This window comes from Streptomyces nigra (assembly GCF_003074055.1).
Classification (GTDB): domain Bacteria; phylum Actinomycetota; class Actinomycetes; order Streptomycetales; family Streptomycetaceae; genus Streptomyces; species Streptomyces nigra.
Genome location: NZ_CP029043.1, coordinates 55,697 through 286,382, shown reverse-complemented (window position 1 = coordinate 286,382; position 230,686 = coordinate 55,697). Strand labels below are relative to the sequence as shown.

Here is a 230,686-nt window from a genome sequence, read left to right as displayed (position 1 = left end):
AACCCCGACTACCGCAGCGCCTCGTTGGGTTACGTCCTCGGCGATGCGATGTGGGGACACGGCTACGCCACGGAGGCCGCACACGCTCTGCTGCGCTGGGCGTTCGAGACGCTGGACCTCAACCGCGTCCAGGCCGAGGCCGACACACGCAACGCGGCATCGGCCCGGGTCCTCGAGAAGGTGGGATTCGTGCGCGAAGGGACGCTGAGGGAGGACTGCGTCGTGAACGGCGAGGTCTCCGACTCCTGGGTGTACGGCCTGCTCAGAAGGGAGTGGCGGCCGTCAGCCCCCCATCCTGTGGGCAGGGCCGTCCCGCACACCTGACCTACAACTCGGCCACGAGCAGCCGGTAACCGACATCGAGTGACTCCCGGTCGAGCAGGTCGGCGTGACGCCGGTGCCACCGGCCCGACGGCAGATCGTCGGCCAGCCGGCTCAGCCCGGACCGGACGGCGTCCTCACCGACCTGGGCGAACATCGAGATACCCGCCCGGATCCGCGGATCGAGGTAGGCCTCAGGTCGGCGCCAGAAGGCGGCGAGAAAGCCGTCGGTGCAGTCGTGCGGCACGGGGACCGTCTCGACACGGGCGCCTCCCATGAGCGCCGCCAGGCGGTCGATCGGAACAGCGCGCGTGCTGTCGAACGCGGCTGCCTCCGGCAGGTATTCGTCCAGTAGCCAGAACCTGTGGTTGACGTCCGGGTCGAAGGTGAAGACGACGACCCGTCGCCGCGCGACCCGGCGGAGTTCGCCGATGCCCGCTTCCAGGTCGCTCCAGTGATGCACCGTCAGCGATGCCATCGCCGCATCGGCCGAGCCGTCGGCGAGGGGGATCGCCTCCGCGATCGCCTCCACGGCCCGCGCGGCGTTGGTCGGCCGTTGGGCGATCATCACCGCGCTGGGCTCCACGGCCACGACGGTCTCGGGTGGTTCGTAGGAGCCGGTTCCGGCGCCCACGTTGATGACGGTGGCGGCACCACCGAGGGCCCGACGGATGGTGGCCGCGATGCGGGGGTCGGGTCGCCGGGTCTGCGCGTAGGTCGCACCGATGCTGTTGTAGGTCGCCACGCCCGCAGTATGCCCACCCGCCGCCCCCGGGAAAGGGCTCACCGACGCAATGGCGCGTATCACCGCCCCGGTACGCCAAGTGACCTATTGAGGAGGCCACTTCAGCAGGCAGAACGCAACTTCGACAACACCTCCGGATGCGGCTACCTTCCACGGGTCCTCGACCTCGTACGACCCCCCTTGCGTCCCTCGGAGAGAGCCCGCATGCGCCGTCTCGCCCTGTACACCTTCGGAATCCTGAAGACCCCTCTGTCCGACTCCACGCCTGCCACACGCGAGTTCTACGAGACGGGTGAGGCCGTCTACCGGAAGATCGGTGAGCACCCCGGGTACCTGGGGCATGCCATCACGAACGGCGGTGACCGAGGTCTGCTTTTCGGCGCGGACTGGGGTGCCTGGGGCGAGTTCACCGTGCCCAGCTGGTACGACAAGGGCCGCACGGTGGAGACCACCGCCCTCGCCGCGACGCTTTCGCTCTGGACCGGCCTGCGCCCCGCGTTCGACGCCATCTACACCGGTCTGCACCGCGCGGCACTCAACAGGCGCTACGACTGGTTCGAGCGGACGGGGCGCCCGAGTCACGTCATCTGGTGGGTCCCCGACGACGCGACCCCCACCTGGCAGGACGGCGTCTCCAAGCTGGAACACCTCCACGACCACGGCCCGGCACCGCACGCCTTCACCTTTCACCGCGCGTTCACGGAGTCCGGCGCGTCCGTCACCGGAGTCGCAGAACGCCAGGAGCGCGATCGTTGAAGATCTCGGTCAGCCAATCGAAGACAGTGGGCCGGCGCTGACCGAAGTAGCGCCCCGGGCCGTTGATCGCTTCGCCGATGACTCGCCAGAAGTCCTCCAGCGTTCTGATCTGTCTGCCGTCCAGCACGTATGTCGGTGTCACGGCTCGGAGGACACGTCCAGTTCTGCGGCAGCGTCCCCGAGATTCCCGCCGCCTCCGCCAGGAGCGGTGATTCAGGACGACGCCCTGACGACGTCGCAGATCGCGTCGACGACCATGCGCGGCTGGTAAAGGTAGATGTCGTGGCCGCTGTCGGTGTTCGTGATGTACTCCCGGGCGCCGAGGGTCTCGCTGAGCCGCTGCTGGGACTCCAGCCAGTCGTCGAAGGTGACCTGTTCGCCCTTCTTGGCCTCGGGAGGCAGGAGGTCGACACGCCAGGGCTTGTCCGCGGACAGGACGACGGCCGGAACGGCCCGCGGCGGAGCGGCGGCCTCGATCTTCTCGAAGGCGTCGAGGAGACGCACCCCCTCCCTCGACTCCGGTGACGTCTGCGCGTTGGACGCGTCCCAGTTCTTCACGGCGCCGGGGCTCGCCACGTCCGTCATGTGTTCCGTGACGGCGTCCACCATCACCAGACCGGCGACGTCCTGCGGATGGGTGCGTGCGTACAGCGTGGCGATCAGACCGCCGTACGAGTGCGCCACGATCACGTACGGCTTCTGCTCGCCGAGGGAGGTGAGCATCGCGTCGAGGTCGTTCACGTCGAGGTCGACCGTGTGGGGCTGTGGCCGAGGGGTGGAGACGTCGGCGCCGGTGACGCGGACGTCGGGGCGGTCGTAGGTGCAGACCCGGGTGAAGCGGGAGACCTGCGAGAACACGGAGTCGTCGCTGTGGTGGATGCCTTCCTGGTGGAAGGGCAGATCATCGCCGGGTGCGTCGTGTACGGGGTCGTCCGGGTCCAGGATCGACTTCCAGTCGTCGGCGCCGTTTCCCTTGCCGGCGACGAGGACGACCGTCCGCGAACCGTCGTGGTTGGTGCCTTTACAGGTCGCGTAGATCTTGCGTCCGTCACCGATGTCGACCAGTCCGCTGAAGTCGTTCTCAGTGGAGTCGGCGCTCGTGGCCGTCGCTTGCGTCGGCGGGTCAGGGCTGGTGTCCCCCACCGCGACAGCGCCCGAGCCGACCGTGACCAGGGCCATCGCGCACGGGAGCAGGAGCCCTGCGAGTGCGGCGCGCGCACGGCGGGCGGGGGAGGGACACCCTGACATTCGCTCTCCCGGAGCCGAAAGGACCAAGGGCCTGGTCGGCAGGATTCCGCTTCCATGCTCCCACCGGCCCGCGCCGGTCGCACTCCATGTCCCGGCCCGCCGCGGAGGGAAAAGCCCCTTCGCGGTACGGCGCGGGGAAGCAGAATGAGCGGCATGACCCTGGTCGGAGACATCGACGCGCGCGGCATGCAGCACTGCGAGACGACGACGCTGGGTGTGCTCCTGCGACACGAAGGGATCGACCTGTCCGAGCCCATGCTTTTCGGGCTGGGCTCCGGGCTCTCCTTCATCTACTGGGACAGCAAGAACATGGGCTTCCCCTTCCTCGGTGGCCGGGTCAAGCCGTTCGAGCTCACCAGACATCTGACCGCAGCGCTCGGTCTCGACCTCCGGGTCGAGGAGACCACCTCGCCGCGCAGGGCGTGGCAGCACGTGACGACCGCCGTCGACGAGGGACGGCCGCTCGGCCTGCAGCTCGACAGCTACCACCTGGACTACTTCACGACCAAGGTGCACTTCGGTGGCCACGTCGTCGCCCTGTACGGCTACGACGACGCGAGCGCCTACCTCGTGGACACCGCCCCGCAAGGCGGAGCCGTCACCACCGGCCTCGACAGCCTCGCCAGAGCGCGGGCCGAGCGTGGCCCGATGACCGCCCGGCACCGCTCGTTCACGATCCGTGCGCCCCGCAATCACCGGCTGCCCGACGAGAGCGCGCGTCCCGCGATCAGAGCGTGCGCCGACGCCTTCCTCGATCCACCCATCGCCAACCTGGGCCACCGCGGCATCGAGAAGGCCTCGCGGCTGGTGCGGTCGTGGCTCCAGCGCAGCGACCGCCCCGGCGAGGACCTGCCCCGGGTCGCGCTCCTCATGGAGAAGGCCGGGACCGGGGGAGCGCTGTTCCGCAATCTGTACCGGGATTTCCTGGCGGAGTGCGCCCAGTGGATCGACAGCGACCATCTGCGCACCGGACACAGGCTGTATGGCGAGGCGGCCACACTCTGGACCCAGGCCGCCGGTCTCATCGCGGCAGCGGGAGAGTCCGGCGACCCGGACCACCTCACCCGGGCCGGCGACCTGCTCCATCAACTCGCCCGCATCGAGCGCGAGGCCATGCAGTCCCTCAGCCGGGTCTAGGGGGTGTCCGACAGACACCCCCCAGCGGTCCCAAGCCACGCTGGGCCGCATACCCCGCGGCAACCAACCGCCGCACCGGTACGCCCGACGCCCCCGGCGACTGGCACTACGTCGTGGGCATACGGAACAGGGCAACTTCCCGCTGCCCGCTTTGAGTTATCGCGGGCGTGCCCGGAGCTGACCCCTCGCCGGGCACCTCCGCCCACGCCCCCTCATCCCCGAACACACCTGAAGCTGGCCGCGTCATCAGGATCCCCGGCCCGGTACCTCGGCCAACTTGGGTACTCGCACAGGGGCCGTGCCCTGCCGTCGCCCGCGTCCACGACGACCGGCGCGACCGGCTCGACGCCCCGCTCGGACCACCGCTCGATCGCCGTGAGGGAGTCCCAGGAGGCGGCGAAGGCAGGGCTGCCGAAGTTCGCGTGATTGGCGCCCGGCACCAGGTAGTACCGCATGAACTCCCGTGTCCCGCGCGGCCCCACCACGTCCGACACCCGCTCGTAGTAGTCGTTCGTCGCCCGGTGCGAGACCAGTTCGTCCGCTGCCCCGTGCAGGAGCAGCAGCTTGCCGCCCGCCCGGGCGAAGGGGGAGAGGTCCGCGTCGTTCATGTCCTGGAGCTTCGACAGCTCGCTGATGCGCTTGAGCCAGGTGCCGGGCCGCGCCGGGTCGACGCTCAGGGAGTCGCGGTCGGCGTCCCGCGTGAGGAAGTACCGCACCCACTGGTCCCAGTACTGCATGCCGTACCCGCTCGTGAGCGGCATCGGAGTGGACGGCGCGGTCGTGCCGAAGCCCAGGACCGGGGTGCGCAGATCGGCTCCGGAGAGGAACGGGAAGCCGGGGTATCCGCGTTCACCACTGGCGACGCGGTACGGCCACTTCCAGGGGGACGAGATGACCCTGATCGCGGTGATCTGGGCGTCCGAGAGGCAGGAGGAACCGGTGTCGGCGCCGTCCGGGCAGCGCAGGGTGCCGGGATCGAACCGGCAGGCGTCCGGGTTGGAGACGACTCGGTCGGTCAGTCCGTCCAGTCCGTCGCACGCGCGCATGACACTCTCGTAGAGCAGCGTCTGCTTCTCTGGTCCGGGGAAGGCCCCGGGGCGCGCCAGTTCGTGCGTCGCGCGTCCCAGGTAGAGCGCTTCGGCGAGGTTGTTCCAGGCCGGGTAGGCGGAGATCACGCCGTCCATGGCGGTGGGCCACCGCTGGATCATCGCCAGCGCCTCCCGGCCCCCGGTGGAGCCGCCGGCGAAGTAGGTGTGCCGGGGCTTCGCCCGGTAGAACGTACGGATCAGGAACTGGGCCGCGTCGTGCGTCTTCTTGAGCGCGTCCCCGGCGGCGAAGTTCCGCAGCGCCTCGTCGTCGACGGCGAACGAGCCGTCCAGGGAGAGGATGGGGTGCTTGGCGGGGTCCGCCTGGTGCCCGGAGTCGCCGGCGTACGTCGCAAAGCCGCGCGCCAGCGGTGGGGCGCCGTCCGTCGGCGCGAAGGGGACGTCGCCCCGGACGTCGGGAACGGTGCCGTTGTAGCCGCCGCCCCCGAACATCATGGATCTACGGTTCCAGTCGAGGGGAAGGGCGACGCGGAGCCGGATCTCGGGCGCGGCGCGGTCGACGGGGGAGAGGGCGGCGTCGGCCCGGCAGTAGGTGAGGCTCACCCCGCCGACGGTCTCCGCCACCGGGGACGCGGCGTCGACACGGCCGCCCCGCGTGCGTAAGGAGATGACGCTCGCCGGGATGGCCGTCCCGGCCAGCGCCGCGCACCGTGCGGCGGCACCCGGGGTCGCGGCCTGGGACGGACGCGTCTGGGCGGGGACGGCCAGGAGCACTCCGACCGTGGCGAGGGCGATTCCCGTCAGCGTTCGCGGGTTCATACGGTTTCCTCCAGCTCGGTCCGGTGGCGGCGATGGCGGTGAGGGGCGAGGCGTCATCGGCTTGGCTCCGGCATGCGCTGGGCGCGCAGCTCCGAGCGCCTCACCTTGCCCGCCGCGTCACGCAGAGAGTCGTGGACGAGCTCGATCGACCTGGGCAGCTTGTGCCGCGACAATCGGCCGTCGAGGAAGGCGTGGATGTCGTCGGGGGTGACGTCGGCCTGCCGGGGCGTGTGGACGATCGCGTGCAGCCGGTTCCCGGTGTCGGTGTCGGGCAGCCCGATGACGACCGCGGTCAGCACCTGCTCGTGCTCGACCAGGGCGGCCTCGATCTCCGCCGGATACACGTTGACGCCCCCGACCGTGATCATGTCCGATCGGCGGTCGAGCAGATACAGATAGCCGTCCGCGTCGAACCGTCCCATGTCCCCCAGCGAGGACCAGCCGTCGAGCGTGGTGGCCTCGGATCCGATGTAGCGGTAGGTGGCAGGGGTCCCCGGAGTGACCCGCATGTAGATCTCCCCGGAGACACCGGGCTCGGTGATCTCCGTACCCTCGGGGTCGAGGAGTTTCATCTGACCCCATGTCACCTTGCCCACCGAGCCGACGTGTTGCGTCCACTCGTCGCCGCGAAGGGTGCAGCCGGCTTCCGCCTCCGTACCGCCGTACAGTTCCCAGACCCGTTCGGCGCCCAGCCAGTCGATCCACTTCCTCTTCAGCCAGACGGGGCAGGGCTCCGCGCAGTGCCACACGGCGCGCAGGGAGGCGAGCGAGTACCGGTCGCGGACCTCGTCGGGGAGCGCCGTGATCCTGCGCATCATCGTGGGCACCAGATACACCCACGTCACCTCGTACTCGTCGATCGCGGAGAGGGTCCGCTCGGCGTCGAACCTGGTCAGCAGGGTCACCGAGCCGCCGAGGAAGATCGTCGTGAGGGCGGTGACGAACGGGGCGTTGTGGTGCAGCGGAGCCGTGATCAGCGCCTCCTCACCGGCGCCGATCCGCCACATGTCCGAGTCGAACGAGGAGGTCACGGCCGGCCTGCCGGACAGGATGATCTTGGGGCGGCCGGTGGAGCCGCCGGAGGTCGGGGCCTTCCAGGACGTCGCGATCGCCGGTTCCAGGTCGTCGTCGCTCTGCCCGGCGCCCAGTTCCTCGACCGACACCGCCCTCGTGCGGTCGACGAGCGAACTGTCCGCTTCGGTGACCACTACGGCCGGGTCGCCCAGTTCGAGGACGGCGTCGAGCTCAGCCGGCCTCATGCGAGGCGACAGGACCTGAGGGGTGGCGCCCGCCTTGTAGCAGGCGAAGACGGCCAGGACGAGATCGGTCGAGTTGGGCAGCAGCAGGGTCACGATCCGGCCGGTGGCCGCTCCGGCGGCCAGCAGGCCCCGCGCGACCCGGTTGCTCCCCCGATGCAGCTCCGTCCACGTCAGGGTGTCCGCGCCTGCGCGCACCACCACGGTGTCGCCGATCTCGGCGGCGTACGCGCCGGGGATCCCGGACAGGGGGAATCCCTCTACGGGCAGGAACGTCACGCCAGTACCTCCGGGTCGCGCTCGACGGTGGACGGTGCCGCGGCCCCTGCGGTCGCGCTGTCCTCCCGGCGCAGCGCCCAGCGCAGGGCGACGGCGAGTCCGCCCGCCACCAGGGAGGCGACGATGACGATGGGGAAGCCGGAGGTCGGGTCCCCGGAGTCGGACTCGGCCAGACCGAACAGATACGGCCCGACGAACCCGCCGCAGAGGCCGACCGTGTTGATGAAGGCGAGCCCGGCGGCCGCCACGATCCCCGACATCCGGGCCATGGCGACCGACCAGAAGACGGGCAGGGTGCCGAAGAGCAGCATCGACATGACACCGATCAGGACGATCCGCACGGTGGGGGAGGAGACCGCGAGGAACACCGCCGCGGTCAGGGCGGGGGCCACCGCGAGGACGCCGATGGTCAGCGACTCGCGCGGGAGGCGGCGGAAGAGCGCCGGAATCACCAGCACGCCGATCGTGCCGCCGATGCCGGTCACTCCGCTGAGCAGGCCGATCAGGAAGGAGCCGTTCACGTCCAGCGACTCGATGATCGAGGGCACGTTGAACGTGACTCCGTTCATCGTCAGCTGGTTCAGGAAGTAGATGACGCCGATGAGCAGGATGAACGGCCGCCCGAACGCCTGACCGACGTTTCCCTTCAGGCTGTGCCCGCCGGCGCCCTGGCCGCCGTTTTCGGCCCGCTCGCTGAGCACGGCGGCCTCATCCTCGGCCAGCCACTTCGCGTCGGCCGGGACCTCGGGCAGGAAGGCCAGGACGACCAGCCCGATGACCATGGTGATCAGGCCCTCGATGAGGAACATCCACTGCCAGCCGTGGAATCCGGCGACGTCGTCGAGCTCCATCAGGGCACCGCCGAGCGGCCCGCCCAGGAGCAGACCGAGTGTGGGCGCCAGGTAGATGAACCCGATCGCGGTGGCGCGGTCCTTCTGCGCGAACCACCGCGTCATCATGAACATCATCGCCGGGTACAGACCGGCCTCGGCGGCGCCGAGGGCGATCCGCCCGATGTAGAAGGTGACGTCGTCGGCGATGAACATCATGAGGGACGTCACCGCGCCCCAGGTCAGAGCGATCCGGGCGATCCAGCGTCGCGGGCCCACGCGGTACATGACGAGGTTGCTGGGCACCTCGAACAGCGCGTACGTCAGGAAGAAGAGCCCGGCGCCCAGGCCGAACGCCGCCGCGCTGATGCCCACGTCCGCCTGCAGATGGGTCTTGGCCAGGGCGATGTTGGTCCGGTCGACGTAGGACATGAAGTAGGTGAGGCAGAGGAGAGGCAGCAGCCGGAGCATCGCCTTGCGGGTCGCGACGGTGTGCAGACCGCCGACAGCAGGAATCGACATGCTTGTCACTCCAAGGGAAGCCGGGCCCCGACGGGGTTACGTGTGCGGTGACAGGTGACAGTAGGGGGCCGCGGGCCTGAGCGGAGATGGAACGTACCTACACCACTGGTGTCACGATGGTGTATGAATTCACCACCTGAGGCAGAGGCGGTGGCGACGATGGCGCAGAACGACTCCGGCACGGCCGGCTCCAGCGGCGACGGCGAGCTGACGTCCTACCGGCTCCGCCGCGAGCGGGAGTTGAGCAGCCTCTACCAGACGGCCCGCTCGCTCACCGCCTTGCGCGAGGTCGACGAGGTGCTGCGGTCCATCGTCCGGCACGCCCACGAACTGATCGGCAGCGACTTCGTCTACCTGTCCCTGCTGGACGCCGAGGGCTACCTCACGCTCAAGGCGTCCGCCGGCACGATCTCGTCGGAGTTCTCGTCCGCGCGCGTACCGCCGGGCCGGGGCCTCGGCGGGCGCGTACTCGAGGACAAGGCGCCGTTCTGGGTGAGCAACTACCGCCAGGCGCAGGCTCTGCCGCACGACCCCACCTTCGACCTGCTCGTGCCCCGCGAGGGGCTCACGGCCCTCCTGGGCGTACCGCTCCTCGTGGGGGAGGAGGCGATCGGCGCGCTCTTCGCCGCCGACCGCACCGAGCGGCCCTTCGAGAAGGACGAGGTGGCGCTCTTCAGCGCCTTCGCGAGCCATGCCGCGGTCGCCCTCAACAATGCCCGCCTCTACGAGCAGACCCGGGTGTCGCTCCGGCGGCTCGAGGACGCCTACCGCACGATCGAGGAGCAGGTCTCCACGCTGGAGCGGGCCGCAGCCGTGCACGAGGCGCTGACCCATGTGGTGCTGACCGGCGGCGGGCCCGGCGACATCGCCCACCTGCTGGTCGAGCAGCTCCAGGGCACGGTCACCATCCAGGACCGCGACGACAGGGTCCTGGCGGTCCGGCCGCACGGCGAGGCGGGCGAGGACGGAGAGGAGGACCTGGGACGCCGTCTGCGCGACGAGGCCCGCGGCACCGGGCGGTGCGTCTCGGCGAAGGGCCAGGACGGCGCGTACCGCAGCGTCATCGCCGCCCGGGCCGGTGGCAGCCACTTCGGCTTCCTGTGCCTGACCCGCAGGGCCGCCCCGCAACCGGCGGACGTACGCATGCTCGAACGCTCCGCCCAGATCATGGGGTTGCTGATCCTCATGCGGGACGCGCGCGTCGAGGCCGAGGAACGGGTGCGGGGCGAACTGCTCATGGAGCTGATGTCACCGTCGCCCCTGCATCCCGCCCAGCGCGACCGGGCGCTGTCCCGCGGGGTCGACGTCGACCACCTCGACACCCTCGTGGTGGTCGAATGCCCCGAACGATCCGCCGCCGACATCGTCCGGCAGCTCAAGCCCATCTCCTCCGCCTGGTCGGGGCTGGCCGGCGAGTACCTCGGCCGCGCCACGATGCTCCTGCGCGCCGGAGGCGAGAGCGACCTGCCCCGCACCCTGCACGACTCGCTGCGCCGGGCGCTCGGCGCCCCCGCCCTCGTGGTGTGCGACCGGATCACCGGCCAGGAGCGATCTCGCTCCCACGCCCTCGCCCTGCGCTGCCTGAAGGTGCTGCGCGCTCTGGGCGAGACCGACCGCGGCGCCGGCACGCAGCAGTACGAGATGTACGCCCTCGTCTTCGACCCCGATCGGGCCGACGACCTCGACCGGTTCCTCACCGACAGCCTGGGGCCGCTCCTCGAGTACGACCGCCGCCGCTCCACGCGCCTGGTGGCCACGGCGGCCGCCTACTTCGCCCACTCGGGGAGCCTGAGCCAGACGGCACGCGCCCTGCACGTCCACCTCAACACCCTGCTCAAGCGGCTGGACAGGATCGGCGTCCTGCTCGGCGAGGACTGGCGCTCGGCGGACTCGGCGTTGCGCCTCCATCTGGCGCTACGGCTGCACGAGCTGCGGGCCGCCGTCGACGGACCGGCGCCGGGCTGAACCACCCGCCGTACGCGGTCAGTTGTCGTTCACATCGCGTTCGAAGTCCTGGGCGCACTGGTCGCGCTCCGCCTGGCTGTCGGCGTGCTGGACGCAGTCGTTGTAGTCCTTGAACGAGTCGGAGGTGAGGAAGGAGACCCCGACCGCGACGATCACCGACGACGCGATGAGTCCCAGCGCGCCGAGGATCGCTCCGGCGACGGCCATCCCACGGTGCCGCGCACGTCCGCCGCGGGCGCGCCGGGCGGCGACGATCCCGAGGACGAGGCCGAGCAGGCCCAGGATGATGCCGCCGAAGACGGTCCAGAAGAACACGCACGCCGTGATGCCGAGCACCAGGGCCGCGATCGCCATGCCGTTGCTCCGGGGAGCCTCGGGCTCGTGGTACCCGTCGGAGGAGTAGGGGTGAGGGGCCTGGTGTGTCATTCGATTCCTCGCTGCTCGCGGTCCGCTGTGACCTCGCTGTGGTGCCTCGCTGCCCGTGTGCCCCGGGAATCGCGGGGCATACGCCGCGTCAGGTGGCGCCTGCCAAAGGGGCGTTGACGCTGAGGCCGGCGCCCCAAGCCGACCGCACCCCGCACATGAAGCCGGGCCGCACCACGTACCCCGAGCCGGGCCGCACCACGTACCCGACGCCCCCTCACCCGCACCGGCTGCCGCTCGCCGCCCCCGCACCCCGGACACAGCAGGGGCGCCTCCCGGGGGCGCGAAAGACAGTCCTCAATCCCCTTTCCAGCTTCAATGCGCCTCCCTCGCCGATGAACGGGATGAATATTCCAGCGGTGGGGGACCGGTCGCTCTCATAGCGTGTCTCCGTTCCCGCGCACATCAAGGCAATCGGTAGATATATGCGCGGGGGCCTGTACCGCAAAAGGGGGGAACATGAGTAACCCGCAGCGCGCCAAGAAGTGGCGCAGGATTGTCGTCGTCTGCGCGACGATCTTCTTCCCGGGGATTACTTTCATCGTCGGTTCGGTCGCAAGTCAGGTCAATGGGACCGCCCGGCTGATCTACATTTCCATCGGCGCCAGCACGGCCACGCTGGCCGCCTACTTCGCCCTGCGTATCAAGCGCAAGTCGAACAGCGCCCAGCTCGTCGAATTCGGGGAGAGCCTGTGCGCCATAATGGAACACCTGGCCTGGCTGGCCGAGAACCCGGACGACGCCGCCGAGCGCAGGGCGCGCATCCGTGACAAGGCCGTCACCCTGCTGGCCACGCACGTCAGCCCCACGGCCCGCTGCGCCTTCTACGCGCTGGAGAGCCAGAGCCAGGGGACCTGCTTTCACCGCAGAGGCAGCTCCGGCAATATGAAGGCCCTGGAAACCTATCCCGTCGCCGACGGCTCGGGCAGCGACCTGCTGTACATCATGAACCGCAAGAATGTCATCAGCATTCCGGATACGAGAAAGACGAATGGAAACCCGAGCTTCAATCTCGGCGACGACTACCGCACGGCGATCGTCGCCCCCGTGTACGCGGGCGAAGAGGCGAAAGGCGTCCTCATTCTGGACGCACCGAAAGTGGACGATCTCGCGGAAGTGCACGAAAGCCTGGTCCGCATGTTCGCCAACATTCTCGCCGTCACCCAGGCCGCCACTCCCGCCTGACCGCCTGCGAGCAACACCGAACAGAAAGCGACTCGCTCGACAACTTCATCACAGTCTGGTGAATCGTCGTCCGAGAGCGGGTAAAACGGTCGTGGAGCGGAACACGGTGCGCGCCGGTAGCGCACTCCTGAGCCCCGGGGGGAAGTAATGATCAAGAGTGAGCAGGCGGTAGTCGAGTCCGGTCGACGCTGGGTGGCCGGTGCGATAACCGACGACGAGTACTTCCGAAAAGTGAACCAGACCGTCGCGCGGTCCTTCGCCGGACGGACGGCTCAGCGTGTGGCGACAGCGCTCATCCGCTTCCTGAGCAGGGCTTGAGCCGGACACCGTCGTTTGAGCCGGACACCGTCATCTGAGGTGCACTTGGGGGGCCAGGCATCTCAACCCTGCCCATCACCGCGAAGGGGTCGCGGTGATGGGCGCTCGTGTGCCCGGCTCAGCGGACGGGCCGTAGCCCGTCCACCAGGAGGTCCAGCAGGCGGGCGGCCCTGGCGTGCTGTCCGGACGGCGGCGCCACAGTGAAAATGCCGATGAGTGAGGCGGCGATGTCCTCGGCGGTGACGTCCGAGCGGAAGTCGCCCGCCGCGCGGCCGGCGTCGAGGATGGCGGTGATGGCCGTCAGCAGCTCGGTGCGGGTCCGGGCGTGGGCGATCTCCCCGGCTTCGATCATGGCGAGCAGGGTGTCGAGCATGCCGTTCTTGGTGGCGATCCACTCCCCGAACAGATCCATCCAGCGCCGCATCGCCGCAGTCGGGGGAAGCTCGCCGAGCAGGTCGCGGGCGCCGCTGGTCAGCCGTATGACCTGGTCCTGGTAGACCGCGTCGACCAGTCACTCGCGGGTCGGGAAGTGCCGGTAGAGCGTGGCGATGCCGACCCCGGCCTCGGCGGCGATCGCGCGCATCGACGGCTCGGTGTCAGCCGCCATGAAGACGCGGGTCGCCACGGCGAGCAACTGCTCGCCGTGGCGGGCGGCGTCCGCTCGCGGTGTGCGGGCGCCCGCACGACCAGGTCGGTGACGGGCTCACGGAATTCGCGCCCGGAGACCGGGTGTTCGGTGGAGCCCTGTTGCGCGCGGTCGCCGGCTTTGTGTGGTCGACTCGACGGGGAAGACCGCGGCGGACGAGGTCCACCGCACACCTGACGGCGTCGACGACCGCACCGCCGCCACCCTCACGATCGCAGGCCGCATGGCGTCGGCCGCCCTCGCCGCGATCGACCCCGGCCCGGACGACACCGTGCTGATCGGCGGTGCCGCGGGAGGAGTCGGGGTGTTCGCCGTCCAGTTGGCCCGGATCGCAGGCGCGCGCGTGATCGGCACGGGATCGGCCACGTCGGCCGACTGTCTCCGCGTGCTCGGAGCCGAGCCGGTCGTCCACGGCGAGGGCCTGGCCGACCGGGTCCGGGCGCTCGCTCCCGGCGGCGCCACCGCCGTGCTCGATCTGCACGGTGTGGAGACGGTGCGGGTCGCCAGGGAAATCGGCGTCCCCGACAGCCGTATCTGCACCATCGCCGCGCAGGTCGACGGTGTGACGGCGGCCAACGGTGCGAACGCCGCGCCCGGTGCCCTGGAGGAGATCGCCGGTCTGGTCGCCGCGGGCCGACTGCGGGTGCCGATCGCGGCGACCTTCCCGATCGATGAGATCCGCCGCGCGGCCGAACTCCAGGCCGGCCGGCATGTGCAGGGCAAGATCGTCATCGATCTCTGACCTACGAGTCGGCCCCCCACAGCTCGGTGCTCTGCGCCCCGACGAGAGCGCCGATCCGCCCGATCACGTCATCGACCGGTAGTGGGTCGAGCCGGCGCCCGTCGCGCAGCCGCAGCGCCACGCGGTCGTCGGCGGCCTCCCTGGCACCGATGACAGCCTGGTACGGAACCAGGCGCGCCGCGCGAATGCGGGCGCCGAGGCTGCCCCGGTCCGGGCCCTCGATCCGGGCCCGCAGCCCCAGATCGCCGCAACGCCGGGCGAGGGACGCGGCGTTCGGGACTTCGGCGTCGGAGATCGGCAGGATCACCAGTTGGGTGGGGGCGAGCCAGGCGGGGAAGGCGCCTTGGTGCTGTTCGATGAGATGGGCGACGGCACGCTCCACACTGCCGATGATGCTGCGGTGGACCATGACCGGACGGTGCTTGGCGCCGTCCGCCCCGATGTAGTGCAGATCGAACTGTTCGGGCTGGTGGAAGTCGACCTGGACGGTGGACAGGGTGGATTCACGGCCGACTCCGTCGGTGACCTGGACGTCGATCTTCGGGCCGTAGAACGCGGCCTCTCCCTCGGCCGCTTCACAGGGCAGGCCGCTGCTCTCCAGGACGTGGATCAGCAGGGCGATGGAGCGCTGCCACTTCTCCGGCGCGGCGACGTACTTGCCGCCCGGGCCCGGGAGGGACAGCCGGTAGCGGGTCGGGGTGATGCCGAGCGCCTCGTAGGCGCGGCGGATCACCTCCAGCGCGGCCTGCGCCTCCTCGGCGACCCGGTCCAGGGTGCAGAAGATGTGCGCGTCGTTGAGCTGGATGGACCGTACCCGGGTCAGCCCGCCCAGCACACCGGAGAGTTCGGAGCGGTACATACCGCCCAACTCGGCGATCCGCAGCGGTAGTTCACGGTAGCTGTGGGAGCGGGAGCGGTAGATCACCGCGTGATGAGGGCACAGACTCGGCCGCAGGACGACCTGCTCACCGCCGAGGTCCATCGGCGGGAACATGTCGTCGCTGTAGTGGGCCCAGTGCCCCGAGATCTCGTACAACTCCCGTTTGCCGAGCACGGGCGAGTACACGTGCTGATAGCCGGCCTGCCGCTCGGCGGTACGGATGTACTCCTCCAGGGTGTGCCGCACGGCCGCCCCGTCGGGGAGCCAGTACGGCAGACCGGCCCCGATCAGCGGATCGGTGTCGAACAGTCCGAGTTCACGGCCGAGTCTGCGGTGGTCCTGCACGGTGGTCATCACGGTCTCCCTGCTGGTGGCGGGGCAAGTGGACCGGGCCACGACGCAGCCCCGGGGCACTTGCCCCGGGGCTGCGGATCAGGTCGTCTGTCAGCGCGCCGGGACACTCTCCGGCGTCGTCGTCATGGCAGCGCGCTTCATGCCGCAGACGGTAGCACCGCGCCGTGATGTCCACCCGCCCATTTTTGGCGGACTGTCGGCTCAGCTCCCCGCCACGCGGATGATCGTCTTGCCGTGCACGCGCTTGCCGGGCGCGAACGCGGCGGCCGCTTCCGCGAGCGGGCGGACGGCGCCGACGATCGGCTTGAGCCGGCCGTCCCGGACCCGCTGCGCGAGGTCGGCCAGACGGGCCCGGTCGGGCTCGACGACGAAGAAGACGCCGCGTCCGCCACGGGGGTGGACGGTGACCGGTTCGGCGATGGTGACCAGGGTGCCACCCGGACGGACGACGGCGGCGGAGCGTTCGAGGATCTCGCCGCCGATGACATCGAGGACGACGTCGACCTGGCCGACCTCCTCCAGCTTCTCGGCTCCGAGGTCCACGAACTCCTCCGCGCCCAGGTCATGGGCGGTCTGACGGTCGGCCGCGCGGCCCGTGCCGATCACCCGCGCGCCGGCCTCGCGCGCCAGCTGGACGGCGAGGGAGCCGACGCCGCCCGCCGCGCCGTGGATGAGCACCGTCTGCCCGACGGTCAGGTGCGCATGGTCGAACAGGGCCTGGTAGGCGGTGAGCCCGGAAATCGGCAGCGCGGCGGCCGTGACGTGGTCGACGTCGGCGGGAAGCGGGGCGAGATTGCGCGCCTCGACAGCCGTGTACTGGGCCAGCGTCCCGTTGCGGGCCCAGTCGGTCAGACCGAAGACACGCTGGCCGACGGTCAGTCCGGTGGTGCCGCAGCCGAGCTCGGTGACCACCCCGGACAACTCGTGCCCGGGCACGCTCGGGGCGCGGTCACGACCGGCCCGGTCCGTCCAGGTGCTGGGCCAGTCCAGCTCACCCGGGGTGAACCCGGCGGCGTGCACCTCGACGATCACGTCGTTCTCAGCGGCGTGCGGACGGGCCACCTCGGAGAGGGCGAGGCCACCGACACCGGCGTCACGGTCTTGGACGGTGATGGCTTGCATGAGGGGTCCTCGAAGTCGGGAGGGAGGCAGGGGAGCGGACGTCGCACCTGATGACGCGGGCGATCCCGTGGGAAGCCGGTTCGCCCGCCGCGACCGCTCCCGGCACCCGCCCACCCCGTTATCGCATACGGCGGCGTATACGGCACGACAGGCAGATGCCCGGGGCGATCACGTCTCCGACCCTACGACCGGGGCGGCCCAGAGATCTGGGCCATTTCGGGACCCTCCCATTGGTCCATTCGCAGGTCGTCCCGGTGATGATCGTCGCGCGATCGGGCGGCTTGCCGGGGTCGACGGCGTCCATCACGCTGACTCTCGGGAACGGGCATCAGAACCGGGACGACCGCGCGTACGGATCGCGCTCGCGCACCGATGAGTTTCCCGCGCCGCGCGGGTCTCACTGTCGGACACCCACGGAGGGAAGGCTGCGCCATGCGGAAGCTCATCTACGGCATGAACCAGTCCCTGGACGGCTACATCGCCGCGGCCGGCGACGACATCGGCTGGAGCGGTCCGCCGAGCGAGGAGCTGTTCCAGTGGTGGCTCGACCTCGAGCAGACGTGTGAGCTGGCGCTGTACGGGCGCAAGCTGTGGGAGACGATGAGCTCCTACTGGCCGACCGGCGACCAGCGACCCGACGCCACCCCGGCGGAGCAGGAGTTCGCACGGACCTGGCGGGACACGCCGAAGGTGGTGTTCTCCTCGACGATCGACAAGGTCGACTGGAACGCCCGCCTGGTCAACGGCGACGCCGTCGCCGAGATCACCCGGCTCAAGGCCGAGGACGGCGGCCCCATGCACATCGGCGGCGCCACGCTCGCCGCGGCGGCCATGCGCGCCGGCCTCATCGACGAGTACGTGGTCGCGACCCACCCGGTCCTGGTGGGCGGCGGCACACCGTTCTTCACCGCACTGGACGGCTGGGTGAACCTGGACATGCTGGACACGCGGACGTTCCCCGGGGGCGTGGTCATGACGCGATACCAGACGAGGCGCTGAGCAGGTGCCCTGAACTCGCGGCTCCACATGCCCAGTTGCTGAGACAGGGGTACCTGGTCGCACGGATCCCGGCCTAACGTCCGATCCATGACCGACACCGCGCACGAACTCGCCCAGGTGAACATAGCCCGACTCAAAGCGCCTCTGGACACCCCCCTGCTGAAGGACTTCGTCGACAACCTCGACCCGGTCAACGCCGACGCCGACGACGCCGACGGGTTCGTGTGGCGGCTGCAGGACGAGGAGGGCGACGCGACGGCCATCCCTGTCTTCGGCGACCCGTGGCTCATCATCAACATGTCGGTGTGGCGGGACACGGACGCGCTGACCGCCTTCATGTACCAGGGCCGCCACCGGGAGATGCTCAGCCGTCGGCGCGAGTGGTTCGAGCGCGTCGAGGAGGCCATGACCACGCTGTGGTGGGTGCCGGAGGGACACCGCCCGACCGTCGCCGAAGCCGAGACCCGGCTGCTGCACCTGCGCACCCACGGCCCGACGCCGTACGCCTTCACCTTGCGCACGTCGTTCCCACCCGGCGGCGCCGAGCCCTTGCTCGGCGAGGTACCGGAGGGACTCGGCTGCTCGGCGCTCTGAGACGGTCCGCGACTCCCGTCCGCGAAATGCCCGCGCCATCACGGACGTTGACCACGTCTTGACGCAACGACCAGCACCCCGAGCCCTGTCCGACGAAGCCCTCTGCGAAACCTGTTCGGCAAGAGCGATTCGGCGCTCTCGCCACCGTCAAGCGCAGCGGCCACCCGCACCTGACCACCATGGTCTACAGCTGGGACGCCGAAGCCCGGACGCTACGGTTCTCGACCACGGCCGACCGGGTCGGCTCAAGCCGCCTGCGCCCGGTGGGACGATCTGCCCGCGCTTCCGCGGGAGCGGCTGCTGGTCGACGCCGACGACACGGTGCGCGCCGCCCGCGCTGCTCGCCCATCACATCGCCGTCCCGATCCCGCGCGAAGTCCTCACCCTCCTCCCCGCACCCCGGCGCGCGCTCGAACAGTGCAGCCTGGCGCCCGAGCTGGAGGCGGAGCTGGTCCGGGACGCGGACCCGGCGGTGCGCCGGGCACTGGCCGCCAACCCCACGCTCGGCGCGCAGAACGTCGCCGTTCTGGCGCAGGACCCCTGCGACGACATCCGCGCGGTGGTCGTGCTGCGCCCCGACCTCACCGAAGAGCAGCGGGCCGCCGTTCTCCACGACTCCGACCCGGGATCGAGGTCGTACCCCCTGCCCTGGGTGGAGCGCCTGCACGGTGACGCCGAGGCTATGCGCCGCCTTGCCGCCTCGTCCCATCCCCTCATCCGCCGCAGCGTGGCCCGGGCCCGGCACCTCCCACCGGACGTCGTGGAGCGGCTGGCCGGGGACGAGGACCGTGTGGTCCAGTTGTTCCTCGCCGAATCCTGCGACGACGCACCGGCCGCGATGCTGCTGGAGGTGTGGCGCTGGTGGGAGGCAGCTTCAGCCATCCCGGCCGCCCCCGCAACCACCCCAACTTCCCGCGCTCCGGCCTGCTGCGCCACGCCGAGGCCCCGGACGGGCGGATGCGGCGGCTGGCGCTGGACGATCCGCAGTCCACGCCCGCCGACGTCGCACGCCTCGCCCGCGATCCGGAAGCCGAGGTGCGGCACCGGGCCGGCGAGGACCCCAGGTTGGCTCCGGCCGACGCGGTGCGGCTGCTGAACGACCCGGCTCATCACGTCCGCGCGGCCGCCGTGCGCAGTCCGCGGCTCCCGGCCCGGGTCCTGTCCGCGCTCCTGCACGACCGTGACACGGCCCACGAGGCGATCACCAACCCGTCCATCCCGGTCCCCGTCCTGCACCGCCTACTGGCCGCGTCGGCGGCAGCGCTCCACGGCCGGACCTCCCGTCCGGCCGTCGGCCGGTAGTCACGACACCATCGGCGGGACCTCCCATCCCGCCGTCGGCCGGTAGTCACGACACCATCGGCCGGACCTCCCGTCCGGCCGTCGGCCACGACACCGCGCCGCCGATCAAGTCGGTGGCGTCCGGCGCCCACATCCGGAAGGCTCGCGCACATGGCCTCGATATTGCAGAACGTGGCGATCGACTGTGCGGACGCCTATGAACTGGCGACCTTCTGGAGCCGGGTGACGTGCCGTCCGCTGCATCCGGAGACCGCACCGGGCGACCCGGAGACCCAGGTGGTGCTGGCGGAAGGCCCCGCGCTCTACTTCAACCAGGTCCCCGAGCCCAAGACGGTCAAGAACCGCATCCACCTGTGTCTGCGCCCCGACACCTCGCGCGAGGAGGAGGTGGAACGGCTCCTGGGCCTCGGTGCCACGCTGGTCGCCGACCTCCGGAACCCCGACGGTTCCGGCTGGGCCGTCCTCGCCGACCCGGAAGGCAACGAGTTCTGCGTTCTGCGCAGCGAGGCCGAACGAGCCGCGACAACCCCCTGACGCTCTCATCCCATATCCGAAATATCGGACCACTACGATGAAGATCCCGATGATGGTGATCAGTCTTCGACAGGGGTTCGTATGCACGGCACGCGCACGTCGGCCCGGGACCGGAACCGGTGGTGAGGCGACCGGGCCGACATAACGGCGTCGGCGTCAACGGTCGCCGTGGACCACAGCCGGACGGCGGTACCCCGCGCCTCCCCACGCCGTCGGCGTGGATGCGCTGGCTCCCGGCCTTCTACGTGGCCGGTGTCCTGGCCCTCGAGCCCATCACACCGGTGCAGTGGCCGGTGAGCTTCCTGCTCATCGCCCTGCCCGTGGTCGCCGCCTACGCGCACGGCCCTGCCATGGTCCTGGCCGTCACCGTGTTCGCCGTCGTACTGGAAGGCGTGCTGGCCGGCACCCCCTGCTGCGCCGGGCGCATGGTGGGCCAGCTGTGGGACCGCAACTACGTCGGCGCCTACGTCTGTACCGCCCTCCTCGGCGTGCTCGGCGCGATCCTGGCCGCGCACCGGATCCACCGCGAACGCACACTCGCCACGCTGCGCTCGGTGGCCGAGACGGCACAGCGTGTCCTGCTGCGCCCCGTGCCTCGCCGACTGGGCCGGGTCTCGATGGAGGCCCTCTACCTCTCCGCCGCCGCGGAGGCACGCATCGGCGGTGACCTGTACGAGGCGGTCGCCACCACCCACGGGGTCCGCCTGCTCATCGGCGACGTACGAGGCAAGGGGCTGCGCGCCGTGGAGACGGCCGCGACGATGCTCGGCGCCTTCCGCGAGGCCGCCTATGAAGAACCCGACCTGGCCGCCGTCGCCCACCGCGTCGAGCGCAGCATGAGCCGCCGGGCCGCGCAGTTGCCGGGCAGCGACATGGCGGAGCGCTTCGTCACGGCGGTCTTCGCGGAGGTGCCCGACCAGGCCTCGGTGGTCCGCCTCGTCAACTGTGGCCACCCGCCCCCTTTACGGCTGAGCCCTGACGGCGTCACCGAACTGCATCCGTCCGACCCGGGCCTGCCCCTCAACCTCGGTGTCCTGCTGGGCATCGAGTACTGCGTGGACGTGGTGCCCTTCCGTCCCGGTGACCTGCTCCTCCTCTACACCGACGGTGTGACCGAGACCCGCGATGCGGACGGCGACTTCTATCCGCTGCACGAGCGCATCCGGTCGTGGACGTCGCTCCCTCCCTCCGACCTCCTGGACCGTCTCCACCAGGACCTGGTCAGCTACTCCGACGGGCACCTCGACGACGACATCGCCGCACTCGCCGCCTACCACCTTCCGGAAGGCCCCATCGGCGGGTCATCACTGGCGCAGCGGTGAACGAGCCGGCAACGGCGTAGATCAGCGGTGCCCGGCACACGATCACCACCCGCCCGGCAGGGAGCCGATGGCAGGATCGGACCATGCGCAGTCGACACTCCACAGCACAGCCCTCATCCATACCGACCGAACTCGCAACCACACAGCCCGCGTTCGGCCATGGGTGGTGGTGACGGCATGGAGACGGTCGCCGGAGCGGTGTGCACGCTGTTGGGTGTGGCCGTCGGCGCTCTGGGCGCACCGGCGGTGCCCGGATCCAACTGCGCGGAGCCATCGCCCAGGCGGACGCCGTCCTGGCACAGGCGGACACCACGTACCGGGCGGCACTCGACCAGGCGTACGCGGCACAGCGCGCCGCCCACGAACAGTGGCGCCGCGAGATCAGACGGGACGCCTACGCCGCCTTCGTCACGGCGCTCGACGAGGTGAGGGAGCCGGCGGCACGGCCGGAACTCCTCGACGCCCATGAGGAGGCGTCCGGCGCCCTGCCCGCGGCCTCGCGCGCGGTGACCGCGGCTTTCACGGTGGTCGAACTGGAGGGCCCGACCTCGCTCACACTCCGCGCGCGGACGGCGCATCAACCGGGCCTCACAGCCGCCGAACACGCTCTGCGCCTGGCCCCGCGCGCCACCGCCATGCGGCTGCTGAACAGCGCGACCGGCGCCGCGACGGCGGACACATCCGACGGCGGATCGTCGTCCGCGCCGGCCCGCGCGGCCCATCAGGCGCTCACCCAACTGCGCGAGGCCGTGTACCGGATGGAGAGGGGGGAGATCGGCAGGGACGCCTACGACGCCGTGCGGCAGCGCGCGACGGAGGCCGTGGACGCGTGCGGCCTGTTCACGCCCGACCAGACCCGCGCCCCGCTCAGCGACCCGTCCTGGGAGGTGGCCCTGCGAATGGGCAGCGAACACGCCGACGCCCTGGCGCGATGCGAGGCGGCGCGCGGCGACTTCGTGACGGCGGCCCGTGCGCTGCTCGCCCCCCGACGGCGACAACGACGCCGATCCCGGCAACGACACCGACACGGAACGGCGCGAAGTGCGCGGCAGGAGGCCCGAGCGGCGGCTGATCCCCGAGCCCGGCGACTGACCGCGAACGGAAAACCGTTGGCGCCCCAGCCAGAGGCGCTGCTAGCTTCACGGAGGCCGTGCGAGAGAACGAGGAGGTGGTACCCGTGAACGTATCGACGTGGGTGCTCTCCTCCGGGGTCACGGTCGGGCGATAGGTCGTCCGGGAGCGCCGTCCAGCGCACTCCCCAAAGGAACGATCATGTCCCTTCACTTCACGTCCGAACGGCCCGCCGGCCAACAGCGTGCCGACGACCAGCCTGCCGACGAAGGCGTCCTCGAACGCGGATTCACCCTCGGCGAGATCCCCGGCATCCTCTGGACGCCCGCCTCCGCCTCCGCCACCGAACCGGCTCCGCTGATCCTCCTCGGCCACCCCCCGCTCGGTCTGGACAAGATGTACCCCCGGCTGGCGGCGCGAGCCCGCGCCGCCGCATCCGACGGCTTCGCCTCCGCCACCATCGAGCTTCCGGGCAGTGGCGACCGGCCCCGTTGGCCCGCCCTCGAGGAGGCCCGGGCCGCATTCCGCCGGGTCATGCAAGCCGGCGAACCCGTCGGCGACGAGATCGTCGACGCCCTCGTCCTCCCGCTCGTCGACCGGGCGGTCCCGGAATGGCAGGCCGCCCTGGACGCCCTCCTCGCGTTGCCGGAGATCGGCGGCCCGGTCGGGTACTCGGGAGGAGTGATCTCCATCGGCGTCCGCCTCGCGGCGGTCGACCCGCGCATCACGGCAGCCGTGCTCTTCGCCGGAAGCTTCGTGCCGCGCTCCGTCGTCGAAGAGGCTCGGCAGGTCACCATTCCCCTGCACGTCCTCCTGCAGTGGGACGACGAGGGCAACGACCGGCAGGCGGCCCTGGACCTCTTCGACGCCTTCGGCTCCAAGGAGAAGTCCCTCAACGCCAACATGGGCGGCCACACCGGCGTGCCGGAGTTCGCGGGGGAGGGCGCGGCCGGGTTCCTGGCCCGACATCTGAAGTGAGTCCGACGGTCGCCCGGGCTGCCTGGGTGCGTCACACCCAGGCAGCCCGGGCGGCCCCTGCCTAAGGGCTGTCCCGTCATTCCCGGTGGATCAGCGCGCGGCGTCAGATGCGGTGCATCGCAAGGCGGAGGGCCGTCCGCATACTGGATGTATGCGGACGACCCGACAACGCGGCGAGGTGCCGTAGCTGACGTCGCGCGCCCGCCGGGAATGACGGGACGGCCCTTAGCCTTGAGGCATGAACGACAACCACCTCGGGGAATTCCTCCGCGCACGCCGGGCCGGCCTGCGGCCGGAGGACGTCGACATGGCGAGTCACGGCGTACGCAGGGTCGCCGGACTCCGCCGCGAGGAGGTCGCCGTCCTGGCCGGCGTCAACGCCGACTACTACACCCGGCTGGAACAGGGCCGCGAGCGCCACCCCTCGACACAGGTACTGGACGCGCTGAGCCGTGCCCTCCTGCTCGACACGGACGCCCGCGACCACATTCACCGCCTGGCCGGAGTCGCCCCTGACAGCGGCGGCTCCCTCCACACCGCCGAGCACGTCAGCCCGGCGCTGCGGCAGCTGATGGACGGCTACCCGCACACGCCGGCGTTCGTGATGAACCGCACCCTCGACCTCCTGGCCGCGAACGCCCTGGCCGAGGCGCTGTACGTCCCCTTCGACCCCGCGGACAACCTGGCCCGCATGACCTTCCTCGACCCGGCCGGACGGCAGTTCTACCGGGACTGGGACCGGGCCGCGCAGGCCGTCGTCGCCAACCTGCGCCAGGCGAGCGGCTTCGACCCCGGGCATCCGCGTCTACGCCACCTCGTGGACACACTGAGCGAACAGAGCCCTGAGTTCCGGCGGTTGTGGGCGCGACACAGTGTGCGCGGCAAGACGCAGGACGCCAAGCGACTCCTCCACCCCGACGTCGGCCCTCTCTCCCTGACCTACCAGTCCTTCGACGTCCGCGACGCACCGGGCCAGCAACTCGTCATCTACCACGCCGAACCGGGCAGCCCCTCGACCGAGGCCCTGGTCCTCCTGGGCTCCCTGCGCGCCGACGATGCGGTCGTTCGAAAGTTTCGATGATAACTCTCGAGATTGCGGTCAGAGTGCTCTCGAACTACATACAGATTCGCTGAAGGTGTCTAGTGCACCCCGCATGAACTGCGAATAAACACCCCAGCAGGCATGGCACGTTACGGCCTTGTTTCCGAAAGAATGCCGAAACTATTGACAGGGTCATGCCGCCGTACGAACACTGTGGGCCACCGAACGACAGAAGTGACGGTCGGTCGTCACGTCCCCCGGGGCCCACGACCCGCCACGTTTCTCTGCAAGGCCGCGGGCGGCACAAGCCGCCCAACCCCCACCGACCTTCATCGGGAGGCCACATGCACCAGAACGGTTCGCAGCAGGACAGGATCGAGAACCCCGCCCCCTTCGGCGGCCTGAGCCGGCGAGGCTTCCTCGTCGGGACCGGCGCGGGCGCCGCCGCGCTCGCCGCCGGGTCCGGGCTGCTGCTGCCCGGCACCGCACACGCCGCCACCACCATCACCACCAACCAGACCGGCTACGACGGCATGTACTACTCCTTCTGGACCGACGGCGGCGGCTCCGTGTCCATGACGCTCAACGGGGGCGGCAGCTACAGCACCCGGTGGACCAACTGCGGCAACTTCGTCGCGGGCAAGGGCTGGAACAACGGTGGACGCAGGACGGTCCGCTACACCGGCTACTTCAACCCGTCGGGCAACGGATACGGCTGCCTCTACGGCTGGACCTCGAACCCGCTCGTCGAGTACTACATCGTCGACAACTGGGGCAGCTACCGCCCCACCGGCGAGTACCGGGGCACCGTCTACAGTGACGGCGGCACGTACGACATCTACAAGACGACCCGGTACAACGCCCCCTCCGTCGAGGGCACCCGCACCTTCGACCAGTACTGGAGCGTCCGGCAGTCCAAGGTGACCAGCGGCTCCGGCACCATCACCACGGGGAACCACTTCGACGCGTGGGCGCGTGCCGGTATGAACCTCGGCCAGTTCAGGTACTACATGATCATGGCCACCGAGGGCTACCAGAGCAGCGGCAGCTCCACGATCACGGTCAGCGGCTGACCCCGACCCGACGAACAGGAAACGGCTGCGGTACCGCCCGCCGACGGTCCCGCAGCCGTGATCGTGGGCCGACCAGAGCCCGGCCCTACACCTCAGCGTCCACCTGACGAGCCGTCGCCCACCACTCCTCGAACTCGCTCCGGCTGATCTCCTGACCGACCAGCACCGGATCGAAGAGATCCACGACGGGCGGGTTGAACGGCCAGTCGTCAGGGCCACTGCGCACGGCGGTCCCGTCCTCGGCCACCTCCACCTGCCGCATGCGACGTCCGTCGGACCCCACTTCCATCAGGTACACGGCTGGATCCTCGCCCTCCTCGTCGAAGGGCTGCCGCAGGAAGACGACCTCTCTCCCGGCGAGCGCACCGAAGCCCTCACGCCCACGCTGGGCGTCACGCTCGGCGCGCATACCGTCCAGTCCAGGAGGCATGTGAGGAGCGTCGATGTCGACCTCCTCCACGTCCCCGTCCTGACGGCGGGACGCCACCGCCTCCGGGTCGCCGACCACCTCGACCCACGCGAACGTCTCGAGGATCTCCCGCTCGGAACGCGCGCGGACCCACCACCAGCAACCGCCCATCCCGTAGTCGTGCAGAACCAGGAAGCGGCGCTTTCCCGTGTCCGTGTCGTCGCCCATGAAGGCGGAGCATAACCAGCCCCGGCCCGCTGTCACGACCCGGCAGCGAGGTCCGCTCGAACGCTGCCGCAGTGACCCCCTGCCCGCCCCACCCGGATCGCGGAACACTGACGGTCTGTCACGGGGAGGCGGCGAGATGAGGCATGTTCCCTTCTTCCGATGGGTGCTGACGGCCGGGGTCCTGCTCTTCGCCTGCGCGGTGGGCCTGTACGCCACCGGGTCGGGCGCGGAGGACGTCCGGCAGATCGACCTGACGGTGCTCGACGAGAAACCCGACGGATCCTGCACGGTCCAGTGGAACGACCCCTATCACCACCGCACGAGGCAAGCCCCCTACCGCTGCGATCCAGCCCGTCCCGACCTCCTCAAAGCGCCGAGGTACGACGGCAGCAGCCACGGCTGGGACACCGGCTACATGGTCACCGAAGGACCGCGGCGGGGAGACCTGTGGAACCTCTCCACCGACGAGGCGTCCTCCCCGCCGGAGGTCCTTCTGATGCTCGGCACGCCGTTGATCGCTGTCGGCCTGGTCGGCGGCAATCTGCGGGCCCTGCCCCGGGTTCTCGGAGTGCAGACCCGGCTCATCCGGCGCGCCACGAACCTGTCCGAGGCAGCGGGCCGGGTGGCCGAGGAGTACGAACGAGCCGTCGCGGTGGTGAGGGAGGCCGGCCGCCTCGAGACTCTGCCTCCGGACGCCGGCAACGGTCTCGGTTCCCCGCTGGTGACCGCTCTCTGGGTGCTGCGCGAGGCGGGCCCGGAGACGGGGGAGACGGCGGCCGCCGCACGAGCACTCGCCGACCGGCTGCACGGGCCGCTCCAGGCGGCCGCCCCGGCCGCCCGACTGGGGACCATGCTGCAGATCGGCCCGGCCGCCCGGTCGAGGGCCACGGAAGCGGTCGTCGAGCTGCGCCCGCTGCTGGCCGAGGCGGAGCGGGACAACCTGGCGGAGCGATTCGCCCAGACCACGGTCGACCTGCTCCGCGGGCAGGACACCACCGACTTCATCGCCCTTGCGGCAGGCGCGGACTTCGCCAGGCACCCGTCCGCCTACCGGCGCCTGCTCACCGAGTTGACCGCTCCCGCCGTCCTGCCGGGCCCGGCGAAGGCACCGCGCCGGGGCCGCTGGTGGCGTCGGCGCGGATGACGTCCCACCGCCACGGTTCATGCCGCCACCGGCCGGCCCACTCTCACCCGCGCGGCGCCGCCGTGGACGCCCGCACGACCAACTCCGTGGCGAGCTCGATGTGATGGGACTCGACTTTCTCCCCGTTGGCCAGCCTCAGCGCCGTCCGCAGCGCCGCGGCGCCCATCTCCCGGAGCGGCTGGCGCACGGTGGTCAGCGGCGGTGACGCCATCTCGGCGAGGCTCGTGTCGTCGAAGCCGACCACGCTCAGATCCTCCGGTACGCGCAGACCTCGGGCGCGAGCCGTCTCGACGACACCGAGCGCGATCTCGTCGTTGCCCGCGAAGACCGCCGTAGGAGGCTCGTCCAGGTCCAGCAGCGCGGCCGCGCCGAGCAGCCCGGTCTCGTACGTGAACTCGCCCGGCCGGACGTAGGCATCCGGCACGCACGCCCCCTCGGCCTCCATCGCGGCCCGATAGCCGTGCATACGTGCCTGGTTGCAGACCGCCATGGCGGGTCCGCCGAGATAGGCGATGCGCCGGTGTCCCAGGGCGAGAAGGTGCCGTGTCGCCGCCAGGCCGCCGGCGAAGTTCGTCGCCCCGACGCTGGTGACCCGGCTGTCCGGCAGGTGCAGGGGGTCCAGAACGACCAACGGAAGTCCGGAACGCGCCAGTTCGTCCATGTGGGCCGTGGTGTACACGCTGGTGACCGCGATGACGGCGCGGCGCCCGGCCGAGACCAGGTTCCGGGCCCAGTGCGGCGCGCTGGACGCCTTGCTGACCACCACCGACGCTCCCGACGCGGCGGCCGCGTCGATGATGCCCTCCAGGGCCTCCGCCACATACGACTTGAGGCCGCCCTGGAACTGCACCTCGATGGTGGGGCTCTCCACGGCCTCGGTGTGGCGGAACACCGGTGCCAGATAGTCGTGTTGGAGCAGCAGTTCCTGCACCCGGACGCGGGTGTGCGCCGCCACGTCACCGCGTCCGTTGACCACCTTGGACACGGTCGCCACGGAGACCCCGGCTGCCTGGGCGATGTCCGCCAACGTGGTGCGCCTGGCGTTCGGTCGCATCGGTTCCTCTCAGCTCCAGGTCCACCGGTGTGGCTACCCGCCGGCCGGGCGGGTCACGCGGGCGAATCCCCTCAACCGTACCGGAGCCGACCTCGCGCCACCCTCCACCTGCCAGCCTGTTTCGAAAGACTTTCGGAATCCGCGTCGGTGCCCTCGGAACCCGCTCAAGCCCTGTAACTGCAAGGACTCTGCCCACGAAACGACGTCGCTGCACACGTATTGACACGGCATCAGCCCGAAACCTAGCTTGCTCGGACAGAGCACGAAGAGCGAACTTTCGAAAACCTTTCACCATGACTCACGGGACGCCGACGGCTCCCGAGTGCGGAGAAAAATCATGGCGCTCTCTCGACGTACCCTCCTCGGCCTGGCCGCCGCCGTGCCGGCCTCCGCGGCCCTGGCGGCCTGCGGCGGCTCCTCGGGGCCCGGCAAGAGCAGCGGTGCCACCTACTGGTACCTGAACGGACAGCCGCAGGAAGGCGTCAGGTCCGGCGCCGTGAAGGCCTTCAACAAGGCCAACCCCGACACCCAGATCGAGGACACGACCTACCAGAACGACGCGTACAAGACGAAGATCAAGACCGCCATCGGTGCCGGTCAGGCGCCCACCATCATCTGGGGCTGGGGCGGCGGAACGCTGCGGGCCTACGCCGAGGCGGGCCAGGTCGAGGACCTCACCTCCTGGTTCGGCGAGCACGCCGACCTCAAGAAGAGCCTCTTCCCGTCCTCGTTCGGCGCGGCCACCGTCGACGGCAAGATCTACGCGATGCCGTGCGAGACGGTCCAGCCGATCATCCTCTACTACAACCGCAAGGTCTTCGACAAGGTCGGTGTGAAGCCGCCGGAGTCCTGGGACGACATCATGGCGCTGGTACCCAAGTTCAAGGCCAAGGGCATCGCGCCGTTCGCCCTCGGCGGCCAGTCCCGGTGGACGAACATGATGTGGCTGGAGTTCCTGTTCGACCGCATCGGCGGCTCGGAGGTCTTCCAGGCCGCCATCGAGGGTGAGAAGAACGCCTGGTCCCACCCGGACGCCATCAAGGCGCTGACCAAGCTGCAGGACCTCGTCGAGGCCGGCGGCTTCGTCAAGGGCTTCTCCTCGATCACCGCCGACTCCAACGCCGACCAGGCGCTGCTCTACACGGGCAGGGCCGCGATGATGCTGCACGGCGCGTGGTCGTACGGCATCCAGCAGGCCGACGGCGGGGACTTCGTCTCCAGCGGTTCGCTCGGCTACATGACCTTCCCGCCTGTCGAAGGCGGCAAGGGCGACCTCAGCGACACCGTCGGCAACCCCGCCCAGTACCTCTCCATCTCCTCGAAGGCCGGCGCCGAGGAGAAGAAGGTGGCGAAGGAGTACTTCGCCAAGGGCGTCCTCCAGGAAGAGGAGGTGAAGCAGTGGATCGGCAACGGGTCCGTGCCGATCAAGCTGGGCACGGAGAAGCTGCTCGCCGCCTCCGACAACGCCGACTTCCTGCAGTTCACGTACGACATCGCCAGCAAGGCCAAGGTGTTCGTCCAGTCCTGGGACCAGGCGCTCAGTCCGACGGCCGCCGAGACCCTGCTGGACAACATCGTCAAGCTGTTCCAGCTGTCCATCTCACCGAAGCAGTTCGCCGGCAACCTCAACGCGGTCACCAACGCATGAGTGCGGTCACCGGCCATCCGTCGCGCCGCCGGTCACGGAGCATCCTGCCGTGGCTGGCGACGCCGGCGCTGCTGGTCTTCGTCGGCTTCGCCGTGGTCCCGCTCGTCGGCGTCTTCCTGCTGAGCTTCACCACCTGGGACGGCATCGGCACCATCCGCGCCACGGGACTGACCAGTTGGCGCGCGGTGCTCTCCGACCCCGGCCTGCCGCACGCGCTGTGGGTGACGTTCCTGGTGATGGCCGTGTCCTGGGCCGTACAGACACCGATCAGCATCCTGCTCGGCACGTTCCTGGCGGGCCGCCAGCGCTACCGTGCCGTGCTGGGCGTCGTGTACTTCGTCCCGCTGATGCTCAGCTCCGCCGCCATCGCGATCGCCTACGAAGCCCTGCTCGACCCCAACTTCGGGCTGGGCGCGGGCCTCGACATCCAGGAACTGAGCCGCGACTGGCTGGGCCGGCCGGGACTGGCGTTCGGAGTCGTGATCTTCGTCGTCTCCTGGCAGTTCGTCCCGTTCCACTCCCTGATCTACCAGGGCGGCGTCCAGCAGATCCCCAAGTCCCTCTACGAAGCGGCCCAGTTGGACGGCGCCGGGCGGGTCCGGCAGTTCTTCAGCATCACGCTGCCGCAGCTGAAGTACACCATCATCACCTCGTCCACGCTGATGGTCGTCGGATCGCTGACCTTCTTCGACCTCATCTTCGTCCTGACCGAGGGCGGTCCGGGCGACGCCACCCGCGTCCTCGCCCTCGACATGTACAAGCGGGGCTTCCAGGCCAGCCTGATGGGACCGGCCAGCGTCATCGCGGTCATCCTCGTCCTCGTCGGTCTCGCCCTCGCCCTGTTGCTACGCCGCCTCGGCGGCCGGGACGCCGGCGCGAGCCAGCTCGAGGGGGCCTGACGTGACCACCACCCTGACGAAGACGCCACGACCCCGGAAGACCACCCACATCGAGGGGCCACGCCGCACCCGCTCGGCGACCGGCCGGCGCAACTGGCTCGGCGGCCTGGCCGGATGGCTGTGGCTCGCCGTCGTGGCCGTACCCCTCTACTGGACCCTCATCACCAGCTTCAAGGCCCGCACCCGCTACTACGCGAGCAACCCGCTCGTGCCGTCGAGCGACCCGACCCTGGAGAACTACCGGCTGGTCATCGAGTCCGACTTCCTGCAGTACTTCCTCAACAGCGTCGTGGTGACCGTCGGCGCCGTCGTACCCGCGGTCGTCGTCTCCTTCATGGCGGCGTACGCGATCGTCCGCGGCTGGCGCATGCGCGTCCTGCGGGCCATGAACGGGCTGTTCCTGATGGGCCTGGCCATCCCGCTGCAGGCGACGATCATCCCGGTCTACCTGATCATCATCAAACTCCAGCTCTACGACAGCCTGCTGGCGCTGATCCTCCCCGCGATCGCCTTCGCCATCCCGCTGTCGGTGCTGGTGCTCGCCAACTTCATCCGGGACGTGCCCAAGGAACTGTTCGACTCGATGCGGGGCGACGGCGCCACCGAGTGGACGACGCTGTGGCGGCTGGCGGCACCACTGACCCGGCCGGCCATCCTCACCGTGTCCATCTTCAACGCCCTCACCATCTGGAACGGCTTCCTGCTGCCGCTGGTCCTCACCCAGAGCCCAGACCGACGCACCCTGCCGCTCGCGCTGTGGACCTTCCAGGGCCAGTACGGCGTCAACGTCCCCGCCGTACTCGCCGCCGTCGTCCTGACCACCCTGCCTGTCCTGGTGCTGTACGCCTTCGGCCGCCGTCAGCTGCTCAGCGGCCTGACCGCGGGCTTCAGCCGCTGACCGGCGCGGACACCGACCCACTCGTCCAACGGTTCGCCCGTCGCTCCCCGCTCGGGGGCCCGACGGGCGTGGGAGGAAAGTGAACGCCGACGTGGCCGTAGAGAACACCTCCGCCATCGCCCTCTGGAACGACCCCACCGCCCCCGTCTCCGCACGAGTCGACGCCCTCATCGACGCGATGACCCTCGAAGAGAAGACCGCCCAGCTGTACGGAGTCTGGGTGGGAGCCTCCGACGAGGGCGGCGAAGTCGCCCCCCATCAGCACGAGATGGAGGAGCCCGTCGACCTCGACGCCCTCCTGCCCACCGGCCTGGGCCAACTGACCCGCCCCTTCGGCACGGTCCCCGTCGACCCCGCACTCGGAGCCCTCTCCCTGGCCCGTACCCAGGCCCGGATCGCCGCGACGAACCGGTTCGGCATCCCCGCCCTCGCCCACGACGAGTGCCTGGCCGGCTTCGCCGCCTGGGGCGCCACCGCCTACCCCGTCCCGCTGTCCTGGGGCGCCGCCTTCGACCCCGCCCTGGTCCGCGCGATGGCCGAGGCGATCGGCCGCGACATGCGCTCGGTCGGCGTGCACCAGGGCCTCGCCCCCGTCCTGGACGTCGTTCGGGACGCCCGCTGGGGCCGCGTCGAGGAGACCATCGGCGAGGACCCCTACCTCGTCGGCACCCTCGGCACCGCCTACGTCCAGGGCCTGGAGTCCGCCGGAATCGTCGCGACCCTCAAACACTTCGCGGGTTACTCGGCCTCCCGCGCCGGACGCAACCTCGCCCCCACCTCCATGGGACCGCGCGAACGCGCCGACGTCCTCCTGCCCCCCTTCGAGATGGCGATCCGCGAGGGCGGCGCCCGCTCCGTCATGAACGCCTACACCGACACCGACGGCATCCCCTCCGCCGCCGACGAGGCCCTGCTCACCGGACTGCTCCGCGACACCTGGGGCTTCGACGGCACCGTCGTCGCCGACTACTTCGCCATCGCCTTCCTGAAGACCCTGCACGGCGTCGCGGCCGACTGGGCGGACGCCGCCGGCACGGCCCTGCGCGCCGGCATCGACGTCGAACTGCCCAACGTCAAGACGTACGGCGCACCCCTGACCGAGGCCGTCGCCGACGGCCGCGTACCCGAGGCCCTGGTCGACCGCGCCGTACGTCGGATCCTCACCCAGAAGGTGGCCCTGGGCTTGCTCGACCCCGACTGGAACCCCCTGCCGGCAGCGCTCGACGCGACGGACGAGGACGACCCGTCCGCCCTGCGCGGCCGCATCGACCTGGACGGCCCGGCAAACCGCGCCCTGGCCCGCACGCTCGCCGAGCAGGCGATCGTGCTGCTGAGCAACGACGGCACCCTGCCGCTGGACCGGCCGCGGCGCATTGCCCTGATCGGCCCCAACGCCGACGAACCCGCCGCCGTACTCGGCTGCTACTCCTTCCCGCAGCACATCGGCGTCCGCCACCCCGACACCCCGCTCGGCATCGAGCTGCCGACCCTGCGCGAGACGCTCGCCGCGGAGTTCCCCGACGCCGAGATCACGTACGCCCGGGGCACCGGCGTCGACGACGGAGACCTCTCCGGCCTCGCCGAGGCGACACGGCTGGCCCGCGAGGCCGACGTCGCCCTGGTGGTGCTCGGCGACCGCGCCGGGCTCTTCGGCCGGGGCACCAGCGGCGAGGGCTGCGACGTCGCGACACTCGCCCTGCCCGGCGCGCAGCAACAACTCCTCGACGCGCTGCTGGACGTGGATACGCCGGTGGTGACCGTGCTGCTGGCCGGCCGCCCGTACGCCCTCGGCCGCGCGGTGGGGAAGTCGACGGCGATCGTGCAGTCCTTCTTCCCGGGGGAGGAGGGAACGCGGGCGATCGGCGGAGTGCTGGCCGGCCGGGTCAATCCCTCCGGACGTCTGCCGGTCAGCGTGCCGCGCGGGCCGGGCGCCCAGCCGGGCACCTACCTCGGGGCGCCCCTCTCGCACGCCAGCCAGGTGTCCACCATCGACCCGACCCCCGCGTTCGCCTTCGGCCACGGCCTGTCCTACACGCGCTTCGAGTGGACGGACCTGGCTGTGGAGGCCCAAGAGGCGCCGACGGACGGCGAGTTCGCGCTTTCTCTCACGGTCCGCAACACGGGGGAGCGGTCCGGCACCGAGGTGGTCCAGCTCTATCTGCACGACCCGGTGGCCTCCGTCGTACAGCCGATGCAACGCCTCATCGGCTACACCCGGGTCGCACTGGAGCCGGGGGAGGCCCGGCGCCTGCGCATCGCCGTCCCTGCCGACCTGGCCTCCTTCACCGGACGCGACGGCCGACGCATCGTCGAACCGGGCGATCTGGAACTCCGGTTGTCGGCCTCCAGCGCGGACCGGCGTCTGACGGCCCGGGTGACGCTGACCGGAGCCGAGCGCCACGTGGACCACACACGGCGGCTGCACGCCACGATCCTGCAGGAACCGACCACCTGAACAGGCGGGTGCGCGGCGCTGGTCAGGAGCGCCCGCACCCGCCTCTCAGGGGTGACGGACGCCGGTCAGGTCCTCCGCGGCCGCCCACAGACGACGGGCGACGGCCGGGTCGGCGGCCTCCCTGCCGAGGCGGGCCTCGGTCACCGGCCCACGGGTCTCCCACAGCCGCCCGGGCCCGAAGAACTGCCCGCCCCGCACGCCCGGGTCAGCCGCCGCGCGCAACTGCGGCAGCGCCCCCTGCTCCACGGACTGGGCGGCGAGCACACCCCCCGCCGCGATCACCCGCCCGAGCCGGCCACGGTGCTCCCAGGCCCGCGGGGTGAGATTGGTGCGGGTCAGTCCCGGATGGGCCAGCGCGCTGACCACGGGCAGTCCGGCGCGCCGCAGCCGCCGGTCCAGTTCGACACCGAAGAGGGTGGTGGCGAGCTTGGAGCGCCCGTAGGCGGGGGCCGCCCGATAGCCGCGCTCGGACATCAGGTCGTCGAAGTCGATGTGTGCGTTCTTGTGGGTGATCGAGCTGAGGGACACCACCCGGCCGCCGGACCCCGCGGCCAGCGCGTCGAGCAGCAGACCGGTCAGGGCGTAGGGCCCCAGCATGTTCGTGCCGAGGTGCAGTTCGAACCCGTCGGCGGTGGTCCGGCGGGGTCCGAGATGCACCAGGCCGGCGTTGTTGACCAGCACGTCGACCGAGGGGTGGTCGGCGGTGAGTCTCGCGGCGAACGCCCGCACCGACGCCAGCGACGCCAGGTCGAGCTCACGGACCTCGGTGGTGCCCCGGATGCGGCGGGCGGCCTCCTCACCCGCGGCAAGATTGCGCACGGCGAGCACGACATGCGCCCCGCGCCGGGCCAGCTCGGTTGCCGTGACCAGGCCGAGCCCGGAGTTCGCGCCGGTGACGACGACGATTTTGCCGTGCTGATCGGGGATGTGGTCGACGGTCCATCCGCTCATCTGCTGCTCCTGGGGGTGTGACGATGCCGGGGGACCACGACGGTAGGAGGGGTCCGGCCGAACTCCGTCGTCCCCGTTTCCCTAGGTCCACGAGACCTACCCTGGGCGGCCGGCGCCGGGGGACACTGGCGGCATGCCCCATCCGTACGCCCGTGAACTGGGCGACTTCCTGCGTGCCCGGCGCAACAGGCTGCACCCGGCCGACGTCGGCCTGGAGCCCGGAGGCCGCCGCAAGGTCACCGGGCTGCGTCGCGAGGAACTCGCCCTGCTGGCCGGTCTGAGCACCGACTACTACCAGCGGATGGAACAGGGCAGGGACGTACGGCCCTCCGACGGCGTCCTGGACGCCCTGGCGACCGCGCTCGCCCTCGACGACGAGGAGCGCCGGCATCTGTTCACGCTGGCGCACGCAGCGCGCCGCCCCAAGCGCACCCAGGTGGACCGCGCGCCCGAGGTCGTCCCGGACAGCACCCACCGGCTCCTACGGGTCCTGCACACCCCGGCGGTCGTACTGGGCAGACACCTCGACCTTCTCGCCTGGAACCAGCATGCCGAGGCACTGCTCGGCGCCCCGGACGACCTCCCGCCCGACCGCCTGAACATGCTCCTGCTGCTCTTCGACGACGAGCTGACCGCCGGTCGTACCTGCGCCGACTGGGAACGGCAGGCGCTGGACTACATCGGGATGATGCGCGCGGCCGTCGCGGCCGACCCGACGCATCCGAGAGCCACGGCGATCGTGGGCGAACTGAGCATCCGCAGCGCCGAGTTCCGCCGCCTGTGGGCCCGCCACGACGTCCGCGCCTCGGTGAGCGGCACCAAGACCTTCAGCAACCCCGCCGTCGGCGAACTCACCCTGGAGTGGAGCACCTACCCGCTCCCCGGCCGCCCCGGCCCCTTCCTCCTGGTCTTCACGCCGGAACCAGACTCACCCGACGAGGACCGCCTACGCCTCCTGGCCTCCTTGCACGCCACGCGCATGGCCCGGCCCTGAGGGGCTCACAACAGCCCCCGCCGCGCGAGGCTCCGCATCAGCGCCCCCACCCCGAACGTCCACGGCGCCGCCTCCTCGCTGGGCACGACCGTGTTGACCAGGGCGCCCAGTCGTGGGCTGGAGATCGTGACGATGTCGCCGTACTCGTGTGTGAAGCCGGCGCCGGGTGCCTGTCGGTCCTCCGTCGGGGCGAAGAGCGTGCCGGTGAACAGGACGAAGCCGTCGGGGTATTGGTGGTGTGCTCCGTGCGTCGCGGCCACCAGGTCCAGTACGTCGCGGCTGATCTCGCGCAGTGAGCTGCTGCCTCGCAGGATGTAGCCGTCGGGGCCCTCGACCCGCAGGTCGATGTCCAGCGCGCGTACGGCGTCGAGGTCGAAGTCGTCGTCGAGCAGGCGCACGAACGGGCCGATCGCGCAGGACGCGTTGTTGTCCTTCGCGCGGGACAGCAGCAGGGCGCTGCGTCCCTCGATGTCGCGGAGGTTGACGTCGTTCCCGAGCGTCGCGCCGCGCACCCGGCCGCGCGAGTCCACGACCAGGACGGCCTCCGGCTCCGGGTTGTTCCACACGGAGGAGCCGAGGACGCCGATCTCGGCGCCGGTGCCGACCGCGGACAGGACGGGGGCCTTGGTGAAGACCTCCGGGTCCGGTCCGATGCCGACCTCCAGGTACTGCGACCACAGCCCTTCGGTGAGCAGGAGTTCCTTGGCCTTGGCCGCCTCCGGTGACCCGGGGCGAATGCCGTCGAGTCTGCCGCCCACCACCTCCACCACACGGGCCCGCACCCTCGCGGCCTGGGCTGGGTCGCCGCCGGTGCGTTCCTCGATGACCCGTTCCAGCAGGCTCCGGGCGAAGGTGACGCCCGCCGCCTTGATGACTTGGAGGTCGATGGGCGCGAGGAGATGCGGTATGTCCAGGCGGCCTGGCGGTGCCTGCAGCAGGTCGCGCAGGGGCCAGGCACGTCCGCCGTCGGCCTCGCGGACGAGGGTCGCCGCGTCGTCGCGCTCCATGAGGTCGGAGACGGTGGGGGAGTGAGCCGTCAGGTCGACGACCTGCTCGCCGCGCACCGCCGCCACGCACGGCCCGTCCGCCTCCGGGTCGTGGACGCGTGCGACCAGGACGGCCCCGTCGGCGTCGTCCGGCAGTACGGCGTCGGGGTCGAGGACCGGACGGGGGCGAGCTGTTGCCGATTCCACGCTGCTGCTCTCCTGACTGCGGACGTGACGGGGCTCAGTGGGAGTCGCGGGGGACCGCGTGTCCGCGACTGCCGCGCAGGAAGGTGAAGTCGGCGCCGCGGTCCGCCTGTTCGACGTGCTGGGTGTAGAGCCAGGTGTAGCCGCCGGCGTACTGCTCGACGGGCGGTGTCCATTCCTGACGGCGGCGCGCGAGCTCGGCGTCGTCGACGTCCAGGTGCAGCGTGCGGTTCGGGACGTCGAGGACGACGGGATCGCCGTCGCGGACCAGGGCGAGCGGTCCGCCCACGGCGGCCTCCGGCGCCACGTGCAGGACGACCGTGCCGTAGCCGGTGCCGCTCATCCGCCCGTCGCAGATCCGCACCATGTCCGTGACCCCGGCCTTCAACAGCTTGGCGGGCAACGGCACGTTGGAGACCTCGGGCATGCCGGGATACCCCTTCGGACCGGCGTTGCGGATGACGATGACGGTGTTCTCGTCGACGTCGAGATCCGGGTCGTCGGCGACCTCGTGATACGCCTCGGGGGAGTCGAAGACCCGGGCGGGCCCGCGATGGGTGAGCAGATGCGGTGAGGCCGCGGACTGCTTGATCACGGCGCCGTCCGGGCACAGGTTGCCCCGCAGGACGGCGATACCGGTCCCGGCCGGTTGGAACGGGGCGTCGAGAGGCGTGATGACCTCGGAGCCGAACCGCTCGGCCGGCTCGGTGTTCTCGGAGACCGTACGACCGGTCACCGTCACCGCACTCCCGTGCAGCAGCTTCCCCGCGAGCAGTTCGGCCATGACGGCGGGCAGCCCGCCCGCGTAACAGAAGTCCTCCATGAGGTACTTGCCGCTCGGCATCAGATTGACCAGCGTCGGCACCGCGCGCACCAGCGCGTCGAAGTCCCCCAGGTCCAGCTCGACGCCCACGCGTCCGGCGAGGGCGGTGAGGTGGATGACGGCGTTCGTGGAACCGCCGATGGCCGCGTTGACCCGGATGGCGTTCTCGAACGCCTCCCGCGTCAGGATGTCGGAGGGCCGCAGTCCCTCCTCCACCATGGCCACGATCCGCTGCCCCGCCGCCTGCGCTGTCTCCATCCGCCGGGAGTCGACCGCCGGCCAGGCCGCCGAGCCCGGCAACTGCATCCCGAGCGCCTCGGCCACACAGGCCATCGTCGAGGCGGTGCCCATCGTCATGCAGTGACCGTTGGAGCGGGCCATGCAGCCCTCTGCGAAGAAGCACTCCTCCTCGGTCATCCGCCCGGTCTTCAGGTCCTCCTCGAACTTCCACACATGGGTGCCCGAACCCACGTCCTCGCCGCGGTACTTGCCGTTGAGCATCGGCCCGCCGGTCACCATCACCGCGGGCAGATCCACGCTGGCCGCGCCCATCAGCATCGCCGGGGTCGTCTTGTCGCAGCCGGACAGCAGGACCACACCGTCGAGCGGGTTGGCCCGGATCAGCTCCTCGACCTCCATGGCCATGAGGTTGCGGTACAGCATGGCGGTCGGGCGCATCAGCGTCTCGCCGGTGGCCATCGTGGGGAACGCGAGCGGCAGCCCGCCCGCCTGCCACACACCACGCTTGACGGCCTCGGCGACCCGGGTCAAGTGGGCGTTGCACGGCGCGAGTTCGGACGCGCTGGTCGCGATGCCGATCACCGGCCGCCCGTCGAACACCTCCGCCCCGAGACCCTGGTTGCGCATCCAGGAGCGGTACACCATCCCGCCGCGCCCCTGTGCGCCGAACCATGCCTGGCTGCGGCGATCCGTCGTGCGTCGGTCGGTCATGTGCACACTCCCGTGGCTCAGACGTCGTCCCACTCGGCGATGCGGCACTGGCGGGCGTGCACCCGCAGCCCGTACCCTGTGCCCCAATCATTAAATGATTCGATGAATGCCGTCCAGGGGGTGAACGAAGACCGTGGCGCACTTCCCGACCATGCACCAGCGCGTGGTCGACGAACTCGGTCAGCGCATCGTCGACGGCGCCTGGGAGACCGGCGACCCGCTGCCCGTCGAGGACACCCTCGCCGCCGAGATCGGCGTCAGTCGCGGAGTCCTGCGCGAAGCGGTCAAATCCCTTGTCGCCAAGGGAATGCTGCGCGTACGGCCACGCACCGGCACACGCGTCCTGCCCCCCGAACAGTGGAACCACCTGGACCCCGACGTACTGCGCTGGAAACAGGCCGGGGACGCCGCGGCCCTGCTGCGCGACACGAGCGAACTGCGGCGCATCGTCGAGCCCGCCGCGGCCCGCCTCGCCGCCGAACGGGCCGACCCCGGCCACGTACGCGCCCTGTACGACGCCCTGACCACCATGGAGACCGCGGCGGCGTCCCCCGGCCGCGCCGCATACGTGGAGGCCGACATCGCCTTCCACCGCGCCCTCCTCGACGCCGGCGGCAACCGCCTCCTCGGCTCACTGGGCCGCGCCGTCGAGATCGCCCTCGAGCACAGCTTCGTGATCAGCACCCAGACCCCGGGCGCGGTGGAGCACTCGCTGCCGGGCCACCGGGCCATCGTGAAGGCCGTCGAGGCGCACGACCCGAGGGCCGCGGCGACCGCCGTACTGGCCCTGATCGAAGCCGCGGAAGAGGAGATCGCCCGCTCACCGGGCCTGCCGGACGACCCGGCTTGAGCCCGCTCGTTTGCCATTCCCGCTGTCTTGGTCGCGCACAGGCGGAGTTCGCTCCTGCCACCTGATTCTCTAGCGTGGGCCCGGATCGCGTCACGGCCGGCGGTACCGGCCCCGGGGGAAACGGAGTGCAAAGACTTGAGCAGGCGCATTGGGTCCGCGACCGCTGTCATGGCACTGGCAGGCGGTGTGCTCCTCGCCTCGGCTCCGACTGCCTCGGCCGACTATGTGAGGGACCAGCAGTGGGCGTTGAAGGCCTACGCGGCGGAGGACGTGTGGGCCGTATCCCAGGGTGAGGGCGTCACCGTCGCGGTGATCGACTCGGGGGTCGACACCACACACCCCGACCTCCGCAGAGCGGCATGCCCCCGCACATGACGGGCGGCCCCTACCCGCCCCAGCAGCCTCCGGTGGGCTACCACCCCTACCCCGACGGAGCCCCCCAGCACGGCTACGCACCGCCGCAGGCACCACCGCAGCCCAACCCTTACGCGCAACAGCCCCCATATCAGGGTCAGTAGCCGTCCTGCCGCTGAACGCGCGTGGCGGCCCGCCACCGGATCTCGGGCCGCCACTCATGTCTCCTGTGCCCCCTACGTCGTGAGGCGTGCGTCGGCCCAGTCGGCGTGGTCGTAGTCGACCCCGTCGCCGCCGTCCCTGACACGCAGGGCGAGCTTCTGGACGCCGCTGACGTCCACGTCCAGAGTCTGGGCCGCGTCGGTGCCGGTGAGGACCTTCGTGGTGGCAACCACGACGCCGTCCGCGAGGACCTCGAAGGTCACGCTTCCCCGGTCGCCGACCTCGTCGTCCACGCCCACGGACGCGGTGAACTCACGGTAGGCGCCCTGCAGTTCGACCACGACCTCGGCGTCGGCGTGCATCCCGAGACCCTTGTCGTACGTGGTGTCGTGGATGGTCAACGGGGCCCCGTCAGAAGCTTCCCGTTCGCCGTTCGCCTGGTCACGTTCGACCGGGCCCCAGCCGTTGCGTTCGGACGCGAACGGAAGGTTGCTGACGTAGTCGACGCCGGGCGGCGAGACGAACACCCGCACCGTACGGTCGACGTGGAGCACCCGTCCGCCCGGGGCGCGGTACTCGGCGGAGACCACGACGTCATGGCCGCCTTCCCGTGCGTCCTGCGGCACGCTGACGGTCCACGTGCCCGACAGGTCCTTCCCGGTGGGCAGTTGGTCCGCCTGAGGGGCGTCGCCCTTGACCTTCCAGCCCTCGGGAGTGCGCAGGGACAGCGTCACGTCCGATGCCGGTCCGGACTGTTCGACCGCGAACCGGCCGGCGATGTCGACGGACGCGCCCGAGTCCACCTCGGCCTTGGACGGGTCCACCGTCAGGGAGGTCAGAGGGAGGCGCGTCACCGGCCGGTCGCACGTCTCACGTCCCGCGGCGGCCTTGCAGACGACCCCGGCGAAACCGCCGTGTTCAGCGGTGGGCACGTGCAGGGTGTCGCGGCGCGTGACCGTACGGGTCTCGCGGACCAGGCCGTCGTCGCCGTCCCGGATCACCTCCGCGAGCCAGCGCCCGCCACCGAGGAAGTCCAGGGAGACGTCCTGCGTGCCGCTCGATCCAGCGCTGACGCTGCCCAGGAACCAACGGCCGTCCTGGCGACGGGCGAAGGTGGCGTTCTCCCCGGGCCGGCCGGACAGCAGCCGCGACTCGTCCCACACGGCGGGGACCTGCTCCAGGAACCGCTCCAGTTCCGGACGGTCCTGGTAGGCGCGTATCGACCCCGCGAAGTGCTGCAGCCCGGACTCGAAGACGACGGACAACCCGAGTTCGGCGGCGTCGGAGACGGTGCGCGTGCCGAACTGGAAAGCCATCGGCGTGTAGTCCGTGGAACTGACCGCGCTGCGCGTGAAGGGCAGAGCGGTCACGTGGGACGCGGGGACGTTGCCGTACTCGGCGCCGCGCACCGCCTCCACCGTCAGCACATGCGGCCAGGTGCGCTGGATGCCCTTGGGCACCGACGCTCCGTGGAAGTTGACGAGCAGCTTCTCACGGGCGGTGTCCCGCAGGATCTCGTCGTACCAGCGGAAGCGGTCCTGCGAGTCCGAGTCCATGAAGTCGATCTTCAGCCCGGCCACGCCCCACTTCTTCATGCGGGGCAGGAACTCGGCCCGTTCGGCCGCCGTGTCCAGATCGGTCCAGTGCACCCACACCAGGACGCCCACGCCCCGCCGGTGTGCGTACTCGGTCAACTCGGGCATCCACTTCGTCGTCTTCCAGCCGTCGTCGACGAGGGTGTACTGCCAGCCGTGCGCGGCGCTGTAGTCCACGAAGCGCTGCTGGGTGGAGAGGCTGCGCTGGGCGGCGGCGAAGCCGTCCAGCCAGGACCACGCCACCTTGCCGGGGCGGATCCAGGAGGTGTCCTCGATACGGGAGGGCGCCGCGAGATCGTCGACCAGCGTGGACTCGGTGACGGTGGCGAGGTCGCCCAGGACGACCGTCCGCCACGGCGTGGTGAGCGGCCCAGCGGAGGTGACGGCGGCACCCTCGGCCAGCTCGACGCCGTAGCGTCCGCTGCCCTTCTCGTGGGCCAGGTGGCTACCGGAGTAGCGCCCGTCGATGTCGGACTCGGTGATCAGGGCGTACGTGTCACCGACCTGGAAGAGCGACGGGTAGGCGTACGAGCCGTCACCGGCGTCGGCAGCGGTGGCCGGCTTGTACTCGCCCTCGTAGTACGGGGTGTACGGGGCCAGCCACGCCTGTGCGGTGCCGGGGAGCTGGAAGGCGGACGCCTCGCGCACCACGGTGATGTCGCCCTTGCCCGGCAGCACGTACCGGTAGGCGATACCGTCGTCCGCCACCCGGACGAGCAGGTCGAGTCGGGCTCCACCGGCACCCGTGAACGAGAAACGGGACTCGGTCATCCGCGCCGTGCGGCGCAGTTGCTTGCCGGTGGTCATGGTGTAGTGCTCGGTGACCTGGCGTGTGGTGGTGGAGGTGAAGCGCAGCCCCTCGGTGAGATCGGCGTCCTTGGTGGCGATGCCGAGCGGGGCCGGTTCGAGCACGGTCGTGGCGCCCCGGCGGGCGGTCAGGGTGAGCGTCCCGTCGGCCGCGTCCAGGTCGACGACCGCGCTGATTCCGGCCGGTTGACGGCCGGGTTCGCGCACGGTCCAGCTGCGCTCGCTGCGGTCGGCGGCGTGGGCCGGCGTGGGGAGGGTGCCCAGTGCGAGCAGGGCACCCAGCAACAGGGTGAGAGTGGCCGAGAGGCGACTTCGGTGCGATCTGCCTGGTGCCGTGCTGGGGGATGTGCGCACGAGGTTCTCCGTCCGTGGCTCGACATCGTTGTCTTGCTGGGGGACCGTGGACATCCTTTCCCCCTCCGGGTGCGCACAACCACTGTTGCCCGTGCGGGTGTCGGTGTCAGTGATGCCGGCGTGGCCGCCGCAGCCGGGGCCGGATGTGAAGCGCGGAGATCAGGGCTGATCGCCGTCCCCTCGGGGACCTTAGGCCCAAGACCCGGCCCCCGTCGGCGCCCCGACGTGGACGCAGGAAGGGAGAGCGACCAGCGACCCGCTGGAGCCGACCCATGAACGCGCAAGGATCACCCGGTACATCGCCCACACCGCGCAAGCGGCACGTCTCCCTGCGCGCGAACCCGCTGAGGCGTCCGTCCGACAGGTTCGAGTGGTGGTTCCACCGTTTCCTGCTGGCCCTGCTCGTCGTGGGACTGCCGGTGGCCGGCTACAGCGCGGGTACGACGGCGTACGAGGCGTCGATGCGCACGGTGCGGAACGCAGCGGCAGAACGGCACCAGGCCACCGCACGCGCGACCGTGGACGTCCCGCGGGTCGGCAATGTGGCGAAGCAGCCCGTGCCGGTCCGTTGGACCGAAGAGAACGACACCGTGCGGACGGGGGCCGCCCTGGTGAAGCCGGGAACGTCCAAGGGCGCCGCCGTCGCCGTGTGGGTGGACCGGAGCGGCAACGTCACCAGCCCGCCGGCGAGCGCGCTCAACGCCAAGGCCACCGGCTGGATCACGGGCGCGATCGTCGCGTGCGGCACGGGTTTCGGTGTCTCCGTTCTGTGGGCGGGCGCGCGGCTGCTGCCGGACCGCCGCCGGTACGCGCAGTGGGACGCCGAGTGGGACCGGACGGAGCCACTGTGGTCCGCGCGCTTCGGACGGTGACCCAAGGGGATGTCAGTGGTGTCTGAGACGGTGTCCTCGTGGATGAAGTTGTCGAGCGTGTCGATGTTCAGGACCGGGTGCTGGGAGTGGTCAGCCGGTCCGAAGCGGTCCGGGAGCGCTGGCTGCACCGCGTCGGGGTGGTGGTGTGCCGCGACGACCGAGGCCGCTTCCTCGTCCATCGTCGGGCCGGGCATCTGTCCCGTTTCCCAGGACGCTACGAACTGGGTGTCGGAGGTGCCGCCGGAGTCGGCGAGACATACACGCAGGCGGCTGCCCGCGAACTGACCGAAGAGCTGGGCATACGGGCGGAGGTGCGCCTGCGGTTCACGTTCCTCAACCGTGCCGGGCTGAGTCCCCACTGGCTCGGGGTGTGCGATGTGGTGCTCTCGGAGCCGATCGTCACCGATCCGGACGAGGTGGCATGGCACGGGCGGCTGACCGAACCCGAGCTACGCGGAACTCTGAATCAGTGGACCTACACCCCGGACAGCCAGGAGATCTTCGATCGGTACCTTGCGTGGAGCCCCCGCCCGGAACGGCACCCCCGCACAAGGCAGTCCCGCGTCCTGATACCTCACCCAGACCCGGCAACCAGTGCCTCACCGAGCGGCGTGCGCCGATAGAGCACCGACCGCCCGGACCGAGCGCGCACGAGCAGCCCCGCATCGCGCAGGATGGCGAGGTGGTCCCCGACCGCCCCGGGCGCCATGGCGAGGCTGCGGGCGAGGTGGCTCGTACTGGCCGGGGCGTCCAGCGCCAACAGCAGCCGGGCCCGCGCCCGGCCCACAAGCGCGGTCAGCGCGTCCGGTTGCCGGATGGTCGCCTGTTCGCCCCACAGGGCGGCGGTGCCGCGGGCGGGGTAGACCAGAGTCCTGGGCCAGGGGTCTTCCAGATGGGCGGCGATGTTCCCGACGAAGGCCGAAGGGATCAGCAGCAGCCCGTCGCCGACGAGACGGACACTTCCGACCGAGGGGAAGGAGCCGATCTCGAAACCACCGTCGCGCCAGGCGATGCTCGGGTGCAGGCTCTCGACGGCCGTGGCCCAGCCGTGTTCCCCGATCACACCCACCCGGTGCACGACATCGCGCTCGCAGATCGCGCGCAGCTGCGGCCAGTCCGGGGCGAGCAACTCGTGCCACGCCCAATCCATCGCCTCGGCGATACGGGACACGGCGTCCGCGGAGTCCAGCACCGCACGTACACGGGGATCGCGGGCGGACGGACCCGTCGTCACGCAGGTGGCGATCTCGCGGCGGGCAGCCTCCAGCGGTGTCGCCCGGATCATGGCCAGGTCGTCCGCCCAGGTCTGGTTGAGGCCACGCGGGACGGGGGCGACGAAGTCCGGTCCGCCTCGCGAGGTCTGCAGGGCGAGAACGGCGTCCAGTTCCGTCTCTCGGCGGAGCCGTTCGAAGGTGGGCTGTAGCCGGGTGGCCCAGGGCCACGTCAACGGCTGGCTCAGGCCGACGAGCGCGCGGAGGAGCAGGCAGAGGTCCATCGCGGCCGACAGGGCGAAGCGGCTGCGCAGCAGGTCCTCGACGGAGACTTCGAAGCGGAGCACCCCGCGATGCTATCGCCGGACGCCTGCTTGGATTCGTCCAGCGACGAATCATTGGTGAGGGCGGCGGGCACACCGCGAAGCTCTGCCCATGATCCCCACCACCGAACCCGTGCAGGGCAACGACGGTGCCACGTACCGGCAGGTGCTGGCCGAACCACGCTTCCGGCTTCTCTTCGCGACCCGCACCATCGCGATCACCGCGGGTTCGCTGCGGATCACCACATACTCGGTGCTGGTCTTCGCGGTCACCGGCTCCGCGCTGTTGAGCGCACTGGCGTTCGGCATCGGCTTCCTACCACAGCTGTTCGGCTCGCTGTTACTGGGCTCACTGGCCGACCGGCTCCCGCCCCGCGGTCTCATCGCCGGCGGCTACGTTCTGGAGTGCGCCACCGCCCTGCTGCTCGCCCTGGTGCCGATGCCGATCACAGCAAGCCTCGGCGTCATGGCGCTGGTCGCCCTCGCCACACCGGTGTACGGCGGCGCGTCGAGCCGGTTGGCCGCGCAGTGGCTCAAGGGCGACGCCTACGTACTGGGCCGTTCCCTGAACAACATCGCCTCCTCCGGCGCGCAGTTGTTCGGTCTGGCCCTGGGAGGCGCGGTCGTCGCGGCACTCGGCCCGCACCGGGCCCTCGCGGTGAGCGCCGCCCTCTACCTCGGCTGCGCACTCGCCCTCCGCATCCGGCTGCCCCGGCTGAAACCACCCGATGGCGATCGGGGCGGTGGCGCGGCCGTCCGCACGAGTCTGCACGGGGCCGGCCGACTGCTGCGCGGACACACGGTACGCCGCCTGATGCTGGCCCAATGGCTCCCGCCCGCGTTCGTCACGGCGGCGGAAGGCCTGATCGTCGCCTACGCGGGAGGACACGGCTTCGCCCCCGGCCGGTATGCGGTGCTGATGGGCTGTCTGCCCGTCGGCATGCTGGCCGGTGACCTGCTGATCGGCCGACTGCTGCGGCCACCGACCCGGGAGCGACTGGTGGTGCCGTTGACGGCGCTGACCGGGCTGCCGCTCCTCCTCTTCGCCGCCGAGCCCGGCGTGGGCGTCTCGTCCTGCCTGTTGCTGCTCTCCGGCTTCGGACTGGCCTACGGGCTCGGCCTGCAACGGCCGTTCCTGCACGCTCTGCCGCCGGACGGACAGGGTCAGGCGTTCGGTCTGCTCGGCTCCGGCAGTATGACGCTCCAGGGCGTCGGACCGGCCTGCTTCGGCGCGATGGCCGCGGGCGCCGGAACAGGCGGCGCGATGGCCCTGGCAGGCGGCGCGGCGCTGCTGACCGCCGGCTGGATGCTCACCTGGCACCCACCGCACAGCCCACGAAAGGAACATGCCGCATGAACGACGCATCGACGAAGGACCACCTGCACCGCAGACTGAGGAGGGACCGCGAGGCACTGCTCTGGAAACTCGACGGCCTGTCCGAGTACGACGCCCGCCGCCCTCTGACGGCAACAGGGACCAACCTCCTCGGCCTGGTCAAGCATGTGGCCACGATCGAGGCCAGATACTTCGGCGAGGTCTTCGACCGCCCGTCCCCGGAACCGCTGTGCCGCTGGCAGGACCACGACGGCAGCGATCAGTGGGCGGCCGAGGACGAGTCCCGCGCTCAGATCACCGCGTTCTACCGGCGTGCCTGGGAACACTCGGACGCGACGATCGACGAGCTTGCGCTCGACGCCCCGGGCCACGTGCCGTGGTGGCCGGGCCCCCACTCCACAACGAACCTGCTCGCCATCCTGATCCACGTCCTCGGCGAGACCAACCGGCATGCCGGACACGCGGACATCCTCCGCGAAGGCCTCGACGGCCGGACCGGCATGCGCCCCGAACACGAGCAGCCGATCGACGAGGAGGCCCGCGCGGCCTACCACGAGAAGATCGAGCGGGCCGCCAGGTCGGCAGCGTCGATCACACTCTAGGACGCGACCTGCCGCGGCCCCTGGGACCGCGGCAGGTCAGCCTCTGCATACGTTGCCTCTCAGTACGCCCCGCGCCCCCACGCGATCCGCAGCGGATCGGCCCACTCGGCCGCAGGCGACCACAAGCCGCCGCCCCCGCCCGAGCCTGCTCCGGCGTCTCCGCCTCTCACAACGCCTGACGCTCCGCCGGCGCGGTCGCCGCCATTGCCACCGGCCGCGACCGGCCGTTCGTCGCGATCGGTGAGCTGGAACCCGACCGTGTACGTCCGCGTCACCGAACCGTCGGCCGACGTCACCTTGATGGTGCGGGTGCTGAACCGGTGCCCGTCCGACGACAGAACCGCGCTGCCCTCGCTCACCTTCACCCGCGCCCCGGACTGAGCCGGCACGGCGGACACGGCCGGGATCCGCCTGCCCCTCGGCCAGTCGACGACGTACGTCGACACGGCCGGGTCGAACCCGTCGACCGCGACGCCACCCACCTTGATCGCCGCGACGTCGGCGTCGGCGGCCTTCGTGGCGTCCGAGTAGTTCGTCACCTTGACCGAACCATCGGCGTTCACGACCACACGTGCCGACAGCGCGGCGGCGAGGTTGATCCGCTCCCAGCTCGCCCCGCCGGACGAGGTGAGGTCCAGCGGGCGGCCGGAGTCCGTCGCGGTCTGCTCGAGGATCTGCGTGCGCTGCTCGGTGCTCAGGTTCGGGAAGGCCGTGGTCAGCAGGGCCGCCGCGTCGGCCGGTGCTTCGAGGGCCTGCCCGGACTTCCCGACCTTCGAGAAGCCGTAGTCCAGGCGCTGCGTGTACAGGTCGACCTGCTGCGCCGTGCTCAGACCGGCGTAAGGCTCACCCGCGCAGGCCTCCAGCGTGTCGCCGTACCCCTCCCTCTCGCACTGCGCGAGCAGCACGTTCCGCATCTCGGTGTGGGCCTGCGTCAGAAGCTCCGCGAAGTCCGGGTCCGCCCACCGGTGTGCGACGGTGGCCTGCGCGGCGATACGGCCGCCCATGACGTCGAGCGGGTAGTGGAACCCGAGGACGATGCGGTTGTCCCCGTACTCCGAGGCGCGGGCGAGGATCGACGGCGCCAGCTCCGGCAGCAGCGTGGCGAGGATGGTGCCGGCCTCGTAGCCGCCGTAAGTGTGCCCGCTCGGGTACGAACCGCTCGTGGTGAGGCCGCCGTAGGAGCGGTCCTGCGACTCGTAGATGGCGCCGCCGTCGCCGACGAACCCGAGCCGCACGTACGGACGCTGGTAGCCGTAGTGGTCCTTGGCCGCGCCGCCCAGGTCGAGGCCCTTGGTGACGCGGGAGAACAGCGCACTGGTCTTCGGCAGCCGGCCGCCCTTCAGCGCGTCCAGGTAGAGCGGGCCGAGCCGGGAGCCGAGACCGTCCGCCATCGTGATGGTGGAGCTGTTGGCCGCGTCGACCACGGCCCGGTCCACCCCCTTCTGGGTCGCCGCGTTGTTGATGCGTACGGCGATCTTGTCGTTCTCGGCGGTGAGCGGGGTGCCGCCCGGCACCTTGGTGTCGGCGGCGAGGACGCCGGAGCCGAGGTCCTTGAACCCGTTCAGCAGGCCCTGGAAGTAGCCCGTCCCGCCATCCGTGCCCGGCCACTTGTCGGACGCGTAGGTGGCGTCGAGTACGTCGTCCGGGAAGGGCGACGGCTCGTACGCCGGGGCCGCAGTCGCGGCGGCCGAGCCGGTGGTCACCGGGGTGGCCTCGGGTCGTTCGTCGGAGGTCCCGGCGAGGGTGACGGCCGTGACGGTGGCGGTGTGCGCCTTGCCCCGGTTCTTGGCCGTGAGCAGTGCCGTGTCCGCCGTGGGGGAGACGTGCGCGGTGGTGCCGTCGCCGAGGGCCACGGTGTAGCCGATGACCGGGAAGCCGCCGTCACCCGCCGCCTGCCAGGTCACACGGACCTGCGTGCCGTCGGTGGTCACGGACGTCACGCCCGGCTTCTGCGGGGTGCCGCCGCCGATCACCACGGGTGCGGTGGCGGCGCTCGGCCGGGAGGCGCCGTAGGCGTTCACCGCCTGGACGCGCGCCGTGTACGTCCTGCCGGGCCGCAGCCAGGTGAACGTCGTGCTCCGGCTGTCCGGGTCGTCGATCCTGACCTCGTGGCCGTCGTTGAGCGTGACCTTGTAGGCGACGACCCGTGAGCCGCCGGTGTCCTCGGGCGCCGCCCAGGCGACGGTCAGGCTCGAACCGGACGAGGTCGCCGACACGGCGTCCGGCGCGGCCGGCACCGTCTTCGGTTTGGCCTTGAGCGCGGACATGGCGTTGCGCAGTGCCTCGTAACGGGCGTTGAGTGTCTCGTCCGTGGCCTTGTCCGCCGCGATCGCGGTCTTCGCCTCGGCGAGTGCCGTGGTGAACGCCGTCCACGAGGCGTCGGTGTAGCGGTCGTCCACTACGGCCGACGCGGTCGCGACCAGGTCCTCCAGCTTCAGCCGCGGCAGCGGGACGAGCTGGTTGGCCGCGAGGGTGAGGCTGCGCGTGTGCGCGTCGGCCTCGAGCTGCGTCGCGTCCTCGGCGTCGACGAGGGCGCGTGCCGCCGCGAGTTCCCGCAGGAACACACCGAAGTCGATCGTGCCGTAGCGCTCCGCGTCATCGGAGAGGCCCTCGAACCGCTCGATCGCCTTCCGCAGCGCGGACCTGTCCGTCTCGGCGGGCTCCTCGACGTGGGCGAAGGTGAACCGGGCCAGGTTCGCGACGTACGGGTGCGAGGCGTCCGGGGTCGTCACCAGCCGCAGATGCACGGCGTGCTCGCCGGTGATCGCCTCGGGCAGCGTCAGGCTCGTCGTCCCGCCCGCCGACCACGCGCTCCCCGTCACCGGCAGCGGCACGGTCGCGTACGGCGTCCGGGGGTTCGCCGCGTCGAACGAACCGAGGTAGAGCTCGACGGCGGAATTCGTGCCGCAGCGCGCCGAGTTGTTGACGTAGCTGATCGTGACGGTGTTCTTCGGGGAACTGCCGAAGTCGATGGTCCCGTAGTCCAGCCAGGCTCCGTCGTAGGTCCCGCCGAGGTTGGTGGTGGACCCCGAACCGGTCCACCCGACCGGCTCGCTCTTCAGGCCGCCCCCGCTGTGCGAGCGGAACGCGGTGGCGTCGAAGCCCACGGGGGTGTCGGCGTTCTGCGTCACGGTCAGCGAGTAGACGTTGCCGACGTACGGCTGAGCATCGGAGTGCGTGCCGGAGACGAACACCGCGTACACGTCCTGGACGCCGGCGAAGACGCTCGGGTCGAGATGGACGGACGTGGTGGCGATGGTGCCCCATCCCGAACCGGTGTAGTCGAGGGGGATGTCGACGTGCTTCTCGCCGTCCTTCGAACCCAGGCGCAGCTCGATGTGCGAGTCCGACGCCGCCCGCGACTGGGGCTTGTCATAGCGGACGGTGACGGTGTCCGCGCCGTTGCGCAGGGCGATGTCCTTCCACTGCGCCCACGCGCCGTTCGTCACGTTCTCGAAGATGCCGTTGCCGAGCTTCAGCGGCAGCGAACCGTCGCCGGTCGCCGTGCTGTTGACCGCGGTCAGTGTGGCGAGCGAGGTCGTGGGGGACGTGGACAGCTCGTACGGCGAGAACTGGTGCCAGTCGAAGTTCGCCACCCACTGCTGGCCGGGCGGTGCGTGGAAGACGAACGTCGCGCTCTTCGCGGCCAGCAGGGCCTCCGGGTCGGTGATGGCGGCCTGCACGGTGCTCCAGTACTGCCAGCCACCGGTTCCGGGCAGCGAGACGGTGGCGACGACGGGCCCGTCGGCGGTGCCGGCGTGGACGTCGACACTGCTCGGCTTCGCGTTCGTCGCCTGCGAGTTGGCGTAGCGCACGGACACGCTGCGCGGGGCGACACCGCCGAAGTCCAGCTTGGTGAAGCGTTCCCACGAGCCCTCGGTCACACCGCCGAGGTTGCCGTCCGAGTTGTTGCGCTCGCTGGTGAGGCTGGGGCCCTCCTTCTCGTCGGGCGACTCGGCCTGCAGGACGGCGTAACCGCCCTCGTCGAGGGTGAGCGCGTCGATGGCGGAGCGCAGCGCGTCGTACGCGGCCATGAGGGTGCCCGCCGCGGAGGCGCGGTCCGCGAGGACGGTGCGGGCGCGTTCGAGCGCCGCCCGGAACACGGTCCAGGAACCGTCCGAGTAGTTGCCGCCGCGCACGAGCGACGCCTGGTCCACGAGCGCGTCCAGGGCCTTGCGGTGGACCGCGGCGGCGGAGACGCGCAGCGGGTCGGTCGGGGATGTCCCGGTGCCGCTCACCGAAGAGGCGGGAACGCCGTGGGCGAAGGCCGCGTCGCGGAAGGTGATGCCGAAGCGTGCGTCGACCTCGGTGGTGCCGGTGAGGGCCAGCGTGGCCGTCTTCTTGCCGGTGACACGGAGGTCCGCCGTCACGCCCTTCGGCAGTCCGGACACACTCGCCGCGCCGGTCTTGGTGAGACTGGTGCCCTTGCGGGCGGCGAACGACGCCGGTCCATCCAGGGTGAGCCGCACGCTGCCGTCGACGGTGCCGTCCGCGGCCGTGTCGACGATGCCCGGCCGGGCGGACACGAGGGTCCTGCCCTTCTCCGAACCCGAGTCACTGTCACCGGAGTCGGTGCTCAGCGAGTACGCGGGCTCGGTGCGGGCGCCCCACTGGGAGGGCTTGGAACCCATGGAGAACGCGAGCGTCCCACCGGAGACGATCTGCGAGTAGTCGAGCCAGGTGTTGCCGAACCGCTTGCCGTCGAGGGTCGCGTTCTGGATGTAGTAGTTGCTCGGCGACACCCCGTCGGCCTTCACGGTGAACGAGGCACCGTTGCCATAGGTGATCTTCGTGGAGTCGAAGAACGGGCTGCCGATCTGGAACTGGCTGGAGCCCGCGGTCACGGGGAACAGACCCAGGGCGGCCGCGACGAACATGGTCGACATGGTGCCTGCGTCGTTGTCCATGGTCGGCAGGAAGCCGTCCGGGGCCAGCTTGTAGACCTGCGTCTTGACCGGCGGGCGGAACTCGCCGCCGGAGCTGGGCGCTTCGTTCGTGGAGCCGGTCGCGATGTACCGGTTCCAGGTGGCGCTCGTGTAGATGGCCCGGACCCACTTCTGCGTCAGGCTCGGCTCGCCGACGTAGTTGAAGAGGTAGGGGGCCTGCAGGTCGATCTCGTTGGCGTTGGAGTGCAGCATGGTCGAGCCGTCGTCGACGGTGGAGTCCTCGCCGAACATGTGCCGGATCGCGGCCTTGCCGGCCTCCGCGCCGCCCATGGCTTCGATGAGACCGTCCATGTCGTAGGCGTCGTACCAGTGGTACTGCCACAGCGTGCCCTGGTAGAGACCGGCCGCCTCGAACTTCTCGTAGTCGGCGCCCTGCCAGTCGCCGTTCGCGGCGCGCGGGGTGAGCAGACCGACCTTCGTCCCGTCACCCGCGGTCCACGCCCCGGGCTTCACGAGGTTGTCGATCGCCATGGTCGCCTGCGCGCGCAGCTTCTTCGCGTCGTCCTTCTTGCCGAGCGCGTCGGCGATGACGGACAGCGCCCACTGGTCGTAGCCGCGCTGCACGGTCGTACCGGGGTCACCGGCGACGTATCCCTGCCGCAGCTGCGCACCCGTGTAGTAGCCGGAGTACGCCAGCAGCGCCGGGTACGCCTCGTCGAGCCGGTCGAAGTCCTTGAACCCCTTCGACAGCGCGTCCGCGACCAGCACCGCCGAACGCTCCCAGCGCACGGTCGGCACCGAATGGGTCAGGCTGCTCAGGCTCTTGCCGGAGGCGCGCTGGTCGGCGAAGAGCACGATCAGCGACTGGATCATGTCCCGGTAGGCGGCCGGGTCGATGTACGCCTCGACGGAGTACTTGCGGAAGTCGTCCCAGGTGGACCAGCCGTCGTAGTACGTGAAGCCGTTCGCCTTGTGCACCGCTCCGTCCGCGCCGCGGTACGTACCGCTGGTGCTGGTGGCGTTCACGGGCAGCGCGTACATGCGGTACAGGTGCGTGTAGAACTGCTTGGTGAGCGTCGACCCGGGGTCGGACTTCGCCGAGGCCCGTACGTCGACGGCGCCGAGCGCGGCGTTCCACTCCGCCTTCGCGGCCGCGCGCACCTCGTCGAAGGTGCGGCCGTCCACCTCGTCGCGCTGGTCGGTCGTGGCCTGCTCGGCGCTGATCGGCGACAGGGTGATACGCAGTTCGATGTCGTCGCCGTCGGACGGGTCGAAGGCGAGCACGGCACCGGTGTCCGTGCCGTCCTGCGCGGTCGCGGCGCTCAGCGTGCCGTCCTTGCCCCAGGTCTTCAGGGAGGTCACGGGGACGTTCGTGGTGGCGTGGTAGTACAGCTGGTACGCGGCACCGTTGAACGACCCTGCGATGAGCCCGCCGATCGCGGTGGTCCCGTCGGCCAGCGTCGTCGCCTTGAGGGTCGAACGGGTGCGGCTGGTGTAGTTGTTGGCGAGGTCGAGGACGAGCTTCGGCTTCGACCCGGCGGGGAAGCGGTACCGCTCGAGCGCGGTGCGCGTCGTCGTGGTCATCTCGGCGTCGATGGTGCCGGAGTCCTGCGTGACCGCCGAGGCGGTACCGGAGACGGACCCGAGGCCCACCTGGTAGTGACCGGGTGTCGCCGTCTCGTCCTTGTGGCTGAACGGGTGCGCGTACGTGCTGGGGGCGGGCCGCTTGTCGTACTGCACCGAGGTCGGGACGACGAGCAGGTCACCACCGCCGCCGGAACCACCGACACCGTCGAGGTTCGTCGCCGTGAACCCGGCGATGTGGTCCTCGTTGTAGTCGTACCCGGTGTGGTTGCGCTTCGGCGTCGTCAGCGGATTGACCTTGGCCAGACCGTGGGGCGACTGGGCGCCCGGCAGGTCGTTGCCGTCGTCACCGGCGGTCGACACGAACGGGTCGACGAGCTGGGCGTAGTCGGTGCCGCCGGACATCCCCGAGGACCCGGCGGAGGCGCCCGCGACGGGCACCGCGGCGGCAGCGCCGCCACCCGTCAGTACGCCGATCCCCAGCGCGCCGGCGAGCAGCGCGGCCACCGCGGCGCGCAGCGGCCTGCGACGGCGACGGGCGGCTCCGGGCGGAACCACGCGGGGCAAGGGGTGATGAGATCTGACGGATCTGACGGGCACGTTGTCTCTCCTGCGTCGCGGTGTGCACGCGTGGAGCGACCCCGCGGTGCGACATGCGACAACGTTGTCAGTCAGCAACCTGATCGCACGCATGCAACAACTCGGTGCGAGACGGGGACCAACTCAACGCAATCACGGGCAACTCGACGGGATCACGCCGGCGCGTGGATGACCGTACTCGATGAGACGCGGAGAAGGTATACGGAAGACGCACGGAATCTGTACAGCGTGTGCGCAACGGGGTGAGGGGTTCGGTGGCTTGGGGGTGGGCACCCCGTGCGTCTGCCGCCCGACGTCGAATGTCCGCGACAGCGATCCGCGCCAACGCCCGCGCCCCTGGGGCCGCGACGCGCCCGCAGCGAACGACCGGCCCCGGCGGGGTGTTGCGGGCGCGATTGCGGCTACTGCCCGCCGGGGACCGTGTCCGGCAGGCAGTACCCGCCCGTCAGGCCGCCGTGACGTCGAGCACGACGCGGAATCGTGCCTGACCCGACAGCATCCGCTCGTAGGCCTCGGCCGCCCGGTCGAAGTCCATGACCTCGACACGGGGCCGGATGTCGTTGGCCAGGCTGAAGGCCAGGTTGTCCTCGTTCTCGATCGCGGTCCCGGTCAGGCTGCCCATGACCGAGCGCGTGCCGAAGATGAGGTCCGGGGTGGCGATGGTCAGCGGGTCGGGCGCCGCTCCGACCACGACCAGCTTGCCGTTCGGGGCGAGTCCGCGGACCAGCGGGTTCATCGAGGCGCCGCTGGATGCGGTGGCGATGATGATGGACGCCCCGCCCAGAGCGGCCAGTTCGGCCCCGGGGTCGGTGCTGGTGCTGTCGATGTAGACGTGGGCGCCCAACTTCCGCGCGTAGGCCTCCTTCTCGGGGCCGCGGGCAATGGCGGCCACCCGGTAGCCGAGGGTGCGCGCGTACTGCAGGGCCAGGTGGCCCAGGCCGCCGATGCCCTGCACCGCGACGAGGGCACCCGCCCGGGCCGGCCCCTGCTGGAGGGCGATGAAGGTGGTCAGGCCCGCGCACAGCAGGGGAGCGGCGTCGATCGCGGAGATGCCTTCGGGGATGCGCACCAGCCCGCTCGCCCGGGCGTAGGCGACCTCGGCGTAGCCGCCGTCGATGGTCGTCCCCGTCTGCTCCTGGTTGAGGCAGTTGACGAAGTCGCCCCGGCGGCAGGGATCGCACTCCCAGCACTGCCCGTTCAGGAAGCCGACGCCCACCCGGTCGCCGACCTGCCAGGTGGTCACCCCGGCGCCGACCGCGTCGATGACGCCGACGATCTCGTGGCCGGGGACCACGGGGTGTGAGGGGTCGGCCCGCAGGCCCTCTATGGCCAGCACGTCGGTGTGGCAGATCCCGCAGGCCTCGACGCGCAGACGCACCTGGCCCGGTGCGGGGTCGGTCAGTTCGCGTTCGACCGACTGCAGGTTGTGGACGCCGGTGGCCTCGAAGGCCCGGTACGTGGACATGGTGGCTCCTGTGTGTCGTTGGTGCGGCGGGTGTGGACGGACTCGGTTCGGCAAGCGGTGGCGGCTTCGGCCCAGCGGGAGCCCACGACGGGTCCCGGCGAGCACGGCACTTGAAAATGACCGGTCGTCTTAAACACGATAACCCATGCTCGACGAGGTCCCCTTCCTCTGTGCCTCGTGATGTCGGTGACCGCTCAGGCAGCGTGGAGCCGGCCGCGGTGACGTGGGAGTGACTGCGGCGCGTACAGTGAAGTGGTCGGTCGTCTCGACCATCGTGGATCCCCTGGCCCGCTCCCCGTCGCCGCGGCGACGGCCCGGTGACCCGGCGATCAGGCACTGTCACAGGAGGTGAGCTGCATGGGGCGAGCGTCCAAGCGCGAGGAGATCGCCGAGGCGGCCTTCCGTCAGTTCCATGCTCGGGGCTTCAACGCCACGGGTATCAACGACATCACCAAGGCCGCGGGAGTGCCCAAGGGGTCGTTCTACAACCACTTCTCCAGCAAGGAGGACAGCGCCCTGGAGGCGCTGAGCCGGTACGCGGACACCTTGCGCTTCGACCTGCTCACGTCGCCCGATCGTCCACCGCTGGAGCGGCTGCGGGCACACTTCGAGTACCTGAGCAGGGACACGGTGGACAACGGTTTCGTCCGAGGCTGCCTGGTGGGCAACTTCGGCGCCGAGGTCGCCGACCACAACGAGGAGATCCGGTCCGCGGCCAAGCAGGGCTTCGACGGCTGGGCCGACCGGCTGCGCCGGCTGCTCGTCGAGGCTCAGGAGGCGGGTGACCTGGACGGTTCGCTGGACGCCGGGGCCACCGCACTGTTCATTCTCAGCGCCTGGGAAGGGACTCTGATCGCGGCACGTGTCGACAAGTCGTCGGCGCCCGTGGACGCGTTCTTCCGGGCCGTTTTCGACCGGCTCCTCCGCTAAAGGGCTGTCCCGTGATGCCCGGCGGGCGCGCGACGCCGGCTACGGCACCTCGCCGCGTTGTCGGGTCGCACCGGACGCCGCTCGGCCCGCCCTACGGGCGGACGACGCGACTTTACGGACACGACCTGGAGCTCCGAACGAGAGTGGAGCCCGATCAGCTCGTGACGCCTGGCCCGCACGCTCGCCGCGTTGCCGAAAGCCTCTGGTAGCCCCGCTACCAGGGGCTTCCGGCGTCTTGCGATCGCACGCGTCAGACGCCGCGAACTGATCGGGCTCCACTGTTGTTCGGAGCTCTCAGGCCCTGTCGTCTGGATCTTCCGGGCCTCGCGGGGCGTGGCCGCACATCTGCCGCGTTGTCGTCGCTCGCGCCTCGCGGCTGCGCGCACCAGACGCCGTTCGGGTCGGTCGACTGGCGCCGTACCTCTCTGTCGGTGTGATCCAGACGGCAGGGCCTGGCGGGTTCTGTGTCGCCCCGGCCGCCGCGTACGAACGGGCCGCGCAGCCGGTGCCCTGCTGTACGCCGTGCGACCCGGCTCGGGCGCCCTGGATCGTGCTCCGCGCGCCCGGCCGAGGAGCCTCGGGTGGGCCGGTGGGTGCCCGCTCGCAGTAGGCGCTTCCGCCGTCGGACGGCTTCGACACCGCGGGCGCCGACTGCGACCCGTACCGAGGGGAGTGCTTCCCGGGGGTCGAGGTGGGCCCCCGAAGCGGGCTCGACGCGGGCGTGGACCCGCCGGCGAGCCGTCGCCCGTCTGGCCGACCGCAGGGTGACGTGCCGGACGAGTGAATCCCCGAGACCCCTCGCTTGCGATTAGGCGACCGGTCGTCTAGCTTAGGAGACCGGTCGCCTAGTGGCGCCGAAAAACACCCCTTCGATGGAGGCTCTTCGTGTCCACTCCCGTCAAGCTCGCAGTCGTCTTCTACTCCTCCACCGGCACCATCACGGAGATCGCCAAGGAACTCCACGACGCCGGTGTCAAGGCGGGCGCCGACGTACGACTGCTCAGGGTCGCCGAACTCGCTCCCCGAGCGGCCATCGACTCCAACCCCGCCTGGGCCGCCAACCACGCCGCCACCGCGAACCTCCCCGAGGCCACACCCGAGGACATCGAATGGGCGGACGCCGTCATCTTCGGCACCCCCACCCGCTTCGGCAACGTCTCCTCCCAGCTCAAGCAGTTCATCGACACCCTCGGCGGCCTGTGGGCCCAGGGCAAGCTCGCCGACAAGGTCTACAGCGGCTTCGTCTCCACCGCCACGGCCCACGCCGGCCACGAGTCCACGCTGCTCGCCCTGTACAACTCCGTCCACCACTTCGGCGGCATCGTCGTCAGCCCCGGCTTCACCGACCCCGCCAAGTTCACCGACGGCAACCCCTACGGCACCTCCCACGCCGACGGCCAGGGCACCAACCCCGTCGACACCACCACCCGCACCGCCGCCCGCATCCAAGCCGAACGCGTCGTGCGGATCGCCGACACGCTCAAGGCCGCTGCCTGACGCAGACCTGAGCCGGTGACGGCAGTGGCCGTCGCCCGGGTGAGCGGGACGGACCGGAGTTCGCACGGGCCCACGACGTGGGGCGTGGGCCCGGTTGCGCGGCTCCGTCCTCTCGGCACCCGCCGCCCACGCTCGCTGCCCGGCTACGACCGGCGGCTCACATGGACATCGAGCGGTACCGACGCAGGCGGCGGCCGGGGGAGCCCTTCCGGCTACCGGCCTGCCCCTGCGTTCTCGGTGACGCCTGAGCAAGGAGAAGAAGATGAAGGAGTTCCTGGTCGAACTGACCACCACCGTTCCCGAGGGGACCGACCAGGCGGTGGTCGACGAGCGTCGCGCCGCCGAGGCCGTACGGGCCAAGGAGCTGACGGCGCAAGGGCACCTCTTCCGGCTGTGGCGCCCGGTCGGAGAACTGCGCAGCATCGGTGTCTGGCTCGCCGACGACGAGGCGGAGCTGCGGGCGAAGGTGCTCGGCAGCCTTCCCTTGTGGCCCTGGATGACCGCGGTGATCACACCGCTCCAGTCCCACCCGAACGATCCCGGCCGGGCCGCCTGAGGCTTCCCGCACGGCCGCGAGCGGCGAGGCCGACACGGTGTGCAGGCAGCACCCACCCTCTTGCGAACCGGTACAGGAGTACCTGATGGACGACAGCACAGGGGCACGGCGAGACATCGTGTCCGGCGTCATCGACCGGTGGAAGGCAGCCGTCGACGCGCACGAACCGCAGCAGGTGGCCTCGTGCTTCACCGAGGACGCCATCTTCCAGGGCCTGCGCCCTCACAGTGTCGGACGCTCGGGTGTGGCCGAGTACTACGCCTCCCAGCCGCTCGGGCTGAAGGCGGACTACGGCGTACTGGAGGTGCGCGAGCTGGCCGACGACGTCCTGCTCGCCTACCTCGGCGTCGACTTCTCCTTCGTCGACCGCCCCACGATCAGCGTGAATCTCGGTGTCGTCCTCAGGCGGGTCGGCGCCGAGTGGCTCATCAGTCACTACCAGGTGTCCAAGCTCGCATGACGGTGCCCTGGGGTGCCGACCGCAGATCGTGATCTCGACGGTGAGGGGCGCCGAACAGACACCCGCCGGAGCGGCGACCCGCGTCACCCGGATCCCGGACGCGTCGTCTCCCGGCAGCGGGAGGGCCGGCCGCCGCGCATCGAACTCATGCGCAAGGGGTCGACGCATCGCTATTTGACTAGTCAAGTAAATGGAGCCATACTTGACGAGTCAAACAAACTGGGACTCCGGGGGTGACAGTCCCGGCGGGCGCGGCTATGGAAGGAGCGGCCATGGAGGCCAGCGCTTTCGAGATCGGACTCAACTCCTTCGGGGAGGTCGCCACGGACGACGGCCGTACCCTCGACGACGCCGAGGTGGTGCGTCTCCTCGTGGAGGAGGCCAGGCTCGCCGAGTCCTCCGGGATCGACGTCTTCAGTGTCGGCGAGCACTACCGGCCGGGGCACGTCGACAGTGCCGTCCCCGTACTGCTCTCCGCCATCGCCACCGCCACGGAGCGCATCCGCCTCGGCACGTCCGTGACGGTGCTGAGCACCAATGACCCCGTGCGGCTGTACCACGCGTTCTCCACGCTCGACGCCGTGTCGAACGGCCGGGCGCAGCTGGTCCTCGGGCGGGCGTCCGCCACGGAGTCCTTCTCACTGTTCGGCTACGACCTCACCCAGTACGAGCAGCTCTTCGAGGAGAAGCTCGAGCTGTTCATGCGCCTCCAGCGGGAGGAGGAGGTGACGTGGAGCGGGACGACCCGCGCCCCGCTCGTCGAACAGCGGCTGCGTCCGCGGATGCGCCCCGGCGGTATCCCCACCTGGATCGGTGTGGGGGGCAGCCCCAACTCCGTGCTCCGCGCGGCCCGTTACGGCCTCCCCCTGATGCTGGCCGTCATCGGCGGCCGTCCCCAGCGCTTCAGCAACCACGTGGACCTCTACCACCGGGCGCTCCAGCAGGCCGGACACGCCCCGCTGCCGATCGGACAGCACTCCCTGGGGCTCGTCGCCGACAGCGACGAGGAGGCGGTCGAGACCTGGTGGCGGTACTGGGAGCCGGTCGTCCGTCAACTCGCCGAGGAGCGTGGCTTCTACAAGCCGGACCGGCAGCGCTACGAGGCCGAGCTGAAGCACGGCGCGCTCTTCGTCGGGTCCCCGGAGACCGTCGCCCGCAAGATCGCCACTGTGGCCCGGGACCTGCACCTGAGCCGCTTCGACCTCAAGTACGACGTCATGCGGCTCCCGCGTCAGGCCCGCGCCCGCACGATCGAGCTGCTGGGGCGTGAAGTCGCCCCGCGCGTACGGGAGATCCTCAGCAAGGAGGCCACCCATGTCTGATCTCGTCTTCGGCCTGGACACCTTCGGTGACGTACCCGAGGACGACTCGGGTGCGCTCGTCTCGCACGCGAGGTCGATCCGCCAGACGGTCGCCGAAGCCGTCCTCGCCGACGAACTCGGCGTCGACGTCCTCGCGCTGGGCGAGCACCACCGCCCGGAGTACTCGGTCAGCAGCCCCGAGACCGTGCTCGCCGGGATCGCCGCCCGCACCGAGCGCATGCGGCTCTCCTCCGGCGTCACGGTGCTCAGCTCGGACGACCCGGTGCGCGTCTTCCAGCGGTTCGCGACGCTCGACGCGCTCAGCGACGGGCGCGCCGAGATCATCCTCGGACGCGGTTCCTTCACGGAGTCCTTCCCCCTGTTCGGCTACGACCTCGCCGACTACGACGTCCTCTTCGAGGAGAAGCTCGACCTCTTCGTGCAGCTGCTGAAGGAGGAGCCCGTCACCTGGAAGGGCACGGTCCGGGCGCCGCTCGACAACGCGGAGGTCTATCCCACGACCGAGTCCGGGCACCTGCCGACCTGGGTCGGCGTCGGCGGTTCGCCCCAGTCGGTGGTGCGTACCGCCCGCCACGGGCTCCCGTTGATGATCGCCATCATCGGCGGCGCCCCCACGCGCTTCGCCCCCTACATCGACCTCTACGAACGCGCGACGGCCCAGTTCGGCACCACCGCCCATCCCGTCGGCATGCACTCGCCCGGCTTCATCGCCGACACCGACGAGGAGGCCCGCGAGGCGCACTGGCCGGGGTACCGGGTGATCCGGGACCGCATCGGTGCTCTGCGCGGATGGCCGCCGGTGCGCCGCGAGGAGTACGAGGCGGAGATCGCCCACGGCTCCATGTACGTCGGGTCGCCCGAGACGGTCGCACGCAAGATCGCCCGTGCGGTCCGCGACCTCCAGGTCGGCCGCTTCGACCTCATCTACACCTCCGGCTCGCAGTCGATCAGCCATCGCCTGCGCACGGTCGAGCTGTACGGCACGAAGGTGATCCCCATGGTCCGCGACATGCTCGCCGGCTGATCCGGTTCGGGAGACGGCAATGAACAAGAAACCTGTGCACACGATCGGCATCCTGGGCGCCGGGAAGGTGGGGACCGTGCTGGCCCGGCTGGCGGTGGCCGCCGGGCACCGCGTCCTCATCGCGGGCTCGGGCGCGCCCGAGAGGATCGCTCTCACGGTCGAGGTCCTCGCCCCCGGGGCGGTCGCGGTCACCGCCGCCGAGGCCGCGGACCGGGCGGACCTCGTCGTACTCGCCCTGCCTCTGAGCAAGCATGGCGGCATCCCCGTCGAAGCCCTGCGGGGCAAGCTCGTCGTCGACGCGATGAACTACTGGTGGGAGATCGACGGCGTGCGTGAGGACTTCACGGATCCGCGCACCTCGACCAGCGAGATCGTCCAGGCGTTCCTGCCGGGATCGAAGGTGGTCAAGGCGTTCAACCACATGGGCTACCACGACCTCGAGGACGGGGCCGTGCCGGCGGGTACGCCCGGGCGCAAGGCGATCGCGGTCGCCGGGGACGACCCGGACGCCCTGTCCACAGTGATGGAACTGGTCGACGACCTCGGGTTCGATCCGGTCGACGCCGGCCCGCTGGCACAGGGGGTACGCCTTCAGCCGGGCACCGAGCCCTTCGGCGCCAACGTCGGTGCGGAGGAGCTGCGGGCCATGCTGGACCGCTTTCCGGCAACCGAGCGTGGTCGTGCGGTGAGCGAGGCCCGCTCGGTCGCATCGGCGCCGGGCGCCCGCGCGCACTGAGGGCGTCCCTCGAGAGGGGGGCGGGCGCCGGACTCCTCAGCCGGCATCGAGCGGTCTGAGGAGTCAGCCGTCCGGACGCCCGAGCCCGCCCCGGCTGTCGTCATCGCGTGATTTTGTGCCTTTCGCGGGACTGCCGCACGCTATGTTCTATGCGCCTTTCAGCTGGTCGGCGTCGTCGGTGACGATCGCCTCCCCGACCGACCTGGAGCCGTACATGACCACAGCCCTGGGCCTGTCCGCCCTCGCCGTCTCCCCGGGCATCGATGCCCCGCCGGAGCCGGGTGACCTCTCCCTCTCCCTGGCCGGTGCGGAACTGGTCGACCTTGTCGATCTGCAGGCCGTGCTCCTCGACGACGGTCGGCTCCTGCCCGCCGCATCGCCGCGAACCCAGGACGACCTACTGCTCGAAGCCGCCTCGACGATCGTCCGGGACGCCCCTTACGAGACCGTGGAGCAGTGGCTGTGGCGTCGCGGCCGTGATCTGGCCGCCCGCTACCGGAGGGTCCTCGAGGCGACCGCGAGCGGCACACCGGAACACTCCTCCCGGCGCTCCTTCCGCAGGTCCCGCCCCCTGCCCGTCGTCCCGCCCGCGGTCGACCGGGCGCTCGGCCGCATGACGGACGGACGGCCCGTCGTCGTAGCTCTCGCGGCCGCAGCGCGCATCGTGGAGGCCGCGGACGAGACACTCGGCGAGCTGGACCCGGACGAAGCCGCCGTGGTGGGCGCCGTCCACCAGGCCGTCACGCGGCTGGCCGCGGAACGGCAGCGCCGATCGATCGAGCGGGTGGGTTTCGACGACATCGCGCGGGGCTTCTGAGCAGGTGATCCGGGAGGCCGGGCACGGCCGCCCCGACCGCATCTTTTGCCGAGCCGCCCGGGTGATGGTGGTATGGACGATAGTCACCCGCGCCGGAGCGCTGGTGATCACAACTGCCGCCCGAGGAACGGCTCGCCCCGCCCCGGCCCCGAACTCACCGACGTCGGCGTTCGTCGTGCGACGTACCGGCGTTCCGTCGGAGCCTCCTCCTCGGCACAGGGCCGATCAGCGACGGCCGGCGTCACGAGGGCGGCCTCCCTGATGACGGAGACACCTATGGATACCTATCGTGCCGCGCAGGTGACGAGTCCGAGCGGGCGTTTCGAGGTCGTCGAGCGCGAAGTACCGCAACCAGGGCGCAATCACGTCCGCCTGTCCGTCGAGGCATGCGGCATCTGCCACAGCGACGACTTCTTCGTGACCGGCACCATGCCCGGTGTGCGGTGGCCGCTGGTGCCCGGACACGAGGTGGCCGGACGCATCGAGGAACTGGGCGAGGGCGCCGAGGCCTTCGGCTGGAAGGTGGGGGACCGGGTGACGGTGGGGTGGTTCGGCGGGAGCTGCTGGCACTGCACGCCGTGCCGGCGGGGTGACTTCATCGTCTGCGAGAACCTCAAGATCCCGGGCTACGCGTACGACGGGGGTTTCGCCGAGAACATGATCGCGCCGGTCGATGCCCTGGCACGCATTCCTGACGCCCTGTCGGCGGCGGACGCGGGTCCCATGGCCTGCGCGGGGGTCACGACCTACAACGGGCTGCGGCGCAGCTCCGCCCAGCCGGGCGACAGGGTGGCCGTGGTGGGCCTCGGCGGTCTCGGACATCTGGCCGTGCAATTCGCCGTGGCCATGGGATTCGAGACGGTGGCCATCGCCCGCGGCGCGGAGAAGGCCGAACTGGCCAAGCGCTTCGGGGCACACCAGTACATCGACAGCACGGGAGCGACCCCGGTCGCGGACGCCCTGCGTGCCCTTGGGGGTGCCAAGGTGGTGCTGGCCACGGCCGGCAACTCCGACGCCATCGCGGCCACCGTCGACGGCCTGACGTCCCGAGGGGAACTCGTGGTCATCGGAGTCTCGCCCGAGCCGCTCGGCATCGCCCCGCTCCAGCTCATCCTGTCGGGCCGGGTGGTGCGCGGCCACCCGTCCGGTACCGCGCAGGACGTGCAGGACACCATGGACTTCAGCGCGCTGCACGGTATCCGCCCCACGGTGGAAGCCGTGCCCTTGAGCGAGGCGGACTCCGCCTATCAGAGGATGCTCTCCGGCGCGGCCCGCTTCCGCATGGTCCTCACCAACGCCTGAGCGCACCCACCGGATCGTCCGGGCGTGGGAGCCCGGGTGGTTCGGTCGGCCGCGCCTTACGACAGCGCCGGCGCGGACCCGCTCCTGAGTGGCCCGGTAGCGCCGCGGACCGCCGGGCGGGTCCGCGCCCCTCCCTGCCGGCGGGCCCGCCCAGCGGTGCGGTGCGCCCGATCAGGTGGCGACCCTCTCCAGCGCGGCGGCGAGGGTTTTGAGGTCGATCCCGGTCAGGTGGTCGAGGAAGTGGCGGCGCACAGCGGCCAGGTTGCTCGGCCACGCCTCCTCCAGGCGGGCGAAGCCGGAGTCGGTGAGGGCGGCGCGGTAGCTGCGCCCGTCGCGGTCGCACCGCACGCGCTCGATGTAGCCCTCCTTCTCCAGCCGGTGCACGACCCGTGTCGTTCCACTGAGCGACATCTCGCAGGCGGAGGAAAGGTCCCCCATCCGCAGGCGCCGGTCGGGGGCCTCGGAGAGATGCATCAGAGCCAGATACTCCGTAGCGGACATCTGCTGTTCCTGGGTCATGACGGCATCGATGGCGCGCGGCAAGGCGTAGATCAGAAGAGGGAGCGATCGGACGACGGCCTCTTCGTCCACGGTCAGTGCTTGCACCGCGTGTCCCGCTGGCGCAGGCTTCGGCGTCATGAGGTTTTCCTGTCTGTCTCGGCGAGGAAGCCGGTCCGCCGTGTGCCACCGTGGCGCCTTCGAGCTGCCGCTCCTCCCGTGCGGTCTCGAGCGGCGCCGGCTCTTCGGACCCGACCGGCGGGCCGTCGAATCCGGACCTGAGGGTGTATCATGACATAAATTGCTTGACGTAGCAAATAGAGGGGTGGGTCCTCCGTGCGAGGGCTCCGGTGGCGGGTTCCCGGACCGGCCCCGGCCTGTGGTAAGCACCCCCTTGATCGCATTCCCGACGAACAGAAGTGTGGAACCATGCCAGGCATCGCAGCTCAGCCGGACCCGGACGAGAGAGAACTGCGGCCCCTCGACGCCGAGGAAGAGGCCGTGGTGAGGGCGCTGAGCCGCGTCATCTACGCTCTGCCGCGGGCGATCGACGCTGACATGATGCGAGAGCAGCGCCTGTCCCTCATCGAGTACCTGGCTCTGGCGAACCTCTCGGAGGCCCCCGACCGGCAGATGCGGATGAGCGACCTCGCCGCCGCCGTCGAGATGTCGCTCAGCGGCATGACGCGGCTGGTCACCCGACTGGAGAGCCAGGGGCTCATCCGGCGTGTCAAGTCGTCGCTCGATGCCCGGGGATCGAACGCCATCCTCACCGACGAGGGCTTCGCCCGTCTGGAAGCCGCGTGGCCGTCCAACCTGGCGTCCGTGCGCCGTCACTTCCTGGATCATCTGACGGGCCTCGACCTCGGTCATCTCGCGGTGGCCCTGCGGAACATCGCCACCTGACGGGACCCGCCCGCCCGCTCTCGCGGCCCTGCGACGGCGCGACGGCTGCCCGCCCCGGCGCCCCGGTGCGCGGCGCGGACTCCAGCCCACTGTCTGACTGCTTGATGTGGGAAGTAGTCCTTGTGCGAGCCATGTGTTTGCCGGTCAATCGATCGGGCCGGTGCGACAAATAGACTGTGCCCATGGCAGACGCGACGACAATCGTTCCCCTCAACCCGGACGAGGAGAAATTCCTCCGGGCACTCGGCAAGGTGATGGCCCTTTTGCCCCGGGTTGTCGATGCGGACATGCTCGAGGAGCTTCCGATCTCCTCCACCGAGTACACCGTCCTGGTCCATCTTTCCGAAGTCCCGCACCATCAGATGCGCATGAGCGAATTGGCCAACGTGTGCGGCCTTTCGCTGAGCGGCATGACCCGGGTGGTGAACCGGCTGGAGTCCCAGTCACTCGTCACCCGGCAGAAGTGTCCCGAGGACGGGAGGGCGTGGCTGGCCCTGCTCACCAACCCGGGATGGAAGATGCTGGAACAGGCGTGGCCCACGAACCTCGCCAGTGTGCGCCGTCACATCTTCTCCCGCCTGGAAGGCTGCGATGTGGCGGCGGCCGCGGAGGTGCTGCAGCGCATAGCGGCACCCTGACGTCCGGCCCGGTGGAACGCCCGCCGGTCCGTACGCCGCGCGGGCTCAGGTCGCGCCCACGATCCGTGCGTCGCCGACACGCGCGCATGTCGATGACAGTCGTCGGGCTTCGAGCACCGTCACCGCGCATTCCTGATCGTGTGCGGGCGGCAGGTGACATGCCTGGTGGCACCTGCGTAGGCCGCACCCGCGGCCAAGCCCCTCACGTGCCCACCGCCGCCAGGGAAGCGTCGACGAACCGGCGGATGAGCGTGCGGGGGCCGTTCGGCAGGTAGACCAGTCGCACGGGAACCGGCGGGGCGTTGGTGAGCGCGACGAAGCGCAGAGCGGGGTGGGGTGAGCGATCCCTGGCGGTCTCGGGGACGATGCCGATACCGCGGTTCGCTGCGACCGTCTCCACCCACTCGTCGAAGTTCGCCGTCTCGACGATGTCCTTCGGCCGTGATTCCTCGGGCCAGGACCACGGGCCGGTGGTACCGCTGACGGTGTTCACGATCAGACGCCAGTTCCGCACCTCGCCCCAATCCAGGTGGCCGCGGCCGGCCAGCGGACTCTCCCGGGCGCAGACGGCGAAGCGGGCCTCGTCGTACAGCCAGACGGTACGCAGCGGCTCCGGCGCTGGTGTGTCGCCGCGGACCACGGCGATGTCGACGGTGCGCCGGTGCAGGGCCTCCAGGGGATCGTCGGTGCGGCTGAGTGCGACGGAGGCACCGGTGCTCTGCTCGAAGTCCTTGATGGTCCGCTGCGCCCAGGGAGCCGGCAGCAGCCAGCTGAAGCCGAGTCGCAGCACACCCAGCCGGCGCGCCGTGGTGAGGGCGTGGTCGAAGGAGGCGAGGGCTCGTTCCGCCTGTTGCAGGAACTCCGTACCGGCGTCGGTCGGTTCCACGCGGCGTGACGTGCGCTCCAGGAGACGGACGCCCAGGGTCGCCTCCAACTGAGCTACCGTCCGGCTCAGGGCCGGCTGGGTGACCAGCAGTTCTTGGGCGGCACGGGAGAAGGACCGGTGGCGCGCCACCGCGGCGAAGGCCCGGAGGTGGCGGATCTCGACCTCCACGGCTCACTCCCTCGCGTATCGATGCCTGACGTGCATAGTCGCAGCGTAATCGGCATGGCCCAGGCCCTCCTCCGCCGCGCCCGGCGCCCTACGCTGGCGGCGTGAGCGGAATCCGGCGTACGCCAAGCCGGTGGGGCCGCTCCGGCGGCAAAAGGGCGGTGAGAGCACCCGCCCACTCCGTGCCTCCAGAGGAGATGTCAGTCATGAGCCGATTGCTGTCCGACCTTGGTGTGGAACGCCCGGTTCTCGCGGCACCCATGGCCGGCGGGGGGGGTTCTTCCGAGTTGGTCGTGGCGGCCGCACGTGCGGGCAGCATGGGTTTCGTGGCCGCCGGGTACAAGTCGGCGGCCCTTCTCGCCGAGCAGCTGCGGACCGTCCGGGAGCAGGACGCCCTGCTCGGTGTCAACGTGTTCGCACCCAGCCCGGTCCCCGTGTCGGTCGACGCCTACAGCCGCTACGCCCGTACCGTGCAGGCCGAGGCCGACCGTTACGGGCTGAGCCTGTCCGACAGTCCTCCGAAGGAGGATGACGACGACTGGGCGGCCAAGATCGACCTGCTCGTCGGGTCGCCGGTCCCGTGGGTGTCCTTCACCTTCGGCATCCCCGACTCCACGGTCGTCCGGGCCCTGCGGCGGGTCGGCACCACCATCCTGCAGAGCGTCACCACGGCCGAAGAGGCCCGCCTGGCAGCGGAGACCGGTGTGGACGCCCTGATCGTGCAGGGGCCTGCGGCCGGCGGTCACTCGGCCACGCTCACCCCCGACCGCCCGCTCGTCCCCGTCTCCCTGCCCGACCTGGTGGCACACGTGCGCAGCCAGGTCTCCCTGCCGCTCGTCGCCGCCGGAGGGATCGGGACGCCCTCCGACGTGGCGGCCGCGCTCCACGCCGGAGCGGAGGCCACCATGGTCGGCACACTCCTCCTGCGTACGGACGAGAGCGGCGCCTCGGCGCCACACCAGCGGGCCTTGGCGGACCCGGCCTTCGACACCACCGTGCTGACCCGAGCTTTCACGGGACGGCCGGCACGAGGACTGCGCAACCGCTTCACCGAACGCTACGAAGCCTCGGCCCCGACCGGATATCCCGCCGTGCACCACCTCACCGCCCCGCTGCGCAGGGCGGCCGCCGCGGCCGGTGACCAGCAACTCATGCATCTGTGGGCAGGCACCGCGTACCGCCGGGCCGCGCGGGAGCCGGCGGCACGGACGCTGCGGCGGCTCACCGAGGCGTTGTGAGTCCCGGCCGTTCCCGGCCAGTCGCCGCCCGCCGGCCGGTCGGCGCCGGTTCGGGGGCCGGTGAGACGTCTCACATCGGCACCGCCCGCAGGGCGGAATGCGGCGTCTCCCTCACAGGTTTTTCTTGATCATGCGATGTGTGCGCGCCGGCCATGGCCGGCGCGCACATCCGGGTGACGTACCGATGGGAGAACTCATGAAGCGCTCGGACGGCAGAACGCCTCTTCCCCGCCTGCGCCACGTCCGCCTGCCCGGCACGGTTCGGACGTCCTGCCCGGGCCCACGCCTCACGCGGACACGTGATGGAGAACCGGCCCGCGCGGATACGCACTCGGCGCGAGGGTCCCGCTCGGAAAGGTGATCACGCCACTGCTGGGCGGGCGCGGCTCCGGAGCGTCCGACGTGCCCGCCCCCGGCAGTGACGCGACTCAGGCGAGTTCGGCCACCTGGGGTTCGTCGGCGCGCAGCAGGGCGAGGCAGTTGGGCCACAGGCTGCTGAGCTGCGAGGTGTTGTTGTAGAGCTTGGCGAAGAGCACCTGGCCTTCGAGCTGTGCGACGACGGATCGAGCGGCTTCGCGCGGTTCGGCCACCGCGATCTCACCCCGCTCCTTGGCCTCGACGATGGTCGCCTCGACCATGTCCACCTGCGCTTCGAAGATCTGCTGGAGGCGTTCGCGTACGGCGTCCGTCTGGTTGCTCATCTCCAGGGTGAGGTTGCCGAACATGCAGCCGGAGACCACTCCGCAGCTCTCCTGGCCGTTCCGCTGGCGGTTCTCGGTGGCCTCGAAGAGCTGCCTCAGCCGCTCCAGGGGCTCGGCGTCGCCGCCCAGGACGCCCTCCCAGTCCCGCTTCTCCGCCGCCCACTGCTCGTCGATGACGGTGAGGGCGAGGGCTTCCTTGGACTCGAAGAAGTAGTAGAAGCTGCCCTTGGGCACCTCGGCCGTCTTGCAGATCTCGGCCACGCCCAGCGCCGAGTAGCCCCGCCGCTCGAGCAGTGACCGAGCAGCGGTGAGAATCTTGTTCCTGGCATCGCTCGTTCGCCCCATACGTCGAGTATACGACCGATCGGCTACACGGGTGGGGGGCCGGGGCGGGGACCCTGTGCCCTTGCGCGTTCCGGGGGACCTGACCGGCGTGTAGTCGTACTGGCTGGACCATGGTCCGTACGTTCGGACGTATGAACTTCCACGGTCGGCCGCGCGGCGTGACCGCTACGGCGGATGCCGGGCCGCGGCCGGTGCCCTTCGGTGCCGAGCCGGACACGCTGTCGGCGGGCGCCTCAGCGGGCCGCCGTGACGGGACCGTGCCGCACGCGCTTCGCATGCCGTGGGCCGGCGCCCGGCCCCATGTGCCGTTCCGCCGGCGAGTGCCCGCACATAGTGATCGTCCGTGCCGCACGCGGCCGTAGCCCCTTGAATCCGCCCTGCCTGGCACCGCTGTAGAGGAAGCACCGTGCTGAACGCGTTGAGCCACGTTTTCAAGACGCCCGACCTGCGCAAGAAACTGCTCTTCACCCTGGGCATCATCGTGCTGTACAGGATCGGCTCACATGTGCCTATTCCGGGCGTGGACTACCGGACGGTCCAAAGGTGCGTGGACTCTGTATCGGAAGGCGAGGGAATTCTCGGGCTGGTCAACCTCTTCAGTGGCGGAGCTCTCCTGCAGATCACGGTTTTCGCTCTGGGGATCCTTCCGTACATCACGGCCAGCATCATTCTCCAGTTGCTCACCGTTGTGATTCCGAGGCTGGAAGCGCTGAAGAAGGAGGGGGCGTCAGGACAGGCGAAAATCACGCAGTACACCCGCTATCTCACCGTGGCGCTCGCCGTCCTGCAGGGGACGGGCCTCGTCGCGACCGCGCGCAACGGCGCACTGTTCCCCAACTGCCCGGAAGCCTCGGGCATCGTGCCGGACGACTCCGTCTTCGTCACCGTGGTCATGGTCATCACGATCACGTCCGGTACGGCATGTGTCATGTGGCTCGGAGAGCTGATCACCGAGCGCGGGGTGGGCAACGGGATGTCCATGCTCATCTTCATCTCCATCGCCTCCACGCTCCCGGGGGCGATCTGGGCGGTGAAGCGGGAAAGCACGATCGCTGACGGATGGCTGGCCTTCGGTGTCGTTCTGCTGGTCGGGTTCGCCATGGTGGGCCTGGTCGTGTTCGTGGAGCAGGCGCAGCGCCGCATTCCGGTCCAATACGCGAAGCGGATGGTCGGCCGCAGATCGTACGGGGGTACGGCCACGTACATTCCACTGAAGATCAACCAGGCCGGTGTGGTTCCGGTCATCTTCGCTTCTTCGCTTCTCTACATTCCCGCCCTGATCGCGCAGTTCGTGGGATCGGGCTCAGGATGGGCGACGTGGGTCACGAACAACTTCACCAAGGGGAACCACCCGTACTACGTGGTGGCCTACTTCCTTCTGGTTGTGTTCTTCGCGTTCTTCTACGTGTCGATCACCTTCAATCCGGAAGAGGTGTCCGACAACATCAAAAAGGCCGGAGGATTCGTGCCGGGAATCCGTGCCGGTCGGGCCACCGCCCAGTACCTGGGGTACGTCCTCAATCGGCTCACGTGGCCCGGATCGATCTATCTGGGGCTCATCGCCCTGGTCCCGACGGTGGCGCTGGGCAACTTCGGCAGCTCCAACCAGCTCACGGGCACCAGCATCCTGATCATCGTGAGCGTCGGGCTGGAGACCGTGAAGCAGATCAGCAGCCAGGTCGAGCAGCACCGCTACGAGGGTTTCCTGCACTGAGCCAGCCGACCGGTCGTCTATGTGTGAGACCATCCAGGTAGCCGACCGCGCCTCCTGCCGGACGGCGACGCACCGGAACGGCCCTTGGAGAGTCTCGTGAACGCTGCATCGACCACAACCGAGTCGCCCACCACCGTGGACTTCTGGTTCGACCCCGTGTGCCCGTGGACCTGGCTGACATCCCGCTGGATGCTGGAGGTGGCCAAGAGCCGTCCCCTCGAGGTGTCCTGGCACGTGATGAGCCTGTCCGTCCTGAACGAGAACCGCCTGGACGAACTGCCCGAGCGCATACGGGTACTGATGGGCGAGGCGTGGGCGCCGGTGCGGGTTCTCGTCGCCGCGAGCCTCAGCCACGGCCCCGAGGTGCTCGAACCTCTCTACACCGCTCTCGGCGACCGCTACCACCTGGAGCAGCAGCCCAAGAACAGGGCGACGCTGGAAGCCGCCCTGCGGGAGGTCGGACTTCCCGTGGACCTGGCCGACGCCGGTGACACGGACCGCTACGACAGTGAGCTGCGGGCCTCCCATCGCAGGGGCATCTCCCTGGTCGGTGAGGACGTGGGCAGCCCGGTCATCGCCGTACCCGGCCCCGGGGCGCAGAGTGAGCCGGTCGCGTTCTTCGGGCCCGTGGTGAATCCCACGCCCAAGGGCGAGGAGGCGGCCCGGCTGTGGGACGGCGTGCTCGCCGTGGCCTCGGCGCCGGGCTTCTACGAGATCAAGCGGACGCGCACCAGCGGCCCGGACTTCGGCTGACGCCTGCGTCGGTCCACGTCGCGGCCCGCCCGGTCGAGGACGAGGCGGGCGCGACCCGGACGGCCCGGGTCCCCTGCCTTCGAGTGTTGAGGTACTCGGTGGGATGGGGGCCGGGCGATCGCGGGCCGGGACATCCGGGTTCCGGCGGATACGCTCATGACCGGTCGAGTGCGGTCCCCAGCGCCAGCGGGGTGGCCCCTGCCCAGGCCTGCGGTGAGCAGGAGTGGGGGTACGGGACCGGCCCCGCGGTGGCCGAGCGGTCGTAGCCCGCGAGTACCTCGGGTAGCCCCGGGCTCGATGACGGCGATGAGGCCGTGGGCCTGGGTGCCGTCGCCAAGCAGATGGTGCGGCGGAGTCCTTCCGGTTCTGGTTGACCAGTTCGTTGGGATCGCGGTTGTGGACGAGGTAGCCGTGCTGCTCCAGGCCGCCGTCGGTGAGCATCCAGTCGACGGCACGCCGTGCGTGCGTCTCCAGGCGCTTCGCGAGCGCCGGGTCGCCTGTCGTCTCGTGGTGGGCGTGGAGCAGGACGAGGAGCGGGGTGGCGTCGACGGGCCGTAGGACCGGCCGGCCGCAGGGAACCTGCCGGCAGTGGGCGAGTTCACCGTGCCGGGTCTCGTGAACGATGTGTCCGGGCTGCTCGCCGCTGAAGGCGTCGTGTCGCTCTCCCTGAGTGGCGGCGAGGGCGCTCAGAACGGCGGCCGCCGTCGCGGGGCGGTGCGGCAGCAGGAAGTACGAACCCGGGCGTCCTCATGATCGCCGGAGAGCTCGCGGGCACCCCCTTCGCCACCGGGGTGCGCGAGGTCCTCTACCGGCGGGCCATGCCCCGCACCACCGCCGACCTCAGCATCGTCTCCCCGCACCTCGGCGATCGTGCGGGACCTGTGGGCGTCTTTACTCCGCGGAGCACGCCGACGACCGCCTCGGGTCGGCTGACCCCGTCACCGCCCACCCACCGAAACCAAGAAGGAAGCACCCGTGACGACCGAACCCCACCCTGGTCCCGCCGCCCCTTTTCGTCTGAGAGAACCCCAGGGAGCGCATCCGCAGGCCGACCGTCACGTCTTGGGGCGGCCCAGGAGTTTCTCCATGATGGGTATCGCGAGATGCCTGCTCTTCAGCACGGACGTGGCCCTGTCGCCCAGGACGAGGACGTCGCGGCCGAGAGCCGGTACCAGAGTGGTGCCGGCGTCGGGCCCGAAGGGCACGGAGAAGACGCGGACCGGCGCCGGCTTGTACGGGCGCGGCGTGTTCCCGTGCTTGCCGTGGTCGAGGTGCGCGCGGATGTTGTGGGCCGTCGCCTCTCCCTGCGCGACGGCCGAAGGGCTGAGCTTCGCCTCCGACACGTTGTTGACGTCGCCGATGGCGAAGACGTCCCGCCGGCCCACGACGCGCAGATGTTCGTCCACCTTGACGTGGCCGCGTTCGTCGAGCCAGTCGCCCCGTCCCGCCAGCCGGAGCCACAGTGTGTTGGGGGTGGTGCCCGTCGTCCAGAAGACCACGTCGGCGCCGAGGGGGTGGCCCGCCTGGTCCCGCAGCCCCGTGCCGGCGCCGCCGGCGGACGACACGAAGGTGTCGAGGAGGACCCTTACGTCGTGCCGTTCCAGCCAGGAGCGTGCGTGGCGGCCCATGCGCCCGGTGCCGAAGCGTGAGAGCAGTCTGCGGCCGGAGTGGGCGAGGGTGACCGTGGCCCTCGCGTTGGCCAGTCGCAGTTCCGCTGCCAGTTCCACACCGGAGGGACCTCCTCCGACCACCAGCAGGCTCCGGGCCTCGGCGATGCGCCGCTGGTGGCCGCGGAATGACGCCGCCGCCTCCTCGACGGTGCTGCCGGTGAAGCGTGCGGGCTCCTCGTAGTCGGCTCCGGTCGCGATGACCAGTACGTCGTACGGCACACGGTGCCCGGTGGCGAGCACGACCCGGCGCTCTTCCGTGTCGATGCGTACGGCCTTGTTCCTCACGACGCGGCCGTGGGCCAGGAGGGAGTCGTACGGAATGAACGGGGCGTAGGTCCAGTCCGCGTCGGCGCTCGCGCGCAGTGAGGCGACGCGGTGGAAGAACGCCTCCTTGAGGTCGATCAAGGTGACGTCGGCGTCCTTGTCCAGCTCGCGCGCCAGGCGAACCCCGGCATAGCCCCCGCCGACGATGACGACGTGCCGGGTGTTCGTGGTCATGATGAGCGCGTTTCCTTCGGCATGGGAAGTGGGTGGAGGTGAGTCGTCCGGGGGTGTCTCGGGCCTGAGGGGTTCGATCCCAGCCGGGCCCGCGCCTTCGTGCTCGGTGGGTGAGGCTGAGGCGCGGGCGTGAGTGCGTCGGTGGGCGTGCGTCACCAGGCGCTGGCCCCTCCGTCGACGGGGTAGTTGGCTCCGGTGATGAAGCTTGCGCGGTCGGACGCGAGGAACGCGGCGAGCTCGACGATCTCCTCCGGCCGCGCGAAGCGCTTGAGGAGGGTCTTGCTGGTGATGGCGTCGCGTGCCGCCTGGTTGTCGCCGAGATCGCGGTCGCTGGCGGGGGTGAGGACGGGGCCTGGGCTGATGGCGACTGCGCGGATGTTGTGCGGGGCGCCTTCCAGGGCGAGTTGGCGGGTCATTCCGATGACGCCCGCGTTGGCGGCGGTGTGGGCGACCATCGGAGGCGTCGAGCCGGCGATGAGGCCCGCTTCGGAGGCGACGTTGATGATGACACCGCCGCCGCGCCGCACGAGGTGGGGCCAGGTGTACTTGGAGACGAAGAAGGGGATGTCGAGTTCGCCGGCCTCGGTGGCGCGCCAGTCCTCGACGGAGAAGTCGGGCATCGCTCCGAAGCGCTGCATCGCGGCGTTGTTGTAGACGGCGTCGAGTCCGCCGTAGGCGGCGGCCGCTTCGTCGGCCAGGCGGTGCACCTGGTCGGGGTCGGTGAGGTCGACGGGGGCGATGCCGGTCATGTCGCCGCCGGAGCGGCGCACCATGTCGACGGTCTCTTCGTTGCCCTCCACCTGGATGTCGCAGCCGACGATCTTCGCTCCCTCCCTGGCGAAGACGAGTGCGGCGACGCGGCCCATGCCCCCGCCGGTGCCGGTGATGAGAATGACCTTGCCATCGAGTATCCCCATGGGAACTCTCCTTGTCCTTGAAGGGCACCGAGCTGCCGGCTGTCCGAGGGCTGCCGTCTAACGCGCTCGGGCGTCAGGCCGTAGATCCATGGCAGCACCGGCGCGACGGGATGTCGCGGTGTGGTGGCCGCTGACGCCGGCTCGTGGCGTCGGGTGATGTCCGCATGTCGTCCGGGGTGGGCGAGCCACGACCGACGATATTTGCTTGACGTTGCAATTATAGCGTGGAGGGGCGAGCCGTCAAACGATTCCTGGCGGAATGCCTGAGGGCCCGAGGCGTTTCGTCCGGGCTGTCGGCATGCCGAATTCGAGCGAACTCGCGCCGCGAATTTCGTCCGGCTCATAGGAAAGCGGACGCACGCGTCAAGGCGTACGTCCGCTGGCCGGGCGCGTTCGAGCGTCCCCGGGGGAGGGGTGCCATGGCAGGTGCATGACATCGAGGGTTACTGTGAGGCGGCCAGGGTGATGGCCGTCGCCACCGCGACAAGAGTGAAGAGAATGGGTGCCGTCGCGGCACCGCGCGCCTCGCTGTCCGCGTAGTCTCCCCACTTCGCGTGGTATCTGACCGCGCCGATCATCAGAACGGCCATACCGACGGCGGCGGCGATGCCCAGAGGCTGCCACCAGATGCCCACGACGAGGCCGACCGCTGCGGCCACCTCGGCCAGGCCGATGAAGCGGACCAGACCGGAGCCGAGACCCTTGGCCACGAGCCCTTCCGGCACGCTGCCCTTGAGTTGCGCCTTCGGCGCGCCCGCGGCAAGAGAGAGGAGGGCGAGGAGAACGCTGAGGATGACAGCGGCGATGTACACGATGATCCCTGTCGGAGATGAGGTGGTAAGGGGAGGGGGCCTTCGCGGGCCGGTGGAATCTGCCGACGAAACACGTCGGAAAGGGCCGGAACATGTCAGCGGGATGAGCCCGAGGGGCGCGCGGCGACCGGGACGGGTACCGCACCGCATCACCGTGAAAGGGTGGTCGGCGGAACGCGGTCCGCGGCCCGACGGCCAATGGCCCGGCGCGCCTTGCGTGGCCTCGACGGCTCTGGGAGCAGCCGTGTTCCGTGCGCCCCGCCTCACGCCGCGGGAGGGCCGTACGGCGGGACGGCCCTCCCGGCCCCCGATGCGAGCGGGAAACGGGTCCCGCGTGTCCGCGCCTTCGCGTGCGCGGACAACGGGAATCCGTTACGCGGCGCGCAGCGGCGCCAGCGCCCGGCTCCAGGCCACGACCTGGTCCAGGGTGGCGTTCAGGGCCTCGACCTGGAACTCGCCCGGCTTGAGGACGCTGAAGTTCTCGAAGTCGTGGAACAGCGACAGGCCGACCTGGGCGCGGACGTCGGCCATCTGCAGCTCGCCGGCGATCAGGCGAAGGTGCTCGACCGCGCGGGCGCCGCCCATGGCGCCGTAGCTGACGAACCCGGCCGCCTTGTTGTTCCACTCGGCGTAGAGGTAGTCGATGGCGTTCTTGAGCACACCGGACGTCGAGTGGTTGTACTCCGGCGTCACGAAGATGAAGCCGTCGAAGCCGGCGATCTTGCGCGCCCACTCCTGGGTGTGCGGCTGGGAGTACTGGCCCATCGAGGGCGGAAGCTGCTCGTCCAGGTGCGGAAGCTTGTAGTCGAGGAGGTCGATCAGCTCGAACTCCGCGTCCGTGCGCTTCGACGCGATGTCGAGCACCCAGCGCGCCACGGCCTCGCCGTTGCGGCCGGGGCGGGTGCTGCCGAGGATGATTCCGATCTTGGTCATGCTGAACCCTTCACTAAGGCCACCCCGAGAAATCCGAGATGTAGTTGCTGAAGCAAGTAAACATCGAAGAAATTGCTTCGTCAAGCAAAGCTTGGAACGCGGCTGCTGTCGGGGGCGGGTGTCCGCACCGGACCTGCCGGACACCCAGTGGGCGTTGGCGGAGCCATTGCTGCCGCCGGCGAGGGTGGGCTCGAGGGGTGGCCGGCGGGAAGATCCGGGGTGATCAGGGTTGCGTCGGCCGCCCGGCTGGCTGGACCGCAGAAATCCCCGGACAGGACTGGTCTCGTGGTCCCTGGCGCCCGTAGGGCGGCGCCGCCGGCGTGTTACAGAGTCAGGAACCGCTTCCCCTCAAACTCGAGATCCGGCGGCAGATCGCTCGGATCGCTCAGATCCGAGACGATCAGACGAAGCCCACACCCGAGCTCGGGTGACGTGCTCCAGATGTCCGGACTCCTGGTCGGTAGGGCGGCCGGCAGATCACCCTCGTCCATATGACCCTCCGCCATCGGATCCAGCCGCAGGACCTCCATGGTCAGCGGCAGGAGATGGTGCGTGAGGGAGTGGGGGAGTCGAAGCGGCCACCCGAGGGGGTCCGGCGGCGGGACGGCAGAAGGAGGCGTGGCAGGAACTGTCCGGCGGCAAGAGGGGAGGCGGGAACGGCAGCAGGGGGAATCGGCCCCTGGGGAGCCTCACGGGAGGGTGCCTCGTCGCTGACGGCGTCTCGGGGTCGGACAAGGGGGCGGTGCGGCCGCGTCGCCGGTGCTGCCACGGCCGTCCGGCCGCAGGGGCGGGTCGTCGGCGTCGCCGCGCCCGGGTTGCGCCGAGGGTGTCAGGCGTCGGTGGGTGCCTCGTCCGGGGCACGGCCCGTCAGCTGCTCGGTCACGGTCTGCAGCAGGTCGTCCGAGAAGTCCTTGTCGGCCACGGCCCGGGACATGAGTACGGCGCCTACCAGCGCGCTGAGCGTGAGCATGGCCTCTGCCCGTGCGTTCTCGGAGCCGTCGTCCAGGCCCGCGATCAGGTCGAGATACGTGCGGACCTGCTTCTCGTACGCCTGCTTGATCTCCTGGTCGCCGCGTCCGGCGGCGGCGCCCAGGGTGACCAGGGCGCACCCGGTGGCGGGGCCGTCCCGGTGCTGCTTCGCGAGGTAGGCGTCGATGAGGCCAGCTCGGGGGTCCTCCGTGTTCTTGCGGGCGGACCGTTCCATCTTCACGGTCCCCTCCGACAGTGCGAAGGCCGCGGCCTGGGCGATCAGGTCGTCCCGGGAGCTGAAGTGCTTGTAGAAGCCGCCATGGGTCAGGCCGGCCTCCTGCATGAGCTCCGCCACGCCGGGGCGATTGACGCCGTCGGTACGGATTCTGCGCGACGCGACCCTCAGCACCCGCTCGCGGGTGGCCGCCTTCTCCGCCTGCGAGTGACCCATGACGAGCCTGCCTTTCGTGGGGCGGCGCAGTGCGGACACTGCACAACTGGATGACGCACATCATACACCTGCGCTCGCGAAGGCGGGATGGAAGCGGGCCTCGCTTGACATTCAGGATGATGGCAATAATCCTCAATCCGGATGATGGACGTCATCCAGATTGGAGTGGACCCGATGCCCCGGACCTATGACCCACGGCACACGGCCGTGCTGCTGGTCGACCCGTTCAACGACTTCCTGTCCGAGGGAGGGAAGATCTGGCCGCGCCTGAGACCCATGGCGGAGCAGGTGAACCTGCTCGAAAATCTGCGGTCCGTCATCGGTGCCGCCCGCGACACCGGCACGCAGGTGATCTTCGTCCCGCACCGCCGGTGGGAGGAGGGCGACTACGAGACGTGGGCCCACCCCAATCCCACCCAGCTCGGCATCATGGAGCGGCACAGCTTCGCCCGCGGCACCTGGGGCGGAGAGTTCCACCCGGACTTCCAGCCGCAGCCCGGCGAGATCGTCGTCGCCGAGCACTGGGCGCAGAGCGGATTCGCCAACACGGACCTCGACTTCCGGCTCAAGCAGCACGGCATCACCCACGTGGTGCTCGTCGGCCTGCTGGCGAACACCTGCATCGAGTCCACCGGCCGCTTCGCCATGGAGCTCGGCTACCACGTGACGCTCGTACGCGACGCCACCGCGGCGTTCCTGCCGGAGATGGTCCACGCCGCGCACGTGCTGAACGGGCCCACCTACGCCCACGCCATCACCACCACCGACGAGCTCATCGCAGCGTTCGAGGGAGCACACGCATGACAGGGAGCACACCCATGACACTGACCGGAAAACTCCTGATCGGTGGAGGCCAGGTGCCCGCCACCGCGGGAAGCATGAAGGCGTTCAACCCGGCCACCGGCGAGTTCATCGAGCCCGAGTTCGCCTTCGGCGGGCCGGCCGAGGTCGACCGTGCCCTGTCCCTGGCCGACGAGGCGTACGACAGCTACAGCCGCACCGGGCTCGAGGAACGGGCGCTGTTCCTCGAACTCATCGCCGACAAGCTGGAAGCGGCCAAGGATGAACTGGCCGAGCGGACCTCCCTGGAAACCGGGCTGCCCACAGCCCAGTTCGAGGGAGAGGCCGTCCGCACCGCCGGCGTGTTCCGCAAGTTCGCCGCCGTCGTACGCCAGGGCCGCTTCCTCCAGGCGGCCATCGACCCCGCGCAGCCGGACCGGCAGCCCACCCCACGTCTGGACCATCGGTTGCAGAAGGTGGCCCTCGGCCCTGTGGCGATCTTCGGCGCCAGCAACTTCCCGATCTCCTACTCCGTGGCGGGCGGTGACACCGCGTCAGCCCTGGCTGCCGGCTGCCCCGTCGTCCTCAAGGCCCACAACGCGCACCCCGGGGCCTCCGAGATCGAGGGCCGCATCATCCAGGAGGCGGTCGCCGAATCGGGTCTGCACCCCGGCGTCTTCTCCCTGGTGCGCGGCCCCGGCAACGAGATCGGCGAAGCCCTGGTGGACCACCCGCTGGTCAAGGCCGTCACCTTCACCGGTTCCGAGGCCGGCGGCATGGCCCTGTACCGCCGCGCTCAGCAGCGCCCCGATCCCATCCCGGTCTTCACCGAGATGACCAGCGTCAACCCGACCTTCGTCCTGCCCGCCGCCCTGGCCGCCCGTGGCGCCGAGATCGGTACCGGCCTCGTGCAGCGCGGCATGTACAACGTCGGGCAGGCCTGCCTCAAGCCCGCCGTCCTGCTCGCCGTGGAAGGGCCCGGCTACGCCGAACTGCGCGAAGCGGCCGTCACCGAGGTCGAGAAGTGGGACGCACGGCCCATGCTCACCCCCGGCATCCACGACGCCTACACCCGCAACGCCCGGCGCCACCAGGACAACGGCGCCGTCCGGCTCGGTGAGGGAGGCGCCCCGGACGGCGGGGCGTACGGACAGGCCCTGCTGCTCGAGGTCACCGGTGAGCAGCTGCTGGCCGAACCCACCCTGCGTGAGGAGGTCTTCGGCCCCACACTCCTGCTGGTCAAGGTGTCCAGCACGGAGCAACTGCTAGAAGCGGCACGCGCCTTCCGCGGCCAGCTCTCGGCCACCCTGCACGCCGAGGCCGCCGACCGCACGACCACCGAACAGCTTCTGCCGGTACTGGAACGCCGTACCGGGCGGATCGTCTTCAACGCCTTCTCCATCCCTCAGGAGGTGTCGTACGCGTCCACCCACGGCGGCCCCTTCCCCGCCACCTCCGACAGCCGCTTCACCTCGGTCGGCATGGGCGCGATCGAGCGGTTCGTCCGTCCGGTCACCTACCAGAACTTCCCGGACGAGCTGCTGCCGCAGGTGCTGCGCGAGGCCAACCCCCTCAACGTCTGGCGTCTCGTCGACGGTGAGCTCACCCGGTAGCGCATCCGTGGACCGTCCGCCCGCCGGACGGTCCCGCGGACCCTTTCCCATTCGAAGAGGAGCACTCATGACCCCCACAGACCCGGTCGCAGAACGCGACGACAGCAGGGCCCGCGAGGCGGTCCGCATGAGGCTGCTGGGCGCGTGGCAACTCGTCGCGTACACCGCCACCACCGCCGACGGGGAGGTCGTCCACCCGCTGGGACGCTCGCCGTACGGCCTGATCCTCTACACCCCCGAGGGATACATGTCCGCTCAGCTGGGCCGCGGCGACCGGCCGCACCTGGCCGCGGCGCGTCCGGAGGACGCGGCAGCCGACGAGCTGGCCCGGGCGGCCACCGGTTACGTCGCCTACGGCGGCCCGTTCGAGGTGGTCGATCCGCACACCGTGGAGCACCACGTCACCACCAGCCTCTTTCCGAACTGGATCGGGCGTAAGCATGTGCGCAGCGTCGAGTTCGCCGGTTCCTTCCTGCGACTCGGCCTCACCACGCCCACCCGCATGTGGGGTGCCGAGCGTACGGCGGAACTCACCTGGCACAGGCTGGTCTGACAAGCGGAGCCCGAGCACACGACTCCTCCCCGTCCTCCCGCCCTCCCGCGCGCTCGCGCCGCACGACGGGTCGGCAGCTCCAGTCGGTCGGGCCCGACGAACCCCCAGTCGCTCAGGCCCGACGAACCGCGACGTGCGGGACGCCGCCCGGTACGGCGCACGGCCGCAGCCGCCCTCCGCTCCCGACGGCCGAACGCTGCCGGGAGCGGCCCATGGCGGGGCCCGCCCGCACACCCCGCCGACGCTCCGGCGTCCCGCTCCCACCCGTGAAACCGTGCACCGGAGGACCCCATGACCAGCGCAGCGACCCGCCCAGGCGTCAAACGAGGGACCATACCGGTCTTCGCCACGGCGACCGCGATCACCGTCTCCAACATCTACTTCACCCAGCCACTCCTGGACGAGATCGCCCACACCTTCCACACCTCGGCCTCCACCGCCGGGCTGGTGGCTACCCTGGGGCAGATCGGCTACGCGCTGGGCATCGTCACCGTCGTACCGCTCGCCGACGGCGCACGACTTCGCCGGCTGTCCTCCCTGCTGCTGGCGATCACCACCGTCGGCCTCCTCGCGGGCGCCTTCGCTCCCTCGGTCGCCCTCCTCGGCGCGGCCGCTCTCGTGCTCTCCGCCGGCACGGTGCTGCCGCAGGTCATCATGCCGACCGTCGTGTCCTTGGCCTCGGCCGGCAACGCGGGCCGCGTCCTGGCGGCCGTGGGGACGGGGCTGACCCTGGGTGCCCTGCTCTCCCGGACCGCCGCCGGTCTCATCGCCGAGGCCACCGGGACCTGGCGAGCCGGGTTCGTGGTCGCCGCCGTGGCCACCGGCGCCCTGCTCCTGGTGCTCCCGCGCTACATGCCGGCCGACACCCCGGCACCGGACCGGGAGAAGGTGAGCTACGGCCGTCTGCTTGCCTCCCTGCCCCGGCTGATCGTCCGGAACGCCTCCCTGCGTGTCTCCGCCGCGCTGGGAGGTACCGTCTTCGCGGCCTTCTCCGCCTTCTGGTCGTCGCTGGCCTTCCACCTGACCGCGCCCCCGATCGCGCTGGGGCCCGCGGTGATCGGGCTGTTCGGCCTCTTCAGCGTTCCGGGCGCGCTGGCCGCCCGGTACTCGGGACGGCTGACCGACCGTTTCGGGCCGCTCACGGTCAACGTCATGGCGCTCACGTCGGCGGCGCTCGCCTTCGTGCTGTTCGGGGTCGCCGGCCGGTCGCTGATCGCCCTGGCCGTCGGCTGCAACCTCCTCGGCTACGCCACGACGAGCGGTCAGATCGCCAACCAGGCCCGCATCTTCGCCGCAGGGCCCGCCCTGAGGGCGCGTCTCAACACCGTCTACATCTTCTCGGTGTTCGCGGGCGGTGCCACCGGCTCCGCGATCGCCGCACTGTCCTTCTCGGCGTTCGGATGGGCGGGTGTGGTGGGGACCGGTCTGGGCTTCCTGGCGCTCGCGGCGGCCGTACTGGCCTGGCACAGCGCGCGCGCCGGCCGCGGGCCCGCCGGTGGGACCGTCGCGCCGGCGGACGCCAGGCACGCGCCGGCCGACAGCGTCCGGCTTGCCGCCGGCCGGCGGTAAGGGCTGTCCCGTCATTCCCGGCGGGCGCGCGACGCCGACTACCGCACCTCGCCGTGTTGTCGGGCCGTCCGCATACATCCGGTATGCGGACGGCCCGCCGCCTTGCGATGCCCCGCATCTGACGCCGCGCGCTGATCCACCGGGAATGACGGGACAGCCCTAAGCGAGGACCCTGCGCTCGACAGCCGGGGGCAGGCGGCGGCGCAGGGCTCAACGATCCGGCCCGTGGCGCTCGCGCTGGTCGACGGGGCCGATCCTTTTCCCGATTATTGCTATGTCAAGTAAATGTTTTTCTTGCCTATTGCCGGGTGCTGTGATGTGACCCTGGCCGTGACAGGGGGTGGAGTGGGACGACTTGGGTCGGCGGGGGTTGCTGGATTCTCATCCCCTTGACTTGGCAATCATGTTCCTCTTGGATGACGGCGCGTCACTTGATGAAACAGATAGTTTCAGGAGCAAGTAAGTGCTGACGATTATTCACGCGTCAGTCGCACGACTTGCACCGAGTAGGCCAATGCGCGTCAGAGGGAGTCGCTTTGCCCAACCTTCCCGTCCCGAGACCGGGCCCGGTCGCGTTCATCGCGGCCATGGTCCTGAGCCTCGGGGTCCTGCCGGTCACCGGAGCGCTTCCCGCGCTCCCGGCCGCCGCTCGCCCCGCCGCCCCGCAGGGGGCCGGTGAGGCCGGTGGCACGCACACCGTCACACTGATCACCGGCGACGAGGTCTCGGTCGCCTTTTCGCGGGGGAGGACCACCGTCCGGTCCGTCAAGCCCTCGGGCCGGGGGACGGCCCGGACGACCGGCTATCACACGGTGGTCACGCACGGAGAGACATACGTGTTTCCGGCGTCCGCTCTGCCCTACATCTCTTCGGGCCGGCTGGACAAGCAGCTGTTCAACGTGACGCGACTGATCGCGGACGGCTACGACGACGCGCACACCGACAGACTTCCGCTGATCGTGCGCTACACCGGCGACACCGCCGAGGCCCGCGGCACGGTCAAGCTGGCCGGCTCCACCACCGTGCGACGGCTGGACAGCATCAAGAGCGCGGCCGTCACGGAGAAGCGGGCGCAGGCCTCGGCGTTCTGGTCCGCACTCACCACCGGCCCCGGTGCGACGCCCGCCTCCTCGAAACCGGCCTTCTCCGGCGGCGTCGCGAAGGTGTGGCTCGACGGCCGGGTGACCGCGGACCTGGCCGACTCGACCGCCCAGATCGGCGCTCCGCGGGTATGGGAGCGGGGCAATACCGGCAAGGGCGTCAAGGTGGCGGTCCTCGACAGCGGCGCGGACCTGCAACACCCGGATCTCGTCGGGCAGGTGGACGGCACCGCGACCTTCGTCCCCACCGACGAGGACGTGACCGACACGGTCGGCCACGGCACCCACGTCGCCTCGACGGTCGCCGGCACCGGCGCCGCCTCCGGCGGCCGGGAGCGGGGCGTCGCCCCCGGCGCACGCCTGTCGATCGGCAAGGTCCTCAACCCCCGGGGGCAGGGGCAGCAGTCCTGGATCATCGCCGGGATGGAGTGGGCCGCCCGGGAGGAACGCGCCAAGGTCATCAGCATGAGCCTGGGCGGCCAGGGCGACGGCACCGACCCCCTGAGCCAGGCGGTCGACGACCTCAGCGCCGAGACCGGAGCCCTGTTCGTGGTCGCCGCCGGCAACTCCGGCCCGGGGGCCCACTCCATCGGCAGTCCCGGCGCCGCGGACGCCGCACTGACCGTGGGCGCGGTCGACTCCTCGGACCGTCTCGCCGACTTCTCCAGCCGGGGCCCTCGGTTCGGCGACGACGGGCTGAAGCCCGAGGTGACCGCGCCGGGTGTCGGCATCCTGGCCGCCCGCTCCCAGGACAGTTCCGAGGGCACGGGCCCCTACACGACGATGAGCGGCACGTCGATGGCCACCCCCCACGTCGCCGGAGCCGCCGCCCTGCTGGCCGCCGCCCACCCGGACTGGACCGGTGAGCGGTTGAAGCAGGCGCTCGTCAGCAGCGCCAGGGCCACCGGTTCCTACACCCCGTACGAGGCCGGCGCGGGGCGCGTCGACGCCGAGGCAGCGGTACGCGCGAGCGTCTTCGCCACGGCGAGCGCCTTCGGTGGCTTCCACTCCTGGCCCACGGCACCCGACCGGACCGACGTGCGGACGGTGACGTACACCAACACCGGCGACACCGAGGTCGGCCTGGACCTGGCGGTCGACGCCCGTGTCGCAGCCGACGCGTTCACCCTGTCCGAGCGTCGGGTCACCGTGCCCGCGCACGGAACCCGGTCGGTCGAACTCACCACGGCCCTCGCCCGCATACCCGCCGACAGGCCGGTCAGCGGCATGCTCGTCGCGACCGACGGCACCGGTGACGTCAGGGCCCGGACGCTGATCGGTGCCTCACGGGAAGGGGAGCGGCACGATCTGACGATCGTCGCCAAGGACCGGTCCGGTCAGCCGATCACCGGCGCGTCCGTTCTCCTGTCCACGCAGAATCTGTGGTCGTCCGCGACGCTCGACGGCTCCGGCAGAGCCACCCTGCGTGTCCCGCCGGGCGAGTACGGTGGATGGCTCTTCGCCACCGTCACCGGGGCCAACGGTCCGCACGCCCGCGGGCTCGCCCTGCTCAGCTTCCAGAACACAAAGGTGGACCGGGACCGCACCGTCACCCTCGACGGACGTGCGCTGCGGCAGGTGCGGGCGGACGTGCCCCAGGCCGCCACCCGCGTGTTGTCGCGGCTGGACGTGGCGCAGAAGTACGGTGACAGCTTCGTGTCGACCGTGCTGATGCCCGACGAAACCCACGACAGCATCTGGGCGCTGCCCTCCGCCCGCCAGGACGGTGCGGGCTTCACCTTCGGTGCCCGCTTCCGCCTGGAGCAACCGGCATTGACCCTGGCCTCGCGGTCGCGTGTCTTCGACGAGATCATGACCAAGCGGGGCGTCGCACCGCTGGCGGCCGGCCCCCACCGGCTCAAGGCCGTCTACGGCGGCGGGGGATCGGCCGCTGAACTCGCCGCGGCAGGGGTGCGCGGCAAGGCCGTGGTCGTCCGCCGCAGCGACGGCCTCACCCCCCTGGAGCAGGCGTCGGCCGCCGCGGAGGCGGGCGCACGGCTGGTGGTGATCGTCCATGACGGTGTCGGCCGGCTGCTCCCCACCCCCGACGGGATCACCGACCCCGCCCCCGCCCCGCTCTCGATGGCCACGCTCGACGCCGACCAGGGGGCCGGTCTCCTCGCCGCAGTGCGGCGAGGCGGTGAGACCCTCACCGTGACCTCGAACCCCACCACCGACTACCTCTACGACGTGGTGCGGCACTGGACCGGCGGTGTCCCGGCCGATCCGGCATGGCGGGAGCGGAGGCACGATCTCGTCCCCGTCGAGGTGTCGTTCCGCAACCACCGCCAGGGGGACGCGTACGAGTTCCGCTCGGACGAGCAGGGTTTCTCGGGCATCTGGGTGCCTCTGCCGGCCCCCGCGCGGGGCAACCGGACGGACTGGCTCAGCGCCGACATTCCGTGGCAGGACTACGCGGGCATCCTCGGTGAGATGAGTCAGCAGTCGCAGGAGTTCACGACGTACCGCCGCGGCACCACCGGACGGGTGTCCTGGTTCGGACCCGTCCAGCGGCCCCGGATGGGACCGCTCGGCTCCACGCCCGCCCGCTACGGCGACACCATGTGGCTGCCGGCGCCGGGATGGGGCGACTCGGGAGCCGGGCACATCGGTGACGCCCACGGCAACTTCGACGTCAAGAACCTGATGACCCTGTACCAGGGGGACCGCGAACTCGACCAGGGCAACATCGAGAAGCTGCTGCCGTCCGGGCTGGCCCCGCAACGGCTGCCGTACCGGCTCGTCGTCGACAACGACCGGGGGAGGTGGGCCAGTCCCTACTCGCGGCACACTCTGACCGAGTGGAACTTCACCTCCCAGGAGACCGACGCCGAGACGACGCTGCCGCTGATCCAGCTGGACTACGGCGTGCGCACCGACTCGGCGGGCCGCGCCGACCGCCACGGACACCTCACCGTGACCGCCTCGCACCTTCGCGGCGTGACCGGCGCCGTCGGAAAGCCGACCGTCGAGCTGTCGTACGACGACGGTGCGACCTGGCGGCGTGCCGATCTCGAACGCCGGGGCGACGGATGGCGGACGACGCTGCGCGCGCCGAAGCGGGCGACGTTCGTCACCGTGCGGGTCGTCGCCGAGGACGACGACGGCAACAGCGTCTCCCAGACCCTCGTCCGCGCCTTCGGACTGCGCTGACGCACGACGGGTGACGGCAGGGGCGGGACCGTGGCATGCGGTCCCGCCCCTGTCTCATGAGCCGCGGAGGACGTCACCCCGTCGGGCTCGTGCCACGCGCAGGCGGCATTCCCGGTGTTGGAAGTCGCCGGGTCCGCCGCCTTCGCGGGTCAGGCTGTGGGCGGGGCGGTGCCGTCCGCGACCGGGGCGCCGAGGTCGACGTCGTCGATCGGCGCCTCCACTCCGTGCTCGTCCACGAAGGCGACACGCAGGGCCTGTCCGCTCGTACGGCTGCCTCGGCGCACCAAGGGGCCCTCGGGGTGCGGACAGTGCTGGTCACCCCACTGCTGCAGGGCGCCGAAGAGCACGACGAGTTCCCGCCCGGCCGGGGTCAGGTGGTAGGCCATCCGGGAGCGGGCTCCGGCCTCGCGGTAGGGACGCTTCTCCAGTACACCGCCCTCCACCAGGACGCCGAGCCGCTGGGTGAGGACGTCGCTCGCCACGTGCAGCCGCTCCTTGAACTCCGAGAAGCGGGTCTCGCCGTTGAGCGCCTCACGCAGGATCAGCAGGTTCCAGCGGTCTCCGACGATCTCCAGGGCGCGGCCGATCGAGCAACGTGTCTCTCCTGCGGCCGTCTCACGACTTCTCCTCGGCATGTGACCAGTCTACCTCTGGGACGTCTTTTCAAATTCAGGTGCTAGATTTGAAATCAGGTTCCAGCTGGGCCGGTCGCGAGCGGCTGCCCGGCTCGACGTCGGCCGGCGTCCGCCGGGCTGTCCCACGACCGGTGACCGCTCTCCGTGCGTGGCCCCGTCCGGGCCCGACAGCGAGCCGCGGGGGAGTCACCCACGCGGGCCGTTGCGGCCGTCAACCCCTCAAGCACCCACCCGCGTGCCGCGGCCCGCGACCACCCCAGGAGACCCCTCATGAGCGCCTTCGAACAGTTCGCCGTCGACGAGATCAGCCCCTCCTACTGGCGGGTGACCTTCTCCAACGGCGAGATCAACCTGATCGACCCGGACACCATCGAGCAGCTCGCCGAGCTGATCACCCGCATCGAGGAGGCGCCCGACCTGACGGCCGTCGTCTTCCGCAGCGCCAACCCGGACTTCTTCATGGCGCACTGGGACATGCGGACCGACCGCTCCCGTGTCGCCGCCATGAAGCCCGCTCCGTCCGGACTGCATCCGTTCGCGGACAACCTGTACCGGCTCGCCAAGGTCCCCGCCGCCACCATCACCGAGATCAACGGCCGTGCCCGCGGCGCGGGGAGCGAGTTCGCCCTGGCGACGGACATCCGTTTCGCCGGACCGGGTGCGATCCTCGGGCAGTTCGAGGTGGGCGTCGGATCGGTGCCGGGCGGCAACCCCACCGGCCGGCTCCCGCGCCTCCTGGGCCGTGGACGCGCCCTGGAGATCCTGCTGGGCGGCGACGACTTCCCCGCCGAACTCGCAGCGGCGTACGGCTACGTGAACCGCGTTCTGGCCGAGGACGAACTGGAGCGGTTCGTCGACCGTTTCGCCAGGCGCGTCGCGGGCTTCGACAAGGTCGCCGTCGCCCGGACCAAGTCCCTGGTCGACGTCGAGTCGCTGCCGACGGCCGAGTCGTACGGGGCCAGCCTCCAGGCCTTCTTCCAGACCTCCGGACGTCCCGAGAACGCCCATCGGGTCCGCTCGCTGTTCGAGCGCGGCCTCCAGCGCCCCGACGGTGTGGAGCTCGATCTCGGCCGGCGCCTGGCCGACTGAACAGCGGCCTCGCGTCCCCTCGGCACCTGTCGGCAGTTCCGATGCAGGGTGCGCGTGACCCGGTCGCCGTGTGTCGCCTCGGCAGACCGACGGCTCCTCCGGGGATACCACCCGATCACGGGGCCGCGGCCTGACGCGGTGACGTCGGCGTGCACGTCCTCGCATCGCGAGGGCGTGCAGCGCCCGGCCGCGCTCGGCGTACACCATGCCCGCCGGCCGCCCGGGTCGGCGGATGCAGGACGTGGGACGTGTGGTCGCAGCGCGGCTCCGGCGGACGGGATCGGGCCGTGCGGCAGGTGATGCGCCCAGCGGCCCCCGCGTGTGCCCGGCCGGGTGCAGGGGAGCGGGGCCGCCGGGCCGGTCGAGCGTGGCCGTGGCAGGCAACGCCTGCGGACGCAGAACGGGCCCGTGCGCGGTGCCTGTGGTCACGGGCTGCGGGGCCGGCTGACGTGCACGCCGTATCCCTGCGCTCCGATGCTGCGAAAGCCCCCCGCCCTGGCGCTGCGCTCCGCCCGGTGGACGAGGGCTGCACCTCTCGCACAGCCGGATCTTCCGCTGTCGGCCCGGACGCCCCGCTCAGACGGAGGTGAAGCAGTGGCTGACGCAGCGTCAAATCTGTTTTCTTGAGTCTCATTTCGAGGTGGTGTACGTTCCATGAAACTTGACGTGAGAAGTACTGTCTACTTTTAATTCCCCATTTTGATTGCCTTCTGGGCTTCACTATGCAGTGGGTGAAGGGTGTTCCAAGGAATGCTGAGACCTCGCACGATGGCGGCGCTATCAACGGGATTGGTGTTGATCGCCGGAGTGACCCCCGCGGCCTTCGCGGCGGAGAGGACGGAGACCGGCGAGGCTGTGCCTGCCGCCACCGGCCGACCCGGAACACACACGGCGACCGTACGTCTGGTCACCGGGGACCGTGTGAGCCTGACCTCTTTTCCTGACGGCCGGCACACCGTGGCGGTGCACCCCGCGCCCGGGCGGGATCACATCCCCTTCAAGACACTCGAGGGTGATGACAAGACGGTGAGCGTGGTGCCGTTCGACGCCGAGCTGCTGGTGGCGGCCGGTGTCCTGGACCGGCGGCTGTTCAACGTGTCGGGCCTCGTCGCGGACGGCTTCGACGAGGCCCACGGCTCCGGCCTTCCCCTGATCGTCTCCTCGAAGCCGGTGCCGCCGCGTGACGGAGCACGTGTCGACGCACGAGCCGCGAAGGCCGCCGCGGCGACCGCCGACCGCCTCGTCGCCCTGAACAGGCCGACGAGGCCGTCCCGCGACCTGACGAGCATCGACGCACGCTCCGCCCTGATCGCCGGCAAGGACCTGGGCACCTTCTGGAAGACCCTCAACCCCGGCGGGGGGAAGCCGGACACGGCACGGACGGCCGTCACCCCGCGCATCCTCCTGGACGCCAGGGTGGAGGCCGCGCTGGACCGCAGCACGGCCCAGATCAACGCCCCCGCGGCCTGGAAGGCCGGCTACGAGGGCCAGGGCGTCAAGGTGGCGGTGCTGGACACGGGCGCCGACGCGCGCCACCCCGACCTGGCCGGGCGTATCGCGGTGGCCAAGGACTTCTCCGGCAGCGGCAACACGGACGACCACTTCGGGCACGGCACCCACGTCGCGTCCATCGTGGGCGGCACCGGCGCCGCGTCCGGCGGCACCCGGAAGGGCGTCGCGCCGAAGGCGGAACTGCTGATCGGAAAGGTGCTCGACGACGACGGCTACGGCTCTGAGTCCGGCATCATCGACGGCATGGAGTGGGCCGTCGACGCCCATGCCAAGGTCGTCAACATGAGTCTGGGAGCGGACGGTGACGCCGACGGCACCGACCCCATGAGCCAGGCCCTGAACACCCTGACGGCCCTCACGGGCACGCTCTTCGTCGTCGCGGCGGGGAACACGGGCCCGGGCCAGACGACGATCGGCACACCGGGCGCCGCCGACGCCGCGCTGACCGTCGGAGCCGTCGACCGGGACGACTCCCTCGCGTCCTTCTCCAGTCGCGGACCGCGCTACGGCGACGGGGCCGTCAAGCCCGATGTGACCGCACCGGGCGTCGGCATCGTCGCCGCCCGCGCGAGCGGCACCACCCTGGGCGACCCGGTCGACAGCCACTACGTCTCGTTGTCCGGGACGTCCATGGCCACGCCGCACGTGGCCGGCGCCGCCGCCCTGCTGGTCCAGCAGCACCCGAACTGGTCGGCGCAGGAGCTGAAGGACGCGCTGACCAGTACCGCCTCCACGGTGGCCGGCACCGGCGTGACCGAGCAGGGAGGCGGCCGCATCGACCTGGCCGCGGCCGCGGGTCCGGTCACCGCCACCGGTTCCCTGGCCCTCGCCCCGATGTCCGTGGGCGGCGACCAGGAGCAGGGGCAGGCCACCGTCCGCTACACCAACACCGGCGACCGCCCCGTCACCCTGTCGCTCGGCCTCGAACTGGCCACCGGCGACGGACGCGCCCTCGCCGAAGGCGTGGTCGCTGTCGGTGCGACCACGGTCCACATCGCACCCGGCGCCACGAGCGAGGTGCCCCTGCACACCGACCCGGCCGGGGCGGCGCGGGGCCGCTATTACGGTTACCTGACCGCCACGTCGGCCGACGGCGCCGTCGCCGTGCACACGACCCTCTCCCTCCAGGTGCACGCCCCCGTGCACAAGCTGAGGGTGGTCTACCGCGACAGGACCGGTCAGGTCGTCCCGGGCTGGCTCGGGACCATCTTCGGCGCGGACGGTTTCGTGGAGTACACCGACCGTGAGGCCGGAGTCGCCCTCGTGGAGGAGGGAACGTACTACGTGAGCAGCCAGTTCACCGACTACGCGGCGGACGGCGCCTCCGAGATCGGCAACGTCGTCGCTCCCGAGGTGAAGGTCACCGACGACACCACGGTCACGCTGACCGCGGCCGAGGTCACCGAGGCGCGGTTCCGCACCCCGCGTCCGGCCGAGCGCCAGGGCGTCCTCTGCCCGACGTACTACCGCAGGATCGACGGCAAGAACCTCTTCCAGACCGTCGCGGTCTTCGGAGGAGACCGCTTCTACACCAACGCCACCGCCCCGGTCACCGACGGCGCCTTCGAGTTCTCCGTACGCACGCAGCTGGTCGCTCCGCAGCTTCGGGCCCTGGCCTCCGGCGGCACGGCGGGGTTCCGGCCGTACTACGAGGAGCTCTCACCCGTCTTCGGCGACCGGGGCGCACGGCTCACCGCCGTGTCCGCCGGTACGGCCCAGGCGCCCGACTTCCGCGGCACCCGAGGGAAGTTGGCCGTGCTCCGGGACGACGAGTCCAGCGGCTACGACAACGCCGCGCTCGCCCGGGCCGCCGAGTCCGCCGGAGCCGAGGCCGTGCTGCTGGTGCTGCCCGACCGGTTCCCGGTGTGGACCCAGTGGCGACCGACGGGTGAGCGGATGGCACTGCCCTTCGTGCGGGCCTCCTCGACCGACGGCACCGCCCTGCTCAAGCGCATGGCACAGGGCAGGACGACGGTGGCCTTCACCGGCACGATGCGCAGCCCGTACCTGTACGACGTGATGGGCGTGTGGAAGAACGCGATTCCCGAGCACCCGCGCTACACCGTGTCGGAGCGCAACACGGCGGTGGTCCGCGCCACTTACCACCGCACCGGCGCCTCGGAGTGGGCGAGCGAACAGCGTTTCGCCTGGCGGCCCTACCAGGCCACCGCATGGGGCCAGTGGACCCGCTTCGTGCCGGTGGGCCAGGACCGCGTCGAGTACGTCAGTGCCGAGGCCGGCACACAGTGGCAGCACGCCGTGCAGTACAAGGTCGTCGAGACCACCGACCACCCGCTGCAGGGCGGCATGCACGACGACCCGCACACGTATCGGCCCCGTCAGCACACCTCGGAGCAATGGTTCGGGGCAGTCGTCCGCCCCTCCATTCCCCGTGGCGGGCACCAGCCGTCGGTGCGCGAGGGCAACACCCTGTCCATCTACGTGCCGGAGTTCAACGACGGCACCAGGCACTGGTCGTTCGCCGAACGCGGTGGTTTCGGCGACACCTCCGCGGATACGGCGACAGCCGTGCTGTACCGCGACGGACAGCAACTGGCACGGTCCGAGAACGGCGCCTGGGGCGCGTTCGAGGTCCCCGCGGGCGAGGCCGCCTACCGGCTGGACCTGACGACGAAGCGCGTCTCGGAGCAGTGGCTCTTCGGCACAGGGACCCACACCTCGTGGACGTTCCGCTCCGGCACCACGGCTGAGCCCACTCCCCTGACACTGCTCCAGCTCGACTACGACGTGCCGGTCGACGCGCAGAACGCGGTGGGCCGGTCCCGGACACACAGGGTCGGACTGAGCGTCCGTACGCAGGACGGCATGGCCGCCCCGCGGGGCGTCTCGCTCAAGGTGGAGGCGTCCTACGACGACGGGCGCACCTGGAGCACCGCGCGCACCACGCCGCAAGGGCACGACAGCCGCTTCACCTCCGTGGTGGAGCGCCCGGCGCGTCTGCGTCAGGACGCCTTCGTCACCCTGCGGGTCACCGCGACCGATGCGCACGGCAACGGCGTGCGGCAGACAGTGACCCGCGCCTATCTCCACCGGGGAACCGAGTGAGCCGCCGGCCCGCTGTCGTGGACTGAGGCGATCGAGGGCGAGGGGTGCCGGAAGCGTCGACTTCCGGCACCCCTCCGCCGTGTCTACAGCGGCCTGAAGGAAGGCATAGCCTCTGACATGGCCTTTTGTTAGAAGACGGTCGGTCGTCTATTCTTCCTGGGGAGGCGCCGGTGAGTCACTCGGGACCAGGTCGTCACTCGCCACTGTGACCGGTCCGCGCGGGCGCCCTCGTCGTTCGGCGTCGGGCCCTTCACGCCCGCGGCCCCGTACAGAGAGAGACCAGATGATGCGTGTCGAGATGTGGACCGATGTCGCGTGCCCGTGGTGCTACGTCGGCAGGGAGCACTTCAAGAAGGGGCTCGCCGCGTTCGAGCACCGTGACCAGGTGGAGGTCGTCCACCGGTCCTTCGAGCTCAACCCCCGGGCCGAGAACGGCACGGTACCGATCATCGAAGCGGTCGCCGCGCAGTACGGCCGGACCCGGGAGCAGCAGGTCGCGCGGGAGGAACAGGCCGCGGCCATGGCGAACGCGGTGGGGCTGGAGTTTCGTATCGGCGGACGTGTCTTCGGCAACACCTTCGACGTGCACCGCCTCGCGCACTTCGCGGCCACCCGCGGACTCCAGGGCGCTTTCCTGGACCTCGCCTTCCGCGTCAACTTCGCGCAGGAGGCCTCGATCTACGACCGCGAGACCCTGGTGGGTGTGGCGGTCGAGGCGGGGCTGGCCGACGCGGAGGTGCGGAAGGTGCTCGACGACCCCGACGCCTTCGCCGACGAGGTGCGTGCCGACGAGCGACTCGCCGCGGAGCTGGGCGCCGGCGGCGTGCCCTTCTTCGTGCTGGAGCGGCGCTACGGCGTCAGCGGTGTCCAGTCGCCCGAGATGTTCACGCAGGCACTGGAGCAGGCGTGGGCGGACAGGGCCGCCGCCTGACCGACCGGCCGACGGGGTACGGCCGGTCCCCTCACGAGGGGACCGGCCGTACCCCGTCGGCCTGGAGCCAGTTGGTCTGACCCGGGTCCCGGCGACTACCTGACCAGGGCTCAGCGACCGGCAGTGGAGCGTGCGGCCTGCTCGATGATCCGGGTCACCGCGTCCGGGCGCGAGACCGTCACGGCGTGAGAAGCCTTGATCTCCGTGATGTGGGAGTGTGCCCGCTCGGCCATGAACCGCTGTGCGGCGGCCGGGATGTTGAGGTCCTGGGTGGTGACCAGGGTCCAGGACGGGATGGACTTCCAGGCGGAGTGGGTGGCCTGCTCCTCCAGGGCGGCGGCGGCCACGGGCCGCTGGGTCGCGGCCATCAGGTCGGTGACCCGGGTGGGGACGTCAGCGGCGAACTGGTCGTGGAACTTGTCCGCCTTGATGTAGAGGTCGTTGCCGGTGCCACCGCCGGGCAGCGTGAAGGGCACGGTGTTCAGGGTCGGGCCGAGCGTGCCGCCCGGGTACTTGTTGGACAGTTCCAGGGCGCTCTCGCCCTGGTCGGGGGCGAACGCGGCGATGTAGACCAGGGCCTTGACGTTCGGCTCGTTCTCGGCGGCCTCGGTGAGCACCGCCCCGCCGTAGGAGTGGCCGGCCAGCACGACGGGGCCCTGCACGCTCTTGAGGAAGCTCTTCAGGTAGTCGGCGTCGCTCTTGAGGCCCCGCAGCGGGTTGGCCGGGGCGACCACGGGATAACCGTCCTGCTTCAGGCGCTTGATGACGCCGTTCCAGCTGGAGGAGTCGGCGAACGCGCCGTGCACCAGGACGACGGTCGGCTTCTTCACCGGCGTGTGGTGCTTGGTCGTCGCGCCCGCGGAGGCGGTGACGGACAGGGCGAGCGCGGCGGCTCCGGTCAGGGCGCCGACGACGGCGGCGCGCTTGCGGGTGGGGCGGAAGACGGACGTGACCTTCATGGGAACTCCTCCAAGAATCAGGGTGGTTGTGCCGGGGTGGCCCCGGCCTGTCCCGCCTCGGTGGCGGCGACAGGAAGAAAGCTAGCGCGCAATTAACTTGTGCGCAAGTTAAGTGGAGGCGAGTGTATAGTGTTCCCTAGAAGGTGGGGCAATGTCCGGATTGCCGCATCCGAGAGGCGGTCTGCCGACCTGAGAGACAAGGACTGACAGATGAGCGACGAGGCGAACGCAGGCGAGCCGAACGATGTGCCGCCCATGCTGGACAAGCACCTGTGCTTCACCCTGTACGCGGCTTCCCGCGCGCTCACGGGCGCTTACCGGCCTCTGCTCGAGCCGCTGGGCCTGACCTATCCGCAGTATCTGGTCCTGGTCGCTCTCGGCGAGCACCGGACGGTGTCCGTCAAGGACCTGGTCGCGATCCTCCAGTTGGACTACGGCACGGTGACCCCGCTGATCAAACGTCTGGAGGTGAACGGCCTCTTGAAGCGGGAGCGCCGGGCCGATGACGAACGGGTGGTCCAGGTAGCGCTCACGGAGGAGGGCGTGGCGCTGCACCGGCGTCTCTCCAGCGTTCCGCCCGCGATCGGGGACGCGGTCGGGCTTGCGCCCGAGGAGATCGCCACCCTTCAGACCCTCGTGCGACGGCTGACTGTCAACGTCAACCGCCACAACGCCGGCACGACGCGGCAGCGGACGGCCTGAGCCGACCGTACGGCCGCCAGGACCGGACTCACCACCACCGGCTGAGGGCCGCCCCGCGTGGCGGGGCGGCCCTCAAGGGTGTCCTCGGGTCACCCGGCCGGCTCCCGCAGTCGGTGGGCGTGCGCCGGGTAGACCCCGAGGATGCGTACCTCGGACGTGAAGAAGCGCAGTTCCTGCAGGGCGAGGGCGACGCGTGGCTCGTCGGGGTGGCCCTCGATCTCGGTGTAGAAGCAGCTCGGGCTGAGGCCCGCGCCCATCTGGTAACTCTCGATCTTGGTGAGGTTCACACCGCCGCTGGCGAAACCACCGAGCGCCTTGTAGAGGGCGCTGGGAATGTTGCGTACGGCGAAGAAGAGACTCGTCATCGTCGGCTCGCCCGACAGCGGGGGAATGGCCGCCTCCCGGGACAGCACCACGAAACGCGTGGTGTTGTCGGGGTCGTCCTCGACTCCCTGTCGCAGTACTTCCAGGCCGTACTGCCGCGCCGCCGCGGGCGGGGCCAGGGCCGCGTGCCGGGGGTCGCCCAGCTCGGCCACCTCACGGGCGGCCCCCGCGGTGTCGTCGCTGACGAGCGTGCGCCAGCCGCCCTCCCGCAGCAGCTTTCGGCACTGTCCGAGCGCGTGCACATGGCTGCGTACGCACTCCACGTCGTCCAGCGACGTGCCGGGTACCGCCATGAGGTCGAAGTGGATGGCGAGGAAGAACTCCCCGACCACGAACAGCCCGGACTCGGGAAGCAGGTGGTGGACGTCCGCGACGCGTCCGGCGGCGGAGTTGTCCACCGGGATGACCGCCAGGTCGGCGGTCCCGAGTGTCACGGAGTCCAGGGCCTGCTCGAAGTTCGTGTGCGGCAGTTCGGCGGCACCGGGAAACAGACGCTGGACGGCGGTCGCCGAATTCGAGCCGGGTTCACCCTGATAGGCGACGGTCGTTGCCATGAGTCGCTTTCGGCCGAGGTACGGGAATCGGGCGCCGACGAACGGCGCCGGGTGAGACGGTAGACCGCGGAGGCGGTACACCGCTGCGCTGTCCACAACGAGAGACCGCACTGCCGGTGCCGACGCAGCTCGTCCCGGCGATGGTCCGCCTTCACGCCCGCGCACGACGCCGACACGGGCAAGGACGGCCTCGGCGACCCGCCGGCGTTCCGACGGCGGCGGGTCGCGCGTGTGTACGCCGGGAGCGGACGTCGAGGCCTTCCGGAGGGGTGTCGTTCGTCAGTGGCCGGCGTTCTGGCCGCCGTCGACGTGGAGGATCTCGCCGGTGACGAAGTGGGCGTTCTCCAGGTAGACGACCGCGTCGACGATGTCGCCGACCTCACCCATCCGGCCGACCGGGTGGAGCGCGGCGAACGCGGCGTGGTTCTCCTCGCTGTGCATCGGCGTCTTGATGATGCCGAGGGACACCGCGTTGCTGCGGATGCCCCGGGTCGCGTATTCGATGGCCAGCGCCTTGGTCGCCGACTGGAGGCCGCCCTTGGTCAGTGAGGCGAGAACCGAGTTGACGGAGGAGTTGGCGTGGTCGACCAGGCTGGTGGTGATCTGTACGACGTGGCCGCCGCCCTGACGGAGCATCTGCTCGACCGAGAGCTGGGTGAGGCGGAAGAAGCCGTCCAGGTTCACGCCCTTGACCGCGGCGTAGTCCTCCGGGGTGTACTCGGTGAACGGCTTGGCGATGAAGATGCCGGCGTTGTTGACCAGCGTGTCGATGCGGCCGAACCGTTTCATGGCGGCGCTCGCCACGCGCTCGGCGGTGGACGGGTCGGCGATGTCACCCTGCACCGTGACGATGTCCGCGTCCTCGGACGGCGTGATGGTGCGGGACGTGGCGACGACGGCGTGGCCGAGCTTGCGGTAGGCGTCGACCAGGCCGGCGCCGATGCCCTGCGACGCGCCGGTGATGACGGCGACCTTCTGGCCGGAGGTGGTCATGTGCTTGCTCCAAGGGAATCGAGCCGGGTTCTTCAGGACCTTCGAGCAAACTAGTCGACCGGTCGACAAATTTCAAAGTCGCGTGAGGGTTCTCGTGAACACGGGGCGCTTTGACGGGTGATGGGAGTCCCGGCCTATCAGGTGGGAACCAGCAGGTCGTACGCGTCCGGCGCGCCGCTGTCGCGGCGGGGACCTCTCCGTCGGCCGGAGTCGGTGCGAGTGCCCCTGCGTGGGCGGAGGTCATCGAGGCGGTCGCTAAGCCCTGCACTGCCGGAACCATCGGTCTCTTCACGGCACGGGCCGCGCCGCGAACGCGGCAGGCGGTACCACGGGGAGTGCGGGAGTGGCTGGCCGGTCGCCGTCGTGCCCGAGTGGGCGTCATCGGTGGTCCGCACGTGTGTTCCAGCCGACAGTGCCGCATGTCATCCGATGCTCTTTGACGCGGTCCAGGGTGGACGTCTACCGTGAAATAGGCGACCGGTCGTCTTGTTGAGTGTTCCGTCGCCGCCCCCTGTCGAACACCGAACGGAGATCGCCGATCATGTCCCTTCCCGTCAAGCTCGCAGTCGTCTTCTACTCCTCCACCGGCACCATCACGGAGATCGCCAAGGAACTCCACGACGCCGGTGTCAAGGCGGGCGCCGACGTGCGACTGCTCAGGGTCGCCGAACTCGCTCCCCGAGCGGCCATCGACTCCAACCCCGCCTGGGCCGCCAACCACGCCGCCACCGCGAACCTCCCCGAGGCCACACCCGAGGACATCGAATGGGCGGACGCCGTCATCTTCGGCACCCCCACCCGCTTCGGCAACGTCTCCTCCCAGCTCAAGCAGTTCATCGACACCCTCGGCGGCCTGTGGGCCCAGGGCAAGCTCGCCGACAAGGTCTACAGCGGCTTCGTCTCCACCGCCACGGCCCACGCCGGCCACGAGTCCACGCTGCTCGCCCTGTACAACTCCGTCCACCACTTCGGCGGCATCGTCGTCAGCCCCGGCTTCACCGACCCCGCCAAGTTCACCGACGGCAACCCCTACGGCACCTCCCACGCCGACGGCCAGGGCACCAACCCCGTCGACACCACCACCCGCACCGCCGCCCGCATCCAAGCCGAACGCGTCGTGCGGATGGCGGCGAAGCTCAAGGCGGCCGCCGAAGCCGAGCTCCTCGCGGAGGCCGAGTTCCGTGCCGGGGTCGAGCCCAGCGCCGGGGCCGAATCGGTCGCCGAGGCCGCGCCCCACATGGCACAGAAGAGCCTGCGGCGCTGGTGGCAGCGCCGTCGTTAGCACGACGTGTTCGCCATCCCCGATCGTCCCGCTCGGTCCGCCGCACGGCGGACCGAGCGGGACATCCATGTGCCGTGTCGACACACCCTGACCCGAGGCCCCGCGACGGTGTGGACTGACAACCCCTGGTGCTGTGGTCAGGTTTGTGGAACGGAGGTGGGCAGAGGTGGCGTTCGCCCGCCGTTACAGCAACCTACACAGGGCCTGCACATCGCCGTCCGAACCCTCCCCGGCTGAGCGACGTGTGAGCGCATCTCAGGAATCACCGCAGATGAAATGACGTGTCGGTCTGACGGAGAGAGGTCCCGGCGCGGCCTCTGAGACACATACCCGTAGGTCGGTGACACTCACACTGGCCGAGGTCGGTGGTTGATTCACGTAATGTACCCGTGAAACCGGAAGCCGACCGGGGTTCGCGACACCTGTGATCAGCGGGATGTGCGGCCACGGGTTGTGCCGGGATCTTTCCTTGAGGCGGATCGCCCCGGGGGCTGGTCGCGCCACGGTGCCGGGAGGGAAGCCCACGGCGTGGTGACCGGCGGCGGCCTTACAAGGCCCGCTCGCCGGTCGCGAACGTGGGCGGCGCGGTGCCTGTGCCCTCGGGCGTGTTGATGCCCGCTGCCCCGCCCTCTTCGGCGATGTGGTCGCGACGCACGCACCGACGACCGCCCACCCCCGATTCCTCGTAAGGATCAGCGTCTTGCACAAAAGAAAGAAACGTCTGCGTCTCCCCGGCGTGATCGCGGCGGGTGCTCTGGCCGTGGGCGGCCTGGCCACCGCGCACTTCTCCGCACTCGCCGACACGCCCGACGCCTCGCGGCAGCAGGAGTTCGCCTCGGCGGCCGCCGAGTACGACGTCCCCGTCAGCGTGCTGCTCGGTGTGGCGTACCAGGAGTCCGGCTGGGACGCCCATGGTGAGCATCCCAGCGCAGGGGGCGGTTACGGCCCCATGCACCTCACCGATGTCACACCGGCCATGATGGCCGGTGGCGACGCGGGCGCGGCCGGGCGCGGCGACCTCGCCTCCCTGGCGGCCGACCCGGCCCTTCACACCCTCCGCGCCGCGGCGAAGCTGACCGGGCTGCCGGAGGACACCCTCCGCCGGGACCCCGCCGCGAACATCCGCGGCGGCGCGGCGCTCCTCGCCTCGTACCAGGCGAAGGTGACCGGTGACACGCCCGCCGACGCCTCCGAGTGGTACGGCGCCGTGGCCCGTTACAGCCAGTCGACGCACAAGCAGGGCGCGCAGGTCTTCGCCGACCGCGTCTACAGGACCATCGCCAAGGGCGCCGCCGCGGTGACGAGCGACGGCGACCGCGTCCGGCTGGAGGCGGAGCCCTCGGTTCGTCCCAGGACCGCACAGGTGGACCGGCTGCACCTGAAGGCGTCGAAGACCGCCGCCACCGAGTGTCCGTCGCTCGTGCAGTGCACGTTCGTAGCGGGTTCCCCGGCCGGTGTGCAGGTCGCCGATCGACCCGCCAACGGCATCAGGATCGACACCATCGTCATCCATGACCTGGAGGCCTCCTACGAGGCCGGCGTCAACGGCCTGGCCCAGCCGACCAACCCCGCGGCGACGCACTACGTGATGCGGTCGTCCGACGGCGCGGTGACGCAGATGGTGCCGACCAAGGACATCGCCTTCCACGCCGGCAACTACTCCACGAACCTGCACTCCATAGGCATAGAGCACGAGGGCTACGCCGCGCAGGGCGCCGCGTGGTACACCGAGGCGCAGTACGAGGCCACCGCCGACCTGGTGAAGTACTTGGCGGCGCGGTTCGACATACCCCTGGACCGGCAGCACATCCTGGGTCATGACAACGTTGTCGGCCCCGCCGACGCCTACGTGTCGGGCATGCACTGGGACCCGGGCAACGGCTGGGACTGGGGCCACTTCATGCGGCTGCTGGACCGGCCGATCAGCGGGTTGCACGCGGTACCCCCCACGGGTTCGGTGGTCACGATCGCTCCGACGTTCGCCGACAACGTGCAGACCGTGAACATCTGCCCGGCGGACGACCCGACCGGCGCCATCACAGCCTGCACGGACAAGCAGCAGGCGTCGAACTTCGTCTATCTGCGCACCGCGCCCGACGCCGGCGCTCCGCTCTTCGGCGACCAGGCGATCCACGGCACGGGCGCCGGCACGAACCGGATCAACGACTGGGGCAGCACCGCCCAGGCCGGCCAGCAGTTCGTCGTCGCCGACGTCCAAGGCGACTGGACGGCCATCTGGTACAGCGGGGCGAAGGTCTGGTTCCACAACCCCGGTGGCAAGAACGCCAGGACGGCGACGGGCGTGAAGATCATCCGGCCGGCCGGCAGCACCCCGGTGGCGGTCTACGGTCAGAGCTACCCGGACGCGGCCGAGTACCCGGCCGGTCTGAGCCCGTCGAAGCAGGCCCCGCTCAGCATGTACAGCGTCCCGGCGGGCCAGGCGTACGTCGCCACCCGGGCGCCGGCCGTCACCGACGACTACTTCAAGAGCAGCGGGACGGTCGTGTTCGGCGGCAAGAAGATGTACACGGTCCAGTACAACCACCGTGTCGCGCTGGTCTACGCGAACGACGTCACGGCCACGCCCGTGACGAAGCACTGGGAGGACGGCGGGGAGTAGACGCCGCGTCCTCGGCGGTCCTGCCCCGGAGCGAGATGCCGGGACAGGACCCCACTCCCCGAAGAGTCGAGGCCGGTGCGGGGAGCGCTGTTCCCCGCACCGGCGAAGGGGACGATCCTCTCCGGGGCCGGTCTCATGCGCGTACGGCGAGAGCCTCGCGGTCGACGGCGCCCAGGAGTGCCAGGCAGCTCGGCCAGAGGCTGTGCAGCTGGGCGGGGTTGTTGTACAACTTGGCGAAGAGCACCAGCCCTTCGAGTTGGGCGACCACGGACCGGGCGGCCTCCCTGGTGTCGGACAGCGCCAGCTCGCCGCGATCCCGAGCCTCGGTGATCACCGCGTCGACCATGTCCACCTCGGTCTCGAAGATCTCCTGAAGCCGCATGCGTATGGCATCGGCCTGGTTGCTCATCTCCAGGGAGAGGTTCCCGAACATGCAGCCCAGGACCGCCCCGTAGCTGCCCTGGTCGGTCCGCTGCCGTTCTTCCGTGGCCTCCAGCAGCCGTCGCAGCCGGGGCAGGGGATCGCCGTCGCCGTGCAGGATGCGCTCCCAGTCGCGCCGCTCGGCGGCCCAGTGCGCGTCGATCACCGCGAGTACGAGGGCCTCCTTGGATTCGAAGAAGTAGTAGAAACTTCCCTTGGGCACCCCGGCCGCGTTGCAGATCTCGGCAACGCCCAGGGCTGAGTAGCCCCGCTGTTCCAGTAGTGACTCAGCCGCGGTGAGAATCTTCGCCTTTGCATCACTTGTTCGCCCCATATCACTAGTATACGACCGATCGTCTACTCGCGTGGAGACTGTGGTCGACTGTGCTGTGGCAGGGCCTTCACCAGCGCGAATGGATGCATCAGGCTCCCAGGGGAAAGGAACCGTCCTTCATTCGCCCGGCGGGACCGGCGCAGTCCGTCCTCATGGGAAGCAGGCGGAACATCAAGGCGGCGGCTCCTGGAAGCAGCCGTGACCCGTCATCGCCGGCACGTTCCTGGTGGCGGCGATCGACCAGACCTCGCCCGGGTGGATCGGCGGCGGCGCGTGGGTGCTGGTCGGGCCGGCGGCGATCCCGTCCGCGGCGCTGCGGGCCGGGCTCGGTCGCCGCTGGTCCCGACCGGACCTGCTGCCGGCCGCCCTCGGTGTGCAGGCCGTGGGTATCGCCCTGCCGGCACTGGTCGGGGGAGTGGCGGCCGCGTTGATCTCGGCCGTGCTGTTCGGCTCCACGTTCATCGGCGTGAGAACACTCGCGCTGGGGGCGGGCACGCACCCGCGCTTCGCGCGTGCCGTGGCCCTGCTGACTGCCGGCTACTCGGTCGGGCAGATCCTCGGCCCGCGGGTGGCGAGTCCTCTTCTGCGGCACGGTTACCACCGGGCGCTGCCCCTGGTGGCCGTCGTGGTGCTGGCCGCGGCGCTCGCCGCCTTCCTGCTGCGTGTCGGGTTCCCGCACACGTTGCAGGAAGCCCACCCCCCACGGGCAGGTGCCGAGGTCTCCGTGGCGGCTGGGGCGTCGTCCGGTCCCTCGTCGCCGCAGGCCGGGGCGGCCGCCGAAGCCTGAGCGACCGGTTGCCTCCATGTGTGCGCTGCCACACGGCGCCGAACTCGCTTGCTTGACGCAGCAAGTAATGATTATGCTTGTTTCGTCAATCAAGTTAAGGGGGGCTCGACGTGGACACCCACACCACCACGACGCCGGACTCCGCGGCCGAGGGAACGGTCCTTCCGCTCCGCGGAGGTCGCGCCGAGGTCGCACGCGGCACGCATCTGAACGCAATCCTGCGGCAGTTGGCCACCGGAGCGGCGGCGATCGCGATGCTGCACGCAGCCGTCCTGGGCGTCTTCTCCCACGGCGAGCCGTACCCCGATCTCGCATGGCTGAGCACAGGGGAGGTGACGACCTCTCTCTATGTGCTGCTGCCCTGGCCTCTGACCGCGCTGGTCCTGCTGTGGCTCGCGAACCAGCGGCCGGCGCTCTACGCCCACGCCGCGGTCGCGTTGCTGCTGACCGGCGCGGCCGGGCTTGCGTACGCCGGCTGGACGACCTTCGGAGACCTCCCGGCGCACGAAGGCGGTCTGCTGCGGGAGTACCTGGCACTGCCCGGCGCTCTGACCGGCTGGTATCTGCTGACGGCCGTGGCGACGGCGGTCGCCCTCCCCTCACCCCGTGCTCGGATCGCCGTGGTGACGACGGGTGCGGGTGCCGGCATGACATCCGTCCTCACCTCCGCCGATCCCCTGCGCGCCGCCCTGTTCGCGGCGGGAGTGCCGATGCTGGCTTGGTGGGTCGCGGGTCGCTTCCCGGGATACCGACCGGAGCCCCGTCGGCCGCAGGCTGACGCCTGGGACCCGCAGGACCGGGTGATCCCCGCACGAACTCGGACCCGGACGAGGAGCCACACGCGGACCCGGGTGCCACTCCGGGTCCCCGCCCGGCCCACCGCGCCGACGCGGCATGCGGGCTGAAGGCCATGCACCTCGACGCCGTCGTCGAGGCGGCCGGATGGTGGTCGTACGCCCTGGTGTTCGCCCTGACGGCCGCCGAGACCAGTGCCTTCGTCGGGCTGCTGGTGCCGGGGGAGACGGCCGTCCTGCTCGCGGCGGCGGTCACCGGCCATGGCGGACTGAACATCGCGCTGCTGGCGGCCGTCGTGGTCGCGGGCGCCGTCACCGGTGACAACCTCGGCTACGCCCTGGGCCGCCGGTGCGCGAAGCACCCCGGCCACCGCTGGACGCCCAGGATCCCGGGACGCCACCGCGACGGACGGCTACGGGCCTTCCTCGCCGACCACAGTGGTGCGGCCGTGTTCACCGGCAAGTTCATCGGCTTCGCCCGCACGTTCCTGCCCTACCTCGCCGGCTCGTCGGGCATGCGGTACCGGCGCTTCGTCCTCTTCAGCACCGCCGCGTCACTGGTCTGGGGCACGGGCACGGTCCTGGTCGGCCACTTCGCCGGCTCCGCCGCGATCGAAGTGCTCCACAGGGCCGGCGCGATCGGCGTCGCGGCGCTCGCCGTCGTGCTCGCCGCCGCCCTCGCCGCCTTGCGGATCCGGGCGCGCCGCGGACGGCACCCCATCGGTTCGGCCGTCGTGGCGTCCGGCGGCCCACGGCATCGGTGACCGCGACAGGACGCCGTCCACCACCCCCATGCACAGGAGAGATAGCGATGCGATTCGAGGCTGCGGAGTGGGCCGTCGTGCCCCTGAGCACCCCCTCGGCCGCGGACCCGGCCATCACCGGGGCCAAGGCCGCCCATCTGGCCCGCGCGGCTGAGGAGGGGCTGCCCGTGCTGCCGGGTTTCGTCCTGGTGCCCGCGACGCGTACGCGCAGCGCCCTCACCGGGGACGAGGCGCTGCGCGGTGCCTGGCGGACGCTGGCAGGCGAGGACGGCCGGGAGCCGCTCGTGGTCCGCTCCTCATCCCTCCACGAGGACACCGAGAACTCCTCCATGGCGGGACGCTTCGACTCCGTTCTGGACGTCCGGGGCTGGGACGACTTCGTCGCCGCCGTGCGGACGGTCCTGTCCTCCGCCCGGCGCGTCAGGCCCCTGCGTCCGGCATCGCAGGACCTGCCCGACGACGGGATGGCGGTGCTGGTGCAGCCGATGTTCACGTCGGCCGTCGGAGGTGTGATGTTCGGTGCCGACCCGATCGAGGGGCGTACCGACCGCATCCTCGTGAACGTGGTCCGGGGAGGCCCCGACCACCTCGTCGACGGCAGCACGCGGGGCGTGCGGTATCAGCTCACCCGGCGCGCCCGGCTTGTGGGCGGTGCGCCCGCGTCCCGGCTCCTCACGCGGGCACAGCGACAGCGTCTGGTGGGCCTGGCCAAGGTGGCCGAGCGTGTCTTCGGCGGTCCGCAGGACATGGAGTTCGGCTTCGGGCCGGACGGCGCGCTGTGGCTGTTCCAGGCCCGGCCCATCACCGCCATGCCCCCTCGTCCGCCACGCGGCGCCCGACTGCTCGGGCCCGGTCCGGTCGCCGAGACGCTCCCCGGTGTGCTCCAACCGCTGGAGGAGGACCTGTGGATGGCACCCATGTCCCACGGCCTGGCCGTGGCCCTGGACATCGCCGGCGCCGCACCCCGGCGCCGGCTGCGCCGGGTCCCCGTGGTGAGGTCGGTGCACGGCCGGGCGGTGGCGGATCTGCGTCTGCTGGGCACCGTGCCGTCCGCCCACCCCTTCCTCGACCGGATCAACACCGCCAACGGGGCACGACGGGCGGGCGCGGCCTGGCGGGTGGGCCGGCTGCGCTCCGCCCTGCCCCTGCTGGCGGTCGACGTCATGGCGGACGTCGACCGCGCCCTGGCAGGGTTCCCGTCACCCGGTGACATGCTCGGCGGCCGGCTCCTCGACGCCGTCGCCTGGGGCCGCCGAGCGCTGTCCGCCCTGCACGCTCAGGAGTCCCTCGCCGGCGCCCTGCTCGGCGCGGGAAGCGGTGCGACGGCTGCCGGAGAGGCACTGGCCCTGCTGGCCGAGGGCCGCGGCCGGGGGCTGGACGACGACGAGCTGATCGCTCGCCATCCGGTCCTTCTGTCGCTGCTGCCACCCGCGCTCACCCGCCACGCGGCGCTCCCGCAGGTCGGCAACGTCACGTCGCTGCCCCGGGGAGTGGACTCCCTGCCGGTGCGCGAGGGATTGCGGCTGCGCGTGCGCTGGGTCCAGGAGATGCAGATCCGGATGCTCGCGGAGCTGGCCCGCCGGCTGTGGGCCGAGCAGGGGGAGGCGGCGCTGTCGCGCCTGGCCCTGCTGCGCTGGGACGAGCTGGTACGGGCCGCCCGGGGCGAGGGGGTGCCGTCCGGCCTGGACGAGCGAGTTCCGTGCCCGGACAGGGGTGCCCTGCCGGCAGCCTTCCGGCTGGCCGGCGGTGTCGTGGTCGCCGAGAGGCCGTCCGGCACGGCGGCACCGGACCAGGGAGAGGGCGCGGGCGGCGGCTTCGGCGCCGGCACGGCCTGGCACGGGCAGGGGGAGCGCCCTGAGCGGCCGGTGCTCGTGGTGGAGTTCCTGGACCCCGCCCTGGCGCCGCTGCTGCCGGGCCTGGCCGGACTCGTGGCGCAGACGGGGAGTCCTCTGTCGCACCTCGCCGTCCTGGCGCGCGAGCACCAGGTGCCCACGGTGGGCGGCATCGCCGACGCGACCGCGCGCTTCCCCGCCGGCACGCCCTTGGCCGTGGACGGCGGCACCGGAGCCGTGACCGTACCCGACCTGCCCCACCCTTCCTCCGCAGCGACCGCGACACGACAGGAGTCGGCCGCATGAAGGCCCTGAAATCAGCCGGGTACGGCTTCGGCGGACTGTCCGGCCTCTACGCCGCCTACTACACGGTCCTCTACCTGACCCGATGGGAATGGCAGCGGGCCCTGATCTCGGCCCTGATGTTCCTGATCATCGAAGTCCTCCTCGCCACCATCCTGCTGCTCTCCCGCTTCACCCGTCTGAACAGCCGGCTGGACGAGTCCGTCTCGCGCATGGAGGACGTGCGCAGTCGGCTGGAGCAGACCAGGGACCCGGTCCGGGGCCGCTTCGACTGGCTGGCCCCCGCCGACCCGGATGAACTGCGCGGAACCCAGCGCACGTTCGTCTTCGTCCCGGTGCTCATGGTGGCGGGCGCGGCGCTCTCCGGCCTTGCGACGATCCTCCAGAAGGCCGCGGGAGCCACAGTGGGCCGTGGTGCGGAGCGGCGGCTGGCCGGACGCCTGACGGCTCTGACGGTTCCGCCGGTCGGCGGGACGGACATGCTGGAGAGCCGCCCCGCGGTGCCGTCGGCCCGCCCGGTACGCCGGGCGACAGCGGTCGCGGCGGCCGTAGGAGGTCTGCTGCTCGTCCCGTTCCTGTGGTCCGCTCTCGCCGACGCCACCCAGACCCGGCCCGAGCCGGCCCCTCGCACGGCACGCAGCACGGTCACCTTCGAGGTGAAGACCCGCGGGAGTCTGAGCGCTGACACCCGGCTCGCCGCGTACGACCTGTGGCAGACCTGCCGCCGCTCCACCGCGGCCCTCAACCAGGACGCCCACCTGACGGAGGTGCGCCACGGCGTCTACGTGGCCGTCATCCGTCCCGCCCTGCCCCCGCACGACATGATGCGGCTGCGCGGCTGCATCCAGGACGCCAACACCAACCGGACCAGCGCGGTCGTGCTGCGCTGAGCGGGCGCCGCGCGCTCGATCCCGGTCCCGCCGCCTGCCGAGCGATCCGCCGCCCGGCAGAGGCCGCCCCGTGCCCGACGGGGCGACGCCCTGGCCGTTCGAGAGCGGCGAGGGTCCGTGAAGCGCGGTGCGCGGCGCCGCCCCAGGCAACGCTCCTGGGGCGGATCGAGGAAGGTGTTTACTGGAGCTGTAGCCGTTTCTCCGGCGATCACCGCGTCGGAGCGAGCGGCTGGGAGGCGGTGGGTCCGCCTCGCGGGCAGGAGGTCACGCCGCCGGCGGCGTGACTTCCGCCGGTGCCCGGCAGGCCGGCAGTGCTGGAGGGAGCCCTCTCGTGGCGAGCAGTACACCGGGCAGAGACCAGCGGCGCGGCGGCTCCCGCGTCGTCCAGGGCTCCGATCTTGCGGAGGCTCTGAACTGCGCCGCTCGCGAGGCGAGGCGGGGGCTGGACGCCGTGTCGGCGGCGGTCTACCTGCTGGACGAGGACCAGGGCGCTCTGCGGCTGGCGCTGGCCGGCGGGAGTGCGCCTTCGTTCTTCACCTTCCCCGGCCGCATGGCGCTCGACATGCCGTCCGCCACGGCACGCGCGTGGGCCACGGGCAGGGCGGCCATGCTGATCGATCCCGATCCCGCCGGCCCGGACCAGGACCACGTGCTCCCCTATCCGTACGTCGCCCTCTCGGCGCCCGTCGCCTCCGGCGACCGGCGCTTCGGAGCCCTCACCGTGCTCCGCGTGGAGACCGCGGGGGTCTTCGGGCCCGCCGACATGCTGTTCCTGGAGGACGTCGGGCGCCAACTGGCCGCCGTCCTTGCGCACCTCGTGGACGACGGCGTCGGCGTGGCCGCGGGACCGACGCCGATGCTCGTCCCCGCGGAGCAGGAGGTGGACACGAGCGTGTGCACACCCGGTTGGGGTGTGCGTGACGTTCCGGGGTCCTCGGGTACGAGCATGATGTTCCCGCTGCGGCGGCTCTCGGAGCTGCTCAACCGGGCCACCACCATGGACGACGTCGTGTCGGCGGCCCAGTACTGCGTGATGTCCTCACTGCGTGCCGACGCGCTGGTGCTGCTCTCGGCACGCGAGGGCCGCCTGTGGGTGCTGGGCCACAGCGGTGACTCCACGGAGCTGGCCCGCAGGCTCCACGGTGCCGGGGTGGACGATCAGAAACCTGCCGCCGCGGCGTTCCGCGGACGGCCGCTGTACCTCACCGGGGAGCGGACCTCGCTCCTCGACGCGACGCCCGCGGGCGAGCCTCGCACCGAGGCGTACCTGCCGCTGCGGGGCGACGGTCAGTTCGTCGATCTGCCCTTCGCCGTCCGCAGCGCGGTCGTGGCCGTGTGCTGTCTGGCCTTCTCCGGTCCGCGCCGGTTCCCCTCCGAGGAGCGGGTGCTGCTCGGAATGATGGCGGGACTGCTGGGGGCGGCCGTGGAGCGCGTCGAACTGATCGCGGAGCAACACGAGGCGGCCCAGCTGCTGCAGCGCTTCCTGTTGCCGGCGCAACTGCCGGACCTCCCGCGGCTGGTCACCACGGCGCGCTACCGACCCGCCGATGTGACCTCCAAGGTGGGCGGCGACTGGTTCGACGTGTTCCGGATCGCGGATGACCGTGCGGTGCTGGTCATCGGCGATGTGGAGGGCCACGCGGTGGAGAGCGCCGCCGTCATGGGACAGGTGCGCACCGCCATGGCCTCCTATGCCACCGAGGGCCATCGCCCCGCGGCGATGATCGACCGGACCGGAAGGGTGCTCGCCGAGCTGGGCACCGCCCTGACCGTGACCTGCTGCGTCGTGGCGCTGGACACGCTCGGCGGTACCGCGGAGGTGGCTCTGGCGGGCCACCCCGCTCCTCTGGTCCGGCACCACGACGGGACCATCGAAGCCCTGGACGCCCCGGCCAACGTGCCCCTGGGGGTGCCCATGAGCCAGCCCTACGAGGCCCGGGAGTACACGATCGAGTCCGGTTCGATCCTGATGCTGTACACCAACGGGCTCGTCTCCTCGAGGTCGGAGAGCCCGGAGACCTGCGCGCGGGATCTGCTCGGTGCGACCGACGCCGTACGCATGCCCCATCTGGAGGATCTGGCCGAAAGGATCGTCTCGGAGGTCGTCACACCGCAGCAGCGCCGCGACGACGCCGCCCTGCTGCTGGCCCGGTACGAGGGAGCGGGGCGCCAGGAGGAGCCGAGGGCCGCGGGGATGCACATCCAGCGACGCGATCTGCGGGGGGTCAGCACGGCCCGCGCGTTCGTGCACGAGCAGCTCGGCTCATGGGGCCTCGAGGACATGGCGGACGTCGTGGAGCTGGCGGCCTCCGAGATCGTCACCAACGCGCTCATCCACGCCGGGAGCGACGTGGACCTGCGTCTGCGGATCTTCGAGGACCATCTGCGACTGGAGGTCCGGGACTCCGACACCAACCCGCCCATCCCCTCGGCGCTCTCGCTGACCGAGGAGGAGGCACCCGAGGCCGAGCACGGCCGCGGCATGCTGATCGTGGAGTCGCTGGCCGACGAGTGGACCAGCTATCCCAACGGTCAGGGCAAGACGGTGGCCCTGAAGCTGGTCATCCCCCGGCTCTAAGAGCTGTCGCTTGGACCAGGTCGACTCCGGCCCACTGCGCCGGCCGGCCGCCGCGACCGGACCGGGTCGGTCAGGGGAGCATGATCGTCCCGGACTTGCGGATGACCTCTCCGGCGCGGGCCGCCATGTCGTCGTCGATGGGTGGTGGAGTCTCGCCGGCCAGGGCGGGGACGCTGTGGTCCAGCATGAGCTGTTCCAGGCCGGGCGGTGTGTAGATGAACAGCAGCCTGGCAGCGTGTATCCGCCTGTTCTTGAAGCCGTGCCTGATCCCCTTCGGCACGTGGATGAAATCGCCGGCGACGGCGGTGAACTCATGGTCGCCGTCCACGAACTCCAGCTCACCGTCCAGCACGTAGAAGGTCTCGTCCTCGTGCGTGTGCGCGTGCGGGATCGGGCCGCCTCCGGCCGGCACGGTGGCTTCGACGAAGCCCAGATGCCCACCTGTCTGCGCGCCTGTCGCCTTGACCGTGTAGACGTCGTCGGCGGCCCAGACGGTCGGACCTTCACCGGACGGCACGTACAGTGCGCCGCGCCGGCTCCACCGCGGATCGTCGGGTGCCACATCCTCCAGGAGAAAACTCATGGGTCTCCGTTGCTCGTTCCCTGCCGACCGCGTCCGCTCCGGTCGGGCCGGCCTGCTCGTGATCCACACCTACATTACTTGACCAGGCAAGTACGTGTGTCGGCGGTGTGTGAATGTTCCGGGAAGGCAACTGTGACCGCGCTCGCCGCGCGCGGCGCCCTGAGCGTCAGGTGTCGGCGATGTGCTCTCCGAGGCGGTACTCGAGGTCGCCCCGCTGCTGCATGCCCCGTTGGAGCAGCAGACGGATCCGCTCCTGTGCCTCCGGCCAGGTCAGTGAGGTGCGGAAGGTGTCCTGGCCGGCCGCCAGGTCGTCCTCCGTCGGGAGGGTGGACCTGTTGATCAGTGCCTTCACCTCGGCCAGCGGCTGCCGGTCGAAGGAGGCGATGCGTGTGGCGAGCCGCTCCACGTAGGCGTCCAGTTCGGCATCGGGCAGTGCCCGGTTGATCCAGCCGTACCGTTCGGCCGTCTCGGCGTCGTAGTCGTCGGCGCCCGTGATGATCTCCAGGGCTCGGGCCCGCCCCACCAGGCGCGGGAGTCGTTCGGTGCCTCCACCGCCCGGAGTGATCCCCGCCCCGACCTCCGGTTGGCCGAGGACGGCCTTCTCCTTGCTGGCGAACCGCATGTCGCAGGCCAGGAGGAACTCGTTGCCCACTCCTCGCGCCCGGCCCCGGACCGAGGCGATGGTGAGCACCCGGGAGCGGGTCATGCGCGCGGCGACGTCCAGCCACGTGGGTCCCGTATAGGGCTGCTTCGGCGGCACCAGATCGAAGTGCGCGAGGAAGAAGTCGGGATCCGCGCTGTCGAAGACCACCACCTTGACGTCGTCGTCGGCCTCCATCCGGTCGACGAGTTCGCCGAGGGCCGCGAAGGTGTCGAAGGTGACGAGATTGATGGGAGGGGAGTCGAAGGTCACCCGCCAGTACGCGGCGGACCGCTGCACCACTCTGAAGGGGGGAGAAGTATTCATTTTTGCACCTTATGTTCTCCGGCGAGTTCGAGGAGATTCGCGCGAGACGCGATTCGCGTCCTTTCCTCGCCGGACAGCTCTGTCTGGTTTGGTGTGGTGACTTCGGAAAAGGGGTCACCGTCGCGTCATCGGTGCCGCGGGCACCGGCTCGGAGGCGAGCGCCGGCTGAGCCGGCAAGTCGCTGGACCGCACCACTGCCGTGTGGTCGGCGCGGCGACCGCTGCGGAGCAGCCCGGTCAGTGCCACCAGGGCCAGCAGGACGACTGCTGCGCCGTACTCGCGGGCGGTCGGCACCAGGCCGCCGCCGTGAACCACCAGGAACCCGCCGATCACGGCCGGTACACCGAGGCCGATGTAGCAGATGACGTACAGCAGGGACAGTACGCCCGCCCTCTCGTGCGGCTCGACCAGCGGGACGACCAGCCGGATGCCTCCTTGGAAGCCGGCTCCGAACCCGAAGCCCGAGACCGCCGCAGCCACGAAGAAGGTGGTCACGGCCAGTGATCCGCCGTTCGAGGCCACGGACGCCAGGGTGATCAGCACACCCGCGATCAGCGAGCCGATGCCGATGAACATGACCTTGCGCGTCGCCGTCCCGCGCAGCAGCAGCACCGCCAGGCCGGCGGCGGTCGCGAGCGCGAAGAGGGGCAGACCGCCCCACACCACGGAGTCGGAGTGGACGAGCGTCCGGATGATGGCGGGGCCCAGCGCGGCGTACAGGCCGGTCAGCGCCCATACGGCGAACATCACCGGCGCGGCGATGCCCACCGCCGGGCGGGCCGTCCTGGGGAGCTTGAACTCGGGAACCATGCTGGCCAGCGCACCGCGGGCGCGGGAGACGGTCTCGCCCATCGCGAGCACCGCGAGCGCCTGCAGCACGAACACGCCCAGCAGTACCAGGTAGACCAAACGGGTCGGGGCCGGCAGGTACTGCACGAGCAGAGCGGAGACCATGGCGCCGGCCGCGGTGCCGAGGGTGGGCGTGAGGGAGTTCAGGAAGCCGCCGCGGCGCGCGTCGATGTCGAGCATGCCGGCGCCGAGAGCACCGACCGCGGCGCCGGTGCTGATCCCCTGCAGAACGCGCGCGGCGAGCAGCGAGTTCACCCCGCCGGCCTCGGCGAACACCACCATCGCAAGCGCCTGGCCGAGCAGGGCGACCAGTAGCACGGGCCGCCGGCCCACATGGTCGGAGATCTTCCCGAAGACCAGGAGCGAGAGGAGCACGGCCACCGCGTAGATGCCGAAGACGACGGTGACGGTGATGGGGGAGAAGCCCCAGTGCTGCTGGTAGATCGCGTACAGGGGGGTCGGCGCGCTCGACGCCGCCAGCAGCGTCATGAGGATCGAGGCCAGCACACCGATGGAGGCGGTGGGGCCGAGTCGCCTCCGGCGCGGGGCCGCGTGGGCGGGCGCCCGCTTCTTGAGCGAGCCCTGCGGGACGGACTGACGTATGAGGGATGCGGAGCGCATGCGGTACTTCCCGGTCGGCGGGCTTGGTAGCGCCATATTAGACAGATCTGTCTAGCAGTGGAGGGGTGCGGACCGTAAGACATCTCGCAGTGGACTCCGCTGCCGGCCGGGAATAGGGCGTGCTCCCCCGTGGAAGGGGCTCACCGGTGGCGCGGCAGATTTTCGAACGGCACGGCTTCGCCGTAGGGGTCCCGGAACTCGGGGGACCAGCGGCGTCGTATCTCACCTGCGAGCCGGCCGCCCGCCCCATCGCCGCACGAACGGCTCCTGGGAGTCGTCTCGCCCCACTCCTCCCATGGCGGCGAACGCGGCGGTGGGCACCCGCCCGCACGCACGTGGGCGAACGTCGGACGCGGGGCGTGTTCCAAGGTCGGGGAATGCCGTCCCGTACTGTCGGGCTGCGATCAGCGCCGGCCTGCCCGTCGGGGCGGTGTCGTCGAGGCTGCCGAAGATCACGGCTGGTGGCAGCGGCTGTGAGGCGCGCGCCGGGGCTCGCGCAGAGTGTGCCGGGCGGCGGTGGCAGCGGCTCGGGCGGTGGTCCGCTCCTCAGCTCCAGACGAGCTGTCGGGCCGGATCGCTGTCGGGCTGGTCGGTGGCGGGCGTCGGCCAGGCCCCGACGGCGATCGTCGTCCTGCGGTGCCGGCCGTGGCCGGTGCTGTCGGCGCCGAGGGTCCACAGCTCTCCGTCCGCCTGTCGGCCGCGGTGGCGGCCGGTGCCGGCGACGTAGAGGTCGCTCTCGGTCCGGGAGGGGGCGGGCTGGCTGTCGGGCACGGTGGAGGGCATGTGGCTTTCCTTCCGGGTGTCAGGGGAGGTCGGGTGCCGACCTGCGAGCTGTCGGCCGGGAGCCACACTACTTTTAATTGCTATGCGAAGCAAATATCGGCGGCCTGTGGACCGCCTCACACGTGCTCCCTGGGTCACACGTCGCACATGTGCCTCCGCGCCGTGCCGCGGCCCACGTCGGGCGTGATGGGTGTGTTCCGGCCTCGGGGGCCTCGACCGCCATGAACGGCAGCAGGGCAGGGCCCTGCCGGGGGGCGGCGGGCCGGGCGAATGGAGGCGGGCCGCTCCGGCCGCTGCCCTCGGGCCTGCTGGATCCATCCGAAAGGACCCGGTGGTGGCGGCCGGAAGGGGACCCGTTACGCCTGTGCGGCCGCGTCGGCCGCCTGCGTCGTCACGTGTTGCGCGGCCCGCTTGGCTCGGCCGGTCAGTCGCCATCCGACCATGCGCAGCATGCCGGCCGGCTCCGGCGGAAACACGCCCAGCTGCCCGAGCATCGTGACGTCGTCGCGGACCGCCTCGTGCGAGACCACCTTGCCGTCGCGTAGCCCGAGCACATGGATCTGTTCGAAGTCGATCTCGCGCGCGGTGGGAGGTACCGCCTGGTCGAGGGCGCCGTCCCGGAACTTGACGAAGGGCCCCGTGTGCCGGCCCTGCATACGCAGTCGCACCCAGACGCGGTCGCCCGCGTCGGCGACGTCGGTGACGACGAAGCGCAGGTCGCTGAAGGCGGAGCGCATCCACGCCCCCGAAGCCAGCACCCCGGCGGGACCCGGGGTCGAGCAGGCCTCCGGCGACACCGCGGCCTCGCGGTTGCGGAACTCGGGGTGCACCACGTCGGCGGCCAGGGCCGGGTCACCTGTCTCGAGGATGCGGAAGAGGCCGCGGCCCAGCTCCGAAGCGTCCATTCCCATGGTCAAGCCTTTCGTCGGCGACGCGATCCGCGCTGCGGGCGTCGGGAGGGCGCGGGGCCGGCTCCGGTGTCGGGTGTGGGTTCCGCGCGCACATTCGAGGTGACAGCGTACCTAATGAATTCTTGGTGCTAGCATCGGATCATGTCGCCGAAACGCCCCTATGCGTCCCCGTTGCGCGCGGAGGGTGCGGCCCGCACCCGCGAACTGATCCTCAGCCGGGCGACGGCGCTGTTCGCCGAGCGCGGCTACGGGCGAGTGGCCGTCGCCGACATCGCCTCGGCCGCCGGCGTCGCTCCGAAGACGGTGTTCGCCAGTGTGGGGAGCAAGAGCGACATCCTGTACCGGATCGTCGACCAGGGAGTGAAGGCGTCGGGCTACCGCGAGGCCATGGAGGAGATACTCGCGCTGCGGACGCCGGAAAAGGTCCTCGCGGCCCTGGCCCGGGGGACACGGGTGGGCAACGAGACGCAGTTCTCCGTGCACGAGGCCATCCGCAAAGCCCTCCCGGTCCACGAGGACGGCGAGGCGCTCTGGGAACGCGCCACCGCGGCCTACCGTGACGCCCTGCGTGCGGCCGCCGGCCACCTGCACACGCTGGAGACGTCGCCCGTCTACCCGCAGGAGGAGACGGGCGACCTCCTCTGGTACTGGTTCGGTCCCCCGGGCTGGCACGCGCTGGTCGGGGAGGGCGGCTGGACGTGGGACCGCGCCGAGCAGGTCCTGCACAGGACCGCCGTACGCACACTCCTGCCCTGACCTGCCCGGCGGCCCCGGTGCCCGACGCCGACGCGGTGACGGTCTGCCCTCCGCTGTTTCGACGGCGGCCCTCCCCTTGAGCCGTCCGACGCTCGGGGCACCGGTCCGGCTCGGTGTACGGTGCCCGGCCATGCGTTCCTGCCGTGCCGGACCGTGCCTCGTCGTCTGCCGCGCCTACCGGACGGCTGACGTCCAGGTGGGGGTGACGTAGTAGCTCTTGGCCGGTGCGGGCAGGTTGCCCTGGTGCAGGCCGGTGACGTTGCCGTAGGGCTGGGTGCAGTCCTCGCCGAAGAACACGGCGACGTTCGCGTACTTGAAATTGGCCACCGAGAGCGCGGGCTCGGCAAGGTTCGTGCATTCGGTGTCGGTCGCCGGAATGGGGAACACCGACCCGGTGAAGTCCCTCCCGGAATAGAAGTTGGCCTGACCCCACGGGATGGTGGCTGCTGCGGCGGGCTGGGCGAGCGCCGCGCCCATGAGCAGCGCGGCTCCGGAGAAGGCGACGGCGACACGGGTGATGCGCTTGCCGGGAGATGTGGTCATGAATAACTCCTTCGATAATCTGCTTGCCTCGTCAAGTATCCGATCAAGGATCAAGTATGGCTGCTCCCTTGGTAGATGACGTGCGTCACATTCGAATGGCCGCCGGGCAGTTCGGCCGGGACTGCGCACGGTCCGGATGTTGTCGGATCCCCCAGGCCCCTCGGGTGGTGGGCGGTGTCGGTCCTACCTGGACCTACCTGGCGAGGCGACGGTCTCCTGATGCGAGACCGCTCGACCGTCAAGATGTTCTTCGGGGGTGGAGGAGTCGTTTTACGCCCCCTCCCGATACGCGACCTTCCGAGGCACACCTGGGCGGGCCGATCGCCCTGGTCGGGAACGGCGACCGCATCGTCGTCGACACGGCTGCCGGGACACCGGACCTGCTCGTCGACCCCGGCCTGGTGACGGCGCGCGGCGACGCCTGGTCGCGACCCGGACGGCCCCGCGAGCGAGGCGTCTTCGCCAAGTACGGGGCCGCCGTCGGATCGGCCTCGGACGGCGCCGTCACCACGTGCCCTCGCCACCGAAGGCCACCAGCGCCGCCCGCTGCCCTCCCCCTATGCGGCGACCACCGTGGCGCCCTCCCTCGGCCCCGTCGTCTCCGCCCTCGCGATCACTCGGCCCTGCCAGGCCCACCCGGCCTGCCCGCCCTCACCGTCGCATCGCCCGACGTCCCGGCCGCCGCCCGGCGCGGACCACCCACGGCCAGAAGGCGCGGCATCCCGTACGACGCGCGATGCTGGACGAACGCCCCCCGGGCCCGTGGACCATCGCACCCTCACGACCGAAGAGGTCCTCATGAACCCTCCCGGCACCAAGGTCGCCCTCATCACCGGCGCGTCTCAGGGCATCGGCGCCGGCCTGGTCGACGCCTACCGCAAGCTCGGCCACAAAGTTGTCGCCACTGCCCGCACCATCGCCCCGTCCGACGACCCGGACCTGCTGACGCTGCGAGGGGACATCGCGGACCCCGCCACGGCCGAGCGTCTGACCGCCGCGGCCATGGAGCGGTTCGGACGCATCGACACCCTGGTCAACAACGCCGGTCTCTTCATCTCCAAGCCGTTCACGGAGTACACCCAGGAGGACTACGCGGCGGTCGTCGGGGTCAACCTGACCGGCTTCTTCCGCATCACCCAGCTCGCCGTCGAGCGGATGCTCCACCAGGGCGGCGGCCACGTCGTCCAGATCACCACCAGCCTGGCCGACGTGGCGAGCTCCGCGGAGCTGTCGGTGCTCGCCTCCCTGACCAAGGGGGGACTGCAGTCCGCCACACGATCCCTGGCCATCGAGTACGCGGCCCGCGGCATCCGCAGCAACGCCGTCTCGCTCGGCATCATCAAGACCTCCCTGCACGAGGGGGAGGACCACGAGGATCTGGCCCGAAGGCACCCGCTGGGACGCATGGGCGAGGTGGCGGACGTCGTGGAAGCGGTCCTCTACCTGGACAACGCACCCTTCGTCACGGGCGCGATTCTCCACGTCGACGGGGGCCGAGGCGCCGGCCGGTGACGTGCGCCCGCTGTCGAGATCTTTGAGAGGCGGAGGCTCCCATCTGGGAGGAACCCGGTCGTGGCGCGGGCACCGTGCGCGAACGCAGGATGACCGGTGGCAGGTCCTCGGCACGCCGGTCCCACGGCAGCCCGTGTGAAAGGCCACCTCTCCTGCGACGACATCGTCACCGAACGACTCGATCGGGAGCCGGCACGTTCGAGATGAGGCAGAAGACGATGACTGATCACGGAGCCGACCTGCTGATCCGCGCCGGGGCGGTGCACAGCCTGGTGCCCGGCCGCCTCGCCGACCTCACCATCTGGGACCAGGACCCCGGCGAGGCCCTGCGCGACCTCTAGCTCACCCATACGTTCGTCGGCGGCCGCCTGGTCGCCTCGGCCGTCCGCGGTGATCAGTCCACTCAGCCGTGACTGGCTCTGTCCCGGTGGCACAAGTGGCCGTTGAGATGGACCCCTTGGCAGCCATTGCGAAAGGTGACCCTACCCATGCCGCGTACCCGTCCCTTCGTGCAGGTCGACGTGTTCGCCACGACCCCCTACTCCGGCAATCCGGTCGCGGTGGTCCTGGACGGGACAGACCTGAGCGATGAGCAGATGCAGCGACTGGCGCGCTGGACCAATCTGTCCGAGACCACGTTCATCCTTCCCCCCACCGTCCCGGAGGCGGACTACCGGCTGAGGATCTTCACACCGGGAGGCGAGCTGCCGTTCGCCGGGCACCCCACCCTCGGCTCCGCGCGCGCCTGGCTGAACGGCGGGGGTACACCGAGGCACGCCGGGCACCTCGTACAGGAGTGCGCCGCCGGTCTCGTCACCGTGCGTTGCAGCGAGGACACGCTGTCCTTCGCCGCCCCGCCGCGGGTGCGTGTCGGCGAGCTCGACGACGCATATCTGAAGCGGATCGTGGAGGCGTTCGGGATCACGCCGGAGCGGGTCGTGGCTCATCAGTGGGTCGACAACGGGCCCGGCTGGGCCGTGCTCCAGCTGGCCACCGCCGAGGAGGTCCTCGCCCTCGAACCCGACCTGACCCTGATCCCGGACGCCATGGTCGGCGCGATCGGCGCCTGGCCCGAGGGCTCCGAGTACACCTTCGAGCTGCGTACGTTCGCCCCGGGCATCGGTGTGCCCGAGGACCCCGCGTGCGGCAGCATGAACGCCGCCGTCGGACAGTGGCTCACCTCCACCGGCGCCGCTCCCGCTGCCTACCGCGTCTCCCAGGGAGCGAAGGTGGCGCGGGCCGCGAGGATCGAGGTCACCGCCGATGCGGACGGCACGGTCTGGGTGAGTGGAGCCACCGTCGTCCGCATCCGCGGCACGGTCACCCTCTGACGCGAGAAGGTCGTCGCCGAGCCCCTCTTCGGGAGGTCGACTTCCCGGCGACCAAGGACGAACCGGTGGGGGCGGCCCGCGGGACGGGCGGCGGATCGCAGGAGGTGGTCGCGGCGCTGCGCGCCATACCGCCGGACGAGTACGCGAACAAGGACGAGGTGGCGCGGCCGGTACGGATGGACCCCGCCTCCGACCTCGACCTGAGTCCCGCACAGCATGCGGAACAGGCACGCAAGGGCGGCCGGCCGGGCAGTCCCGGCATCTGCGGGACGCACCCGTGCCGCCGATCCAGGAGGAACTCGACAGCTGACACGAACGGGAGTACCGATCAAGGACCCAGCGCCGGCGGGCCCGGAACGGACGTTCGTCGAGGGTGAGCGCCACGAGTACACCCCGGAGCACGAGTGGGTGTTCCCAGGCGGAGTCGGAGGCGCAGGCGGCGCACGACGGTGATGCCGTCCTCCTGGACGAGATCGCCCGGCGGGCGGAGATGCCGCCGGACGAGACACGTGCGCCGCTGCACGATCTGACGCGGGTGCACCGCCCGGTGACGGAACTCGCGGGAGTCGACATCCCGGACATGGGCCCCCGCTGGGAGGCCAAGCCCCGGCTGTGACCGGGCCCCGGCCGCGGTCAGTCCAGGAGCGCCGTCGCTTCCACCTCGACAAGGACGTCCGGCTCGAAAAGAGACTCCACGCCGATGAGTGAGGCGGGCGGCAGGGGAAGCGCGAGCCCGATCTCGTCGGCCACAGCCTCCACGCCGGCCATGAAGTCGCCGATCTTCTCCGGACTCCACCGGGTCACGTAGGACGTCAGGCGCACCACGTCCGCGAAGGACGCGCCCGCACCCGCCAGCCCGACGGAAGTGTTCCGCAGCGCCTGCGCGACCTGCCCGGCCAGATCGCCCGGCGCGACGGCGGTTCCGTCGGCCAGGCGCGCGATCTGCCCGCTGACGTGGACGTGCTTCGTGCCGGTGCCCACGGCGACGTGGTGGTACGGAACGGGCTGCAGCATGCCCTCGGGGGTGACGTACTGAACAGTCATGGTCTCTTCTCCCTCTTCGAAGTATCCGTAAGCTACTTAGTGGCCGAAGGACACTTCAACGAGACCAGGTTTCGCCTTGGATACCGACCAGCACCTCGACCAGGAACTCCGCGTCGACGCCCCGCACCGCGAACTGCTGGACCAGGTCCTCGACAAGTGGTCCCTCAGTGTCCTCAACGAACTGTGCGAACGCCCGTGTCGCTTCAACGAACTGCGCCGGGCCATCCCTCAGGTCACGCAGAAGTCCCTGACCGCGACACTCCGGCGCCTGGAGCGCAACGGCGTGGTGGAGCGCGAGGTCGTCTCCACGCGCCCCGTCGCGGTCGCGTACCGGATCACGCCCCTCGGCAAGACACTTCGGCACCCCGTGGACGTACTGCTGGCCTGGGCCGCGCAGAGCATGCCGGCCATCGAGCGCGCACGCGCGGCCTTCGACGGGCGAGAAGAAGCGCGCCTCTGAGACGCCTCAGAGGCGGGGGACGGGGGTGGCGCGGCGACGCCCGGCAGCCGCCCCCGTGAGGGCGATGGTGAACGGATGGGCCGGGGTCGCCAGTACCGTCCGCGTCGCACCCTCTTCGACGACCTCCCCGCCGTCCAGGACGGCGACCCGGTGGGCCAGCGCCGCTGTGCTCAGGTCGTGGGTGATCAGGACCAGCGACAGGTCGCCGCGGTCCTCGACCAGCCCGGTGAGGACGTCGAGGATGCCCCGACGGGTGACCGTGTCCAGGCCTGACGTGATCTCGTCACAGACGAGGACCCGGGGACGGGCGAGGAGGGCGCGGGCCAGAGCGGCACGCTGCAACTCGCCGCCGGACAGCCCGCCCGGACGCCGGTGGGCCGCCTCCTCCGGAAGACCCAGGTCCGCCAGGGTGGCCAGGGCCTCCCGCATCGCCGAGTCCTCGTCGGCGCCCCGCAGGCGTACGGCGGTCCGGGCGACCTGCCGTACGACGGGGCGGTACTCGTCGAAGGCGGCGCGCGGGTCCTGGAAGACGTACTGCACCGCTGCCAACTGCGCGCGGCTCCGGTCCCGCAGACTGCGCGGCAGCGGATCGGCACCGAGGAGGATCTCACCGTCGTGGTCCCGGTGGAGGCCGGCGATGCAGCGGGCCAGGGTCGTCTTGCCGCTGCCGGACCGGCCGGCCACGGCGAGCGACTGCCCTGCGTGCAGGGTGAGTTCGGGGACGCGCAACACCACAGCGGCGCCGCGTGCGCCGTCGCGGTGCCGGGCTGTCAGACCGCTTACCCGGAGCACGGGTGCCTTGCCGCCGTCACCGGACAGCGACGCACGCGCCCCCGGTGGCGCATGCCCGGCGTCCGTCGACTCCCCACGTCCATGCAGCAGTTCACGGGTCCATGGGTGCCGCGGCGAGGTCCTGACCTGCTCGGCCGGGCCCGATTCGACGACTCGGCCGGCCCGCAGCACCACCACCTCGTCGGCGAGGGACTGCACCACGTCCAGGTCGTGGCTGAGCAGCAGCACCGCGATGCCGCGGGCCGCGACGTCCCGGAACCGTTCGACGATACGGCTCTTGGTCAGGGCGTCCTGGCCCGTGGTGGGCTCGTCGGCCACGACGACCCGCGCCCCGAGCAGCAATGCCTGTGCGAGGACGACGCGTTGCTGCTGGCCACCGGAGAGCTGGTGGGGGTGGCGTCGCAACAGGGTCTCGGCGTCGGGGAGTTGTGCCTCGGCCAGAGCGCTCAGGACGCGGTCGCGGGCCGCCGCCCGGCGCCGGCGGATCGGAAGGTGCCGTACCCGCGTCCGGGCGACGTCGGTCAGCAGCGCGGAGACGCGACGGGCGGGGTTGAGGGCCGCCGCGGGATGCTGGGGGACGTAACCGACCGGGCTGCCGTGCGCCAGCCGTACCTCACCCATGACCCGCGCGCCCTCCGGGTACTCGCCGAGCAGGGCGAGGCCGGTCGTGGTCTTGCCGCTGCCCGAGGCGCCGATCAACGCAGTGACGCGGCCCGGCCGGAGCCGCAGGCTCACCCCGTCGACGATCGCCCGGCCCTCCACCACGACGCGCAGATCGCGGATCTCGGCGGCGACGGGATCCGCCCCCGTGGTCTCGTCGTTCACGGACGTCCTTCCTTCCCTGTCCGCTGACCGCCCTTGTCCAGCGCGGCGTCGAAGAGGAGGTTCGTCCCCGTCGTCAGCGTGACGATCAGCATGGCGGGGACGACGACGGCCCATGGCTGCACGAACAGTCCCGTCCGGTTCCGGTCCACCATGACCGCCCAGTCGGCGGCGTCGGGCGCCACGCCGACTCCGAGGAACGCGGCCGTGGCGACCAGATAGAGCACACCGGTGAGCCGGGTGCCTGCGTCGGCGGCCAGGGGGCGCAGCATGGCGCGGCCGACATAGCCGACAGCCGTCCGCCACCACGTCTCGCCCTGCATCCGCAGCGCCTCGACCGCGGGCCGGGCGGCGGCCTCCGCGGCGGTGGCGCGCACCAGCCGGGCCGCGTCGGGCACGTTGGCCAGCGCGACCAACAGGGTCAGACCCACCGCGCCCGGCGCGAACACGGTGGCCGCCAGCAGGATCAGCAGCAGCGACGGCACCGCGAGCAGTACGTCCAGGGGGCGCATCAGCAGCTCCTCCAGCCAGCGGTGCCGGGTGAGCGCGCAGAACAGACCGACCGGGAGGGCGACCAGATAGGTCAGGGCGGTCGCGGCGAGCGCGGTCAGCAGTACCGGGCGCCCACCGTGCAGCACCTGCCGCCAGACGTCCCGGCCCACGAAGTCGGTGCCGAGCCAGTGGCCTTCACCCAGCGTGAAGGACGCGGCCCGCGGACCCGGATCACCCGCGAACACCGGGCCGAGCAGCGCGAGGACGAGCGGTACGGCGACCACGGTGAGACCGAGCGTGAAGCGGCCCGCACGCATGACCCTCACGCGGCCACCCCCGCCCGTGGCGTGAGCCGGTGGGCGACCAGGTCGGCGCCCAGATTCAGGACGACGGTCAGCACGCCGAACACCACGGCCAGCCCCTGCACCACGGGCACATCGCGTTCGGCGACCGCGCCCAGCAGTACGGTGCCGAGCCCGGGGATCACATACAGGGCCTCCACCACGACGACACCGCACAGCAACCAGTCGACGGTGCGCGCCAACTGCTGCGCGGCGGGCGCCAAGGCGTTCGGCAGGGCGTGCGTGTACCGGATGCGGAGGCCCGACACGCCGTAACGGCGGGCGTGCGCCACATACGGGGAGGCGAGCGCGTCGATCATGCCCGCCCGGACCAGCCGTGCCAACGAGCACACCGGCCGCGACAGCAGGACCAGTACGGGCAGGACCAGCGCCGCCGGATGGGCGAGCAGATCGGTGCCGTAGCCGAGGGCGGTCGGCGGCAGCCAGCCGAGCCGCAGCGCGAACACCGTCACCAGCAGCACCCCGAGGGCGAACTCGGGGACCGCGTACACGGCCAGTGTCACCGAGCTGATCAGCCGGTCCACCGGCCGGCCCGCGTGCCGGGCGGCCAGCACCCCGAGCCCGAACCCCACCGGCACCAGCAGCGCCACGGTCAGGGAGGCCAGCAGCAGGGTCGGGCCGAAGCCGTCGGCGAGGTACTGGCGCACCGGACGGCCGGAGACCAGCGAGGTGCCGAGGTCGCCGTGGAGCAGCCCCGCCGCCCAGTCGGCCAGCCGTTCCCAGGCCGGCCGGTCCAGTTCCATCGCCTCCCGGATGGCCGCGACGCGGGCCGGGTCGGGCTGGTCCCCGGCGAGGGCGACCGCGGCGTCGCCCGGCAGCGCCTCGGTGAGCGCGAAGACCAGCAGCACCACGGCCACGGTCTGCACGCCGCCGAGGAGCAGTCGCCGGGCGACGAAGGAACGCAGTCCGCTCACGCGAGCCACACCGTGTCGAACCGGGCCCAGTCCAGGGTGTTGGCGGGCGCCTTCGCGTCGACTCCCTTGACGTTGCGGGCCGTTCCGATGATCCAGTCCGCGAATCCCCACACCAGGAAGCCGCCCTCGGCGTACAGACGGCGCTGCATGCGCTCGTAGACTGCGGCGCGTTCGGCCTTGTCGCGGGTGGACTGGGCCTGCTGGTAGAGCGCGTCGAAGTCCTTGTGCCGCCACTTGGTGGCGTTGGTGGTGGAGTCGGTGAGCAGCCGCTGGGAGATGTGCGCCTCGATGGGCATGGCGCCGGAGCGGTAGCAGCACAGGGCGCCGTTGTCGAGGATGTCGCTCCAGTAGGAGTCCTTGCTGCCCATCCTCACGTCGACGGTGACCCCGGCCTTCTTCGCCTGGTCGCGGAAGATGCCGGCGGCCTCGGTGAACCCGGCGGCGACGGCGGAGGTGTCCAGGGTGACCTTCAGATCCTCGGCGCCGGCTCGCTTCAGCAGGGAGCGGGCCCTGCCGAGGTCCTGTTCGCGCTGGGGCAGACCGTCCGCGTAGTACTCGTACCCCTTGCCGAACAGGTCGTTGCCCACCTCGCCCGCGCCGGACAGCGCGCCGTCGACGAGTTCCCGGCGGTCGGCGATGAGGAAGAACGCCTGGCGCACCCTCGGGTCGTCGAAGGGCGGCCGGTCGGTCTTCATGCAGAACGCCTGCATGGCGCTGCCCCGCAGCCGCACGATCTCGATCCGCCCCTTGTCCTCGTGGGCGCGTGCGGTGGTGGGGTTGAGTTCGTGCGCGTACTCGACCTGCCCGCCGAGCAGCGCGTTGACCCGGGCCGACTCCTCGTTCGCCACGACGAACTCGATCTCGTCGAGGTGCGGGGCGCCCTCCCAGTAGGCGTCGTGGCGGCGGAAGACCGCCGAGCGGCCGGGCGTGAAGGACACGAAGCGGAAGGGACCGGAGCCGACCGGCTTCTCGTCGAACTCGGTGGCGCCCTCGGGCACGATGTAGGCGCCGAACGCGGCCAGCACGTTGGGGAATTCGGCCGTGGGCCGCTTGAGCACGAACTCGAGGGAGCGTGCGCCGGTGGCGCGGCTGGCGTCGAGGTCGATGGGTTCGAGGGACGCCTTGGCGCGGAACGCCTGCTTCGGGTCGGCGATCCGGCGGTAGCTGTAGAGGACGTCCTTCGCGGTGACGGGGCTGCCGTCGTGGAAGACGGCCTTGCGCAGGGTGACCTGCCAGCGGTCCAGCGCCTTGTTGGGTTCCCATCTGTCCGCGAGGCGGGGTACGGCGGACAGGTCGGCGCCGTAGTCGGCGAGCTTGTCGAACAGGGCCTTGGCACGGGCGACGTCGGCGAACAGGTTGGCGAGGTGCGGGTCGAGGGTCTCGCTCGCACCTCCGCCGGCGAACGCGGCGCGCAGCCGCCCGCCCTTCGTGGGCGAGCCGTCGTCCTTGCCGGCCCCGTCGTCGGTGCCGGGCCCGCCGCACCCGGCCAGGGCGAGCGCGCCGACGCCGGTCGCGGCGAGGAAGCCGCGGCGGCGCAGCTCGGGGAAGGAGGAGGGACGGTCGGTCGAAACGTCGTGCATGGGAATCCTCAGTGAGCGATCGGGGCGGTGATGGTGCCGGTGGACGGGTGGGTGAGACGGGCCACCACGTGCAGCCGGTCGGCGTCGGTGGTGTGCCCGGGGAGCAGGCCCTCGCGCCAGAGCGGTTCGGTGCGCGGCCCCGGTCCGTCGTGGAGCTCCAGGACGTCGAAGCCGTGAGCGGCCAGCACGTACCGCAGCTCCTGCGGGAACAGCAGCCGCCACGCGGACCGCTGCTCGACGGGTCCCGTGCCGTCGTCGGCGGTCCACACGCGCCTGCGGCGCAGCAGTTGGCCCGTACGGTCCACCGTGAGGGTGGTGACGGACCGGTGGACGGTGCCCTGCCAGGTGAACGCGTCGGACCTGGGCGTGTCGAGGAGGTCGGTGCGGCCGAGGAAGTACGCGCCGTTGCGCATCTCCGCGACGAGCAGGCCGCCCGGTGCGAGGGCGTGGCGGCAGGAGGACAGGAAACCGTCCAGCTGGTCGTTGGTGTGGCAGTACAGCAGCGCACTGTCCAGGCACACCACGGCGTCGCACACCTCGCGCCCGAGGTCGAATCCGTGCAGGTCGGCGCGGACGTACTCGGGTCCGGGGTGATGCTCGCGGGCGTGGGCGAGCATCGACTCGGAGAGGTCCGCGCCGATCACCGCGCGCCCGGCACCGTGCAGCCACGCCGTGTCACGGCCGGTTCCGCAGCCCATGTCCAGGACACGGTTGCCGGCGCCGTGCCGTCGCAGGCAGTCCTGCGTCCAGCGTGCGGCCAGGCGGTCGGGGTCGGGGAAGCGGGCCTCGTACAGGGCGGGGTGGTCGGTGAGCAGGTTGTGCCCCGCGGAGGTCATGCCGGGGTCCTTCCTCGTACGGCGGCGGTGGGGACAGGGAGATGGGGCGGCGCGGGCAGCGATCCCAGGCGGCGCAGCCGCAGGACGCCGAGCGCCGAGGCGAGTCCGGTCAGCACGCAGCACGCCCAGGGCAGCCACGCGGCGTCGCCGTCTCGCCCGGTGTCCATGGCCCAGCCGACAACTGCGTTGCCGATCGCGGCGACGACACCGGAGACGACGTAGAAGAGGCCGAAGTGGGTGCCGGTCAGTGCGGGCCGGCCGAAGGCGGGGATCAGGTCCATCACGAACGGCTGGGCGACCATCACCCCGAGGTACAGCAGCAGGGCGCCCGCCAGCACGGGCAGCAATCGCAGCGCCGGGTCGTCCGGCCCGCTGGACGCCGTGGCGACCAGGAGGGGCGGCAGGAACGCCGCCCCCATCAGGCACAGCCCCGTCGCCACCCAACGGGCCCGGTCCCCGCGCCGCTTGAGCGCACGGGTCAGGCGCAGTTGCAGCAGGAGGCTCGCGAGGGCGCCGACGACGAAGACCAGTCCGGCGGCACCGTCCCAGCCGGTGGCCCGCCGTGCCGCGTCGGGCAGCAGCAGATACAGCTGGCTCTCCAGGGTGAACAGGCCGGACACGGCGAGCGCGAAGGCCAGGAAGGCGCGGTTGCCCAGCACCTCCCGCCAGTCGGCGAGCACCCCGCCCCCGGTCGGCTCGACCGGCCGGGGGGGAAGCAGCAGGGCCTGTGCGACCGTCAGGACCGCGAATATTCCGGCGGCGGTCAGTGCCGAGGTACGGAAGTCGACCAGCAGCAGCGCGCTGCCCAGCAGCGGACCGATCAGCGCGCCGGTGGTGGCGAACACGTTGAACAGGGCGAACGCCTCGGCCCTGCGTCCCTCGGTCTCCTGTGCGACATAGGCCCGGACGGCGGGGTTGAACAGCGCCCCCGCGAACCCGCTGAGGACGGACGCCGCGAGCAGGACGGCCAGGTCGTCGCCGAGCGCGAACAGCGCGAATCCGGCGGTGCGCAGGGCGCAGCCGGCGATGATGACGCCTCGCGCGCCCAGCCGGTCGGAGGCGGTGCCGCCGATGACGAACAAGCCCTGCTGGCTGAGGTTCCTGACCCCCAGGACGACGCCGACGACGGCGGCCGACAGGCCCAGGTTCTCGGTGAGGTGGGTGGCGAGGTAGGGGATGAGCAGGTAGAAACCGGTGTTGACGCCGAGCTGATTGACCAGCAGAAGACGGACGGCGGGGGGCAGGCTGCGTATCTCGTGCCAGGTCTTCACGGCGCTCCGTCCCGCGGCGCCCCGTCCCGCGGCGCGACGCCCAGTCCCGGCGATCCGCTCGCCCGCACCAGGCCGTCCGCACCGCCGATGCCGCTCCACGGGTCGTGCGCGAGCAGCAGATGCCCGTCCAGATCGGTCCAGCGGGCCCGGTCGGCGAGGTGCACGGCGGGCGCGATCCCCAGCGTGCTGGCGACCAGACAACCCAGCATCAGTCGCGTGCCGCTGCCGTCGATCGCCTCGGCGATGCGCAGGGCCGCGTACACCCCGCCGCACTTGGCGAGCTTGACGTTGACGCCGTGGACGCGCCCGGCCAGGCGGTGCACGTCCTCCAGGTCGACGGCGTCCTCGTCGGCGATGACGGGCAGCGGTGACCGCTCGGCCAGCGCGGCCAGCCCTTCCGGGTCACCGGGGGCGAGAGGCTGCTCGACGGCCTCGACACCGAGCGCGGCGAAACGGGGCAGCAAGTCCCGGGCTTGTACGGCGGTCCAGGCGCCGTTCGGGTCGAGGAGCAGCCGCGCGCGGGGCGCGGCGTCCCGGACGACCCGGACGCGCTCGACGTCCTCCTCCGGATCGGTCGCCCCCGCCTTCACCTTCAGCACCTGGAAGCCGCTCGCCGCGAGGGCGCGGGCCTGGGCTGCCGCACGCGAAGGCGAGGTGATGCCGATGGTGCGGGCGGTGGCCGCGACCGGGGTGCCTTCGGTACCCAGGAGACGGTGCACGGGCTTGCCCGCGCGCTTGCCGACCAGGTCCAGAAGGGCCGCCTCGACGGCGGCGGTCACGGCCGGGGGAGTGCCGTCGCCGGCCAACTCACCCGTGCTGAGTGCTACCAGGGCGGTCTCGGGGTCGGGGTAGCGGTCCAGGTCCGCGTCCATGGCGGTGAAGTGCCGAGCGAGTGCCACGGCGTCGAGCCGGTAGTAGACGCTGCTGACGGCCTCGCCTTGACCGGTCAGGCCCTCATGCTCGAGGCTCAGCCGGACGGCGTCACGGGCGGACATCGTCGAACGGGAGATGCGCAACGGTTCGGCGAGCTCCAGGCGGACGGTGTGCAGGCTGGTCCTCATCGGCTCTCCTCGCGGGGCGTGAGTGGATGGGTGGTCCTCATCGGTCCTCCGCGCGAGGCGTGAGCGAATCGGCGGCCCTCATCGGTCCCTCCGCGCGGGGCGCGAGCGGGTCGGTGACGCGGGTGCACCGCACCCAGCCGGTGGCCTCGGCCGCGTACGGGTGCGGGATCTCCACCGGGCGAGTGGCCGCGGCGGCGGGATCGACGCCGTGGGCTGTGGTGAAGTCGTCGTCGTAGACGGTGGAGAGATAGCGGTGCGGCCCGTCGGGGAAGACGGTGCCGACGACCGCACCCGGGTGGACCCGGGCCGCCCAGGCGGCGACGCGGGCGACGGCACCGGTGCTCCAGCCACCGCTGACGAAACTGCCCCGGGCGAGCCGCCGACAACTGTCCACGGCCTCGGCCGGCCCCACCCAGTGCACCTCGTCGAAGGCGTCGTAGGCGACGTTCCGTGGATGGATGCTGCTGCCCAGGCCGCGCATCAGGCGGGGCCGGGCGGGCTGGCCGAAGATGGTGGAGCCGGTGGAGTCCACGCCGATCAGCCGCAGTGCCGGCCAGTGCCGTCGCAGGGGGCCGATCACGCCGGCGCTGTGCCCACCGGTGCCGACACTGCACACGAGTACGTCCAAGTGGTCCAGCTGGGCGGCGAGTTCGGCGGCCAGAGAGGCGTAACCGGTCGTGTTGTCGGGGTTGTTGTACTGGTCTGGCCAGTAGGCGTCGGGCAGCACGGTGAGCAGGGCGCGCAGCCGGTCGATGCGTGCGGCCTGCCAGCCACCGCGGGCCGCGGGCCGGTCCACGATCTCCAGCCGGACCCCGTACGAGCGCAGCAACTGCCGCATCGACGGCTCGAGTTCGCTGTCGCCGACCAGGACGACGGGATGCCCGAGGGCCTGTCCGGCGAAGGCGAGCCCGATGCCGAGGGTGCCGGAGGTGGACTCCACCACGGGAGCGCCGGGGAGCAGTTCACCGCGCTCCCGGGCACCCATCAGCATCGACACGGCGGCCCGCGCCTTCATACCGCCCGCGGCGAGCCCTTCGAGCTTGGCCCAGAAACCGGGGTGGGGACCGGGCAGGTCGGCGGTGACGCGGAGGACCGGGGTGCGGCCGAGCAGGGTGAGCAGTTCCGGGCGGGCGGGGGTGCGCAGGGCGGTCGTCACAGGGTGCCTCCCGGACAGCCGGCGCGGTAGCGGTGGACGGTGCCGGGTCCGCCGTCCAGCCAGAAGAAGGGGTACGGCTCCGCACACACCGCGCTCACTCCGCGCCCCAGCAGTCGGGGGAGTACGGCGCTGCCCGTCTGGGCGAACATCACCAACTGCTTGTCGTGCCGCAGCGCGTGCTTCCGCAACGCTTCGAAGGTCCCGTTGCCCAGGGTCATCCCGGACACGAGCAGGGCGTCACAGCGGCCGGCCGAGGCGAGAGCGTCGGTCGCCACCGGCTCACCCCACTCCGTGACACCGCCCTTGAGGTCACAGGGGACGTAGCGCAACCCTCGAGAACGCAACGCCTCCAGCAGGGAGTTGACGACCCCGACCACGAGCACCGTCGACCCAGGGGGCAGGGTGAGCAGCCCGGCGACGGCGTCGGCCCGGACGCGCGACTTCTCCAGCGATGTCCCGGCCGGCAGGGCGACGGGCCGCGCTCCGTTCTCCGGGGTGTGAGGGAAGACGTGCATCAGGTAGGCGTCGAGTGCGGCGACCCGCACCGGCAGCATCGGATGCCCGAGCAGCAGGGCCACATCCGCGCCGGCACAGTCGTCCACGGCGCCGTCGGGCAGCGCACCGGGCTCGACCGCACAACTTCCGACGGCCTCGGCCAGCCGCAGGCTGAGCACCTCGTTGCGGTATCCGGTGCCACGCCCCTCGTGCCGTACGGCCTGCCGGGTGGTGAAGGCCACGGAGATCCGCAACCCGGCTGGATCGGGGCCAAGTTCTCCGGTACGGACGAGGGAGAGCAGCTCCTCGAATGTCGTCGCGGTGCCGGCGGAGACCGGAGAGGCAGGAGCCGGTGTTGCAGGGGCCGTACCGGCGGAGAAGGGGCTGGCGGACCTCATCGGATCACCATCCCGGTCCGCACCTCGCCGAGCAGCGCCTCGACCCGGGCCCGGGCCCCGGCGCCAGACGGGTCGCCCGCCATGACATGCCCCAGGTACTCGTTGTTGCTGCCTGCCGCCTTCACCTGCCGCCCCGGCTCGGCGAGTTCCACTTCCAACACGTCCGACGCCGTCCGCACACGACCGCCGTCCAGCGCCTCGAGCGTGCCCGTCGCCTCCGGTACGAGGAAGCCGATGGCGGCACTGCGCAGCCCGGTGTCCGTACGCCGCAGATCGGGGGAGTGGCCCAGGCTGACGTCCACGAAGGCGGCGGCGAGGTCGATGCCGGTGACATGCCGTATCAACTCGGTGATGCGGTTCCCGGCAGGCCGCGGATTGACCTCGACCACCCGCGGCCCGGCCGACGTCAGCTTGATCTCGGTGTGCGTCACCACACCGTCCGTGAGCCCGAGCGCCTCGAGCGCGTGGAGCGCGGTCCGTGTGACGGCCTCGGTGTCCGCGGCGGACAGGTCGGCGGGGAACATGTGGCCGGTCTCGATGAACGCCGGCTCCCCACCGACGCTTTTGTCGGTCACGCCGACGGCGTGCACAGCGCCCGCGTGCGAGACCGACTCGACGCTCACCTCCGGCCCGTCCAGCAGCTCTTCGAGCAGTACGACGGGCGCCCGCCGTTGACCGCGCGCGTTGACCGGGAAGTCGGCCATCGCCTTGACGGCGGCGGCGAGCTGAGCCTCGTCGTCCACCCGCCGCACCAGCATGCCGGCGCACAGGTCCACGGGCTTGACCACCAGCGGGTAGCCGATGTTCCGTGCGGAGTGGGCGAGTTCGGCCCACTCCTCATGCACCGCGAACCGCGGCCCGGGCACGCCCGCGTCGGCCAGCACCCGCCGGGTGGCGTCCTTGCGGCAGGCGTTTTCGACGGCCTCGGGAGCCGGTCCGGGCAGCCCGAGCCGGGCGGCCGTACGCGCCACCACCGGCAGGTAGTAGTCGCACGAGGTGAGCACCCCGTCGAACCGCAACACGTCGTGCAGTCGCTCCACTTCGGGCAGCAGGGACTCCGTGTCATTGGTGTCCGCGGTGATCACGTTGCGTGCCCCGAGCAGCGGGTGCGCGGAGCCCTCGGGCGCGGCACGCAGGTAGTGGTGCAGGTCGCGGGTGAGGAAGGTGAACTCGTGGCCACCTTCCCGGATCGCCCGTGGCAACAGCCTGCTCATCGATCCGACCCAGCTTTCGACCACCAGCAGATGGGCCACGGCTCCCCTTTTCGTGTCGTCGCGAAGGACGCGGCCTTGGAACCAGGGCCGCGACATCGTCGACACGATATCGGTAATCATTTTCATTGTCAGGTAGCGTGGTGCGCCGATGAGGCCGATGAGCTCCCCCCGCCGAGGCCGGGACCAGGCCTGACAAGGCCTGATAGGGCCTGATATGGCCGCCACCGATGAGGAAGGATCCACCGATGCCCCGCACCACACCCACCGGCTACACCGTGCGCCTTGCGACCCGCGAGGACGTCGACGGCGCCCGAGCCGTCATGCTCGACACCTTCTACGAGGAGTTCGGATACGGCTACGTACCCCGATGGCACCGCGACGTCATGGACATCGAGGGCACGTACCTCGACAACCCCCGCCACGTCCTGCTCGTGGCCACCCACGGCGACGAGGTGGTCGCCACCACCGGCGTCCACTCCACCGGCCCGGCCCACCCGCCGCATCCCCGCCGGCTGGCCGAACGCTATCCGTCCGGCACCACCGCCCAGTTGGTCCGCGTCTACGTCCGTCCGGAGCACCGGCGCCGGGGCCTGGCACGCACACTGGTCGAGGAGGCCCGCGACTTCGTGGCCGCCACTCCGGGCTACGACCGCCTCTACCTCCACACCAACACTCGTGTCCCGGGTGCGGAGGCCTTCTGGCGCGGCCTCGCCAAGGAGATCTTCGACGCCCGCACCACGGGCGAGCACGGCCCGGGCGTCGCCACCGTCCACTTCGAGATCCCGCTCTGAGAGCGTCCTGCGGATGGGCCGGCAAGGAGGGTGATCGAACCCGGCTCCGCGCGCACCCACAAAGTCATGCCCGAGCGGGACGAGGCAGGCGCACCTGCGCGACAAGGACGTCCAGGGTCTCGCCTGGGAAACGAACCCCTGCCTGTGCTGACGCCCGTGGGCTGAACCCCACCCTCTCTCCCACGGTCGGCCGGAATCCCCTTCCGGTCGACCTTTCGGATCTCCCGGCTCATAAAGGGCATACGCGAGAGAGATTTGTAAACGCCATTGACGTATGGGGTCGCCGTACATACGGTCCTCCGTCGAAGCGCTTCGACGCGCCTCGTCGAAACGATTCGATGAGGCGCCTCATCCGTTCGGCCCAGGTAGGAGTCACTTCAATGGTGAAGGTGCGCAGACCGCTGGCTCTCACAGCAGCAGCCCTGGCGGGCGTCATGCTCATGACGTCGTGCGGGAGCTCCGACGGAGGTGCGGAGGGCGACGGCAAGACGCTGAAGCTCTGGCACTACGAAGCTCCGAACAGTGCCATGGGTATCGCCTGGAACCAGGCGATAGAGGAGTTCAAGAAGTCCCACCCGGGCGTCAAGGTCGAGTTCGAGGCCAAGGGCTTCGAGCAGATCCAGAAGACCGCCTCGATGGTGCTCAACTCCAGCAACGCCCCGGACCTCATGGAGTACAACAAGGGCAACGCCACCGCCGGCCTGCTGGCCAAGCAGGGCCTGCTCACCGACCTCACCCCGCAGGTCACCAAGAACGGCTGGGACAAGCTGCTCAGCCCGAGCGTCACGACCACCAGCCGCTACGACGCCCAGGGCGTCATGGGCTCCGGCAACTGGTACGGCGTCCCGAACTTCGGCGAGTACACGATGGTGTACTACAACAAGGACCTCTTCGCGAAGAACGACGTGAAGGTCCCGACCACGTTCGACGAGTTCGAGCAGGCTCTCGCCGCCTTCAAGGCCAAGGGCATCACCCCGCTCGCCAACGGCGGCGCCGAGTACCCCGCCCACCAGTACCTGTACCAGCTCGCCCTCACCAAGGCCGACCGCGCCTGGGTCGACTCCTTCGAGCTCTACAAGGGCAAGGCCGACTTCCACGACGCCGCCTGGACGTACGCCGCCAACACCCTGTCGGACTGGGTGAAGAAGGGCTACATCGCCAAGACCAGCAGTGGCGCCAAGGCCGAGGACGCCGGCGTGTCCTTCATCAGCGGCAAGTCCCCGATCTTCTTCTCAGGAAGCTGGTGGTACGGCCGCTTCCGCGACGAGAACAAGTTCAAGTGGGGCTCGTTCCTCTTCCCGGGCAGCAAGCTCACCCTCGGCTCCGGCGGCAATCTGTGGGTCGTCCCGAAGAACGCCAAGAACAAGCAACTGGCCTACGACTTCATCGACATCACGATGAAGAAGGGCATCCAGAACACCCTCGGCAACAACGGCGGCGTGCCCGTCGCCGCCGAGCCCTCGGCGATCACCGACCCCAGCTCCAAGGAGCTCATCGAGAACTTCAACAAGGTCTCGTCCGGCGACGGCCTCGCCTTCTACCCCGACTGGCCGGTCCCGGGCTTCTACGACGTGCTGGTGTCGGCCACCCAGAAGCTGATCACCGGCAGTGCGAGCCCCGACGCCGTCCTCGACGAGCTGCAGAAGGCCTATGACGCGGGTGCGCCCACGTCATGAGCGCCCGACCCCTCCGGCTGCGCAACCCGTACGCGCTGTACCTGATCCCCGGTGTCATCGCCTTCCTGGCCGTCGTGATCGTGCCGTTCGCGATGAACATCTACTTCAGCCTCACCCACTGGCAGGGCGTCGGCTCGCCCACCTGGGCCGGGCTGGAGAACTACCAGGAGCTGATGAAGGACTCGCGGTTCTGGGAGTCCTTCCGGCACAGCGTCGCCATGGTCCTGGCGATGGCGGTGATCCCCACCGCCGTCGGCCTGGTGGTGGCAGCGGCGCTGTTCGACTTCATCGGCAAGCACTTCGGTTCGAGGCTGGCCGGCGTGCTGCGCGCCTGCTTCTACCTCCCGCAGGTCCTGCCCATCACCGTGGCGGGCATCGTCTGGAGCTGGATCCTGGCCCCCGAGAACGGCTCCCTCAACGAGCTGCTGAAGGCGGTCGGCCTGGGCTCGCTCCAGCAGGACTGGCTGGGCGACCCGAAGTTCGCGCTCTACAGCGTGATGGCCGTGATGGTCTGGGTGCAGCTGGGCTTCCCCGTCGTGATCTTCATGGCGGGACTCCAGCGGGTCGACCCCTCGCTCCACGAGGCGGCCGAACTGGACGGGACGAACTGGTGGCAGCGTTTCTGGCACGTGACGCTGCCTCAGATCCGCCCCGAGATCCACGTGGTGATGCTGTGGTGCACCATCGCCGCCCTCAAGGTCTTCGGCGCGGTCTACGTCCTCACCAAGGGCGGCCCCGCCGACGCGACCATCGTGCCGTCCTACTTCTCCTTCTCGACCTTCTTCGAGAAGACGGACGTCGGTTACGGCTCGGCCATCGCGACGGTCCTCACCCTCATCATCCTGGCGCTGACCACGGTCGGACTGCGCTTCCAGAGCCGATCGGAGGACGCACGGTGAACGCGGTCAAGCGCTACCCGGTGCTGGTGGCGATTTTCCTCGGCGCGGTCTTCATGGTGCTGCCGCTGCTCATCGTCCTCGTCAACGCGCTGAAGTCACCGGCAGAATACTCGGCGAACGGCCCGCTGTCCCTGCCCGACGGCCTCTACCTGGACGGCCTGAAGGACTTCTGGACCCGGGTGGACTTCGGGAACACCCTGCTGAACTCGGTTCTGATCTCGGGTTCCGTCGCCGTCTTCGGCGTCATCCTGTCGGTGCTCAACGCGTACGCGATCGGCATCGGCCGGATCAAGGGCAAGGCGTACTTCCTCGCCTTCTTCGTGCTGGCCAACGTGCTGCCGCAGGAGGCCCTCGTCTACCCGCTGTACTACCTGTCCAAGGAAGTGGGGCTGTACGACACCAGGCTGAGCCTGATCATCGTCTTCAGCGTCGTCCAGGCGGCCTTCGGCACATACCTGCTGTCCTCGGTGCTCGGGGCCTTCCCGAGGGAGATCATCGAGGCGGCCAGGATCGACGGCGCCAACAGCTGGCAGATCCTGTGGCGCATGGTGGTCCCGGTCAGCCGGCCCACGCTGGGTGTCCTGCTGGTGTTCTTCTTCATCTGGACCTGGAACGAGTTCCTGCTGCCGCTGGTCATGCTGCCGTCGAACGACAACCAGACCGTCTCGGTGGCGCTCGGCGTGCTCCAGGGGCAGCGTCTGATGGACGCGACGATGACCAACGCCGCCGGCCTGCTCGGCGCACTGCCCGCGATCGTCTTCTTCCTGCTCTTCCAGCGGACCCTGACGCGAGGCATCGCCGTCGGCGCCGTGAAGTGACCGGCGCGGCGCGACTTGTCGCGGCCGAGGCCGAAGACGTACCCCCCTTCCACACGAACACGAACCGAGCGCCGGTGGCCGCCCACCGGGAAAGGCATCGACGATGAAGTTCACCAACGGGTACTGGCTGCTGCGTGAAGGCATCACGGCGGCGTATCCGGCCGAGGTCCTCGACGCCGTCCCGGGCCCCGGAACGCTCCGGGTCCACGCGCCCACCCAGCACATCGGGCACCGCGGCGACCTGCTCAAGGGCCCACTCATCACCGTCGACTGCACCGCGCCGATGCCCGGTGTCATCGGCGTACGCATCACGCACTTCGAGGGCGGCGTCGAGACCGGCCCCCACTTCGAACTGCACCACGAGCCGCACGACCCCGTCGTGGCCGTCGACGACGAGCAGGCAACCCTCACCTCCGGCGACCTGAGCGTCCGCTTCCGCCTCGACGGCGACTGGCGGATGGAGTTCCGGGCCGACGGACGCGCCCTGACCAGCAGCGACGTCAAGGCCATGGCGCTGATGGAGACCGCCGAGGGCAAGCACTACATCCGCGAGCAACTCCGGCTCAACGTCGGCACGTCCGTCTACGGTCTCGGTGAGCGCTTCGGCCCGCTCGTCAAGAACGGCCAGAGCGTCGACATCTGGAACGCCGACGGCGGCACCAGCAGCGAACAGTCCTACAAGAACGTGCCGTTCTACCTGACCGACGCCGGCTACGGCGTCTTCGTCGACGACCCGGGCAAGGTGTCCTTCGAGGTCGCCTCCGAGCAGGTCTCACGCGTCCAGTTCAGCGCCGAGCGCCAGCAGTTGCAGTACTACGTCATCCACGGCCCCACGCCGAAGGAGATCCTGCGGAAGTACACGGCCCTGACCGGCCGGCCGGCGCTCCCGCCCGCCTGGTCCTTCGGACTGTGGCTGACCACCTCCTTCACCACCTCCTACGACGAGCAGACCGTCACCGGCTTCGTCGAGGGCATGGCCGAACGCGATCTCCCGCTGTCGGCCTTCCACTTCGACTGCTTCTGGATGCGCGAGTTCAACTGGTGCGACTTCGAGTGGGACCCGCGTGTCTTCCCCGACCCCGAGGGGATGCTGCGCCGCCTCAAGGACCGGGACCTGCACATCTGTGTATGGATCAACCCCTACATCGCCCAGCGCTCCCCGCTGTTCGCCGAGGGCAAGGCCGCCGGCTACCTCCTCAAGCGCCCCGACGGCGGTGTCTGGCAGTGGGACCTGTGGCAGCCCGGCATGGCCCTGGTCGACTTCACCGACCCCGATGCCTGCGCCTGGTACGCGTCCAAGCTCGAAGCCCTTCTCGACATGGGCGTCGACTGCTTCAAGACGGACTTCGGCGAGCGCGTCCCCACCGATGTCGCGTGGTTCGACGGCTCCGACCCGGAGCGCATGCACAACTACTACACCCAGCTCTTCAACAAGACCGTCTTCGACGTGCTGCGCAAGCACCGCGGCGAGGGAGAGGCGGTCCTCTTCGCCCGCTCCGCCACGGCCGGCGGCCAGCAGTTCCCCGTGCACTGGGGCGGCGACTGCGAGTCCACCTACGAGTCGATGGCCGAGTCCCTGCGCGGCGGCCTCTCCCTCGGCCTGTCCGGCTTCGGCTACTGGAGCCATGACATCGGCGGTTTCGAGGGCCTGCCCGACGCCGGCCTCTTCAAGCGCTGGACCGCCTTCGGCATGCTCTCCTCGCACAGCCGTCTGCACGGCTCCTCCTCCTACCGCGTGCCGTGGCTGTTCGACGAGGAGGCCGTGGACGTCCTGCGCCACTTCACGAAGCTCAAGCTCAGCCTCATGCCGTACCTCTACGGCGCCGCGCACCAGGCGCACGGCGACGGCATCCCCATGATGCGGGCCATGATGCTGGAGTTCCCCGACGACCCGGCCTGCGCCCCGCTGGAACGCCAGTACATGCTCGGCGGGGACCTGCTCGTCGCGCCGGTGTTCTCGGAGGACGGCGAGGTGTCGTACTACGTGCCCGAGGGCACGTGGACGCACTTCACGACCGGCGAGAAGGTCACCGGCCCACGCTGGGTGCGCGAGACCCACGACTACCTCAGCCTGCCGCTGCTGGCCCGGCCCGGTGCCGCGATACCGGTCGGCTCGGTCGACGAACGTCCCGACTACACGTGGGCCGACGAGGTGACCGTCCGGGTCTTCGAACCGGCCGACGGCTCCCGCACCACCGTGCGCATCCCCCGCGAGGACGGCACGGCCCCGGTCGAGATCACCGTCGTACGCGAAGGCTTTACGCTGCGTGCCGAGACCTCCGACGCCTCCCTGCCCTGGGGCATCGAGGTCGCCGGCGGCCCCTCGGCGCGCGCCGCGGCCGGTACGGCCGTACTCGCCCTGACACTCTCCGATGCCCGAGGATGACGGAGTACAGCGGGACTCGAGAAGGTACACCCCATGGTCAAGATCACTGACGTGGCGCGGCACGCCAACGTGTCGCCCAGCACGGTCAGTTATGCCCTCAGCGGCAAGAGACCGATCTCTGCGGAGACGCGTCGGCGCATAGAGGACAGCATCCGGGAACTGGGCTACCGGCCGCACGCCGGAGCCCGGTCCCTGGCCAGCAGCAGATCACAGGTGATCGGCCTCGTCCTGCCCCTCCGCAAGGGCATGCACATGCCCGTGGTGATGCAGTTCGCCACCTCCGTGGCCACCGCCGCCCGGGAGCACGACCACGACGTCCTCCTCCTCACCCACAACGAGGGGGAGGAGGGCATCAACCGGGTCGCCCGCAGCCGCCTGGCGGACGCCTTCATCATCATGGACGTCGAGATGGACGACCGGCGGCTGCCCCTGCTGCGCGGCCTGGACCAGCCGTCCGTCCTGATCGGCTTCCCCTCCGACCCGGCCGGACTCACATGCATCGACCTGGACTTCGCGGGCGCCGGCGAAGCATGCGTGGAACACCTCGCCTCGATGGGCCACCGCACGGTGGCCCTGGTCGGCTCGCCCCCGGAGGTGTACGTCCGCGGCACGGGCTTCGCCCGCCGCGTCGCCGCCGGATTCACGGCCGCCGCCGACCGCCTCGGACTGCGTTCCTCGGTCCACCCCTGCCCGGAGACCCCGGCGGCCGCGCAGGCCATGGCCGAGCAACTGCTGCACGAGCAGCCCGAACTGTCCGGCGTGGTCATCCACAACGAGCCGGTCACCCAGCCCCTGATCGCGGCCTTCCAGACGATGGGCCTACGCGTCCCCCAGGACCTCTCGGTCGTCGCGATCTGCCCCGACGAGACAGCCGAACAGGCGCCGTTGCCCATCTCCTCCGTGTCGATCCCGTCGGCCGAGATCGGCACCGGGGCGGTGGACCTGCTGATGGCCAAGCTCGCCGAGCGCGACGGCGTCCCGGAGACGACGATGCTTCCCGCGACACTGACCGAGCGGGCGACGTCGGCGGCGGTCTCTTCAGTGACGGCTCACCATCACCACAGATAGCCGTCTGCGGGAGCGGCCTGCGCGGGCCGCTCCGGCACGTCGATGAGTTCGAGCAGGTCACGCTCTGACCCTGCGGTCCCGGCAGCTCCTCGCCCTTGAGCGACCAGGCCTCCGGGACGAACTCCAGGTCCTTCGCGACCCAGCCGCCGCTGCGGTGCGCTTCCTCGGGCACACGGGGCGAGTCCGGCATGCCGCCGGGTGACAGGGATCCGGTGCAGACCAGCTTGCGTATCTGCGTCCCTCATCACGGGCAGTGCTTCTGACGTCAGGTCAGGTGGCGTCAGCGCCTGGACGGAAACGACACGAGGGGCCGCAGCGCGCCGGTGAGAGGTGCCGGAGTCTTCGAGACGGCATGGGGTGCCCGCTCGCCGCGGCGGGCGAACTGCGACGACCCGGGCCCGACGTCCGGAGGGCCGGCTGGAGCACACCACACAGCACACCCACACGCCAGGCTCGCCTGGACAGGTACCTCGCGGGCACCCGTCGTGCCTTTCACCCGGTCACGGAGGGTGTTGGTGGCTGGATCACCGTGTGGGACGCGTGAGGATGTAGCCGGGCTTCAACGCGCTGTGCGCAGCTGATGGCCGGACGGAACGGAGCGACGCTGCTGAGGCAGGCCGTCGTGGCGTGGTGTCCTCTCCATCTGACTCGCTCGATTCGGCCGTCCGGGGCGACGGGCGGATGCGGCTTCCGGCGCCTGGATCCGCTGAGTGTGAGTCGGCGACGCGAGTGCGAGGGATGAGGGACGGGCGGCGTGCAGGACGATCGGGAAGGGCCCGAGGGCCGCTGGGCCCGTCTTCGCGGGAGCCCCCAGTGGCCGGCGATTGTGCTGGTGCTCATCGTGTCCGTGGCGGCCGGGCTGTTCGCCTGGTCGTACACGTATGCGATGGCGAACCCGACCCCACACCGGCTTCCGACGGCCGTCATCGGGTCGTTCGAGGCTGAGCGGGGCGAGGAGTATCTGGCGGGGCTGGGCAAGGCGCTCAACTCCTCGGTGACCACACACGTGTACGACTCGCGGGAGGCGGCGCTGGAGGCCGTCGAGGAGCAGCGTGATTTCGCCATCTTCGAGCTGCGCGACGGCGGGCGGCACGTGGTGCTGGACGTGACGTCGGCTTCGGGCGCCTCGGTCGCGGAACTGCTGAGGCAGGCGGCTCCGGCGGTGGGGCGGGAAACGGGCGTGTCGGTGACCGTCCGCGACGTCAATCCGCTGCAGAAGGGGGACCCCCGAGGCCTCGCGATCTTCTACATCTCGCTCGCCGCGGTGATCATCGGTTTCATCGGCGCGATCCAACTCAGCGTTCATGCTCCGGCGCTCACGCCCGCGGAACGGATCGCCTTCACCGCCACCTATGCGCTGCTGGGGGGTTTCGCGATCGCGGCGGCCGTGGACTGGCTGCTCGGGGCGCTCGAGCTGCCGTTCGCCGAGTCGTGGTCGATCCTGGCGCTCACCATGTTCACCAGCGGCATGACCTTCACGATGTTCAACACGCTGATGGGGCGTTGGGCGATGATCCCGACCTGGGGTGTGATGGTCGTGCTGGGCAACCCGTCGTCGGGCGGTGCGGTCTCGTGGCCGCTGTTGCCGTCCGTGCTGGGCGCGGTCGGACGGTGGCTGCCGCCCGGCGCCTCGGTCAACGCCCAGCACACGGCGGTGTACTTCGCCGGGCACCAGCACGCCTTCCCGTTCCTGGTGCTGACCGGCTGGGCGGTGGTGTCCTGTGCGGTCTTCTTGATCTGGCGGCAGCGCCACCCGGGCGGGAGAGAGCGTCAGCCGGCCGACGAACGAGCACCTGAGGGCGGCGCAACCTGAGTGGGAGAAGGCGTCGACGTCTTCCGCCCCGCCCATGAGTACCCTCGTGGCCGTGACCGCGGTCGTCGGCCGACCTCCTGGAACCGCAGAGGGGCCGGCAGCCCGCGGAGGAGCAGCCGACTGCCCTCCGCGCTGCCCGAGGTGGCGGCCTGTCAGCCGGCCGGCAGTGCCGCCAGAGCGTGGTCCATGGCGGCGTTGAACTCCTCCGGCGCCAGGGGCAGACGTGACTTCACATCCCGGCTCCACTGGTCGGCGAGGACCTCCGCGGCCCCGGATTCGACACCGTCGAGAGCGGCGTCGGCAAGGTCGGACGGAGCGATCTTCGCCACGGGCCAGCCAGCGGCCATATCGGTGTCGGCAAGGCCCAGGTGCACGGCCGTGACGAGCGTGCCCTGATCGGCGAGCTCCAGGCGCACACCGTTGGTCATGGCCCACGCCGCGGCCTTGGTCAGGTGGTAGGAGTTGGCCCCCTTGCCGCCGAACCACGACATGGCGGAGAGGACGTTGACGACGGCGCCCCCGCCGTTCCCGGCCAGGGTCGGCGCGAAGTGCCGGATCATTTCGAGGTGGCCGAACATGTTGGTCTCCAGTTCCTGGCGCAACGTGTCCGGCGAACCGGTCACGAGGTCCGTCCCCGTACTGATTCCGGCGTTGTTGATGAGGAGCGAGACGTCCGGGGCGGCCTCGGCGGCGGCCCTGACGGACGTGGGGTCGGTGATGTCGAGGGGCAGCACCTCGACGCCGGGCAGGTCCACGGTCTCCGGGCGGCGGGCTGTCGCGTAGACCTTGTGGGCGCCCCGCTCCAGCAGACGCTGAGCGAAAGCGCGGCCCAAGCCACGGTTTGCTCCGGTGACAAGGGCGACGGAGTTCTTGATGTCCATGTCCCGTACGCTAAAACCTGACGTTGACGTCAGAGGCAAGCGCTGATCGTCGGCGGCAGGGTGAAAGGAGTCACCGTTGTCTGTCACAACGGACACGACCGAGCGCTTGATCCGCATCGGTGAGGTGGCACGGGGCGCCGGCGTCTCGGTGCGCGCCGTGCGCTACTACGAGGAGCAGGGACTGCTCACCCCGGAGCGCAGCCCGTCCGGCCAGCGTCTGTACCGGCAGGACGCCATCGCCAAGGTCCGGTTCTTCCAGCAGATGTACGCCGCCGGCCTGACCAGTCAGAGGATCACCGAACTGCTTCCGTGCTGGGAAGCCGGCCACACCGACGCCGACCAGCGAGCCATGCTGCGCATCGAGCGCGAACGCATCCAGGCCAAGATCGACGAACTGGAGGCCGCCAGGGATCGCCTCGACCAGGTCATCGCGATCACGGACACACACCCGTAGGCGCGCTCGGTCAGACCGGGTGTGCTTCATGGGGTACGGCCTGGCCGGCGGTGCGCGGTATTGGGACGCAGCTCCATCCGATCGCCCCTCCGCACCCCCGGGGTCGGCGCTTCGCGCGGGCCCCGCACGTGCCCACCGGCTGCGCTGACGGCGAGCACACTCCGTACGAGGCCGACACGCGCGGTGACAACTCCGGTTCCGTACGGCCGACGATGCCGATGCCGGATGCGACCGACGGCTATGCGGATGAGGATGGGGGGACGGCATTCGCGGTGAAGGAGCGGGGCATGGCGCAGGTGGACACCGGCGTGGAAGAGGTCGATCTCCTTGTCGTCGGGGGCGGGAAGGGCGGCAAGACCCTCGCGATGGACATCGCCCGCGGAGGCGGCCGAGTGGCCATGGTGGAGCAGGGCATGATCGGCGGCACGTGCATCAACGTGGCGTGCATTCCGACCAAGAGCCTGGTCACCAGCGCCAGACTCCTCGACAGCCTGAGCCGTGCGGAACAGGTGGGCATCCGCACCGGCGAGGCTGTGGCCGACCTGGCTCTCCTCCGCGCGCACAAGGAGGGCGTGGTCGACGGGATGGTCGACCTCAACCACCGCCAGTTCATCGACAGCGGTATGGACTTCATCCTGGGAACCGCCCGTTTCACGGGTGAGCGCACGGTCCGGGTCGACCTGAACGACGGTGGCAGCCGGATCCTGCGCGGCAAGGACGTGGTGATCAACACCGGTACCACCCCCGCGATGCCCGACCTTCCCGGGCTCGCCGAGGCGGAGCCCCTCACGAGCGAGACGCTTCTGCGCCTGGACCGGCTTCCGGAACACCTGATCGTCATCGGCGGTGGCTACGTAGGGCTCGAGTTCGCCCACATGTTCGCCGCGTTCGGCAGCCGGGTCACCGTGCTGCACCGCGGTGATCGTGTGCTGCCCCGGGAGGACTCCGACGTCTCGGAGGTGCTGACCGGATTCCTCGGCGAGGCGGGCGTGGATCTGCGTACGGGCGTCAAGCCCATCGGCGTCTCACGTGGCCCGACCGGTGTCACGGTGGACCTCGGTGATCGAGGTGAGGTCACCGGCACGGATGTGCTGGTGGCCGTCGGCCGTGAACCGGTGACGCGCGACCTCGACCTGGACGCCGCCGGCGTCCGGACGGACGCGCGTGGCTTCGTGGAGGTCGACGACCGGTTGGCGGCCACGGCCCCGCGCACCTGGGCGGTGGGCGACGTGGCGGGCAGCCCGCAGTTCACACACGTCTCCCTGGACGACTACCGGATCGTCAAAGCCAACATCGCCGGCGGGGACAGGCGCACGTCCGAGCGGCTCGTGCCGTGGAACCTCTTCACCACGCCTGAGCTGGCCCGGGTGGGCATGACCGAGACCGAGGCCCGGGCCGCCGGGTACGACGTGCGGATCGCCCGTATGCCGGTCGCGGCCATTCCGCGTGCCCGCACGCTCCGGGACACGCGCGGCGTCTGGAAGGCAGTCGTGGACCGGGCCGGCGAACGCATTCTGGGAGTGGCGCTCATCGGCCCGGACGTGTCCGAGGTTTTGACGGTCGTCCAGACGGCCATGCTTGCAGGCGCCCCGTACACGCTCCTCAGAGACTCGATCATCGCTCACCCCACCATGGCGGAGGGCCTGAACATGCTCTTCAACGCCTGGACCGACTGACCTGCAGCGCTTCGACTGCGCGGGCGCAGCCGTGCACCCCACCCTGAGGGAGTGATCCCATGTCGAACTCCGAAGCAGATGCCGAGAAGCGGATCCTCGGCCGTATCCAAGAGATGATCAGCCAGGAGAAGGACCTGCGCGACCGCCTTGTCGAGAACACCATCGACCAGCCGACCGAACACGAACGACTGGCCCAGCTGGAGACGGAACTCGACCAGTGCTGGGACCTGCTGCGCCAGCGCCGCGCCCGGGTCGCGGCAGGGCAGGACCCTGCGGACGCGCACGTGCGCCCGGCCTCGCAGGTGAAGGACTACCTCTCCTGATTTCGGCCTCGACCTACCGGCACCTCCGTCCGTCGACGATGTCGAGGATGATCGGACCGGTCATGCCGTCGAAAGGCCGGTACTCCTGGGACACCGGAGGGGCGGGGGAGGCCGAAGCCGTCCCAGTCCTCCCCTTCGCCCGCACGACTCGACCGCGGAGGCCTGCGCGCGGCGTGCCTGTCGCCGGGACGGTCCGGAACACGTGCCGGTCTCTCGCGGTGCACGCACGGTGGCCGTGGTGGGTCGGATGAGGACGACTGGTGCGAGCAGAACCGAAAGGTGGGGCCCCACCGGCGTATGCCGGCGGGGCCCACCGTCTGCAGCGGGTCGTGCGTCAGTGGTCGGAGTAGCTGAAGTCGCCCACGGTCCAGGCACTGACGTCCTCGATCGCGACGCGGTACATCCCGCCCGTCTCCGGGATCCCCACCGTTCCCTGCAGGATCCGGGCGACATGGAAGTGCAGATGCGTGGGCGGCCCGTCCTTCCCCGCGGGGGTGTCGAAGACCGTGGAGAACGCGCCCAGGTCGGCGGAGTCCGTCAGCACCTCGGACACCCTCTGCCTCCACATGGTTTCCGGGGCCAGCCGACCGGTGATGACGGCACCACTGGTGATCGCGGTCAGGGACATCTGATTGCTCTGGCCGGACTCCACAAGGGCGGCTATGGCAACGAGCAGCTCGTCAGGCTTCGGCATGGCACCGGATTCTATGCACCGGCCTGCCTGGGGGGTGCAGCGGTGCCGCGACCGGGTGAGCCGGGCGCGGACGGCTCCACGTGGTGGCGCACGACGGGCCAGGGGTGCGCAGCGAGGCATGCGCTCGGCGGAGCGATTGGGTCGCTGGGCCGTACCGGTGAGGTCGGCTTTTCCGCCTGAGCGGGTCTCGTGCGGGGGAGGGCGGGCACGCAGATCCGTCGGTGCCCGCCCTCCCTCGCGCGGCCACCCCTGCCGGCTCTCGTGGAGCCCGAGCATGAATCGCACGCGCGTCCCGGGCTCTTCCACCTCGCGGTCGATGTAGCGGTTGTCCTCGCACTTCCCGGACAGTGAGGGGGTAGCTCATGCCGTCCCGACAGGCACACGGAGCGACGTCCGAGCGGCTCCGTTCTTGTGTCGATGGTTTGACACAACTTTCCGAGCAGGGCATCTTGTGTCCATCGTTTGGTACAAGGTGCCTTGGGGGATCCTCACGTGCTCGACACCGTCCCGCTCCAGTCCCGGTTCCTCGACCACGCCGACCACTACGCCCGATGGTCCGGCCTGGCGATCGGTATCGAGATCGCACGGCAGTTGCTCACGATCGAGAGCGGCGACATCACGACGCCCCTCGTGTTCGCCGTCACCGCGTTCGGCCTGTGCGCGGTGGGAGGTGTGCTGATCGGCGACGCCCTGACCTTGCGTCCTCAGGAAGCGGTCCGCACCGCCAGTCTCGCGCCACGCCTGGTGCGCGACCATGTGCCGCCCCGCATGACCCCCCTGCTTCTGCTGCAGGCGGGCTCTCTTCTCGCACTGCTGTTCATGGGTGCTGTCACGGCCTCCTCCGGCCGCGAAGGGATAGGCGGCGCGGGGCGCGTCATGGAGGTTGCCTGCAATGGGTGGCACACCTCCATCGGCCCCTGGCCCGGGCTGTACTACAGCGGCCCGATGCTCGGTGCCCTCGCGGTCGCGACCCCCGCCTGCGTCTGGGCACTGCGCCGTATCGCCTTCGGGCCGGGCGGCCACCAGCAGCGCCGCGACCGTGCCTGGGCCATCGTCGGGGCCTGGGGACTGCTGGTGTCGTGTCAGGTGCTCCTCGTCGTCCTGATGTTCCTGGTCGCGTTCATGGACGGACCCTGCGCGGGCCCGCTGGGCGCGGTCACCCTCGTGGTGATCTGCCCCCTGGGTCTGCTGGGCATGTTCACGTTCGGATGGTCCCTGCTGACCGTCGTGGCGCCGCGAGCGGTCGACGACGGTGTGGCCGACGAAGGGATGTACGACGATGAGTGACCCCGCCGTCCGCGTCGACACCACCAGTCAGGTGCCGCCGTACGAGCAGATCCGTGCCCAGCTGGCCGCGCTCATCCGCACCGGCCGGCTGGTCGAGGGCGAGCGCCTGCCGACCGTTCGGCAACTCGCCGTCGACCTGGGTCTGGCACCGGGCACCGTGGCTCGTGCCTACCGCGAGTTGGAGGCCGCGCAATTGATCCGGACCCGCCGTGGCGCGGGCACCCGGGTGGCCCCGCTCCCGGACGCTCCGCACGGACACGACGTCCACCAACTCAGCACGCTGGCACGGGACTTCACCGCTGCGGCGCGAGCGCTCGGGGCCGGCACCGAGGACATCCTCACCGCGGTCCGCAACGCTCTGGACTCGGAGTCCGGGCCCGCCCCGGCCTCGCAGCGCAGTGGTTCGGGGAGCGCCAACCCGACGGAGGCGTCGGCCACCATCCCCGCTGTGGGCTCACGTGGCAGGTGACAACCTGAAGCACTCCTTCCGAGTCACAGTGCCCGGGCCGCACAGGCCCCTGACGCCCGCGTCCGGATCCGTCGTCGGCGTCGTCAGGGCCGCTCGGGCGTCCTCGACGGCACGGTGCCGGGTCAGTGCTGCCGCGGCGGCCTTGCGCACGTCGGCGTTGGGGTCGGCGAGGGCCTTGGCGAGGGCGGGTACGGCGAGGCCGGGGGCTGCGAGGGCCTTGGCGAGGGCGGGTACGGCGAGGCCAGGGGCTGCGAGGGAGAGGGCGGTGGCCCGCCGGCCCGCACTTGCCAGGCCGGGTCGGACAGGGCCGCCTCCGCGCGTGCGGCCAGGGGCTCCGGGCAGCCGGTCGTGCCCGTGCCTCGTAGGCGGCCGCACGCACCAGGGCGTCGGGATCGTCGATGAGCTCGGCGAAGGCGGAGAGGACTACTTCGCGGCCGGTCGGCGTCGCGTCGTCGGGCTGTCCCGCGGCCACCGTGGCCAGGGCCTTCGCGATGGTGACACGGACCTCGCGGGACGGGTCGGTGATCGCCGCGCGCGCCAGTTCACCAGCGGCGTCGACCGACACGAGTGCCCGCACGGCTTCGATCCGCACGGAGATGTCCGCATCCGACAGGGAGCCCGCGAACAGCTCCGCATCACCGAGACGCAGGGCACGCAGGACGTCGTGCGGCGGCACGCGCTACGGGGTCGGCTTCTGACAGGGCGACGACCAGGCCGTCGCGCAGGGCCGGTTCGGGCCCAAGCGTCTCGACCGGCCCGCGCAGTGAGGCGGCCGCGGCGGCGCGGACGACTGCGTCGGAGTCGGCGAGCGCGGCGGCCAGTGCGCACGGTGGGCCCGGTGCCGGCCCCCGCGCCGGTCGCCCTGGTGCCCCAGCGGACCGACGTGCCCGTGACCATCGACGAGTCGAAGTGCATCGACGGCGGCGACGGTGGGCGCGCCCTGGTCTAGCGGGTGGGGCCGCCGCCGGTTCGCCCCATGGGGGAGGGCGCCGCCGAGGGACCGCGGGGTGCGCGTCGCGGTCACCTTCGTGGTCACCTCGGCCTGTGGAAATCGATCCTCGGCGGGCCCGGCCGTGCGGAAGCAGGTCTAGTTCAGGTAGTCGGCCACCAGCGTGGCGAACTCGTCCGGGGTGGCCAGGCGGATGCCGAGACTATCGGCCTTGGCTCGCTTGGACCCGGCGCCGTCTCCGGCGACGACGAGGGTGGTCTTCTTGGAGACGCTGGAGGAGGAGCGGCCGCCGGCCTGTTCGATGAGTTCGTTCATCTGGTTGCGGCTGAGCTTCTCCAGGGGGCCGGTCATCGCGCCGGTGACGACCACGGTCATCCCGGCCAGCGGGCCGCCCGTACCTTCGGTCTGCTCGTCGGATTCGTCGGAGGCGCTGCCGGGCGGAGGGGGCGGGGTCGCGCCAGGTTCGGTCATGTTGACTCCGGCGGCGGCGAGTTTGTCGATCAGCGATGCGAGTTCGGCGAGTTCGGCGATGATCGAGGGGGCCTTCTCGGTGCCGATGCCCTCGACCTGCTGCATCGCTTCTGCATCTGCGGCACGAATGTTGTCCATGGTGGCGAAGTGCCGGGCGATGCGACGGGACATGGAGCGGCCGGTGCCGCGGACGCCGAGCGCGCACAGCACGCGCGAGAGGGGCTGGCCCTTGGCTGCCGCGAGTGCGGCGAGGAGGTTGTCGGTGCTGGTCTCACCCATGCGGTCCAGGCCGAGGAGCTGCTGGCGGGTGAGTGTGAACAGGTCCGCGAGGTCGGTGACCAGGCCCGCCTCCACCAGCTGGACGACGCGTGTGTGCCCGAGGCCCTCGATGTCGAGCTGATCGCGACCGGCTGCGTAGGAGAGGGAGGCGACGAGGTGGCAGTTGCGGCCGTTCGCACAGCGCCAGCGCTGCTCACCGGTGTCGATGTCCGAGCCGCATCGCGGACAGACGTCGGGGAAGACGATGGGCTGTTCCTCGCCGGTGCGCAGGTGGGCGACGGGTGCCTCGACGCGCGGTATGACGTCACCGGCCCGGTACACCATGACGTGGTCGCCCAACCGCAGGTCTCGGCGAGTGATGTCGGCAGGGTTGTGCAGGGTGGCGTACGTGATGGTGGCGCCGTCGATCTCCACCGGTTCCAGCACGGCACGCGGGGCGATGATGCCGGTGCGGCCGACGTTCCACTCCACCTCCAGCAGCCGGGTGATCTTCTCGACGGCGGGCAGCTTGTAGGCGATCGCCCAGCGCGGGGCACGCGAACCCGATCCGGCGGCCTGCTGATCGGCGGCCAGGTCGGCCTTGATGACGATCCCGTCGATCCCGAACGGCAGCTCGGCCCGCACCGCGGCGATCTCCTGCACCCGGGCCAGCACTTGCTCGACGGTGTCGGCGGTGACGCCGGGCACGTCGGTGGAGGCGGTGGTGTTGATCCCGTACGCGGCGGCCTGAACCATGAGGTCGCTGTGTGTGAGGTCGCCCAGCTGCACGGCGAGCGAGCTCTCGGTGTCGGGCAGGGGCAGCAGACCGTAGCCGAAGAACGTCGTCGGCACGGTGTAGGCGCGCTCCTTGGCGCGCAGGGTGCCCGCCGCGGCGCCGCGCGGGTTGGCGAAAGGCTGTCCGCCGTGCGCGGAGCGCACCTCGTTGGCGTGCTCGAACTGAGCTGTCGTCATCAGGACTTCGCCGCGTACTTCCACGGTGACCGGCTCGGAGAGTTCTTGCGGCAGGCCCTCGATGGTGCCGATCGCGTGTGAGATGTCCTCCCCGGCCATCCCGTCCCCGCGTGTGATCAGCCGGCTCAGGCGGCCGTCGACGTACCGTGCGGCGATCGCGAGCCCGTCCAGCTTCGGCTCGACGCTGAACTGCTCGACCTCGTGGCCGACGCGCCGGGCCAGCGAGGCGGTCCAGGCGCCGAACTCCTCCGCCGAGAAGACGTTGTCCAGACTCAGCATCGCCACCGTGTGCGGGACATCCCCCTCCACGGCGCCACCGGCGACCTTCCCCGTCGGAGAGGCGGTCAGTATCTGATCAGGATGCTCGGCCTCCCACACGGCGATGCCTCGCACCAGTCGGTCGTAGGCGTCATCGTCCAGAGCCGACTCCCCGTTCGCGTAGTAGGCGGCCGACGCCTTCACCGCGTCCTCGACCGCCTGCGCGTAGGCGGCGGCATCCGTGATCACAACTGCAGCTGTCGTCATGCCCGTCATCCTGCCTGCCACCACTGACAATGCCCGATGCGGCGGGGACGGCCGGCGCACTTGGCGTCCTCGCGCCGCACTGTCTGGCGCGGTACGAGGACGCCCGGGTGGTTGCGAGTGCCTGCGGAGGCGGTCAGGCGGCACCGCCGGGTGGTCCTTCGCCACCCGGCTGCCGGCTGCCGGGTCGCTACGCGGCGTCGATACGGGAGAGGCTGCCGCCGATGGTGAAGACGTACAGTTCGCCGTTGCGGTCCTGTGCGAAGGAGATGATCTCGCCGCCGTTGACCCCGAGGTCGTTCACGGCTGTCACCTTGCCGTTCTTCGTCTCCAGCGAGCGGATGGTGCCGTCGCAGTAATCGCTGAAGACGTACTGGCCCCTGAGGGCGGGGATCGCCTTGCCCCGGTAGACGTAGCCGCCGGTCACCGAGCAGCCGAAGTTGCTGCGGTCGTACTCATGGACCGGCGGTACGTGGTTCACGGGTTCCGTGCCGCCACGGAAGGGATGGGTGCCCTCCATCTGGCCCCAGCCGTAGTTCTCTCCGCCCCTGCTGCTCGCGGGGGCCCAGTCGATCTCCTCCCAGTCGTTCTGGCCGACGTCGCCGATCAGCAGGTCGCCCGTGCCCGCGTCGAAGGAGAACCGCCAGGGGTTGCGCAGCCCGTACGACCAGATCTCGCCCTTGGCGCCCGGCGTGTTCACGAACGGGTTGTCCGCCGGGATCGCGTAGGGCGTGCCGCCTCTGGGGTCGATCCGCAGCAGTTTGCCCAGCAGCGTACCGAGGTTCTGTCCGTTGCCGTGCGGGTCTCCGCCCGAGCCTCCGTCGCCGAGCGCGATGTACAGGTATCCGTCGGGGCCGATCTTGATGTCGCCGCCGTTGTGGTTCGCGTAGGGCTGGGTCTGGGTGAGGACGGTGCGGCGGGTGTGCGGCTGGATCCTGCCTTTGCGTACGGCGAACTCGTCCACTGTGCTGGTGCCTTCGAGGTTGGTGAACGAGATGTAGAAGTGGGCGTGCTTCCTGTCGAACGCGATGCCGAGAAGGCCGCGTTCGCCGTCGGTGGTGGTCTCGGCGGATATGTCCAGGACGGGCTTGCCGAGGCCGCCCTTGTCGCCCAGGACTCGGACTGTGCCGGCGCGTTCGGCGACCCAGAGTCTCCCTCCGGGTCCGGCGGCGCCGGCCGTGGGGTTCTTGGCCGTGGCCACTTGCCTGAGAGTGATCTGTGCTGTCTGCCGTGCGGCAGCGGGCTCGTCGGCGGATGCCGTGGTCAGGGCGAGTGAGGCGACGAGACAGATGGTGCCGATGATCGCCGAGCTTCTGGTGCGAACTTTCACCGAGTTCCTCCTGGAGGCGGTGAATCGGCAGGTCGCGTCGCTGCCCGGGCCGATCGTGCGGGGCCGTCGGCGACAGCGCGCGATCTGTGGGGGGTGTGGGGGAGTGAACCGTGTGCTCCTGGCCGGACACGGTGAGGATACTGGGACTGACGTACTTGGTATAGACCAGCAACGGGGGTCTCGCCAACCAGCTCTCGCCACTTGCATGTACCGGCTCCCGTAGTGAGGCCGTTCCTGCCCGCGTGGGCATCGGCACTGTCGATATCGACGCGGTTTTCGCCGCCGCCCAAGGACGGAGCCCATCCGCGCCGCGCCTGCCCGCCCACCGGCCGGACCGCAACGGCCGCAGTGACGCGTAGGCCGACAAGAACGACCTGCACACCACCGAACTCGCTTCGCAGTAACGCGAGGTGGACCGACGCCTGCTGCTCGGCACGCTCGACGAGATTTGGTTGTCAGAGGCCTCCGGTTGAATGAGTACGTGACTGTCCATGACGTAGCTCGCAGGCTCCCTTCCATCGCTGAACTGCGGGATCTGTGCCGCTCACTGGCGATGCTCGATGCGATCTTGTGCCCTGACTGGGAAGGCCGCTACCACTCCTTCAACGCCGGCTGGGCCGACGGTGAGGAGATGGCGTCGATGCGCAACGGGTCGGGGGACGAGTACTTCATCGCGTTCTCGAAGGCCGGGGCCTACGTCCGTGGCTTCGCCCACGAAGCACCGATGAGCCCGTATGCCAACGATGGCGAGCCCTGGCCGGGGGTGATCGATGACGTGCCAGATGCCTTCAAACCCTTCGTGGAGGAGCCGGCGTTCACCGATGAGGACGACGTCCCCGTCGTGACGGCCTGCCTGTGGCGGGAGGCGACGGATGATCAGTGGCGGCACGGCGCAATCGACTTCCCGGCCGGGTACTCCGATCCCGACGGGGCAACGGGCCTGTTCGGGCTCCTGGTCGACCGCTCACCGCGGGCGTTCCAGCGCTTCGCCGAGGACTACTACGAGGTTCCCGTGGACCTGGAAGCGGTGCGTTACGTGTATGCCTTGCGACCGCTGGATGAGAGGCTCGTGTCATGGCTGAACGCGGAGGTCACCCTGGCAGACCTGGCCGAGGACATCGCTGAGATCGGTTACCCGCGCCCGGGACGGGACGAGATCTGCGCTTCAACAGTGAGCGACTAGTTGGGGAGCCCATTGAGCTGGTGGGCCGTCGCGGTCGCCTGAGCGTGGCGGCTATGGACACTCCGCTCAAGGTCGTTCATCGAGGGCGTGCCCGCGACCAGCCCGTGCCACGCCAGATCACCTGCCCAGTCAGTCAGCGTTCGTGGCGCGCCGCTCGACGTCCGGAGCCCGCAGGCCATCCCCGCGCGACGTCGTCAGCCAGGCCCCGTCCTGGCGGCTACTCCGGCGGCTGCCTCACCGAGCTGCGCCCAAAACGGCTTGTCCCAAGGTCGGTTGTCGACCATGATCACAGCATGACGACCAGAACGGGCCATGCCCTCTAGGCATCCCGCTCCGCTCTCCGCCGCTCGCGCACCGCCGATGCTGGACCGCAGTACCCGTTGGCCGTGACCGAACGCCCGCTCAGGAGAGCCGCCTCATGCAGAAGACCGCCCTCGTTCCTTACGCCCATCTGCCCCACGCGCACCACGACCGCCATGTCCTGACCAGTACCGTCGACGTTTCCGGCACCGCCCACTGGCTGCTTGCCGAACGCGCTCCGCAGCCTGGCGATGCCGTCCGGCCCTTTGACGCGCTGGTAGTTTCCGCCGAGCCGGACGGCAGCGTCGAACTCACCGAGCTGAACGGCGTCCGAGCCCGTTGGCCGCGCCTGGACCGTCTACCCGACGGTGGATTTGTGGTCGCCGCGTCTCGCGTACGCCGAGACGCGGATGCGAACCAGGTCCAGGTCTTCGACGCGCTCGGCCGTGAGACCTCGTCCTTCTCCGTCGGGGACGCCATCGAGCACCTCCTCGTGGACGAGGCCGGCCGTATCTGGGTCGGCCACTTCGACGAGAACCCGGTGGGAATCCGCTGCTGGACCGCTACGGGCCGACTCGCCTGGACGTCAGACGACGCCGACATCCCGGGGCTCTTCGACTGCTACGCCCTGAACGTGTCGGGCACCACCGCCTGGGCGTGCCCGTACACGGACTTCCCGCTCGTCGAGATACGCCCCGACCGCACCCATCGGCCCGTGCGGGTATGGGCGAACCGCGTGCGGGGCGCCAAAGCCGTGGCCGTCCACGGCGAGCGAGTCACCTTCTACGGCGGCTACGGCGAAGACGGGGACCGACTCGCCCATGCAGAGATCAGCGAAACATCCGTCGAGCCAACGGGCGTCGGCCTGCTCACCCTGCCCGACGGCTCTGCCCCCGGCCGTCGGCGAACAGTCGGCCGGGGAAGCAGGATCTACGTTCAGGATGAGCCGTTCACGACCTGGGGTGTGTACGACCTCAGCAGCTGACACCCCTACTCACCTCGCAGGGAGCGACGTGCCGCCGTCCTTCGTCCACCGGATGACCAAGTACGACCCGGCTGACCGGGATGAACACGGCCACTACACCGGTGCCGAGGAGGCGGTCAGCGATCACGGGCCCGTGGAAGCCGCGTACCTCGCCGCGATCGCCGCCTTCGCGGAGGCCTCGGGCATCGATCGGCTGGAGATCCGCGATCCTGGAGTCGCTGGGTTCGTCCACTTCGGCGTGGAACCGTCGGATACGGGACATGGCCTCGACGGGCTCTTTCCCCCCGACCTCTCCGGCTACCACGACGGGGCCGAGGTCTCCCTTCCGGTCGCTCTGGAACTGGTCCGGGTCATGCTCCGCGGCCAAGGTGCCTGGTGTCGTCTGGAGACGGGGGACAGGCTCACCGTGCATGTCGGATGGGACCAGTACGTGTATGTGGGCAGCGACCGGCCCTGCACGGACGCTGTGGCCCGTACCCGGGAACTCGGCCTCTTCCCGGAACCGATGACGATGTCCCCCTACGCGGCGGAGCTGGATGAGCCGGAAGTGACAGTGGCGGCCGATGATGGGTTCTGGGCGCGCGTGCGCACCGAGCTGGCTTCACGCGAGGCGGTGCTCCTGGAGGAGGGCTATCTCCGCAACGCGGCCCGCTTCCACCGTCTCACGCCGCAGAACCTCGATGCGGTGCGTGCCAGCCTCAGCCCGCGCGCCCTCCTGACCGTCTGGCCTGATCTGAACCCCGATGTCGGCGCGGTCCTCGCCACGCTGCCGGACGAGGGATCCGTTGAGTTCGTCTGGGAGATGCAGAACGGGACGATCAGACACGCGGTCGTCGACGACACCGACCACAGGGAACTCGCCGCCCTGGTGGCCGATGCCCGAGCGGCCTGCGCCCTGCCCGTGTACATCGACGAACGCCAACCACTGCTTTGCGCCGCACTGCCCGACAGCGATGGCGTGCTGCGCGTCCGCTGGTGACCCGTTCCATTCGGCCCCTGTGGGGGATCCACTGGTGCCCGGGGCGCCTGTGGCACACCGGCTCCGCTCCATGGACGTACCGGCTGGCTCCGCATTGCCTGGTCGGAGTCGGAGTCGGAGTCGGAGTCGGAGTCGGAGTCGGAGCCGGAGTCGGTGTCCGTGCTCGTGGGTAGCGTCATGGGCGTGATGGTGGGCAGTGAAGACACACGGCTGGTCATCCTGCGTGGCAACAGCGCGTCAGGGAAGTCGTCCGTCGCGCGCGGCCTGCGCGAGCGGTTCGGCCGCGGCCTGGCCCTGGTGGGCCAGGACAACCTCCGCCGTACCGTGCTCCGCGAGCGCGACCGGCCCGGCGCGGCGAATATCGGCCTGATCGATGTGACGGCCCGCTACGCCCTGGACGCCGGGTTCCACGTCGTGGTCGAAGGCATCCTGTACGCCGACCGATACGGCGACATGCTGGCCCAACTGCGTGCCGACCACCGCGGCGTGACCCACGGCTACTACCTACACGTACCGCTCGGCGAAACTCTGGCCCGGCACTCGAGCAAGCCGATCGCCGACGATGTCAACGAGGCCCAACTGCGGGACTGGTACCGGGAGCTCGATCTATTGCCCAGCGGGATCGAAACCGTCATCGGCGCCGACAGTGCCTTGCACGAGACCGTCGACCGCATCATGATCGACACCGGCCTGGCCCACCTGCCCGCCATCGACCGCTGACGGCAGCACCGTCGCGACGATGGCGCCGCCTGCGTACGCCACCATCCGGTATCGGTGATTTCCCACCGAGGAGGGTGTGGAGGACGGCAAGGCGAGAGTCAGGCAATCCTAGCCGTCCACCCCGGCGCAGCGAGCCCCGTCCGGGATCCACCACGAGCCCCGAACCGGGCGCTCCTCGCGCTCCATCGCAAGCGGCTGCAAGGTGCGGAACCGGTCTCGGAGCGGTGGCCTTTTGGCTATGGTCTGCCCCATCGGCACCGGGCGTCAGCGCGTCGCCCGGGACCTGGGGGAGCCGACGGGGGAGGACCATCATGAGCTCTGGGCGTGGAAGCCTGGCCGACCACCCGGTCATTGTCATCATCGGCGTCGTCGCCGCCGTGGTGGGCCTGATCGTCGGTGTGAAGGAGCTGAAAGGAACGGACTCCGCTCCGCCATCGGTCGCGGCCCCTACCGCAACGGACACCGACACGACCCCGCACACGCCGGCCGCCACGCAAGCGGCCCCGACGCAGGAGGAGGACATGCCTGCGCCGGACGAGGAGCCGAACGTCTCCGAGCCGGCACGTGAGCCCGTGACGCAGCCTGTCGAGGAAGAGCCTTCCAGAGCCGCCGTCGTTCAGAGCCCTGGGCACACGGCTCCGCTGGTCGTACGGATCAAGTTGGGCTCGTCCGGGAAGACCGGGCCAGACACCTATCGCGTGGGATCGCGGCCGGGGGCCAACACCGAGGTGTACGACGACACCGGCCGCCTGGACCGCGGGTGCTACGTCCAGTGGACGCTGAGCCGTGGTTCGGAAGTGGTGCGGCGCGTGACGAGCGGGCGGTGCCGCCCGCCGAGCATCACTTTGTTCAACTTCGAGGACAGCCTGGACGAGCCCGGGTCCTACACCCTGAAGGCTGACGTCACGACGGACTGGCGACAGACGGGAACTGAGTCGGTCACCTTCAACGTCGTACCCGGCTGAGACGGTCTCCTCTCGGGGAGCCTGTGCGCTATCGCCTGTGCCGTGCTGATGGACGTGGGCAGGGCGCTGTACATCGTGCTCGGCGGCCGCCGCCTTCCGTAACCGCGCTCGGCTCAGCTGGACGCGGCGGAAAGGATCACGTCCACGAGCCGCTCCGCCACATCTGGTCTCCCATGTGCCCTGGCACCGCCGCGCAATCTCGGCCCGCCGCGCCATCTCGGCCCGCCGCGCGGGATCGGCGAGGAGCGGGCCCACGGCGTCTCGCAGACCCCCGTGACGTCACCGAGCAGCGCCACGGCGGCCCCGGCCTCTTGCAGGTGGCGGGCGTTGTGCGCCTGCTCGTTCCCCGCCGAGGTGGCAAGCGGGATGAACACGGCCGGCTTGCCGAGAGCGGTGAGCTCCGCCAAGGTCCCGGCCCCACTGCGCGACAGGATGACGTCCGCGAGCGCGAGAACGTCGGGAAGCTCCGGGCCCACGAACCGAGACGCGCTGGGGCGAGCGACCGCATGCAGCCCGCACCGGTCGCATGTGCATCAGATCGGACGGACAAGCCGCGGCCCACCTCGCGCTGGCGTGCCGATCGTAGGGACGTGGCCCGGTGGCCCGCACTGCCGAGCCGCATGAGGAAATCCTGCGTGAGCCTTAGAAGAGTCGAATGGCTCACGCCCTGACTCTCCAGCGGACTTGATCCTGATGTCTTTCGCCGACTGTCCGACTGTCGCGCGGGGGCGGAGCGCACGATCGGCTGAGCGATGCGGGCTTGACCCGAGAGGCGTGGGGCCGGCCGCTGACGGCGACCGGCCCTGCAACTGCCGTCACACAGGGCCGAGGTGTACAGGGAGTGATGTGTGGCCGTTGCCCATGATGCTGGGGAGCGGATGCAGGTCGTCCACCGGGACGGCGAGGCGCATACGGGGGAAGCGTGCGAACAGCCGGGGGAGTGCTTCGGTGGCCTCCGCGCGGGCCAGGGGAGCGCCGAGGCAGAAGTGGACTCCATGACCGAAGGCGACGTGGCGTTTGTCGGTGCGGGTGATATCGAAGCTTCCTGCCGTCTCACCGTGGATCCGGGGGTCCCGGCCGGCGGCCCCGTAGGACGCCAGGATGGCGTCTCCCTTGCGGATCGTCACCGTGGCGAGGGGGATGTCCTCGACCGCGTAGCGCATGGGAATGTGGCTGACCGGCGCCGCGAAACGCAGTGTTTCCTCCACCACGTCGGACCACGTGACTTCGCCGTGCAGGACCTTCGTCAGCTGCTCGGGGTGGGCCAGCAGGGCTGTGATCGCGGAGTCGAGCAGGTTGATGGTGGTCTCGTAGCCGGCCGCGATGATCAGCAGAAGGGTGTCGGTGAGCTCTTCCTCCGTGAGGGGGGAACCGTTTCCCTCGTCGTCGCGGGAAGCAATGAGCACCGTGGTGAGGTCATCGGCCGGGGCACTTCTCTTCTGGGCCACGAGGTTGCCGAGCATGTTGTACACCTCCTGTGTGGCCTCAACGGCTTCCGCCGGGGTGGAGGTGGTGTTCCACATCCGGTCGATCGTGCTACGAAAGCCTGTACGCAAGGTCTGGGGGATGCCGAGCAGGTCGCTGATGACCGCCACGGGCAGTCGGGCGGCGAACGCCTCGCGAAGGTCGATGACTTCCGTGGAGAGCCCGGCGATCTGATCGAGCAGGAGGTCGGTATTGCCGATGACCGAGGGAATGAGCTGCGCGGTCCGGCGGGTGGAGAAGGCCGGGCTGACCAGTCGCCGCAGGCGGCGGTGGTCGGCCCCGTAAGCCGTGAACATGTTGTTCACGGCCACCTGGATGTACAGCGGCCACTTGCCGACGATCTCGCCTGAGATGAAGCGCGGCCAGTGCCGGCGGGGGTCCTTGGAGACTCGGTCGTCGGTGAGGAGACGCATGAGCAGCTCCTGGCTCCCTATGGCCCAGGCCTTCTCGCCGAGGATGTCGACGAGGACCGGCCCGTCCAGAGCGTGAAGGACTTGTTCTTCCTGCAGCCTACGGCGACCTGTCGGATCGAGGACGAGCGGGTGGTGCTCCATCAATGCGTTCTCCTCGTGCGAGCCCTGAGCAAGGGGCGACATCGCTATCGAAGGGGTCGAGGGGTGGGAGGGAGGGCAGCTGCCTCTGGCCGGCCGGTAGTACGGCATTGCCGTCACGGTGGCTGACGCAGTGACGGGCCGTCCGAATACGCATGCGCAGGGCCGGGCGCTGCTGTGCGGCGCCGCGCCCGGCCCCGGCCGCACCGGCTAGTGGTCGGAGCGGACTACGGCCCCCAGGACGTCGTTGAAGGCTTCTGTGGAACTGGGGTGTGTGTAGACGGACTCGCGCAGCTCGGTGGCTGTGATGCCGTGCCGCATGGCGAGGGCGACGGTGTTGATGAGCTCTTGCGCGTCGGTACTCAGGAGCGCGGCACCCAGGATCTGGTCCGTGGCGGCGTCGATGACGAACTTCATCATCCCGCGTGTTTCCTCGACGACGTAGGCGCGGGGCATGGCGATGATCTCGGCCACGGGCTGGCTGGTGATCTTCACGCGGTGGCCGGCCGCCCGGGCCTCCTGCTCGGTGAGCCCTACGGTTGCCAGGGGCGGTGTGATGAACAAGGTGTGTGGAACGGCCACACGGTCGTCGGTGCTGCGGGTGCCGTCGCCGGTGAGCTGATCCAGGACGATGCGACTGTCGTCGAGCGAGATGTAGGTGAACTGCGGTCCGCCGTTGACGTCGCCGAGAGCGAAGATGTGCGGCTGGCTGGAGCGCAGGTGCCGGTCGACCTCCACCCCTCCTGTGGGGGACACGTCCACGCCGGCGGCTTCCAGGTTCAGCTCCGCAGTGACCGGGCGGCGCCCCGCGGCGATCAGGACGGCATCGGCCTCGACACGGCGCTTGGTGCCGTCCTGTTCGTAGACGACGACGGCCTCTGCCGGATCATCGATGACCTCCAGGACACGCGCCCCGGTGACCAGACGGACCCCGTCCTCGCTGAGGATGGATTTCACCGCTCCGGCGACATCGCCGTCTTCCCGCCGCAGGATGTCGGCCCCTGCTTCGAGCACGGTGACCTCGGATCCGAACCGGCGGTAGATAGAGGCGAACTCCAGGCCCAGATATCCGCCGCCGATGATGGCGAGCCGCCTGGGCAGCGTGCTGCTCTCGATGAGCTGGGTGCTCGTCGCCATCCGAGAACTGCCCTGCAGGCCGGGGATGTCGGGGACCACCGGTTCGGAGCCGGTGTTGATCAGGATGACGTCGCCTGTGATGGTCAGGGGACCGTCCGAGCCGGTGACGGTGACGGTGTGGGAGTCCTCGAACCTGGCGTTGCCCGTGACGACGCGCACGGTGTCCATGCCGTTGAGGCCCTCGTAGTTGCCGGCCCGGAAGAGAGAGGTCAGGGCTTGTACTTCGCCGACCGAGCGCTCGTACCAGTCCTGAAGCGAGTCCTCGGGCCGCCGCTTGTTGGCCTGGTGCACGAGGGCCTTCGTGGGGACGCAGCCGACGTTGGGGCAGGTGCCTCCGTACATGTGCTCCGAACGCTCGACCAGAACGACGGTCTTGCCGAGCGCCCCCATCTTGGCGGCAACCGCCTTTCCTCCCTTTCCGAATCCGATGACCAGCACGTCTGCCTTCATGACGTCGTTGCCGATATTCATAGCTACCGTCCAGCGATGAGGAGGTGGTCGGGTGGTGAGCTGCGGCGCCGGTCCCCGCTGCGGCTGGCCCTGTCGCGCGGAGGATGATCCCGGTGCTCACACTTCAGCCTCGCCCGGAGCCGGCCGCGCTCGCATCCGCCACTGGCTGGCCCGGATGGTCACTGGTCACTGTCCCGGTTCCGCTCGTGATGCTCGGAGCGCAGCCGAAGAGACGGCCGCCCTCACGGGGTGGGGGAGGAGTGGCGCGCCGGCCCCAGCGGGTAGCGGTGCCGGCCGGGCCGGTGAGGGTGTGCCACAAGCGTTGTGAGCGCCCGTGGCCTGCCGGCCGGCGAACTGCGACCAGACGCATTTGCCGCCGGTCGCAGACAGCTCGACCCCCCAGTCATCTGCCAGTCGCTCGACGATGAACATGCCTCGCCCGGTGGTCGCCCGCCGGTCGCGGGGCAGGGCTGCCGTTGCCTGGGGCCGGTTCCGGTCCTGATCGTGGACCTCGAGCCGGACGCAGCCGTGCCGGTCGATGCAGATCCGCACGGTGAAGCTGGTTTCGGCGTGGATCAGGGCATTGCTTGCGAGTTCGGAGACGCAGATGCGTAGGTCGTCGGAACGTGAGGGGTCGAGGTGGCATGCGACGGCGGATCCGACGAATCCTCGGGCCTGTGCGACGGAACGGGGGGTGGGGTCGAAGGAGCGCTGTAGGTGAAGCATGTGAGGTCCTGGATTGGTCGGGGGGATGTGCCTGCTCATGAAGGGCGGGTCTCGATCTGGGGAGGGGTGCGGTCACGCGGGGATGCGGGCGAGGAAGCCGCGGATGTGACCGGCGATCTCCTCCAGATGGCTCTCGAGGGCGAAGTGCCCGGACTCGAGAAGGTGGATCTCGGCATCGGGCAGATCGCGCCTGAAGGCGCGGGCTCCGTCCGGTCCGAAGATCTCGTCGTTGGCGCCCCACACGGCGAGCAGTGGCACCTGGCTGGTGCGGAAGTACTCGTGCACGTGCGGGTACAGAGCGACGTTCGACGCATAGTCCCGGAACAGTGCCAGCTGGATGGCGTCGTTGCCGGGCCGGTCGAGCAGTGCCTGGTCGACGGTCCAGCTGTCGGGGCTGACGAGTGAGGTGTCCTTGACGCCGTTCACGTACTGCCAGCGCGTCATAGCGAGGGTGAGAGCGCCGCGCAGGGGAGCTTCGGTCTCGTCGGTCGGGTTGTCCGCGTAGGCGAACAGGCCGTCCCAGAAGGGACTCACGAACCCGTCCGTGTAGGCGTTGCCGTTCTGAGTGATGATGCCGGTGATGCTCTCCGGGGAACGGGCGGCCAGCCTCCAGGCCAGGGGTGCGCCGTAGTCCTGCACGTAGACGGCATAGCGCTCCACCCCGAGCTGCTGCAGCAGCGCTGCGGTCACGTCGGTGAGCCGGTCGAAGGTGTAGTCGAACTCATCGACCTTCGGCATGGCCGACTGGCCGAATCCGACCATGTCGGGGGCGATGACGCGATGGGTGTCGGCAAGCTTCGGAATCAGGTTCCGGAACATGTGGGAGCTGGTCGGGAAGCCGTGCAGCAGGACGATCGCGGGCGCGTGGGGGTTGCCCGCCTCCCGGTAGAAGACGTCCAGCCCGTCGACGGCGGTGGTGCGGTGGTGTACGACGCTCATTTTCTAACCCCTAAAAAGCGAGTTCGCTGGTGCTCCCAGTGGAACACCGTTCATCTAACCTGTCAAATGGCTTTTGGGAGTTAGGATACTCGAGGTGGTGGTCCGGAAGGTCTGGGGGCCAGCGGTCTGCGTGTCGGTCCAGATGGCGGCGTCGGCCTGACGTCAGCGGTTGCTGACCATCAAAAATGCGTTTGACGGTTACGCCATGGAAGCGGGAGGCGTAACCTGTAAAACTCCTGCGACTGGTTAGGAGGGGTCGGATGGTGATCGACACAGTCCGCGAGGACGCACTGCTGGACCTGCTCAACACGACGCCGGTCGTGCGCGGCGTCGTGGACGATGCACTGGCAGGGCCGCAAGGGCGACAGTGGGCCCTTCAGCACGGTGGTACGGGAACCACGGCCGAACTGACCATCCTCACCAGCGCGAGAGACGCTCTCCAGAGAGTGGTCCGCGGGGCGGCAACCCCGGAGGATCTCCGAGAACTGCTGCAGGACGTTTCCAGCACCCCGCAGATCAAGGGTGGCAAGCTCGTGTGGTCTCTCCGGGTGCCCGACGACCGGCGTCTGCCCGTGGACATGATCCTGGCGTGGGCCGGCGTCCAGGAGACGAGGCCTGGACGGCTGCGACCTTGTGAGAACCCGGAGTGCCGGCGGTTTCTCCTGGATCGCAGCAAGCCCAACACCGCCCGCTGGTGCTCCATGAGCGAGTGCGGAAACCGTATGAAGGCCCGGCGGCACTACCAGCGCGTCAAGGACAACATCTCACGCTGAACAGCCCGATCAGGCTCACGCTCCTCCAACGCGGCGAGCGTGCGGGCCAGGCGTCGCGAGCCGGGCTCCACTTTTGTTCGGAGCCTCTTACGGCCGACCGTGGCGGCCCGGCACCACTGTCGGGCGCCTCAGGCCGAAAGGTCCACCACGGGCAGCCCGTTGCGGTGCAGATCGGCCATGAAGTGAGACACCAACGCATCCGATGGCGTTTCCGTGATCGCTACGACGCTGCGCTGTACGGCCGGTTCCAGGCGTCGCACCACACCGGCCGGCCGGGCCATCAGAGCCGAGACCGGGGCGACCGTCACCCCCATGCCGGCGCCGGCGAGTTGGACGGCCGTGCGCGGACTGCGGGTGCGAATCACCGGCCTGAGCGCGACCTGATGACGCTCGACAAACTGGACATCAGGCCGCTCCCGGATCCAGCGCCCCAGAATCGGCACCAGCAGCCACACCGTCATGGTCTCCGCACAGGCGAGCCTGAGCCGTCCCACCCTGCCCTCGCCCGTTTGGCTGCCGGCCTCCACCGCTCGGGCGGCGGCTCTGAGGGCGACGCGGGCCTCCTTCGCGGCAGCGAGCCCTGCCGCCGTCACCCGCACTCCGCGAGCCCGACGTTCGACCACCGGGGTACTCAACTCACGCTCCAGACCGGCGATCTGGTGCGACAGAGCGGGCTGCGCCAAGTGCAGCACGGCGGCCGCCTTCGTCACCGACCCCGTGTCGACAGGCGCCACCAGGCACTGGAGCGCCCTCAACGTAGTCATTGCGACATTCACCTCAAGCTGTGCGAGCCGGCAGTAGCCGGACGGAAGAAGGAAATGAGTCGCCTCAGAGCCAGGGCACGGCGAGACTCCCGCCCTCGCCGAGGAGGACCCGCCGACCAGGGCATGGCGCACGGGCTGAGCCCACTCTCCAGACGGCGAGCCCCCGGCAGGCCCAGCCGCGGCAGCCGCTCCATCGAGGAGTGCCTTCGTACCGTCGAGGAGTGCCTTTGTGCCGAGGAGACACATCTCGCTGGGCCGGGGCCTGCCGGGTTCCCGGCTTGCGCCGGGTCGCGGTCGCCCGAGCGGTCGTTCACCGGTGGAACGCGCATAGGCAGAGGCGTCCTGCAGCATCGCCAACTCGGTCGGCGCCTTGGCCGGACCGACCTCGATGTCGAGCAGCCATCCCTGGCCGTAGGGATCGCCGGACGAGGTCGGGGAAGTTGTGTCAGGCAGGTGTCGTCATGCAGGGCCGCTCAGCGGTATCCGATTTCCTGCAGAATCCACGTGTTGCCGTCGGGATCAGCGAAGTCGGCGACGCTCGCGTAGTCGCGCCGCTGCGGGTGCAGCCCGGACTCCCAGTCGCCCTTCCAGTCATCGAGCGGTGCCTTGTGGCGAATGCCGCTCACCCTCGCACCTCGCTCGGTGAGCTCACGGTGGGCGGCTTCCAGGTCGGTCACGGCCAGATAAGTGCAGCGCGCTGTCCCGGCAGGCGCGTCGGTGAGTCCACTGCCGATCTGGACCGAGCAGCCCGAACCGGGTGGTGTCAACTGGACGACACGGAAGGCGCCGGTGGGGTGGTAGTCGACGTCCAGGTCGAACCCGGCCTTCTCGGTGTAGAAGGCGAGCGCCCGGTCGACGTCGCTGACCGGGAGGGTGACAACTTCGAGCTTGTAGTCCATCAGGAACCTGCCAGATTGTGTCGACCGCGGCCGTACCGCGGGTATGGGGACGGAGGTCAACTGCTGCGGGTGAGCCAGTCGCGGAGCCGCGTGAGCATGGCCGGCCCACCGCCCGCGACAGCCCGCGCGGCGCGTCCCCCGAAGGTGGGAGTGACCGCATGCGGCGGTCGGCCGAAGTGGATCGGTGGCACGGGCCCGAAGGGCGGGGTGACCGCCGGTTCCTCGACAGGCTGTGGATCTGGTGTGGTCATGTCCGCCACCCCTCACATGTCCAGGACGACATCGGAGTCGGGCCGGGCGCAGCAGATGAGCACTTCCCCGTCGGCGGGAGCCTCCAGCGGAGTGGTCCCGTAGGCGACGTCGCCCGTCAGAAGGGATGTCACGCAGGTGTGGCAGACCCCTGTACGACAACTCCAGCGCACCGGGACATCGCATGCCTCGGCGAGCTCGAGCAGGCTGCTGCCGGTCTCGGGGAACGGCGTGGAGATGCCGCTGCGGGCGAAGGTCACCACGGGACCGGTATCCGGCGGCCCGGGCGGCTGGTGGGGCCGCCGGCCACTGTGCTCCCGTAGGCCGGGGGTGATCGCACTCATCGCGCCGAAGAGCTCCGTATGGACCGCGGACGGATCGACGCCGGCGGCGGACAGGGCGTCCTTCGCATCGGTCATGAAGGAGGCAGGCCCGCAGACATACGCGGTGGCGTCGTGCGGCACCCCCAGAGCGATCACGGCCTCCTTGCTGAGGCGGCCATGGACGATGCCACCCCCGGCCGTCTTCGAAGTGGGCGCAGCAGCGCTGTAGAAGATGAACTCCCGGGCGTGTGGCAGCGAGCCGACCAGGGCGTGCGCCTCGGCCGCCAGCGGGTGTTCCTGCGCGCTGCGGGCACTGTGGATCCACCAGACCTCACGCTCGCTGCGGGATGCCGACAGTTCGTGCAGCATCGCCAGCACCGGAGTCAGCCCGATGCCGGCAGAGACGAGAAGAACGGGAGCCGTGCCCGGATGGAGCACGAAGTCCCCCCGGGGCGCCGCGACGTCGACCAATGCCCCTGGCCGAAGCTTGGTCGTCAGATACGTACTGGCGAGGCCGCGGGGCTCGTGCTTCACGCTGATGCGGTAGCGGCCGTCTCCGGTGGCCGACGACAGAGAGTAGCTGCGTATCGGCGCAGGATCTCCGGCCCCGGGAACGCGGAGCGTCAGGTGCTGTCCACCGCGAGCGGGAGGAAGTCGCGAGCCGTCCGGGGCGGCCAACTGGATCGAGCGAACCGTGGCGGTCTCCTGAACCACCGCGGCGACCCTCAAGCCCTTGAATCCCTCCCAGGCCGGTTCGCCCTTCCCGGTCTCTGCCGCCGTGCCCTCGTGCTCCGCCGCCGCGAGCAGTCCCCGGAAGGAGCTCAGCCAGCCAGGGCTCATCGCGGGAATCCGCACAGCGCGGTGCAGCTTCTCGATGTCCCGGTCGGGCAGGTACAGCAACGCATCCGCCTCCGCCACGCTCAGCTCGCCCGGCCCGGAAGCGATCTTGATGACGTCTTCGCCGGCCTGGATGCGGCCCTCTCGAAGGACGCGCATGTAGAAGCCAGGACGGTGGTGGCTCACCAAGAGCGCGGGCAGCGAGGGCTCTCCCATGCGCAGCCCCACCCGGTAGCAGGTGACGCGTGGCTGGGTGACCTCGAACTCGGCCTCGCCGATGCGGTATCGGTCGCCGATGCAGACCTCGTCGTCCGCGAGACCGTCGACGGTGAGGTTCTCACCGAACTGGCCGTACTCCAGGTCGTCCCGGCCCAAGTGGCGTTGCCAGTACCGGTAGGAGTCGATCTGGTAGACGAGGACTGCCCGCTGTTCTCCGCCGTGGCCGGCCGTATCCCCCTGGCCGTCCCCGTCGAGGTTGAGGCGCCGCGCCATGACCGGCCCGTGCACCGGGTACTTCCAGACACCGGTGTAGATGGTCCGCCCCTGCCACGGCACGTTCGTGGGCATCCCGACATTCACCGACAGCAAAGACGGCATCGCATCCTCCTTCCGTACCAGGGCGCCGCCATGATCAGCTGTGCTCACTTCCCCGGGGCACGGGTCTCATCGAGGTCGAGATTGCGGTCCACGCCATGCGAGACCACGTTCTGCCCGGGCTCAAGCCTCAGCCGCACACCGTCGAGGAAGACCTCGACCTCGTCCGGCTCGAAGGACACCATCCCCGACACGCGGCGCACCTCGTCCCAGGCGTCCTCGTACGACCACGCGGCACGTTTCCCGCCGCCGATGTCGTAGTAGCTGGCCAGGCCCTTGTACGGGCAGAACGTCTGACCCTCGGCCTTGGTCAGGGCCGCCTCGTCGACGTCGTCACGCGGGACGTACCAGCGGGGCGCGAATCCGGACTCGTACAGGACCAGGGGACGCTTGCTGTCGGCAACGACCTGATCGCCGACGCGGACCACGAGGTGCCGACTGGTGGAGCGGATGTCGATGCGGTGATAGGCATCCGCCGCGTGACCGACGATCCGCTCGTCCTCCTCGAAGAAGCCGTCCATCGCCCGCCAGGCGAATGCGATGCGCCCCTTCAGGTCCTCCGCGTGGTCGGGTAGATCCACATGCTGCCAGGCGGCCCGCTGCTTGCTCTGGCCGCCGGCGCGGACGGTGTACCAGGACGTGGCACCGAGGTCGCGATGCCGGGTCGTGTGCTCGGCCTGCTCAAGGACGTCTGCGGCGACATCGGTGAGCAGGAAGTACGCAACGGGGTAGCGGCCCGGCTCGTGCAGCAGCACGACATCCTCGCTGTCGACGATCCAGGCGCCGCCGAACTTGACCCGCATGCGCCGGCGAAGCGGCTCGGCGAACAGGATCCGCTCGGGCAGCGGCTGCGGGATCAGGAACCGGCCCACTGCTCCTGCAGCGAGTGGTCCTTGTTGCCAGGAAAGCCCCATCGTCTTGCTCCTCTCGTGCAGGACACGCAGGCAACGGCTGCGCACCGGTCAGGTGAGTGGTTCGCCGCCGTCGATGTGCAGCGTCGCGCCGGTCATGAAGTCGCTGGTCATGGCGAACAGGACAGCATTGGCGATGTCATTGGGCCGGCCGATGCGGCGTGCGGGGTTGCGGGCTCCCATCTCGGTGAAGTAGCCCTCCTTGCCCTCCTCACCGAGGGCATCCCAGGCCCCGGTGTCCACCACGCCGGGGGAGACGGCGTTGACACGGACGGGTGCCATCTCCAGAGCCAGTGAGCGGGCCAGGACGTCGGCGGCCCCATTGGTGATCGCCACGCCCATGGTCCCCGCGGTGATCTTCACCGCGGCGACGCCGGAGAACAGGGTGAACGACCCGCCCTTCCGCATCCGTGGTGCGAGATGCTTGGCCAGCATCAGCGGACCGATCACTTTGGTGTCGAACGACAGACGCACCGCATCCCGGTCCAGGTCGGCCAGCCGGCCGCGCGCTCGGGCCGAGGCCGTGGACACCACGTGGTCGACCTTGCCGAGCCTCGTACCGAGTGCGGCGATGGAGACTTCGTCGGTGAGGTCGACCGTGTCGGCACTGATGTCGGGCTCCCCCGAGTAGACCTCGTCCAAGGCGTCGCGGTTGCGGCCGGCGGCGACGACTCGTGCACCCGCGTCGCGCGCGGCTACGGCGACGGCTCGCGCGATTCCGCCTCCGCGCCCGACGACGAGCACGACCTGGCCCCGCAGTGGGCCGCTCATGACAGCATCCGCCCGAGGAACCCGCGGATGGCGCCGGCAGCGGCATCGAGGTGGCTCTCGAGCAGGAAATGACCGCCGCTGAGCAGGTAGATCTCAGCGTCGTCCACGTCGTCGGCGAAGGCGAGGGCCCCTTCGGGAACGAAGATCTCGTCGTTGCGGCCCCATACCGCGAGCACGGGCACCTGGCTCTCCCGCAGATAGGCGTGCAGCTTGGGGTACAGCGTGAGGTTGTTGGCGTAGTCGGCGAACAGCCGAAGCTGCACCAGATCATTGCCGGGCCGCGACAGCAGCGCGAAGTCGTGGTACCAGGTGTCCGGGCTGACCAGGCTCTCGTCTCCGACGCCGTTCACGTACTGCCACCGCGTGACCTCGAGCGTCAGCGCCTGACGCAGCGCCTTCTCCGTCTCCGAGTTCTGCTCGGCCCAGTAGGCGCGAACCGGCTTCCAGAAATCCTCCGCGAAGCCTGCCTCGTATCCGTTGCCGTTCTGGCTGATGATCGCGGTCACGGCCGCCGGGTTCGCCAATGCCAGCCGCCAGCCGATCGGCGCTCCGTAGTCCTGCACATACATGGCGTACTGGGTCACACCCAGCTGATCGAGGAGGCCGGCCGTCAGCTCCGTGAGTGCTTCGAAGGTGTAGTCGAAGTCGTCTACGGACGGCGCGTCCGACAGGCCGAAACCCAGATGATCCGGAGCGATGACCCGGTACCGGTCCGCGAGCAGCGGTATCAGATTGCGGAACATGAACGAGCTGGTGGGGAAGCCGTGCAGCAGGACGATGACGGGTGCGTCCGGCGGACCGGCCTCCTGGTAGAAGAGCTTCTGCCCACGAACAGTTGCGTAACGATGGTGGATGGTCGCCATGACATTTCCTTCGCTCGTCGCCTACGTGAAGCCTGTCGCTGCCGCGCCGACCGGCGCATCCGCCACTGGCTGGCCACCATGGCGCGCACAGGGCAAGCGATAGGGTGATCTCGTGCAGCCTTCCGACTTGCCCGGCTGGAGACGCGGGGCAGAACTGACAGGCCGGCGCCTCGAATGCAGCGCGCTGGACCGTCTGATCAGGGATGTTCGTTCGGGCAGCAGCCAGGCACTGGTCGTGCACGGGGAACCTGGTGTCGGCAAGACGGCACTGCTGGAGTACGTCGCGGTGCAGGCCCTCGGGTGCCGTGTCATTCGTGCCGCAGGCATCCAGTCGGAGATGGAACTCGTCTTCGCCGGCCTCCACCAGCTGTGCGCGCCCGTACTGGATCTCCTCGACAACCTTCCCGCGCCGCAGCGGGCCGCGCTTCGAACGGCATTCGGACTGAGCGCAGGGCCGCCTCCCGACCTCTTCCTGGTGGGGCTGGCGGTGCTGGGTCTGCTGTCGGAAGCCGCCGAGCAGCAACCCCTGATCTGCCTCGTCGACGACGTGCAGTGGCTGGACCGGGCCTCGGCGCAGGTTCTCGCATTCGTCGCCCGCCGATTGGGCGCGGAGGCGATCGGTCTGCTCTTCACGGCCCGAGCGGGCAGCACCAGTTTGGGCGGTGTACCCGAACTGGCTCTCTCCGGCTTGCAGGAAGCAGACGCGCGAACGCTGTTGAGCGCGCTCCTGAACAGCCCCCTCGACGCGCGTGTGCGAGACCAGATCATCTTCGAAGCCCGGGGCAACCCGCTGGCGCTCCTGGAACTCGTCCGAGGACTCTCACCGACCGAGTTCGCCGGAGGGTTCGGACTTCCCAGCGCGGCACCGCCGTCCAGCGATCTGGAGGAAAGCTTCCTTCAACGCGTCGCGGCCTTGCCCGACCGGACCCGCACTCTGCTGCTCGTCGCGGCCGCTGATCCGTCCGGTGATCCGGCATTGGTGTGGCGGGCGGCCAGTTGGCTGGGCATCGCGCCCAACGCCGCGACCCCCGCAGCGGACGCGGACCTCGCCGACTTCGGAACACGCGTGCGCTTCCGCCACCCCTTGGCCCGTGCCGCCGCCTACCACGGCTCTACGATCCAGCAGCGACAAGCGGCCCACCGAGCACTGGCCGAAGCCACAGATCAGGCCCATGACCCCGATCGGCGTGCGTGGCACCGTGCGCAAGCCGCGCCGGGAGCCGACGAGGACGTCGCCACGGAGCTGGAGCGCTCGGCCGGCCGCGCCCGGGCCCGCGGTGGCCTTGCAGCGGCGTCCGCCTTCCTGAAGCAGGCGGCCACACGCACCCTCGATCCCGTCAAACGAGCCGGCAGAGCTGTTGCTGCCGCGCAAGCGGAGATCCAGGCGGGCTCCTTCGACGCGGCCCAGGACCTGTTGTCCATGATCGAGCCGGGGCCGCTGACCGCGTCCCAGCGGGCAAGCGTCGACGTGGTCCGCGCCCAGCTGGCCTTCAACACCAGCCGCGGCGGGGATGCTCCGGTCCTGCTCCTCAAGGCCGCGAAGCAACTGGAGTCGATCGACGTGGCGCTCTCCCGCGCCACCTACCTGGACGCACTCTCCGCATCGGTGTTCGCCGGCCGCCTCGCCAGCCCTGGAGGCCATGTGCCGGAGGCAGGCCGAGCCGCGAGCGCCGCACCCCGTTCCCCCCACCCCCCGACTTCGGTCGACTTGCTGCTCGACGGCATGGCTTGCGGGCTGTACCACGGCTACGCGGCCGGAGTTCCGCCGCTCACCGCAGCGCTCGAAGCGTTCGGAACCAACATGACGGCCGAGGAGGAACTGCGCTGGATGTGGCTCGCCGGCATCACGGCGATCCGTCTGTGGGACGACGCCCGCTGGAACCAGGTGTCCATCCGATATGTCCAGCTCGCTCGTCGAACCGGTGCGCTCAGCGAACTTCCTCTCGCCCTGACCCAACGGACCTTCACACTGCTGTTCGCCGGCGACCTGCCCGGCGCGGCCTCCCTGATCGACGAATTGCACGTGGTCCAGGAAGCCACCAGAAGCGGCCTCGCCCCTTACGGTGCGATGATCCTCGCCGCCCTGCGCGGCGACGAGGACCAGGTCGTCTCCCTGGCCGATACCGCGCTCAGGGACGTGACCGCCCGTGGCGAGGGCATCGGCATCAATTTCGCCGAGTGCTCCAAGGCGCTGCTCTACAACGGGTTGGGCAGATACGACCTGGCGACGGCAGCGGGCGAGATCTCCGTCGACTACGACAAAGACCTGGCCTCCCACTGCTGGTCCCTGCCCGAACTGGTCGAATCGGCCGTACGCAGCGGGATGACCGACACAGCTCACCGGGCCTACACCCGGCTGTCGGAGATGGCGGAAGCCGCGCGCAGCGACTGGGTACTCGGAGTGCAAGCACGCTGCCACGCACTGCTCGCCGATGACGAGGTCGCCGAGAGCCTGTACCAAGAGGCCATCGACCGCTGCGGCAAGACACACTTCCGGGTCGACCTCGCTCGCGCCCACCTCCTGTACGGGGAGTGGCTGCGCCGCCGACGCCGCCGGATCGACGCGCGCGAACAACTCACCCTCGCGAACGCCATGCTGGAGGAGATGGGCATGACGGCATTCGCCGCGCGAGCCGGCCGCGAACTGCGCGCGGCAGGCGGGCGCACACACGGGCGTGCCGTCCCCACCCAAAGCCAGGGCCTGACCGCGCAAGAGGAGCAGATCGCCCGCATGGCTCGCGACGGACTCTCCAACCCCGAGATCGGAACCCGGCTCTTCATCAGCGCGCGGACGGTGCAGTACCACTTGCGCAAGATCTTCACCAAGCTGGGAATCACCTCGCGCAGCCAGCTCGAAAGCGTTCTGCCGGGTGCACCGTCCCGGCTCTGATCGAGGCGCCAAGCCACCAGCGACCTCATGGCCGACGCAGGGCAGGGCCCAGGCCGAACAATTGACATCAGACAAGCCGTCCATCGCGCTGCCGCCTGCGCAGACTCTGAGCAACGGAGAAACACCTCCATCGGCAACAGCCCGAAGGACATGCGGTGACCGAGCTGATGCCTATCAGAAGTGATCGCCAACCGCGCGCTCAATACCCTGGCCAACTACTTCGATCACTTCAACGACACCCCCAACGAGTACCCCGAACTGGTCACCCCGCGCCGACCCACGCCCTCACCGCGGGAAGCTCCTGCGAGGTCCATCGCCGAGGACGTCACCGACGGACGGTTCACTGCAGACGCCCTCCGAGTCGACAGCACGGTGCCGGTTGACTTCTAGGCCGCATGGTGCGGACCTTGCCTATGACCGCTCTTCAGCGAGCCGATGACTGAACGACCAACTCCGAGGACGGCGCACACGCATCGCCCGGCTGGCCGGCGACGCCAGCTGTCAGCCCCAGGACCTTCTCGACCACCGTGGACCGCACAGCAACACCGTCCGCCAACACGCACAACTTGCCCCGCCCACCGACCAGAAGGGAGTGCCCCCCGTGACCCGAGTGCTGGCTTTCGATGTCAACGAGACGCTGCTGGATCTCAAAGCACTGGACCGGCCTTTTCAGGAACTCTTCGGCACCTCGGGACTCAGACCGCAATGGTTCGCCCAGATGCTGCAGTTGTCCTTCATCGGCGGCGTCACCGGCTCCTATGTCGACTTCACCACGGCCCAGCGAGCAGCCTTCCACATGATCGCCCGACGTGAAGGGACAGAGCTGACCGAGAACCAGATCGAGGCCACGGTGGCCCTCATGCGCTCACTGCCACCGCATCCCGAGGTGCCCCCGGCCCTCGAGCGGCTTGCAGCCACCCCCCTGCACCTGGTGGCGCTGACGAATTCCGTGCAGGACGTTGCGGAGCAGCAGCTGACCAATGCCGGCATTCGCACGCTGTTCGACCGTGTGATGTCAGCCGACACCGTCCGCCGGCTCAAGCCCGCGCCCGAGCCCTACCTCGCCGTCGCCGCGGCATTCGACGTCGTCCCCGGCGATGTGCGTTTGGTTGCAGCGCACTCCTGGGACGTGACAGGGGCCCTGCGTGCCGGCTGTAAGGCGGCATTTCTGCAACGTCCCGGTACCGTCCTCAGCCCCATTGGACCGCAGCCCGACATCGTCGCCGACAATCTCGAAGTCCTGGTGGACCTCATCATCGAACGCGATTGCGGTTGAACGACCGCCTGGGCCGGCGCCAGCCTCTGCGGTAGACCCGGACGCACCGCAGAAGGGGTCTGAGGGCGGACGGGCTCGGCCAACACCTGGCCGGAGTCGCGGGGAAGATCACCGCTCTGTTGCACTCCGTGTACGGGGGCTGTGTCGGTGGCTGTGGCCTGCTGTCTGGCGGATTCTGAGATTTCTTGCGGTGTGGCCGGTGAGTTTCCGACGGTCAGCCGGTCGAAGCTGGTGAAACCGTATGGAAGGGAGTGGGCTATGTCGGAGCTTCTGGTCGATTTCATCACTTCGCTGGATGGCTGTGCGTCGGGGGAGGGGTGGCCCGGGTTCTGGGGTCTGGAGGGCCCGGAGTACCTCGGATGGCTCGGGGAACAGCCGAAGGCCACCTACTTGATGGGGGCGAACACCTACCGACTGATGTCGGGATTCGCGGCAGGGGAGGTGCCGGCCAGCCAGGACGAGTTCAGGCCCGAGGAGGAGGCGTCCGTCGACGAGCTCACGCAGGCGCCGAAGGTGGTGTTCTCCGCCTCCCTGGAGGAGCCGCTGTCGTGGGCGAATTCCACGCTCGTGCGTGGCGACGCTGTCGAGGCGGTACGCGCCTTGAAGTCGGAAGGTTCGGGTCTGCTGAGCACGATCGGCAGTCTGAGCCTGTCCCGGTCGCTGCTGCGGGCGGGACTCGTCGACCGTTTCCGGGTGGTGATGTTCCCGGTGATCACCGGAGCCACGGGAGCGGAGCGTATCTATGACGGTTACCCGGATGTGGCCCTGGAGATGATCGATCACCGTACTTTCGATGGCCGTATCCAGTTGGTCGAGTACAGACCGCGGGTCCTCGAGCACCCGCCGCTCGGCGTCCCCGGGTGACTTCGCCGGGCCTGCTGGTCTGCCGGTCCGGATGGTCGTAAGCGTTCCTACAGGCGTGGCAGCTGGTCTTGGTCGAGGAGGCCGGTCGGCGTCAGTGGTACCCAGCCCTTGTCGTGACGCGGTGGCGGGGATTGCGTGGTCTCTACGGGGGCCTCTGCAGAGCTGTCCGTGCAGGCCTGTGGTGCTGGCCGCAGGTGCCCACCTGCAAGCCGCTCGCGGGTGGCTGCCGCCCGTCCGAACCCTCTCGCTGGAGGCTCGGGCCCTGGCATGGCAGACCGGCGCGGACAGTTCGTAGGTGGACCGCTGACGATGTCGTCGAGCACATCCGGTCCGCGGCGAGCCATCGAGCGTGGTCGTCCTCGCCGACGAGCGTGATGCGATGTGCGGTAGACCGCGCGAACTGGTCTTTGGCGGGCCGGACGTCGTTCCGGTCAGGGTGCGTGGCGCCACAGCGACGACAGCAGCCTCCGCGGCCCCGCAGCGCCCCCAGTGTGCACTCGCCTACGTCACCAGCCTGGCACAGGTTCAGGGCGAGATCCCTGCGCTCAGCGAATGCCGGGTGGTTCATTGCGGGGTTCGTGCTGCTGGTGTAGTCGGGGGCGGGATGGTTCCCGGAGGGGGGCGGTCGGGTTCAGCGGTGCCGGGGGAGGGTTTCACGCTGCCTGTGTTGTGCGGCGGCCGGCTCGTACCCGCGCCTTGTACGGCCTGGGTGGTTGCGGTGGGGTCCCGGTTCAGCGCGGGCGGGCGTCTGCACTTTCACGGTGTCGTCGTGCTGTGATCGGGCGCCACTCTGGCCAGGGGATAACGGTAGCGGAGGGCGGCAACTCGCCTGCCTGATGATCAGCGTTACGGGGTCGGCGCGGCGGCACGCGTCGGGGACTGCCGACCGCTTCAGAACACCGCATCTCCGGTGCCCGGAATATACGGTGCAGTGTGGCCTTTTTGCGTACGTGGCCGAATAGGCCCTGACATTGTGGTGTTCCAGTGGCGGGGTGTAACGCGGGGGCGAATACCGGGCGCTGTAGAGGGAGGAAACAGACCCGTCAGAGTGGATTCCCCATGAACAACACCGACCCGGCTTCCGGATACCAGACCTACAATCCTCCGCCGCCGCCCGACCACTCGGCCCGCAACCAGAACACCGCACGCAGAACAGCCCTCGCCATCTGCACTTTCGCCGACATCGCGGCCGGCCTGCTGGGGTTGTGGATCGTGCTCTACCTGTTCGACGCCAACCAGGCGAACCCCTTCGTCGAATTCGTGCACGGAGCGGCCGACTGGCTGTCCGGATGGGCACAAGACATTTTCACCATGGACACAGAGGGGCTACGGATCGTCCTCAACTACGGACTTCCGGCCGTCATTTATCTGCTGATCGGACACGGCATTGCCGCGCGGATCAACCGGGCCTGATCCGACGTGAACGCGGCTTCTACGAGGCCGGGCCTTGCGAAAGCCGGGCGCCGTGCCGGAGCCGCGACTGCGGAAAGTGCCCGAGACGGAAAGGCCAGCACAGTGACAGGCAGGTCGAACGAGGGGGACCCCCCACCGATCTATGAGGATTTGGTGCGCGAGCGCGGGGACGTCGTGGCGGATGCCCGGGCGGCTGCCGAGCAGGCGCAGTACCAGGCAGCCCAGCTGCTGGGCAGCCGCCCGCTGCACCAGCCGCACCCCCCGAGGGTGTGACACGGACGTCGGGGGAGGGCCGGGGCGATGCGCTGCGCGCTGGCGTGCTTGCCGCGGCCGGGCCCGTCTGGCCATCCAGTCCAGCAGGCTCTGCACGCGCCACAGCTGCCACCGGTAAGGGGTTCTCGGCGCCGGCGACCAGGAGACTGCACACTCGACGAGGAGACGAGCGCCGGCGCCGATGGAACCCTGCCTCTACAGCGGCTGAGCCGGGGTCAGGGGAGGCATGTGCCGCCTCTCCGCCGTGGAGACGGGGGCTGCCCCAGCCGGGTGATGTGCCCGGCTGGGGCAGCGCTTCGGGTAGCTCTCGAACAGTGCGGGCGCTCACGATGAGGGTGTCGGTATGACCCGCCTTCGGGGCGTCCACGATCGTGTATGTCGCGATGGAGTACCCGGCACGGAGCAGTTACCGCTCCCGCACCGTGGGTGTGTAGCGGTAGCGGCAGGTGAGCATTGCTTTCCCGGCGAACCCGCCCCAGTACATGCCCTGCGGCCGTACGCGCCCGGGACGGCCGACGGATGAGCGATCTCAGCCGGTGCTGGGGGTGACCAGGCCGGATTCGTAGGCCAGGACGACGAGTTGGGCGCGGTCGCGGGCGTGGAGTTTGGTCATGGCCCGGTTGATGTGGGTTTTCGCGGTCATGGGGCTGATCACCATGTGGTCGGCGATCTGGTCGTTGGACAGGCCGCGTGCGGCCAGGGTGACCGCTTCGCGTTCGCGGCTGGTCAGTACTTCGAGCGCCGTGCCGGTAGCGGGTGGTGGCTGGGTGAGGTAGCGGTGGATCAGCTTGCGGGTGATGGACGGGGCGAGGAGGGCGTCGCCGCGGGCGGCTGCCCGTACGGCGTGCAGGAGGTCCTCGGGCACGATGTCCTTGACGAGGAACCCGGCGGCGCCGGCGCGCAGGGCGTGAAGAACGTACTCATCCATGCCGTAGTTGGTCAGTATGACGACGTGGACGCCGGCCAGGGCCGGGTCCGCGGCGATGCGCCGGGTCGCTTCGATGCCGTCCATGACCGGCATCTGGATGTCGATGAGCGCGACATCGGGCAGGTGTTCCCTGATGAGTGCCAGGCCTTCTTCGCCGTCGGCGGCTTCGGCCACCACCTCGATGTCGTCCTCGAGGTCAAGGAGTGCGCGGAAGCCGCTGCGGATGAGGGGCTGGTCGTCGGCCAGCAGGACTCGGATCATGATGTTCGTTCCACGGGGAGCTCGGCGCGGACGGTGAAGCCGTGTCCGGTGAGCGGTCGCGCGTGCAGCCGGCCGCCCAGGGCGGTGACGCGTTCGCGCATGCCCAGCAGCCCCAGGCCGGGAGCCGGGGCATCGTCGGGGGTGGCCTTGCCGTCGTCGTCCACCTGGACCGTAAGGGTGTCGGGACGGTATTCGATACGGACGTTCGCGGTGGTGGCGCAGGCGTGGCGGGCCGTGTTGGTCAGCGCCTCCTGGACGATGCGGTAGGCGGTCCGGGCCACCGCGGCCGGCACGTCGTGGGGTTGCCCTTCGGTCGTCAGGGTCGCGTCCAGGCCCACCGAGCGGGCGCGCCCGACCAGTTCCGGCAGGTGCTCGAGGCTGTGCGGCGGGCTGGTGTCGTCGTCGCGCAGGGCTTCCAGGGTGGCGCGCAGTTCCCGGGTGGCCTCCCGTCCGGCCGTCCGGATCGCCAGCAGTGTCTCGGGTACCTGCTCGCCGCGCCTGCGGGCCATGTGGACGGCGACCTCGGACTGCACCTTGATGACCGAGATCTGGTGCGTGAGGGAATCGTGCAGCTCCCGCGCGATGTGCAGCCGCTCCTCGTCCGCCCGGCGCCGTGCGGTCTCCTCCCGGGTGCGTTCGGCTTCCTCCGCCCGCCGCTCGGCCTGCCGCAGCGCCTCCCCGGCGGCGAACGCGGCGATCAGCCAGGCGATCTCCAGGACGCTGCTGGCCTGCGCGAACGCCTCGCGCGCCGGCCCGTCACGCGAGACCAGCGCGGTGAGAGGCAGGACGGCGAGCAGCGACACCGATGCCGCCACCGTCAGGGCATTGTGCCCGGCCCGCACGGCGCCGTACACCGCGACCAGGTAGGAGACGGCGAGGACCTCGAAACCCGCCGCCTCGTACCCGACCGCGCACAGGCCGGTGACGGCCAGCACGGCCAGCGGGGCCCTGCGGCGGGCGACCAACGCGAGGCCGCCTGCTGCCAGCAGTACGGCGCCGATCAGCCCGCGCTCCCCGTCCGGGTGCTGTCCGGACAGCCCGGTGCCCAGCAGCAGTGCGGCCACACTGACGGCGATTGCCCAGTCCATGGCGCCGGCCGGGACACGAAAACGTCCTGTGCCCATGCGCGCACCCTAGCCGGACCCCGGAGTCGGGCGAGTCCTACCGGCGGACGAGCGGCCGGCTACCGCGCCCGCGGTACTCGCCCGCCGCCTGCCGTGTGCGCGGCAGACGACTGCCATGACGGCGGCAGTGCGAAGAGACCGCGCTCGCTGGACGACGGCCGTGGGGCCGCCCGGCACGCTGATGGCAGGACGCAGATGGCGGAGTTCGCCACAGATGAAGGAGGAGTGCGGTATGAGCGCAGCAGATGTCCTGGCGGTGGCCGCCGAGGGCGGCGTCATCGGCGACGGGCGCACGGGGGCCAACCTGGCGCTCGGGGTGGCTCTGGCCGGTGTGGCCGTCGGCTGGCTGTCCCTGGCCCGTATCGCCGGCCGTATCAGCACCGGCAACGCGCGCACCGGCGGCCTGTCGGCCCTGGCGGTGGGCGTGGCCGGCACAGCCCTGGCGGTGCTGCACCTGGCCACCTCCAGCGGTGGCCCCGGCACCGGCAACGGCATCGTGGGAGCCATCGTGGCCATCCCTTTGGGGCTGCTCGCCATGGTCCTCGGCCGACGCGCTCTGACCCGCTCCCGGCGCACCGGGCAGAGCGCCGACGGCATCGGGCACGAGCGGGAGTCCGAGTCCGCCTCATGAGCACGCGTGGGGGCGGTCCGCCCGGGCATACGCCTTCGGGCTGGCATTGCGCGCGTACGGTCTGGCTGACACAGCACGACCCTCGGCCTCATGGAGTCACGGGACACCTCATAGGTGCGCAGTGACCGTACGCGATGCGTACGCTGGCCCCGCGCCCCGGACCAGCCGACGGTACCTTCGGTGGCAGTGGCAGTGGCAGTGGCAGTGGCCGGTAGGGAACGGCTGGCGGCGCAGCGCAGCGGTCTGCCGGTCACCGGGATTCAGCACGACATGCGACGTGTCGGTCGAGGCGTGCCGCGCGGGGGCAGCGCTGCCTGGGCGGCACGTCGCAGCGCTCGAGGGTTCGATGAAGTCCAAGGCCGAGCCCGCCGCCCGGTTCGTGGATCGGACCAGCGGCATGGCGCGATCGGAGTGCTCGACGCCGCGAACGTCCTCGCCTACGAAACGGTGGTGACGCTCCTACGCCCCGAACGCCCTGTGGGATAACTCCCCATCGGATGACGAGCGGCAGGCGATGCGCCGGGGGGTCGGAGTGCGGGACGGTCGGTTCCTGGCTGAGGACCAGTGGCCCCTGCTGCCGCCGCCTGACGGGACCAAGACTCGAAGCAGCCTGAAGGAGGATTTCCATGACCCGCACCATCACCGTCGGACTGGACGGCTCGCCGGCGAGCCTGGCCGCCGCAGACTGGGCCGCGCACGAGGCACAGCTGAGGAACCTGCCGCTGAGGCTCGTGACCGCGTGGGAGTGGCAGGCCCCCGCCTTCGCACCGGCGACCGGACTCGGCGTGCCGGTGCCGCCGAGCGACCTCCAGCGGGCATCGGCCCAGCACCTGCTGGCCCGAGCGCGCTCCCGCGTCGCCGAAGCCGGCCCGGAAGTGCCGATAGCCACCGATGAGATCCCTGGTCTGCCCGTCCCGGCCCTGCTGAAGGCCGCCGAGGAGGCCGAACTGCTGGTACTGGGCTCCCGCGGACTGAGCAGGACGGCGGGATACCTGCTCGGCTCCGTCTCCCAGGCCGTCCTCGCCTCGTGCGAGCGGCCGGTCGTCCTCGTCCGTGCTGCCGAACACGCAGAGGAGAAGGGGCCGCCGGAGTCCTCGGCACGCGAGGTCACCGCCGCCGCCTTTGGCCACCGTGACGTCGTCCTGGGCCTGGACCTGCACAAGCCCGATGACGCGGTGATCGACTTCGCGTTCGACGCGGCTTCACGGCGCGCAGCCCGCCTGCGGATCATTCACGGCTGGACGCTGCCGCCCTACTACTACGGCGGCGAGCTGATGCCCGACATGAACGACGGCATGGTCAAGCAGGTACGGAGCGAACTGTCCGACGTCCTGCGACCGTGGCAGGACAGGTACCCCACCCTGGAGATCCACGCGCAGGCCACGATCGGTGGCGCCGGGCGCCACCTGGTCGACGCCTCCTACGACGCCGCCCTCGTGGTGGTGGGCAGGCAGATCCGTCGGGCGGCGGTCGGCGCTCATATCGGTCCGGTGACCCAGGCGTTGCTGCACCATGCCGTCGCTCCGGTGGCGGTGGTCCCGCACGACTGACCGGGAAGCTGCTCAGGACAGGTGACGCCAAGGGAAAGGCTTCCGCCTGTTCGATCGTCAGCCCGCCTGCATGCGAGGGGTGAGACACCGCCGCGTACAGGCGGGCTCTTCCCATGCCGGTGGGTGGCCGAAGGTCCCCGTGGATCGGGGCTGTTGAGCCTTCGGGGTGTGGACCTTCGGCGTCGGGTGCGTGGGGGTGGGGTCCGGGAGAGTGAGTGGTGTCCGGAACCGGCCGGATCTTCTGTGAAGGGGTCACTGTCATGGCCCTGTACCAGTCCACGCACCGTGGTTCGGGTCTCCGTCTGCCGTCGTTCCGCCGTGACGGGGCGGTTTCCGTGTCGGGGAAGGCGAGTTCGGAGGCCGGCGTGCTCACCGCTGGGGCTTGTGTCTTCGCGTCGGCGCGGGTGCTGATGGGGTTCGGCCGTGGTGTCGGCGGGTGACGCGCTGGGTCTGGGCCGGTGGTGCGCCAGGCTCCCGGTCGTCCGCGACCACACGTGGCTGCGCTGAACACAGCTGGTGGGGCGGGACCCCAAGGACCCGCCCCACCAGCACGTCCTCCGGCCTGCCGGTGTTCCGCGCGGGCCGTCCCCCGTCGCGCCCGGCCGTGATGACGGAGCAGAGCGTCGAGGGCCCCGGGCACGCACCAGAGCAGGACCGTGGGCCGTCTGGAAGGCAGGCCGGGGCAGCGCGCCCGGTCTCCTTCAGCACGTGCCCCGAAGCAGGACGGCTTCGGCCGGCGACGCGGGTGGTCGCCGATGGGCGGACAGAACATGTTCGTCACAGCGAGGAAGGGGACACGTATGGACGTCAACGAGGTGCTGCTGCCCGGTGTGGGACTGCGCTACGAGTTCGTGAACCACGAGGGCGACCGGATCGGTGTCGTCGCCCAGCGCTCGGGGGCGTTCGAGGTGGTGGTCTACCCGCGGGACGACCCCGACGAGGCCCAAGCGGTGCTGCGGCTCACCGGGGAGGAGGCGGACGCTCTCGCCGAGATCCTCGGCGCCCCGCGCATCGCCGAGCGCTTCGCCGACTTGACGCGTGAAGTCCCCGGCCTCGACGCCGAACGGGTGGAGGTCGGCACCGGCAGCCCGTGCGCCGGACGGCCACTGGGCGAAACCCGGGCCCGAACCCGTACCGGTGCCTCGATCGTGGCCGTGGTCCGCGGTGAGGACGTCGTCGCCTCACCCGGACCTGCCCAGCACCTGCACGTAGGAGACGTGCTCGTCGTGATCGGCACGCGTGAGGGCATCACTGGCGTGCAACGCATCATCCAAGGCTGAGCCGTGCACACCCCTGTAGCCCTGCTGCTGGAACTGGGCATCATCCTGACCGCGTTGAGTCTGATCGCTGCGGGCGCCAGACGCTTCGCCCTGACGCCCGTACCGCTGTACCTGGTGGCGGGGCTCGCCGTGGGCGACGGAGGCATCGCGCCGGTCCCGGCGGCCCGCGAGTTCGTCGACACCGGCGCCGCGATCGGACTGATCCTGCTGCTGCTGACCCTCGGCCTGGATTTCACCGCCCGAGAGTTCACGGCCAGTCTGCGCCGTCACCGGTCGTCCGCGCTCGTGGACCTCGTTCTCAACGCCATCCCCGGCGCCGTGGCCGGATGGCTGTTCGGTCTCGATGCCGCAGGTGTCCTGGCCCTGTCCGGTGCGACCTACGTATCGTCCTCCGGCATCATCGCCCGCCTTCTCGGCGATCTGCGCCGGCTCGGCAACCGTGAGACGCCCGCGGTGTTGTCGGTGCTGGTGCTGGAGGACTTCGCCATGGCCGCCTACCTCCCTCTCCTCGCGGTCGTCACCGCCGGCGGCAGCTGGTGGGAAGCGTTGTTCGCCGTAGTCGTGGCCACCGCGGTGGTAGGAGCGGCGGTAGGCGCGTCGAGCCGCTGGGGACATCACGTCGGTCGAGTTCTGTCTCCGGCCGACGCCGAGCAAGTACTGCTCAGGTTGCTCGGGTTCACCCTGGTCATCGCCGCGCTGGCCGAGATGGTCCACGTCTCCGCCGCGGTCGGGGCCTTCCTGGTCGGGCTCACCCTGACCGGCGCCGCCGCCGAGCGGGCCCGGACCGTACTGGGCCCGCTGCGCGACCTGTTCGCCGCGGTGTTCTTCCTCGCTCTGGGCATGTCGGCCGACCCAGGGCATCTGCTGCCCGCGCTGCCGGCCGCCGCGGTCCTGGCCCTCATCACCGCGATCACCAAGGTGGCCACGGGGTGGTATGCCGCAGGCCGGGAAGGAGCGGGCCGCCGGGGCAGACTGAGAGCCGGATCCGCGCTCGTCGCCCGCGGTGAGTTCTCGGTCGTCGTCATCGGACTGGCCGCTACCGCGCAGGACCGCCTCGCGGCCCTGGTGACCTGCTACGTGATCCTTCTGGCAGTGTGCGGTCCCGTCCTCACCCGCCTGGCACCGACCCGTGGCCTGCCCTCGCGCAGGGCGTCCGAACGGGCGCCGGGCATGCTCGACAAGCCCCGGCCCTCCACAGCCGCATCTGCACCGGACCCGGCGGGCAGTGGGACCCGCTCCGGCTGACGTTCCCGGCCGCAGGGCCGCAGGCAGGGCAACTGGCGACCTGGCCGAGGTGGCCGACCGGACGTTGGGACGGCTGACGGGAACCCGAGGGGCCCGGACCGCGGAGGCCGGATCCGCAGTCCGGGTCCTGCTGCGTCCGCTCCCTGGGCGAGTGGGTGGCGCCCGCGAAGAACTGCCCGCCGTCAGCGACCTGTAGAGCTCGGAGGCGTCCGCCAGCCCGGTGCGGCGCACGATGTGGCGTGAGCGGTCGCTGCCGGAGACGAGCCGCAGCCTGCCGTGCCCCTCACGGACCCGGGCGCGGCCCCGCACAGCGCTCGGCGCGGGGCGGTCCAGGAAGCGCACAGGAAGGAGGTGATCGCGGTGAGGGCATGCGGTGAGACCTCTCGGTACGTCGGCCCCGCCGGACATGGCGAAGCCGCCGTGCGGAAGCTGTCGGCTCCCGCGCGGCAGCCCCCGGCACTGCCTCTTCAGCCGTGGTACGCCATGCGCATGAGCTCCTGCATGTCGTCGAGCATCGGCATGCGCGGGTTGGCCGGCGCGCACTGGTCCTCGTAGGCGTTGAGGGCCTGCTGAGGCAGGGCGTCGAGGAAGGCGCGCTCGTCGACGCCGAGGGCCTGGAACGTCGGCTCGATACCGACGGCGGCGCGCAGACGCTCGACGGCCGCGGCGAGGGATTCCACGCCCTCGGCCGCGGTGGCCGCGGGGAGTCCGAGGGCGCGGGCGATGTCCTGGAAGCGTTCGGGGGCACGGTAGTTCTCGTACTTGGGCCAGCCGGTCAGCTTGGTCGGGACGGTGCCGTTGTAACGGATGACATGCGGCAGCAGGACCGCGTTGGTGCGCCCGTGCGCGATGTGGAACGTGGCGCCGAGAGTGTGCGACATGGCGTGGACGATGCCGAGGAAGGCGTTGCCGAAGGCCATGCCCGCGATGGTGCCGGCGTTGTGCATCTTCTCCCGGGCCTCCGCAGCGTCCGCACGGTCGTTCACGGCCGCCCCGAGATGGCCGAAGACCAGGCGGATGGCGTGCAGGGCGAGGCCGTCGGTGAAGTCGTTGGCGTAGACGGACACGTACGCCTCGATGGCGTGGGTGAGAGCGTCGAAGCCGCTGTCGGCGGCGAGCGCCGGGGGCAACGCGGTCGTGAGGAGGGGGTCGATGATCGCGACGCTGGGGGTGAGGGCGTAGTCGGCGAGCGGGTACTTCTTGCCGGTCGCGGGGTCGGAGATGACGGCGAACGGGGTGACCTCGGCGCCGGTGCCGGAGGTGGTGGGCACGCAGACCAGGCGGGCCTGCTTGCCGAGAGTGGGGAAGCGGAAGGCGCGCTTGCGGATGTCGGAGAACTTCTGCCGCATGTCCGCGAAGTCGATGCCGGGCTGCTCGTACAGCAGCCACATGACCTTGGCGGCGTCCATGGGGGAGCCACCGCCGAGCGCGATGATCGTGTCGGGGCGGAAGTCCCGCATGAGCTCGGCGCCGTGCTGGACGGAGTCGATGCTGGGTTCGGGCCGGACGTTGTCGATGATCTGGAGGGTGACCGGTTCCCGGCGCCGTTGCAGGACGCGACTGATCCGGTCGACGAATCCGAGCCGGGTCATGGTCGCGTCGGTGACGATGGTGACGCGACGGACGTCCGGCATGGAGGTCAGGTAGCGGATGGCCTGCGGCTCGAAGTAGATCTTCGGCGGGACCTTGAACCACTGCAGGTTGTTGCGGCGGGTGGAGACCCGCTTGACGTTGAGGAGCTGGGCGGCGGAGACGTTGTTGGACACCGAGGTGCTGCCCCAGGAGCCGCACCCCAGCGTGAGCGAGGGCAGCAGACCGTTGTAGATGCCGCCGATCGCGCCCTGTGAGGACGGCGAGTTGACGATGATCCGTACGGTCTTCATCCGCATGCCGTACGCCTCCGCGACGGCCGGGTCCTCGGTGTGGATGACGGCGCTGTGGCCCTGACCGTGGAAGGCGACCATGTCGGCGGCGAGGTCGAAGCCGTGGCGCTCGTCCTCGGCGCGCAGTACGGCGAGGACCGGGCAGAGCTTCTCCCGGGTCAACGGCTCGGCCGGGCCGACCCGTTCGGCCTCGACCAGGATGACCGAGGTGTCCGCCGGCACCGAGAATCCGGCCCGCGCGGCGATCCACGCCGGGCTCTGCCCGACGGCTGCCGCGTTGACCTTGGGTTCACAGCCGGCGCCCGAACCACCGGCGGCGGGGAACAGGAAGGTCTCCAGCTTCGCCTTCTCCTCAGCGGTGGCCAGATGGGCGTGCAGGGCGCGGAATTCGGTGATCGCGGCGTCGTAGATCTCCGTGTCCAGGACGACGGCCTGCTCGGAGGCGCAGATCATGCCGTTGTCGAACGACTTGGACAGCACCAGGTCGTTGACGGCCCGGCGCAGCTTGGCGCTGCGGTGGACGTAGGCCGGGACGTTGCCGGCACCGACCCCGAGGGCCGGCTTGCCGGCCGAGTAGGCGGCCTTGACCATGGCGTTGCCGCCGGTGGCGAGGATCAGCGAGACGCCCGGGTGATGCATGAGCGTGCGGGTGGCCTCGACGGACGGGGCCTCGATCCACTGCACGCAGTGCTCCGGTGCTCCGGCGGCGACGGCCGCGTCCCGCACGACCCGGGCCGCTTCGGAACTGCACCGCTGGGCGGACGGGTGGAACGCGAAGATCACCGGATTGCGGGTCTTCAGCGCCATCAGTGCCTTGAAGATCGTGGTCGAGGTCGGGTTGGTGACGGGGGTGACCGCGGCCACCACGCCCACCGGTTCCGCGATCTCGACCATGTCCTCGATGTCGTCCCGGCCGATGACCCCGACCGTCTTCGTGTGTCCCATGCTGTGCGTGACGTGCTCGCACGCGAACATGTTCTTGGCGGCCTTGTCCTCGAAGACCCCGCGCCCCGTCTCCTCGACCGCGAGGCGGGCCAGGGCTGTGTGCTGGTCCAGGGCGGCGACCGACGCCTTCTTGACGATGTGGTCGACCTGTTCCTGGGTGAGGGCCTCGTAGTCGGCGAGTGCCTTGAGTCCTGCCGTGACCAGACGGTCCACGGCGACCGCGGTGTCGGACGGGGCGTCGGTCCGGACGCGGTCCTCGTTCCGTGTGTCCTGTCGGGCCATGGTGGTGTGCCTCCGTTGTCAGGTCCGCCGTGCTGATGCGGCGGCTCGGGACGGGAGGACACCGCGGGGGACCGGCGCCCCTCCCTGACTCAACTCTCCAGCGGCCCCCCGGTGCCGTGGCAGGCACCGAAGGGCCCCTCTCGCGTCCGTCCGGCCCGGCTCGGCAGGGACCGTCGGTCCCGGCGCCGCCGACCAGTCGCACGGCAGCGCCGGCCGCTGAGGTCACGGGCTCCCGGTCCGGTGGAACGCGGCGGGTGTCTCGAGGTCGTCGACGCGGAAGCCCAAGGCGTTCACCACGCCGACCACGCCGTCGAGCCGCCAGACGGCGTGCACGAGCTCGGGCACCTGGCTACGCGCCTCCACCCGGCCGTCGAGGGTGACGACGCCGTCGCGGACCGAGACGCGGACCGCGTCGGGCGGCAGGTTCGGCGAGGTCATGACGATCTCCTCGGTCACCTGGCGGCGGATGTCGTCGTCCGCTCGTAGGAAGACCCGTAGCAGGTCGCGGCGGGTGGCGATACCGATGAGGCGGTCTGCCTCGTCGACCACGGGCAGTCGCTCGACGCCGCGGCGCTCCATCAGCCGGGCGGCGTCCGGCACGGTCTGCTCGGGGTGCACGGTGATCGCGGGGCTCGACATCACGTCGCCCGCCGTCACGGCGGGTGGTGCGGGGCCGTCCCGGTGTGCCTGTTCGCGTACGAGGTCGCTGCCGGACAGGACGCCGAGAACCTTGTCGTCGGCGTCGATCACCGGCAGCCCGCTGATCCGGTGGTGGTCGAGCAGCCGGACGACCTCCTTGAACGGTGTCGTCCGGCGGGCGTGGACGACGTCCGTGGTCATTACCTCGCCGACGATGTGAGCGGTCATGGCGGATCTCCTTCACGAGCGCGGCAGGGGGACACCCGGAGCCGGGGGCGGCTCCGGTTCCCCGCCGGGTCGGGCGGGCGCCGTGCGGCGCCTAGGGGCCTTTCGTTTGGATCAGACCCCGCGAGCCCGGTCCGATCCAAACGAAAGGCCCTAGTTCTGCGGGCCGCCGCGCCACGGCGGCGGCGCGGCCGTCCGGCGGGTGGTGTCGCTTCGGTGGGTGACGTGTTCGGTGGCGGAGCGCAGCCGATCGTGGAGCCGGTCGGCGAGTTCGCGGGCGCTCGCCTCGCGTGCGTGGACGACGACGAGGTTGCTGCCTACCCGGATGTCGGTGCGCCCGGACCAGGGCAGTTCGACGTGATGGGCCGATGCCCGCCGTACGCGCACCTCACCGTTCACGGGCGGCAGGCCGGGCCGGTCCAACGCGGCGGCGACCTTCTCGCGGAGGTAGGCGAGAGATTCCTCGTCCACCTCGCCCTCGGCGCGGACCAGCACGGCGGCGGTCCCACGGGCACCGATGTCCTTGGCGGTCATGTGCTCCACTCCCTGTGATCGCTCGTTCTGCGTCGCCTCAAGCCTGCTGCGCCGGTCGCTCCCGTCACAGAGGCGACCGGCCCCGGAGGGAGGAGCGGCCGGTCCCTGGCATGAGGGCCGAGCGGCCCCGCCCCCGCGGTTCACCTGCTGTCGTTCCCCTCGGTTGCGTCCAGCGCGGCCCGCCCCGCCTCCAGTCGTGCCACCGGCACCCGGAACGGCGAGCAGGAGACGTAGTCCAGTCCGGCGGTGTGGAAGAAGTGCACCGATTCGGGGTCGCCGCCGTGCTCACCGCACACTCCGATCTTGAGGTCCGGGCGGGTGGCGCGGCCCTCGGCGACCGCGATGCCCACCAGCCGGCCGACCCCCTCGCGGTCGATCGCCTCGAAGGGTGACGTGGAGAAGACGCCCTTGTCGAGGTAGGCGGAGAAGAACTCCGCCTCGACGTCGTCGCGAGAGAAACCCCAGGTCGTCTGTGTCAGGTCATTGGTGCCGAAGGAGAAGAACTCGGCTTCCTCGGCGATCCGGCCCGCCGTCAGGGCGGCCCTGGGCAACTCGATCATGGTGCCGACCGGGCAGTCCAGGACGACTCCGGCCTCCCGTGAGACCTGGGCCAGCACCCGCTGGACCTCCGCGCGCACGAGGCGCAGTTCACGGACGTCACCGACGAGCGGGACCATGATCTCCGCCTGGGGCGCGCCACCGGCCGACAGGCGCTCGGTCACGGCCTCACCGATCGCCCGGACCTGCATGGTGACCAGGCCGGGCACGACCAGCCCCAGACGTACGCCGCGCAGCCCGAGCATCGGGTTCTCCTCGTGCATGCGGTTCACCGCGCCGAGCAGTTCGACGTCGTGCGCGTCCGGCTCCTCGCCACGGGCCTGAGCCGTGGCGATCCGCACCGCCAGCTCGGTGTGGTCGGGCAGGAACTCGTGCAGTGGCGGGTCCAGCAGCCGGATGGTGACCGGCAGACCGTCCATGGCCTCCAGGATGCCGACGAAGTCCCGCCGTTGAAGCGGCAGGAGGTCCGCCAGGGCCCGGTCGCGCTCGGCGTCCGTGTCGGCCAGGATCATCTGCTCGACCAGCTTGCGGCGTTCACCGAGGAACATGTGCTCGGTGCGGCACAGGCCGATGCCCTGCGCCCCGAACCGGCGGGCCCGGACGGCGTCCTCCGGGGTGTCGGCGTTGGCCCGTACCTCCAGCCGCCGCACGGTGTCGGCGCGGGCAAGCGCCCGGGCCACCGCGTCGACCACGTCCACGCCCTGTGAGCCACCGCCGCCCCGGCCGTCCTCGAGATACCGGATCACCGCCGAGTCCACGAGCGGCACCGAACCCGGGTACACCGCTCCGGCGGAGCCGTCCACCGAGACGACGGTGCCCTCCTCGACCACGGTTCCGTCCGCGGCGGTGAAGAGCCCGGCCTGGGTGTCCACGGTGAGTTCCTCGGCGCCGCACACGCAGACCTTGCCCATGCCGCGGGCGACGACGGCCGCGTGGCTGGTCTTGCCGCCCCGGCTGGTAAGGACCGCCTGAGCGGCGATCATGCCGGGCAGGTCGTCCGGGGTGGTCTCCTGGCGGACCAGGATCACCTTCTCGCCGGCCGCGGCGCGGCGTACCGCCTGGGCGGAGTCGAAGACGACGGTCCCGACCGCCGCGCCGGGAGAGGCCGGGACGCCGTGGGCGAGGGCGGTCCCGGTCGAGGAGTTGTCGAAGCGGGGGAACATCAGCCGGGCCAGGCCCTCGCCGCTCACCCGGGCCAGCGCCTCGTCCGGTGTGATGAGCCCCGCGTCGGCCAGCTCGGCGGCGATGACGAAGGCGGCCTCGGCGGTGCGCTTGCCGACGCGGGTCTGGAGCATCCACAGGGTGCCGCGTTCGATGGTGAACTCGATGTCGCACAGATCCCGGTAGTGGCTCTCCAGGGTGCGCATGTGCGTGCGCAGCCCGTCGAAGGAGGCGGCGTCCAGGCGCTCCAGCTCGGCCAGCGGCACGGTGTTGCGGATGCCGGCGACCACGTCCTCGCCCTGCGCGTCGGGTAGGTAGTCCCCGTACAGGCCGGAGCGGCCGGTGGCCGGGTCGCGGGTGAAGGCGACGCCGCTGCCGGAGTCGGCCCCGAGGTTGCCGAAGACCATGCGCTGGACGTTGACGGCGGTACCCAGGTCGTCGGCGATGTGCTCGCGGCGCCGGTACAGGCGGGCGCGTTCGCCGTTCCAGGACTCGAAGACGGCCAGGACCGCCCGGCGCAACTGCTCGGCGGGAGACTGGGGGAAGTGGTCACCTGTCTCCAGGAGGATCAGCTTCTTGTACGTCTCCACCAGCTCGTCCAGGTCGCGCGCCGTCAGGTGCACGTCGTCCTGGACGCCGCGCAGGTCCTTGAGGAGGGCGAGAGCCTCCTCGAAGCGGGAGGAGTCGACGCCCATGACGGTGCTGCCGAACATCTGGACGAGGCGGCGATAGGAGTCCCAGGCGAAGCGTTCGCTGCCGGAAACCTCGGCCAGCCCCAGGACGGAATCGTCGTTGAGGCCGATGTCGAGGATCGTCTCCATCATGCCGGGCATGGAGAACTTCGCGCCGGAGCGGACGGACAGCAGCAGCGGGTCGTCCGGCTGTCCCAGCGAACGGCCGGTGGAGGCCTCGAGAGCGGACAGGTGCGCGGAGACCTCCCCCCACAGGCCCGCGGGTTCGCTGCCCGTCTCCAGGAAGGCGCGGCACGCCTCGGTGGTGAGGGTGAATCCCGGCGGTACGGGGAGCCCGAGCCGGGTCATCTCCGCCAGGTTCGAGCCCTTGCCGCCGAGGAGATCGGCCATGTCACGGCCGCCCTCGGTGAAGTCGTACACGTAACGGACCATGACGCTGCGCTCCTCGAGCGTTGGGGGCGTGACGACCTCAGCGTCGGACGGGGATCGGGCCCGGCACGAGGTGCCGGCCGTCCCGGGTGAGGGACCGGTCGGCCCCGGTGCGCCCTGGTGGTTCCGGAGGGACCATCGGCGCCCTGCCGGGGCTGTACGGCCCGTGGACCACCGGCACGGCCGGGCCGAGGCTCGAAGCCGTCGTATCGAACGATCAGGGAGGGGACACGTCATGGCGCACGACATCGTGGTGGGGGTCGACGGATCGCCCGAGGGACTCGCCGCCGCGCACTGGGCGGCACGGGAGGCCGAGCGGCGAGGAACCGGACTCGCTGTGGTCCACGTCTGGCACCGCCACCCCCACCCCCCGCCGTACATCCCCCTGGACAGCACCGAGCGCGACTGGGCCGAGCAGCTCCTGGGCGAGGCTGTACGCAGTGTCCGGACCGCCCACCCGGGCCTGCGGATCACCGACCGGCTCGTGTGCGACGCCACGGTGGCCGGCATGCTGAAGGCCGCGGCCGACGCCGACCTGCTGGTCCTCGGTTCCCGCGGCCTCGGAGCCGTGGGCGGCTTCCTCACGGGCTCCGTCTCCCAGCGAGTCGTCGGCCGGTCCACCCGCCCGGTCGCACTGGTCCGCGCGGGACGGTCCGCCGCCGACGAGCACCTGCCTGCCACGGACGGCGTCGCCCCGGAGGAGATACCGGGGACGCCCTACCGCCACGTGGTCCTCGGGCTGCGGACGGACCGTCCCTGTGACGAACTGATCGAGTTCGCCTTCGACGCCGCCCGCCGGCGTGGCACCGGCCTGTCGGTGGTCCACGCTTTCCGGCCCGCGCCCGTTCCGTCCGTGCCCCTGGTGTCCGCGGCCCCGGAAGGCCCGGCTCCCGTGCCCCGGCCGCCGGCCCAGGAGCTGGCGGACCAGGAGCGCACCGTGGCGGCGGTGCTGCGTCCCTGGCGGGAGAAGTACCCGACCGTCCGCGTGACCGAGACGGTCACCGAGGGGCGCGCCGCGGTGGTCCTGGTGCGGGCCGCCCGGGCCGCGGGCCTGCTGGTGGTGGGACGCCGCGGGGTCGATCACCACGTCGGTGCCGTTCCGGGGCCTGTCACGCACGCCGTCCTGCACCACGTCGGATGTGCCGTCGCCGTGGTTCCCCACGGCTGACACCACGGCCGCCGGTCGGGGCCGAAGGTCCCGGCCGGTCGGGGCCGCACGGAGCCGCCCGGTGCCCTGTCCGGCACTCCTCGCCGCGGACCCCCACGACGAGCATCGACAGTGACAAGACCGTCCGACGAGAGGACCCGTGATGACCGCGACGGTGACAGCCGGCCCCCGGACCGCCGATGCCTGGCGGGAGTTCACCGGGAGCGGATGGCGTGAGCGCATCGACGTGCGCGACTTCATCCAGGCCAACTACACCCCCTACGAGGGTGACGCCTCCTTCCTGGCCGGCCCCACGAACCGCACCCGCGCGGTCTGGGAGAAGGTCAGCGCGCTGTTCCCCGAGGAGCGGCGCAGGGGCGTGCTCGACGTGGACGCGGCCACCCCCTCCACCATCACCTCGCACGCCCCCGGCTACATCGACCGCGACCGCGAGCTGATCGTCGGCCTGCAGACCGACGCCCCGCTGAAGCGGGCGATCATGCCCAACGGCGGCCTGCGCATGGTGGAGAACGGGCTGAGGGCGTACGGCTACGAGCCCGCCCCCTTCGTCACGAGGGTGTTCGACACCTACCGCAAGACCCACAACGCGGGTGTCTTCGACGCCTACACCCCGGCGATGCGCGCCGCGCGCAAGGTCGGAATCATCACCGGTCTGCCGGACGCCTACGGCCGTGGCCGGATCATCGGCGACTATCGCCGTGTCGCCCTGTACGGCACCGACCGGCTCGTCGAGGCCAAGCGCGCGGAGCGCGCCCTGCTGGACGCCCGACCGTCCACCGCCGACGTCGTCCGCGACCGCGAGGAACTCGCCGAGCAGATCCGGGCGCTGGGCGAGCTGGCCGCCATGGCAGCGACCTACGGATGCGACGTCACCCGGCCCGCGGCCACCGCGCACGAGGCCGTCCAGTGGCTCTACCTCGGCTTCCTCGCCGCGGTGAAGGAGCAGAACGGTGCGGCCATGTCGCTGGGGCGCACGTCCACCTTCCTGGACGTCTACCTCCAGCGCGACATCGACGACGGCAGCATCGACGAGACACGTGCCCAGGAGCTGATCGACGACTTCGTCATCAAGCTCCGCATCGTGCGCTTCCTGCGCACCCCCGAGTACGACGCCCTGTTCTCCGGTGACCCGACCTGGGTGACGGAGTCCATCGGCGGCGTAGGCGCAGACGGCCGCCCGCTGGTCACCCGCACCTCCTTCCGGTTCCTGCAGACCCTCTACAACCTCGGCCCCGCCCCGGAGCCGAACCTGACCGTCCTGTGGTCGCCCCGCCTGCCGGCCGGCTTCAAGGAGTTCTGCGCCCAGGTGTCCATCGACACCAGCGCCGTCCAGTACGAGTCCGACGACCTGATGCGGCCGCGCACCGGGGACGACACCGCCATCGCGTGCTGCGTCTCCGCGATGGCGGTGGGCAAGCAGATGCAGTTCTTCGGCGCGCGCGTCAACCTCGCCAAGGCGCTGCTCTACGCCGTCAACGGCGGCCGGGACGAGATGACCGGCGATCAGATCACCCCGGAGATGCCCCCGCTGTCCGGCGAGTACCTGGACTACGACGAACTGGCGGCCGCCTACGACCGAGTCCTGGACTGGCTGGCCCAGACCTACGTCGACGCACTCAACGTCATCCACTACATGCACGACAAGTACGCCTACGAGCGCATCGAGATGGCCCTGCACGACCACCCGGTGCACCGGTTCATGGCGTGCGGCATCGCCGGTCTGTCCGTCGCCGTGGACAGCCTCTCCGCCGTCAAGCACGCCCGCGTGAAGGTCATCCGTGACGCGACCGGACTGGCCGTGGACTTCCACACCGAGGGCGACTTCCCGACGTACGGCAACAACGACGACCGCGCCGACGCGATCGCCGTCGACCTCGTGGAGTCGTTCATGGCGAAGGTGCGCGAGCACCCCACCTACCGCGACGCCGAGCACACGCAGTCGGTGCTGACCATCACCTCCAACGTGGTGTACGGCAAGCACACCGGCAACACCCCCGACGGCCGCCGCGCCGGCCTGCCCTTCGCCCCCGGCGCCAACCCGATGAACGGCCGCGACAAGCACGGCGTGGCCGCGTCCGCCCTCTCGGTCGCCAAGCTGCCCTACGAGGCGGCACGTGACGGTATCTCCCTGACCACCACCATCACCCCGGAGGGACTCGGCCACGTCCCCGAGGAGCGAGCCGGTCACCTGGTGGGCATCCTCGACGCCTACATGTCCGCGGGCGGCTTCCACATGAACGTCAACGTGCTGGACCGCGCCGTACTGGAGGACGCCATGGAACACCCGGAGAAGTACCCGGAGCTGACGATCCGGGTCTCCGGCTACGCCGTGAACTTCGTCCGCCTGACCCGCGAGCAGCAGCTCGACGTGATCAGCCGCACCTTCCACGGATCGCTGTGAGCATCGTGCCCCCCACCATGGCACCGGGATCGGTCACCGGCCGGATCCACTCCTGGGACCTGTCCACCGGCGTGGACGGTCCCGGGACCCGGTTCGTCCTCTTCAGCAGCGGTTGCCCCCTGCGCTGCCTCTACTGCGCCAACCCCGACACCTGGCACATGCGAGACGGCCGGGAGGCCACCGTCGACGAGGTGATGACGCAGATCGAGAAGTACCGGGACTTCCTCGTCACGGCCGGCGGGGGAGTGACCCTCACCGGCGGCGAACCCCTGCTCCAACCCGCCTTCACCGCAGCGGTCCTGCGCCGCTGCAAGGAGGCCGGCCTGCACACCGCCCTCGACACCTCCGGCTTCCTCGGCGCCCGCGCCTCCGACGCCCTCCTCGCCGACACCGACCTGGTGCTGCTGGACATCAAATCCTTCGACGTGGCGACGTACCGGAAGCTGACCGGCGGCGCCCTCGCCCCCACCCTGAACTTCGCCACCCGTCTCAACGGGCTGGGCCGGCGCGTGTGGATCAGGTACGTCCTGGTGCCCGGGTGGACCGACGACGAGGACGCCGTCGAGGGACTCGCCGGATTCCTCGCCGGCCTCGCCTGCGTGGAGCGGGTCGACATCCTGCCGTTCCACAAGCTCGGCGCCGCCAAGTACGACGCCCTGGACATCCCGTTCCCCCTGCGTGACACCCCGGTCCCCGATGAGGCGCTGGTGGACCGGGTACGGGGCCAGTTCCGCCGGCGCGGCCTCAAGGCACACTGACACAGGCGAAATCGGGGCCGACCGGCCCTGGACCTCGGCCATTCCGGGAAGAAAGGATTCCGACACAGACCGAGGCATGGCGAGGAGCATTCGATGGCGCACAACGAGCAGGGTGACCGCACGGGAAACCCGATCCGGGTCTTCCTCCTGGACGATCACGAAGTGGTACGACGCGGGGTGCACGACCTGCTGGACGACGAACCGGACATCACCGTCGTCGGAGAAGCCGCCACGGTGGAACAGGCGCTGATCCGGGTCCCCGCCCTGCGCCCCGACGTGGCCGTCCTCGACGTGCGCCTGCCCGACGGAGACGGCGTGACCGTCTGCCGCGAGCTGCGGTCGCAGATGCCGGACCTGGCCTGCCTGATGCTGACCTCCTTCGACGACGAGGAGGCGCTGCTGGACTCGATCATGGCGGGCGCGGCGGGATACGTCCTGAAGCAGATCCAGGGGTCGGACCTCGTCTCCGCCGTGCGCACGGTCGCCCGCGGCCAGTCGCTGCTGGACGCCAGCGCCACGACCAAGCTGATGGCTCGGCTGCGGGGCGGGCAGCAGCCGGCCGAGGAGCCGGAGGTGCTTCCGGGTCTCAGCGACCGGGAACGCGAGATCCTGGACCTGATCGGCGAAGGGCTGACCAACCGGCAGATCGGACAGCGGCTCTACCTGGCCGAGAAGACGGTCAAGAACCACATCTCCCGCCTGCTCGCCAAGCTCGGCGTGGAACGCCGTGTCCAGGCCGCCGTCATCGCCACCCAGGCACGGGACCGGATGCGTACCGAAGGCCACTAGCGGGACGGGCCCGCCGGCCGGCCACGCACCCGGTCCCGCGGGGGCCGAAGGTCCCCACGGTCCGCCCCCGCCCGGCCCATACCCGCACGGGCAACCGGGCGGCAGGCTGAGGAAGGTCCCGGGACACCGCCGGGCATCGCCGCAGCAAGGGGAGGACGAGAAGACATGACCGTGCGAGTGGGCATCAACGGCTTCGGACGCATCGGACGGAACTACCTGCGCTGCGTACTGGAACGCACCGGCGCCGCGGCAGCACCGCTGGAGGTGGTGGCGGTCAACGACGTCACCTCCCCGGCAGCGCTCGCGCACCTGCTGGCGTACGACTCGACGTACGGACGGCTGAACCGCCCCGTCGAGCACGACGACACCTCACTGACCGTGGACGGGCACCGCATCGCGGTGACCGCCGAGCGTGACCCGGCCGCGCTGGACTGGGGCGGCCTCGGAGTGGACGTGGTGATCGAGTCCACGGGCCGCTTCCGCACACGCGACCAGGCCGGCCGGCACCTGGCGGCAGGCGCGCGCAAGGTACTCCTGTCCGTGCCCGGCAAGGACGTCGACGCCACGATCGTCATGGGTGTCAACGAAGGCACGTACGACCCGGAGCACCACCACGTGATCTCCAACGCCTCGTGCACCACCAACTGCGTTGCCCCCATGGTCAAGGTCCTCGACGACCACTTCGGCGTCGTCAAGGGGCTGATGACCACGATCCACGGCTACACGAACGACCAGGTGGTCCTGGACGGCCCTCACAAGGACCTGCGACGGGGCCGCTCCGCAGCGGTCAACATCATCCCCACCACCACCGGCGCCGCCCGCGCGGTCGGCCTGGTCCTGCCCGAGCTGGCGGGCACGCTGGACGGCAGCGCCGTACGCGTGCCGGTCGAGGACGGTTCGCTGACCGACCTGACCGTGGTCCTCGAGCGGGCGGCGAGCGCCGAGGAGATCAACGCCGCCTACCGCGAGGCCGCCGAGGGACCGCTGAAGGACGTCCTACGGGTGTCCGACGCCCCGATCGTCTCCCGCGACGTGGTCGGTGACCCCGCCTCCTGCGTCCTGGACGCCCCCCTCACCCAGACCCACGGCGACCTGGTCAAGGTCTTCGGCTGGTACGACAACGAGTGGGGGTACACGAACCGTCTGCTCGACCTCACCTCGTACGTCGCGGCGCGGTTGCCGCGGAGTTGACGGTTCCGGTCAATCGGGCCCGTTGCCGAGCTGATTCCTGATCGTCTCCCTGTTCGAGCCGCTACCGTGGCAGGTGCGCGGCAGGACTGCCGCCATGCGGTGAGGCGTTGGAGGATGCACGGTGGAGAAGGCCGAGGAGGGCCGCGAGGCGCGGGTACGGCTCCCCCAATTGCGGCTGGACGAGCTGCTCGAGGAGTTGCAGGCCCGGCTGGACGCGGCGCGCGGCACCCGGGACCGGGTCCACAGCCTTCTGGAGGCCGTGCTGTCGGTCGGCCGCGAGCTCGACCTGGAGCAGGCGTTGCGCAGCATCGTCGAGGCCGCGGCGGCCCTGGTCGACGCCGAGTACGCGGCGCTCGGGGTGATCGGTCCGGACGGCAAGCGGCTGTCCGCCTTCCACACCGTGGGCGTCGACGCGGAGCAGATCGCGCGCATCGGCCCCTATCCGGAGGGCCACGGCATCCTGGGCGAGCTGATCCGCCACCCCGAGCCGCTGCGCCTGACCAAACTCTCCGACCACCCCGCCTCGTACGGGTTCCCGGCCCACCACCCGCCGATGAACACCTTCCTCGGCGTACCGATCCGGGTGCGCGACCACATCTTCGGCAACCTGTACCTGACGGAGAAGCGCGGCGGGCAGCAGTTCGACGAGGACGACGAGTCGGTGCTGGCCACGCTGGCCGTGGCGGCGGGCGTCGCCATCGACAACGCCCGTCTCTACGAGGAGTCCCGGCTGCGCGAACGCTGGCTCCAGGTGAACGCCGAGATCACCCACACCCTGATGTCCGGCGCGGACCAGGGCGGGGTGCTGCCGCTGATCGCCGAACGCGCCAGGGAGATCACCGCTTCCGCCCTGAGCGTGGTGGCCATGCCGGTGCGTGGAACCGACACCCTCGCCGTGGAACTCGCCGTCGGCCAGGAGGCCGACCTCTGGCGCGGGATCGTACTGCCCACGGAGGGCACGCTCATCGGGCAGGCGTTCGTTCAGCGAGCGCCGGTCAGCAGCCCGGACGTCTCGTCCGACTCCCGGGTCTCAGCCGGTCCGCCACGCTTCGAAGGGCTCGGACCGGCCGTCGCCGTGCCGATCGGCACGGGCGACGAGGCCCGCGGTGTGGTGCTGCTGGTCCGGCAGTCCGGCGGCCGGGAGTTCTCCGAGAAGGAGACCGAGCCGCTCCAGGTCTTCGCCGCCCAGGCCGCCGTCGCGATGGAGCTGGCACAACGACGCGAGGACGCCGAACAGATCGCCCTCCTGGAGGACCGCGACCGGATCGCCCGCGACCTGCACGACCTGGCCATCCAACGGCTTTTCGCCACCGGCATGACCCTGCAGAGCGCCGGCCGCCGCGTCCAGGACTCCCTGGCCTCCGAACGGATCCTGCGGGCCGTGGACGACCTCGATGAAACCATCAAGATCATCAGATCGACGATCTTCGGCCTCCGCTCCCGCGACGACGACGCGGCGCCCGGCCTGCGCTCCCGCGCGGTGCGCGCGATCGGCGAGGCCGCCCCGCTCCTCGGCTTCGCTCCCAGCGTCCGTATGGAGGGCCTGCTCGACACGCACGTGCCCGCTCAGACCGCCGACCATGTCATGGCCGTCCTCACCGAATCCCTGACCAACGTCGCCCGGCACGCCCGCGCCGACCGCACCGACGTCGTGCTGGAGACGGACGGCAAGCAGGTCCGCCTGACGGTCACGGACAACGGCGTCGGCATTCCGGACGGAGGCCGCCGCAGTGGTCTGACCAACATGGCCGAGCGAGCGCAGAAGCTCGGCGGCGACCTGGAGCTGGAGAGCCCCGATGGCCGGGGGACGCGGCTGGTGTGGCACGCCCCGCTGCAGCAGTCGCCGGACACGGCGGAGAGCGGCCGGTCCGCCCGGTGACACCAGGGTGCCGGCGGGCGAGCGGCACCTAGGGCCTTTCGTTTGGATCATGCCGGGCTCGCGGGCTCTGGGCTGATCCAAACGAAAGACCCTAGAGGCTCCTGCCGAACGGCGACGGCTGCACCGGGACCATCGGCCCGGCGCGCGGGTCCCCCGGCCCATGACGGCGGACCGCGACCGCGGTCGAATGGAGGTGCCGAGGCGGACGACCGGGGCCGGCCCGGCCCGCCGGTCCGGTTCGGGCGGGCGGAGCAGCCGCGTCGAGCGCTTGTGACTCGAGGGCAAGGCACCCGGCTGGAAGGCGTCATGAAGATGACCAGCCGCTGCGGACGCACCATCAACGTCACTCGACTCGCGCCCCAGGATCTCCCGGCTCCCATGGGACGCGTCGTCCTGGACACTGCCCGTGCCCCGCACGACGACCGGGCCCCGTGGCTGTCGCTGACGGCAGAGGAGGCGCGGCGCCTGGCCGCTCTGCTGGTCTTCCAGGCAGCCGCCGTGGAGCCCGCCCCAGACGGGCCGGCCGGACGCGTCGACGTAACGCCTGTCGTCGGCGACGCCTTCGAAATGCGGGTACGGGGACACGTCCTGACCGTCGACCAGCCACGGCCCGACGGTGGCAAGGACACGGCACCCACGCCCGTGGAACTCTTCGTCGCGTCCGTGGCCTCCTGCACCGCGCACTACGCGGGCCGGTACCTGGACCGGCATGGCCTCAGCCGGGACGGGCTGGCCGTCCGGGCGGACTTCCGCATGGCCGACGACCGCCCCCCACGGGTCGCCTCCCTGTCGCTGACCGTCCATACCCCCTCCCTGCCCGCGGAGCGGCTGCCCGCGCTGCGCGCGGTGGTCTCGCACTGCACGGTGAGCAACACACTGGCCGACGCTCCCGACATGCGGGTGCACGTCCGATGCGAGCCGGACCCCGCGGAGATGCCACAGGCCGTGGAACAGGGGCACGTCGACGCGGACTGACACGCGCGGCGGACGGGGGACGGAGTGCCCACGCTGAGCGACTTCGAAAGAGCGCCGCCCGGTCGCGTCGAGGACGGGACCGGGCGGCACGTGTGTTCACACGTCGGCTTCCACCACCTCCTCGACCGGGCGGCGCGGTGACGAGGGACCCTCGGGCCCGTACCCCAGCCGGATCACCATCTGTGTGTACAGGCGAGGACCGTCGGCAGACAGACCATCGAGGGCCCGGCGCAGATCGGGCCACTCCATGGCCTGGTGAAGAAGCGACGCGCGCACTCCGCAAGAGGTGGCCAGCAGAAGCACGTGTTCCAGGGCCTGGCCGGCCCGCAGCCAGTCCGCCCGCCGGTCGTGTGCCGTCGACAGCAGCGCGAGCGTCGGATGAGTCTCGAAGGCACGGGCGGGCAGCACCTCCGGGTGCCGGTGGGCCCCGAAGTCCCGCATCGGCATGCGGTCCAGCGCGTCCTGCGGGCTCACCGCCGCCGACGAAAGTCCCAGCGAGTGCGGGCCACTGACGAGTCGGCGGCTCTCGGCTGCGCGGTCGGCGTCCGCCCGGTTGCGCCCCTCCGCCTCCCGCGTGGCGCGCAACACCTGTTCGGTGTCGTCGCGCCCCGGGAAACGCAGGACAGCGCCCTCCAGATGGGCCGCTTGGGCCAGCTCGGCGAGCAGGCCCGACGGCAGCGGTCGCCCGGAGAAGGGGAGACGACTGCTGTGCCGGCGCCACAGCACCTCGTACAAGCCGGTCGACGGTGCGCCGCGCACCGACTCAGCGAGCCGGACCGTGGCGAGCAGCGTGGGACGATCCGGGCACGGAAGCAGCCGGGTCACCGGTTCCCAGCCGAAGTGAGCGGCGGCGACACGCAGATTGAGGATCGCGCAGCCCACCGACAGGTGCACGGCCCGTCCCACCGGGTCGGTGTGGCGCAGCGCCCGGTCCGCGGCGGCGTGAATGTGCACCGCGGGCGTGTCGGTATCGAGCCGGAAGCGCCAGGGCTGGGTGTTGTGCAGGGACGGCGCGGCCACAGCCGCCGCGACCAGCCGCTCCACGGCCCGGGCGTCGAGTGTCGACGAGCACATCGGGACTCCTTCCCGCCCACGTCCGAGGGACGGCTGGGCTGATGGGTGAACCCTTCCCAGGCTTCGCCCCTGCCGCCGCGCGCGTAAGGGGCCCTCTGGTCACCGCCCGACACCGTTCGGCCTTGTCGTTCCGTGGTGGCCGAAGGTCCCTGTGGATCGGGGCTGTTGAGCCTTCGGGGTGTGGACCTTCGGCGTCGGGTGCGTGGGGGTGGGGCCCGGGAGAGTGAGTGGTGTCCGGAACCAGCCGGATCTTCTGTGAAGGAGTCAGTCATGGCCGTGCACCAGTCCACGCACCGTGGTTCGGGTTTCCGTCTGCCGTCGTTCCGCCGTAACGGCGCGACCTCCGCGACGGGGGCGGCGAGTTCGCAGGCCGACGTGCTCACCGCTCGGGCTTATGTCTTCGCGTCGGCCCGGGTGCTGATGGGGTTCGTGTTCCTGTGGGCGTTCCTGGACAAGACGTTCGGGTTCGGTTACGCCACCGCGTCCGGGAAGGGCTGGGTCGACGGGGGTTCGCCGACGGAGGGGTTCCTGGGGCATGTGGCGGTCGGTCCGATGGAGTCGACGTTCCATGCGTGGGCGGGGGCGGCGTGGGCGGATGGGCTGTTCATGCTGGGTCTGCTGGGGATCGGGCTGGCGTTGACGGCGGGGGTGGCGCTGCGTCTGGCCGCTGTGGCGGGGAGCGTGATGATGGCGTTGATGTGGGTGGCGGAGTGGCCGCCGGCCAGGCATCTGTCGGACGGGTCGGCGAGCATGTCGACGAACCCGTTCGCCGACTACCACGTGGTGTACGCGGTGGTGCTGATCGTGTTGGCCGTGGTGTCGGCGGGTGACGCGCTGGGTCTGGGCCGGTGGTGGGCCAGGCTGCCGGTCGTCCGCGACCACGCGTGGCTGCGCTGAACACGACTCCTGGGGCGGGACCACTCAGGGACCCGCCCCACCAGCCTGCCGGCAGGGACCGTCGGCCCCATTCCGGGACCACAGGCCCCTGCCCCCCGGGAACGCCCGAAGAGACGCTGAGAACAGAACCGATGACACAGGAGGTGGCCGGAATGGCCCGCACGATCACCGTAGGACTCGACGGCTCGGCCGAAAGCCGGGCGGCCGCCGAGTGGGCGGCCCGCGAGGCCGCGCTGCGCCAGGTGCCGGTACGGCTGCTTCACGTGTGGCAGCCGGTCCCGGAGCCGATGGCACAGGCCCCGCTCCTCGGCGCCGAGACGCACCAGCACTGGAGCGAGCGGATCCCCCGGGACGCCGCCGAGGGCCTGCGGCTCCGGCACCCCGGCGTCGAGGTGATCACCGAACAGCGGTCCGGGGCTCCGGCGGAGGCGCTGCTCGAAGCCTCTCGGGACGCGGAACTGCTGGTGCTGGGCTCGCGTGCCCTGAGCGGCCTCACGGGCTTCCTGCTCGGGTCCGTCGGCCAGTCGGTGGTCGCACGTGCCGAGGTGCCGGTTGTTCTCGTCCGGGCCGGCGAACAGGCCGCCGACGAACACGTCAAGGACCCCGCCGGCATCCCGTCCGCCGCCACCGGCTTCCGGCCCGTCGTCCTGGGCCTCGACACCGGGAACCCCGACGACACGGTCCTCTCCTTCGCGTTCGACGAGGCCCGGCGCCGCGAGGCCACGCTCACCGTCGTCGCCGGCTGGAACCTCCCGCCGTCGTACGTCTACAGCCTGGCCGCCGGTGTCGACCCCCGCGAGGAGATGAGCCGTGAGCGGGCCGCCGCCCTCACCGAGGTGCTGCGGCCGTGGCGGGAGAAGTACCCGGACGTCGAGGTGACCGAGGCCTCCCGGCTCGGCAGCCCCGCCAACCACCTCCTCGACGCGGCCCACGAGGCGTCCCTCGTCGTCGTCGGCCGCCGCCTCCGCCGCAACCCGTTCGGCATGCACATCGGCGCCGTCGCCCATGCGGTCATGCACCACGCCACCACCCCCGTCGCCGTCGTCGCGCACGCCTGACGCGGCAGACCGAGGACAAGCACAGAAGAAGGAGCAGCACCATGAAGGCAGCGGTCGTCCGGGAGTTCGGCAAGCCCCTGGTCATCGAGGACAGGCCCGACCCGGAACCCGGCCCGGGTCAGGTGCTCGTGGCCGTCGAGGCGTCCGGGCTGTGCCACACCGACATCCACGCCGCGCACGGCGACTGGCCGGTCAAGCCCACCCCGCCGTTCGTCCCCGGGCACGAGGGCGTCGGCCTGGTCGCGAAGCTGGGCGACGGCGTCACCCACCTCGCCGTCGGACAACGCGTCGCCGTGCCCTGGCTCGGCAAGGCGTGCGGGCGGTGCGAGCACTGCCGCTCCGGCTGGGAGACCCTGTGTGAGAGCCAGATCAACACCGGGTACGGCTGCGACGGCGGGTACGCCGAGAAGATGCTGGCCTGGGCCGACTTCGCCCAGCCCGTGCCAGAAGGCGTCAGCGCCCTCGACGCCGCCCCGCTCACCTGCGCGGGCGTCACCACCTACAAGGCACTGAAGGTCGCCGGGGTCGGGCCCGCCCAGCTCGTCGCCATCTCGGGCGTGGGCGGACTCGGGCACCTCGCGGTGCAGTACGCGAAGATCGCCGGGGCACGGGTCGCCGCGATCGACGTCACCGACGACAAGCTGCAACTGGCCCGGGAGCTCGGCGCCGACATCGTCATCGACGCCCGCACCCAGGACGTCGGCGCCGAACTGAAGCGGCACGGCGGAGCCCACGCGGCCCTCGCCCTCGCGGTGAACCAGGACGCCTTCGCCGCCGTCAACTCCGGTCTGCGACGCGGAGGAAAGCTGGTCATGGTGGCCCTGCCGGCTCAGGGCACCCTCCAGGTCCCGATCTTCGACACCGTCCTCAACGGCACCTCCGTGATCGGCTCCATCGTCGGCACCCGCCAGGACCTCGCCGAGGTCTTCCAACTGCACGCCGAAGGCCGCACGAAGGTCATTCAGGAGACCCGGCCCCTGGCTGCCGTCAACGAGTGCATCGACGAGGTCCTCGGCGGACAGGTGAAGGCCCGGATCGTGTTCGATCTCACCGCGGGAGGCTGAGAACGATGCCGCTGCCCATGGTCGTCGGCGTCGACGGTTCCGAGGCGAGCCTGCGGGCCGTCGACTGGGCGGCCGACGAGGCCGTCCTGCACGGAGTACCCCTGCGGATCGTCCATGCCTACCGCTGGGACCGCTACGAGGGCGCCTCCCTGGCCCGAGAGCTCGGCAAGCCGTCCGGTCACGTCACCTCCGACGACTACCTCGTCGTCGCCACCCGCCGTGCCCGTCGTCACCACCCGGACCTCGCCGTCACCACCGCGGCGGTGGCCGAAGAACCGGAGTACGTCCTCCTTCGCGAGGCGCGCCACGCCTCCGCAGTGGTCGTGGGTTCCCGCGGGCGCGGCGAACTCGCCGACCTCCTGCTCGGCTCCGTCAGCCTGGCCGTGGCCACCACGGCGGACTGTCCGGTCATCGTGATCCGCGGGAACCACGACAACCGGGCCGCCGACAGCCGGCGTGACCGCATCGTCGTCGGCGTGGCCCACGCACCCACCGCGGCGGTGCTCTTCGCCTACGAGGAGGCCCGGCGGCGCGGCGCCGCCCTGGACGCGGTACGGGCATGGCGATGCCCCACCCACGACCCGGTCGACCACCCGCTGCTCGCCGGCACACCCGAGCGGCTGCACGAGGAACGGGCGGCCAAGGAACTGGAGGCCGCGCTCGCCGACGCTCCGGCGGACGTACGCCTGCGCCGCCACACGGCCGAGGGCCCCGCCCGCCGCGTGCTGCTGACCGCCTCGCACGAGGCGGACCTGCTGGTCGTCGGCCGACGGCGTCCCGGGCAGTTCGGGCACCGCCTCGGCCGGGTCGCCCACACACTCCTGCACCACTCCGCCTGTCCGGTCGCGGTCGTACCCGACACGGCGTGACCACCCGGAGCCGCCGCCCGGGACGACCGGCGCAAGACCGGGGGCCGACCGGCCCCGCGGGCACCCCCGGCCGGTCCCTGGGCCGCGACCGACGTCGTGACAGACGCTCGACAGGCCGAAGAACCCGAGCGGCTCGAAGGAGAACCTCCATGAAGGACGACACGCCACACCGCCCGGCGGTCCACGCACTGCTCACGGACGGCACCACCGTCCGTATCCGCGCCGTCGAGCCCGGGGACCACGACCAACTGGAGGGGCTCTACGCGGAGATGTCACCGGACAACCGCCGCCTGCGCTTCTTCTCCGCCGGCTCCCGCTCCGCAGGCATGGCCGCGGACACCGTGTGCGCGCCGCCCCGGCCCGGACACAGGGCCCTGCTCGCCGAACGCGCCGGACAGGTCATCGGCCTCGCCGAGTACCACGCCGACGACGACGCCCCGCACACCGCCGAACTCGCCGTCGCGGTCGCCGACGGCCTGCACCACCGGGGCGTCGGAACCCTGCTCGTCGAGCACCTCGTCTCGGCCGCCCGGACCGACGGCATCACCGCCTTCACCGCCGACGCCCTCAGCGACGACCACGAGGTACTGCGGCTCTTCGCCGACCTCGGTCTCGCCGCGAGCCGGCGGTTCGACGGCCCGGAGGTGCACTGCGCCATCGACCTGCACGTCGACGAGACCTACCTGGCGGCCTCGGAGGCCCGGGGACGGACCGCCGACGTGGCCAGCCTGGAGCCGCTGCTGAGGCCGCGCTCCATCGCCGTCGTCGGGGCGGGCCGCCGTCCCGGCTCGGCGGGACGCGCCCTGCTGCACCACCTCCACGAGGACGGCTTCACCGGCCGTCTGTTCGCGGTGAACCCGGCCGCCACCGCCATCCTCGGCGTACCGTCCTACCCCTCCGTCGGCGCCCTGCCCGTCGCCCCTGACCTGGTCGTCGTGGCCAGCCCTGCCCGGACCGTGCCGGCCGTCGCCGAGGAGTGCGGCAAGGCGGGCGCACGCGCCCTCGTCGTCGTCTCCGCCGGACTGGACACGGAGCAGTCCGATGCCCTGCTCACCGCCTGCCGGGCCCACGGGATGCGTCTGGTCGGCCCCAACTGCCTCGGCGTGGCCAACACCGCCCCCGGCTACCGCTTCGACGCCACCTTCGCCGCCGCACACCCCCGCGCCGGAACCGCGGGGGTCGCCGTACAGTCCGGCGGCATCGGCATCGCCTTTCTGGAGGGACTGTCCCGGCTGGGCATCGGCGTCTCCACCTTCGCCTCGCTCGGCGACAAGTACGACGTCAGCGGCAACGACATGCTCCAGTGGTGGGAGAGCGACGGCCGCACCGACCTCGCCCTGCTCCACCTGGAGTCCTTCGGCAATCCGCGGGCCTTCTCCCGCACCGCCCGGCGCGTCACCCGGCGCATGCCGGTACTGACCGTCGACGCCGGCCGTACCGACGCCGGCCGCCGCGCCGCCGCCTCGCACACCGCCGCCGCGGCCACCGGCACGATGACCCGTCAGGCCCTGTTCCACCAGGCGGGCGTCATCGCGACCCGCTCCGTCGGCGAACTGCTGGAGACGGCCGCCCTGCTGCACGCACAGCCCCTGCCGGCCGGTACCCGCGTCGCCGTGCTCACCAACGCCGGCGGCGCGGGAGTCCTGGCCGCCGACGCCTGCGCCGAAGCCGGTCTGACCCTCAACCCGCCCAGCCCCGAACTGGCCGACCGTCTGCTCGCCCTGCTGCCCGCCGGAGCGAGCGTCGGCAATCCCGTGGACGCCACCGCAGCCGTGACCGAGGACGCGCTGCGCACCTGCGTCGAGCGGCTCGCCGCCCATCCGTCCGTCGACGCGGTCCTGGTGGCCCTCGTCCCCACCGCGGTCGCCGCCGCGACGGGCGACGACCTGGGCCGGGCCCTCACCCGCGGCCCCGGCCGCCGGGCGAAGCCCGTCGTCGTCGTACGCCTGGAACAGGACGTGCCGGTCACCCTCCTGCCCGTCACCGACGGCGAGGCGATCCCCTCGTACGCCGAACCGCAGGCGGCGGCACGGGCGCTGGCCCACGCCGCCCGGCGGGCCGCCTGGCTCGCCCGGCCCGTCGGCACCGTGCCGGACGCGGACGACGTCGACACCTCCCGCGCGCACGCCCTGGCGGACGACTTCCTCGCCCGGCAGCCGGACGGAGGCTGGCTGGAGCCGCGTGCCTGCGCCGAACTCCTCTCCTGCTACGGCATCCCTCAGCAGCCCTGGGCCTGGGCCGAGACGGAGGACGACGCCGTACGCGCCGCCGAACAGCTGCGCGGCGACGACGGCCGCGTGGTCCTCAAGGCGCACTGGCCCGGACTCGTGCACAAGAGCCTCCAGCGCGCCGTCCACCTCGACCTGCGCGACGAGGCCCAGGTACGCGCGGCCTTCCAGGACCTGCGGACCCGCTTCGAAGGACTCATGACCGGAGTCGTCGTCCAGCCGCTCGCACCACGCGGCACCGAGCTGTTCGCCGGCGTCGTCCAGGACGGCGTCTTCGGCCCCCTCGTCGTCTTCGGCCTGGGAGGCACGGCGACAGAGGTGCTCGCCGACCACGCCGCCCGCCTCGCACCGCTCACCGGTCAGGACGTGCACGACCTGATCACCGCCCCGCGCTGCGCCCCCCTGCTCCTCGGCACCCAAGGAGGCGGCCCCGTCGACCTGGAGGGGCTGGAGCGGGTACTCCACCGGCTGTCCCGGATGGCCGTGGACCTGCCGCAGCTCGCCGAGGCCGATCTCAACCCGGTCCTCGCCACACCCGGCGGGATCACCGTTCTCGACGCGCGGATACGCCTGCTGCCCCGTCGGCCGCAGGACCCCTGTCTGCGCCGACTGCGCTGAGGAGGAACAGACATGAGGAACCAGAAGGTCGGCTCCGTGATGACCACCGAGGTGGTCCGCGCCGAGTTCGGCACCCCCTTCAAGGCCGTCGCCGGGCTGCTCTCGGAGCACCGGGTCAGCGGACTGCCCGTGGTGGACGACGACCAGCACGTCATCGGCGTCGTCTCCGAGACGGACCTGATGCTCCATCAGGCCGCGACACCACTCGTCTACGATCCGCCCCCGCGGTTCCGCCTCGCACGGCTGACACCCCGAGCCCGCCGGCGGACGGCCAAGGCCCGGGCGCGCACGGCCGGCCGCCTGATGACCGCTCCCGCCGTCAGCGTGCACGCCGAGGACACCGTCGTGGAGGCCGCCCGCACCATGGTCGAGCACCGGGTGAACCGGCTCCCCGTACTCGACGAGGACGACCGTCTGGTCGGCATCGTCACCCGGCACGACCTGCTGCAGACCTTCCTGCGACCCGATGCGGAGATCCGTGACGAAGTGATCCGCGAGGTGCTGGAACGCGGACTGTGGCTGGTCAACGGCAACGTCGACGTCACCGTCACGGAGGGAGTCGTCACGCTGGAAGGCCAGATGGAGCGCAAGAGCGAGACCGAGATAGCGGTGGCCATGACACGGAGGACCGACGGGGTCGTCGACGTCGTGGACAGGCTCACGCACCGCTTCGACGACTCCGAGTTCCGGGACGACACACGCGTTCCGGGCGGGGTGGCGGACGCCTGGCTGCGGCGCCTGTGAGAGGAGGCGGATCACCATGGTGCAGCGGGTGCAGTTCTAAGGGGCGGCCGACGGACCGGCGGAAGGGATCGCCGTTGTCTCGCCGAAGGCGCGCAGGGTCGCATCACCCGCATGATCCTTGGCAACGGCAAGGGCGGTGACGTCCGTGACGTCGCCGCGGTGGAGCACCGGGCGGCGGGCCTGGCGAAGGAACTCGGCGTACGACGTCCTCGCACGCCGCCTGCACCGGCGCGCCGAAGGTCGTGCCCGGCGGCCCACGACGTGAGGTCGTTGAAGCCACCGCACACTGAACGCGACAGGCGGATACGTCGGAGGGCGAGCCCACCGGGACGACGGCCGTCCCGCGACGGATCAGGGACTCATGGCCCTCGCCGGCGACCGCCCACACGTGAAGGATGGGAGTCCACGCACCGGACGACACATGGAAAGACCGGCTGATGTACCGCAACGACGGATTCCGCGAACTGAACCGGCATGAGAGCCTGAGTCGGCTGGCCACGGCGGTGGTGGGCCGCATCGTCCACACACGCGAAGCCCTGCCCGCGGTCCTGCCGGTCAACTTCCTCCTGGAGGAGAGCGGTGCCGTGCTGTTGCGCACGTCGGCCTCCTCGGAGCTGGTCCGCGCCATCGACGGTGCCGTGGTCGCTTTCGAAGCCGACGACGTCGACGCCGCGGCGCACAGCGGCTGGAGTGTCGTCGTCACCGGCCCGGCCTCCGTGGTGACCGACCACGACGAACATGAGCACCTGGTCCACAGCGGCCCCCGCTCCTGGGTGCCCTGGCCCGTGGAAGTCTTCGTGCGCATCGAGCCGGAGCTGGTCACCGGCCGGGAGCTGGTCGGCGGGCGCGGTGTGGACAGGCTGCCATCGGCTTCGGCGCGGTCGTCGGAGCCACCGTATGCGAAGGAATGCTGACCCGGCAGGCCGAGCCTGTCGCGTGACGTGCACTCATCGCTCGGACCATGCGAACGCAGCGGATCGCGCGGTCCCCGTCATCGATGCGGGGAACCGGGGGGCCGGCGTCGTCTCCGAGGCCGAGCTGTTGCGCAAGGAGGAGTTCCGCGACAGCGACCAGGATGTCGCACCCGGAGGACCTGTGCGAGAGCGGCGACGACACCCAAGGCGCTCCCGAATGACGGTGGAGGCCGCCCGACGGCTCAGCGGGGACGACCTCTTGCGCGCCAGGCGGCACCCTGCGGCTACACCCGCGCAGGGCGCGAGGGCGTCAAGCCCCCACCTCTGCGGCGATGAGGTCGTCCCAGTGGACCGTGCGGTCGCACCAGCGGTCCAGCAGCCTGTGGTCATGGCCGACGGCGAGCAGCCCCGCGCCCGTGGCGGCCCGGTACTCCTCGACGGCTGCGACCAGGGCCGCGGCGGTGGAGGCGTCCAGCATCGCGGTCATCTCGTCGCAGATCAGCCAGCGCGGACGCAGGACCAGAGCGCGGGCGAGGCAGGCGCGCTGGAGCTGGCCGTCGCTGACCTCGTGGGGCCGACGGTCCAGGAGATCGGGGGTGAGGCCGACGGCCGCGGCCAGGTCGGACAGGCGCTGCGGTATTTCGTCGCGCCGGCCGGTGGCCCGCAGGGGCTCGGCGATGAGGTCGGTGAGGCGCAGCCGCGGGTCGGCGGACAGGCGGGGCTGTTGGAAGACGACACCCAGTGCGGTGCGTTGGAGGCGTGGGGCGCGGTAGCGCCAGCCCTGTACGGGTTCCCCGTCGAGGGTCACGGTGCCGGTGTCGGGGCGGTGCAGCAGGGCCGCGACCCGGGCGAGGGTGGACTTGCCGCAGCCGCTGGGCCCCAGGAGCCCGACGCTCTCGCCGGTGGCGAGGGTAAGGGTGGCGTTGCGGACGACGGGGGGTCCTCCGTCGTATCCGGCGGTGATGTCGTGCAGTTCAAGCACGGAGGTCCTCCGGTACGTGCGGGTGGTGGCAGGCGACGCCGTCGGTGGGCTGGGGCAGGGCTGTGCACGCGTCGGTGGTCCGCTCACAGCGTGGGGCGAAAGCGCACCCCGCGGGCAGGTCGCCGAGTTCGGGCGGCGTGCCTGGAATCGGGCTGAAGGCGCGGTCGGGGAGGGCCTGGAGAAGACCGCGGCTGTAGGGGTGACGGGGGCCGGCGGCCCCGAAGAAGCTGTCCGCATCGGTGACTTCGACGACGCGGCCCGCGTACATCACGGCCACCCGATCGGCGATGCGCTCGGCCGCGGCCAGGTCGTGGGTGATCACCAGGAGAGCCCGGCGACCGGTGTCGACGTGGCGACGCAGTTCGTCGACGGTGTGCTCGACCAGGTCGCGGTCGAGGCCGGTGGTGGGCTCGTCGGCCAGGAGCAAGGGGGCGTCGCCGACGAGGGCGAGGGCGGTGGCGACGCGCTGGGCCATGCCGCCGGAGAGTTCGTGCGGGAAGCGATCGAGGTGACCGGCCGGGAAGGCGGCGCGTTCGGCGGCGGTCTCGGCCGCGGAGCGTACGGCTGCCCGTCCGCGAACTTCGGTCAACGCGAAGACGGTTTCCTCCAGGTGCGAGCGGGCCGTGCGCACCGGCGTGAGGTGTGCGGCGGGGCTCTGCGGGATGAGGCCGATCAGGCGGCCCCGTACTGCCCGCGCCAGCGTCCGCTCGTCGGCGGCGAGCAGATCCAGGTCTCCGATGCGGGCCTCTCCCGCAGCCTGGGCATTGGCGGGCAGCAGCCCGAGCAGGGCGGAGGCGAGGACCGACTTGCCGCAGCCGCTCTCGCCGATCAGGGCGAGACATTCGCCGGCCGCCACGTCGAAGTGCGCGTCGGTGACGGCGGCGATCCGCCGCCCGCCTGGCATGAGGAAGCGCACGGACAGCCCCCGTACGGTGAGGATCGGGGTTCGCTCGGTCACAGCATCAGCTCCGATCGACGGCGGGGATTGATCCGCTCACGCCAGGCCCCGGCGAGCCCGGCGATGGCGAGCGTGGGCACGATGATGAGAAGGCCCGGGAAGAGGGTCGGCCACCACTGCCCGGCGAGCAGCGAGCTCCGCGCGCCCTGGATGAGGTTGCCGAGGCTGGCCAGATGGGTGGGCAGGCCCAACCCGAGGAAGGACAGCGCGGATTCGTGCCACATGGCGTGCGGCACCATCAGGACGGCGGCCAGCCCGGCCTGCGGCAGCACGCCGGGCAGCAGATGCCGTATCGCCACACGCCACCGGGACGCCCCACCGGAGACGGCCGCGTCGATGTAGGGGCGCGCACGCAGGGACAGCACCTCCGCGCGCACGATCCGCGCGGTGGACAGCCAGTGGGTGAGCGCGACCGACACCACCACCGGCCACACACCGGGCCGGAACATGGCGACGATGAAGATGCCCAGCAACAGGTGGGGTACGGATGAGAGCGTGTCGACGAGCCGCATGAGAGCGCGGTCGGCCCAACCGCCGACTGCCCCGGCGGCCGCCCCCACGGCCGTACCGATCAGGGTCGCCGCGAGCGCGGCGGCGACCCCTACCAGCAGGGAGACCCGCAGGCCGTAGACGCACCGCAGGAGCAGGTCCCGGCCGAGGTCGTCGGTGCCGAAGGGATGCGACCAGCTCGGGGGCAGCAGCTTCGCGTGCAGGTCCACGGCCTGCTGGTCGAGCTGGACCAGTGGCGGGACGAGGAGCACGGCGAGCACGGCGGCGGCGACCAGGGCCGCCGAGACGCGAACACGCACGGTCCTGGTGGAGCGGCGAGCGGTGCCGTACGACCGCCAGACGCTGCCTTGAGGTGCTTCACATGTCATGGAACTTCACCCTCGGGTCGAAGAGGCCGTAGAGCAGGTCGGCGAGGAGGTTCCCGAGGAGCACGGCGGCGGTGGCCAGGGTCGTGAGGGCGGCGAGCAGGGGGAAGTCGACGGCGGTGGCCGCTTCGACGGTGGCCGCGGCGATGCCGGGCCAGCTGAAGACGGTCTCCACCAGGAGGGCCCCGGTGATGAGTTCGGGTACGCGGGAGCCGACCAGGGTGAGGACCGGGAGCAGGCCGGAGCGCAGGGCGTGGCCGAGCAGGACGGTGCGTTCGCTCACACCCCGGGCGCGGGCGCCGCGTACGGGGTCCTCGGCGAGGGCGTCGCCGACGCCCTGACGCACGTACAGGGTGAACCAGGGCAGTTGGGAGAGGGCGAGGATTCCGGCGGGCAGCACGATGTGGCGGGTGACCTGCCCGAAGGTGACCTGCTCGCTGGCGGTGTCGGTCAGACCGCCCGCGGGAAGCACGCCCCACTGGAGAGCCATCAGCCAGATCGCCAGCAGGGAGAGCCAGAAGACCGGTGCCGCCTCGAGCGAGTAGGCGAGCGACGTCACGACCCGGTCGAGGACCGACCCTGGTCGCCGGGCCGCGAGCACACCCAGCACCGTGCCCGTCAGTACGGCCACCACGAACGCCACGGCACACAGCAGCGCGGACCACACGAGGCGTTCACCGATGACCTGGGTGACCGGCTGCCGCATCACGCTGGACTGCCCGAGGTCGCCTTCGAGCGCCGCGGTCAGCCAGTCCCACCAGCGGGAGATGAACGGCTTGTCCACGCCCAGGTTCTCCCGCAGCCGTGCCAGCGTCTCGGCGTCCGCACCGAGGGCGGCCGTCCCCGCGTACGCCTTGACCGGGTCGAAAGGGGAGGCGGCGGCGATCGCGAAGACGCCGAAGGTGACGACGAGCAGGATCGGGGCGGCGAACAGCAGCCGCCGCCCCGCCAGTCGTGCCATGGCGTTCCAGGGCAGTGATCTTCCGCGGGCCGGCGTCACTTCTTGGGCCGCCAGGTCTCGAGGTTCCACCACGGTCCGGAGGCGAAGCCGTGCTCATGAGGCTCGACCTGCGTGGTCAGCCCGTCCCAGCGGTCGGCGAGGACGTAGACGTGGTCGATGTGGGTGAGGAACGTGTAACCGGGATTCTTGAGCAGCTCACGTTGGAGTTCGTCGTAAGCGGCCTTGCGAGTCGCCGTGTCCGAGCTGCGGCGGCCGGTGTCGAGGGCCTTGTCGACGACCGGGTCGTCGTAGCGGGCCATGTTGTTGAAGCCGTCGCCGGCGAGGGAGGAGTGCAGGAGCGTGTGGAGACCGTAGTCGGGGTCTCCGGTGCTGCCGAAGCCGGCCAGGACCGCGTCGTCCTTCATACGCGGCTCGATGACCTCCCAGGTGGCGCTCTCCACCTTCACCTCGATGCCGGCCTTCTTGGCGTCGGAGGCGTAGGCGAGGGCGTGGTCCTGGCGGACCTTGTCGCCGGAGGGGTAGAGGAGGGTGAAGGAGGCCCGCCGGCCGTTCTTGACGCGGATGCCGTCGCCGTCGGCCTTCCAGCCGGCGTCGTCCAGAATCCGCTGGGCCTCGCTGAGGTCCTGCTCGCGCTCGATGCCCTTGGCGAACCAGGGGGTGTCAACGGGCAAGGGCCCGTACGCGGGGCGTCCTGCGCCGTCGAGGATCGTGTCGACCATGCCCTGCCGGTCCACCGCGGCGTCCAGTGCCCGCCGGATGGCACGGTCGGCGGTGACCTTGTTCCCCTGCGGAAGGGTGACCGCGCGGAAGTCGTACGTCGTCGCCTCGTAGGTCTTCTTCGCGCCGTCGCTCTTGAAGGTGGCGGCGAGATTGGGCGGCAGGACCGCGCCGTCGAGGTCACCGGAGCGCAGGCGGGTGGCGCGCACGTCGTCGTCCTTGATGACCGCCATGGTCACCCTCTTCACCTTCGGCGCGCCGCCCCAGTAGCCCGGGTTGGCCTTGAAGGTGAGCTTCTCTCCCTTGCTCCAGGCAGTGAGCACGTACGGGCCCGTGCCTACGGGCTTGGTGTTGAGGGAGCCGGTGTTGGGATCCTGCCCCTTGGCGATGTGCTCGGGGACGACGGGCAGCACCGTGCGCCCGGCGAAGGGGGCGTAAGGGTACTTGAGGGTGAAGACCACCTTGTCGTCACCGTCCGCGCGGACCTCCTTGATGGCGTCCAGCTCGCTGCGACTGGTGTTGTTCGTCTTCGCGTCGAGGATCGTCTCGTAGGTGAACACAACGTCGGCCGAGGTCAAAGGCTCGCCGTCGCTGAATGTCACCCCGTCACGGAGGGTGTAGGTGTAGGTCAGGCCGTTGTCGCTGACCTCGGGCAGGGCCTTGGCGAGGGCGGGCCTCAGCCTCAGGTCGGCGTCCCGGGCGAGCAGGCCGTCGAACACCTTCGAGTTGCCGTCCTTGCCGTAGCCGAGCAGGGGACTGAGTGTGTCCGGCTCGGATGCCACCCCGATCACGACGGAGTCGGCTCCGCCGCCGACTTCGCTGTCACCGGGGGCCGAGCAAGCGGCGACGCCGGTGAGTATGGCCGCTGTGGCGGCGGCTGTCCGTATCCGACGGACCGTCATGGACCTCACACCCTTAATGAAGATCATAAGCTGTTGCATAATACTTGCAATAAAGGCTCCCCGGGCAGCTCAGAGGACAGTCCGGTACCCAAGGGTTCTGCCCGGGCCCTTCACATGGGCGGTGTCGTAGGGGGCAGGTGGCGTCCATGAGGCAGCGCGCCACCGGTCTTGCTCCGGGCAGGACATCGAGGCGATGCGGCAGCCCCCTACCTGACAGGGCGGGGCCAGGCTCTGTGCCGCCGCCAGGAGCGCGGCGGACAGCCTGCGCTCGCGCCGTCACCGGGCGCCATGGGCTGAGCTTGTCAGGCGCTTGGCTCCTGGGGGAGGAACGTCACCTGAGGGGCGCCTGTGCGCGGATGGACGGCCACTTCCGTCTCCACTCCGTAGACCTCGGCCAGGAGCGCGGGGGTGAGTATCTCGGCGGGCGGTCCGGAAGCGGTGACTTCACCCTCGTACAGGACGTAGAGGCGGTCGCAGAAGCAGGCGGCCAGGTTGAGGTCGTGCAGGGCGAGCAGCACGGTCGCGGGCAGGCGCCGAAGGGTGCCGAGCACGGACAGTTGATGCCGGATGTCGAGATGGTTGGTGGGTTCGTCGAGGACGAGGAGGGTGGGCTGCTGGGCGAGGGCCCGCGCGATGAGGACGCGTTGGCGTTCGCCGCCGGAGAGCCGGTCGAAGGTGCGGTCGGCCAGGTGGACGGCGTCGACCGCCAGGAGTGCTGAGTCGATGAGTTCGGCGTCCTCGGGGGTGTCACCCGCGAGCAGCCGTTTGTGCGGGGTGCGGCCCATGGCGACGACCTCGCGCACCGCGAGGTCGAAGTCGGCTGCCGGCTCCTGGACCACCGCCGCCACGGTGCGGGCCAGCTGCCGCACGGGCAGCGACCAGGCGTCGGCTCCGTCGACCTTGACCTCACCCGCGTCGGGGCGCAGCACGCGGTAGACGGTGCGCAATAGGCTCGACTTGCCGCTGCCGTTGGGGCCCACGAGCCCGATGGTCTCGCCCGGACGGGCGGTCAGAGACACGTCGCGCACCAGGTGGCGGGCTCCGGCGGTGAGCGTGACGCCGTCGACGCTCAGATCGGCCGCGGTCATGCCACACCTCGGTCGGTGCCGCGCCGGGCGTCCCGCCGCATGAGCCACAGAAAGAACGGCCCGCCGCACAGGGCCGTAAGGACGCCGACGGGTATCTCCATCGGCGCGGCGATCGTCCGCGCGGCGATGTCGGCCCAGACGAGGAAGACCGCTCCGCCGAGCGCCGCCGTCGGCAGGACCCGGCGGTGGTCGCCGCCGACGAACAGGCGCACGATGTGGGGCGTCATCAGGCCGACGAAGCCGATCGGCCCGGCCGCCGCGACCAGCACGCCCGTGACGAGGGAGAGCAGGACGAACAGCCGGGCACGGAAGCGGGCCACGTCCAGCCCCATGGTGGTGGCCGCCTCCTCGCCGGCCAGCAGCAGGTTCAGGTTGCGGGCCTGCGTCAACAGGACGCCGACACCGAGCAGCAAGGCCGTGCTCGGCAGCCACAGCGTGCCCCAGTCGACCCCGCCGAGACCGCCGAGGGTCCAGGCGAGGACCGCGCGGGTCTCGTTGCCTCGATCGGTGGTGAGCAACAGCAGATCGAGGACCGCGGTGAGCGTCGCGGCGATCGCCACGCCGGACAGCACGAGACGCGAGGAGGTGATGCGTCCGCCGGTGCGGGCGGTGGCGTACACGAGCAGGAGCGCCCCCAACGCCCCCACGAAGGCTGCCACCGACAGGGAGACCGGACCGAACAGGGTCACCCCGAACACGATGACGGAGACCGCGCCGAGGGACGCCCCCGAGGAGACGCCGAGCAGGTACGGTTCGGCGAGCGGGTTTCGCACCAGCGCTTGAAGGGCGGTGCCGACCACCGCGAGGCCGGCGCCGGTGACCGCCCCGAGCAGCACCCGCGGCGCTCGCACGTCCACCACGATGATCTCCCGGGCCCGCGACCAGTCAGGCTGCTGCCAGTCGGCACCCAGTGCGTGCGTCACGATGCCCCACACCTGGGTGGGTGGCACCTGGACGGATCCGATCGCGAGTCCGGTGACGGCGGAGACGACGAGCAGGGCGGTGAGCACCAACAGCGTGACGGCCAGCCCGGTTCGGCGCTCTCCTGGCTCGGTAGTCTTCCGTCGTCGGACTCGCGTCTCGACGGATGTGACGGTGGTGGTCCGGGTCACCGGAAGCTCTCGGGGTGCAGTCCGCGGGCAAGATCGTCGACGGCGTAGGCCGAGCGGATCCCCACCAGCGTGGCGGTCAGCGGCAGAACGACGAACCGCCTGTTCCTGACCGCGGGTACGTCGGCGAGCGCGGGCTGGGACAGCAGGAACCTCTTCTTCTGCTCGACGCTTCCGGCGCCCTCGTAGTCGTAGACGGCGATGACTTCCGGTTTGCGCTCGATGACCTGCTCCCAGGAGACGTCGCCGAAGACGTCGTCGAGGTCGGCGAAGACGTTCTCGCCGCCGGCCAGCCGGATGAGCTCGGTGCCGAGGCTCTTGCCGCCGGCGGTGAAGGCGGCCTTGTCGCCGCTGTCGTAGACGAAGACGGGCACCTCGGGTTCGCCCTCGACCTTGCCGGCGGCCTTGCCGACGCGGCTCTTGAGGTCGGTGACCAGCTTGTCGGCCCGGTCCGGGACACCGAAGATCCTGCCGATGGTGCGGACCTCGTCGTAGGTGTCCTCCATCGTCACCTTCTTCTTGCCGCAGTACTCACGGTTGAGGTAGGTGTCGATGCCCGCGTCGGCGAACGCCGTGCGGGAGCGGCCCTCCTTCTCGGTGAAGGCGCTGCCGTAGCCGCCGTAGACGAAGTCGGGTTCGGCATCCAGGATCTTCTCGAACGACGGCTCCTTCCGCGCCAGTTCGGGAACCGCCTCGTAGTCCTCCTTCAGCTCGGGCAGCACCGCGGAGTCGGGGAAGGCCGTGCCGACCATGCGATCCTTCAGGCCGAGGGCGAGCATGAGTTCCGCCGGGTGCTGATGGATGGTGACCACCCGCGACGGCGGCCTGTCGTACGTCGTCCTCACACCGCAGTTGTCGACGGTGACCGGGAAACCTGCGGGCACGGCCGCGGTGGCCTTCGCGTCCCCGCCGCTCTCGTCGGCCGCACCGCAGCTCGTGGTCAACAGCACTGACGACAGAGCCACGGCAGCGGCCGTGGCACGAAGGAACCCGCGCGTGCGGGCAGGGGTGAACAGCTGGGACACGTGAAGCCTCCTGGAGTCCGCGCTCCTCGGATCGGGCCCGCGACGGACCAGTGTCCTGACTCCCGGATCGACGCTTCCTCCGCCTTCCCGCGCGGTGCGCAGTGGCGTGTCGGAGGGGCGCTCCCCGGTCACAGTGGCGGGACCGTGCCGGATTCGCACCGGCTTCCTGTCTCCCGTCGCGGCGATGACCAGGTGATCCTACGATTCCCCGAGTCATCGGCAAAGGCCGAGGGGTTCCGGCCGCACACACCACGCCTCCTCAACGCTCCGTGGACGGCCCGAAGGACGAGTCGCTCAGCGTGCTCCTCGCCCCGTCGCACCACCCGGGGCGGCTACCTTGCGGGACGGGAACCGCCCTGCGGCGAGGTCCACTTGCCTACTGGGTCCGCCCGAGGGGCGAGCGCCGTGCTGATCACTCGTGACCGCGCTCGGGTGACTGCCCGTCAGGCGGCGCTGGCCTCGGAGCTCTTATGCCGGGAGTTGTGGGGGACTGGTGCCGGCCGGAATGCGCAGGGCGAGGATGGCCATGTCGTCCTGGCCGTCGCTCGGGTGGTGATCGGCCAGGACCTGCACGAGTTCGTGCAGGGGCCGGTTGGCGTGGGTGGCGGCGAGGTCGGCGAGAGCGGTCAGGCCCACGTCGATGGAGTGGGCTGGATGTTCGATGAGGCCGTCGGTGAAGAAGAGGAGGATCGAGCCCGCGGGTAGGGAGCGGGTGTGGTCGGGGCGGTGTTCACCGGTGCTCACCCCGAGCGGCAGGCCGGGCTCGGCGTGCAGGTACTCCGTTTCCAGGTCAGGGCCGATCAGCAGGGGAGGATAGTGCCCGGCCGTGCTCCATCGCAGTACCCACCCGGATGGGTCGGGTTCGATACGGGCCAGGCACGCTGTAGTGACCGGGACATCCGCAGTGGCGTGCAGGGTGCGGTCCAGTTGGGCGAGGATCTCGCTGGGCGGGGTACGGCGGTCGTACAGCAGCGCCCGGAGCATGCTGTGGGTCTGCGCCATGGCGGCCGCCGCGTACAGGTCGTGGCCGCCTACGTCACCGATCATGATGCCGACCGTGTCGTCGGGCAGCACGATGGCGTCGTACCAGTCCCCGCCGAGCCGGTTGGGTTCATCGGCCGGCCGGTAGACGGTGGCGGCGGTGAAGGGGCTCAGATCGGGCAGCGTGGGCAGCAGCAGACGCTGGAAGGTCTCCGCGCTGTCACGGACCTGCCCGAACAGGCGGGCGTTCTCGATCGCGATACCGGCGGCGCCGGCGAGGGCGACCACCACGTCCTCGTCATCGGGGCCGAAAGGACGGCCGTCGAGACGTTCGGACAGGTAGAGGTCGCCGTAGATCTCGCCGCGGACACTGATCGCCACGCCCAGCAGGGTGCGCATGGGCGGATGACCGGGCGGAAAGCCGGCGGAGGCGGGATGCGAAGGGATGTCGTCGACGCGGAGTGGTTCGGGATTGTGGATGAGATGCCCGAGCACGCCACGACCGTGGGGGAACGCCACCCCGCCCAGATCGGCGCGTTCCGTCTCACTCAGCCCCGCCGTGATGAAGGCCTTGAGATACTCGCCGGACTCGTGCAGCACCCCCAGGGCGCCGTACCGCGCGCCGACCAGTTCCATCGCGGTGGTGACGATGCGCCGCAGCACAGCCGAGAGATCCAGTTCCCCGCTGATGGCCAGCACCGCGCCCAGCAGACCCTGCAGCCGGTCCTTGGCGTCGGCCAGGGCTTGTAACTGCGCACCGATCTCGTCCAGCTCGGTGTCCAGCTGCAACCGCAGGTCAGGAACCTTCGGCTGCTCGGTCCGCCCGGTCTGGTCCTGGTCACTCAACGCGCGTGCCTCTGGATCGTGTCATGTGCGGTCAGTGGGAGTCGGGTCCACCTCTACCTAGGGCCTTTCGACGGGAGGCGGCCAACGGCGCAAGCTTTGCCCCGTTTCGTTCATCCGCAAACAGGCCATGTGCCCAGCTGCGTGTGCGTGGACCAGGCGGGCGGGGATGGCATGGACGGAAGCCGTGTCACTCCGGGCGGAAGTCGTGGCAGTGTCTTCGCGCCCAGCTCGTCGCCGCGCGTTGCGCCGGTACGTCGCACCCGATGAGCCGCTCGCGCCGAGTCCGGCCGGTCGCGGCGGCCGGGGCTCCCACGGCCACGGCTCTGCGTATCGAATAGCACCGCGCAGCCGCGTGTGCTCATGTCTACGCTGACGGAGTGACATTGGTGTGGGTGTTCCGGCAATTCAGGAACGGGCAGGTCCTTTTCCAACTTCAGTTTGAGCAGGTGAGGTGGAGGGGGAGGGCTGCTTGGACGAGGCTGGTGATGCGGGTGGTTGAGCAGCGGAGCTTGCGCAGGAGCCGCCAGGACTTGAGGGTGGCGACGGCGGGTTCGACCAGGGCTCGGATTTTGGCCTGTGAGCGGTTCACGGCTTGCTGGCCTTCGGACAGGTTTTCCCATCGGCCTCGGTAGGGCACGCGGACAGCAGGTCCGGCGCCCTGGTAGCCCTTGTCGGCCCAGCAGCGGATCTTTGCCGCGGTCAGGGCGTTGAAGATGCCGTGTTCGCGTGCGGCGCGGATGTCATGGACGGCTCCGGGTAGGGCGGGTGAGGTCCACAAGAGACGTCCGGCTGGGTCGGCGAGGATTTGGACGTTCATGCCGTGCTTCTTGTGCTTGCCCGAGTAGAACGGCCTGTCGGCAGCGATCCGGTCGATGGGCAGGAGGGTGCCGTCGAGCAGGACGAACGCACTCCTCGACGCCTCGCGGACTGCTTGTTCGAGCGTAGGCGCCAGGGCGGCCAGGAGGTCGACGGCTTCGGTGATGCAGCGGTAGGCGGTCGTCGTGCCGATGCCGAACCCGGCTGCGAGCTGGGAGTAGGGGTGCCCGTTGCGGCGGTGGGCGAGGGTGAGCAGCGCCTGTCGGCCGGCGCTCAACCGGCGCCACCGGCTGCCGATCGCACGGCGACGTTCGCGCAGACGGGCGGTGAGGAAGCGAAGATGCGTGCTGGACAGGTCCAGTCCGGACGGGTAGACAAACACGTGAAGCCTCTGGCGGCTCGGGTGATCTTGGTCGTGAACCCATCTACCAGGAGCTTCACCGGCCTGCCGCCCCGATGCCACTGACGCGAGGGCAAGTTGGATAGGCTCAATGCTCTGAGAGCCGTCGTTTGGTGCAGTTAGCCGAGGGACGCGAAGGGGTTCGAGAACGAGGTCAGGTCGCTCGCGCGGACCAGGCTGAGCTCGCTGGGTTCGATCCCGGACCCGGACAGGACCACGTCAGTCCTCTCGATACGTCCCCGCGCGACCCAGTAACGATTGTTGCACCAGAGTTCGAACGTGATGGGCTCGCCGTCTGCGGCGATGGTGACGGGTTCGGAGGCCGGCAGGCTGGCCGGGGGTTCCTCGCCCGGGTGGTAGTAGATCTCGAAAGCCTCTTCCAGAGCCTCGCTGGTCCGTGCGTTGCCGGAGGAGGCGCTGAAAACCGTGACGTGCTCGACCTGTGGGTCGAAGTATGGAGAGCCGAACCATAGGCACACATGGGTATCGCCGGTGTCCGAGTCGTAGCCGCGGCCTTTGACCTGCCGTGATTCCGGCCAGTTGGCGTCGACAGCGAAGACGCTGAAGCCCTCTGTCGATCGGGGGCTGCCTTGGGCCTTCATGGGATCTCCCGCATGCTCGTCCGTGACCAGGCATCCTGCCACCGCGACAGAACCAGCGGGAAGGCGGGTGTGCCTACAGAGCTCGCGCCTAGGTCGTGTCCGCAAAGTCCCGTCGTTCGCCCGTAGGGCGGGCCGAGCGGTGTCCGGTGCGTGCTCTCGGTGTGCCGGGCGGACTCCCGCGTACTGGTTGTACGCGGGTGGGCGGCCGGTGCGGCGAGAGTGCGTGCCGGGCGCCGGGCGGCAGGCGGGACTTTGCGGACACGACCTAGGGCCGGTCGGTGCACAAACACACGATGCAGGACCACCCGCATCACCGGCTTGGTCAAGGCCGTCCTCCCCCTTCACCTGACAACGGCAAGCTGAGGTTGGAAAGTGCTCACTGACCGTCATCCACTCTGTGTGCCACCGTCTTGCTGACGGCCTCCTGTGGTGTGGCCGGCGTCGGCTCGCCGGTCGGTGGGCGGGCGCGAGGGCGGTGTGTGCGGATGCCCGGCGGCGACTGGTGCGAGGGGTTCGCCGGCTGGGCGGAGGTCTGGTGCCCTACTCGGTGAACTCGGTCACGGAAAGCGCCTTGTCCACCCGGGCGGCCGCCAGGTCGTCATGTCGGATCACGAAACTTCCGTAGTAGAACTCGTCCGCGGCGGGAAAACGGGCCAGTGCCATCCATTCGCTTGTCAGTCGGTGCTTCTCCTTCTCCACATGGGAATACCATTTCGCCACCGGGATGACGATGTCGCCGGCCTGCTCGAGCCCCGCCAGCGTCTGTTCGGCAATACTCGTGATCACTTCGTCGTCGACATACCCGCCGATACATGCGCTGGCGAGTCCTTCGTCAGCCGGCCACAGGTCGTGGGCCAGAGCGCGGAGTTGGTCCAGGTGCGGGATGTCACGCTCCAGGTCGCGGGCCAACTGCTCCTGAAAGGGCGACCGATCGTCCTCGCCCTCATCCGCGTCCTCGTCCGCTTCGAACCAAGGCGGAAGCTCAGCGAGAAGCGTGGCGCTGACGGCATACTCCTCGCCGACGCATCCGGGTCCAGGGGGTTCCGCGGCCACGGTGTCGGTGCCGTTTTGGACATACAGGACGCGGGCGTAGCTCCGCTCCCCGCCGCCGTCGTCCAGATGGTCCTCCTCATGGTCCAGGAAGAAGAGCAGTGTTCCGTCGGACGGCAGGTCGAAGCCGTCGACTCTCGGAAGGGCCCCGCAGTCGACGGAGAAGACGAACGGCAGCGGACTGTGCCCCGCGGACGGCCAGGGCACGCCCACCGGCAGGCGGGGCACCCCGCCGAACTGGCCGACCGGAGGACCTCCGGAACCCCCGCTCAACCGGATCGACAACCGCAAGTGCCGGCTGAACCTGTTGATCTCGTCGTCCGGGATGCCCAACTGGCCTGCCGCACACCGGAATTTGCCCTGATGATCCATGCCGACATGATGTCAAAGGCCGGCGACCAGCACCGGACGGCACCCAGCCGACCGCTCAGCGATCCGACCGTCAGCAAGGCGCCGAGCAGACCGACGACATACACCGTGAAGATCACCGGCATCGTGACCGACAGGCATCACTCACACGTGTCATCACGTTCCATGGCGCCTTGATCAGCTCGGCCACGGAGCGCCCATGATGCGCTCGACCGTGCTCGTGCGCTGGAAGCCGGGAATGAAATGCTCCAGAACATCCGCATTCACGGTTCCGTTCGTGGTCTCCGGGCGGTGCTTGAGTCCGTCGACGTAAGCCTGCAAGAACTCGTTCTTGAAGTCACCTCTCGGATGAACGGCGATGATCTCGTCCACCTGGCTGCGATCCAGCTCGCCCAAGCCCAGGCCGATCACGTCGGTGAGAACCCCCAGATGCGTGATGGCGATCTCCGGGCCCATCCGCCCGGGAATTCCCGGGGTCGTGTGCAGCGCGATCGCCGTCCACACCACGTCGGCGGCCTCGGCGGGAAATCCGCTGTCGAGCATGAACTTACGTGCGTGGTCGGCTCCATCGACCTCGAAGCGCTGCTCGACGTCGGAGAACGGCGTCAGGAGACCCGTGTCGTGGAACATGGCGGCCAGGTAGAGAAGCTCCGGGTCAGGCTCCAGGCCGAGTCTGTGAGCGTGCATCGCGCCGAAGACGAAAACGCGTCGGGAGTGGTGGTAGACGAGGGGGCCGGTGGCCTCCTGTATGAGGCGGGTGGTCTCGGCGACCGCCGTGGTTCCGGGAATCTCCACCCCCGCGATGACCTCGCTCATGACCTCTGCTCCTTCTGAGACGGGTGTGTTACGAATGGACGGTGCGTCCGTCTTCCACCCTGCCGACGACCCGGCCTTCGGTGCTCCCTCGGTCCGGCCATGAGTCACCTGAATCCGGACAGGCGGGCAGAGGGGCATTGGGTTCCGCCACGCATCGGGTCGCGATCCTGGTCTACGACGGGGTCAAGCTCCTGGACGTCGCCGGCCCGGCGGAGGTGTTCGGGGAGGCGAACCGGCTCGGTGCCGAGTACACGATCGTGTTGGTGTCACCGACCGGTGCCGATGTCACCTCGTCCATCGGGATCCGGGTCGCGGTCGACGCCGCCGCCACGGAGTCTGCCCCTGACACGTTCCTGGTGGCCGGCGCAGACCTCTTCCCGCGCACACCCGTGCCCCGTGACCTGATCGAGGCGACGCGAACCCTGGCCGATCGGGCCGACCGGGTCGCGTCCATCTGCACCGGGGCCTTCATCCTCGGCGCCGCCGGCCTCCTGGACGGCAAGCGAGTGACCACACACTGGAAGGTCGCGCACGAGCTCGCCGCCCGCTGCCGGTCCAGCCGCGTCGAGCCCGACGCGATCTACGTCCGTGACGGCACCACCTACACCTCGGCGGGCGTGAGCGCCGGCATCGACCTGGCACTGGCACTCGTCGAGGAGGATCACGGCCCTGATCTGACCCGGGATGTCGCCCGCGCCCTGGTGGTGTACCTGCAGCGTTCGGGCGGCCAGTCACAGTTCTCCGCCCCCCTGCAAGGACCACCGCCCCGGTCGCCTGCCCTCCGCAGAGTCACCGACTTGATCACGGCGAATCCTGGAGGAAACCACTCGCTCGGCGAACTCGCCAAGCACCTCAATGTGAGCCCCAGGCATCTCACGCGAATCTTCAACGAGGAGCTGTCCACCACACCGGCCCGGTATGTGGAAATGATCCGGTTCGACATGGCCAAAGCCCTGCTCGACCAAGGGCATAACGCGACGCAGACGGCATCCCTCGCCGGATTCCCGAATTACGAGAGCATGCGGAGAGTTTTCGCGAGGAAATTGTCCCTCAGCCCCGCCGCCTATCAGCGACGCTTCAGCACAGCACGCCGAGCCGGCACGCAACAGCAGTAGCGCTGCTGCTGTCGGCTGGTCTGGACAGCCGCGGAATCGCCGGACGGCCGATGTACTACCCCGAGGCCTCCTCCCACGCTGTGGCCCGACCCCTGATCCCGCTGCCCTCCGCCTGTCGGCCAGGGTCGATGTCCGAGGTGGCCGCTTGAACATATTTCGGACCGGTGTGAGGCTGAAAGAGGCACGGTTCCGCCGTCGCGTCACGAAGAGCCCCCTGACAGATTCGCCCCCGGGTCCGGTAACCCACCAGGTTGCGGCGGCGCGAGATGAGTGCAACCCCCGCCCCGCAGGGGGACGGACGGCTCCCCTACGCGAAGTGAGGCGATGGAATGGCTCGGGTTCCCGAGGTTGCCGTGGTAGGAGCCGGTATCGTCGGCCTCTGCACCGCCTACGCACTGGCCGAACGTGGAACGACGGCGCGGGTGTACGAGAGCGGCGTTCCAGGCCATGGACAGTCCAGTGGCCAGTCCCGCATCTTCCGCCACGCGCACGACGACGCCCGCCTCGTCGCATTCACCCGGCAGGGCCGCGCCATCTGGGACGAGTGGGCCGACCGGTTCGGCACGGAACTGATCTCCCCGGACGGAGTGGTCGCCCTGGGCGGTCCCGTACCCGGGAGACTCCGCATTCTCCAGGAGGCCAGCGGCATACGGGCCCGGGCCATGGACAGCGCCGAGCTGCACACCCGCATGCCGCTGCTCGCCGACTACAGCGGTCCCGCGATGCTCGACGAGGACGGCGGCGCCATCCGCACCCGTGCCGCGGTCGAGAGCCTGACCGACGCGCTGGGTGACGCGGTGGTCACCGACGAGGTCATCTCGCTGCATCCGACGGGCCGCGGCACGGTGGAAGTGCTCAGCGCAGCAGGCCGCGCAGAGTACGCGACGGCCGTGGTGTGCGCGGGCGTGAGCAGCGCGCGGCTGGCACGCAACGTGGGCCTCTCGCTGCCCGTACAGCCGGCAGCCCACGTCCGCCTCACCTTCCAGGTCCGGGGAGCGCCCCCGGACCGGGTCGCCTGCCTGCAGGACAGCAGCGGCGACTTCGGCGAGGTCGGCGTCTACGCGGCCCCCTATCCCGGCAACAGCCGGTATGCGGTGGGCCTCAGCCAGACGGTCGACGTACGCGAGGACGGCAGCTTCGCGGACCCCAGCGCACTGGTGGCGCTCAATGACCGCGCCCGCGCCTACGTCTCCCGCGCCCTGCCCGGCCTCGCCCCCGAACCCGTCGAGTACCTGCACTGCTGGGTGACGAGTCTGCCGTGGAGCGAGGACGGCATGGCGGTCTGGGAAGCCGACAGGATCTTCTTCACCGCCGGGCACAACCTGTTCAAACAGGCACCCTGGCTGGGACGGGCACTGGCCGCCGCGGCCATGGCCGAAGGACTCGAGGAGAACCTGCGGCCGGCGGCAGCACTCGGCCGGCCTGGATGACCGCGCGGGTCAACGGGACGGGTGCTTCGACGAGGGCGAACTGGAGCTCGCCGGCTGTTCAGACTTGCTGCTCGAACACCAAGGCCTCATAACGGCGCGCGGCGATGTCCTCGCGGGTCCCGACGATGAGGGTCTGGGTGAAGACGTCGAGGTCGATCGACTGTCCGTGTATCTGGGCGAGGAGGACGAGGTCGCCTTCGTCCGGTGGAGACTGCCAGGGGGCGGAGTAGCCGCCGAGTTGGACGGCGACCCCGTGTGACGCGCCGCCGGCTGCCGCTTCGCGCACGGCGTCCTCGAAGTCTTCCAGGGCGTCGTCGCGGTCCTCGCCCATCTCCAGGAATACGCTGGTCGCCGGACTGTCGCGCCAGTCGGGTGAGACGGTCAGTCCCGGAACCGGATACAGAACATGCGGCTGATAGACCTTGACCTGCTCCGGTTCCCCGTCGAATTCGTACGTCGCCGAGCATTCCGTGGCTCCCACGCCGGCGGGAACGTGCAGCACTGCCGACGACTCCGGCTCGTACTCGATCTTGATGAAGAACAACAGGTCCCCGTCGGCGGGAAGTTCGATGTCCAGGGCTTCACGAGGGAGCGCCGCGCAGTCGACGGTCAGTACCAGCGGACTGCGCCCATCGGGCCAGTCGACGCCGTCCGGCAGGCAGGGGAGGCCTCCCGTGCGAGCGGCGGGACGAGCCTCCTGCTGCTGGGCGGGCGTCAGGCCCTGGAAGGGGACAAGGTGGAGACACGGCCGGGATCCGGCCAGCAGCTCCTGCGCTACCGGGCCGGGGACGCCATGCTTCTGGGCCGCCCTCAGAACGAGCTCTTCCACGATCGGAGTGGTCATGACCGCGATCATGCCAGGACCGACTGACATCGGCCGACCTCAACTCCCATGGCCAAAGGCGAAGTTGCCCGCTGCGGTGCTGTTCGGGACCGGTGGGACAAGCCGTGCGGTGGATCAGTCCAGGTCTGACATGCCGAGCACGAAGCGGTAGCGGACGTCATTGCGCTCCAGGCGTTCCAGAGCCCTGTTGACCTGGGACGACGGCAGCAACTCGATGTCGGCGGTGATGCCGTGCTCCGCGCAGAAGTCCAGCATGGCAGCGGTGGACCGGCGGCCGCCGCTGCCGGCGGAGCTGAGCTTCTTGCGGCCGACGAGCAGGTCCATGGTTTCCACAGTGACCGGTCCGAGGTGGCCGAGGTGGCTGAGCGTGCCGTCCATGGCGACCAGCGCATCGTCGACGCCGCCACCCGGGAGTTCGCCGAGTACGGCATCGCCGGCGCGCGCATCGAACGGATCGTCGCCGCGGCACGCACCAACAAGGCGCAGCTCTACGGCTACTTCGGCAACAAGGAACAGCTCTTCGACGCGATCTTCTTCGCCTCACTGGAGCGGATCACCAACGTCGTCCCCTTCGACGCCACGGACCTGGCCGACTGGGCGGTGCGCCTCTACGACGAGTACCTCAGCCGCCCCGACCTGATCCGGCTCGCGACCTGGGCGCGCCTGGAGCGGCGCCCGACCGGGCATCTCGTGGCGGACCACGACCGCTACGACGACCACAAACTCCGCGCGATCGCAGAGGCCCAGACGGCCGGGCGCATCAGACATGGAGACCCGTTCGACGTGATGGCCATGGTCATCGCCATGTCCATGGCCTGGTCTCCGGTGAGCAACGTCTACGCCGCCTCCCCTCAGGAGCCCACAAGCGTGCACGACCAGCGGCGCATCCTGCTCCGCGACTGCGTAAGCCGCGCCGTCGCCCCGGAGCGGGGAGTCTGAGAACGGTGGGGTGCGGCAGACACCCCCACGTCACAGCGGCGTGATCATGTACCTCTTGCCCGCCTGGGCGTCGAACGCGACGACGGTGCTCTCCGGGCGCTTCACGTCGGTTCGGGGACCGCCCTCGGCACGTACCGCGACCGGTGCCGCCGTGCGCAGCCGGACCGCCCCCGTCCGGCGTGCCGCGAGACGGGCGTGGGTCAGCGCGCCGTCGCTCCAGGAGACGTCGACGGTGAGGGCGCCGCGGGCGAGAAGGCCAGTGACTCGGCCCTGTGGAAGCTGCGGGGGCAGCGCCGGCAGGAGGTGGACCTCGTCGGTGTGCGACTGCACCAGCCATTCGGTCACCCCCGCGGTGGCGCCGAAGTTTCCGTCGATCTGGAACGGGGGGTGCAGGTCGAACAGGTTCGGAGCGGTGCGGTCGGGAGTGAGGAGGTCGGTGAGGAGCTTGTAGGAGCGTGAGCCGTCTTCCGCGCGCGCCCAGAAATTGATCTTCCAGGCGAGGGACCAGCCGGTACCGGCGTCCCCGCGCATCTCCAGCGTCTTCAGCGCGGCACGGAACAGTTCGGGGGTGCCGCGCTTGGAGATCTGGTTGCTGGGGTGCAGACCGTACAGGTGGGAGACGTGGCGGTGCTGTTGCTCGGGCGCGCCGGCGTCCCAGTCCTGCTGCCACTCCTGCAACTGCCCGAGCGCACCGATCCTCATGGGCGGAAGCTGGGCTCGGGCCTGGCGCACCTGAGCGGCGTACGGGCTGGTGACGCCGAGCGCGTCGCAGGCGGCGAGGTAACCGTCGAACAGGTCGCACAGGATCTGGTTGTCCATGGTGGGGCCCGCGCAGGCGGACACACCGGCGTGGTGGGCGTTCTCCGGAGAAACGGACGGGCAGGTCACGAGATGGCCGGTGCCGGGATCGGTGACGAGGGCGTCGAGGAAGAAGCGGACGGCGCCCTCGACGACCGGCAGGCGTCGGCGCAATGCCTCGCGGTCACCGGTGAAGCGGTAGTGCTCCCAGACCGAGGTGGCCAGCCAGGCTCCCCCGGTGGGCCACATGCCCCAGAACGCGCCGTCGACCGGCGCGGTGCCGCGCCAGGCGTCGGTGTTGTGGTGGGCGACCCAACCGTTCGCGCCGTACTGCACCCGCGCGGTCTTCTGCCCCGCCTGGGCGAGGTCGTCGAGCAGGGCGAAGATCGGCTCCCAGCACTCCAGAAGGTTGGTCGTGGAGGCCGGCCAGTAGTTCATCTCCGTGTTGATGTTGATCGTGTACTTGGAATCCCACGGCGGGGAGAGCTGGTCGTTCCAGATGCCCTGCAGGTTGGCGGGCTGGGTGCCGGGGCGGGAGGAGGCGATGAGGAGATAGCGGCCGAACTGGTAGTGCAGGGCCACCAGATGGGGATCGTCGGACTGGGCGAAGGCGGCCACCCGCTGGTCGGTCGGTGCGGCGGCGGCATCCGTGACCCCGAGGTCGAGCGCGACGCGCCGGAAGAGGGCGCGGTGGTCGCGCACATGGCGGGCGCGCAGCTGTCCGTAAGGGGTGTCGGCGGCGGCGTTCAGCGGGCGCTCGGCGCGTGCGCGGTGGTCGCCGGAGGCGTCGCGGTAGTCGTTGTAGCTGGTGCCCACGGACACCAACAGGGTCACCGCGTCGGCCGAGGTCACCGTGAGGGTGCCGTTCTCGCTCCGCACGGTGCCGCCTTCGGCCCGGGCACGGACCAGCGCGCGGAAGCGGACCCGTCCGGTGACGCCCTCTCGGGTCTGCCCGGTGCCCTCCAGCGCGGCGGTGATCCGGTCGGGGGAGGACTTCTGGGTCTGCTGGGGGCTGTCGAAAGCGGCGGTGAGCGAGAGAGCGCCGGGGGTGTCGGCGGTCAGCCTGACCACGATCAGCTGGTCGGCGTGGCTGGCGAACGCCTCGCGGCGGTAGCCCACTTCGCCACGGGTGTACGTGGTGGTGGCCACGGCGGTGTCGAGGTCCAGCTCCCGACGGTAGGAGCCGACGTCACCCGTGCCGGGGAACGTCAGGCGCAGATCGCCCACCGTCTGGTACATCAGCTCCCCGACGGGGTTGCCCAGGAAGGTCGAGTTGATCAGATCCTGGGCCGGGCCCCACTGGCCGGCGAAGATCCGGCGCCGGATCTCGGGGAGGTTCGCCAGGCCCTGTGGGTTGGCCGGTTCGTAGG

191 protein-coding genes, 9 pseudogenes and 1 riboswitch (2 of these 201 cut by a window edge) are annotated in these 230,686 nt (G+C 70.5%); of the genes and pseudogenes, 111 read left to right on the top strand and 89 right to left on the bottom strand.

Features of this window, described 5'->3' with window-relative positions; translation table 11 throughout:
- On the top strand, nucleotides 1–324 hold the 3' portion of the coding sequence (locus DC008_RS01320; protein ID WP_108710509.1) for a GNAT family N-acetyltransferase. It extends 264 nt beyond the left edge of the window; 324 of the gene's 588 nt are visible here — the last part of the coding sequence; the start codon falls outside the window, past its left edge; its stop codon occupies nucleotides 322–324.
- A gap of 1 nt (nucleotide 325) precedes the next feature.
- Here the strand turns inward: DC008_RS01320 and DC008_RS01315 are convergent, their stop codons facing one another.
- The gene (locus DC008_RS01315) at nucleotides 326–1,066 is read right to left on the bottom strand and encodes a class I SAM-dependent methyltransferase (protein WP_108705301.1); all 741 of its coding nucleotides are present in this window, start codon (nucleotides 1,064–1,066) and stop codon (nucleotides 326–328) included.
- A gap of 204 nt (nucleotides 1,067–1,270) precedes the next feature.
- Between DC008_RS01315 and DC008_RS01310 the strand changes: the two genes are divergently transcribed.
- On the top strand, nucleotides 1,271–1,822 hold the full coding sequence (locus DC008_RS01310) for a DUF3291 domain-containing protein (protein WP_108705300.1): 552 nt from the start codon (nucleotides 1,271–1,273) through the stop codon (nucleotides 1,820–1,822).
- Between the two features lie 213 nt (nucleotides 1,823–2,035).
- Here DC008_RS01310 and DC008_RS01300 read toward each other — a convergent pair whose 3' ends face one another.
- Complete coding sequence (locus tag DC008_RS01300) at nucleotides 2,036–3,001, bottom strand: alpha/beta hydrolase (RefSeq protein ID WP_108705298.1); 966 nt, start codon at nucleotides 2,999–3,001, stop codon at nucleotides 2,036–2,038.
- 222 nt (nucleotides 3,002–3,223) lie between these two features.
- Between DC008_RS01300 and DC008_RS01295 the strand changes: the two genes are divergently transcribed.
- The gene (locus tag DC008_RS01295; RefSeq protein ID WP_108705297.1) at nucleotides 3,224–4,207 is read left to right on the top strand and encodes a BtrH N-terminal domain-containing protein; all 984 of its coding nucleotides are present in this window, start codon (nucleotides 3,224–3,226) and stop codon (nucleotides 4,205–4,207) included.
- A 212-nt stretch (nucleotides 4,208–4,419) separates the two neighbouring features.
- On the opposite strand, the gene DC008_RS01290 is transcribed toward DC008_RS01295, so the two are convergent.
- The 3 genes from DC008_RS01290 to DC008_RS01280 are packed head-to-tail and all read right to left on the bottom strand — an operon-like array spanning nucleotide 4,420 to nucleotide 8,959.
- Complete coding sequence (locus tag DC008_RS01290; protein ID WP_108705296.1) at nucleotides 4,420–6,072, bottom strand: tannase/feruloyl esterase family alpha/beta hydrolase; 1,653 nt, start codon at nucleotides 6,070–6,072, stop codon at nucleotides 4,420–4,422.
- A 53-nt stretch (nucleotides 6,073–6,125) separates the two neighbouring features.
- Nucleotides 6,126–7,607: an AMP-binding protein gene (locus DC008_RS01285; protein ID WP_108705295.1), complete on the bottom strand. Its 1,482-nt coding sequence runs from the start codon at nucleotides 7,605–7,607 to the stop codon at nucleotides 6,126–6,128.
- Nucleotides 7,604–8,959: an MFS transporter gene (locus DC008_RS01280; protein WP_244221315.1), complete on the bottom strand. Its 1,356-nt coding sequence runs from the start codon at nucleotides 8,957–8,959 to the stop codon at nucleotides 7,604–7,606. Before DC008_RS01280 ends, DC008_RS01285 begins: the two co-directional genes overlap by 4 nt.
- Before the next feature lie 159 nt (nucleotides 8,960–9,118).
- Here DC008_RS01280 and DC008_RS01275 point away from each other — a divergent pair, with 159 nt between their 5' ends.
- Nucleotides 9,119–10,924 carry a helix-turn-helix domain-containing protein gene (locus DC008_RS01275; protein WP_108705294.1) on the top strand — a complete coding sequence of 602 codons (1,806 nt, stop codon included), beginning with the start codon at nucleotides 9,119–9,121 and terminating at the stop codon, nucleotides 10,922–10,924.
- 18 nt (nucleotides 10,925–10,942) lie between these two features.
- On the opposite strand, the gene DC008_RS01270 is transcribed toward DC008_RS01275, so the two are convergent.
- A complete protein-coding gene (locus DC008_RS01270; protein ID WP_108705293.1) occupies nucleotides 10,943–11,350 on the bottom strand; it encodes a DUF4190 domain-containing protein in 408 nt (135 codons plus the stop codon).
- A gap of 456 nt (nucleotides 11,351–11,806) precedes the next feature.
- On the opposite strand from DC008_RS01270, the gene DC008_RS01265 reads away from it, so the two are divergent.
- Nucleotides 11,807–12,532 carry a GAF domain-containing protein gene (locus DC008_RS01265; RefSeq protein ID WP_055619951.1) on the top strand — a complete coding sequence of 242 codons (726 nt, stop codon included), beginning with the start codon at nucleotides 11,807–11,809 and terminating at the stop codon, nucleotides 12,530–12,532.
- Between the two features lie 436 nt (nucleotides 12,533–12,968).
- On the opposite strand, the gene DC008_RS36415 is transcribed toward DC008_RS01265, so the two are convergent.
- The gene (locus DC008_RS36415) at nucleotides 12,969–13,274 is read right to left on the bottom strand and encodes an SbtR family transcriptional regulator (protein WP_425276528.1); all 306 of its coding nucleotides are present in this window, start codon (nucleotides 13,272–13,274) and stop codon (nucleotides 12,969–12,971) included.
- Nucleotides 13,275–13,361: 87 nt separating this feature from the next.
- Nucleotides 13,362–13,475, bottom strand: coding sequence for a TetR family transcriptional regulator (locus DC008_RS36410; protein ID WP_279632292.1), 114 nt, complete (start codon nucleotides 13,473–13,475; stop codon nucleotides 13,362–13,364).
- Between the two features lie 145 nt (nucleotides 13,476–13,620).
- On the opposite strand from DC008_RS36410, the gene DC008_RS01255 reads away from it, so the two are divergent.
- Nucleotides 13,621–14,238 (top strand): zinc-binding dehydrogenase, encoded by a 618-nt coding sequence (locus DC008_RS01255; RefSeq protein WP_244221312.1) that lies wholly within the window; start codon nucleotides 13,621–13,623, stop codon nucleotides 14,236–14,238.
- 1 nt (nucleotide 14,239) lies between these two features.
- On the opposite strand, the gene thrS is transcribed toward DC008_RS01255, so the two are convergent.
- Nucleotides 14,240–15,463: a threonine--tRNA ligase gene (thrS, locus tag DC008_RS01250; protein WP_108710507.1), complete on the bottom strand. Its 1,224-nt coding sequence runs from the start codon at nucleotides 15,461–15,463 to the stop codon at nucleotides 14,240–14,242.
- A gap of 210 nt (nucleotides 15,464–15,673) precedes the next feature.
- The gene (locus tag DC008_RS01245; RefSeq protein WP_108705292.1) at nucleotides 15,674–16,594 is read right to left on the bottom strand and encodes an NADP-dependent oxidoreductase; all 921 of its coding nucleotides are present in this window, start codon (nucleotides 16,592–16,594) and stop codon (nucleotides 15,674–15,676) included.
- Between the two features lie 432 nt (nucleotides 16,595–17,026).
- Here DC008_RS01245 and DC008_RS01240 point away from each other — a divergent pair, with 432 nt between their 5' ends.
- The 9 genes from DC008_RS01240 to DC008_RS01200 all read left to right on the top strand — a co-directional run bounded on the left by DC008_RS01240 (nucleotide 17,027) and on the right by DC008_RS01200 (nucleotide 25,509).
- A complete protein-coding gene (locus tag DC008_RS01240) occupies nucleotides 17,027–17,593 on the top strand; it encodes a dihydrofolate reductase family protein (RefSeq protein ID WP_108705291.1) in 567 nt (188 codons plus the stop codon).
- Between the two features lie 87 nt (nucleotides 17,594–17,680).
- Nucleotides 17,681–18,187 carry a DUF3291 domain-containing protein gene (locus tag DC008_RS01235; protein WP_108705290.1) on the top strand — a complete coding sequence of 169 codons (507 nt, stop codon included), beginning with the start codon at nucleotides 17,681–17,683 and terminating at the stop codon, nucleotides 18,185–18,187.
- 861 nt (nucleotides 18,188–19,048) lie between these two features.
- Nucleotides 19,049–19,489 carry a hypothetical protein gene (locus DC008_RS35800; RefSeq protein WP_244221311.1) on the top strand — a complete coding sequence of 147 codons (441 nt, stop codon included), beginning with the start codon at nucleotides 19,049–19,051 and terminating at the stop codon, nucleotides 19,487–19,489.
- A gap of 150 nt (nucleotides 19,490–19,639) precedes the next feature.
- Nucleotides 19,640–20,023 (top strand): VOC family protein, encoded by a 384-nt coding sequence (locus DC008_RS01225; protein ID WP_108705289.1) that lies wholly within the window; start codon nucleotides 19,640–19,642, stop codon nucleotides 20,021–20,023.
- A gap of 221 nt (nucleotides 20,024–20,244) precedes the next feature.
- Complete coding sequence (locus DC008_RS01220; protein ID WP_108705288.1) at nucleotides 20,245–21,345, top strand: PP2C family protein-serine/threonine phosphatase; 1,101 nt, start codon at nucleotides 20,245–20,247, stop codon at nucleotides 21,343–21,345.
- Between the two features lie 200 nt (nucleotides 21,346–21,545).
- Nucleotides 21,546–22,526, top strand: coding sequence for a hypothetical protein (locus DC008_RS01215; RefSeq protein WP_108705287.1), 981 nt, complete (start codon nucleotides 21,546–21,548; stop codon nucleotides 22,524–22,526).
- Nucleotides 22,527–22,617: 91 nt separating this feature from the next.
- A complete protein-coding gene (locus tag DC008_RS01210) occupies nucleotides 22,618–23,394 on the top strand; it encodes a dienelactone hydrolase family protein (protein ID WP_108705286.1) in 777 nt (258 codons plus the stop codon).
- 238 nt (nucleotides 23,395–23,632) lie between these two features.
- On the top strand, nucleotides 23,633–24,475 hold the full coding sequence (locus DC008_RS01205) for a helix-turn-helix transcriptional regulator (protein WP_108705285.1): 843 nt from the start codon (nucleotides 23,633–23,635) through the stop codon (nucleotides 24,473–24,475).
- A 305-nt stretch (nucleotides 24,476–24,780) separates the two neighbouring features.
- Nucleotides 24,781–25,509 carry a glycoside hydrolase family 11 protein gene (locus DC008_RS01200; RefSeq protein ID WP_108705284.1) on the top strand — a complete coding sequence of 243 codons (729 nt, stop codon included), beginning with the start codon at nucleotides 24,781–24,783 and terminating at the stop codon, nucleotides 25,507–25,509.
- An 85-nt stretch (nucleotides 25,510–25,594) separates the two neighbouring features.
- Here the strand turns inward: DC008_RS01200 and DC008_RS01195 are convergent, their stop codons facing one another.
- On the bottom strand, nucleotides 25,595–26,146 hold the full coding sequence (locus DC008_RS01195) for a hypothetical protein (RefSeq protein WP_208645794.1): 552 nt from the start codon (nucleotides 26,144–26,146) through the stop codon (nucleotides 25,595–25,597).
- 136 nt (nucleotides 26,147–26,282) lie between these two features.
- Between DC008_RS01195 and DC008_RS01190 the strand changes: the two genes are divergently transcribed.
- Nucleotides 26,283–27,290: a hypothetical protein gene (locus DC008_RS01190; protein ID WP_208645793.1), complete on the top strand. Its 1,008-nt coding sequence runs from the start codon at nucleotides 26,283–26,285 to the stop codon at nucleotides 27,288–27,290.
- Between the two features lie 43 nt (nucleotides 27,291–27,333).
- On the opposite strand, the gene DC008_RS01185 is transcribed toward DC008_RS01190, so the two are convergent.
- Entirely contained in the window at nucleotides 27,334–28,344 is a 1,011-nt protein-coding gene (locus DC008_RS01185; RefSeq protein WP_108705283.1) for a LacI family DNA-binding transcriptional regulator, read from the bottom strand.
- Between the two features lie 337 nt (nucleotides 28,345–28,681).
- On the opposite strand from DC008_RS01185, the gene DC008_RS01180 reads away from it, so the two are divergent.
- From DC008_RS01180 to DC008_RS01165, 4 genes are all read left to right on the top strand, one after another.
- Nucleotides 28,682–29,992 carry an extracellular solute-binding protein gene (locus tag DC008_RS01180; RefSeq protein WP_108705282.1) on the top strand — a complete coding sequence of 437 codons (1,311 nt, stop codon included), beginning with the start codon at nucleotides 28,682–28,684 and terminating at the stop codon, nucleotides 29,990–29,992.
- Nucleotides 29,989–30,891 (top strand): carbohydrate ABC transporter permease, encoded by a 903-nt coding sequence (locus DC008_RS01175; RefSeq protein ID WP_108705281.1) that lies wholly within the window; start codon nucleotides 29,989–29,991, stop codon nucleotides 30,889–30,891. The genes DC008_RS01180 and DC008_RS01175 overlap by 4 nt, the downstream gene beginning before the upstream one ends.
- 1 nt (nucleotide 30,892) lies before the next feature.
- Entirely contained in the window at nucleotides 30,893–31,789 is an 897-nt protein-coding gene (locus DC008_RS01170) for a carbohydrate ABC transporter permease (RefSeq protein WP_108705280.1), read from the top strand.
- A 79-nt stretch (nucleotides 31,790–31,868) separates the two neighbouring features.
- Entirely contained in the window at nucleotides 31,869–34,244 is a 2,376-nt protein-coding gene (locus DC008_RS01165; protein ID WP_108705279.1) for a beta-xylosidase/alpha-l-arabinosidase, read from the top strand.
- Between the two features lie 45 nt (nucleotides 34,245–34,289).
- On the opposite strand, the gene DC008_RS01160 is transcribed toward DC008_RS01165, so the two are convergent.
- Nucleotides 34,290–35,195 carry an oxidoreductase gene (locus DC008_RS01160; RefSeq protein ID WP_108705278.1) on the bottom strand — a complete coding sequence of 302 codons (906 nt, stop codon included), beginning with the start codon at nucleotides 35,193–35,195 and terminating at the stop codon, nucleotides 34,290–34,292.
- A 133-nt stretch (nucleotides 35,196–35,328) separates the two neighbouring features.
- Between DC008_RS01160 and DC008_RS01155 the strand changes: the two genes are divergently transcribed.
- Nucleotides 35,329–36,189: a helix-turn-helix transcriptional regulator gene (locus DC008_RS01155; protein ID WP_108705277.1), complete on the top strand. Its 861-nt coding sequence runs from the start codon at nucleotides 35,329–35,331 to the stop codon at nucleotides 36,187–36,189.
- A 5-nt stretch (nucleotides 36,190–36,194) separates the two neighbouring features.
- Here the strand turns inward: DC008_RS01155 and DC008_RS01150 are convergent, their stop codons facing one another.
- Together DC008_RS01150 and DC008_RS01145 are read right to left on the bottom strand one after the other, a co-directional pair.
- Entirely contained in the window at nucleotides 36,195–37,382 is a 1,188-nt protein-coding gene (locus DC008_RS01150) for a fumarylacetoacetate hydrolase family protein (protein WP_108705276.1), read from the bottom strand.
- A gap of 34 nt (nucleotides 37,383–37,416) precedes the next feature.
- A complete protein-coding gene (locus DC008_RS01145) occupies nucleotides 37,417–39,153 on the bottom strand; it encodes an IlvD/Edd family dehydratase (protein ID WP_108705275.1) in 1,737 nt (578 codons plus the stop codon).
- Between the two features lie 151 nt (nucleotides 39,154–39,304).
- Here DC008_RS01145 and DC008_RS01140 point away from each other — a divergent pair, with 151 nt between their 5' ends.
- Both DC008_RS01140 and DC008_RS01135 read left to right on the top strand, forming a co-directional pair.
- The gene (locus DC008_RS01140; RefSeq protein ID WP_108710505.1) at nucleotides 39,305–40,003 is read left to right on the top strand and encodes a FadR/GntR family transcriptional regulator; all 699 of its coding nucleotides are present in this window, start codon (nucleotides 39,305–39,307) and stop codon (nucleotides 40,001–40,003) included.
- Nucleotides 40,004–40,138: 135 nt separating this feature from the next.
- Entirely contained in the window at nucleotides 40,139–40,378 is a 240-nt protein-coding gene (locus DC008_RS01135) for a S8 family serine peptidase (protein ID WP_108705274.1), read from the top strand.
- Between the two features lie 215 nt (nucleotides 40,379–40,593).
- Here the strand turns inward: DC008_RS01135 and DC008_RS01130 are convergent, their stop codons facing one another.
- Complete coding sequence (locus DC008_RS01130; RefSeq protein WP_244221310.1) at nucleotides 40,594–43,206, bottom strand: NPCBM/NEW2 domain-containing protein; 2,613 nt, start codon at nucleotides 43,204–43,206, stop codon at nucleotides 40,594–40,596.
- Between the two features lie 341 nt (nucleotides 43,207–43,547).
- On the opposite strand from DC008_RS01130, the gene DC008_RS01125 reads away from it, so the two are divergent.
- Both DC008_RS01125 and DC008_RS01120 read left to right on the top strand, forming a co-directional pair.
- Entirely contained in the window at nucleotides 43,548–44,147 is a 600-nt protein-coding gene (locus DC008_RS01125) for an Rv1733c family protein (protein ID WP_108705272.1), read from the top strand.
- Nucleotides 44,148–44,185: 38 nt separating this feature from the next.
- Nucleotides 44,186–44,668 (top strand): annotated as a pseudogene (locus DC008_RS01120) (NUDIX domain-containing protein); the annotation flags it as partial.
- Nucleotides 44,669–44,721: 53 nt separating this feature from the next.
- On the opposite strand, the gene DC008_RS01115 reads toward DC008_RS01120, so the two are convergent.
- Nucleotides 44,722–45,705 (bottom strand): winged helix-turn-helix domain-containing protein, encoded by a 984-nt coding sequence (locus DC008_RS01115; protein WP_108705270.1) that lies wholly within the window; start codon nucleotides 45,703–45,705, stop codon nucleotides 44,722–44,724.
- Between the two features lie 88 nt (nucleotides 45,706–45,793).
- Between DC008_RS01115 and DC008_RS01110 the strand changes: the two genes are divergently transcribed.
- Entirely contained in the window at nucleotides 45,794–47,038 is a 1,245-nt protein-coding gene (locus tag DC008_RS01110; protein WP_108705269.1) for an MFS transporter, read from the top strand.
- Nucleotides 47,035–47,619, top strand: a complete 585-nt coding sequence (locus DC008_RS01105) for a DinB family protein (protein WP_108705268.1) — start codon at nucleotides 47,035–47,037, stop codon at nucleotides 47,617–47,619. The genes DC008_RS01110 and DC008_RS01105 overlap by 4 nt, the downstream gene beginning before the upstream one ends.
- Nucleotides 47,620–47,678: 59 nt before the next feature.
- Here DC008_RS01105 and DC008_RS01100 read toward each other — a convergent pair whose 3' ends face one another.
- Nucleotides 47,679–54,494 carry a glycoside hydrolase domain-containing protein gene (locus tag DC008_RS01100; RefSeq protein WP_244221476.1) on the bottom strand — a complete coding sequence of 2,272 codons (6,816 nt, stop codon included), beginning with the start codon at nucleotides 54,492–54,494 and terminating at the stop codon, nucleotides 47,679–47,681.
- A gap of 640 nt (nucleotides 54,495–55,134) precedes the next feature.
- The gene (locus tag DC008_RS01095) at nucleotides 55,135–56,154 is read right to left on the bottom strand and encodes an alcohol dehydrogenase catalytic domain-containing protein (protein ID WP_108705266.1); all 1,020 of its coding nucleotides are present in this window, start codon (nucleotides 56,152–56,154) and stop codon (nucleotides 55,135–55,137) included.
- Nucleotides 56,155–56,511: 357 nt separating this feature from the next.
- On the opposite strand from DC008_RS01095, the gene DC008_RS01090 reads away from it, so the two are divergent.
- The 9 genes from DC008_RS01090 (at nucleotide 56,512) to DC008_RS01050 (ending at nucleotide 64,798) form a co-directional block, all read left to right on the top strand.
- On the top strand, nucleotides 56,512–57,084 hold the full coding sequence (locus tag DC008_RS01090; protein ID WP_108705265.1) for a TetR/AcrR family transcriptional regulator: 573 nt from the start codon (nucleotides 56,512–56,514) through the stop codon (nucleotides 57,082–57,084).
- 885 nt (nucleotides 57,085–57,969) lie between these two features.
- Nucleotides 57,970–58,581, top strand: a complete 612-nt coding sequence (gene wrbA, locus DC008_RS01085) for an NAD(P)H:quinone oxidoreductase (protein ID WP_108705264.1) — start codon at nucleotides 57,970–57,972, stop codon at nucleotides 58,579–58,581.
- 262 nt (nucleotides 58,582–58,843) lie between these two features.
- Nucleotides 58,844–59,137, top strand: coding sequence for a muconolactone Delta-isomerase family protein (locus DC008_RS01080; protein ID WP_108705263.1), 294 nt, complete (start codon nucleotides 58,844–58,846; stop codon nucleotides 59,135–59,137).
- A gap of 85 nt (nucleotides 59,138–59,222) precedes the next feature.
- Complete coding sequence (locus DC008_RS01075; protein WP_108705262.1) at nucleotides 59,223–59,597, top strand: SgcJ/EcaC family oxidoreductase; 375 nt, start codon at nucleotides 59,223–59,225, stop codon at nucleotides 59,595–59,597.
- 272 nt (nucleotides 59,598–59,869) lie between these two features.
- Nucleotides 59,870–60,919 (top strand): LLM class flavin-dependent oxidoreductase, encoded by a 1,050-nt coding sequence (locus DC008_RS01070; RefSeq protein ID WP_108705261.1) that lies wholly within the window; start codon nucleotides 59,870–59,872, stop codon nucleotides 60,917–60,919.
- A complete protein-coding gene (locus DC008_RS01065) occupies nucleotides 60,912–61,943 on the top strand; it encodes an LLM class flavin-dependent oxidoreductase (RefSeq protein WP_055619987.1) in 1,032 nt (343 codons plus the stop codon). The genes DC008_RS01070 and DC008_RS01065 overlap by 8 nt, the downstream gene beginning before the upstream one ends.
- Before the next feature lie 19 nt (nucleotides 61,944–61,962).
- Nucleotides 61,963–62,679 (top strand): NADPH-dependent F420 reductase, encoded by a 717-nt coding sequence (locus tag DC008_RS01060; RefSeq protein WP_108705260.1) that lies wholly within the window; start codon nucleotides 61,963–61,965, stop codon nucleotides 62,677–62,679.
- Between the two features lie 142 nt (nucleotides 62,680–62,821).
- Nucleotides 62,822–63,496, top strand: a complete 675-nt coding sequence (locus DC008_RS01055) for a GPP34 family phosphoprotein (RefSeq protein ID WP_244221309.1) — start codon at nucleotides 62,822–62,824, stop codon at nucleotides 63,494–63,496.
- 276 nt (nucleotides 63,497–63,772) lie between these two features.
- Nucleotides 63,773–64,798, top strand: a complete 1,026-nt coding sequence (locus tag DC008_RS01050; protein ID WP_108705259.1) for an alcohol dehydrogenase — start codon at nucleotides 63,773–63,775, stop codon at nucleotides 64,796–64,798.
- Nucleotides 64,799–64,969: 171 nt separating this feature from the next.
- On the opposite strand, the gene DC008_RS01045 is transcribed toward DC008_RS01050, so the two are convergent.
- Complete coding sequence (locus DC008_RS01045; protein ID WP_374207338.1) at nucleotides 64,970–65,317, bottom strand: MarR family winged helix-turn-helix transcriptional regulator; 348 nt, start codon at nucleotides 65,315–65,317, stop codon at nucleotides 64,970–64,972.
- A 408-nt stretch (nucleotides 65,318–65,725) separates the two neighbouring features.
- On the opposite strand from DC008_RS01045, the gene DC008_RS01040 reads away from it, so the two are divergent.
- Both DC008_RS01040 and DC008_RS01035 read left to right on the top strand, forming a co-directional pair.
- Entirely contained in the window at nucleotides 65,726–66,202 is a 477-nt protein-coding gene (locus DC008_RS01040) for a MarR family winged helix-turn-helix transcriptional regulator (RefSeq protein ID WP_108705257.1), read from the top strand.
- A 182-nt stretch (nucleotides 66,203–66,384) separates the two neighbouring features.
- On the top strand, nucleotides 66,385–66,840 hold the full coding sequence (locus DC008_RS01035) for a MarR family winged helix-turn-helix transcriptional regulator (protein ID WP_055619991.1): 456 nt from the start codon (nucleotides 66,385–66,387) through the stop codon (nucleotides 66,838–66,840).
- Nucleotides 66,841–67,042: 202 nt separating this feature from the next.
- Here the strand turns inward: DC008_RS01035 and DC008_RS01030 are convergent, their stop codons facing one another.
- Nucleotides 67,043–67,894, bottom strand: coding sequence for a LysR family transcriptional regulator (locus DC008_RS01030; RefSeq protein WP_108705256.1), 852 nt, complete (start codon nucleotides 67,892–67,894; stop codon nucleotides 67,043–67,045).
- Nucleotides 67,895–68,088: 194 nt separating this feature from the next.
- Here DC008_RS01030 and DC008_RS01025 point away from each other — a divergent pair, with 194 nt between their 5' ends.
- Nucleotides 68,089–69,129, top strand: a complete 1,041-nt coding sequence (locus tag DC008_RS01025; RefSeq protein WP_341867264.1) for a nitronate monooxygenase — start codon at nucleotides 68,089–68,091, stop codon at nucleotides 69,127–69,129.
- 428 nt (nucleotides 69,130–69,557) lie between these two features.
- Here DC008_RS01025 and DC008_RS01020 read toward each other — a convergent pair whose 3' ends face one another.
- Entirely contained in the window at nucleotides 69,558–70,175 is a 618-nt protein-coding gene (locus tag DC008_RS01020) for a TetR/AcrR family transcriptional regulator (protein WP_108705254.1), read from the bottom strand.
- 406 nt (nucleotides 70,176–70,581) lie between these two features.
- Between DC008_RS01020 and secY the strand changes: the two genes are divergently transcribed.
- Nucleotides 70,582–71,889, top strand: a complete 1,308-nt coding sequence (secY, locus tag DC008_RS01015) for a preprotein translocase subunit SecY (protein ID WP_108705253.1) — start codon at nucleotides 70,582–70,584, stop codon at nucleotides 71,887–71,889.
- Between the two features lie 96 nt (nucleotides 71,890–71,985).
- Entirely contained in the window at nucleotides 71,986–72,642 is a 657-nt protein-coding gene (locus DC008_RS01010) for a mycothiol-dependent nitroreductase Rv2466c family protein (protein WP_108705252.1), read from the top strand.
- Nucleotides 72,643–72,935: 293 nt separating this feature from the next.
- Here the strand turns inward: DC008_RS01010 and DC008_RS36545 are convergent.
- Nucleotides 72,936–73,377 (bottom strand): annotated as a pseudogene (locus DC008_RS36545) (glycogen debranching N-terminal domain-containing protein); the annotation flags it as partial.
- On the opposite strand from DC008_RS36545, the pseudogene DC008_RS35795 reads away from it, so the two are divergent.
- A pseudogene (locus tag DC008_RS35795) lies at nucleotides 73,377–73,529 on the top strand (sugar kinase); the annotation flags it as partial. The pseudogenes DC008_RS36545 and DC008_RS35795 sit on opposite strands and share 1 nt — an antisense overlap.
- Nucleotides 73,530–73,697: 168 nt before the next feature.
- Here the strand turns inward: DC008_RS35795 and DC008_RS00995 are convergent.
- From DC008_RS00995 to DC008_RS00970, 5 genes are all read right to left on the bottom strand, one after another.
- The gene (locus DC008_RS00995) at nucleotides 73,698–74,810 is read right to left on the bottom strand and encodes an NAD(P)/FAD-dependent oxidoreductase (RefSeq protein WP_108705251.1); all 1,113 of its coding nucleotides are present in this window, start codon (nucleotides 74,808–74,810) and stop codon (nucleotides 73,698–73,700) included.
- Nucleotides 74,811–74,962: 152 nt separating this feature from the next.
- Nucleotides 74,963–75,727, bottom strand: a complete 765-nt coding sequence (locus DC008_RS00990; RefSeq protein WP_108705250.1) for an SDR family NAD(P)-dependent oxidoreductase — start codon at nucleotides 75,725–75,727, stop codon at nucleotides 74,963–74,965.
- A gap of 443 nt (nucleotides 75,728–76,170) precedes the next feature.
- Nucleotides 76,171–76,539, bottom strand: a complete 369-nt coding sequence (locus DC008_RS00985; protein ID WP_164492243.1) for a DoxX family protein — start codon at nucleotides 76,537–76,539, stop codon at nucleotides 76,171–76,173.
- Between the two features lie 372 nt (nucleotides 76,540–76,911).
- Nucleotides 76,912–77,472 (bottom strand): NADPH-dependent FMN reductase, encoded by a 561-nt coding sequence (locus DC008_RS00980; RefSeq protein ID WP_055620001.1) that lies wholly within the window; start codon nucleotides 77,470–77,472, stop codon nucleotides 76,912–76,914.
- Nucleotides 77,473–78,301: 829 nt separating this feature from the next.
- Nucleotides 78,302–78,892, bottom strand: coding sequence for a TetR/AcrR family transcriptional regulator (locus tag DC008_RS00970; protein ID WP_108705247.1), 591 nt, complete (start codon nucleotides 78,890–78,892; stop codon nucleotides 78,302–78,304).
- 174 nt (nucleotides 78,893–79,066) lie between these two features.
- Here DC008_RS00970 and DC008_RS00965 point away from each other — a divergent pair, with 174 nt between their 5' ends.
- The 5 genes from DC008_RS00965 to DC008_RS00945 all read left to right on the top strand — a co-directional run bounded on the left by DC008_RS00965 (nucleotide 79,067) and on the right by DC008_RS00945 (nucleotide 87,660).
- A complete protein-coding gene (locus DC008_RS00965) occupies nucleotides 79,067–79,696 on the top strand; it encodes a cysteine hydrolase family protein (protein WP_108710503.1) in 630 nt (209 codons plus the stop codon).
- A 14-nt stretch (nucleotides 79,697–79,710) separates the two neighbouring features.
- On the top strand, nucleotides 79,711–81,285 hold the full coding sequence (locus DC008_RS00960; protein WP_108705246.1) for an aldehyde dehydrogenase (NADP(+)): 1,575 nt from the start codon (nucleotides 79,711–79,713) through the stop codon (nucleotides 81,283–81,285).
- A gap of 67 nt (nucleotides 81,286–81,352) precedes the next feature.
- Nucleotides 81,353–81,838 (top strand): lipocalin-like domain-containing protein, encoded by a 486-nt coding sequence (locus tag DC008_RS00955; protein WP_108705245.1) that lies wholly within the window; start codon nucleotides 81,353–81,355, stop codon nucleotides 81,836–81,838.
- Between the two features lie 291 nt (nucleotides 81,839–82,129).
- Nucleotides 82,130–83,407, top strand: a complete 1,278-nt coding sequence (locus DC008_RS00950; RefSeq protein WP_108705244.1) for an MFS transporter — start codon at nucleotides 82,130–82,132, stop codon at nucleotides 83,405–83,407.
- Nucleotides 83,408–83,943: 536 nt separating this feature from the next.
- Entirely contained in the window at nucleotides 83,944–87,660 is a 3,717-nt protein-coding gene (locus DC008_RS00945; protein ID WP_244221308.1) for a S8 family serine peptidase, read from the top strand.
- 149 nt (nucleotides 87,661–87,809) lie between these two features.
- Here the strand turns inward: DC008_RS00945 and DC008_RS00940 are convergent, their stop codons facing one another.
- Nucleotides 87,810–88,295, bottom strand: a complete 486-nt coding sequence (locus DC008_RS00940; protein ID WP_108705243.1) for a winged helix-turn-helix transcriptional regulator — start codon at nucleotides 88,293–88,295, stop codon at nucleotides 87,810–87,812.
- Nucleotides 88,296–88,565: 270 nt separating this feature from the next.
- Between DC008_RS00940 and DC008_RS00935 the strand changes: the two genes are divergently transcribed.
- The 3 genes from DC008_RS00935 to DC008_RS00925 all read left to right on the top strand — a co-directional run bounded on the left by DC008_RS00935 (nucleotide 88,566) and on the right by DC008_RS00925 (nucleotide 94,893).
- Entirely contained in the window at nucleotides 88,566–89,384 is an 819-nt protein-coding gene (locus tag DC008_RS00935; protein ID WP_108705242.1) for an enoyl-CoA hydratase/isomerase family protein, read from the top strand.
- 1,026 nt (nucleotides 89,385–90,410) lie between these two features.
- Nucleotides 90,411–93,962 (top strand): S8 family peptidase, encoded by a 3,552-nt coding sequence (locus tag DC008_RS00930; RefSeq protein WP_341867263.1) that lies wholly within the window; start codon nucleotides 90,411–90,413, stop codon nucleotides 93,960–93,962.
- Between the two features lie 286 nt (nucleotides 93,963–94,248).
- Entirely contained in the window at nucleotides 94,249–94,893 is a 645-nt protein-coding gene (locus DC008_RS00925; RefSeq protein ID WP_108710501.1) for a DsbA family oxidoreductase, read from the top strand.
- A gap of 110 nt (nucleotides 94,894–95,003) precedes the next feature.
- Here the strand turns inward: DC008_RS00925 and DC008_RS00920 are convergent, their stop codons facing one another.
- Complete coding sequence (locus DC008_RS00920; protein WP_108705240.1) at nucleotides 95,004–95,852, bottom strand: alpha/beta fold hydrolase; 849 nt, start codon at nucleotides 95,850–95,852, stop codon at nucleotides 95,004–95,006.
- Between the two features lie 210 nt (nucleotides 95,853–96,062).
- Here DC008_RS00920 and DC008_RS00915 point away from each other — a divergent pair, with 210 nt between their 5' ends.
- Complete coding sequence (locus tag DC008_RS00915; RefSeq protein WP_108705239.1) at nucleotides 96,063–96,554, top strand: MarR family winged helix-turn-helix transcriptional regulator; 492 nt, start codon at nucleotides 96,063–96,065, stop codon at nucleotides 96,552–96,554.
- Nucleotides 96,555–96,643: 89 nt separating this feature from the next.
- Here the strand turns inward: DC008_RS00915 and DC008_RS00910 are convergent, their stop codons facing one another.
- Nucleotides 96,644–97,492 carry a prephenate dehydratase gene (locus DC008_RS00910; protein ID WP_108705238.1) on the bottom strand — a complete coding sequence of 283 codons (849 nt, stop codon included), beginning with the start codon at nucleotides 97,490–97,492 and terminating at the stop codon, nucleotides 96,644–96,646.
- Nucleotides 97,493–97,771: 279 nt separating this feature from the next.
- Nucleotides 97,772–98,485 carry an SDR family NAD(P)-dependent oxidoreductase gene (locus tag DC008_RS00905; RefSeq protein WP_108705237.1) on the bottom strand — a complete coding sequence of 238 codons (714 nt, stop codon included), beginning with the start codon at nucleotides 98,483–98,485 and terminating at the stop codon, nucleotides 97,772–97,774.
- Nucleotides 98,486–99,026: 541 nt separating this feature from the next.
- On the opposite strand from DC008_RS00905, the pseudogene wrbA (DC008_RS00900) reads away from it, so the two are divergent.
- A pseudogene (gene wrbA / locus DC008_RS00900) lies at nucleotides 99,027–99,635 on the top strand (NAD(P)H:quinone oxidoreductase); the annotation flags it as partial.
- 832 nt (nucleotides 99,636–100,467) lie between these two features.
- Complete coding sequence (locus tag DC008_RS00895) at nucleotides 100,468–102,387, top strand: N-acetylmuramoyl-L-alanine amidase (protein WP_108705235.1); 1,920 nt, start codon at nucleotides 100,468–100,470, stop codon at nucleotides 102,385–102,387.
- A 133-nt stretch (nucleotides 102,388–102,520) separates the two neighbouring features.
- Here DC008_RS00895 and DC008_RS00890 read toward each other — a convergent pair whose 3' ends face one another.
- Nucleotides 102,521–103,141: a TetR/AcrR family transcriptional regulator gene (locus tag DC008_RS00890; RefSeq protein WP_108705234.1), complete on the bottom strand. Its 621-nt coding sequence runs from the start codon at nucleotides 103,139–103,141 to the stop codon at nucleotides 102,521–102,523.
- Nucleotides 103,142–103,346: 205 nt separating this feature from the next.
- Between DC008_RS00890 and DC008_RS00885 the strand changes: the two are divergent.
- The 6 genes and pseudogenes from DC008_RS00885 to DC008_RS00860 form a co-directional block, all read left to right on the top strand.
- Nucleotides 103,347–103,928 (top strand): annotated as a pseudogene (locus DC008_RS00885) (YbfB/YjiJ family MFS transporter); the annotation flags it as partial.
- A 110-nt stretch (nucleotides 103,929–104,038) separates the two neighbouring features.
- Nucleotides 104,039–104,833, top strand: coding sequence for a hypothetical protein (locus DC008_RS00880; protein ID WP_108705233.1), 795 nt, complete (start codon nucleotides 104,039–104,041; stop codon nucleotides 104,831–104,833).
- A 5-nt stretch (nucleotides 104,834–104,838) separates the two neighbouring features.
- Nucleotides 104,839–105,486, top strand: a complete 648-nt coding sequence (locus tag DC008_RS00875) for a DedA family protein (protein ID WP_108705232.1) — start codon at nucleotides 104,839–104,841, stop codon at nucleotides 105,484–105,486.
- Between the two features lie 47 nt (nucleotides 105,487–105,533).
- Nucleotides 105,534–107,624, top strand: coding sequence for a PEP/pyruvate-binding domain-containing protein (locus tag DC008_RS00870; protein WP_108705231.1), 2,091 nt, complete (start codon nucleotides 105,534–105,536; stop codon nucleotides 107,622–107,624).
- Nucleotides 107,621–108,511, top strand: coding sequence for a hypothetical protein (locus tag DC008_RS00865; RefSeq protein ID WP_244221307.1), 891 nt, complete (start codon nucleotides 107,621–107,623; stop codon nucleotides 108,509–108,511). The genes DC008_RS00870 and DC008_RS00865 overlap by 4 nt, the downstream gene beginning before the upstream one ends.
- A 331-nt stretch (nucleotides 108,512–108,842) precedes the next feature.
- Complete coding sequence (locus tag DC008_RS00860; protein WP_108705230.1) at nucleotides 108,843–111,089, top strand: SpoIIE family protein phosphatase; 2,247 nt, start codon at nucleotides 108,843–108,845, stop codon at nucleotides 111,087–111,089.
- A gap of 70 nt (nucleotides 111,090–111,159) precedes the next feature.
- Here the strand turns inward: DC008_RS00860 and DC008_RS00855 are convergent, their stop codons facing one another.
- The 5 genes from DC008_RS00855 to DC008_RS00835 form a co-directional block, all read right to left on the bottom strand.
- Entirely contained in the window at nucleotides 111,160–111,672 is a 513-nt protein-coding gene (locus DC008_RS00855; RefSeq protein WP_108705229.1) for a cupin domain-containing protein, read from the bottom strand.
- 166 nt (nucleotides 111,673–111,838) lie between these two features.
- Nucleotides 111,839–112,639: an enoyl-CoA hydratase/isomerase family protein gene (locus DC008_RS00850; protein ID WP_108705228.1), complete on the bottom strand. Its 801-nt coding sequence runs from the start codon at nucleotides 112,637–112,639 to the stop codon at nucleotides 111,839–111,841.
- Between the two features lie 114 nt (nucleotides 112,640–112,753).
- Entirely contained in the window at nucleotides 112,754–114,109 is a 1,356-nt protein-coding gene (locus tag DC008_RS00845) for an MFS transporter (RefSeq protein WP_244221306.1), read from the bottom strand.
- A gap of 546 nt (nucleotides 114,110–114,655) precedes the next feature.
- Nucleotides 114,656–114,892: a hypothetical protein gene (locus DC008_RS00840; protein WP_108705227.1), complete on the bottom strand. Its 237-nt coding sequence runs from the start codon at nucleotides 114,890–114,892 to the stop codon at nucleotides 114,656–114,658.
- 356 nt (nucleotides 114,893–115,248) lie between these two features.
- Nucleotides 115,249–115,803: an ester cyclase gene (locus tag DC008_RS00835; protein WP_108705226.1), complete on the bottom strand. Its 555-nt coding sequence runs from the start codon at nucleotides 115,801–115,803 to the stop codon at nucleotides 115,249–115,251.
- Between the two features lie 141 nt (nucleotides 115,804–115,944).
- Between DC008_RS00835 and DC008_RS00830 the strand changes: the two genes are divergently transcribed.
- Nucleotides 115,945–116,559 carry a TetR/AcrR family transcriptional regulator gene (locus DC008_RS00830; RefSeq protein ID WP_108705225.1) on the top strand — a complete coding sequence of 205 codons (615 nt, stop codon included), beginning with the start codon at nucleotides 115,945–115,947 and terminating at the stop codon, nucleotides 116,557–116,559.
- Between the two features lie 174 nt (nucleotides 116,560–116,733).
- Here the strand turns inward: DC008_RS00830 and DC008_RS00825 are convergent, their stop codons facing one another.
- The gene (locus DC008_RS00825) at nucleotides 116,734–117,102 is read right to left on the bottom strand and encodes a hypothetical protein (protein ID WP_108705224.1); all 369 of its coding nucleotides are present in this window, start codon (nucleotides 117,100–117,102) and stop codon (nucleotides 116,734–116,736) included.
- 56 nt (nucleotides 117,103–117,158) lie between these two features.
- On the opposite strand from DC008_RS00825, the pseudogene DC008_RS00820 reads away from it, so the two are divergent.
- The 6 genes and pseudogenes from DC008_RS00820 to DC008_RS00800 all read left to right on the top strand — a co-directional run.
- Nucleotides 117,159–117,593: pseudogene (locus DC008_RS00820) on the top strand (hypothetical protein); the annotation flags it as partial.
- A gap of 307 nt (nucleotides 117,594–117,900) precedes the next feature.
- On the top strand, nucleotides 117,901–118,614 hold the full coding sequence (locus DC008_RS00815; protein WP_108710498.1) for an SDR family NAD(P)-dependent oxidoreductase: 714 nt from the start codon (nucleotides 117,901–117,903) through the stop codon (nucleotides 118,612–118,614).
- A 218-nt stretch (nucleotides 118,615–118,832) separates the two neighbouring features.
- Nucleotides 118,833–118,955: a hypothetical protein gene (locus tag DC008_RS36220; RefSeq protein ID WP_267145526.1), complete on the top strand. Its 123-nt coding sequence runs from the start codon at nucleotides 118,833–118,835 to the stop codon at nucleotides 118,953–118,955.
- A gap of 147 nt (nucleotides 118,956–119,102) precedes the next feature.
- Nucleotides 119,103–119,945: a PhzF family phenazine biosynthesis protein gene (locus DC008_RS00810; protein WP_108705223.1), complete on the top strand. Its 843-nt coding sequence runs from the start codon at nucleotides 119,103–119,105 to the stop codon at nucleotides 119,943–119,945.
- A 65-nt stretch (nucleotides 119,946–120,010) separates the two neighbouring features.
- Complete coding sequence (locus DC008_RS00805) at nucleotides 120,011–120,322, top strand: DUF2795 domain-containing protein (RefSeq protein WP_244221305.1); 312 nt, start codon at nucleotides 120,011–120,013, stop codon at nucleotides 120,320–120,322.
- On the top strand, nucleotides 120,319–120,561 hold the full coding sequence (locus DC008_RS00800; RefSeq protein ID WP_108705222.1) for a hypothetical protein: 243 nt from the start codon (nucleotides 120,319–120,321) through the stop codon (nucleotides 120,559–120,561). Before DC008_RS00805 ends, DC008_RS00800 begins: the two co-directional genes overlap by 4 nt.
- 17 nt (nucleotides 120,562–120,578) lie before the next feature.
- Here DC008_RS00800 and DC008_RS00795 read toward each other — a convergent pair whose 3' ends face one another.
- Nucleotides 120,579–120,989, bottom strand: a complete 411-nt coding sequence (locus tag DC008_RS00795; RefSeq protein ID WP_108705221.1) for a RidA family protein — start codon at nucleotides 120,987–120,989, stop codon at nucleotides 120,579–120,581.
- A 76-nt stretch (nucleotides 120,990–121,065) separates the two neighbouring features.
- Here DC008_RS00795 and DC008_RS00790 point away from each other — a divergent pair, with 76 nt between their 5' ends.
- Nucleotides 121,066–121,449, top strand: coding sequence for a winged helix-turn-helix transcriptional regulator (locus DC008_RS00790; protein WP_108705220.1), 384 nt, complete (start codon nucleotides 121,066–121,068; stop codon nucleotides 121,447–121,449).
- A 6-nt stretch (nucleotides 121,450–121,455) separates the two neighbouring features.
- On the opposite strand, the gene DC008_RS00785 is transcribed toward DC008_RS00790, so the two are convergent.
- From DC008_RS00785 to DC008_RS00740, 10 genes are read right to left on the bottom strand one after another with little or no spacing between them, the layout of a single operon-like run.
- On the bottom strand, nucleotides 121,456–123,066 hold the full coding sequence (locus DC008_RS00785) for an ABC transporter ATP-binding protein (protein ID WP_108705219.1): 1,611 nt from the start codon (nucleotides 123,064–123,066) through the stop codon (nucleotides 121,456–121,458).
- Nucleotides 123,063–123,872, bottom strand: a complete 810-nt coding sequence (locus DC008_RS00780; protein WP_108705218.1) for an ABC transporter permease — start codon at nucleotides 123,870–123,872, stop codon at nucleotides 123,063–123,065. The genes DC008_RS00785 and DC008_RS00780 overlap by 4 nt, the downstream gene beginning before the upstream one ends.
- A 5-nt stretch (nucleotides 123,873–123,877) precedes the next feature.
- Complete coding sequence (locus tag DC008_RS00775) at nucleotides 123,878–124,831, bottom strand: ABC transporter permease (RefSeq protein WP_108705217.1); 954 nt, start codon at nucleotides 124,829–124,831, stop codon at nucleotides 123,878–123,880.
- Nucleotides 124,828–126,411 carry an ABC transporter substrate-binding protein gene (locus DC008_RS00770; RefSeq protein ID WP_108705216.1) on the bottom strand — a complete coding sequence of 528 codons (1,584 nt, stop codon included), beginning with the start codon at nucleotides 126,409–126,411 and terminating at the stop codon, nucleotides 124,828–124,830. Before DC008_RS00770 ends, DC008_RS00775 begins: the two co-directional genes overlap by 4 nt.
- An 8-nt stretch (nucleotides 126,412–126,419) precedes the next feature.
- Nucleotides 126,420–127,247 (bottom strand): class I SAM-dependent DNA methyltransferase, encoded by an 828-nt coding sequence (locus tag DC008_RS00765; protein ID WP_108705215.1) that lies wholly within the window; start codon nucleotides 127,245–127,247, stop codon nucleotides 126,420–126,422.
- Complete coding sequence (locus tag DC008_RS00760; protein WP_108705214.1) at nucleotides 127,244–128,518, bottom strand: MFS transporter; 1,275 nt, start codon at nucleotides 128,516–128,518, stop codon at nucleotides 127,244–127,246. The genes DC008_RS00765 and DC008_RS00760 overlap by 4 nt, the downstream gene beginning before the upstream one ends.
- Nucleotides 128,515–129,579, bottom strand: coding sequence for a dipeptide epimerase (locus DC008_RS00755; protein ID WP_108705213.1), 1,065 nt, complete (start codon nucleotides 129,577–129,579; stop codon nucleotides 128,515–128,517). The genes DC008_RS00760 and DC008_RS00755 overlap by 4 nt, the downstream gene beginning before the upstream one ends.
- Before the next feature lie 37 nt (nucleotides 129,580–129,616).
- Nucleotides 129,617–130,735 (bottom strand): PLP-dependent cysteine synthase family protein, encoded by a 1,119-nt coding sequence (locus tag DC008_RS00750; RefSeq protein ID WP_108705212.1) that lies wholly within the window; start codon nucleotides 130,733–130,735, stop codon nucleotides 129,617–129,619.
- Nucleotides 130,732–131,628 carry a Rossmann-like domain-containing protein gene (locus DC008_RS00745; RefSeq protein ID WP_108705211.1) on the bottom strand — a complete coding sequence of 299 codons (897 nt, stop codon included), beginning with the start codon at nucleotides 131,626–131,628 and terminating at the stop codon, nucleotides 130,732–130,734. The genes DC008_RS00750 and DC008_RS00745 overlap by 4 nt, the downstream gene beginning before the upstream one ends.
- The gene (locus DC008_RS00740; protein WP_208645791.1) at nucleotides 131,625–132,881 is read right to left on the bottom strand and encodes an ATP-grasp domain-containing protein; all 1,257 of its coding nucleotides are present in this window, start codon (nucleotides 132,879–132,881) and stop codon (nucleotides 131,625–131,627) included. Before DC008_RS00740 ends, DC008_RS00745 begins: the two co-directional genes overlap by 4 nt.
- A gap of 206 nt (nucleotides 132,882–133,087) precedes the next feature.
- Here DC008_RS00740 and DC008_RS00735 point away from each other — a divergent pair, with 206 nt between their 5' ends.
- From DC008_RS00735 to DC008_RS00700, 7 genes are all read left to right on the top strand, one after another.
- Nucleotides 133,088–133,633 carry a GNAT family N-acetyltransferase gene (locus DC008_RS00735; protein WP_108705210.1) on the top strand — a complete coding sequence of 182 codons (546 nt, stop codon included), beginning with the start codon at nucleotides 133,088–133,090 and terminating at the stop codon, nucleotides 133,631–133,633.
- Between the two features lie 380 nt (nucleotides 133,634–134,013).
- Complete coding sequence (locus DC008_RS00730; RefSeq protein WP_108705209.1) at nucleotides 134,014–135,309, top strand: ABC transporter substrate-binding protein; 1,296 nt, start codon at nucleotides 134,014–134,016, stop codon at nucleotides 135,307–135,309.
- Nucleotides 135,306–136,208 carry a carbohydrate ABC transporter permease gene (locus tag DC008_RS00725; RefSeq protein ID WP_108705208.1) on the top strand — a complete coding sequence of 301 codons (903 nt, stop codon included), beginning with the start codon at nucleotides 135,306–135,308 and terminating at the stop codon, nucleotides 136,206–136,208. Before DC008_RS00730 ends, DC008_RS00725 begins: the two co-directional genes overlap by 4 nt.
- Nucleotides 136,209–136,261: 53 nt before the next feature.
- The gene (locus tag DC008_RS00720; RefSeq protein ID WP_108710496.1) at nucleotides 136,262–137,026 is read left to right on the top strand and encodes a carbohydrate ABC transporter permease; all 765 of its coding nucleotides are present in this window, start codon (nucleotides 136,262–136,264) and stop codon (nucleotides 137,024–137,026) included.
- A gap of 103 nt (nucleotides 137,027–137,129) precedes the next feature.
- Nucleotides 137,130–139,412, top strand: coding sequence for an alpha-xylosidase (yicI, locus tag DC008_RS00715; protein ID WP_108705207.1), 2,283 nt, complete (start codon nucleotides 137,130–137,132; stop codon nucleotides 139,410–139,412).
- 33 nt (nucleotides 139,413–139,445) lie between these two features.
- Nucleotides 139,446–140,480: a LacI family DNA-binding transcriptional regulator gene (locus tag DC008_RS00710; protein WP_108705206.1), complete on the top strand. Its 1,035-nt coding sequence runs from the start codon at nucleotides 139,446–139,448 to the stop codon at nucleotides 140,478–140,480.
- Between the two features lie 847 nt (nucleotides 140,481–141,327).
- Nucleotides 141,328–142,293 (top strand): ABC-2 transporter permease, encoded by a 966-nt coding sequence (locus DC008_RS00700; protein WP_341867261.1) that lies wholly within the window; start codon nucleotides 141,328–141,330, stop codon nucleotides 142,291–142,293.
- Between the two features lie 152 nt (nucleotides 142,294–142,445).
- On the opposite strand, the gene DC008_RS00695 is transcribed toward DC008_RS00700, so the two are convergent.
- Complete coding sequence (locus DC008_RS00695) at nucleotides 142,446–143,174, bottom strand: SDR family oxidoreductase (RefSeq protein ID WP_108705204.1); 729 nt, start codon at nucleotides 143,172–143,174, stop codon at nucleotides 142,446–142,448.
- Nucleotides 143,175–143,250: 76 nt separating this feature from the next.
- Here DC008_RS00695 and DC008_RS00690 point away from each other — a divergent pair, with 76 nt between their 5' ends.
- The 3 genes from DC008_RS00690 (at nucleotide 143,251) to DC008_RS00680 (ending at nucleotide 145,627) form a co-directional block, all read left to right on the top strand.
- Nucleotides 143,251–143,628: a MerR family transcriptional regulator gene (locus DC008_RS00690; protein ID WP_108705203.1), complete on the top strand. Its 378-nt coding sequence runs from the start codon at nucleotides 143,251–143,253 to the stop codon at nucleotides 143,626–143,628.
- Between the two features lie 287 nt (nucleotides 143,629–143,915).
- A complete protein-coding gene (locus DC008_RS00685; RefSeq protein WP_108705202.1) occupies nucleotides 143,916–145,304 on the top strand; it encodes a dihydrolipoyl dehydrogenase family protein in 1,389 nt (462 codons plus the stop codon).
- Between the two features lie 59 nt (nucleotides 145,305–145,363).
- On the top strand, nucleotides 145,364–145,627 hold the full coding sequence (locus DC008_RS00680; RefSeq protein ID WP_108705201.1) for a DUF2630 family protein: 264 nt from the start codon (nucleotides 145,364–145,366) through the stop codon (nucleotides 145,625–145,627).
- 334 nt (nucleotides 145,628–145,961) lie between these two features.
- Here the strand turns inward: DC008_RS00680 and DC008_RS00675 are convergent, their stop codons facing one another.
- A complete protein-coding gene (locus DC008_RS00675; protein ID WP_108705200.1) occupies nucleotides 145,962–146,321 on the bottom strand; it encodes a hypothetical protein in 360 nt (119 codons plus the stop codon).
- Between the two features lie 492 nt (nucleotides 146,322–146,813).
- Here DC008_RS00675 and DC008_RS00670 point away from each other — a divergent pair, with 492 nt between their 5' ends.
- Nucleotides 146,814–147,608, top strand: a complete 795-nt coding sequence (locus DC008_RS00670; protein ID WP_208645790.1) for a hypothetical protein — start codon at nucleotides 146,814–146,816, stop codon at nucleotides 147,606–147,608.
- The gene (locus DC008_RS00665; protein ID WP_108705198.1) at nucleotides 147,601–148,077 is read left to right on the top strand and encodes a GntR family transcriptional regulator; all 477 of its coding nucleotides are present in this window, start codon (nucleotides 147,601–147,603) and stop codon (nucleotides 148,075–148,077) included. The genes DC008_RS00670 and DC008_RS00665 overlap by 8 nt, the downstream gene beginning before the upstream one ends.
- A 23-nt stretch (nucleotides 148,078–148,100) precedes the next feature.
- On the opposite strand, the pseudogene DC008_RS35790 reads toward DC008_RS00665, so the two are convergent.
- The 3 genes and pseudogenes from DC008_RS35790 to DC008_RS00650 form a co-directional block, all read right to left on the bottom strand.
- Nucleotides 148,101–148,916 (bottom strand): annotated as a pseudogene (locus DC008_RS35790) (HEAT repeat domain-containing protein); the annotation flags it as partial.
- Between the two features lie 248 nt (nucleotides 148,917–149,164).
- Nucleotides 149,165–151,261 (bottom strand): NAD-dependent DNA ligase LigA, encoded by a 2,097-nt coding sequence (gene ligA, locus DC008_RS00655; protein ID WP_108705197.1) that lies wholly within the window; start codon nucleotides 151,259–151,261, stop codon nucleotides 149,165–149,167.
- A 178-nt stretch (nucleotides 151,262–151,439) separates the two neighbouring features.
- Nucleotides 151,440–152,579 (bottom strand): PQQ-dependent sugar dehydrogenase, encoded by a 1,140-nt coding sequence (locus tag DC008_RS00650; protein ID WP_108705196.1) that lies wholly within the window; start codon nucleotides 152,577–152,579, stop codon nucleotides 151,440–151,442.
- Nucleotides 152,580–153,060: 481 nt separating this feature from the next.
- On the opposite strand from DC008_RS00650, the gene DC008_RS00645 reads away from it, so the two are divergent.
- The 5 genes from DC008_RS00645 (at nucleotide 153,061) to DC008_RS00625 (ending at nucleotide 157,711) form a co-directional block, all read left to right on the top strand.
- Nucleotides 153,061–153,762, top strand: a complete 702-nt coding sequence (locus DC008_RS00645) for a hypothetical protein (protein ID WP_108705195.1) — start codon at nucleotides 153,061–153,063, stop codon at nucleotides 153,760–153,762.
- A 418-nt stretch (nucleotides 153,763–154,180) separates the two neighbouring features.
- Nucleotides 154,181–155,047 carry a hypothetical protein gene (locus DC008_RS00640; RefSeq protein ID WP_108705194.1) on the top strand — a complete coding sequence of 289 codons (867 nt, stop codon included), beginning with the start codon at nucleotides 154,181–154,183 and terminating at the stop codon, nucleotides 155,045–155,047.
- 52 nt (nucleotides 155,048–155,099) lie between these two features.
- Nucleotides 155,100–156,026: an RNA-binding protein gene (locus tag DC008_RS00635; RefSeq protein WP_108710495.1), complete on the top strand. Its 927-nt coding sequence runs from the start codon at nucleotides 155,100–155,102 to the stop codon at nucleotides 156,024–156,026.
- A gap of 186 nt (nucleotides 156,027–156,212) precedes the next feature.
- Nucleotides 156,213–156,746, top strand: coding sequence for an AAA family ATPase (locus DC008_RS00630; RefSeq protein ID WP_108710494.1), 534 nt, complete (start codon nucleotides 156,213–156,215; stop codon nucleotides 156,744–156,746).
- Nucleotides 156,747–157,057: 311 nt separating this feature from the next.
- Entirely contained in the window at nucleotides 157,058–157,711 is a 654-nt protein-coding gene (locus DC008_RS00625; RefSeq protein ID WP_108705193.1) for a hypothetical protein, read from the top strand.
- Between the two features lie 113 nt (nucleotides 157,712–157,824).
- Here the strand turns inward: DC008_RS00625 and DC008_RS00620 are convergent.
- The 5 genes and pseudogenes from DC008_RS00620 to DC008_RS00600 all read right to left on the bottom strand — a co-directional run.
- Nucleotides 157,825–158,193, bottom strand: a pseudogene (locus DC008_RS00620) (glycosyltransferase); the annotation flags it as partial.
- Nucleotides 158,194–158,526: 333 nt separating this feature from the next.
- A complete protein-coding gene (locus tag DC008_RS00615) occupies nucleotides 158,527–159,750 on the bottom strand; it encodes a cytochrome P450 family protein (protein ID WP_108705192.1) in 1,224 nt (407 codons plus the stop codon).
- Between the two features lie 207 nt (nucleotides 159,751–159,957).
- Nucleotides 159,958–161,355, bottom strand: a complete 1,398-nt coding sequence (locus DC008_RS00610) for an FAD-dependent oxidoreductase (RefSeq protein ID WP_108705191.1) — start codon at nucleotides 161,353–161,355, stop codon at nucleotides 159,958–159,960.
- Nucleotides 161,356–161,520: 165 nt separating this feature from the next.
- Nucleotides 161,521–162,060, bottom strand: a complete 540-nt coding sequence (locus DC008_RS36405) for an ATP-binding protein (protein ID WP_164492241.1) — start codon at nucleotides 162,058–162,060, stop codon at nucleotides 161,521–161,523.
- A 72-nt stretch (nucleotides 162,061–162,132) separates the two neighbouring features.
- Entirely contained in the window at nucleotides 162,133–162,999 is an 867-nt protein-coding gene (locus DC008_RS00600) for an alpha/beta fold hydrolase (protein WP_108705189.1), read from the bottom strand.
- Nucleotides 163,000–163,259: 260 nt separating this feature from the next.
- Here DC008_RS00600 and DC008_RS00595 point away from each other — a divergent pair, with 260 nt between their 5' ends.
- Nucleotides 163,260–163,772: a CGNR zinc finger domain-containing protein gene (locus tag DC008_RS00595; protein ID WP_108705188.1), complete on the top strand. Its 513-nt coding sequence runs from the start codon at nucleotides 163,260–163,262 to the stop codon at nucleotides 163,770–163,772.
- Between the two features lie 128 nt (nucleotides 163,773–163,900).
- Here the strand turns inward: DC008_RS00595 and DC008_RS00590 are convergent, their stop codons facing one another.
- From DC008_RS00590 to DC008_RS00565, 6 genes are all read right to left on the bottom strand, one after another.
- Nucleotides 163,901–164,536: a LysR family transcriptional regulator gene (locus tag DC008_RS00590; protein ID WP_108705187.1), complete on the bottom strand. Its 636-nt coding sequence runs from the start codon at nucleotides 164,534–164,536 to the stop codon at nucleotides 163,901–163,903.
- A gap of 473 nt (nucleotides 164,537–165,009) precedes the next feature.
- Nucleotides 165,010–165,435 (bottom strand): VOC family protein, encoded by a 426-nt coding sequence (locus tag DC008_RS00585; protein WP_108705186.1) that lies wholly within the window; start codon nucleotides 165,433–165,435, stop codon nucleotides 165,010–165,012.
- 263 nt (nucleotides 165,436–165,698) lie between these two features.
- Nucleotides 165,699–167,441 carry an MOSC and FAD-binding oxidoreductase domain-containing protein gene (locus DC008_RS00580; protein ID WP_108705185.1) on the bottom strand — a complete coding sequence of 581 codons (1,743 nt, stop codon included), beginning with the start codon at nucleotides 167,439–167,441 and terminating at the stop codon, nucleotides 165,699–165,701.
- A gap of 44 nt (nucleotides 167,442–167,485) precedes the next feature.
- Entirely contained in the window at nucleotides 167,486–168,310 is an 825-nt protein-coding gene (locus DC008_RS00575) for a DUF427 domain-containing protein (protein WP_235071402.1), read from the bottom strand.
- 90 nt (nucleotides 168,311–168,400) lie between these two features.
- Nucleotides 168,401–169,120 (bottom strand): SDR family oxidoreductase, encoded by a 720-nt coding sequence (locus DC008_RS00570; protein ID WP_108705183.1) that lies wholly within the window; start codon nucleotides 169,118–169,120, stop codon nucleotides 168,401–168,403.
- Nucleotides 169,117–169,983: an alpha/beta fold hydrolase gene (locus DC008_RS00565; RefSeq protein ID WP_108705182.1), complete on the bottom strand. Its 867-nt coding sequence runs from the start codon at nucleotides 169,981–169,983 to the stop codon at nucleotides 169,117–169,119. Before DC008_RS00565 ends, DC008_RS00570 begins: the two co-directional genes overlap by 4 nt.
- Before the next feature lie 112 nt (nucleotides 169,984–170,095).
- On the opposite strand from DC008_RS00565, the gene DC008_RS00560 reads away from it, so the two are divergent.
- From DC008_RS00560 to DC008_RS00540, 5 genes are all read left to right on the top strand, one after another.
- On the top strand, nucleotides 170,096–172,873 hold the full coding sequence (locus DC008_RS00560; protein ID WP_164492240.1) for an ATP-binding protein: 2,778 nt from the start codon (nucleotides 170,096–170,098) through the stop codon (nucleotides 172,871–172,873).
- Between the two features lie 180 nt (nucleotides 172,874–173,053).
- Complete coding sequence (locus DC008_RS35645) at nucleotides 173,054–173,263, top strand: hypothetical protein (RefSeq protein WP_208645788.1); 210 nt, start codon at nucleotides 173,054–173,056, stop codon at nucleotides 173,261–173,263.
- Between the two features lie 211 nt (nucleotides 173,264–173,474).
- Nucleotides 173,475–174,149: a haloacid dehalogenase type II gene (locus DC008_RS00550; protein WP_108705181.1), complete on the top strand. Its 675-nt coding sequence runs from the start codon at nucleotides 173,475–173,477 to the stop codon at nucleotides 174,147–174,149.
- Between the two features lie 258 nt (nucleotides 174,150–174,407).
- A complete protein-coding gene (locus DC008_RS00545; protein ID WP_108705180.1) occupies nucleotides 174,408–175,013 on the top strand; it encodes a dihydrofolate reductase family protein in 606 nt (201 codons plus the stop codon).
- Between the two features lie 1,059 nt (nucleotides 175,014–176,072).
- Nucleotides 176,073–176,426, top strand: a complete 354-nt coding sequence (locus DC008_RS00540; RefSeq protein ID WP_108705179.1) for a hypothetical protein — start codon at nucleotides 176,073–176,075, stop codon at nucleotides 176,424–176,426.
- Between the two features lie 802 nt (nucleotides 176,427–177,228).
- Here DC008_RS00540 and DC008_RS00535 read toward each other — a convergent pair.
- Together DC008_RS00535 and DC008_RS00530 are read right to left on the bottom strand one after the other, a co-directional pair.
- Nucleotides 177,229–177,888: a response regulator gene (locus DC008_RS00535; protein WP_108705178.1), complete on the bottom strand. Its 660-nt coding sequence runs from the start codon at nucleotides 177,886–177,888 to the stop codon at nucleotides 177,229–177,231.
- Nucleotides 177,885–179,012 carry a sensor histidine kinase gene (locus tag DC008_RS00530; protein ID WP_108705177.1) on the bottom strand — a complete coding sequence of 376 codons (1,128 nt, stop codon included), beginning with the start codon at nucleotides 179,010–179,012 and terminating at the stop codon, nucleotides 177,885–177,887. The genes DC008_RS00535 and DC008_RS00530 overlap by 4 nt, the downstream gene beginning before the upstream one ends.
- A gap of 232 nt (nucleotides 179,013–179,244) precedes the next feature.
- Here DC008_RS00530 and DC008_RS00525 point away from each other — a divergent pair, with 232 nt between their 5' ends.
- The 4 genes from DC008_RS00525 to DC008_RS00505 all read left to right on the top strand — a co-directional run bounded on the left by DC008_RS00525 (nucleotide 179,245) and on the right by DC008_RS00505 (nucleotide 183,718).
- Nucleotides 179,245–179,643 (top strand): DUF6223 family protein, encoded by a 399-nt coding sequence (locus DC008_RS00525; RefSeq protein WP_108705176.1) that lies wholly within the window; start codon nucleotides 179,245–179,247, stop codon nucleotides 179,641–179,643.
- Between the two features lie 626 nt (nucleotides 179,644–180,269).
- Nucleotides 180,270–181,193 (top strand): universal stress protein, encoded by a 924-nt coding sequence (locus tag DC008_RS00520; protein ID WP_108705175.1) that lies wholly within the window; start codon nucleotides 180,270–180,272, stop codon nucleotides 181,191–181,193.
- 800 nt (nucleotides 181,194–181,993) lie between these two features.
- Nucleotides 181,994–182,473, top strand: a complete 480-nt coding sequence (locus tag DC008_RS00510) for a cation:proton antiporter regulatory subunit (RefSeq protein ID WP_108705174.1) — start codon at nucleotides 181,994–181,996, stop codon at nucleotides 182,471–182,473.
- 3 nt (nucleotides 182,474–182,476) lie between these two features.
- On the top strand, nucleotides 182,477–183,718 hold the full coding sequence (locus DC008_RS00505; protein WP_108705173.1) for a cation:proton antiporter: 1,242 nt from the start codon (nucleotides 182,477–182,479) through the stop codon (nucleotides 183,716–183,718).
- Nucleotides 183,719–184,185: 467 nt separating this feature from the next.
- On the opposite strand, the gene adhE is transcribed toward DC008_RS00505, so the two are convergent.
- The 4 genes from adhE to ppdK all read right to left on the bottom strand — a co-directional run bounded on the left by adhE (nucleotide 184,186) and on the right by ppdK (nucleotide 191,069).
- Nucleotides 184,186–186,828 (bottom strand): bifunctional acetaldehyde-CoA/alcohol dehydrogenase, encoded by a 2,643-nt coding sequence (gene adhE / locus DC008_RS00500; protein WP_108705172.1) that lies wholly within the window; start codon nucleotides 186,826–186,828, stop codon nucleotides 184,186–184,188.
- Nucleotides 186,829–187,050: 222 nt separating this feature from the next.
- Nucleotides 187,051–187,695: a CBS domain-containing protein gene (locus tag DC008_RS00495; RefSeq protein ID WP_164492239.1), complete on the bottom strand. Its 645-nt coding sequence runs from the start codon at nucleotides 187,693–187,695 to the stop codon at nucleotides 187,051–187,053.
- A 150-nt stretch (nucleotides 187,696–187,845) separates the two neighbouring features.
- Entirely contained in the window at nucleotides 187,846–188,226 is a 381-nt protein-coding gene (locus DC008_RS00490; RefSeq protein WP_108705171.1) for a hypothetical protein, read from the bottom strand.
- 140 nt (nucleotides 188,227–188,366) lie between these two features.
- Nucleotides 188,367–191,069: a pyruvate, phosphate dikinase gene (gene ppdK, locus DC008_RS00485; RefSeq protein WP_108705170.1), complete on the bottom strand. Its 2,703-nt coding sequence runs from the start codon at nucleotides 191,067–191,069 to the stop codon at nucleotides 188,367–188,369.
- A gap of 232 nt (nucleotides 191,070–191,301) precedes the next feature.
- Here ppdK and DC008_RS00480 point away from each other — a divergent pair, with 232 nt between their 5' ends.
- From DC008_RS00480 to DC008_RS00450, 7 genes are all read left to right on the top strand, one after another.
- Nucleotides 191,302–192,234, top strand: coding sequence for a universal stress protein (locus tag DC008_RS00480; RefSeq protein ID WP_108705169.1), 933 nt, complete (start codon nucleotides 191,302–191,304; stop codon nucleotides 192,232–192,234).
- Between the two features lie 142 nt (nucleotides 192,235–192,376).
- Complete coding sequence (gene pflB, locus DC008_RS00475; protein WP_108705168.1) at nucleotides 192,377–194,635, top strand: formate C-acetyltransferase; 2,259 nt, start codon at nucleotides 192,377–192,379, stop codon at nucleotides 194,633–194,635.
- A 17-nt stretch (nucleotides 194,636–194,652) separates the two neighbouring features.
- Nucleotides 194,653–195,393, top strand: coding sequence for a pyruvate formate-lyase-activating protein (gene pflA, locus DC008_RS00470; protein WP_108710491.1), 741 nt, complete (start codon nucleotides 194,653–194,655; stop codon nucleotides 195,391–195,393).
- Between the two features lie 93 nt (nucleotides 195,394–195,486).
- Nucleotides 195,487–196,182, top strand: a complete 696-nt coding sequence (locus DC008_RS00465; protein ID WP_108705167.1) for a response regulator — start codon at nucleotides 195,487–195,489, stop codon at nucleotides 196,180–196,182.
- 165 nt (nucleotides 196,183–196,347) lie between these two features.
- A complete protein-coding gene (gap, locus tag DC008_RS00460; protein WP_108705166.1) occupies nucleotides 196,348–197,373 on the top strand; it encodes a type I glyceraldehyde-3-phosphate dehydrogenase in 1,026 nt (341 codons plus the stop codon).
- A 121-nt stretch (nucleotides 197,374–197,494) separates the two neighbouring features.
- Complete coding sequence (locus tag DC008_RS00455) at nucleotides 197,495–199,252, top strand: GAF domain-containing sensor histidine kinase (protein ID WP_108705165.1); 1,758 nt, start codon at nucleotides 197,495–197,497, stop codon at nucleotides 199,250–199,252.
- Between the two features lie 306 nt (nucleotides 199,253–199,558).
- A complete protein-coding gene (locus DC008_RS00450) occupies nucleotides 199,559–200,227 on the top strand; it encodes an OsmC family protein (protein WP_244221303.1) in 669 nt (222 codons plus the stop codon).
- A 96-nt stretch (nucleotides 200,228–200,323) separates the two neighbouring features.
- Here DC008_RS00450 and DC008_RS00445 read toward each other — a convergent pair whose 3' ends face one another.
- A complete protein-coding gene (locus DC008_RS00445; RefSeq protein ID WP_208645787.1) occupies nucleotides 200,324–201,301 on the bottom strand; it encodes an Acg family FMN-binding oxidoreductase in 978 nt (325 codons plus the stop codon).
- A gap of 270 nt (nucleotides 201,302–201,571) precedes the next feature.
- Between DC008_RS00445 and DC008_RS00440 the strand changes: the two genes are divergently transcribed.
- From DC008_RS00440 to DC008_RS00405, 7 genes are all read left to right on the top strand, one after another.
- Complete coding sequence (locus DC008_RS00440; RefSeq protein WP_108705163.1) at nucleotides 201,572–202,198, top strand: hypothetical protein; 627 nt, start codon at nucleotides 201,572–201,574, stop codon at nucleotides 202,196–202,198.
- A 152-nt stretch (nucleotides 202,199–202,350) separates the two neighbouring features.
- Entirely contained in the window at nucleotides 202,351–203,256 is a 906-nt protein-coding gene (locus DC008_RS00435) for a universal stress protein (protein ID WP_108705162.1), read from the top strand.
- A 41-nt stretch (nucleotides 203,257–203,297) separates the two neighbouring features.
- Nucleotides 203,298–204,320, top strand: coding sequence for an alcohol dehydrogenase AdhP (gene adhP, locus DC008_RS00430; RefSeq protein ID WP_108705161.1), 1,023 nt, complete (start codon nucleotides 203,298–203,300; stop codon nucleotides 204,318–204,320).
- Nucleotides 204,321–204,325: 5 nt separating this feature from the next.
- Entirely contained in the window at nucleotides 204,326–205,189 is an 864-nt protein-coding gene (locus tag DC008_RS00425; protein ID WP_108705160.1) for a universal stress protein, read from the top strand.
- 149 nt (nucleotides 205,190–205,338) lie between these two features.
- Complete coding sequence (locus DC008_RS00420) at nucleotides 205,339–208,035, top strand: bifunctional acetate--CoA ligase family protein/GNAT family N-acetyltransferase (protein WP_108705159.1); 2,697 nt, start codon at nucleotides 205,339–205,341, stop codon at nucleotides 208,033–208,035.
- A 12-nt stretch (nucleotides 208,036–208,047) separates the two neighbouring features.
- Entirely contained in the window at nucleotides 208,048–208,779 is a 732-nt protein-coding gene (locus tag DC008_RS00415; RefSeq protein WP_108705158.1) for a CBS domain-containing protein, read from the top strand.
- 437 nt (nucleotides 208,780–209,216) lie between these two features.
- Entirely contained in the window at nucleotides 209,217–209,693 is a 477-nt protein-coding gene (locus DC008_RS00405) for a pyridoxamine 5'-phosphate oxidase family protein (protein ID WP_108705157.1), read from the top strand.
- A gap of 310 nt (nucleotides 209,694–210,003) precedes the next feature.
- On the opposite strand, the gene DC008_RS00400 is transcribed toward DC008_RS00405, so the two are convergent.
- The 13 genes from DC008_RS00400 to DC008_RS00340 all read right to left on the bottom strand — a co-directional run bounded on the left by DC008_RS00400 (nucleotide 210,004) and on the right by DC008_RS00340 (nucleotide 224,190).
- The gene (locus DC008_RS00400) at nucleotides 210,004–210,675 is read right to left on the bottom strand and encodes an ABC transporter ATP-binding protein (protein ID WP_108705156.1); all 672 of its coding nucleotides are present in this window, start codon (nucleotides 210,673–210,675) and stop codon (nucleotides 210,004–210,006) included.
- On the bottom strand, nucleotides 210,668–211,579 hold the full coding sequence (locus tag DC008_RS00395; RefSeq protein ID WP_164492427.1) for an ABC transporter ATP-binding protein: 912 nt from the start codon (nucleotides 211,577–211,579) through the stop codon (nucleotides 210,668–210,670). Before DC008_RS00395 ends, DC008_RS00400 begins: the two co-directional genes overlap by 8 nt.
- Nucleotides 211,580–211,629: 50 nt before the next feature.
- The gene (locus DC008_RS00390; RefSeq protein ID WP_108705154.1) at nucleotides 211,630–212,511 is read right to left on the bottom strand and encodes an ABC transporter permease; all 882 of its coding nucleotides are present in this window, start codon (nucleotides 212,509–212,511) and stop codon (nucleotides 211,630–211,632) included.
- A complete protein-coding gene (locus DC008_RS00385) occupies nucleotides 212,501–213,469 on the bottom strand; it encodes an ABC transporter permease (protein ID WP_108705153.1) in 969 nt (322 codons plus the stop codon). The genes DC008_RS00390 and DC008_RS00385 overlap by 11 nt, the downstream gene beginning before the upstream one ends.
- 35 nt (nucleotides 213,470–213,504) lie before the next feature.
- Nucleotides 213,505–215,088, bottom strand: coding sequence for an ABC transporter substrate-binding protein (locus DC008_RS00380; protein WP_108705152.1), 1,584 nt, complete (start codon nucleotides 215,086–215,088; stop codon nucleotides 213,505–213,507).
- Between the two features lie 302 nt (nucleotides 215,089–215,390).
- Nucleotides 215,391–216,176, bottom strand: a complete 786-nt coding sequence (locus DC008_RS00375) for an ABC transporter ATP-binding protein (protein WP_108705151.1) — start codon at nucleotides 216,174–216,176, stop codon at nucleotides 215,391–215,393.
- Nucleotides 216,173–217,204 (bottom strand): FecCD family ABC transporter permease, encoded by a 1,032-nt coding sequence (locus tag DC008_RS00370; protein ID WP_382110293.1) that lies wholly within the window; start codon nucleotides 217,202–217,204, stop codon nucleotides 216,173–216,175. Before DC008_RS00370 ends, DC008_RS00375 begins: the two co-directional genes overlap by 4 nt.
- A gap of 80 nt (nucleotides 217,205–217,284) precedes the next feature.
- Nucleotides 217,285–218,310, bottom strand: a complete 1,026-nt coding sequence (locus DC008_RS00365) for an ABC transporter substrate-binding protein (RefSeq protein ID WP_108705149.1) — start codon at nucleotides 218,308–218,310, stop codon at nucleotides 217,285–217,287.
- Between the two features lie 28 nt (nucleotides 218,311–218,338).
- Nucleotides 218,339–218,516: riboswitch (cobalamin riboswitch) on the bottom strand.
- A gap of 262 nt (nucleotides 218,517–218,778) precedes the next feature.
- Nucleotides 218,779–220,137: a PP2C family protein-serine/threonine phosphatase gene (locus DC008_RS00360; RefSeq protein ID WP_108705148.1), complete on the bottom strand. Its 1,359-nt coding sequence runs from the start codon at nucleotides 220,135–220,137 to the stop codon at nucleotides 218,779–218,781.
- Between the two features lie 433 nt (nucleotides 220,138–220,570).
- Nucleotides 220,571–221,335, bottom strand: coding sequence for a transposase family protein (locus DC008_RS00355; RefSeq protein ID WP_108705147.1), 765 nt, complete (start codon nucleotides 221,333–221,335; stop codon nucleotides 220,571–220,573).
- 137 nt (nucleotides 221,336–221,472) lie between these two features.
- Nucleotides 221,473–221,955, bottom strand: coding sequence for a hypothetical protein (locus tag DC008_RS00350; protein WP_108705146.1), 483 nt, complete (start codon nucleotides 221,953–221,955; stop codon nucleotides 221,473–221,475).
- Between the two features lie 540 nt (nucleotides 221,956–222,495).
- Nucleotides 222,496–223,377 carry a DUF1963 domain-containing protein gene (locus DC008_RS00345; protein ID WP_108705145.1) on the bottom strand — a complete coding sequence of 294 codons (882 nt, stop codon included), beginning with the start codon at nucleotides 223,375–223,377 and terminating at the stop codon, nucleotides 222,496–222,498.
- Between the two features lie 174 nt (nucleotides 223,378–223,551).
- Nucleotides 223,552–224,190, bottom strand: coding sequence for an HD domain-containing protein (locus tag DC008_RS00340; protein WP_108705144.1), 639 nt, complete (start codon nucleotides 224,188–224,190; stop codon nucleotides 223,552–223,554).
- Between the two features lie 137 nt (nucleotides 224,191–224,327).
- Here DC008_RS00340 and DC008_RS00335 point away from each other — a divergent pair, with 137 nt between their 5' ends.
- Nucleotides 224,328–225,305, top strand: a complete 978-nt coding sequence (locus DC008_RS00335) for a GlxA family transcriptional regulator (protein ID WP_108705143.1) — start codon at nucleotides 224,328–224,330, stop codon at nucleotides 225,303–225,305.
- Nucleotides 225,306–225,658: 353 nt separating this feature from the next.
- Nucleotides 225,659–226,735, top strand: a complete 1,077-nt coding sequence (locus DC008_RS00330; protein ID WP_244221302.1) for an NAD(P)/FAD-dependent oxidoreductase — start codon at nucleotides 225,659–225,661, stop codon at nucleotides 226,733–226,735.
- A 58-nt stretch (nucleotides 226,736–226,793) separates the two neighbouring features.
- Here DC008_RS00330 and DC008_RS00325 read toward each other — a convergent pair whose 3' ends face one another.
- A complete protein-coding gene (locus DC008_RS00325) occupies nucleotides 226,794–227,579 on the bottom strand; it encodes a DUF1963 domain-containing protein (RefSeq protein WP_108710489.1) in 786 nt (261 codons plus the stop codon).
- A 114-nt stretch (nucleotides 227,580–227,693) separates the two neighbouring features.
- Nucleotides 227,694–227,966, bottom strand: a pseudogene (locus DC008_RS00320) (NAD(P)-dependent alcohol dehydrogenase); the annotation flags it as partial.
- Here DC008_RS00320 and DC008_RS00315 point away from each other — a divergent pair.
- On the top strand, nucleotides 227,937–228,518 hold the full coding sequence (locus DC008_RS00315) for a TetR/AcrR family transcriptional regulator (RefSeq protein WP_244221301.1): 582 nt from the start codon (nucleotides 227,937–227,939) through the stop codon (nucleotides 228,516–228,518). The pseudogene DC008_RS00320 and the gene DC008_RS00315 overlap by 30 nt on opposite strands.
- A gap of 30 nt (nucleotides 228,519–228,548) precedes the next feature.
- Here the strand turns inward: DC008_RS00315 and DC008_RS00310 are convergent, their stop codons facing one another.
- Nucleotides 228,549–230,686, bottom strand: partial view of a glycoside hydrolase family 95 protein gene (locus tag DC008_RS00310; protein WP_108705140.1) — the 3' portion only. It continues 280 nt past the right edge of the window; only the last 2,138 of its 2,418 coding nucleotides appear in the window; its start codon lies off the right edge, out of view; the stop codon is at nucleotides 228,549–228,551.

Bases quoted from the DNA above. Each gene is read 5' to 3' on its own strand.
- DC008_RS00980 (WP_055620001.1), bottom strand. From the start codon at position 77,472: ATGACCAAGATCGGAATCATCCTCGGCAGCACCCGCCCCGGCCGCAAC.
- DC008_RS01295 (WP_108705297.1), top strand. From the start codon at position 3,224: ATGACCCTGGTCGGAGACATCGACGCGCGCGGCATGCAGCACTGCGAG.
- DC008_RS01220 (WP_108705288.1), top strand. From the start codon at position 20,245: ATGCGCTGGCTCCCGGCCTTCTACGTGGCCGGTGTCCTGGCCCTCGAG.
- DC008_RS00465 (WP_108705167.1), top strand. From the start codon at position 195,487: ATGGCGCACAACGAGCAGGGTGACCGCACGGGAAACCCGATCCGGGTC.
- DC008_RS00960 (WP_108705246.1), top strand. From the start codon at position 79,711: ATGACACTGACCGGAAAACTCCTGATCGGTGGAGGCCAGGTGCCCGCC.
- DC008_RS01060 (WP_108705260.1), top strand. From the start codon at position 61,963: ATGAACAAGAAACCTGTGCACACGATCGGCATCCTGGGCGCCGGGAAG.
- DC008_RS00340 (WP_108705144.1), bottom strand. From the start codon at position 224,190: ATGAGCGAGGTCATCGCGGGGGTGGAGATTCCCGGAACCACGGCGGTC.
- DC008_RS00585 (WP_108705186.1), bottom strand. From the start codon at position 165,435: ATGGACTACAAGCTCGAAGTTGTCACCCTCCCGGTCAGCGACGTCGAC.
- DC008_RS00965 (WP_108710503.1), top strand. From the start codon at position 79,067: ATGCCCCGGACCTATGACCCACGGCACACGGCCGTGCTGCTGGTCGAC.
- DC008_RS00390 (WP_108705154.1), bottom strand. From the start codon at position 212,511: ATGACATGTGAAGCACCTCAAGGCAGCGTCTGGCGGTCGTACGGCACC.
- DC008_RS00510 (WP_108705174.1), top strand. From the start codon at position 181,994: ATGGACGTCAACGAGGTGCTGCTGCCCGGTGTGGGACTGCGCTACGAG.
- DC008_RS00535 (WP_108705178.1), bottom strand. From the start codon at position 177,888: ATGATCCGAGTCCTGCTGGCCGACGACCAGCCCCTCATCCGCAGCGGC.
- DC008_RS00720 (WP_108710496.1), top strand. From the start codon at position 136,262: ATGGTGCTGCCGCTGCTCATCGTCCTCGTCAACGCGCTGAAGTCACCG.
- DC008_RS00910 (WP_108705238.1), bottom strand. From the start codon at position 97,492: ATGGCAACGACCGTCGCCTATCAGGGTGAACCCGGCTCGAATTCGGCG.
- adhE (WP_108705172.1), bottom strand. From the start codon at position 186,828: ATGGCCCGACAGGACACACGGAACGAGGACCGCGTCCGGACCGACGCC.
- DC008_RS00480 (WP_108705169.1), top strand. From the start codon at position 191,302: ATGGCGCACGACATCGTGGTGGGGGTCGACGGATCGCCCGAGGGACTC.
- DC008_RS00735 (WP_108705210.1), top strand. From the start codon at position 133,088: ATGCCCCGCACCACACCCACCGGCTACACCGTGCGCCTTGCGACCCGC.
- DC008_RS00675 (WP_108705200.1), bottom strand. From the start codon at position 146,321: ATGCCGAAGCCTGACGAGCTGCTCGTTGCCATAGCCGCCCTTGTGGAG.
- DC008_RS00950 (WP_108705244.1), top strand. From the start codon at position 82,130: ATGACCAGCGCAGCGACCCGCCCAGGCGTCAAACGAGGGACCATACCG.
- DC008_RS01095 (WP_108705266.1), bottom strand. From the start codon at position 56,154: ATGTCCACGTACCGGGCCTTCGAGGCCACCGGCGTCCACAACCTGCAG.
- DC008_RS01245 (WP_108705292.1), bottom strand. From the start codon at position 16,594: ATGCAAGCCATCACCGTCCAAGACCGTGACGCCGGTGTCGGTGGCCTC.
- DC008_RS00780 (WP_108705218.1), bottom strand. From the start codon at position 123,872: ATGCGTGCGGGCCGCTTCACGCTCGGTCTCACCGTGGTCGCCGTACCG.
- DC008_RS00425 (WP_108705160.1), top strand. From the start codon at position 204,326: ATGCCGCTGCCCATGGTCGTCGGCGTCGACGGTTCCGAGGCGAGCCTG.
- DC008_RS01205 (WP_108705285.1), top strand. From the start codon at position 23,633: ATGAACGACAACCACCTCGGGGAATTCCTCCGCGCACGCCGGGCCGGC.
- DC008_RS00445 (WP_208645787.1), bottom strand. From the start codon at position 201,301: ATGTGCTCGTCGACACTCGACGCCCGGGCCGTGGAGCGGCTGGTCGCG.
- DC008_RS01140 (WP_108710505.1), top strand. From the start codon at position 39,305: ATGCACCAGCGCGTGGTCGACGAACTCGGTCAGCGCATCGTCGACGGC.
- DC008_RS00325 (WP_108710489.1), bottom strand. From the start codon at position 227,579: ATGACCACTCCGATCGTGGAAGAGCTCGTTCTGAGGGCGGCCCAGAAG.
- DC008_RS00415 (WP_108705158.1), top strand. From the start codon at position 208,048: ATGAGGAACCAGAAGGTCGGCTCCGTGATGACCACCGAGGTGGTCCGC.
- DC008_RS00935 (WP_108705242.1), top strand. From the start codon at position 88,566: ATGAGCGCCTTCGAACAGTTCGCCGTCGACGAGATCAGCCCCTCCTAC.
- DC008_RS00495 (WP_164492239.1), bottom strand. From the start codon at position 187,695: ATGACCGCTCACATCGTCGGCGAGGTAATGACCACGGACGTCGTCCAC.
- DC008_RS01155 (WP_108705277.1), top strand. From the start codon at position 35,329: ATGCCCCATCCGTACGCCCGTGAACTGGGCGACTTCCTGCGTGCCCGG.
- DC008_RS00905 (WP_108705237.1), bottom strand. From the start codon at position 98,485: ATGACCACCTCCGGCCAGAAGGTCGCCGTCATCACCGGCGCGTCGCAG.
- DC008_RS00870 (WP_108705231.1), top strand. From the start codon at position 105,534: ATGCGATTCGAGGCTGCGGAGTGGGCCGTCGTGCCCCTGAGCACCCCC.
- DC008_RS01110 (WP_108705269.1), top strand. From the start codon at position 45,794: ATGATCCCCACCACCGAACCCGTGCAGGGCAACGACGGTGCCACGTAC.
- DC008_RS00765 (WP_108705215.1), bottom strand. From the start codon at position 127,247: ATGACCTCCGCGGGGCACAACCTGCTCACCGACCACCCCGCCCTGTAC.
- DC008_RS00375 (WP_108705151.1), bottom strand. From the start codon at position 216,176: ATGACCGCGGCCGATCTGAGCGTCGACGGCGTCACGCTCACCGCCGGA.
- gap (WP_108705166.1), top strand. From the start codon at position 196,348: ATGACCGTGCGAGTGGGCATCAACGGCTTCGGACGCATCGGACGGAAC.
- DC008_RS00940 (WP_108705243.1), bottom strand. From the start codon at position 88,295: ATGCCGAGGAGAAGTCGTGAGACGGCCGCAGGAGAGACACGTTGCTCG.
- DC008_RS01195 (WP_208645794.1), bottom strand. From the start codon at position 26,146: ATGGGCGACGACACGGACACGGGAAAGCGCCGCTTCCTGGTTCTGCAC.
- DC008_RS00835 (WP_108705226.1), bottom strand. From the start codon at position 115,803: ATGGGAATGGACGCTTCGGAGCTGGGCCGCGGCCTCTTCCGCATCCTC.
- DC008_RS01070 (WP_108705261.1), top strand. From the start codon at position 59,870: ATGGAGGCCAGCGCTTTCGAGATCGGACTCAACTCCTTCGGGGAGGTC.
- DC008_RS01300 (WP_108705298.1), bottom strand. From the start codon at position 3,001: ATGGCCCTGGTCACGGTCGGCTCGGGCGCTGTCGCGGTGGGGGACACC.
- DC008_RS01160 (WP_108705278.1), bottom strand. From the start codon at position 35,195: ATGAGCGGATGGACCGTCGACCACATCCCCGATCAGCACGGCAAAATC.
- DC008_RS01200 (WP_108705284.1), top strand. From the start codon at position 24,781: ATGCACCAGAACGGTTCGCAGCAGGACAGGATCGAGAACCCCGCCCCC.
- DC008_RS00520 (WP_108705175.1), top strand. From the start codon at position 180,270: ATGACCCGCACCATCACCGTCGGACTGGACGGCTCGCCGGCGAGCCTG.
- DC008_RS01065 (WP_055619987.1), top strand. From the start codon at position 60,912: ATGTCTGATCTCGTCTTCGGCCTGGACACCTTCGGTGACGTACCCGAG.
- DC008_RS01080 (WP_108705263.1), top strand. From the start codon at position 58,844: ATGAAGGAGTTCCTGGTCGAACTGACCACCACCGTTCCCGAGGGGACC.
- DC008_RS00490 (WP_108705171.1), bottom strand. From the start codon at position 188,226: ATGACCGCCAAGGACATCGGTGCCCGTGGGACCGCCGCCGTGCTGGTC.
- DC008_RS00630 (WP_108710494.1), top strand. From the start codon at position 156,213: ATGGTGGGCAGTGAAGACACACGGCTGGTCATCCTGCGTGGCAACAGC.
- DC008_RS00955 (WP_108705245.1), top strand. From the start codon at position 81,353: ATGACCCCCACAGACCCGGTCGCAGAACGCGACGACAGCAGGGCCCGC.
- DC008_RS00530 (WP_108705177.1), bottom strand. From the start codon at position 179,012: ATGGGCACAGGACGTTTTCGTGTCCCGGCCGGCGCCATGGACTGGGCA.
- DC008_RS00405 (WP_108705157.1), top strand. From the start codon at position 209,217: ATGTACCGCAACGACGGATTCCGCGAACTGAACCGGCATGAGAGCCTG.
- DC008_RS00890 (WP_108705234.1), bottom strand. From the start codon at position 103,141: ATGGGGCGAACAAGTGATGCAAAGGCGAAGATTCTCACCGCGGCTGAG.
- DC008_RS00920 (WP_108705240.1), bottom strand. From the start codon at position 95,852: ATGAAGGTCACGTCCGTCTTCCGCCCCACCCGCAAGCGCGCCGCCGTC.
- DC008_RS00810 (WP_108705223.1), top strand. From the start codon at position 119,103: ATGCCGCGTACCCGTCCCTTCGTGCAGGTCGACGTGTTCGCCACGACC.
- DC008_RS00615 (WP_108705192.1), bottom strand. From the start codon at position 159,750: ATGGAGCACCACCCGCTCGTCCTCGATCCGACAGGTCGCCGTAGGCTG.
- DC008_RS00345 (WP_108705145.1), bottom strand. From the start codon at position 223,377: ATGGATCATCAGGGCAAATTCCGGTGTGCGGCAGGCCAGTTGGGCATC.
- DC008_RS01180 (WP_108705282.1), top strand. From the start codon at position 28,682: ATGGCGCTCTCTCGACGTACCCTCCTCGGCCTGGCCGCCGCCGTGCCG.
- DC008_RS00925 (WP_108710501.1), top strand. From the start codon at position 94,249: ATGCGTGTCGAGATGTGGACCGATGTCGCGTGCCCGTGGTGCTACGTC.
- DC008_RS00795 (WP_108705221.1), bottom strand. From the start codon at position 120,989: ATGACTGTTCAGTACGTCACCCCCGAGGGCATGCTGCAGCCCGTTCCG.
- DC008_RS01270 (WP_108705293.1), bottom strand. From the start codon at position 11,350: ATGACACACCAGGCCCCTCACCCCTACTCCTCCGACGGGTACCACGAG.
- DC008_RS00580 (WP_108705185.1), bottom strand. From the start codon at position 167,441: ATGCCGTCTTTGCTGTCGGTGAATGTCGGGATGCCCACGAACGTGCCG.
- DC008_RS00665 (WP_108705198.1), top strand. From the start codon at position 147,601: ATGAGTGACCCCGCCGTCCGCGTCGACACCACCAGTCAGGTGCCGCCG.
- DC008_RS00915 (WP_108705239.1), top strand. From the start codon at position 96,063: ATGAGCGACGAGGCGAACGCAGGCGAGCCGAACGATGTGCCGCCCATG.
- DC008_RS01235 (WP_108705290.1), top strand. From the start codon at position 17,681: ATGACCGACACCGCGCACGAACTCGCCCAGGTGAACATAGCCCGACTC.
- DC008_RS00435 (WP_108705162.1), top strand. From the start codon at position 202,351: ATGGCCCGCACGATCACCGTAGGACTCGACGGCTCGGCCGAAAGCCGG.
- pflB (WP_108705168.1), top strand. From the start codon at position 192,377: ATGACCGCGACGGTGACAGCCGGCCCCCGGACCGCCGATGCCTGGCGG.
- DC008_RS00395 (WP_164492427.1), bottom strand. From the start codon at position 211,579: ATGCCAGGCGGGCGGCGGATCGCCGCCGTCACCGACGCGCACTTCGAC.
- DC008_RS00450 (WP_244221303.1), top strand. From the start codon at position 199,559: ATGAAGATGACCAGCCGCTGCGGACGCACCATCAACGTCACTCGACTC.
- DC008_RS00725 (WP_108705208.1), top strand. From the start codon at position 135,306: ATGAGCGCCCGACCCCTCCGGCTGCGCAACCCGTACGCGCTGTACCTG.
- DC008_RS00815 (WP_108710498.1), top strand. From the start codon at position 117,901: ATGAACCCTCCCGGCACCAAGGTCGCCCTCATCACCGGCGCGTCTCAG.
- DC008_RS00545 (WP_108705180.1), top strand. From the start codon at position 174,408: ATGTCGGAGCTTCTGGTCGATTTCATCACTTCGCTGGATGGCTGTGCG.
- ppdK (WP_108705170.1), bottom strand. From the start codon at position 191,069: ATGGTCCGTTACGTGTACGACTTCACCGAGGGCGGCCGTGACATGGCC.
- DC008_RS01045 (WP_374207338.1), bottom strand. From the start codon at position 65,317: ATGACCCAGGAACAGCAGATGTCCGCTACGGAGTATCTGGCTCTGATG.
- DC008_RS00875 (WP_108705232.1), top strand. From the start codon at position 104,839: ATGCACCTCGACGCCGTCGTCGAGGCGGCCGGATGGTGGTCGTACGCC.
- DC008_RS01100 (WP_244221476.1), bottom strand. From the start codon at position 54,494: ATGTCCGGCGGCACCGACTACGCCCAGCTCGTCGACCCGTTCGTGTCG.
- DC008_RS00380 (WP_108705152.1), bottom strand. From the start codon at position 215,088: ATGACGGTCCGTCGGATACGGACAGCCGCCGCCACAGCGGCCATACTC.
- DC008_RS01185 (WP_108705283.1), bottom strand. From the start codon at position 28,344: ATGCGACCGAACGCCAGGCGCACCACGTTGGCGGACATCGCCCAGGCA.
- yicI (WP_108705207.1), top strand. From the start codon at position 137,130: ATGAAGTTCACCAACGGGTACTGGCTGCTGCGTGAAGGCATCACGGCG.
- DC008_RS00640 (WP_108705194.1), top strand. From the start codon at position 154,181: ATGCAGAAGACCGCCCTCGTTCCTTACGCCCATCTGCCCCACGCGCAC.
- DC008_RS01190 (WP_208645793.1), top strand. From the start codon at position 26,283: ATGAGGCATGTTCCCTTCTTCCGATGGGTGCTGACGGCCGGGGTCCTG.
- DC008_RS00635 (WP_108710495.1), top strand. From the start codon at position 155,100: ATGACCAAGTACGACCCGGCTGACCGGGATGAACACGGCCACTACACC.
- DC008_RS00770 (WP_108705216.1), bottom strand. From the start codon at position 126,411: ATGCACGACGTTTCGACCGACCGTCCCTCCTCCTTCCCCGAGCTGCGC.
- DC008_RS01225 (WP_108705289.1), top strand. From the start codon at position 19,640: ATGGCCTCGATATTGCAGAACGTGGCGATCGACTGTGCGGACGCCTAT.
- DC008_RS01075 (WP_108705262.1), top strand. From the start codon at position 59,223: ATGGACGACAGCACAGGGGCACGGCGAGACATCGTGTCCGGCGTCATC.
- DC008_RS00730 (WP_108705209.1), top strand. From the start codon at position 134,014: ATGGTGAAGGTGCGCAGACCGCTGGCTCTCACAGCAGCAGCCCTGGCG.
- DC008_RS00995 (WP_108705251.1), bottom strand. From the start codon at position 74,810: ATGACCACGAACACCCGGCACGTCGTCATCGTCGGCGGGGGCTATGCC.
- DC008_RS36415 (WP_425276528.1), bottom strand. From the start codon at position 13,274: ATGCGGCGCTGGATGGATCTGTTCGGGGAGTGGATCGCCACCAAGAAC.
- DC008_RS00565 (WP_108705182.1), bottom strand. From the start codon at position 169,983: ATGGCGACCATCCACCATCGTTACGCAACTGTTCGTGGGCAGAAGCTC.
- DC008_RS00845 (WP_244221306.1), bottom strand. From the start codon at position 114,109: ATGCGCTCCGCATCCCTCATACGTCAGTCCGTCCCGCAGGGCTCGCTC.
- DC008_RS01025 (WP_341867264.1), top strand. From the start codon at position 68,089: ATGTCAGTCATGAGCCGATTGCTGTCCGACCTTGGTGTGGAACGCCCG.
- DC008_RS36220 (WP_267145526.1), top strand. From the start codon at position 118,833: ATGACTGATCACGGAGCCGACCTGCTGATCCGCGCCGGGGCGGTGCAC.
- DC008_RS00540 (WP_108705179.1), top strand. From the start codon at position 176,073: ATGAACAACACCGACCCGGCTTCCGGATACCAGACCTACAATCCTCCG.
- DC008_RS00850 (WP_108705228.1), bottom strand. From the start codon at position 112,639: ATGAATACTTCTCCCCCCTTCAGAGTGGTGCAGCGGTCCGCCGCGTAC.
- DC008_RS00685 (WP_108705202.1), top strand. From the start codon at position 143,916: ATGGCGCAGGTGGACACCGGCGTGGAAGAGGTCGATCTCCTTGTCGTC.
- DC008_RS00570 (WP_108705183.1), bottom strand. From the start codon at position 169,120: ATGAGCGGCCCACTGCGGGGCCAGGTCGTGCTCGTCGTCGGGCGCGGA.
- DC008_RS00680 (WP_108705201.1), top strand. From the start codon at position 145,364: ATGTCGAACTCCGAAGCAGATGCCGAGAAGCGGATCCTCGGCCGTATC.
- DC008_RS00830 (WP_108705225.1), top strand. From the start codon at position 115,945: ATGTCGCCGAAACGCCCCTATGCGTCCCCGTTGCGCGCGGAGGGTGCG.
- DC008_RS01055 (WP_244221309.1), top strand. From the start codon at position 62,822: ATGTTCTATGCGCCTTTCAGCTGGTCGGCGTCGTCGGTGACGATCGCC.
- DC008_RS01175 (WP_108705281.1), top strand. From the start codon at position 29,989: ATGAGTGCGGTCACCGGCCATCCGTCGCGCCGCCGGTCACGGAGCATC.
- DC008_RS01125 (WP_108705272.1), top strand. From the start codon at position 43,548: ATGAACGCGCAAGGATCACCCGGTACATCGCCCACACCGCGCAAGCGG.
- DC008_RS00595 (WP_108705188.1), top strand. From the start codon at position 163,260: ATGGTGATCGACACAGTCCGCGAGGACGCACTGCTGGACCTGCTCAAC.
- DC008_RS01090 (WP_108705265.1), top strand. From the start codon at position 56,512: ATGGGGCGAGCGTCCAAGCGCGAGGAGATCGCCGAGGCGGCCTTCCGT.
- DC008_RS00625 (WP_108705193.1), top strand. From the start codon at position 157,058: ATGAGCTCTGGGCGTGGAAGCCTGGCCGACCACCCGGTCATTGTCATC.
- DC008_RS01210 (WP_108705286.1), top strand. From the start codon at position 22,618: ATGTCCCTTCACTTCACGTCCGAACGGCCCGCCGGCCAACAGCGTGCC.
- DC008_RS01275 (WP_108705294.1), top strand. From the start codon at position 9,119: ATGGCGCAGAACGACTCCGGCACGGCCGGCTCCAGCGGCGACGGCGAG.
- ligA (WP_108705197.1), bottom strand. From the start codon at position 151,261: ATGACGGGCATGACGACAGCTGCAGTTGTGATCACGGATGCCGCCGCC.
- DC008_RS01145 (WP_108705275.1), bottom strand. From the start codon at position 39,153: ATGACCGACCGACGCACGACGGATCGCCGCAGCCAGGCATGGTTCGGC.
- DC008_RS00590 (WP_108705187.1), bottom strand. From the start codon at position 164,536: ATGACTACGTTGAGGGCGCTCCAGTGCCTGGTGGCGCCTGTCGACACG.
- DC008_RS00745 (WP_108705211.1), bottom strand. From the start codon at position 131,628: ATGAGGTCCGCCAGCCCCTTCTCCGCCGGTACGGCCCCTGCAACACCG.
- DC008_RS00840 (WP_108705227.1), bottom strand. From the start codon at position 114,892: ATGCCCTCCACCGTGCCCGACAGCCAGCCCGCCCCCTCCCGGACCGAG.
- DC008_RS00525 (WP_108705176.1), top strand. From the start codon at position 179,245: ATGAGCGCAGCAGATGTCCTGGCGGTGGCCGCCGAGGGCGGCGTCATC.
- DC008_RS01050 (WP_108705259.1), top strand. From the start codon at position 63,773: ATGGATACCTATCGTGCCGCGCAGGTGACGAGTCCGAGCGGGCGTTTC.
- DC008_RS01280 (WP_244221315.1), bottom strand. From the start codon at position 8,959: ATGTCGATTCCTGCTGTCGGCGGTCTGCACACCGTCGCGACCCGCAAG.
- adhP (WP_108705161.1), top strand. From the start codon at position 203,298: ATGAAGGCAGCGGTCGTCCGGGAGTTCGGCAAGCCCCTGGTCATCGAG.
- DC008_RS01040 (WP_108705257.1), top strand. From the start codon at position 65,726: ATGCCAGGCATCGCAGCTCAGCCGGACCCGGACGAGAGAGAACTGCGG.
- DC008_RS00600 (WP_108705189.1), bottom strand. From the start codon at position 162,999: ATGAGCGTCGTACACCACCGCACCACCGCCGTCGACGGGCTGGACGTC.
- DC008_RS36405 (WP_164492241.1), bottom strand. From the start codon at position 162,060: ATGCTTCACCTACAGCGCTCCTTCGACCCCACCCCCCGTTCCGTCGCA.
- DC008_RS00970 (WP_108705247.1), bottom strand. From the start codon at position 78,892: ATGGGTCACTCGCAGGCGGAGAAGGCGGCCACCCGCGAGCGGGTGCTG.
- DC008_RS00755 (WP_108705213.1), bottom strand. From the start codon at position 129,579: ATGAGGACCAGCCTGCACACCGTCCGCCTGGAGCTCGCCGAACCGTTG.
- DC008_RS01290 (WP_108705296.1), bottom strand. From the start codon at position 6,072: ATGAACCCGCGAACGCTGACGGGAATCGCCCTCGCCACGGTCGGAGTG.
- DC008_RS01035 (WP_055619991.1), top strand. From the start codon at position 66,385: ATGGCAGACGCGACGACAATCGTTCCCCTCAACCCGGACGAGGAGAAA.
- DC008_RS00990 (WP_108705250.1), bottom strand. From the start codon at position 75,727: ATGGGGATACTCGATGGCAAGGTCATTCTCATCACCGGCACCGGCGGG.
- DC008_RS00440 (WP_108705163.1), top strand. From the start codon at position 201,572: ATGGCCGTGCACCAGTCCACGCACCGTGGTTCGGGTTTCCGTCTGCCG.
- DC008_RS00825 (WP_108705224.1), bottom strand. From the start codon at position 117,102: ATGACCACATCTCCCGGCAAGCGCATCACCCGTGTCGCCGTCGCCTTC.
- DC008_RS00865 (WP_244221307.1), top strand. From the start codon at position 107,621: ATGAAGGCCCTGAAATCAGCCGGGTACGGCTTCGGCGGACTGTCCGGC.
- DC008_RS00695 (WP_108705204.1), bottom strand. From the start codon at position 143,174: ATGGACATCAAGAACTCCGTCGCCCTTGTCACCGGAGCAAACCGTGGC.
- DC008_RS01240 (WP_108705291.1), top strand. From the start codon at position 17,027: ATGCGGAAGCTCATCTACGGCATGAACCAGTCCCTGGACGGCTACATC.
- DC008_RS00420 (WP_108705159.1), top strand. From the start codon at position 205,339: ATGAAGGACGACACGCCACACCGCCCGGCGGTCCACGCACTGCTCACG.
- DC008_RS01020 (WP_108705254.1), bottom strand. From the start codon at position 70,175: ATGGGGCGAACGAGCGATGCCAGGAACAAGATTCTCACCGCTGCTCGG.
- DC008_RS00350 (WP_108705146.1), bottom strand. From the start codon at position 221,955: ATGAAGGCCCAAGGCAGCCCCCGATCGACAGAGGGCTTCAGCGTCTTC.
- DC008_RS01265 (WP_055619951.1), top strand. From the start codon at position 11,807: ATGAGTAACCCGCAGCGCGCCAAGAAGTGGCGCAGGATTGTCGTCGTC.
- DC008_RS00610 (WP_108705191.1), bottom strand. From the start codon at position 161,355: ATGAATATCGGCAACGACGTCATGAAGGCAGACGTGCTGGTCATCGGA.
- DC008_RS00855 (WP_108705229.1), bottom strand. From the start codon at position 111,672: ATGAGTTTTCTCCTGGAGGATGTGGCACCCGACGATCCGCGGTGGAGC.
- DC008_RS00385 (WP_108705153.1), bottom strand. From the start codon at position 213,469: ATGGCACGACTGGCGGGGCGGCGGCTGCTGTTCGCCGCCCCGATCCTG.
- DC008_RS01310 (WP_108705300.1), top strand. From the start codon at position 1,271: ATGCGCCGTCTCGCCCTGTACACCTTCGGAATCCTGAAGACCCCTCTG.
- pflA (WP_108710491.1), top strand. From the start codon at position 194,653: ATGGCACCGGGATCGGTCACCGGCCGGATCCACTCCTGGGACCTGTCC.
- DC008_RS01105 (WP_108705268.1), top strand. From the start codon at position 47,035: ATGAACGACGCATCGACGAAGGACCACCTGCACCGCAGACTGAGGAGG.
- DC008_RS00710 (WP_108705206.1), top strand. From the start codon at position 139,446: ATGGTCAAGATCACTGACGTGGCGCGGCACGCCAACGTGTCGCCCAGC.